Below are 197,121 nucleotides of genomic sequence, written 5' to 3' on the forward strand. Positions count from 1 at the left end.
TTTGCCCGTGCAGGTATAGCTGTGGCTACAATGAAGGGGAAATCCTATCTTTCAATCGGCAGTGTATCCATGGGCATTGCAGGCTCTATTCCCAATCCTGATTTCTTCCAGGAGTATTTGGGCATGCGTAATGAGTATGTGGATGCCAGTGAGATAGAACGTCGTGTCCAGTTGGGCATTTATGACCATGAAGAGTTCGCACGTGCCATGGCATGGACAGAAAAGTATTGCAAGAGTAATGAAGGGACAGACTTTAATCCGGAACATCTAGTATATTCCCGTGAAGAGAAAGATGCCCGTTGGGAATACGTGGTAAAAATGACCCTTATTTTCCGTGATATGATGATTGGCAATCCGAAATTGGCTGAAATGGGGTTCAAGGAAGAGTCAATGGGACACAATGCGATTGCCGCGGGTTTCCAGGGACAGCGCCAGTGGACGGATTATAAGCCTGACGGTGATTTTTCAGAAGCTATACTGAATACTTCTTTCGATTGGAACGGTATCCGTGAAGCATTTACTTTCGCTACGGAAAATGATACGTTGAATTGTACTTCAATGCTCTTCAATCATCTATTGACCAATACTGCACAGATATTTGCGGATGTGCGTACTTATTGGAGTCCGAATGCCATAGAACGGGTAACGGGTAAGAAATTGGAAGGTAAGGCGGCAAACGGTTTCATTCACCTGATCAACTCCGGCTCTTGTACGCTTGATGGAACAGGCTGTCAGACACGTGACAATAAACCGGTAATGAAGCCTTTCTGGGAAATTACGGAAGAGGAAGTAGAAGCTTGTCTTTCTGTAACCAAGTGGCATCCGGCCAGTCGCGAATATATGCGTGGCGGTGGTTATTCTTCCCAGTTCCTGACTCGTGGTGAAATGCCGGTAACAATGTGCCGTTTGAATCTCGTAAAAGGTCAAGGTCCGGTATTGCAGATTGCCGAAGGCTGGACAGTAAATTTGGATAAGGATGTTTTCAAGGCTATCAATGAACGTACTGACCGTACATGGCCTTCCACTTTCTTCGCTCCACGTCTGACAGGTAAGGGGTATTTCCGTGATGTATATACTGTTATGAATAACTGGGGGGCTAATCATGGCGCTATCAGTTATGGTCATATCGGTGCTGACTTGATTACTCTGGCTTCCATGCTTCGTATCCCGGTATGCATGCACAATGTTTCTGAGGAAAATATTTTCCGTCCCAGTGCATGGACTGCTTTTGGCGAGGATATGGAAGGCAGTGACTATAGAGCTTGCAAGAATTATGGACCTCTCTATAAATAAAGGAAACAGGCGTTATGTTGAAATCAACCAAACTGAAAAACACTCTGCTGGTAGGTGCAACTGCAATACTTGTATCATGCGGCGGACAAAAAGAAATCAAGATGGGAAGTTATGCTTATGATGCCCAGTTCTTAAAGGACCACGGCATTGAATATACTGAATTGGTATCTGCTGATGGGAATTCTAAAGTGATGGTTATTCCTGCATGGCAAGGCCGTGTAATGACTACTTCTGCTTCCGGCGATGAAGGTGATAGTTACGGCTGGATTAATTATCGTTTCATAAATGAAGGCAAAGTCAGTTCTCAATTTAATCCGGTAGGAGGTGAGGAACGCTTCTGGCTTGGTCCGGAAGGTGGTCCGTTCTCACTTTATTTTAAGGAAGGACAAGAGCAGGTTTATGATAATTGGATAGTTCCTCCGGTACTTGATACTGAAGCTTTTGACATAAAGTCGCAAGACAACAGTAGTATCCGTTTTGTGAAAGATACTCGTTTGACAAATGCTTCCGGTACTACTTTTGATATGAATATTGACCGTACTGTATCGTTGATGGATGCTGGTGAAGTGGCTGCCGATTTTAATATCCAGCTTACAAATGATATGAAAATTGTAGCTTACAAGAGTGAGAATAAGATTACCAATACAGGTGACAAGGCATGGACAAAAGAGGGTGGTCTTGTATCTGTGTGGATGCTCGGCTGTTTTAATCCTACACCGACCACTACTGTATTCATTCCTTATAAGCAAGATGCGGAAGGAACAATTGTGAATGATGAATATTTCGGTAAGATACCGGCGGATAGGCTGATAAAGGAAAATGGTATTATCTATTTCAAGATTGACGGGCTCTATCGTTCCAAGCTGGGATTGCCGGCTTCACGGGCAACGGATATTTGCGGAAGTTATGATTCATCGAAAGGCGTACTCACAATCCTGTGGTGTAGTCTTCCCGAAACTCCTTCAGTCTACGTAAATGGCCAATGGGGACCTCAGGAAGATCCGTTTGCCGGCGATGTAATCAACTCTTATAATGACGGTCCGGTAGAAGACGGTTCTATAATGGGACCTTTCTATGAAATTGAAACGTCTTCTCCTGGTGCGGAGCTGGCTCCCGGTGCCTCATTGGTCCATACGCAAAAGGTGATTCATGTACAAGGTAAGGATGAACAATTGGTTCCTATCGTGCAAGATTTATTTGGAGCAGATTTGAATGTAATAAAAACAAAGTTTCAATAGGGTAACTATATAATGGAGAATTCGTATGGAATCAAATAAAATAATACCGAAAGGAATCCTCTTCCCATTCATTCTGCTCACTACTCTTTTCTTTGCCTGGGCTGTGCCGAATAATCTGACAGATACTATGCTTGCAGCTTTCAAGCGCATCATGAGTATGAGTGATTCAAAAACAGCTTGGATACAGGTAGTGTGCTATTTGTTGGGATATGGATGTTGTGCTGTTCCCGGTGCCTTGTTTATCAAGAAATACACTTATAAATCAGGCGTGATGCTGGGACTTGGTCTATATGCATTTGGGGCTTTACTGTTCTATCCTGCCATGCTTAGCTCGGGAGTGAATGTTGATTTCAGCTTCTTTATGTATCTGCTGGCAATCTTTGTTCTCTTTGCCGGACTTTCAGTTCTGGAGACGTCTACTAATTCTTATGTATTGGCAATCGGTCCTGAAAGTACCGCGACACGCCGTTTGAATCTGTCTCAGGCCTTCAATCCGTTCGGAGCGATTACGGGAGTGGTGATCAGTCAGATTTTCATCCTCTCACAACTGAATGGAATGACAGCGACAGAGCGTGCCCAACTTCCGGCTGAGGAGCTGGCCGCCATCCAGGGGCAGGAATTGAATGCTGTTACTACTGCTTATGTGGTACTTGGTCTGGTGATGTTGGTGCTCTTACTTGCTATTCGGCTTACCAAAATGCCTAATCTTAGTGAAAAAGGTGAAAAAATAGAGTTTGGTGCCACTCTTCGTCGTCTTATAAAGAATAAGAATTATGTATGGGGTGTAATAGCACAATTTTTCAATATTGGTGCACAGATAGCCGTATGGTCATTCGTGATCCGTTATGCTATGGTACAGCTGAATTTTGACGGTGTATTGGCTTCTTTAGGAGATTCTGCTTCTGCAGATGCTGTTGTAAATGCATTACGGGGAGTGGAACCGGTAGCTGCCGCATTCTATAATTGTTGTGAATGGCTTGGATTGAATGATTTGCTGCCACGTACAGCAGAACAGGCTGCAGCTACTTACTATATCATGTCACTTATTCTCTTTGTAGTAATGAGATTCGTATGTACTGCCATGATGAAATATGTGAAAGCTTATAAACTCTTGATAGGACTTGCGCTTCTTGCTGTAATGTGTTGTTTGGGTGCCATGTTCGGCAAGGGCAGTTTCGGCGTCTATTGCCTGATGGGCATTTCTGGTTGTATGTCATTGATGTTCCCGACCATTTATGGTTTTGGTCTTACAGGTTTGGGGGATGACACTAAGATTGGAGGTTCATTCATGGTAATGGCTATTGCCGGTGCTGCCGTTCTGACCCAAATTCAGGGTATTGTCTCCGACCAGACGGGTAGTATTATGGCTGCATATGTTGTACCGGCCGTTGCTTTTGCAGTGATTGCCTATTATGGGCTTTTCATTGCAAGAAAACAAGAGTTAACAACCAAATAATGCTTTAGAGTATGGAATCAAACAAGAAATACGTTATTGGTCTTGATTTTGGTACGGATTCTTGTCGTGCACTGGTAGTGGATACATATACTGGCCGTGAAATGGCTACGGGGGTAAGTTTTTACCCCCGTTGGAAAGCGGGGCTTTACTGCGATGCACACAACAATCGTTATCGCCAACATCCATTGGATTATATTGAATCCATGATAGAGGCTGTACATATAGCCTTATCAGATTTGAAGGAAGAAGAGATTGCTTCTATTTGTGGATTATGTTTTGACACAACTGGTAGTACTCCTGCTTTAACCGATAAGGCAGGAATGCCATTAGCTTTATGTCCCGAGTTTGCAGAAGAACCGGATGCTATGTTTATTCTTTGGAAAGATCATACAGCTGTTCGAGAAGCTGAGCAAATCAATGCACTGATCAATAAACGTAACCTTGATTATTTACTTTATGAAGGTGGTACTTATTCATCAGAATGGGTATGGTCAAAGGTTTTACATATTATCAACACAAACGTCGCTATAAAGGATGCTGCTTATGCTTGGGTAGAACATTGTGATTGGATGACCGGATTAGTAACTGGTAACACTATTCCGGAACAGATCTTTCGTAGCCGTTGTGCTGCTGGACATAAAGCAATGTGGCATGCCAGTTGGGGTCTTCCTTCCGGCGAAGTTCTCGAAGAACTTAATCCGGCCTTGAAGGAAATGCTCCCCCATCTGTTCACAGAAACCCACACCAGCGACACCAAGGCAGGGGAACTGACACCCGAGTGGGCAGACAGGCTTGGACTTCCCCAAGGAATCGCCGTGGCCGTGGGGGCGCTGGACGCCCATATGGGAGCCGTAGGCGCATCCGTCGCCCCGGGGATACTGACACGTATCATGGGAACATCCACCTGCGACATCATGGTTGCCGGCAAAGACGAGGTAGGCGGACGCTGTATCAAGGGAATCTGCGGCCAGGTGGACGGTTCGGTGCTTCCGGGATTCATCGGTTTCGAAGCCGGACAGTCGGCTTTCGGAGACATCTACGCCTGGTTCAGGAAGATGCTGGCATGGACACTGAAAGATATCCCCGGAGGGGAGGCCAGGCAGAAAGTTCTGGACGGCATGCTGGTGGAACTCACCCGTGAGGCCCAGGACATGGAACCCTCCGAGGACGGTGTTGTCGCCCTGGACTGGATGAACGGCCGCCGTACCCCCGATGCGGACCAGAACGTGAAGGGTGCCGTTGCGGGACTCACGCTGGGTACCAGCGCCCCGGAAATATTCCGTGCGCTGGTGGAAGCCACCGCCTTCGGTTCCCGCCGTATTGTGGAGCATATGAAGGGCCAGGGGCTGCGCATTGATTCGGTCAATGCCATCGGAGGTATCAGCAAGAAGGCGCCCTTCGTGATGCAGACGCTGGCGGACGTGCTGGACATGCCCATCCGTGTGGTACGCTCGGAACAGACCTGTGCCTTGGGAGCGGCAATGTTCGCGGCAGTTGCCGTAGGGGTGTACAAGGATATCAATGAGGCGACAAGGCACATGGGGTCGGACATCGAGGCTGAATACCGGCCGGATGAGAAAAGAGCCCTCATCTACGAAAAACTATACAAGAAATATCTTGAACTGGCAAAACTTGCTGAAACCATTAACTAAGTATACAAACCATTAATCTATTTAAAACATGAGAATCAAATCATTAATTTTGGCGGCCTTATGCATGGTCACCGTGGGTGTTTACGCCCAAAGCAACTACCCGTTCAACGGTCTGGACATGAACATGGGTAACCTGTCAAGACTGTCCGATGCCAAGACACGTTCCATCAGCCCTGAGAACTTTACAGGCGAGAAGGGCAAGGGCGGCATGGCCGATCCGGTCAGGGACAAGGATCAGCGCAATGTGGCCAACGCCCACCATGCGGCCAAGGACCTGGGCAAGGGTTGGAAGGTAAACCCCTTCATCATCGTGAAACCGGGAGAGACAATCACGATTGCGGAAATCGAGGGTCCGGGAGCCATCCAGCAGATCTGGATGACACCGACCGGGAACTGGCGCTTCTCCATCCTGAGAATGTACTGGGACGATGAGAAGGAGCCTTCCGTCGAATGTCCGGTGGGTGACTTCTTCTGCAGCGCATACAATGAATATGCACAGCTCTCCTCACTGGCCGTTTGCGTGAATCCGGGCAGCGCCTTCAACTGCTACTGGAAGATGCCTTTCCGCAAGAAAGCCCGTATCACGCTGGAGAACATCAACACCGCCGAGGAGATGCGCCTGTACTACCAAATCAACTACACCTTGACAGAAGTTCCTGAGGACGAGGCCTACTTCCACGCGCAGTTCCGCCGCTCCAACCCGACCCAAGGGTCGCTGCACACGCTGATTGACGGTGTGAAGGGCAAGGGACAGTACGTGGGTACCTACCTGGCATGGCGTGTAAACGACAACTGCTGGTGGGGTGAAGGGGAAATCAAGTTCTACATGGACGGTGACAAGGAATACCCGACTATCTGCGGGACCGGGACTGAGGACTACTTCTGCGGCTCGTACAATTTCGAGAACCAGAAGACGCGCCAGTACCAGGAGTTCACCACCCCCTATGCCGGCATGCACCAGGTAATCCGTCCCGACGGGCTGTACCGTGCGGTGACCGCTTTCGGGCTGTACCGCTGGCATATCCTTGACCCGGTACGCTTCGACAAGGACCTGAAGGTCACGATACAGGATTTGGGATGGCGTCATGACGGACGCTACAACAACCAGAAGTCGGATATCTCGTCGACCACTTTCTGGTACCAGGCCGAGCCGCATGCCAAATTCCCGGCTTTGCCGAGCAAGGACGATTTGGAAATTCCAAGATGGTAAAATTGGGTATACCCGATATTTAAAATTACGTTGTTTTTTTATTAACTATTAAATCAAAGTATTATGAGGATTTCTTTTAAAAGGAATGGTTTCATAGCATTGGCATCAATGCTATCATTTGCAGTGTATGCAGGGGATAATTTGCCCCTTGCAACCGCTGCATCGGGGACAAATGGATCTATTCAAGTATCTGAGCATGGCGTAGATACTTCTAATGAGATTCAACAAGCGAGAGTAATACAAGGAACAGTTCTGGAAGAAGGGACTAATGAACCTCTTATTGGGGTAAATGTTGTCGTTAAAGGAACTACTATAGGTACAACTACTGATGTGGAGGGAAAATATTCGATAAGAATACCTTCTGATAATGCTGTGTTAGTCTTTTCTTATATTGGTCAAAAAACAGAAGAATATTCTGTTAAAGGCTTGAAATCTTTGGATGTTATTATGAAAAGTGATGCTACGATGTTGTCTGAAGTCGTTGTATACACTGGTTATATGACTCAGAAAAAAGCTGACTTAACCGGATCGGTTGCATTGGCGGATTCAAAAGACATCAAGAAGACTTCCGCTAACGTTATGAAAGCTATGCAGGGTAAGATGGCCGGTGTGAAAATTAGCAACAATGGCGGTAATCCTGCAGAAGATATAGGCATTCAAATTCGTGGTCTTTCTTCTTTGTCTGGAGCTGTTACTCCATTAATTGTATTGGATGGTATGCCAGCTGAAGGTCTGAATCTACGTGACATAAATTCAGGAGATATTGAATCTATTCAGGTATTGAAAGATGCTGCTTCTGCCTCAATTTATGGTGCACGTGCTTCTGGTGGTGTGATTTTAGTCCAAACTAAAAAAGGTAAAGCTGGTAAGACTACCATTGACTATAATGGTAGTGTTTCTGTAAGTTCTATAATAAATAGACCGGAAATGATGAACGCCACAGAATGGGGTACTGCTGCCTTCCGCGCTGCTGCTTATGATGAGTGGGCTTATGGTTCAGGCCTATTATTACCCAATGGCTTTGAGTATGAGTATCATAGAGGTGATAATGGAATGCTGGTATTGGATAATATGAAAATGAAAGAATATTTGGATAATAATCAATTGGTAAAAGCAACTGATACAAATTGGATGGATGAGATTTTCCGTACAGCAGTTTCTACAAATCATCAGTTGACTATTTCTAATGGTTCGGATAAAGCTAAAAGTTTGTTTTCATTAGGGTATACTAACAACCAAGGTACACAAATTCATTCTTTTTTCAAACAATATTCTGTACGTGCTAACACGGAATATAGTTTGATTAAAGATCGTTTGAAAGTAGGAGAAAATTTAGCTATTTCTTATTTGCAGTATAAAAGTCAATGGGAAACCTTTTTGGCTATGATTATGCCACCTATGGTTCCTGTTTATGATGTAAATGGTAACTGGGCAGGACCTGCAGGACTTGATGATTTTGATAATCCGGTACGTAAAATGACTATGGGTAAAGATAATATCAATAATTATGTGAAAATTATTGGTAATGTTTTTGCAGACCTGAATATTTGGAATGGTATATCTGCTAGAACTCAGTTTGGTATAAATTATGGTAACTCTTATAGTAGAACAGTAGATGGGGCTTATGTAGAGACTGGTTTTAGAGGCAATGATAAAAATTATGTAAGAAATAACCAGTCCCATCCGTTAAATTATGTATGGACTAATACTTTGTCCTATAATAAAAGTTTTGGAAAACACCATATTGATGCTGTATTTGGTAGTGAGTTTACCCGTTATGTACAAGAAGGTTTTTATGCAAGTAGAGAAGGACTTTATTTGGAAGATCGTGATTTTGCCGGTCTTAGTGTTGCTACCGGTGATGAAATTGATGTAAGTAGTTCTGCTGATGAATATACTTATTTCTCTCTTTTTGCTAAGGCCAATTATTCATATGCTGGTAAATATTTGTTGTCTGCAACTGTACGTCGTGATGGTTCTTCTTTGTTTGGTGTCAATAATCGTTATGGTGTATTTCCTGCATTTTCTGCTGGTTGGAGAATTAAGGATGAAGCTTTTATGGAAGATGCGGACTGGTTGTCTGATCTGAAAATTCGTTTCAGTTGGGGTACGAATGGTAGTGTACAAGGATTACCTCGTGGTTACACAACTACTCCATTTACTACTAATTATTTTGATACTGCATATCCTATTAAGGGACAAGCAACCGGCGCTTTGCAGTCTGGCTATAGAAGAACTTGGATTGGTAACCCTGATTTGAAATGGGAAACAACCAAACAAACAGACTTCGGCGTTGACTTTGGATTTTTCAATCAACGTTTGACTGGTTCTTTTGACTATTACTATAAGAAAACAAATGATATCTTGGTCCAGACTCCATATATCGCAGCAATGGGTGAAGGTGGTGAACCTTGGGTTAATGGTGCTAGTATGAATAACCAAGGTGTAGAATTTACAGTATCTTTCAAGAGTGACCCCTCCAGTGAATTCCAGTGGGCTGTTAGTGCCAATATTGGTACATACAAAACTGAATTGACTGACCTTCCTTCCAATGTAATCAATAAGTATGCTGGTGATGGTGTACACGATTTGATTTTAGGACGTTCTCCAAATTCTGCTTATGGTTTGGTAGCTGATGGTATTTTCAAAACTCAAGAGGAAGTTGATGCTCATGCAGACCAGCCAGGTAAAGCAGTTGGACGTATTCGCTACAAGGACTTAGATGGTGATGGTGTAATCAATGAAACATATGATAGAACTTGGATAGGTTGCTATGACCCGGATTTCTTTGGAGGTCTTAATTTTGATTTCGCTTATAAGGGCTTTGACTTGAACTTATTTTTTGAGGGTATGTTCGGTAATGATGTAAATAGCGACTGGAAGAAAGAGAGTGATATTTGGCTTTTCACCAATCCTGCATGGAAAAATCATGCAACTCGTATGTTGGGCGGTTGGTCACCTGACAATCCGAATTCTGATATTCCGGCTATCTCGAATAATACTGCCAATCAAGAACAAAGATTCTCTTCTTGGTTCATAGAAGATGGTTCATATATTAAGTTGAGAAATATTGAATTGGGTTATACATTTCCGACTAAGCTTATCAAAAAAATGCATATGAGTAATCTGCGTTTGTACGCTGCTGCATATAATGTATTTACTTTGAAGAAGTTTTGGGGAGATGACAAATATACAAGTTTCGATCCAGAAAGACCTTCTTATCATTATCTGACACCATTTACTTTCAATTTCGGTATCAATGTTTCTTTTTAAACTTAATTAATAAATTATTATGAAAAGCAAATATATAACTTTATCAATTGCTCTATGCTCTATATTGGGAGTCAGCAGTTGTGATTCATATTTGGATATCAATCCTAAACAAGTTCTGGACCAAAATATACTTAACAAACCTAGCGATATAGAAGGTTTTGTCACAGCAGCCTATGCCCGTATGTGTGAGATGGGGTCATTGGATTCCTCTCCTTATATGTATTGGTGGAGTGGTTCTATGCGTTCGGATGACTGCTACAAAGGTGGTGGTGGTGTTGCTGATGCTGTAGGTTCTTTTGGTAACATATCACTTTTTACTTATGTAAATCCTAATACCGGTGCATTGGATGGTACTTGGTATAATTCTTATCAAGTTATCCAAAGATGTAATACAGCAATTCAAAGAATGGCAAATTTTACGGAAGAAGAGTTACCTAATAAGAATAGTTTTATGGGTGAGATGCTCTTTATCCGTTCATTTACGTTGTATCGTTTGAAAAAACTTTGGAAATATGTACCCTATATTGATGAGAATGTAGTAGGTATGTCAGATGCTTTTGAAGCAGTACCTAACCGTGAATTGGATAAGGGGAATGATCTTTACTTATGGCAACGTATTCTTGATGATTTTAAAAAGGCCGAGGAATTATTGCCTTTGGATCAGATGGATAAAGGTCGTGTAAGCCGTAATGCTGCTACTGCTATGGTTGCTAGGACAATATTAAATATGGCTTACGAACAGGATGACCGTCATCAAGTGATAAATATCAATAAGGAATTACTTGCAGAAGCTTTGCCTTATATTGATAAAATTATTGATCAAGAAGGTGGTCGTGTAGGTTTGGAATCTGATTTTGGTAATAACTTTTTGGTAGAGTATGATAATGCTACTAAAGAATCCATTTGGGAATTACAATTTGCTCTTGATAATAATTTTCATACAGCAGGTCGATTTAATCGCGCTGAAGGTTTGAATCATCCATGGATGTGGCCCGAAACACAACCTGGTAATTTTGTATTTAAGTGTTGTGACTTTAACCATGCTAGCTATACGTTGACTAATGCGTTTAAGACAGATGAAAACGGTTTACCCCGTTTCGAGGATTATAATGAGGATGATTATGGTCAATATATTAAAAATTCAGATGGTTCTTATAATTTGGATATCGTTAATTCTGGCGCTAAGCCTTACTTTGATAAGTATACATGGGATCCCCGATTTAGCCATACTATCGTAGCTCCTGGACAGCCTTGGAAGTATGATCCTGATTTATTATTCCATTCAACTGCTACTCGTGATCCGATTACTTATAGTTTCTTGAAACCCATCAAAGATATGCCACATCCTGATTGTGGTTGTATTGCTTATGATGGATGGCAATTTAATTCTATGAATAAGAAGATGATTCGTTACGATGACGTGTTGCTGTGGAAAGCTGAGATTTTGATTCAATTGGATAGAGAAATGGAAGCCCTGCCATATATTAACCAGATTCGTACTCGTGCTGCCAATAGTTTGGTTCGTTTGACTCAAGCTGACGGTTCATATACAATGAATTATCATATTGCTACTTATCAGCCGGGTATTAACTGTAATTGGACTAAGGACTTTGCATGGAAAGCCTTAATGTGGGAAAATCGTCTTGAATTTGCTTGCGAAGGTCATCGTTTCTTTGATTTGCAGCGTTGGGGATTGTTGGAAAAGACAATGAACGAATATTTTGCTATTGAAAGAACTCGCTTCGATTGGTTCAATGATGCTCGTTTTACTGCCGGTCGTGATGAGTACTTTCCGATTTCCCAACCACAAATGAATTATTCAAAGGGTAACTATACGCAGAATCCGGGATATTAATGTTTAACTATTAAGAAGAAAATTATGAAAAAGATAGTAACCATTTTTACAATGTTGTTGGTAGTGTTATCACTGTCCAGCTGCTATGACAGAGATGTGCTTGATGACAAGGGCTTGAATTATTTCATACCTACGCCTGAGAATGTGCAGTATATTCAAGATAATGCTACTACAGTGACATTGACTTGGAGTATTCCTTCAGTAATTCCAGAAGACTTCAGACGTCCTATTTCAGTACAGATTCAAATAGTGGAAAATAATATTTATAGAGATAGAATAACCTTGGTAAATGAGGAAACCTCTCATACTTTCACTATTGATCCTGCTAAGAAGTATCGCTATATCGTTAAATTGGTAGGTACTTTTACTGAGGAAAATCAAGAAACAGGGCGTACATCTACTGTTACTTCTGAGGGTGTAATAGTTAATGTCGAATAGTTTCGAGAAGGATTTTTGTAGTTAATGATAGAGAGTGGGCTTTTACTGGTATTTTTCTGAGTCAGCTCACTCTCTATTTTAGATTTTTCTCGGTTTGACTTAACCGATTGAGAAATAAACTTTTAGCGAATTATTTGAGAAATAGAGGTAACGATTTAGCAACTGTGCGAATTTCAGTGTTTTGCGTTGCTATGCTGTCAAATAACTCTTTCATTTGCAAATATAACATCTTTTTCCGAAAGTACGAAGTTTCGGTGGCGATTTTATAAAATCAACTTGCGAAAAAAGAAAATCATTCATCCCATTCATGGGTTGTGTCATCGGTGGCGTTGTACTGTTTCCAACGTCCCGACTTCTCGCCGTCGGTGTATTGTCCCTCGATGGTTATATAGGGTTTGCCGTCCCGTGTCGATTCCACACGATAAGAGCCGTCAAGTTTTCCGTTACGGTAGTGTCGTGTAGTCCTGCTGCGAAGCGTGCGCCCATCCTCAAAAATTTCCCATTCCTCACCCTCTTTTTTGCCGTCTATATAATGAGATTCAAAAATCTGCTCACCCGTCTTGCTGTCAAAGCGGCGTTCCCTTCCGCTCTCCACACTCTGCCTATACTCCTTTTCGGTTTCTATTTTGCCGTTACGAAAATAGGTCTTTACAGTTCCGTCTATCTTGCCTTGCTGCATGGGTGTTTCTTTTCGGGGAGTAACGCCATCTTGGTAATACTCCGTGAATATGCCGTTGCGCTTTCCTTTGGCATATATGCCCGATTCACGCAGTACCCCATCACGATAGCGGAGATAATCACCGTTTATTATGCCGTCGGAAAGTTTAACACGCTCCTCGTCAAACCCTCGTATAATGCGATATTCTCCCTGCAACGGCTGTTTACTGCCTTTTTCATAATAGACCGTGCGCCGTGCGTTATCCGTTATAGTCTGTAAATCGTCCCATTTTACTATTTGTTGTGCGGAAGCCGTGCCACACAATAGCCAAAAGAGGTATAGTGTTAATATTCTATTCATTGTATTTTTGCTTTTCGAGGTTGATAACGGTTCTCAGCTATACGCAGGCAGGGATTTTAACCACTGAACTTCCTACGAAGAACTGAACTTTAAATTTACCACTTAACTGTCCTACGAAGCACGAAACCCCTGCTTGCGTATAGGTGATGTTATGCGGTCGGTTTTCATTTTCTCTTCTTTCTCGTTAATTTATCAAGCAAAGTTACTAAATTTGCAGTCAAGTATTCACCTGTAAGAAGTTACTAATGACAAAAAAGAAATTGCCCGTTCGTTTTACGGGTCAGCACTTTACTATTGATAAAGTGCTAATAAAAGATGCAATAAGACAAGCAAATATAAGTAATCAGGATACGGTTTTAGATATTGGGGCAGGCAAGGGGTTTCTTACTGTTCATTTATTAAAAATCGCCAACAATGTTGTTGCTATTGAAAACGACACAGCTTTGGTTGAACATTTACGAAAATTATTTTCTGATGCCCGAAATGTTCAAGTTGTCGGTTGTGATTTTAGGAATTTTGCAGTTCCGAAATTTCCTTTCAAAGTGGTGTCAAATATTCCTTATGGCATTACTTCCGATATTTTCAAAATCCTGATGTTTGAGAGTCTTGGAAATTTTCTGGGAGGTTCCATTGTCCTTCAGTTAGAACCTACACAAAAGTTATTTTCGAGGAAGCTTTACAATCCATATACCGTTTTCTATCATACTTTTTTTGATTTGAAACTTGTCTATGAGGTAGGTCCTGAAAGTTTCTTTCCACCGCCAACTGTCAAATCAGCCCTGTTAAACATTAAAAGAAAACAGTTATTTTTTGATTTTAAGTTTAAAGCCAAATACTTAGCATTTATTTCCTGTCTGTTAGAGAAACCTGATTTATCTGTAAAAACAGCTTTAAAGTCGATTTTCAGGAAAAGTCAGGTCAGGTCAATTTCGGAAAAATTCGGTTTAAACCTTAATGCTCAAATTGTTTGTTTGTCTCCAAGTCAATGGGTAAACTGTTTTTTGGAAATGCTGGAAGTTGTCCCTGAAAAATTTCATCCTTCGTAGTTCAAAGTCGGGTGGTTGTCAAGATGATTTTTCTGGTTTGGTGTCGTCTTTTAAGCTGCCGCATAATGTTTAGAGGATAGCCGACCGTTTAGGGCGGTTCATCCTCATGTTCGAGACAATTTTTATTTCCTTTATTACATACTATATAGAACTTCAATTTTTGACTGCTGTTTCCGGCAGAAAGAGGTGTGAAGTTCATGCCCGCACCCCGTTCGTTTCATTACTGCTCTTATCCGTATTTCATTCATTTTTCAGTTCTCCTTTCTTTCTTTTCATGGGATTTCACTGTTCTTGTTCACGGCAGGACATAGCTATCCCATGTTGCTGTCATGCCGCTTTTTTCCGGTGTATGTCGCAATGCTCCAGTATTACCGTGTATGTCATGCCGCCACCCGTTACCGTGGTATGGCTGTAAACTCTCGTCCGTCCGCAACGTTCGCAGAAGTACGGGTTTTCATATCCGCTTTCTGCCTGTTGCAACTCAGCTTCCTCTATCTCGCTTTCATCCCGTCCGAAGTATTCTTCCGGCAGGCTGCCTTTATTGGAATAGAAGCCGTAGTACCTCACGATGCGGAAATAGCGCAGTGGAACGTGTTGCAGCAGCCGGGGGAAGAACTCCCGGTAGTGCAGTGTCAGTTCCTTTTCAACCGGGTTCCTCCTGTCGGGTGAGTTTTTGTAATCACGGTAACGGAATGAAATGTTTTCGCCGTCCATTGCCGTAATCTTGTACTCGCTCAGACACGCCCGTTTGGAATACCTGCCCACATATTGTATCACCTGTTCCGGCATCTGTATGGGCTGCTCCAAATGTACAATCCAGTCCTTTTTGTTCACCACCTTTTTGATGAAGCCCATAAACTCCATGCGGTCGTGGAAATCATGCTCCAACCTGCCCGCATCGAACAACCCTATCAGGGCGTGTTCAAACTTGTAGCGGAATACCTTACAGATAGAGGGGATATGCACGTAGTCATGTTCGGGGATGACTATCTTACCGTCGTTATCTATGCCGCCCCATGACATAATCATGTGCGTGTGTACATGGAGCTGTTTCGTTTCCCCGTAGGTATGCAGTACGGCAATCACTCCGGTTTTCAAGCCGAACTTGTGCATCATCCAGTCTTTCAGCGTTTCAGCCGAAGTACGCATCAGTATATTCAGCATTTCTTTCCTGTTGCGCTTCACCAAGTCCAGCAGGATATGCGGCAAGGTCATCACCACATGGCGGTGCGGCACCCGCAGCATCTTTTCTTTCATGCGTGCCGCCCATTTCAGCGTGTCACGCCAGCCGCATGACGGGCAAAAACGGTGTTTGCAACTATGGCTGATTTCCCGTACTTCCCCACAATCGGGACAAACGTATGTGTCTATCCCCAAAGTGGTTGTGCGACATACACGGATAGCGTTCACCGCCTTGTACTGTTCGGGGGTGATGTACTCCGCCGGGTGCTGTGCGTATTCATCCCACCACCGATTGAAGAAATCGGACAAGCGGTACTTCTTTTCTTTGCAACCGTCTGTATATATGTCGTTTAGCACTTCTTTCATAGCTCGCACACAAATCCTTTTTTACTCTATTTCAACATCTAATCTTTTGATTATTAGTTGTTTATTGTCTTGAATGTTGTGCTAACAGCGAAATCGGCTGTTATTTTCTTCAAGTATATCACCTTGCGAACAAATATAAAAAAAGTGCGGTACACCACGAACGGCGTACCGCACTTTTTTCGGCAAATCGGGCAGGATTTAACATTTATAGCTTGAATCCCTTGCCTTTCCTTTGCGGTTGTATAGGTCGGCGTATGTTCTGCCTTAACTTCTCGAACTGTTCCTTAAACCACTCGGCAATGGGCTTTCGGTCGATGACAAGAACCAATTTAGTCCCGTCCGTGGGGTCTTTCAGCACTTGGAAACCTGCCCTTTCGGTCGTGAATTTCCGTCCGTGTTCCTCCGAGTAGAGTTCCCCCGTATACTCCAACGGCTTTCCCTTGACGAGCGTTGCGGTCTGCCTTTCATCGAACCCGACAAGGCGGCAGAGGTTTTCGATACGGAGCATTTCACGGAAATAGGGAAACCATGCCGCCGCCCTTGCGATTACCGTTTTCAGAAACGATATTTCCTGCTTGTGCCTTGTGTCCTTGTCGGCTATCTCCCTGCCGTGCTTTTGCTGCATTTCCCGTATCTCCCTGCTGTGGTCTGCCTGCATGGTCTGTATCCTATCTTGCAGGGCTTCGATGGTTTCCTCGTGGTCGGCTACCTCCCTATGCAGGGCGGTGTTCTCCCTTTCCAGCGTCTTGACCTTGTTACTGCCGAAAAGAGAACCGACGCTCTCGGCGATGTTGGCGGCTGCGGTGGTTGCCGCCCCTTTCAGCTTCTCGGTCTGTATTTCTTTTTTCGCCCGTCTTAGTTCCTCCCGTGCCGTTTCTTTCTGCTGCTGCAAATCCACCACTTCCGCTTTGAGGTCGTCGGAGAGTTTCTGTATATCCCGATAATACTGCTGCGTGGACTTGTGGCGAGCTTTCGAGCCGTCTATGCCCCTTTGCAGCCCGTATTTCGCCATCGCTTCGGCATAGGTATCTTGGTAGGACTTCAATTTCAGCCGTGTCATAATATCGTCTGCGCACAGCCTCACGGTGTCGGTCGGCTTCTTGCGGTATCGCTTCTTCGTCTGTTCCTCCCTTTTCCTGCGCTTGCGCTCTCCCTTGACGATAGGGACGAGTGTAACGTGTATGTGCGGCGTTTCCTCGTCCCTGTGCAGGTGAGCCGCCACGATGTTCTCCTTTCCGAACGTGTCGGCGAAGTATTTCAGATTGTCGGCGCACCACTCGTCCAAACGCCCCTCTTCCTCTATCCGCTTCATGTCCTCGTGCGTTCCCGACACGTTGATGCGGATAGCCCGTACTTGGTTGCTTCCGATTTTGCGTGTCAGCCCCGCTTCTTCCAGTCTTCTCTGAACAGCCGCCGAACGGTCTTTCACCCCGTCGGGGTATTCGATGAGCCTGCGGTTTAGGTGCGTGCGTGTGGGGTCGGCGTTCTTCGGTATGATGAAACGCTCGATATGTGCGGTTGTTCCGCTGTCGCTGCCGTGCGCCTTTTCCATGTGTAAAACTACGAAACCCATATATTCTTCCTTTCTTTTTTGGCTTGTGAAACAATGATTTTTTGTATCTTCGGGGGCGGCAAATGCCGTCCCCGATGGGGTGTGCAGAGGGGCTTGCCCCTTGCCTTATTGGGGAATTTTCAGCGATACGTAGTATTGCGGCTCGGAAAATTCCCTAATAAGCTACGGTATTTTCTCCGTAAATACCCTGCGGCGTGCCGTCTGCCTTTCGGCTGTGGCTGTTCCTACCACCTGCTTACCCATATAACCCCACCTTATTTTTTCCCTTTCGGTCGGTGGGTGGCGGGGCGGTCGTTTCCGTTTTCAAAGGCTCTTTTGCATGGGGCGGTCGGATACAAGGTTTTCCCGATAAATACGCTCGCAGCGAAGCGAGAGGAAGATTTATCGGGAAACGGCGCAGCCGCCTGACCTTTTAGCCGACATAAAGCCCCGTGCTTGCTTTGCCTTTGTAAACGGAAATGATTGCTCCGCTTTCCTCTGAAAAGAGGAATAGAACCTGCAATATCTATCACCATAGTGATAGATTTGCATGTTGGTATGTTGGTATGCTGATATGTTGGTATGTTTGCATGTTGGTATGTTGATATATCATCATGCTTTCCAACGGCTGTTGGGCTTGCCGTCCGAAACAACCGACACGAATACCGTCGTTTTCTCTTTTCGCCCGTGTATAATCCTCTCTAATAATGCCCTGCGGACTTTCGCCGCCCCGAACGATTCGACACGGAAAGCGAGGGCGGCTATCGTTTCGAGGTTGTAAACCTCCGCGCTGTATTTGTCCGATAGGCGGATAATGCGCTTTATGTCATATATAGATAAAACTCCGCTTTTGCAGAGTGCCTTTATCCCTGCCCGAACCGTCGGGGCGATAACCCCGAACAGTTCGCAGATTTCCCGCTCGGTCATGGCGGTTGCGCCTATATCGCTCGGCAGGGAGATATTGCCCTGCCCGTCCATCGTGATAATGTTCTTTTCTTCTTTCATCGGTATTCTGTTCTTAATTAGATGGCTCGGCAGATATTCTTCTCCATATCCTCCAACTTGTGCGACAAGGTTTCCATGTCTTGGCTTATCTTCTGGGCGGTGATTTTGGCGTAAATTTGGGTGGTCTTTATGTTCGTGTGTCCCAAAAGGCGGCTCACCGTTTCGATGGGTACGCCGTGCGACAGAAGTACGGTCGTGGCGTTCGTGTGACGTGCAACATGGTAGGTCAAGCGTACCTTGAAGCCGCATTGTCTGCCTATCTCTTTGAGTATCTTGTTGCAGCTTCCGTTGCTCGGAACGGGGAAAACATGACCGTCCCGAGCCAGCCCCTTGTATTTCTCTATGATACGCTTGGGAACGTCCAAAAGACGGATGTTCGATTCGGTGTTGGTCTTCTTTCTTCGGGTGATTATCCACAGGTTGCCGTCGAAGAATGTTTGCAGGCGGTCGGTGGTGAGGTTCTTCACGTCGGAATACGCCAAACCCGTGAACACCGAAAAGACGAACAAGTCCCGTACAAGTTCATGGGTGGCGTTCTTCATCGGTGCGTCCATGAGCGTCTGTATCTCCGTTTGGGTGAGGTAGCCCCTATCCACGCTTTCGGGAGAGTTGATATATCCTGCAAAGGGGTTGAACGGCAAACGCCCGTCGTTCCTCGCTATGGAAACGATGTGTTTCAACACAATCATGTAGCCCCACACGGTATTGGTATGGCATTTCTTCTCCGTGCGCAAAAAATACTCGAAGTCGTTGATGAACGTGAGGTTGAGTTCCTTTAACGGAATATCCTCACGCTTGTGGGTATGGGGCAGGAACTCCCGAATATGGTTGCAGACCGTCCGATAACGGGTAAATGTACCCTGCGCCCTGCTGTGCCCGACTTTCTTCTCAAACTCGGCGTTGTGCTGCTCGAACAGCTTTAACAATGTTTCCTGCTTGACGCCGATACCGAGATAGGCGTCTTTGAGTTTGGCGGCGGTAACATAACCGTCCGTCTGCATCAACTCTTGATAGCGGCGGTTTACCTCCACACGGATTTTATCTACCGCAAGGTTGATTCTCTGCGCTTCGACACTCTTGCCCGAAGCACGGCTGTTCCTCACGTCCCACAACCGTGGGGGAACGTCCATCTTACAACTGAACTGTTTAATCTCGCCGTCCACCGTGATACGGCACATTAAAGGCAGGTTGCCGTTCGGCTTCTCGCTGCCTTTCTTCACGTAAAATAATACCTTGAATGTACTACGCATAACTCACTCCTTTTTTTGGTTACAAAATTAGTTATTAGTGAGTTACCGACAGCTATGTAAATCTACGCAAAACGCAGAAACAGAACCTTTTAGCAAAAAATCTGCACCCGTTACGGGAGTAACGAGGTGGTAACTGAACTTCTGCACCGTTTGGCTTCGAGGTGGTATTTCGTTGGCTCTGCCCCATAGAAAAACAAAGCGTAACGAACGCTCTATCAGCTAATTCGCTACGCTTTGCCCAAATTTACTTTTTCGCTATGTGTTTATTTTAATATTTGATATAAGGCGAATGGGTTATCTGGTTACGATAAATTGAAAAATGAATCAATAGACATGAAAAACATATTATTTATAGTATTCTCTTCGTTTATATTTTTATTTGTTTCTTGTACTTCTGAACAAGAAACTGAAACTTATATTCCTATTGATGAAATTATACCTTTGGATACTCATTTGATTCCAAATAAGGATACAAAAATTGTATCAACAACATTGAATTTTAAGGATATTGATGCCATAGATTATTTGCTGGTTAGAAAGAGTGTAGGTGACAGCTATTCAGCTAAGATAAGTCAAAGCGAACTTACGTCTGATTATATTTTCAATTATACCATCCAAAAAACAGATCCACAGAATTTTCGGCTAGTATTGGCTGCCTTTTACAAAGATGGTAATATGTCGAAAGAACTCTCTTTGAATGTGGATAACCGTTGGGGTTTTTTTATTCGTAATGTTACTCGTATAGCTCGCGTTACAGGGAGTATAATAAATGGAGAAAACTTTCCAAGTCCTAATAATACTGCGACAAAATGGAATGTAGGAGGAACAGATCTTGGCATTATTTGGGAGATGCAGCCCGGAAAATATGGAATTTTCTTTGGTGATACTTTTGGGTATGACTTTAAACCGAATCCGGCTAATCCTGGACCTAACGGAGGGAGTTGGCGTAGTAATGTGCTGGCTTTCTCGGAGGATAATGATTTAGAAGATGGATTGTCATTCAGTAATATGGCTACTGATGATAAAGGGTATGCCCGCGAGATAGTATATGGAGGAAAAGATTCGTCAGGTAATGGTGATTGGACTTCTATCCCAACAGCTGCTATTCGTGCTAATGGAATAGATTATGTGCATTATTTTAATATGAGAAATTGGACGGGATGGATTACAAATTATTCGGGAATATATAAGTCGGTTGATAATGGTTTGACATGGGCTAAATGTAAAGATATAACCTTCTCATCTTATAGTTTCTTTGGCCAGGTAGGGTACTTTAAGAAAGATGGATATGTTTATATGATAGGTACTCAAACGGGGAGGGATAGCAATGCTAAATTAGCACGATTTCATGAAACAGATATTGAGAATAAGACAGCTTATGAATATTGGAATGCTTCTACTAATCAATGGATAAAAGGCAATGAAAATGAGGCAACTGTATTAATAGAAGATAAGGTTGGTGAACTTTCTTTTATATATAATGAGACACATAAGAAATGGATAATTGCTTATTTCAATGCAGATAGATATAATATAACTATGCGTACGGCAGAAGACATAACTGGCCCATGGAGTGAACCCTATGAGCTTGCTAATGGTAGAGAGTATGCCCAATTGTATGGTTCTTACATTCATCCGTTGTCGGTAACTGGTGATAATTTATATTTTACGATGTCAATGTGGATGCCTTATAATGTTTTTTTAATGAAGGCTGAATTGGCTGATATGGGAGAGTTTTAATTATATTGATAAATATAATATCATGAACACACGCACATTAATTATAACTTTTGTTTGGATGATAATGTCCAACATAGGCATCTGTGCTCAAGAGCATTGGGATGCACAAGAGAGAATTGAGTTGAATAAGGGTGTTTTTCCGAAAAATTTTAGTAAAGCTATTGATGCTATACAGTATGATTTATTAGGAATTGAGAGAGGAAAAAGCCATGTGAAAGTGATAGATAACAACACTTTGTACATAAACCTTTCTTTTTCGCTTAAAAACTCTGTTCAACAAGGTGATTGGCGTATAGCCGTAAAGCCGGATTTTTTACCTTCGTTCCATTGGGCGCCACATCTTACTCCTACTGATAGAAATGTCATCGATCAACATGTATTCCGTTCTCCTGCCCTTATTGTAGCAGACGATCATCAAACTCTTATTCTTATTCCCGATTTGGATATTATGCAGAAGGGGACTCCTGTACGATGGTATATGGATATGGACGCATCCTCTAATACACTTATTCTCGGAATGTGTAATAACCATGTATCCGAACACGTTCTGTTTGAGCGTGATCAAGAAACTACTTACCCAAAAGGAGATATTGAAATAGGCTTTTATTTGATGTATTCTGATAGCAAGGAAGTATTGCGGAATCCTTTTAAGAAGCCGTTAGAATTTATGTGGAGTCGATGGGGGCATGCTGCATATGAGAAAGGTAATCCGGTGAAGGAAAACCTAGAAACGTATGTGAAACATACTTATAATTGGGCTTTTAATTCATGGTCAGAAAATGTGTGGCAGCAATTTGAGTTAGATGGGAAAAAAGTGGGTGCTCCCGTATTCATTGTGAATGTTACTCAAAGTCCTAATTATCCGGGAGAGATTAATGAACGTGAATTTCGTTCTATCTGGAATCAGGCATGGTTCAGTTCATTGCGTTCTGCAAGTGGATTATATCGATATGCAAGAAGAACCGGTAATAGGGAGCTTCTTGCAAAAGCAAATTTGACAAAAGAACTGGCTCTGTCATTTCCGCAGAGGAATGGTTTTTTCTATGGACTTATCGGTACGGAAATGCATGAAGTAGAGATTGATGGTAAAAAGTATAATCGGAGCAAGGGGTGGAATACCTATTATTGGGGAAATTCCAACAGAAATCCTTATACCTGGAATCCGAAAGAATCTCCGTATCATATTCTTGATATGAGTTGGACAGCATTGTTGATGCTTCGGTGGTATGATGAATTAGAAAAAGATGCCCGTCTTTTGGCTTATGCAGAAGATTATGCGATGGCTTTACTTGGAATACAGTATGAAAATGGTTTTTTCCCTGGCTGGCTTGACTTAAAGACAATGCAGCCGATGAACCATTTGAATGCTTCTCCTGAAACATCTTTATCAGTTACTTTTTTACTTAAACTGTATGAGCTTACACATAAGGAAGAGTATAAACGGGCAGCATTTAGAGCCATGAATGCAGTTATCCATGAAATTATCCCGGTTGGGAAGTGGGAAGACTTTGAAACCTATTGGTCTTGTTCTCGTTACGGTTCGGATAACTTGGTAGGTAAAAAAGTTTTGCGGAACAATATGCATAAACAGAATAATTTTTCAATGTTCTGGACAGCTGAAGCCTTACTGGAGTGCTATCGTCTTACCTCAAATAAAGAATATCTTGATTATGGACAGCGTACACTTGATGAATTGCTGATGACCCAAGCATCGTGGCAGCCGCCATACATGTATGTAAATGTATTGGGTGGTTTTGGTGTGTTGAATGCCGATGGTGAATGGAATGATTCACGCGAAAGTCTTTTTTCCGAACTCATCATTCAATATGGAAAACTTCTTGATAAGCCAGAGTATATAGAACGGGGATATGCTGCACTTAAGGCATCTTTTGTAATGATGTATTGTACTGAAAATCCTCAAACCAAACAGCAATGGGAAAAAGTTCATCCGTTCTTTGCTTCAGAGGATTATGGATTCATGATGGAAAATTACGGGCATGGCGGCCGTACAAATCCGGCAGGTGAAGGTATGGGTGAGTTTACAATCTATGATTGGGGAAATGGAGCAGCGGCTGAAGCGTACAACCGCCTCCTTGATAAATTTGGAAAAATAGAATAATGATTCGTTAACATTAATAATTCAGCTATGGTAAGATCAACTTTAACTTTATTGGCCCTATTTAATGTGGCTATACTGTTTCCGGGTAAAGCAATGTCCCAGAACAGTGAAGGGCGGGAGTTTAACGGTAAGTATCAAAAGGAATATCTGGATAAGATTGCATTTCCTATAGGGGGAATCGGCGCCGGAATGTTCTGTTTGGAGGGAACCGGTGCCATTTCGCATGTGTCTCTCAGACACCATCCTGATGTGATGAATGAGCCGTATACCTTTGCTGCGATTTATGTAAAGGGGGTTGAGAACGGAGCAAAGGTATTGGAAGGGCAGGTTCCGACTTGGAAGTTATTTGGTCCTGCACAGAGTGGTTTAGGTAGGGGAGACAAGACGTACGGTCTTCCACGCTTTGAAGAAGCGGTATTCCAGGCACGTTTCCCTTTTGCAACTGTAGATTTGAAAGACAAGGATATGCCTTTGGCTGCAAAGATTACGGGTTGGAGTCCTTTCATTCCGACGGATGCGGACAATTCCAGCTTACCGGTTGGAGTACTGGAATATCAGTTTACAAACACTTCCGATAAGGCTATCGAAACCGTGTTTTCTTATAATACCAAAAATTTCATTGATGGTCAGGGTACTATCCGAGGAGTAAAGAACGGGTTTGTTTTAGAATCCGATCAGAACAACAGTGGGCTAGCTATTTATGTGGACAATGCTGCTGCTGTTGTAGACCATTGTTGGTTCCGTGGTGCCTGGTTCGATCCGCAGACTGTGGTTTGGGATAATATTCGCTATGGGCGGATCGCTGATAAGCAGCCGGTTAAGGGTGTTGCTCCGGGAGCGTCTGTTTATGTTCCGCTGACGTTGCAGCCGGGAGAGACAAAAACAGTCAAGGTAAACTTCTGCTGGTATCTGCCCGATTCAAACCTTTCTATCGGTGGTGCCAGAAAGGTAGGACAGGCATTTACGGGGATGCCCTGCAAGGGAACGGCTTCCGGTCAGCAACCTGTGAGCGGCTTTGTCGGCAAGCAGTTGCTGAACTCGTTCGATAAGGGTGGAGATGGACTGACGGGTATTATTCAGTCTCCTGAATTCAATATTGGGAAAAGATATCTGAAGTTTCTGGTAGGTGGAGGCAGTCAGGCTGACCGTACTTCTGTAAATCTTGTAGTAGACGGAAAGATTGTAGAGACGGCGGTCGGAAATCAGACGGAGACTCTGAGTGAAACCGTATGGGATTTGAAACCTTATCAAGGAAAGAAGGCTTTTGTGAAAGTCATTGATTTGGATGTTTATCCGTGGGGACATATTCTGGCCGACCAGTTTGTGTTGACAGACAATAGGAATGAAGATATTTACAACTTGTCTTCTACATCCACCTTACTTGCCGATTTTGAAAGTAACAGTTGGGGAGACTGGCAGGTTGTGGATTCTTCTGAAGAAGAAAAACAATTCCTGGCAGATGAAGGAGATGTCGAAGCTACCTACAGACCTTGGTACTCGGAGCGTTTCAAGAGTTTGAATGAGGTTATCGGCTATTGGGATGCAAATCAGGCGATGCTGGAAAAGAACAGCCGGCTGTTCAGTGATGCATTCTATAGTTCCTCTTTGCCGGCAGAAGTACTGGAGGCTGTTGCTGCTAATTTAACTATATTGAAATCTCCTACGGTATTGCGTCAATGGGATGGAAGATTTTGGGCTTGGGAAGGATGCCAGGATTCTTTTGGCTCTTGTCACGGAAGTTGTACGCATGTGTGGAATTATGCACAGGCTTTGCCCCATTTGTTCCCGTCTTTGGAAAGAACCTTGCGTGAAACGGAATTTAGGGTAAGCCAGAATACGGAAGGACACCAGAATTTTAGAGTCAACTTGCCTATTTCGGCACCGCCTCACAACTTCCATGCTGCTGCCGACGGACAGTTGGGTGGGATTATGAAAATTTACCGTGAATGGCGTATCAGCGGGGATACACAGTGGATGAAAGACCTTTTCCCGGCAGTGAAAAAGAGTCTTGACTATTGCATCCGTACATGGGACCCCTTGCATAAGGGCTATCTTGAAGAGCCGCACCACAATACTTATGACATCGAGTTCTGGGGACCGGACGGCATGTGTACAAGTTTCTATTTGGGAGCTTTGACTGCGTTTATAGAGATGGGCAAGGAGCTGAAGCAACCCGTTAAGGAATATACGGCCCTGCTGTCAAAAGGCAAGAAATACATGGAAACTGCACTCTTCGATGGAGAATATTTCATACAGAAGATTCAGTGGGAAGGGCTTCAGGCTCCCAATCCGGTTGATGTAATGTCTTTCGGGGGAAGTTATTCCGATGAGGCCCTGAAATTGCTGAAGGAAGAAGGGCCAAAATACCAATACGGTACCGGTTGTCTGTCCGATGGAATTTTAGGGATGTGGATGGCTTCCGTATGCGGACTGGATGAAGTGCTGGACAATGAAAAGGTCAGGAGCCATCTGGTGGCCGTACACAAATACAATCTGAAACATGACTTGGTAGACCATTTCAATCCTCAAAGACCGGTGTATGCTTGTGGTAAGGATGGCGGATTATTGCTTTGCACATGGCCGAAGGGTGGTATGCTGTCACTGCCTTTTGTATACAGCAATGAAGTCTGGACCGGTATCGAATATCAGGTTGCCAGTCATTTGATGATGAAAGGTGAGGTGGAAAAGGGCTTGGATATTGTCCGTGAATGCCGTGAGAGATATGATGGAAGAGTAAGAAACCCATTCAATGAGATAGAGTGCGGCCACTGGTATGCACGTGCCATGGCAAGCTATGGAATGTTGCAGGGGCTTACAGGAGTGCGGTATGATGCTGTTGACAAAACCATGTACATCAATTCTAAGATTGGTGATTTCAAAAGTTTCATCAGTACTGATACCGGTTTCGGAACTATTGAATGGAAAGCAGGAAAGCCTGTGTTGAACGTGGTTTATGGCAACATTGATGTGAAACGCTATAATGTTTCAGGCAAGATTGTGGATTGAGGTCAATTAGGATAGGGATGTACAATCAAAGACAGATTAAGATGACAGAGAAGAAGAAACTTCTTGTTTTGTGTGTTGCACTATTTTGTTTTATAGCTGTTTCTGCACAGCAGAGAATGTCTGTATCGTCTCCTGACGGAAAACTTAGATTTTCTCTGAAAGTGACGTCGGAGAGTGTTTCATATGACATCGACTATAGGAAGCAGCCTCTTATAACAAATTCTTTGCTTGGTTTCAGCTTTGATAGCGGAGAGTTCGGAAGGAATCTTAAAGCAGGAAAGGTGCAGCGTAAAAAGATTGATGAGACATACAAGCTCATTGTCGGCAAGACAAGTAGTGTACGTAGCCGTTGCAATGAAATGACCGTTCCCATGCAGGAACGGTCAGATTCCGGCCGTCTGATAAACCTGGTTGTAAGGGCATTCGATGACGGGATAGCATTCAGATATGAATTTCCGGAACAGAAAGCATGGGATTCATACGTGATGTACGATGAAAGGACACAGTTCAACTTGCAAGGAAACCCGATGGCGTTGCTCATGTACCTGCCCGGGTATGTGAATACACACGAAGGGGTATACAGTCATGTAAGATATGACAAGGTGGCAAGGAAAAGGCTGATAGAGATGCCCGCCACATTCGAGTTCGACAACGGGGTGGCAGTGGCCATAACCGAAGCGGCCATACGGGACTATGCGGGAATGTACCTGATGAAGGAGAAGGGTGGGCTGACTGGAAAGCTCTCGCCAAAACTGGGGCAGGAGAAGATAAAGGTCGAGACAGACAGTTTCCCGCACCGTACCCCGTGGCGCGTAATCTCCGTTGCAGACCGGGTGGGAGGATTGCTGGAGACGAATATACTAACAAGCCTGAACGAGCCCTGCAGGATTGAAGACACTTCATGGATTAAGCCTTGCAGGACCACGTTTACATGGTGGAACGGGAATGTCGTGCCAGACAGCACCTTCTCTCCGGGAAACAACTTCGATACAAACAAGTACTACATCGATTTTGCAGCACGCAATGGCTTGGATGCACATGGAATCTACGGATATGCGGAGACTCCTTGGTACTATGATGACAACTTCAATTTCGGATGGGCGGGACCCAATGCGGACGTTACAAAACCGATACCGTGCCTGAACATGCCGAGAATTGTGGAATATGCAAGAAGCAAGGGGGTTGGCATACATCTGTGGGTACACTGGAGACCGTTGTACGACAAACTCGAAGAAGCCTTTGCGCTCTATGAGGGATGGGGAGTAAAAGGACTCATGGTGGACTTCATGGACCGTAATGACCAAGAGATGATACGCATCCAAGAAGAGATACTGGAATGTGCGGCAAGACACAGACTGTTCATACAGTTCCATGGGTCGAGCAAGCCTTCCGGACTGGTAAGGACGTATCCGAATGAATTCACACGGGAAGGGACACTCAACTATGAAGTATGCAAATGGGACACGCTGGTGAATGCGGACCATGACATTGCGATACCCTTCACCAGGATGCTGGCGGGAGCGACGGACTATCACCTGGGAGGGTTCAGGGCACTGCCGCGCTCGGAGTTCAAGATACAGTATGTAAATCCTCATGTAATGAGCACGCGCTGCCATATGTTGGCCATGTATGTGGTTTTGGAAAACCATCTTACCTCGTTGTGCGATACGCCAAAGGCTTATGAAGGTCAACCGGGGTTCGAGGTGCTCCGTACCGTGCCGGGAACGTGGGATGAGATAAGAGTTCCGCTGGCAAGGATGAATGAGCATGTCACGGTGGCCCGCAGGAGCGGTTCGGACTGGTGGGTAGGCTCGCTGAACAACGGTACGGAAAGGGATCTGAAATTGGAATTGGACTTCCTTAGTGAGGGGGACTACCAGGCAACGATCTATACCGATGCGGAGGATGTGGAGCGGAATCCAAACAATCTGGACAGACAGGTACGGAAAGTTACAAGGAAGGATATCATTGAATTGAATCTGGCAAAGGATGGAGGAGCGCTATTACATATCAGAAGGTTATAAGGGTGATGTTTATCAGTTGAAATTGTATTTCAATCAGTTGTTAGTTTGTTAGGATAAGAAGATTGTTCCAGGATAATATTTTTAATCAATGGATTTATAGCATGAACAGAAGAAATTTTATAAAGAGAGTGGGCCTTTTGGGGGCAGGATATGCGCTGAATAAAAACTTGATGTTTGCGAATTCAGGCGTAGCTTCGACAGCTACCTCTTTTTCGTCGTTTCCAAGAGTAAGGAAGCCTATATCGGAAAGGAACTTCAAAAGTCCTGCCATTGAAAAGGCCATTGCTACTTTTAAACAGAAGGTCAAGAATGAAGAACTGGGCTGGCTGTTTGGGAATTGTTTTCCGAATACGTTGGACACAACCGTTTTTTATTCAGAAAAGGATGGCCGACCGGATACATATGTGATTACCGGTGATATTGATGCCATGTGGTTAAGGGATAGTTCTGCCCAAGTATATCCGTATTTGGATTTCATGTCTGAAGATAAGAACCTGCAGAAACTGATAATTGGCGTTATCAATAAGCAGACTTCCTTTATATTGAAGGATCCGTATGCCAATGCCTTTTATGATGATGATACGAAGTATACAAGATGGAACAGCGATCATACGGAGATGAAACCGGGTATTCATGAGCGTAAATACGAGTTGGATTCGCTTTGCTATCCCATTCGCCTGGCATATGGATACTGGAAAAAGACAAATGATGCTTCTCCTTTCGATGCGCAATGGAAGAAGGCGATAGAAACCATTTTAAGGGTCTGCAAGGAACAGCAGAGAAAACATGGTAACGGGCCTTATAGCTTTCGCAGAACTTCGGAATGGGCTATAGATGCTGTTCCTATGGGTGGAGTGGGTTATAAAGTAAATCCGGTTGGATTGATTTGCTCTACTTTCAGGCCTAGTGATGATGCCACTATCTTTCCTTTTCTCGTCCCGTCCAATTTCTTTGCGGTGGCCAGTTTGAGGCAGGCTTCCGAAATGGTTCAAAAGATAACCAAAGACAATGTATTGGCTGATGAACTGTTGACGTTGAGTAAAGAAGTTTATAATGCTTTACAGACGTATGCCGTGGTGAATCATCCGAAGTTCGGTAAAATCTATGCTTTTGAAATAGATGGCTTTGGATCGGCTTATCTTAGTGATGATGCCAACGTCCCTAATCTGCTGGCGTTACCCTATCTGGGTGGTGTTGATAGTGATGATGCAATTTATGCCAATACCAGAAGATTCGTGTGGTCGGAATACAATCCTTATTTCTTTAAAGGCTCTTATTTTGAAGGGATAGGAGGACATCATATTGGTACAGACATGATATGGCCGATGAGTCTGATAATGAAAGCCCTGACCGCTCAAAACGATGAAGAGTTACAGCAATGTATCCGGATGCTCCAGAAAACGCATGCCGGTACCGGATTCATGCACGAGTCATTCCACAAGGATGACCCCAAGAAATTCACAAGGAGCTGGTTTGCATGGGCCAATACATTGTTTGGAGAATTGCTGTGGAAAACATTCAATGAGAAACCCTATTTATTGGAATACTAATCATCTAATTAATCAATGTAAACAAAAAATCATGAGAAGAATTACAAAATTCAGTTTGTTGCTTTCCCTTGTTTTGGGATTGTACTTTCCTGCTGTTTTTGCACAGTCGAACATGACGAATGAAATGTTTGACTTGGCAAAGTTGAAATCGGGTGTAAAGAACAAAAGAATCTCCAGTACAGACCCTACCGGAGGCAACAGAGATCATCTGGAACCTTTCAAGCCGGGTGAGAAACGTATCATTGCAGACATCAAGGGAGCAGGGGCCATCAACCATATTTGGGTAACCATTGCGCCTCCTCCTCCCACGTTGAGCAGAAATGATATTATTATCCGTATGTATTGGGATGGCAACGATTATCCCTCTGTAGAGTCTCCTATCGGACCTTTCTTTGGGCAAGGATGGGACGAAAGATATAATTATGCATCATTGCCTCTTTCATCAGGTCCTGAAAACGGTACCGGAATGTCTTGCTACTTTACCATGCCTTTTGAAAAGGGAGCACGTATTGAAATCGAGAATCAAAGTGACAGGAATATCGATGCCTTCTATTTCTATGTAGATTATCTGGAAATGGACAAGCTTCCCAAAGATATGGGCAGATTCCATGCGTGGTACAACCATAACCTCACGGAGGCCCTTCCCGAAGGTGAAACGGAATGGGGGCTTACCGGAGAGCAGAAACCGAATACTACCGGTAAGGACAATTACGTGTTTGTAGAGACACAAGGAAAAGGTCATTTCGTTGGTATTAACTACTATGTACACTGTCCTACTACTATGTGGTATGGTGAAGGGGATGATATGTGGTTCATTGACGGAGAAAAAACACCTTCATTGATAGGAACGGGTACGGAAGATTTTTTCAATACTTCCTGGTGTCCTAAAGAGGCATTCTCGCATCCTTATTTCGGGTATCCTCGTGTAAATAATGACATCGGCTGGTTGGGACGTACCCATGTTTACCGCTTCTTCATAGCTGATCCCATCTTCTTTGAGAAGAGTGTTAAAGGAACGATAGAGCATGGTTCTAATAATAATTTGACGTTGGATTTGGCAACCGTTGCCTATTGGTATCAAGATTCAGCCGTTGCTCTTCCAGAAGCTCCTACGAAAGCACAAAGAGCACCGAAGCCTTTCATCAATCACATGGACATACATCGTTGGCGTGACGCTTGGCGTAAGTCCAAGGGTAACAAAGCCACTCTGTGGGGCAACGAGTAAGCTTTGGTAGCGCTCTTTTCTATACATTCATAGGCTGATATTTATATCCGGGGTCTTGCCACTATAGTGGCAAGACTGTGCCTCTATATTGGCAAAGTTGTGCCACTATAATGGCACGACTATGGAAGAATAGTTCTACGGAGCAGCAAATTCAATAAATCATTAATAAAGGTACGAAATGAAGAATATTCCCAAAAAGCAATTTGTGGGCTGGATGCTGATGCTACTGTTGTGCATCAGTAGCTCGGCATTTGCCCAGTCGCCTAAGAAGGTGACCGGACGTGTGATGGATGCACAGGGTGAGTTGCTCATCGGTGTGAATGTGACGGAGGCGGCAGACCCCTCCAATGGTGTGGTGACGGACATCAACGGTACGTATACGATTACGTTGAAAAGTAATAAGCCGTCATTGAGGTTCTCTTATATCGGCTTCAAGGACAAAGTGGTAGCGGTAGGTTCCAAAGGAGTGCTTGATGTAGCTTTGGAAGAAGACGTGGCAGCCCTTGATGAAGTGGTGGTAGTGGGCTTCGGAACGCAGAAGAAAGCTTCTGTGGTCGGCTCCATCACCAATATCGAGCCTGCCAAGCTTGCCGCGGCTCCCAGCCGTTCGCTCAGTAACAACCTGGCGGGTATGGTTCCCGGTGTGATTGCGGTTCAGCGTAGTGGTGACCCTTGGTTCAATAACTCCGACTTCTGGATTCGTGGTATCAGTAGCTTTACCGGCAATACTAATCCGCTGGTATTGGTGGACGGCGTCGAGCGTTCGCTCCACGACATCGATCCTGAAGAAATCGCCTCCTTCTCCGTGTTGAAGGATGCCGCCGCTAGTGCCGTCTACGGTGTGCGCGGTGCCAACGGTGTAGTGATGATTGAGACCAAGCGTGGTAAGATTGGAAAGCCGCAGGTGAACGTCCGCTTCGAACACTCCTTTACGCAACCCATCAAGATACCCGATTACATCGGCAGTGTGAAGTATCTGGAATTGATTAACGAAATGTATGCCGAGCAAGGTAGAGCCCCCTTTGCCAGCGAAGCCACCTTGCTGAACTACAAGAATCAGACCGACCCGGAACTCTATCCCGATGTGAATTGGTGGGACATCATCTCCAAAGACCATGCAGACAACACGAAGGCAAACGTTAGCGTCAACGGTGGTACGGACATCCTTCGCTATGCGTTGGTGGCAGGATATTACAATGAGAACGGTATTATTGAACGCGACAAGAACCAGGAGTGGGACTCTTCCCTGAAGGTGAGCCGATATACGGTACGTTCCAATGTAGATGTGAATGTGACTCCCACTACCTTGTTCCGTGCCAATGTGGGCGTGTTCCTGCAAACCCGTAACGCTCCTCCGGGAGACACGGAAACCAATCAGGGCATTTTCTATCAAGCCATGCGTGTACCTCCTTACGTGCATCCGGCCATCTATGCCGATGGACGCATTCCCCGTGTGATGCACAAGGAGAACCCTTGGGCGTGGGCCACACAGCGTGGATACGAAAAACTAAACCACAATAAGATTGAATCCCTAGTATCGTTGGAACAGGATTTGAAGTTCATCACACCGGGACTGAAGTTCAAGGGAACCTTCTCTTTTGACAAGTTCTCGGCAACTTCCGTGACACGTTCCAAGAACCCCTATTACTACAATCCCGCCACCGCACGCGATGCAGAGGGCAACATCATCACTGATGTGCAGACCACCGGACAAGAGTTCCTGGGCTATGAAAAAGGAGCTAAATGGGGAGACCAGTCCATCTATCTGGAAGGAATGCTTTCGTACAATCGTGTTTTCGGCAAAGTGCACGATGTGAACGCCATGTTCCTCTACAACCAGAAGGAGTATGACAATGGTGATGCGCTTCCCTATCGTACCCAAGGCATAGCCGGAAGATTCTCTTATACTTACGACAGCCGCTATGTTGCCGAGCTGAACTTCGGTTACAACGGCTCCGAGAACTTTGCCAAAGGCAAGCGCTTCGGCTTCTTCCCCGCCGTGGCGTTGGGATGGATTGTATCTTCCGAGAAATTCATGGAGCCGGTTTCCGATGTCATCTCCAACTTGAAGCTGAGAGCTACTTGGGGTAAGGCCGGTAACAGTAACATTGGTGGTAACAGACGTTTCGCCTATATTTCTACCATTGTCAATACCGGTTCGTACAGATGGGGTACAGATGCGGAAATCTATCGCCTTGGACGTTCGGAAGGCGAAATCGGTGTGAACAACTTGACATGGGAAACCGTGACCAAGATGAATGCCGGTATCGACTTAGGTCTATGGAATGGTAGCGTGAACCTCGTAGTGGATGTGTTCAAGGAAAAGCGCGATGACATCTTCATGCAGCGTAAGAATGTGCCTGGTTCTGCCGGATTCAACCGCCCTGTTTGGGCCAATTATGGCAAGGTCGATAATCAGGGATTTGATGTGTCTTTGAATGTCAACCACAAGTTCAATAGCGATTGGGCCATTTCCGCTATGGCAAACTATACCTACGCACACAATAAGGTTGTGGAAATAGACGAACCTGCCGCCATCTTGGGTACATACCGTTCGCAGACCGGTAAGCCTGTAGGGCAATTGTTTGGCTTGATAGCCGAAAGGCTCTTTACGGAAGATGATTTCGATGAAAACGGTATGCTTAAGGAAGGGATTCCCGCACAAAAATTCAGTGATATGAGTAACCTGCGTCCCGGTGACATTAAATACAAGGATTTGAACGGGGATGGTGAAGTGACCGCAGTAGATGCAACAGCCATTGGCGGTACACGTATTCCTGAGATTGTCTATGGTTTTGGAGCTACAGTAAGCTATAAGTCGTTCGATTTGGGAGTATTCTTCCAAGGAACAGGTAAAACCTACCAGCTCCTGGGCGGAGAGACCTGGTTACCGGGTTCCTCTTTAGGTGCCGGTAACATCTATTCGAATATTGACGACCGTTGGACACCCGAAAATCCGAGGCAAGATGTATTCTGGCCCCGTATGGGAGACAAGGCTGTGGCAAACAATGAACAAGCTTCCACATGGTGGTTGCGTGACATGAGTTTCCTGCGCTTGAAGAATCTGGAACTTGGATATACCCTTCCGCAACGTTGGACTACCAAAATTGGCATCCGCGGCTGCCGTTTGTTTGCAAGAGGAACCAATCTGCTGACGTTTTCCGACTTCAAGCTTTGGGATCCCGAACTGGAAACTACCGATGGATTGAGATACCCGCAGATGAAATCTGTATCAGTGGGCTTTAGCATCAATTTCAACAATTAATCAAGATACGAAGAAAATGAAAAAATATAAATCTATAGTAAAAGCTGTCTTATTGTCGTGCACCCTGGCATTGACAACAAGTTGCAACGATTTCTTGGATAAAGCTCCCGATGACCAGCTTACCATGGAGATGATTTTCACGGATAAGATAAGGACCGAAGACTGGTTGGCAGGTGTCTATTCATCTATTCCCAGCCCCATGTGGGGGTATTTCAAGGCACAGGGCTATAACATCATGGGCGATGATATCACCATTCCCCAAGACTGGTCGCCGTATGGATGGGGCAATGTGTATGCCTACACCACCGGAAACTGGAGTCCTATCTCTACATGGGACCCCTATTATTGGGTAGAATTGCACAAGCGCATACGTTCCGGCCTTATCTTCTTGCAAGAGGCAAAAGTTCTTCCGGAAAAAGACCTGACGGAATCTTATGTCAACCAGATGAAGTACGAAGTCCGCTTCCTGATAGCCTACTATTACTCTTTGATGATTGAGTTGTATGGTGCCATACCGTTTACTCCCGGTGTGCTTGTTTCCGTCGATGCGCCCGAATCGGAGATGATGACTTCCCAAAGACCCTATGCCGAAGTGGTAGATTGGATTGACAAAGAGCTGCTGGAAGTGTCAGAACATCTGCCCGCTGTCTATCCCAACAATACCGATTGGGGCAGGGCCACCTCTATCATGGCTTTGGCAATACGTGCCAAAACGTTGCTATTTGCCGCAAGCCCGTTGTTCAACGGAAATCCGGACCTCGAGGACTGGAAGAATTCGGAAGGAGAATTCCTTTTTGATGCCGAAGCCAAGCCGGAAAGATGGGAAAAGGCTGCCAAAGCTCATCTGGACTTGATAAAGGCAGCCGAAGCAGCCGGACATAAGCTGTACTATGAATATAATGTGGATGGAAGCATCGACCCCTTCATGTCTTACTACAACATGTCGTTGAAACGCTTCTCAGAAGGCAACAAGGAGATTCTTTTCGGACGCCCCGAAAATGTGGACCTGAACTACTGGCAGGCTCATCATCTGCCGAAAGGTATCGGTGGAAATGCCGCTATGGGTGTCACTCAGGAGCTGGTGGACGCTTTTTATATGAAGAACGGTGAAATGCCTATATTGGGATATAACGAGGATGGTTCGCCCATTATCAACCCGGAATCGGGGTATGTGGAAAACGGATTCTCTACCAATACAGAGTATAGAACCACGAAGTGGCCGGGCGGCGGACCTTCGAACCTTGCCAATAAAGAAACCGGTGTAAGCCCGGTAACAGAAGAAGGTACCTACAACATGTATTGCAACCGGGAGCCTCGCTTCTATGTTTCCGTCATCTATAATGGCGCATGGCTGGGAGTTGATAACCGTCGTGTGGACTTCCTTCAAGGAGGCCGTGATACGGATATGACTTTCGACTCTCCGCAGAACGGTTATAATGTCCGTAAGCGAATCTCTTTGGATGTACTTCCCAGAGATGGAAAGTATGTATATCAGCCGGGTATCTTATACAGAATGGCTGAAGCGTATTTGGGCTATGCGGAAGCATTGAACGAGTCTTCGCCAGCTCCCACTCCCGATGTATATAAGTATGTGAACTTGATTCGTGAACGTGCTGGAATTCCCGCTTTGAAGGAAGGGCTGAGCAAGGAGGAGATGCGTGCCGCCATTCAGCAGGAGCGTCGGGTAGAGTTTAATTGTGAAGGTATCCGTTTCCATGACCTCCGTCGTTGGAAGATTGCCGACAAACACCTGGGTGGTAAGCTCTATGGTATGAATCATGACGGTTCTGAGAAGAGCGACGATGTGAACAATCCGAAGGCTTTCTATAAGAGAACCTACTACAAGAGCCGTACCTTTAACAAAAGGATGTATTTATGGCCCGTTCCACAGGCTCAGATGGACATCAATCCCAATTTGAGACAAGCTCCCGGATATTAATAAATAATTAGAGAACAAGTATGAAATCAATAAAATTCATTTTTTGTACGATGGCGTTAGCGTTTACCACATTGATGTCTTGCTCGGATGATAATGAGGTGGACTTGTCCAATCGTAAGTTTGTCCGTATCGATCAATCGGCAGTTTATGTGGAGATTGACGAGAATGTCACTGTCACCGCTTCCGTTGACACTTTGGCGGGTGATTCCTATCTGTTGAAATGGAGCGTGCTCGATTCCGATGTAGCGACCATTGAAGGTGTAGAAAACAACGCAGCCGTCATTACGCCTATTGCCGTTGGAAAAACGGTTATCAAGGTAGAGACAGCTGATGGCAAGTTGTGCTACTTTAGTGACTTGACTGTTACCAAGACTCCTAAGACGTGTTATATTGACTTTGGTGTCATTGATTCTCCGGCTCCGTTCAACAACTATCGGAATCCCAGAGACCCCGGATTGGTAAATATGCTCGACCATAGAGGTCGTCCTACTACTTTCGGCATCGAAGTGGACAAACCGTTTTCCGGAGAATTGGCTCGCGGTTTGAATAATAATTTGGGTCTTCCAAAAACAGCTTCTGAGGATATGTTTTTCAGCGACGGTATTGCTATTCCGCTCAGTGGATTTAAGGTGACAGGTCTCTCTCAAGGAACAAAATATACGTTCAGTTTCTATGGTCACATCAATGACCGTGGAACTGAAACCGAGTTCCATGTAATCGGAAAGAACGATGGCGTTGCTTATTTGGTTAATGACGATAATTTCGATAGAACGGTAGAGATTAAGGGTATTGAGCCTAATGACGAAGGTGTTGTTTATATCGAAATGAAACCGGGCCCGAACAATGTACAATGGGCCAAATTCTTTGGCGTAAATACCATGGTACTTTCAGAAGAGGAGAATTGATGTGGTTTTATAGACCATAATCCTTTCTATTGAAATAATACTGTCAGTGAGGAGAGATACCGTTTAAACAGGCATTCTCTCCTTGCCTTTTTAAAAAACATATAGTAAAATAGTTTATGAAAATTAATTTGAAAGAAGTTTCTGTTTTCTTGTCTGCCATTCTATTGGCAGGCTCGTATGCCGTGGCTCAGAACCCATACAGATGGACGGATGAGCTGGAGTTATTGAAAAGAGTGGATAAATTGCCGGAGTATCGCACTGGCTCTTATGTGGAGCAGTTCTCGAGTTACGACCGTACCGGAGGCAATGATGATGGTTTTGCGGGTACTTATTCTTTCCTTCGTAAGGAAGGTGATAAGTTGGTGATTGCTGAGATGGAAGGCCCCGGAGTCATCAACCGAATCTGGACTCCTACACCGACGGACAATATGCTCTATTTCTATTTTGATGGACAGAAAGAGCCCGGTCTGAAAATAAAGTTCTCGGATTTGTTTTCCGGTAAGGTTTATCCGTTTACAAAGCCCGTTTGTGGCAATGAAATCGGTGGTTTTTATTGTTATCTGCCCATTACGTATAAAAAGTCCTGTAAAATTGTTTTCGATGGACCTAAATTGGAATTCATTCAGATACAATACCGTAACCTGCCGGGAAAGAAGGTGGAAACCTATACCGGTGAATTCTCACAGCAGGATAAGGATTTGTTGGCTGAGGTGAATAGAATATGGGCTGACTTGTCTCCTGCTGTAACGAATTATACCTTTGGAAAATCAGCTGGTGTACAGACGGAAGAAAAGGTATTTACACTGAGTCCGGGAGAAGAAGTTTCTTTCTTTGAGATGGCAGAACCGGGACGTATTGTAGGTATGTCGATTGATGGCGGAACATCTTTCGAAGGTTTATACAAAGATGTGATTCTTTCAGCTAAATGGGATAATGAGAAGGTGGAGGCTATTTATGCCCCCGTTGCTGATTTTTTTGGATATGCCTATGGAAAAGGAGCAATGCGGAGTATCTTAATGGGTAAGCAAGGTACTTCCAACTACTGCTATCTGCCAATGCCTTTTGACAAGTCAGCTTCTATGAAGATGATTTATAAAAAGAGAGAAGGTATTCAGCAATCTCCTATTTCTGTAAACGTTAAAGTGTACTATAACAGTAATAAGCGTAATGTGAAGGAAGAGGGTAAGTTCTATTCTGTATGGCGTAGAGAGAAAACTCCTCTCGGCATTTTCCATAAGTTTGCTGCACAAAAAGGAAAAGGACATTATGTAGGAACCATCCATCAGGCACAAGGCCTGCGTCCGGGAATGACCTTGTTCTTCGAAGGGGACGACAGCACTTACGTAGATAATAAAATGCGTCTGCACGGCACCGGTTCCGAAGACTATTACAACGGTGGCTGGTATGCTTTATTGGATCGTTGGGACAGAGGAAACAGCCTCCCTCTCCATGGTTGTCTGGATTATTCACTTCCGATGGCCAGAACCGGTGGATACCGTTTCTTCTTGGCCGACAAAATGTCCTATGAGAAGGAAATCTATCATGGAATGGAACATGGTGAAGTAAAAAATAATTTCCCGGTAGATTATACATCTGTTGGATTCTTTTATGCAGCCCAGCCATTGCAAGGCAGAGAAGAGCCTACTGCTGAATTACGCACTGTATATCAGCCGACAGAACATATTTATTTCCCTCAATTGATGCAGCTGAGTCTTGGTGGAGGTGTCCAGGTAACAAATGAGCGTGGAATCCGTATGACCACCCAGCATGGAGGAGTAGTGCGCATCATGCTGAACGATGTGCCCGAAGGAAAATATAAAGTGCTGATAAACTATTTCGAGAAACCGAATGGTGCCGATTTCCAGGTTTGGCAACGCCAGAAGCAACTGTCCGGATGGATCTCTACTAAGAAGGACAAAGAAGTGTCTAAAGACAGAGTACATGTAGGAGACATCAATTTGACGGAACAAACCAATTCGGTCACTTTCCATGTGAGAAATAATAACGGTGGGGACCAGTTTGAACTGGGACTGATTATCCTGGAAAGAATAAAGGAATAGATGTGGGAATGTGTACTTGTATATGGAATTGATAAGAATGAGAACTAAACAAATTTTACTGTTCGGGCTTGTTACCTGTAGTTTGACGGGCAATATGGCTTGTAAGGATGCTGATAGTGAAAAAACGCTGTGTATTGATAATGTACGCATGATATCCCGTGTCACGGGTGATCCTTTGCCGGGAGATACATTGCTGAATCCCAATAATACCGGACCTGACTTTGATGTATATGGAACGGATTTGGGGTTAATGTGGCATATGGATGGAAACCGTGTGGGCATGTTTTTCGGAGATACCAGTGGAGAAGGTTTTGTCGTGAATAAAAATGGTGGCAATGGTTCCAACTGGCGTTCCAACGTACTGGCTTTTTCATCGGATACAGAGCTTACAGACGGTCTTAAAATAGATTCAATGCTGCTTGATGCCGATGGTAAGGCGCTTGAGGTATGTGCGGGCGGTAAGACGAATCCGGAGGTATACCAGACTTCCATCCCTACGAGTGCTATTCGGGCCGGTAAAACGGATTGTGTCCATATTATGAACATCTATGATTGGGGAGCGCCTCATGGACGCTGGCTTACCAATTTTTCTTCTGTCTATACTTCCAATGATGACGGTCGGACATGGGAGCGGCGTGAAGAGGTGACTTTTTCTCCCGACAGTCATTTTTCGCAAGTGGCTTATGCCAAACGTGACGGATGGATTTATATGCTTGGCACACAGGCCGGACGTGGTGATGCTGCGTATCTGGCGCGTTTCCTTGAGAAAGATCTTCTGGATATGAAGGCCTATGAATACTGGAATGGTGAAAGTAAAGAGTGGATACGTGGAAATGAGGCTGCCGCTACTCCGGTATTGAGAGGTCCCGTAGGAGAAGCGTCGCTGATATGGCACAAGAAGTTTGAGCGTTGGATTCTGACTTATAATTATGATCCGAATCATGACGAGACTCCTTTGACCAAAAGGCATGCCATTCTTTATTGTACATCGAAGGATCTCGTCCAGTGGAGCGAGCCGAAAGTATTGGCAGAAGCGGACAGATATCCAGCTTTGTATTGCGCTTACATACATCCGTTGAAAGACAATGATGACCAGCTTTGGTTCATCATGTCCATGTGGGGGCCGTACAATGCTTTTCTGATGTGTGCCGATATGAAGCTGGAATAATAATCACTTGACTTGAATTGGATATGAAGCTTAGGAATTTATTTTTATTAATAGCTCTCTCGTTACCGGTTTGCTTGTCTGCACAGACAAGCAAACAAATCTATCTGCAACGAGCCGATTCTTTGCTTCAGCAGATACTTACTCTCTATAAAGTGGAGAAGTATGGCCTGCTGACGGAAACTTATCCAAGAAACCCGGAGCAGAGAATTACATATACGGCCAATACCGGCGTTGTTGTTAACCAGCAGGAGGTCTCTTTTTTGTGGCCTTATTCAGCCTTGGTATCTGGTTGTGTTTCTTTGTATAAGGTTTCCGGGCAAAAGAAGTACAGAAAACTGATGGACCGGCAGATAAAGCCGGGACTGGACCTTTATTGGGACTCTACCCGGATTCCCCATTGTTACCAGTCGTATCCGGCTTTTGCAGGTCATAATGATCGTTATTACGATGACAATGACTGGGTGGCCATTGATTTCTGTGATTACTATGAACGGACTGGTGACAAGGAGTATCTGGAAAAAGCCATCCAGCTGCATGACTATATTTATTCCGGATGGTCCGAAGAGTTGGGGGGAGGAATCTATTGGTGCGAACAGAAGAAAGAATCAAAAAACACTTGTTCGAATGCTCCGGCTACTGTTCTCTGTATGAAGCTGTTTAAGTTGACTAAGGATGCAAAATACCTTGAGCAAGCTAAGAAGACCTATCAATGGACCCGTGACAATCTTTGTGACCCTTCTGACTTTGTATATTGGGACAACAAGAATTTGCAGGGAAAAGTGGATCCGGCCAAATATACTTATAACAGCGGGCAGATGATTCAGGCCGGTGTACTTCTCTATCAGGCAACTGGAGAAAAGCGTTACCTGAAGGAGGCGCAGCAGACAGCCGAGGGTGCCTGCCGTTTCTTTCTGAAGGTACAGCCTATCGCAACAGGAGAGATGAAATTCTTCCCGGGAACTTCTTGGTTTAATGTAATCTTGTTCAGAGGCTTGAAGGCACTATATCTGGTTGATAGGAATGAGGCGTACATAAAGACCATGATTGAGAATGTGGATTATGCCTGGAACTATACGCGTGATGAGAATGGCTTGTTTAGTAATGATTGGTCGGGCCACAGAGAAGAGCAGTTCAAAAGTCTACTGGAGAATGCTTGTATGATTGAGCTTTTCGCCGAGATCAGCGAATTACAATTTAAACACAATAAACAATAGATAAACAGAAAATGAAAAAACAGATTGCAGTATTGGTATCCGCCTTGCTAATGGGTGGCGGTACCTATGCTCAGAATGGTGCTCAGGCGCAAAAACCGAAAGCCTACATGGTGTCTGATGCACATTTGGACACACAGTGGAACTGGGATATCCAGACCACAATTAAGGATTATGTATGGAACACGATCAGTCAGAATTTGTTTCTGCTGAAGCAATATCCGGAATACATCTTTAATTTTGAAGGTGCGGTCAAGTATGCTTGGATGAAGGAATATTATCCGGCGCAATACGAAGAGATGAAGAAATTCATAGAGAGCGGTCGTTGGCATATTAGTGGAGCCAGCTGGGATGCCACTGATACGCTGGTTCCTTCCATAGAGTCTGCGATTCGTAACATCATGCTCGGCCAGGATTATTACCGGAAGGAATTCGGTGTGGAGAGCACGGACATTTTCTTGCCGGACTGTTTCGGTTTTGGCTGGACACTTCCTGCCATTGCGTCCCATTGCGGACTGATCGGCTTCTCCTCCCAGAAGTTGCAGTGGCGCAACAAACCGTTCTACGGTAACGACAAATATCCTTTCACTGTCGGCTTATGGCAAGGTATAGACGGCTCTACCATCATGATGACTCATGGATATGATTATAACCAACGTTTTGAGGACGGGGACCTGTCGGAAAACAAGGACTTGTTGGAATTGACCGGCCACTCTCCGCTTCACATGGTCTACCGCTATTACGGTACGGGAGACATAGGCGGTTCACCTACATTGGAGTCTGTACGTGCCGTAGAGAAAGGCTTGCAAGGCAATGGTCCGTTGCAGATTGTCAGTGCCACGAGTGACCGGATATATAAAGACTTCCAGCCTTACGCAAGCCATCCGGAACTGCCCAAGTTCAACGGTGAACTGTTGATGGATGTTCACGGTACCGGATGTTATACTTCCCAGGCTGCCATGAAGCTGTACAACCGTCAGAATGAGCTTTTGGGGGATGCAGCGGAACGCTCTTCCGTTGTAGCCGAATGGCTGAACCAAGCTTCCTATCCCGGAGCTGCATTGACTGAGAACTGGCAGCGTTTCATTTTCCATCAGTTCCATGATGACCTTACGGGAACAAGTATACCGCGGGCTTATGAATTCTCATGGAATGACGAGTTGATTTCCCTCAAGCAGTTCTCCGGTATTCTGACTTCCTCCATTGATGCTGTGGCAAGAAAGATGGATACCAGGATGAAAGGGATACCGGTGGTGCTTTACAATGCGCTTGGATTCCAGGTTTCCGATATGGCAGAGGTGGAACTTGCCTTGCCAAAGAAACCGAAAGGGATTACCGTATATGATATGAATGGCCGGAAAGTGGCCGCCCAATTGCTGTCCTATGCCGATGGTAAAGCCAGACTATTGATAGAAGCCGTTGTGCCTGCTACCGGTTATGCGGTATATGATGTCCGCACTTCCGGTTCGTCGGCTGACACCCGGGTATCTGTGGATTCCAATGCATTGGAGAATTCCATTTATAAGATAACGTTGGATACGAAGGGTGATATTGTTTCACTGTTTGACAAGAAGAACGGCAAGGAGCTGGTGAAACCCGGTAAATCTATTCGTTTGGCGCTTTTCACGCAGAACAAGTCCTACATGTGGCCTGCTTGGGAGATCTTGAAGGAGACTATAGACCGGGAACCGGTTTCCATCACAGAGGATGTGAAGATGACACTGGTGGAGGATGGTGAGCTGCGCAAGTCACTCTGCATCGAGAAACGTTATGGAGAGTCACTCTTCAAGCAGTACATCCGTTTGTATGAGGGTAGCCGTGCCGACCGCATAGACTTTTACAATGAGGTGGACTGGCAGTTGTCCAATGCTTTGTTGAAGGCCGAATTTCCTTTGAACATGGCAAATACGGAAGCCACCTACGATTTGGGACTTGGAAGTGTGAGGCGGGGCAACAATACGGAGACTGCCTACGAAGTCTATGCACAGTATTGGGCCGATTTGACTGACCGTAGTGGAAACTATGGCGTATCTGTCTTGAATGACAGCAAATACGGCTGGGACAAGCCGGACGACAACACCCTCCGCCTGACCCTGCTGCATACCCCCGAAACAGACAAGGATTATGCTTACCAGAACCGCCAGGACTTCGGGCATCATTGCTTTACATACAGTCTGGTGGGTCATGCCGGTGGACTTGACAAGGCTGTCACCATAGAGAAGGCGGAGATATTGAACCAGAAGCTGAAAGCTTTCCGTACCGATAAACATAGGGGTACATTGGGTAAGGAGTTCTCTTTCGTCTCTTCCAATAACCGTAATGTCATTATCAAGGCATTGAAGAAAGCCGAGAACTCGGATGAGTATGTAGTGCGTGTCTATGAGATAGGCGGTGAGAAGGTGCAGGATGCGGTACTTTCTTTTGCAGGCGAAATTGCCAGTGCCTGCGAAGCGGATGGCACTGAAAAGAGTATCGGTTCGGCCGAATTCAGTGGAAACGGGCTGTCTGTAAGTATAAAGCCTTATTCTATAAAGACATTCAAGGTACGTTTGAAGTCATCGGGCGAGGACGCTTATCAATTGCAGTATGCCTCTTTACCGTTGTCCTATAACTGTAAATGTTCCTCATTCAACGAGTTCCGCGGTGAAGCTGATTTTGAGTCGGGTTATTCGTTTGCGGCAGAACTGTTGCCCGAATCCCTGACTGTAAACGGGATTCCTTTCCAACTCGGCGAGAAAGATGCCGCCAACGGAATGACGTGCAATGGTGATACTATTGTTCTACCGGAAGGTAAAAAGTATAATAAACTGTATTTTCTGGCTGCCGCTACGGACGGGGACTATGCCGCCACTTTCCGGTGCGGAGGGAACAAGAGTGAGGTCATTGTACCTTCCTATACCGGATTTGTCGGACAGTGGGGACATTCGGGACATACCAAAGGTTATCTGAAGGATGCCGAAGTGGCTTATGTGGGAACTCACCGCCACTCTCCTACAGCCGATGAGGCCTATGAGTTTACCTATATGTTCAAGTTCGGTGTCGATATTCCGGCAGGTGCTGCCAGCCTTATACTTCCGAAGAATGAAAAGGTTGTTCTTTTTGCTGCCACATTGGTGGAGAGAACTCTGAAACCCGTCCAGGTTGCCACTAGCTTGTTCCATACAGCCATCCGTGACAATGAGATGGAGTTGAACAGTGTGGAGGTGGAAAAAGAAAACCTGTTGAAGGGTGCGAAGATTATCGCCTATTCCGGCTATTTTAATGATAATGAGAAGCCCGAACGTATCGTTGACGGGGATGTCGATACCAAATGGTGTGAAGTGGGAAGTGCGTTGAACTATGTGGATTTTGATTTGGGTGAGGCGAAAACTGTGAGCGGTTGGAAACTGGTGAATGCAGGCCGTGAGGACAAAGGGTACATTACTTCCGCTTGCTTCCTGCAAGGCAGAAACAGCCAGACTGAAGAATGGAAGACACTTGACAATATAGATGGAAACCGGCAGAACGTCGTATCACGTATGATTGACACTCCGGCGCAGGTACGCTATGTACGCTTGATGATAACCCGTCCTATGCAGCATGCAGGAGGAAGGGTGTTACGCATCAATGAGATGGAGATTTACTAAAATAATCGGTTATGATGAAAAAACTAGTTTTTGTAATTCAGTTGATATTTCTCTATAGCGGTTTGGCTATGGCCGACCCGGTTATCTCTCTTAAGACATTGTTGCATGAGATGACAGACCGTTCCGTGCTGGCGCGTTGGCCCGAAAATGCCTATACGTGTAAGCAGTTCAGCAGCTACGACCGTAGTTCGCATAACATGACGGATAAGCGTGCCTGGTTTGGTAATTTCGACCAAGGACAGTTTATCCGCCAGGAAGAGAACGGAGGGAGGACGGAATATGTGATGATGGATGCCGAAGGCCCCGGTGCCATGGTTCGTTTCTGGATGACTTTCTCCGGCATAAATCGGGGACAAGGGACTCTGCGTATCTACATAGACAATGAGGAAAAACCGGTAATTGAAGGCAATGTACGTGATATATTGAGCGGACAAGTCCTTTGTGGAGAACCTCTTTCAACTTCAGTACCCGATGAGGCTCCGATGGAAGAAAGAGGGCATAATTTATATTTGCCCATACCTTATGCCAAGCGGTGCAAGGTGACCATCGAATCGCCGGACTTGAAGATTACTCCGGAGGGGAAAATTGAAAGTAAGACCATTGTATACTATGCCATCAATTACCGTACTTATATTTCTCCGGTCAAGGTGGTTTCTTTCTCGGCCAAAGAGTTGAAGAAGAATGCCCGGCTGATAGCTGCTGTCAATAAGAAGCTGTCGGAAGGAACACCTGGTATTGATACTCCGCTTGCGGGAGGAGAAAGTACGCTCAATTTGGCGACTTCTCTGGCTCCGGGTGAAAGCCGTAGTTTTACGATTGACGGCTCTCGTGCCATTCGTCGTCTTTCGATGCGGATTGATGCTGATGACCGTCGCCAAGCACTTCGCTCTACGGTCTTGTCCATTGCCTTTGATGGGGAACTAACTGTCTGGGCTCCGGTCGGTGAGTTTTTTGGGGTAGGCTATTATCCCGTTGCAACTGGTACGTGGTATACGCGGGCCGTACAGGATGATGTGATGAGTGCATGGTGGGTGATGCCTTTCGAGCGGAACTGTACGATTACCTTGACCAATTATGGGGAACAGCCGGTGGAGATATCCAAGGCTGCTGCAGTTAGTGGAAAGTGGCAGTGGGATGAGCGCTCCATGCACTTTGGTACCACATGGCAGCAGTTTACGCATATCCATGCCCGGGGCGATGAGTTTGCCCAGGACCTTACGTTTGCCGATCTTAAAGGTAGGGGCGTGTATGTGGGAGATGCGGTTACTGTCTATAACCCCAACTTGGGTTGGTGGGGAGAAGGAGATGAAAAGGTGTATGTGGACGGTGAAACCTTTCCGTCACACTTTGGAACGGGTACAGAAGATTATTATGGCTATGCCTGGGGGCGCTATGAACCGTGGATAAACCATCCTTTTGTTGCCCAACCCATAGGAGATGGTTGTTATGCTCACATAGGTTTGGCGCAGAATACCCGTGTTCGTAGTTTGGATGCGATTCCGTTTACCCGGAGCCTGCGCTTTGACATGGAGTTATTCGATTGGTCGAATATACACCTTAATTATGCTCCGATAACCTTCTGGTATATGCTTCCCGGAGGCGAAATACAGCCGAAACCCTTTGTGAGCGATGTACGCGAACGGGTTGCCAACCAACCGTCAGATATTTTCGGTTCAGGGATGAGTCTGGTTGTGGAGGGCGAAGTCATGCAGCCTCGTCCGGGGCATATGGGGTCCGTTGAATTGCAGACCAACTTCCACCCTTTGTGGAGTGAGGGTATGCAGCTCTACTGGAAAGAGTTTAAACCGGGAGATAAGCTGTCATTGGTTTTTGACAGTGAAGTGGAAGGAACTTATTATGCGAAAATACAGTTCACTGTGGCGCCTGATTATGGTACATTTGCCCTTCGTGTAAATGATAAGGTGATTACTCCGGAAGTCAGTCTGACCAATGGAGAAGTGTCTCTGCTTTTGGTGAATCTTGGGCGGGTCAATTTGGAAAAAGGAAAGAATGAGTTGCAGATTGAGTCGATTGCACTGGCTCCGGGACATGATACCGGTTTCTTTGGGATTGATAAGTTGACTCTTCGCAAATAATTCTGTAGACGTCTCTATCGCAGGGATTGTACTTGTATGGATAGCTTTGGATAAATAAAAGTCCAAGGCTATCTTTTTTGTATCAGTTCTTTTTCTATGATAAAATGCTATCTTTGTCCTCAAAATAATAGGTAAGATGAAACTTCGTTCACTCTATATCCTTTCTATTGTAGGGCTGCTACTGGTAATTGTGGTGCAGATTGGTGGTATGATGTATGCTTACGACAATACCAAGAAAGAGGCAGAACGCGCACTGAACGAATGTTTCCGTCTGGCTTTTATCGAAACGGTGGACAACGAGATTAATAATTTACCGTTTCCTGACATGACTATCCCTTTTTACTCGTATCTATCCAAAGACAGTATCAGGTCTTTCGAAGATGAGATGTTTTTAAACTATCAGCAGGCAGCTTCCTTTCTCGAAGATGTATATCATGTCGCCATTCCATTAGATGTGATGGCGAGGTTGGTAGAGAAGAAACTGAAATGGAAAAATATAGACCGGACTGTAAATATCCGTCCTGCGACGGACAGAAGCAAGCGTTCGGTATATGTACGGTTCAAGTCTGTTCTTTCGGAAAAAGCCTGGTTGAATGAGAAGAAAGGAGAGGCCATTGAAGCTGTCATGTTTTCTCCTTTTATACCGCTTGTCAAGGATATAGTCTTTTTGTTCCTTCCTACGCTTCTCTTGGTTGTTTTTCTGGTGTACAGTTGGGCCAGGCAAATGGATTCCATACTTAAACAAGGTAATGATATTGAGAAGCAGCGGTCTGCTTTTTATGTGCTGGCAGAGAAGATGAGGTTGCCGATAGGTGAGGTACGTAGTCAGATATCGGAGAGCCGGTGGGCAGATATAGAAGCCTCGGGGCAACATTTGCTGGACATGACAGAACATACGCTTACGGGAGCTAAGCAAAGCGAACGGCAGCGGCAGGTGCGCAAGCAATATTCTTTTAAAGTCTTTTCGATTGTCGGGTTGATTGCCGGCTGTCTGCTGATGGTAGTCTGGTTTGTCTATCTGTACCGTGCTTCTTTCAAAGAAACTGCCTATCAGGTAAATGATTGTTTTGAAGCAGCTTTTTATGACGAGGTCTTGAAACGCCGCCTTTCTTTGCTCTACGAACAGACTGATAGGGATGGAAAGGATGAATGGGAAGAGAGTGTTGAATCGCCTTTTGCAAAGGAGCAAAGGGAATTTCTGGAGAAAGAGCAGTCGAAGTATAAGGTGAACCGCTTTGGAGTGGTACATATGTACAATCCGGTCGATTTGAATTATCGACTACGCTCTGCTTTGATTATGCAGCGCAGCATCAATGAAAGCGGAATGGAACTTCCTCTCTCCGTGCAGTACCTCGATTCTGCTTTTGCTTCCAGGTTGGAAGCCTTGGGAATGACCTATAAGAGTGGTATCCGCCAGTACTACGCTCCCTCCGATAGTACAGTGGTGGAAGCAGGATATGCCTCGGCAAAATATCAGGATATTTCTTCCCGGTTTATACCGTTGAAGGAGGACAGCATCCTTTGTATACAAGGTGTGGTGAAGAATCCGTATCGCTACGTCATAAGTTCCGTATGGTATCTGTTTCTGCCTCTTTGGGTGATGTTTTTGGTGGTGTTGGACTGTATTCTCGGCCAGGTGAAAGTTTTGCGTACACAGCGGCATTTGGAGCAATTCCAGAAGGATTTTACTTATGCTATGATACACGACATGAAGTCTCCTCTGAGTTCCATCCTGATGGGAGCTCATATTCTGAATAGCGGCAAATTGTCCGGTAAGCCTGGAAAAGAAGAGAAATACCGGCAGGCGATGATGGAAGAGTGTGAGCATCTGCTTACCCTTTCCAATCGTGTACTGGTACTTACCAAGCTGGATGAGGGACATTTGGAACTCCATCAGGAAGAGGTGCCTTTGCGGCCTTTACTTAATGATATAATTGCCAAAATTTCTCTGAAAACCAGCAAAAGGGTAGAATTTACGACCGTTTATCATCGTTGTGAAATGGTGTATGCCGATGCCTTCTGTTTGCGTGAAGTGTTGGGCAATCTGCTGGACAATGCCATTAAATATTCCCATGAAGAGGTAAAGATAGATATTATTTGCGAATCGGAGAAAGGCTTCTGCAAGATAAAGGTGTGTGACAACGGATTGGGTATTCCCTTAAAAGACCAGTCTCTTATCTTCAACCGTTTTGAACGTTCTGCAGCAGTCGGGCGAAGTGGAAGGGGCGGTGCTGCAGGTTTTGGTCTGGGCCTGAATTATGTACAGCAGGTGATGCTGGCACATGGCGGCAGGGTAGAAGTGGAAAGTGAAGAGGGGCGCTTCAGTGAATTTACACTCTACTTTCCTATTGAGACTGTATAAATTTACCACACGTGGAAATTCAATCCTTCTGATTTGTCAGTAATATAGGAGTCTCCGCCGAATGAGCGTAATTGCCAGAGGATGTAAAGGTCGTCGAAACTCATGACAGCCAGTAATATTCCAAATCGTGTGACATCATAATTGCCACTTGTCATACCATATATAAGGGGCAATATACCCAGTAGCAGGAAGGGCAGCAGGCATGTGGTGCGATATTGCCACATGCGTATCGGCGAAAACAATCTGAACAACAGTTTATGTAGGAATAGATTTACCAGGACAGCTGCCAATATACACATGAAGAATCTGACCAGCGATAGATGGCTGGTTGTTTCTCCATGTATCGACTGAAACAGAATCAGCATTGGTACTGCAAATACTATGGCAGCTATGATGCCGTATTTATTAATCCTCTTGCCCGAAACTACTATCTCTGTCCCTTTTCGGCTTTTTGTTATTGAAATATCTGCTTTCATAGTGTGGATTTTTTGTATTGATGTTGCAAAGGTAGAGTGGGGCACATGCTTCATAAGTTATCGCTACGTTAATATTAGGTTAAGAGGCGTTGTTTTCCTCGTTTATTTTATAGCAATATGACTGTTGCATTCATTCTTTTCCTTATTTTTGCAATATATAATAAACGCATTATGATAAAGTTATTGTTGGTAGAAGACGATGCAAGCTTGAGATATATAGTTCAGGGCGGGTTGGAAGATATGATAGGCGGTTATGAAGTGATTGCTGCCGCCAATGGCGAGGAGGGCTTGAAACAGTGGAAAGAACAACATCCTGATGTGATAGTATCTGATATAGAAATGCCCGTTATGAACGGTTACGAGATGGTGAAGCGTATCCGCGAGACAGATGGGGAAACTCCGATTCTGTTCTCCTCTGCCCTGATATCTCCTAAAGATGTGGTAAAAGGTTATGAAATCGGTGCCAATAACTATATAAAGAAACCGTTCATTCCCGAAGAACTGGATGCACATGTCCACGCCTTATTGAAGCTTTCCAAAGGCGAAAAATCGAAAGACACGAGTCAATGCTACAAGATAGGCAAGGAATATGTGTTGGATGCCACACATGCCACTTTGAAACATGCTTCGGGTGTAAACAAGACTTTGACTGTGCGCGAGACAGGTTTGTTGCAGATGCTTTGTGAGAAGCGGGGAGACGTTATCCGCCGGGAAGCTATCTTGGATAAATTCTGGAATACGGAAGATGATTACTTTGCTTCCCGCAGCCTGGATGTATTTGTGACGAGACTTCGGAAATTTCTTTCGGAAGACGAGTCGGTAACCATTAAAACAGTGAAAGGAGTAGGATTGATACTGATAGAAAATTAATAATGTATCCTTCTATATTGCAATAATTTAGCAGTACATGTACTGTTCTTCTGGTTTATTTTCGTTATTTTTGTATAGCAGTATTATATGAATATAAAGAAGGAGGGTATATGCGTATAAAACGGAAAGTCAGTATCTCTTGTCTTGGTGGCCGTTTGGGAATCTGCCTGCTGTTGGCTTTTGTGCCGCAATTGCTTTTTGCGCAGGAAGACAGTGTACGTTTCATTCGTGACAGTATACAGATACAGCCGGAATTCAATGAATCTCTATTCTCTCCTTTTGAGCTTCCTTCTGAAAACTCTGCCCCTTCTTCCATGTTTCATCCGGAGCACTCCTATTCCCTGCCCGATTTTTCACTGAAAGAGTCTCTTCGTCTGCCTTATCAGACCAATCCTTCCCTGCTATTCCGGGGAGATTACAGTACAAGCGGTGTATTAAGACAGTTTCCTCACGGTATGTTATTCGGTTCCGGTGGGCAGACCAGCGTACCGGGTATCGGACGTTTCAACAATGCTTCCCTGGGATATCAGCATGCCTTTAACCAAAGGCTGACGCTCCAGCTTGGCGTAGATGCCATGAAGATAAATATGATTCATTCCACCGGGCAGGCTTTCAGTACTTCGGGAGCTTTGCGGTATCAGGCTTCGGACCGTGTAGCTTTTAAGGTTTTCGGTTCGTATGCCATAGGAAATACTTACGGGATGGATACCCACCGCTACGGTGCCACCATGTCTCTGGATATGTCCGAACGTTTTGGTATGGAAGTTGGAGTACAACGTTATTACGATGCTTATCGCGGTCGTTGGGAGACGGTTCCCGTTGTGATTCCCTATTATAATTTCGACAAGTTTAAATTAAGTCTGGATGTAGGTGGAATCTTGTATGAGATTCTGCGTAACACCGTCTTTGATAATAGAGGGGGCAGTGGCGGAGCGACTATTGCCCCACCACGTTTTCAGATGCCGCCATTGAGATAAGATAAGTATACATCAGCTTTTTGTAGGGACAATCATCAAACAATTTACTACTGTTACATAATATTATTGCTAATGTAGAAATACTTTCATGATATTTCGTTTATTTTTTGTTTTGCTGTTCGTTTTTGTGCGGACAGTTGTCCGAAAATGGACATTACTATAAAATAGTTATTCTTTGATAATCAGTGATTTAATTCTTTGGCACGCAGATTGACTATATATAGGCGAAGGCGGTTACGAAACAACAACCTCCTCAGAGAAAGAAGTAATAACAATAAAAAATAACGATTATGAAAGCAACAGTATTTTCAAAAGCAGTGGTAATGATGGCAGTGGTAATGGCAAGTGTAATGAACTTTTCTGCAAGTGCGGCAACTCCTGCCGATTATGTGAAAAACGAGGAGATGACCGGCGAACTGATGACCGCCAAGACTATCTTCCGCAATGAGGACGGACACCTTTTCCGTCACCTCCGCTACACTTACACTTATGACAGTGAGAACCGTGTGACGAGCAAGGAAGCTTTCAAGTGGGATAGCGTAAAGGAAGCCTGGGTGCCTTATTTCAAGCTGGATGTTGAATACACTGACAGTGAAGTTGAGTTGAGCTATGCCCGTTGGAACAGTAGAACTAATGGTTACGACAGCTATACGCAAACTACCGTTTACGAACTGAATGACAGCAATGCGGCTTTGATGTTGGCAAGTACCAAATAAAGGATAATATATCAAATACAAAAGAGCCAAGTATCGTGAGGTGACACACCTTTGATACTTGGCTCTTTTTCGTTGAGGAAATGTATTATTGTTTCTCTGTTATCAGTCCGACAGCATAATTCAGCACTGTATCTTCATCCTTCATGAAATCTGCTACGGTTTGGGATACTTGATGATGGGGCGGTATGCCTATACCTTCCATGGGGAAACCTTTAGAAGAGACGTCCGGCTGGCGGGTAGGGATACGGAAATAGGTCCGCTGTTTGGTGCAGAAAGGACGGGGGCCATTGCCGGTATCCCCTCCGGTAGCTTCGCCGATGAGGGTGACATTTCCGCTTTCCTTCATGTCGAGTGTGAAGCTCTCGGCAGCAGAGAGCGTATATGTGTCGGTCAGCAGATAGATTTTACCTTTATAGGCGTCGGCTTCGGGCTGCATGATGTAGCTCTTGCTGACGCAGTGTGGTTGTGCTTCGCGGATGAAGTACTTGCAGATGTTTACTCCATTCATGCTGTTTCCTCCGCCGTTTCTACGTACGTCTATAATGAGGTATGGTAAATCCTTGACTTTGGGATAGACCGCCTTGAAATCTTCCATGACGGGGTTCATCATGGTTTTGATGGTAAGGTAACCAATGCTGTCTTGTAATATCCTGCTCTCCACAGTTTGTTCTTCGTTATCCGGAAAATAGTCCCTTTGTTTCAAGGGAAGGGTGACGGTCAGAGTATCGCCCCCTCTCAGCAGTGTATAGTTTCTTAGGGTGTCTGCATAACTACGGAACGCATCATAGGCTGTACGGAGCCGTCTGTGGGGGACGGTAGATGCTTCGGTATATTTTTCGTTCTGTTCAATCCATTGTTTATAGGGGAGTCCGTTGATAGCTATAATCCGGTCTTTGTCCTGGAAGCCGTATTCTGTCAGATAGTCACTGGGTTTGTCAACGAACAAGGAATCCTCTATAAAGGCTACGCGCTGATTGGCTGTGTACCTCTTGTAGCAGGTAATGGCGTGGGCGCATTGTAAGGCAGAGATGTATTCCTGCACTATCAGTCCGTAGTCTGTGGTGGTCTGCGCCTGGCGAACGCGGGCGTCACAAGCTTGATACAATGAATCCATATTCAGATGCTTGGCTTGGTATAATGAATAATTCTCCATGACGGTCTGGTGCATTTTTTTGAAATCTTCTTCAAACTGTGAGGGGGCTAACGGTAGTTCCGCAATGTAGAAGTTTTCTACATCAATCTGCTTATCATTATAGAAATAGTTGACATAAACATACAAACCACACCAAATGACTGCCAGTACAGCCACTACAATGGCTATTACTTTTGAAATTTTTTTCAGAATCTTCATGTTTTATAGAGTTTAGTCGATATTTGCTTTTTCGGCAAAAATAGTAATAATTTTCGTTAATCTTATTTTTCTAACTCCTTATTTGTCAATAATGGTAACATGGAGGTAACTAACTGAGCTTCAAGTGCCTTCTTGTACAATATCTAGTGGTTGGCTAACTTTGCAACCGTAAATTAAAACATACTAAGGAGAAGTGATTATGAAGAACTATCAGAAAGTAAATGTGCCCGCAGGCGAGGCACGTGTCGAGCTGCACGATTCATTGAATCTGACTGGTGCAGAAGTATCTATCAGCAATCTGCCGGCTGGTGCAGGAGTACCTTTTGTGCATTCGCACAAGCAAAATGAAGAAATTTATGCCGTCCTCTCCGGACGCGGCACCATGGTGGTTGACGGAGAAACCGTAGAACTGCAGGCGGGTGACTGGCTTCGCGTGGCTCCGGCAGGAGAACGCCAATTGTCGGCTGCGGCAGACAGCGCCATCAGTGTGATTTGTATTCAGGTGAAAGCCGGCTCTCTGGAAGGCTTTACGATGACGGACGGTGTGGTGAAGTAAGAGGAAGTCACACAAGTAGAATTAAGGTGATAGGGGATGGTCTGTGGTGCAGGCTATTCCCTATTGTCATATGATGTGCAGTGATTTATTGACTGCGATTTGTTTTAAGTCAAAATAATCATATATTTTGTACTATACCTAAGAAAACAGACTATGTCAACTGATGCAATAAAACAGAAATTATGATTAAATTGAAGAAAGAGCATTGTTTCTGTCACATAGCGAGGACCCAATCAAAGAGCTTAAAACTAAGAATTGAAAACATAATATCATGACCCAGCATAATGCCATCAAGCTTTTCGAAGCGAAGAAAGTCCGAACCGTTTGGGACGACATAGAAGAAAGATGGTACTTCTCAATAGTAGATGTGGTGACAGTCTGCTGTATGCCTATCCAGTTACGTCTCCGATAGATTGGAAAAGGAAAGATATAAGAGGAAACGTGTTTTCATTTTGTTCTTGTTTTGGGCGCAAAAGTAATAAATATCTCCGTTAACCTAACATTAACGTAACGATAACCTAAAAGCTTTTTACCACCTCCTATCTTTGCAATGTCGAAAGGGAACAACTCCCCCAAAGACAAGAACTTGAAACAAAATGTATAACTTAAAAAATAGAACCATTATGAAGACTTTAGTAATTTCAGCAATCATCGCAATGACCTCTTTAGTAAACGTAGTAAGCGCAGCAGCCGTTAACCGTACAGACAACTTTGCCTATAATACCGAAACCAACGACGGCCGTGTGGAAACACAAACCGTATTCAAAGTGGAGAATCAGAAATTCCTGCACCGCCACCTGAAGTACAATTACATTTACGACAACTCCGGTCGCATCTCCCAAAAAGAAGTGCTGAAATGGAACGAATCCACGCAAAGCTTTGAGAAGCACCACAGTCTTAACTTCTTCTATACGGACGACGTCACTGTGGAATACGCCCTCTGGAACGAGCAAAGCAATGCCTACACCGACATCAAGCAGAAAGCCGTCTATCGGCAGACCAACAGCAGTGTCTTGCGCTACCTCAGCTACGAATGGGACGAAAAGAACAATGACTGGAGCTTGACAGCAGACCATCACATGACGGATGAATCTGTGCAGCTATTGGCAGAGAAATAAGAAAACACGATTTCTATTCTATTTATTTTAAAAACCAAGACATTATGGCAATATTATTTCGCAAACACGAACGTTTAAGTAATTTGGCACAGAATTCTGTAAAAAGGTATATCCTACAATTATATATAAATACAGCAATCCGGAAGACTGAAAGAAGTGGCAAAGGAAATCAGCACCATGTCCAGTGGGAGTGAGGGTAATTCCTATAGTGTGCTGAAAGTTATCTGAAGAAATCACTGTTGGCAGGTCGTATCGTGACTGAGTAAATTCTGAAAATATAGAGACTATGGGCCTCCTTTCTACACTGTGTGCGGGAGGGAGGCCTTCTTCTCTTCCAAAAATAACCGGATTGCCTTTCTTGAACAAACAATTATAAATATCTTTGGAGCATTATTCACTCATTAAACTAACAGAAAACACCATGAAAGTCACAAACAAATCAACAGTGAGAGTAGGCGCGGCAGGAGTCGCAGTCATTGGAATTATAGTATTGTTCTTGGTCATGTTTGCCGTGGAGCGTATTGATTCGGGACAGACGGGCATCATCGTCAATCTGGCCGGTAGTGAGCGTGGAGTAGATGATGCCAAGGTGGAAACCGGATGGGTAGTTTACAACCGTTTTGCCAAGCAGCTATTCGAATATCCTGCATTTGCGCAGATTGTAGACTACGAACCTTTCGACATTCAGGACAAGAAGGGAACCATCTTCAAGACAGACCCTACTATAGAATACTTCATTGAGCGGGAGGATGCCAAAGTAGTTTTTCTACGCTATCGCAAGACTACCGAAGAATTGGAACAGAGTGTTATCCTGACGGAAGTGAAGAACGCTTATAAGGACGTGGCAGGACTCTATGAGACGGATTCGCTCATCAACAACCGTCCGGCTTTCGAGAAGGAGGTGGAGGCATTACTGAAGGAGCGTCTCAGTACCCGTGGCTTTACGTTTACCAACATACAGTCGTCCGTGAAACCCAACGATGTGCTGCAAGCTGCCATTGACGAAAAGAATACTGCTGTGCAGAATGCCTTGAAGGTGGAGAATGAAAAGAAAGCCGCTATAGCCGAGGCGGAAAAGGTAGTAGCTGCCGCCAAGGGTAAGGCAGATGCCAACCGTATCCTTCAACAAAGCATCACGCCGGAATTGATTCAACTAAAGGCTGTGGAGAAATGGGACGGGAAATTGCCGTTGTCTACCGGTGGAAATACGTTGCCATTCCTGAAGTTGCAATGACAATCTCTATGAGACCCCATTGGCAACTTGATTCTTTTGGGGAGGTACTGATTGTGTGCGCGGATAATCACAAATAAATCAAGCGGTAAGCCATCTATCTCTCTATTTGCTAAGATTTATTCGTCCGATACTTGTTGAATTATCGTCCGACAGCCGTTGAATTATCGTCCGACAATTGTCGGACGATAATTCAACGGCTGTCGGACGAATAAGTTTTAGTAAGCAAGAATTTAAAATGCAGTATTGCAGGAATTGTTGCTTAAATAGGGAATGTAGTAAATGGGAGACAACTGTTGCTCATCCTTGTTGGGATCGCATGAACAAGGTTTTCAAGAAGATAAAGGGCGTTTCGCCGAGTGAATATGTACTTTTGTAAGGGAAAAGGGGAAAGATACGAAAGGTATGGGCATAAAAAAAGGAGTACCGCTGTACTCCAACCTTTGTTAACCTTAAATCTAATACTATGAAAAACACATTGCAAAGGTACGAACTTTTTGCTTATCTCCAAATAAAGCAAATAAAAAAGGCTGTTTTATAACATGTTTTAGGAAAATACGTCTCTTTGTTAAGGCTTGCTAAGGTTTTGAAGCCTCTACGCAGCTGTTTTCTAAAAAAGAATTATCTTTGTCACATTAAGTTTTGGGCCTTACTTGACGATTTTCTGCTCTCTTGGCTCAAAATCCTGGAAATTAAAAATTAAAGACTTGTATGCACGAAGATATTGTCCTTACCCCGATGATGAAACAGTTCCTCGACTTGAAGGCAAAGCATCCCGATGCTGTCATGCTGTTTCGTTGTGGTGACTTCTATGAAACCTATTCCACCGATGCCGTCGTCGCGTCCGAAATCCTCGGTATTACCTTGACCAAACGTGCCAACGGCAAGGGGAAAACCATCGAAATGGCGGGCTTTCCGCATCATGCACTCGACACCTATCTGCCCAAGCTGATACGTGCCGGCAAGCGCGTGGCCATCTGCGACCAGTTGGAGGACCCGAAGTTGACAAAGAAACTCGTAAAGCGGGGCATCACGGAGCTGGTGACGCCGGGAGTCTCCATCAACGACAATGTGCTGAACTACCGGGAGAACAACTTTCTGGCTGCCGTACACTTCGGCAAGGGTGCCTGCGGTGTGGCTTTCCTGGACATATCTACGGGCGAATTTCTGACGGCGGAAGGCCCTTTCGACTATGTGGACAAGTTGCTGAACAACTTTGCCCCCAAAGAGGTGCTTTTCGAGCGTGGCAAGCGGTTGATGTTCGAAGGGAACTTCGGCAGCAAGTTCTTCACTTTCGAGCTGGACGACTGGGTGTTTACCGAGACTTCCGCCCGCGAGAAGCTGCTGAAGCATTTCGAGGTGAAGAACCTGAAAGGTTTCGGTGTGGAGCATCTCAAGAACGGTATCATCGCTTCGGGAGCTATCCTGCAATACCTCATCATGACGCAGCATACGCAGATAGGGCATGTCACTTCGCTGGCACGCATCGAGGAGGATAAGTACGTCCGTCTGGATAAGTTCACAGTGCGCAGCCTGGAGCTGATGGGGTCGATGAACGACGGCGGTAGCAGTCTGCTGAATGTGATAGACAAGACCATCAGCCCGATGGGTGCCCGCCTGCTGAAACGCTGGCTGGTATTCCCGTTGAAGGACGTGCAGCCGATTAACGAACGGCTGAATGTAGTGGAATACTTCTTCCGCCAGCCCGATTTCAAGGAGTTGATAGAGGAGCAACTGCATTTGATAGGTGACTTGGAGCGCATCATCTCCAAAGTGGCGGTAGGCCGTGTCTCTCCGCGTGAGGTAGTGGCGCTGAAGGTGGCTTTGCAGGCGATAGAACCCATCAAAGCGGCTTGCATGGATGCCGATAATGCCAGCTTGAATCATATAGGCGAGCAGTTGAACATCTGCCAGTCCATCCGCGACCGCATAGACCGGGAGATAGACAATGACCCGCCGTTGCTGATTAATAAGGGCGGTGTCATCAAGTCCGGTGTTAGTGCCGAGTTGGACGAGTTGCGCCAGATAGCCTACTCCGGTAAGGATTATCTGTTGCAGATACAGCAGCGCGAGAGTGAGCTGACGGAGATTCCCAGCTTGAAGATAGGCTACAACAATGTCTTCGGTTATTACATCGAAGTGCGCAACACGCATAAGGACAAAGTGCCGGCAGAGTGGATACGCAAGCAGACCCTTGCCAATGCCGAACGCTACATTACCCAGGAATTGAAGGAGTACGAGGAGAAGATTCTCGGTGCGGAGGACAAGATACTGGTACTGGAAACACAACTCTATGCAGAATTGGTGCAATCATTGAGCGAGTTCATCCCCGCCATTCAAATCAATGCGAACCAGATAGCGCGTCTGGACTGCCTGCTCTCCTTTGCCACAGCGGCGCGCGAGAACAACTATATACGCCCCGTCATTGCCGACGACGATGTGCTGGAAATCCATCAGGGACGGCATCCGGTCATTGAGAAGCAGCTCCCCATCGGCGAGAAGTATATTGCCAACGATGTGATGCTGGACAGCCAGACGCAGCAGATTATCATCATTACGGGTCCCAACATGGCGGGTAAGTCCGCTTTGCTGAGGCAGACGGCGCTGATTACGCTACTGGCTCAAATCGGCAGTTTCGTGCCTGCGGAGAGTGCCCATATCGGTTTGGTGGATAAGATATTCACCCGTGTGGGTGCCAGCGATAATATTTCCGTGGGCGAGTCTACCTTTATGGTGGAGATGAACGAGGCGGCGGATATCTTGAACAACCTTTCTCCCCGCAGCCTGGTGCTGTTCGACGAGCTGGGACGTGGTACTTCTACGTACGACGGTATTTCCATCGCCTGGGCGATTGTGGAGCATATCCATGAGCATCCAAAGGCGAAGGCACGCACCTTGTTTGCCACGCACTACCATGAGTTGAACGAGATGGAGAAAAGCTTCAAGCGTATTAAGAACTACAACGTTTCGGTGAAGGAGATAGATAACAAAGTCATCTTCCTGCGCAAATTGGAGCGCGGTGGCAGCGAACACTCCTTCGGTATTCATGTAGCCAAAATGGCGGGTATGCCCAAAAGCATCGTGAAACGTGCCAATGACATTCTGAAACAACTGGAAACAGACAACCGCCAGCAGGGGATTTCCAGCAAACCGATGGTGGAAGTGGGAGAGACACGCGGTGGTATGCAGCTCAGCTTCTTTCAGCTCGACGACCCGGTGCTGTGCCAGATACGCGATGAGATACTGAATCTGGATGTGAATAACTTGACGCCGCTGGAGGCGCTGAACAAGCTGAATGATATTAAGCGGATAGTGAAGGGAAAGTGATTTTTACTTATAGGAGAAAACGTGGAATTTCAGGACTTGTACAAGTTTTTGCACAAGCCCTGAAACTCCATGGTTAATAGTTTTTCCTCTAAAATTATTCTTCCAAGATTATCTCTAATTCTGCTATGGCAGCTTTCTTTCCTTTGTCATGGGCCGATAATCCCAATAGTTTCACATAACGTGCCCGGCAAGGAGTAAATTCTATAGTTTGCGTTGCTGTACCTATATGGAAGGTGCCATAGATAATGGGCTGCCCCCAATTTTTTCCATCTTTGCTTGCATATACTTCATAGGAAGCTATCCGTCCTTCTTCGCTATCTTGTCGCGGAGTGTAGCGGATACCCTTTATAGTGGCCTCTTTGGATAGGGAAAGATGTATCTCATGAGGGTAGGGAGCTATGTAGAATTGGTTGTGTACCGTGTGCCAATAGGTGTTTATGTTACCGTCTGCCGCCAGCTTCATGCTGTTGTCTGCATCGCTGTCTACGGAGACCACTATTTGTCTCTGGGATGCTCCGCTGATGTTTTTCAGGATGCTCACATTCAGTTCGGCTGCCGAAGCCCATTTCCTGCCGTGCATTTCGGACAAGGGAACGAATTTGAAGTAACGGGCAGTGACGGGTGTTTCCAATGTTATGGTTTGGGCAGACGTCAGATTGGAGAATGTACCTTTGACGGTGCTTTCCCAATTTTTTCCGTCTTTGCTGAAGCTTAGCTCGTAGTCTTTGACGTGTCCGTTATCATTGGAATGTCGTGCTGTGTAGATGAATTTGTCCACTACCAGTAGGGAAGCCATGTCTACCACAATGCTGTGTGGAAACTCTGGAATGGGTTCGTGCCAACGGGTGTGCCAATACGTGGAAGGGTCTCCGTCGATGGCGTTTTGCGCCTCTTCTCCTTGGCTGTCGCTGCTGGAGGAGACCACCTTCCATGCCGAGTGGTCTACGAATATGGGTAGTTCCATAGTAGTGACCAGGCTCTTGCCTAATTTTCCGGAAACAGCGTATGTTTGTATCTTTCCACCGTCAATGAACTCGAATGGAGCTGTGTATTCCCGGTATTCGTTACCGTTAAGGCTGTAGAAGATGGTCGCGTCCGGAGTTCCAGTACTCATTTGCAGGTAACCGTTGTTATCGCGTTCTACCATTACGGGCATGCATGCAGGCATCTGTACGCGTGCTTTCTTGGTAAGCTCACTTTGCGTGTAGCTTCTTTCCAAAGGCATCATGATGAAGCTGAATGCTACGGGAGTTGCTTGCAGTTCGTATTTTTTCATCGGGCCCGGACCGCAGCTTGCGTTGCCCAGAGGACGATTGTGGGCATCAAGACAAAGAACTGTCTCCTTGCGCATCGGGATGTCGTATTTGTGAATCAGTTTTTGCAGATGGTCGGGATCTGCCATGTCTTGTGCTCTGACATGCAGGGCAGAAGCCGCCATTTGGTCGCCTGCCACGAAAACGAAGCCCATACCGTCGGCGTTGGTGATGGAAATCCAGCGTACCTCTTCATGGTTACCCATCTCCTGAGGCTTTACATAGTTCACCCATTGGTCGGATACTGTACTTTCGTATACGCCTATTGGGGTGGCATCCTTGCGGTCTACGTAGTTTTCCCATGGGCCACGTCCATACCAACGCATACGCTCGAAGCCTTCGGGCAGTTCCATTCGATAGCCCACACGCGGAATGATTTCGCTGTCGGATACCGGGATGATGACACTGTTCACCATGATGGAACCATCGGCATTTACGGTGTATTCTATTTCTGTGCGATACTCAAAACCGAGTTTACCTTTGTGGCAGTTCCGGATGTGCAGGGTTATTCTGTCCTCTTCTTGGTGGGTTTCCCATTTGCCGGTTTCCGCTTGCAGCTGGTAAAGGCCTTTGCGTTGCCAATCGCCACTTACCTGTTTATCGTTGTCGGTGGGAGCACGGAAGAGGTTCAGTTCGAGTCCTTTACTTATCAGGGGGATATTATTCAATGTATATGCCGATAAAGTTCCTTCTTCCTTGGAGAAGACAGCTTCAAAACGTTCACCTTTCACCACCAATGCGTCGGCAGTTTCGTTTAGATTGATGTTTCCTTTTTCGGGTACGAATATAGGTTTCTCGCTGCTTGATAGCTTGAATTGTTCGGTGGCTACCTCGTAGTCGGCTTTTGCCCATTCGGTATCTCTTTTTTGGCAGAAACTGAAATTGATAAAGTATTCTGCTCCGGGTACCTTCGTTGCGGGTATGTCTGGCAGGGTGATGACTTTGCTTGCCTGTGCTTCCAGCTTCAAATCTTCCAGATTGCCTGAGCAGACGGTCCTTCCATCTTCCGTTATTTCGTATCTCCCGTAGAGGTCTTCCATATTGGCATGGAATCGCTTGTTGCTGATTCTATATTTGCCATTCCCTAATGCTTCTATGCGGATGGGTTGATGTATCTTCTTCATTTCATAGGATTTGGCAGATAATGTACGGTCGGAGAAGATGACGCCGTTGGTACAGAAGTTACCGTCGTTGGGCTTGTCACCAAAGTCACCGCCTACGGCCATGTAGAAGCCTTTGCCGTCGGGAGTGGGCATACGCAGGCTTTGGTCTACCCAATCCCAGATGAAACCTCCGATGAGTGCCGGATAGCGTTCGTAGGTTTCCCAGTATTCCTTGAAGTTTCCTATGGAATTTCCCATGGCATGGGCATACTCGCATACTACGTGCGGTTTCACGATCTCGCCCTTTTGTATTTTCTCCAATCGTTCACGGCCTACGTTTTCCAGCCAGTCCACACTTGGGTACATGCAACTGGTCACGTCGCAGAAAGAACTGTTTCCCTCGTAGTGGGTGGGGCGGGTAGTATCCAAACGTTTGATGGCCTTTTCAGCAGTGGAGAAGTTGTTTCCGTTTCCCGATTCGTTGCCCATGGACCACATTACGATGGAAGCGTGGTTACGGAAACGTTTCACTTGGTTCTCGTTGCGCTCGGTGAATGATTTTTCCCATTGTGGCTCGTGTGAGAGACGCATTTCGCCGTGACACTCTACATTGGCTTCTGCCAATACATAGATGCCATAGCGGTCGCATAGGTCGTAAAAGTAAGGGTTGTTGGGGTAATGGGAGGTACGGACGGCGTTTACGTTCAGCGCTTTCATTAGTTGTACGTCCTTTTCCATCTCTTCTTTGGAGACGGTACGGCCATTCAATGGGCTGTGATCGTGGCGGTTGACACCTTTGAAAAGAGTGGGTTTGCCGTTAATCAGCAGTTGTCCGTTTTTGGCAAACTCTATTTCGCGGAAGCCTACCTTTACACTACGTAGGTCTGTCACTTTTCCTTTCTGTTTTAGGGTCAGGGTCAGGTTGTAGAGGCTGGGTGTTTCGGCTGTCCATTTCAGTGGGTTCTTCACATCGAATTCCAGATGGGTACTACCTATTTTTGTGGCGTGGATAGTGCGTGATAGCACTTCCTTTCCTTCTGTGTCGGAGAGCTTCACTATGAGTTCGGCAGAACTTTTCTTACCGGTGATTTCCACGTCCAAAAAAACTGTAGCATTACGATAATCTCCGTCCAAGTCGGTTCGGAAGAAGAAGTCCCTAATTTGCGTGCGTGGTGCTGACCATAGGAATACATCGCGGAAGATACCGCTGAACCGCCAGAAATCTTGACATTCAAGAAAACTTCCATCGGTGAAACGGTACACTTCAACTGCCAATGTGTTTTTTCCTTCTTGTAAATAGGGAGTCAGATTGAACTCGGCAGGTAAGTAGCTGTCTTCTGAATAGCCCACTTTTTTACCGTTCAACCAAAGATAGAAACCTGCTTCCACTCCATTGAAGCGAATAAATACATCTCTGCCCTTCCAAGATGTGGGCAAAGTGAATTCACGTCGGTAACTGCCTACGGGATTGGGCATGTTGGCAAAAGTATAGTCTGCCGGGCGAGGTTGGATGACGTTGGGCCATTGTACTCCTTTACTGTAATCACAGAAAGGGTAAATGGTATTACAATACAAAGGCTTGTCCCAGGGCTTATTATGGCGTACAGCCTCTATCTGCCATGTGGCGGGCACTTTGATGTTATCCCAGCCACTTACGTCGTAGTCGGGCTTGAAGAAATCCTTCGGCCGTTTTTCGGGATCGGCCACCCAATGGAATTTCCATGTACCGTTCAGAGTTTGATAATAGGGGGATTCCTCGATGCTCAGGCGTAGGGCTTGTCCTTCGTCGGCAAAGGGAATAGCGGTTTGGCATGCCGTTTCTTTGTTCACTCCCGAAATGTTCAGGTCATTCCATTCGGGTTGTTCGTGAGTTTGTGCTGTTGCGGTAGCAAGCAGCCCGGTGAATGCGATACTCAAAAAAGAGCTTCTTTTCATAAATACAGATGGTATAAGATGATTAAGTATTAGTGATTTCCTGTCCTTCCTTCACGTTCTTCTTTTGCTGTTCGCAGTATTGACGGGGTGGCATTCCGTAACGTTGTGAAAAAGCTTTATAGAAAGTGCTTCGGTTGGTGAATCCCGTGCGGTCCATCAGCTCTTCGATGGTGAAGTTGCTGGAGACTAACAAGCGTTCCGCCGTGGAGAGGCGGTATTCTTTGATGATGTCGGCAGGCGATTTGTCAGTAAGTGGTTTCAGTTTGCGGTAGAACTGCCGGCTGCTGTAGCCCATTTCCTTACTCAAAAGTTCTACTTGCAGGTCTGGATTGGCTAAGTTCTTTTCAATGACTTCTGTCATTTTCTCTAAGAATTCTTGTTCTTCTTTGTGCAAGCAGCTTCCTTCTTTCCAGGTAAAGGTGCTGAGTGCCGAACTATAATATTCCTTCAGGTTTTCTTCGCGGCGGATGAGATGATAGACCATCTTTTCCAAATATTTCACATTGAAAGGCTTGGTGACATAGGCATCCGCCCCCGATTCCAGTCCTTTTACTTGGTCGTCTTCGTGATGCAGTGCTGAGAGCAGGATTAGGGGAATATGGCTCCACAGCTTGTGTTGCTTGATGGTGGAGGTGAAGGATAACCCATCTATATCGGGCATCATCACGTCTGAGATGATGAGATCTGGCTGTCGTTGCTCCAGGCTGTCTAATGCCTTTTGGGCATTATTGAAAGAGAGTACGTTGTATTTCTCTGTGAATATTTCGGATACGAACCACAGCATGGAAGGGTCATCATCTATCACCATGACCGTCTGCTTGTTTGCGTCGAATTCTTGGGTGTATTTTTCGGGCAATTCTTGCACTTCTTCGGTGGGAATGCTTGGAGAAGCCGCTTCGTATGCAGTTTGCGGTACTTCTTGTCCGTTTGGGGGGAGCGAGGGAAGGCTTACAGTGAAGGTGGTCAGTTCGCCCGGTGTGCTTTCGATGTTTATGTCTCCTTCCAACAGGGTCACCATGTTTTTGCAGATGGCCAACCCCAGTCCGTTTCTTGAGTTTTTGCCGTTCATCTCCACGGAGTCGAGAATCTTATAGCGGTCGAATATCTTTCCGAGATTTTCCGGTGTGATGCCTTTGCCGGTATTGGCTATCTTCAAAATAAGACGTTCGTTTTTCGTGTACAATGTTACGCTGATGTTCCCCTTGTCGGGTGTGTACTTGAAAGCGTTGGATATGAGGTTTCCGGCTATTTTGTTGAAGCAGCTCAGGTCGGTGTTCCATGTCAGTTCGGGGGCTATGTCAAGGCAGTAGTTCATTTCTCTGTTTTCCGCCATGTCACCGAAGGATTCGGCGATGTCCCTTAACTTTTCGGAAACAGGTTGCGGCTGTATGGAGAGCATTTTGTTTTCCGTTTCCAGTCTTCTGAACTCCAGCAATTCCACAATGAGACCATTCAGCTTTTCCACATTTTGCTGAATCATCTTGGCGTAGCGGTGCGTGTAGATATCTGTCTCCTTGTGGGTGAGTATCTTCTCGCACGGTCCCTGAATCAGGGTGAGGGGGGTGCAAAACTCGTGGGTGATGTTGGTGAAGAAGCGTAGTTTTGATTCATAGACTTCCTCTTTTTTCTGTCGTTCCATTTTCTTCATCATGTGCTGCCGCTTCAGGCGGTAGGTATAGAATGCATAGGCGACTATGCCTGTACATAATAGTAACCCTAACAAAAAGTAGCCCACATAGGCCCAGGTACTGAGATACCAGGGAGGAGCGATGTAAATGGTGAAGGCTTGCGGATGGCTTTCTTTACCGTTGATGTTGTTGCGGTATTTCACAAACAGAGTATATTCTCCGGGGGAAAGGTTGGAGAAGATGGCATTGGGTGAAACTCCGTTTTCTATCCATTGGTCGCTTGCTTCCTTTAGTTTATAGGAGTAGAAATAGTCGTTTCCGTTAATGTAGTCTGTTATCCGGAAGTTGAGCTGGAAGAAGTTGTGTTTGTAGTCCAGTTGTAGCACGGGCTTCCCGTCTTTGTAATGTAAAAAGTCATGCAGGTTGTATTCCTTACCGAAGATGGAAAGTCCTTTCAGGCTGATTTCGGGCATATAGTCCGTGGTGATGTAAGAATCGGGCTTCACGGTGACGAAGCCGTTTACACCTCCAAAGAAAAGGATTCCCGTAGCATTGTCTTTGTAGAAGGCTCCATCACTAAATTCGGTCACGGCCAGTCCGTTTCCGTTGTTGTAGGTCTGCTTGGTCTGTTCTTGGGGATTGAGTCTCATTAATCCTTGATTGGTACTCACCCAGAGATTGCCTCGGTTGTCCTCCAAGATACCATGTACGGTGCTGTTGGTGTAGAGCTTTGCACTGATGCTGTCTGGGTTTCCGTCTTCGTTTGAGTAGAAGCGGAGAAGCCCTGATCCAGTGCCCAGCCAGTAGCCTTGTTCGTTTTTGTGTATGGCGAACACATCGTTGGCGGTTTGGCTGTTTACCAAGTTGTTGAAGCGGAACTGTGCCATTTCTCCAGTACGTACATCAATGCGGTAGGCTCCGAGCCCTCTGTTCCCGAACCACAGCGCAGAGCTGCTTTCACGGTAGGAGGTGAAAAAATAGTTTGATGCCATATGTCCGTTACTCACCAAAGTCCGTGTAGCATGCTTCACAATAGGATCTTTTCTCTGATTTTCTAGTGTCACCTTTACGATTCCTTCGCCCACGGTGGAAATCCACAGTGTACTGTCATTGGTTTGGTCAATGGAGTGCACATATTTCACTTTGGTTCCATTGGCTTGTACCGCCAGTTCTTTCAATTGGTGGGTAGAGTAGGAATAATAATTGATTCCGTTTTCCGTACCTATCCAAAGTCGGTCTTTTCCACCGGGTGCAAAACAGTAGACGGAGTTGTCAGTCAATGTGCTGTTACCGGTGATGAGACGATCATGTTTTTCGGGTGTATTGTTGACAAGATAATTCGGTATACGCAATATGCCACTGCCTTTGGTTCCTATCCATAAGGTCTGCTGTGGGTCGAGGTAAAGGCTGCGTACCGGGTTGTTCACCTGATATGCTGGAGTGTTGAGTAGGGTGTTGGTCATGGTGAATGTGTCATTGTAAAGCATGTATAACCCTTCTCCGTCGGTAGCTACCCATACGATATCTTGAAATTTGTCTTTCATCAGGCAGAAGATGCCCGACTGTATTTCAGTGTATTCTATACGGTATTTAATCTTTTGGTTTGCTTCATATTTCAGTACTATCAAGCCGCTGCTTTTGAAACCGATACAGAAGTCATTTTCTCGTTTGATGATGGAAGATACTTCACCTCGTTTTTCTATTTCGTCTTTCAGGTCGGCAATGTAGTAACACTGTCGGTTGCTGAAACTATATTCGTAGAGGGCATAGGTTTCATCAATGAAGTAGGCTGAATCTTCTCCGATGAAGGCATGCTTCAAGCCGTGATGTCCAAATGGCTTTTCCGGAATCAGTGTCACGCTTTTTCCCGTGTGGTTCAGACGATAGCAACGAGTGTTGTTTCCAGTTGCGAATATCCAAAGCAGGTTGTTGGAATCGATGGTCATGGACAGTACTTTATTAAAATCCATGGAAGGGGTGTTTAACTGGAGAAATTTCTGGTTCTCTTGTTGGTAGTGATACAGATTTCCGTCATCTTTCAGCACTAACATGCACTTATTGTTGCTTCGTGCCAAGAAGATGTTGTCCTTGAATTCGGTAAAGGTCCGGCAGGTCTGTCGGTATGTATCCAATCTGTCTAACCCGTAGTTGGTTTGTAACCACAGTATGCCTGGCTCTGATTCTACGATCTGGCTGATAATGTTGCCTGACAATAGGTTACGTGACACATCAACGGGCGTATATAGGTGGATATTGTTGCCGTCAAACACGTTCAGTCCGTCGCATGTTCCTATCCATAGTACACCTTGGCTATCTTGGTAAAGGGATTGGATGGCACTATTGGAAAGACCGTTTTTATTGGAGAATTGCCGTAGGCTGTAAGCGTACACAAAATCCGGAAAACAGCATAAGAGGCTGATGAGCAATAAAATCGTATGGCCTTTCCAGTATATGTCTTTCATGTGGCTTGTTGTATTGATTTTGAGTTGCAAAGATATATTTTAAGGTGGAAACAGTCAATTTTTGCAATATATTTCTTTAGTTGTAGGCTTACAGTTTGCTTTGTATCTGCTCCGTATCCTTAGAAATGTATTTGTACGGAGCAGATAGGTATGGATATGATTAGCGAATGACCGCAGCGAATCCACCGTTGCGTGCCAAACGGACTGTGATATGGTCGCCTTTCTTCAAGGATTGTTCTTGCTTGCGGTAGTCCATGGCTTGGTGGTCAGCGTTGATGCCGTCTTCAAAAGAGGTCATGAGATAATTTTTTCCTTCTTGCAGGAAATCGAGGGAGATGTTGAAGACCCGTTCGTGTTCGCGGTTGTTGGTCATGCCTCCTATATACCATTGATTTCCTTTACGTTTGGCTACGATGGCATACTCTCCCGCTTCGGCTTCGAGGGCGATGGTCTCGTCCCATGTTTGGGGCACTTGGGTGATGAAGCGTGTACATTCGTCGTTGCGATAGTAGAGGGTGGGATTGTCTGCCATCATCTGCAGGCCTGTTTCAAAGAGGACGAAGAGTGCCATCTGGTAAGCACGTGTGCCGATGCTGGCTGAATTGGGGCGTTCGGAACGGTAAACCTCGGGCTGCATGCTGAGCATGGCACCGGGAGTATAGTCCATGGGCCCTACCGCGTTGCGTATAAAGGGGAAGTAGACACTGTTGTCGGGGCGGCATCCGCCCATTTGCTCCATGCCTCTCACACCTTCGTAGGAGAGCACGTTGGGGTATTTGTATTCTAATCCGGCAGGTTTGAAGGAGCCGTGGAAGTCGACGAAGAGGTGGTGCTCGGCGGCTTCGCGTGCCACACGTTCGTAGAAGTTTACCATCCATTGGTCGCTGCGATCCATGAAGTCTATCTTCACGCCTTTCACGCCCCACTTTTCGAAGGTCTCGAACAGATCGAAGTGGTTTTCCACCGTGAGCCAGGTGAGCCACAGTACAATGCCTACGTTTTTCTCCTTACCGTAGCGGATGAGTTCGTGTACGTCTACCGTGGGATTGGGCGTGTAGGGGTCGCGGGTGCTCATCGCCCAGCCTTCGTCCATTACGATATATTCTATGCCGTAGCGGGATGCGAAGTCAATGAAGTACTTGTAGGTGTCGAGGTTGCAGCCTGCTTTGAAGTTCACGTCGAGACCGTAGGGTGTGGCTCCGTTCCACCATTCCCAGCTGGCCAGCCCGGGCTTGATCCAAGAGGTGTCTTCTATGGCATTCTTTTCTGCAAGACGGTAGGAGAGGGTGTTTTCTATAAGTTTGCGGTCGTCGTCGGTAATGACAAAGTAACGCCACGGATAGCTGCGCTTTCCTGCGGTGCGTGCCATGCAGTCGGCTTCCTTCAGAATCTTGAGGCTGCGGTCGCCGTCTTCGCCGAACTCAAGGGGCAGGCGGGGAAAGGCGGAGGTGATGCCGCCTTTCCCGTCACTTTTCAGGAACATGGCGGGATAGTCTGTCAGGTCGGTTTCGCTGATAAGGATTTTGGTACCTTTTCGTGTGTCGGCTAAGAGAGGAAGCAAGGCCATGCGGTTGGAGGCTTTCCACTCGCTGCTGGTCTGGTGACGGTACTCTTCTTCGTAGGCGGTCTTGAAACCGCCGGGTTGCTGGAGGTGCAGCAGGCAGTCGTCCGCAAGGTTCAGGCAGAAAGTTTCGTTCATTATCTCTTGCTCGCCTTTCAGGTCGGTGAGGAAGCGGTAGGCGAATCCGTCGTCAAAGGCACGGAACTCTACCGAATAGCCTCCTTTGAACTTCAGCAGCAATTGGTTGTAGCGGTTGGTTACGGTAGAGAATTTCAGGGGCACCACTGGAGTCAGCTTTTCGTCTATGCTTTGGCGCACCGCTTTGCTCAGTCTGGGGCGGAAGCCCAACTGGCGGTTGGCAGTTTCCAAACCGATGGCACAGCCATCCATCAGTGTTTGGTCTCCTTGGGTCACGTCATATCGGATTTGATCGGTCAGCTCCACCGAGATGCGGATGTTTCCATTGGGTGAAGCCAGTTGATGTGTTTTCTGTCCGAAAGTGGCCAGTGAGAAGCAGAGGACTGCCGTGAGTAGGAATTGTTTCTTCATGTTCTTAGCTTTTGGGTTTTATGGTATGCAAAGATAGTCGGTGCCTCGCAAGAAGTGTGTCTCATTTGTGACATAAGTGTATAAAATTTCGCCACGAACGGCTTTTTACACATCTATGTCGTGAATTTGTACAGCATGGGAGTGGAGGACGGGCTATCTTTGTGTTGAAGACGAAGAATCGGATTCTTGTACTTTGTACCTTTGGAACAGACACTTTTTAAATGAAAAACAATAATAACTGAACCATGAAAATGAAACGAATGTTGACGGGGAAGGCTCGTCTGATTGCGGGAGCCATGATGCTGGCCGTTGTAGGCGGGCAAGTGTCGGCTCAGACCGTTGCGCCGAAGAAGGCGAAAGCGTATATGGTGGCGGATGCCCACCTGGACACGCAGTGGAACTGGGACATCCAGACCACTATCAAGGAGTATGTTTGGAACACTCTGAACCAAAATCTTTTCCTTTTGAACCAGTATCCCGATTACATCTTCAATTTTGAGGGTGGTGTGAAATACGCTTGGATGAAGGAGTATTATCCCCGTGAATACGAATTGATGAAAGCCTTTGTAAAGGCAGGCCGTTGGCACGTAAGTGGAGCCAGTTGGGACGCTACCGACACGCTGGTACCTTCCATCGAATCATTCATCCGCAACATCATGTTGGGACAGGAGTTCTATCGCAAGGAGTTGGGTGTGGAAAGCACAGACATCTTCCTGCCCGATTGCTTCGGATTCGGTTGGACATTGCCTACCGTTGCCGCTCATTGCGGACTGATAGGCTTCTCTTCGCAGAAACTGGACTGGCGTAGCAATCCTTTCTACGGCAAGAGCAAGCATCCCTTTACCATCGGATTGTGGAAAGGTGTGGATGGGGCATCCATCATGCTGGCTCATGGATACGATTACGGTCGCCGCTGGAATAACGAAGACCTTTCACAGAGCAAAGATTTGATGGAACTCTCCAAACGTACTCCATTGAATACCGTTTACCGCTACTACGGCACAGGTGATGTGGGCGGTTCACCTACCATCGCTTCCGTGGCTTCCGTGGAGAAAGGCATCAAGGGAGACGGGCCGTTGAAAATTATCAGTGCGACCAGTGACCGACTGTTTAAGGATTACCAACCATATAACGCTCATTCCGAGCTTCCCGTATTCGACGGCGAACTGCTGATGGACGTTCACGGCACCGGCTGCTACACTTCACAGGCAGCCATGAAGCTTTATAATCGCCAGAATGAACTTTTGGGCGATGCAGCCGAACGCGCTTCTGTGGCTGCCGCTCTTTTAGGGACTGCCGAATATCCCGGAAAGAGTTTGTCGGAATCTTGGCAACGCTTCATTTTCCACCAGTTCCACGATGACCTGACGGGTACCAGCATTCCTCGTGCCTACGAATTCTCCTGGAACGATGAATTGCTCTCTCTGAAGCAATTCTCCGGCATCCTGACTCATGCCGTGGAGAGTGTGGCGGGCAAGCTTGACACCCGTGTCAAGGGGACTCCCGTAGTGCTTTATAACGCTTCGGGCTTCAAGGCTACCGATGTGGTGAGCATGGAAGTGGAAGCTTCCCGTTTCCCCAAAGGCGTGACAGTGTACGATGAACAAGGCAAGCAGGTGGCTTCTCAGTTGGTTTCATACACCGATGGAAAGGTCCGCTTGTTGGTAGAAGCCACTGTACCAGCCAACGGATATGCGGTTTACGATGTCCGTCTCTCCGGAGAGGGTAAAAAGGCATCTGTTGTTGAAGCTGCAAGTATCGAGAATTCGCTCTACAAATTGACACTGAATGAGAACGGTGACATCACTTCGCTGCTCGACAAGAAAAACAACAAGGAGCTGGTGAAAGCCGGCAAGGCTATCCGTCTGGCCCTCTTCACTGAAAACGAGTCGTTCGAATGGCCGGCATGGGAGATATTGAAAAAGACCGTGGATGCTACTCCTGTCTCCATCACCGAGGATGTGAAAATGACTCTCTGCGAAAACGGCGCATTACGCAAGACTCTGTGCGTGGAGAAACGTCACGGCGACTCTTTCTTCCGTCAGTACATCCATCTGTATGAAGGCGCATTGGCCCACCGCATTGACTTCACCAACGAAGTGGACTGGCAGTCTGCCAACGCCCTGCTGAAGGCCGAGTTCCCCCTCAACCTGAACAACGAGAAAGCTACTTACGACTTGGGCGTGGGTAGCGTGCAGAGAGGAAATAACATCTTGACCGCTTACGAAGTATATGCCCAATACTGGGCGGACCTGACAGAAGCGAACGGTTCTTACGGCGTTTCCATCATGAACGACAGCAAATACGGCTGGGACAAGCCCGACAACAATACCCTGCGTCTCACTTTGCTGCACACTCCGAAGACAAAAAGGAACTATGCTTACCAAGACCGTCAGGACTTCGGTCGTCATATCTTTACTTACAGTTTGGTAGGTCATGCAGGCGCTTTGGACGTAGTTCAGACCCGCGAGAATGCCGAACTGCTGAACCAGCGCATCAAGGCGTTCGCAACCGGAAAGCATCGCGGTGAATTGGGCAAGAGCTATTCATTGGCTTCTTCCGACAACCGCAATGTCCTTATTAAAGCCTTGAAGAAAGCCGAAAGCTCGGATGAGTATGTGGTACGCGTGTACGAAGCCGCAGGCAAGCAGGCACAGAAAGCCTCGATTGTCTTTGCCGACGACCTTGTGGCTGCTGTAGAGGCAGATGGTACGGAAAAGACCATCGGTAAGGCTACATTCAGTGGAAACCGCTTGGAAGTGTCAGTCAGTCCAAACAGCATTAAGACCTATAAGGTGCGTTTCGCTTCCGGTAAGAAGGTGCAGGCGGTTGGTGAATCATTGCCGCTTGCTTATGACAAGAAGTGCTTCAGTTGGAACGAGTTCAAGGCTGCTGCCGATTTTGAGTCCGGTTATTCTTACGCTGCCGAATTGATACCTGCTGAGATGAATGTGCATGGAGTGCCCTTCAAACTGGAGACACGCGAGGAACTGAACGGCATGGCTTGCAAGGGCAATGTACTGAAACTGCCTGCCGACCGTGCTTATAACCGCCTCTATATCCTTGCTGCCGCTGCTTCCGATAAAGATGTAAAGGGAATATTCCGTGCGGGCAGGTCTGAGCAGGAAATCATCGTGCCTTCTTATACGGGATTCATCGGTCAGTGGGGACACACCGGACATACGGAAGGCTATCTGAAAGACGCTGAAGTGGCCTACGTGGGTACGCACCGTCATTCCGGCGAAGGCGACCAGCCGTATGAGTTCACCTACATGTTCAAGTTCGCCATCGACCTGCCCGAAAAGACTACCGAGGTGGTGTTACCCGATAACAAGGATATTGTTATCTTTGCCGCTACTTTGACTGATGCCGCCACTACCCCCGTTTGTCCTGCTTCCGAACTGTTCCGCACGGCAAACAAGCGAGATGACTATCAGGTGGAAAACTCCGTGCAGAGAGTGAACTTACTGAAGGAGGACATGATAATGGGATGTTCGAGCTACGTGAACGAGAAAGAGAAACCGGCTTTCATGGTAGACGGTGACGAAGACACCAAGTGGTGTGCCATTGCCGGAATGCCCCATTACGTAGACTTTGACCTGGGCAGTGAGAGAAGCATCAACGGCTGGAGGTTGCTGAACGCTGCCGGCGAAAGCCATTCCTACGTCACTTCCACCTGCTTCCTGCAAGGCAAGAGCGACAAGAACGGCGAATGGCGTACACTGGATTTTGTTTCAGGCAACAGCAAGAATGTGGTGAACCGTACGCTGGGCAAGCCCGAAAGTGTCCGCTACCTGCGTCTCTTGGTGACGCAACCCATGCAGTCGGCTTCCGGTAAGGATGCGCGCATCTACGAAATGGAAGTGTACGAATAAACAGTCATTATAGCCCCATTCTTCAGGTACTTGTGTCTGTGGTGACAGGCACAAGTATCTGAAGAATCAGATGTAAGCATTTGATAAACAGATGATGATATATGGGTGGCTGTAAGTTAACAACTCTCGGAAGGCAGCTGACAAAATCAAAACAGTTTTTAATAAATACCTTGAAAAATGAGAATTAGAATATTTGCCGTTGCATGTTTATTAGCTACTAATCTCTTTACAGTATCTGCTCAAAAGTGGTTTACGCCTGAGGCAGAGAAACGAACGGATGCTCTTTTGAGCCGGGTGGTAGAAGGAAACTACAAGAATAATCGCTATCCTCTACTCCGTAAGCCCTTGATGGAACTTCCTTTAGGCAGCATCAAGCCTAAAGGCTGGTTGCACGAAATGCTGGTTCGCCAGAAAAATGGTGCCAGCGGTCAGATGGACGTTCTTTACCCTTCGGTTATGGGCAAACGCAATGGCTGGTTAGGCGGTGATGGCGACCAGTGGGAACGCGGCCCGTACTGGATTGACGGCCTGCTTCCTTTGGCATATATACTGGATGATGAAGCCTTGAAAGCCAAAGTGCAACCTTGGATAGAATGGGCTTTGCAGAGCCAGCGCGAGGACGGATTTTTCGGTCCGGAAAAAGATTATCCGGGAGAGCCGGGGCTGCAACGTGATAACTCGCACGACTGGTGGCCGCGTATGGTCATGCTGAAAATCCTGCAGCAGTATTATTCGGCAACGAACGATAAGAGAGTCGTCGCTTTTATGACCAAATATTTCCGTTATCAACTGAACACCTTGCCGCAAAAACCTTTAGGACACTGGAGCAGTTGGGCCGAATTCCGTGCTTGTGACAATCTGCAAGCTGTATATTGGCTCTATAATCTTACGGGAGAGGACTTCTTGCTTGAATTGGGGCATTTGCTGCACCGGCAGAGTTTCAGCTTCACTGATATGGTAGACAGGGGAGATTTACGCAAAACCTGCACTATACACTGTGTCAATCTGGCGCAAGGCATCAAAGAACCGATTATTTATTATCAACAAGATACCGACCGGAAATATATTGATGCCGTCAAGGAAGGTTTTCGGGATATTCGCCGGTTCCACGGGCAGCCGCAAGGCATGTATGGAGGCGATGAGACTTTGCATGGAAACAATCCTACACAAGGCTCGGAGTTGTGTTCGACCGTAGAGCTGATGTACTCGCTGGAGAAAATGGTGGAGATTACGGGAGACATAGACTTTGCCGACCATTTGGAACGCATTGCCTTTAATGCTTTACCGACCCAAATATCCGATGACTTTATGGCCAAGCAATACTTCCAGCAACCGAATCAGGTGATGGTAACGCGCCACCGCCGCAACTTCGACCAGGATCATGAAGGGACAGACCTTGCTTTCGGCACTCTGACCGGATACCCGTGTTGTTTTTCGAATATGCACCAAGGTTGGCCAAAGTTTACACAGCACCTATGGTATGCCACACCTGATAACGGCATTGCAGCCATTGTCTATTCTCCGTCGGAAGTAACAGCCAACGTGGGTGATAATGTATCGGTGGTTATCAGTGAAGATACTTACTATCCGATGGATCATCAGATAACTTTTACCATCAAAGAGGTGAAGAATAAGGTGAAACAAGTGAAATTTCCGTTCCACCTGCGTGTCCCGAAGTGGTGCAAGCAAGCTGAAATACGGGTAAATGGAAAGATGGAACAAACTGTCGAAGGCGGGAAAACAGCCATCGTAGACCGTACATGGAAGCGGAATGACAAGATTGAACTGTATCTGCCCATGGAGGTCTCTACCGGCACATGGTATGAAAACGCAGTATCTATTGAAAGAGGTCCGTTGGTATATGCCCTGAAAATGGAAGAAAACTGGGAAAAGAAAGAGCTTAAGGATAGTTGGTATGGTCCTTATTATTACCAGGTGACTTCCTCCGACCCATGGAACTACGGATTGGTGGACTTTGACCGTAACCGAATGGACGAGGCGGCCCAAGTGAGCATCAATAGCGAAAAACTGCAATCAGACTTTCCTTGGAATCAGGAAAATGCGCCGATTGAAATAAAGATGAAGGCTCGTCTTATCCCTACCTGGACAGTATATAATGAGATGGCAGGGCCTCAGCCCTTCTCTTTCTGTAGCGGTGCCGAAGGAGGAGAACAAGAAATCACGCTGATACCCTACGGTTGTACAACCTTGCGTATTTCGGAATTCCCGATCGTTGGGAAATGATGTTTCCGAGATATGTGGGAAGCAGTGTATTTGTTTTGTGACAAACTTGTTTCAAAATCCTGCCATGTCCGGAATATGGACGGTTATGTCACGGATTTATAGTTGGCTTTTAAGCCTACTGCCTATTTTTGCAATCGTTTTTAATAGGATTTATATATAAAAAGGAAGGCTCCTTACGATGGAGTGAAGAAAAACAAGTAGAACAATTTAATGCCATTGAAAAAGATGAAAAAATCCAAGAAAGTACTCCTCTGCCTGCTGGCATGCGCCTTGGCAGTGACGGGATGCAAAACACAGAAAGAACCGGCCGCAGCGGACAACGCCATGCTGGCCAAATCTACACAAACACTTGATTCTTTATATGCTCACTATTCTGCACCGGGTACCTGCCTGTTGCGTGAGAACTATCCCTCGGATGTGGAAGGATACACTGCCACTTATCTGGCTTCCGAGGAACAGAAAAATCGCCCTAATCTTTATTCTTATCTGTGGCCCTATTCCGGCACCTTCTCTGCCGTGAATGCACTGATGGAGGCTACGAAAGAGAATAAGAAAGATTTCGGGAACTATCAGAAGCTGCTTGATGTGAAAGTGCTGCCGGGACTTGCCGAATACTTCGACACCCGTCGCATGCCCGAAGCGTATGCTTCTTACATCAAGGATGCTCCGCTGTCCGACCGCTTTTACGATGACAACGTGTGGCTCGGCATTGACTTCACGGATGTCTACCTGATGACTCGCCAAGCCAACTACCTGCAAAGCGCCAAGCTTATCTGGAAGTTTATAGAAAGCGGTATGGATGATTGCCTGGGAGGCGGCATCTACTGGTGCGAACAGAAGAAAGAGTCGAAGAATACCTGTTCCAACGCTCCCGGCTCTGTTTTTGCCCTGAAACTTTTTAAGGCTACACAAGACAGTTCTTATTTTGATAAAGGAAAGGGCTTGTACGAATGGACCAAGGCAACGTTGCAAGACACTACCGATTGCCTCTACTTCGACAACATGCGTTTGGACGGCGAGATAGGTCGTGCCAAATTTGCCTACAACAGTGGGCAGATGATGCAGTCGGCCACCTTGCTCTATCAGCTTACCGGCAATGTACAGTATTTGGAGGATGCGCAGGCGATTGCTGCCGCTTGTCACAATTACTTCTTCACGGAATTCACGCCCGAACAGGGAGAACCGTTTCATATGCTGAAGAAAGGTGATGTATGGTTCACTGCTGTTATGCTGCGCGGTTTCGTTGAACTTTATCAGACAGACAGTAACAAGACTTACCTTGATTCCTTTGCCCGGAGCTTGGATTACGCCTGGGCACATGCCCGTGAAGAAAACGGTCTTTTCAATACCGACTTCACCGGCAAGGATCGCGACAAGCGTAAATGGCTGCTGACACAAGCCGCCATGGTAGAGATGTACGCACGTTTGGCGACAGTCCGCTAATATCAGCCTTTTACAATTAAAAACGAATAAGACAATGAAAAAGAGAAACATTGCCCTATGCGCTACAGCCTTGCTCTGTATGCAAGGTTATGCCAAGACAGAGACTTTCACCTTGAAAGGTGACAATACCCATGTGGAGAACTACGCTCTGATGACTGCCGCTTATAAAAGCAATCGTCCGAAAATGAAGAAACGCCTCTTTACTTCAAAAGTCGTGGAAGCCGAGATTGTTCGCGTGAAGCAGCTGCTTACCAATCCCAAATTGGCTTGGATGTTCGAAAACTGCTTCCCCAACACGCTCGACACTACCGTACACTTCCGTATGCTGGATGGTAAGCCCGACACTTTTGTGTACACCGGTGACATCCATGCCATGTGGCTGCGCGACTCCGGTGCACAGGTGTGGCCGTATGTACAGTTGGCCAATGATGATGCCGAGTTGAAAGAGATGCTCGAAGGCGTTATCCGTCGTCAGTTCCTTTGCATCAACATCGACCCATACGCTAACGCTTTCAACGATGGGCCTACAGGAGGTAGCTGGATGTCAGACCTGACAGACATGAAGCCCGAACTGCACGAGCGCAAATGGGAAATCGACTCCCTCTGCTATCCGCTTCGTCTGGCCTACCAGTATTGGAAAGTGACTGGTGACAGCAGCATCTTCGACGGTGAATGGATGAAAGCGATTACTGCCATCCTGAAGACTTTCAAGGAACAGCAGCGTAAGGACGGTGTAGGCCCTTATCATTTTCAACGCAAGACAGAGCGTGCCCTTGACACCTTGAACAATGATGGTCTGGGTGCTCCGGTCAATCCCGTGGGGCTGATTGTTTCTGCTTTCCGCCCGTCGGACGATGCCACTACGCTTCAATACTTGGTTCCTTCCAACTTCTTCGCCGTTTCTTCTTTGAGAAAGGCTGCCGAAATCCTGACGGAAGTGAACAAGGAGAACACCTTGGCTAAGGAATGCACTGAGCTGGCTGCCGAGGTAGAGACAGCTTTGAAGAAATACGCTACTTACAATCATCCCAAGTTTGGAACCATCTATGCGTTTGAAGTAGACGGATTCGGCAACCATTTGTTAATGGACGATGCCAATGTACCTAGTCTCCTCGCCATGGCTTACTTGGGTGATGTGGATGTAAACGACCCTATCTATCAGAATACACGCCGTTTTGTGTGGAGCGATAGTAACCCTTACTTCTTCAAAGGCAAAGCCGGCGAAGGTATCGGGGGGCCGCACATCGGTTATGATATGGTATGGCCCATGAGTATTATGATGAAGGCATTTACCAGCCAGAATGATGAGGAGATAAAGACCTGTATCAGGATGCTGATGGATACGGATGCCGGTACGGGATTCATGCACGAGTCTTTCCACAAGGATGACCCCGCTAACTTTACCCGCGCATGGTTTGCTTGGCAGAACACGCTGTTTGGAGAGCTGATTCTGAAATTGGTGAACGAGGGTAAAGTGGATTTGCTGAACAGTCTGTAAAAACAGAAATCATTTAAAATCAATAAAGTGCGTTAGGATAAGGATCGGAACACGGATTGCATGAATCGGTTGTTTATTGGTGCTGTTTGTGTTCTTTTTCCTTTTTTATCGCAGTTTATTATAATGTTTAATCTTAAATAATATGAAAAAGAATCGAGTGTACACAGTAAGTTCATTGCTGGCTCGGATAGGCGGGAACTGTAAGTTCTGGCTTATTGCCTTGCCTGCCGTGACTATGCTGGCGCAAGCTCCCGTGGCTTATGCCCATGCGGAGAGTGTTGCCGTGGTGCAGCAAAGCAATGCCGCGGTGAAAGGTTCCGTCAAGGATGCCACAGGCGAAAGCCTGATTGGAGTAAGTGTTACTGTCAAAGGTAAAGAAGGTGTGGGTACCATTACGGACGTGGATGGAAACTATTTCATTGTTTGCAGTGCCCAAGACATTCTTGTCTTCTCCTATGTAGGTTATGCTACTCAGGAAGTTGCAGTGAAAAATCAGAAACAGCTGAATGTTATCTTGAAAGAGGACACCAAGGTACTGGATGAGGTCATTGTCATTGGTTATGGTACCACTACCCGCAAGAGTGCCGTGGGTGCCGTGGACCAGGTAAAGGCTTCCATGATCGAAGACCGTCCCGTGGCCAATATGACAGACGCTTTGCAAGGAGCCGCGCCCAACGTGGTTATCCAGCAGCGCAGCAGTAACCCCAATGACCGCAAGACTAACTTTAATATCCGTGGTATCAGTACGGTGAACGACAACAGTCCGCTTTTCGTCATCGACGGATTGGTAGCCGATGGCGGCAGCTTCGATAAACTGAATCCCAACGACATAGAAAACATTTCCATCCTGAAAGATGCCGGCGCGGCAGCCATTTACGGTTCACGCTCCTCCAACGGTGTGGTGTTGGTTACTACCAAGAAGGGTAAGAAGAACCAGCGTGCGACAGTCCGCTTGAGTGGCATGATGGGATGGCAGAATCCGGACATCTTGTTCTCTCCGGTGAAAGGTTATCAGAATGCTACCCTACGTAACCTGGCTGCCACCAATGCGGGAGAGGCCCCCAAATATACGCCCGACCAGATTCGTGACTTGGCTGCCCATCAAAACGAGGAGAGCTGGTTTTTCGACCAGATTATGCGCACGGCTCTTCAGCAAAACTACAACCTGAGTGTATCGGGAGGTAGTGACAAGACTACTTACATGGTGTCTTTGGGCTATTATGACCAGGAAAGCAACTACGTGGGAAACAATGATTTTGGTGTGCAACGCTATAACTTCCGTACTAACATTACCACAGAAGTGGGCCGCTTGAAGCTGAATGCTATTTTGGCCTATACACGCAACAACAGCGTAAGTACCACCGGTGGAAGCTTGGAGGTGGATGCTGCCCGTGTACCGACTTACTATTATTACAAAATGAAATCGGCAGACGGAAGATACCTGCTGAACGATGTGTTGAGTGAATTCAATCCATTGGGTTCTTTGGAAGCCGGTGGCCGCAACAAGTATCGCAACAACTACCTGAACGCTAACGTAAATGCCGAATTCCGCCTTATCGACGGATTGAAGCTGCGTGGAGTATTGGGTGCGGACGTGATAAACGACATGCGCTCCACCCGCAATCTGGGTGTGGCCTATTACCTGAATGAAGAGGCTACCGAACCGCGTCCGGTGAAAGATACCGACTATAGGACCAGTAACTGGAACCATACGGCTTACCTCATCAATACCCAACTTTTGCTGGACTACAACAAGACATTCGGCAAGCACAATGTCACCGGACTTTTCGGAGTAACCAATGAATCGTTCACTTCATCCAGCAATGAGATTGAAAAGAAGGGTGTAGATCCCGACTTGGGCATTGGTACAGACATTACCAACAGTACTGTGGGAAATATCACAGGAAAAACGTTTGTAGATGAATCCAACCGTACCAGTCTGACTTCTCTGTTGGGACGTGTGGGGTATTCTTATGCTGACAGATATTATACGGAGTTCAGTTTCCGCTATGACGCTTCTTCCAAGTTCCATAAGGACTACCGTTGGGGTTTCTTCCCTTCCGTCTCATTGGGTTGGCGCTTGAGCGAGGAGAGCTTCATGCAGACTTACAAGGAACGTGTGGGCGACTTGAAACTGCGTACTTCTTTCGGTATCTTGGGTAACCAGTCTATCGGTACTTATGACCGCTTCACTGTTTACGAACTGCACAACAACTCTTACGCATACAACAACCAGACGGTATCGGGCGCAGGTTTCAAGTTGGGCAAGAACAACCTGACTTGGGAAAAGACCAAGACCTTCAACGTGGGTGTGGACGCTTCGTTCTTCAACAATGCTTTGAATGTGACGTTCGACTATTTCTACAAGCGTACGAGCGACATTTTGATGAAGCCCCTCGTACCCTCGGTGTTCGGTACGGATATGGCGATGGACAACATTGGCGAGATGCAGAACCAAGGTTGGGATCTCTCCATTAACTATCGTTTGAAGACGGGCGGTGCAAATCATAACTTCAACTTCAATCTTGGTGACTCTTGGAACGAAGTGCTGAAGTACCCTGGTCACGAAAGAATCTCACAAATAGAAGAGTTGAGCCGCATCACCCGTGAAGGATGTCCGTTAGAGTCTTACTACGGTTACAAGATGGACGGTTTTTTCCAAAGCTACGAAGAGATTGAGGCATCGGCTATTCCCGTAGGTGGAAAGGTACAGCCGGGTGACGTGAAGTTCGTGGACCGTAACGGAGACGGTGTCATCGACTCGAAGGATAAGTTTATCTTGGGTAACGCCTTCCCTCGCCTGACTTTCGGTTTCAACTACAATGTGGAATGGAAAGGATTCGATTTCGGTATGTTCTGGCAGGGTGTGGGCAAACGTGAAATGATGCTCCGTGGTGAATTGATTGAGCCGTTCCACGCCAACTACTCTTATAACATCTATAAGCATCAGTTGGATTTCTGGACTCCCACCAATACCGATGCACGTTGGCCGAGACTGACTGCTCCGGGTTCTACTTCCAACAGAAACAACTACGGTAACGGACAAGGTTCCGACCTCTTCTTGATGGATGGAAAGTACTTGCGTCTGAAGAACTTGCAGATTGGTTATACATTCCCCAAAACGTGGAGCCGCAAGGTGGGCATGGAAAAGGCACGTATCTATGTCAACGGACAGAACTTGCTGACCTTCAGCAACAACTCGTTCATTGACCCCGAATCTTCCGAGTTCGACTCTAAGATGGGTAACAGTGGTGCCAACTCCGGTAGAAACTACCCGACGCTCCGTTACTATGGTTTCGGTATAGACATTGAATTCTAAAAACAACAGATAACTATGAAACTAAGAAAATACATAGCTTTTGCCGGGATGGCTGTTCTGATGCTTTGCAGTTGCAACGAGATGGAGAACGCACCGACAAACAAATTTACGGATAACTCCTATTGGACTTCCACCACCAAAGCCCAGTATGTGGTGAACATGGCCTACAGCCAGATGTACAATGCAGGCCGTATGTGGAGCGATGAAAGTTTGAGTGACAACGCTTACGACGGTCGCAGTGTGGACGACCAACGTGCCATCCGCAAGGGTATGGCCACTCCCTCGCTCGACATCTTCAAGAACGAATGGAAAGACCTTTACGGAGGTATCAAGACCTGCCACGTGTTCCTTGAAAAGGTGAACCTGGTATCCAATATGGATGCGTCAGTTAAAGCGCGCATGGTTGCTGAGATACGCTATATCCGTGCAAGCCTCTACTTCCGTCTGACCAACCTCTATGGTGCAGTACCTTTCTTTACGGAAGACATCACGCTGGAAGAATCACGGAGTGTAAGCCGTACAGACCGCGAAACCATCATCAGCTTCATTCACCAAGAGCTGGAAGACATCAAGGATGCGCTCCCCACGCGTGATCAGTTGCCCGAAGAAGAAAGAGGCAAGATTACCAAAGGCGCCGTTTGTGCTTTGCAGGCCCGCGTCTACCTGATGGACAGCGATTGGAGCAACGTGATGCTTTATTGCGACAACCTGATGAACAAGCAAGGCGAATATGGTACTTATGCCTTGTTTCCTGATTATGCCGGACTTTTTGATGAAGCCAATGAGTATAATGAAGAGATTATCATGGACCGTTCCTATGTACCCAATTTGATTACTTGGGGTGAGATGGTAGACATGATTCCTTTGTCAAGAGGCGGACGTGCCGTGAGCCGTGTGCCGCAACAATCGTTGGTAGACACCTATCTGATGCTTAGTGGAAAGACTATCAGCGAAGCCGGGACAGATTATAACGCTGCTTATCCTTACAACAACCGTGACCCACGTCTCACAGCCACCATCATTTATGATGGTTATGACTGGAGCGGCAATGTGGACGATGGCAGCAAGGACGTAGTCATCAACATCCGTCCGGGTTCGGGAACCGATGCCTACGATGGTGGCGGAAACGGTACTTCTACCGGTTATTTCACCCGCAAGTACTATAATCCGCAGGCTCCCGGTGACCAGAATTCCGGTATGAATATCATCACTATGCGCTATGCTGACATCTTGCTGATGTATGCTGAGGCTGTTCACGAAACAAGCGGTATGACTGAAGAAGTATGGAACAAGACCATCCGTCCCATCCGCGAGCGTGCCGGATTCACCGCCGATGCAGCCTTGAACTTTCCTGCCGGAAAGAGCAAGGAAGAGATGAGGCAGATTATCCGTGACGAACGCCGTGTGGAAATGGCGATGGAAGGTTTGCGCTGGTATGACATCAAGCGTTGGAAGGCCGGTAACGAATACTTGTCGGGAAAGGTGCGCGGCGCAAGCTTTGTGGACGAGAACAAGCTTGACACCCGCAAGTTTGAGGAGGCGAGAGATTACCTTTGGGCAGTTCCCATCAGTGAAATCAATTTGAATCCCAACCTGGCACCTAACAATCCGGGATATGGAAATTAACGTGTATCTAAACTCATTAAAAATAAAAGAACAATGAAAACAATATTCTCAACAATAGCTCTTTTTTCGGCAGTCCTCTTTGCTACCTCCTGTACGGAAGACATGGAATATAAGGACTCCAAAGTTTCCTCAGTAAATCAGTTATATGAACCTACTGACGGCAAGGAAGTAGCCTTGCAGTCGTCGGCCAGCGCCAGCCTGTTCTTTGAATGGGAATCAGCTAAGGCAGAAGACAGCGGCTCCCCGCTCTATGAAGTAGTGTTCGATAAAGAAGGCGGAGATTTCTCCAAACCCATTTACAAAGTGCTTTCCGACAATGGCGGTTCTCTGAACTATGCTACTATAAGCCACAAGACACTGAACAAGATTGGTGCGGCTGCCGGATTGAACAGTGGTGAGACGGGTACACTCGTTTGGACAGTAATGGCTTCCAGAGGTTTGAATTATGCCATGGCAAAGGAAAGCAAGAGCCTCACCATCACTCGCTTGGTAGGATTTGAAGAGATTCCGGCACAGCTTTACCTGACTGGAAATGCTACTGAAGGTGGTGTGGATGCTTCTAAGGCTGTGGCTTGTGCTTCACCCGAAAAGGATAAGTTCGAAGTATTTACGAAGTTGGAAGGTGGTAAGACCTATAAGTTGGTAGATAGGGCAGCCGAAGGTGCCAAGACATTCTACATAAGTGGCAACAGGATTATGGAAGGTGAAGGTGAGACAACCGTAGAAAAGACGGGTGTTTATCGCATCGAAATGGATTTCTCTATTGCATCTGTAACCATTAAGGAAGTAAGTAAGATGGAATTCTATTTCTGTCCGAGTGGTGCCACTACCTTTGAATTGCCTTATGTCGGAAACGGTGTGTTCTGTGGTCAGGACAAGGTGGAATTCAAGCAGGAAGGCTGGGGACGCGACCAACGCTATAAGTTCCTGATGACTTATGCCGATGGCAGCATACAATATTGGGGAACCAAGAATACCACAGATTCCAATCCGGGTGCGGCTACTCCCGAAGATCCTTACTTCTACATTATGGAGACTCCCGATAATCAATGGGATCAAAAGTGGAAACTGAACAACGAGTTCGATGGTGCGGCCGACGGTTACAATCCGGGTGCCATCACCAAGATTAGCGTGATATTCAACGTAGAGAACTATACTCACAAAGTAGAATTGGCTGACTAATTTAAAGAGAGATTATGAAAAAAATATTATTCTGCCTGCCCCTGCTTCTTCTCGCGCTTCAGTCGTGCGAGATAGAAGACGAGTACATGTACGACAAGGGGCTTTATACCATAGATTGGGAAGCGGCTGCCGACAGCAGTTCCGTGACACTGATAGACCGTTTCTGGAATGCGGAGGGAAACTACTTCAACTACGGAAACGACGGCTCAATCAAGGATTTCCATTACTGGCCGCAGGCTCATGCCATGGACGTAATGATAGATGCCTATAACCGTACGGGTGACACTAAGTATAGCGACTTGTTCGATAAATGGTACACCGGTATCAAGGCAAAAAACGGAGGTCGTTATTGGAATAACTTCTACGATGATATGGAGTGGATTGCCCTCACTATGATTCGTTTGTACGAGGCTACCGATGACAGCAAGTACTTACAAACCGCTCAAGAGATGTGGGATGAAATCAAGACCGGTTGGAATGATTACGCAGACGGTGGTATTGCTTGGACTCACGACCAGCCTTGGAGCAAGAATGCTTGCTCCAACGGTCCTGCCAGCTTGATTGCTGCTCGACTTTACAATATCAACGGAAGTGAGGAAGATTTGCAGTGGGGTATCAAAATCTATAATTGGGAGCGTGAGAAGTTATTCAATCCTGCTACCGGTGCTATCTACGATAATGTGAACGGCGAAACGGGTGAGTTGAATACGCTTTCCCTGTCCTATAACCAAGGTACATTCTTGGGTACTGCTTACGAACTGTATAAGATTACCGGAGAGGAGTCTTACTTGAAAGATGCTCGTAAGGCTGCCAATTTCGGTATCAGTAACAGTGGTATGATAGATACCGGAAACAACTTGCTCCGTGATGAAGGTGACGGTGACGGAGGCTTGTTCAAGGGCATCTTCATGCGCTACTATGTACACTTGATTATGGAGCCTGATTTGGAACCCGCGTATAAGAAGAAATTCATCACCTTCTTTAACAACAACGCCGAGACTTTGTGGCGCAAGGGTATCAACAAGCTTGACCTGCTGTATAATACCAACTGGGCAATGAACAACAGTGGTAACAACCATCTGACTACACAAACAAGTGGCTGTACTTTGATTGAAGCCAAAGCTCTCTTTGACAAGAGCTTGAAATAAATCTGTAATCAAAGATGTGTCGAAACTCAATCAGGTTGTTGGGTTTCGGCACATTTCTTTTTAAATAGCCTTTCCCTTAATTTTCTTCTTGAAAGAAGAGATTCCAATAATGTATAAAATAAACATAGAAGATGAAACATAACCGATATTTATTCCTGCTGTTCGCCTTGATGGCTTTGACGGGCTGTGGCGGTGCGCAAAAGAAACTGACCGAATATGTCAATCCTTTCTTGGGCACGGCCACTTTGTGGGAGCCTGAGGATTTGGGATATGTACGCAAAATAAAGTCGCGCACATGGGGTGCGGAAACTTATCCGGGCGCTACTCTGCCCAATGCAATGGTGCAGCTCAGCCCCGTCACCCAGTTTCGTAGTGGTGCGGGCTATCAATACGAGGATACAGTGATTTATGGCTTCTCGCACACCGCTAAGGGACATTGGAACTTGTTGCATGTACCCATGTTGCCCGTGGTGGGGACCATCGCTCCGAGTGATTATTGCTCCGGGTTCAGTCACGAGAACGAGTCCGCGCATCCGGGTTACTACCAAGTTTATCTGGAACGCTATAAGGTGAATGCCGAGCTGACCAGCACCTTGCGTTGTGCCTACCACAAATATACCTTTGCCAAGGAAGATGACAAGTCACTGTTAGTGGATATTCGCCGTTCCAACAATCACGTTCGCGATTGGAAGATTGAGAAGACCGACGACAATACCTTTACGGGCTATCAGGATGGCGACGGCAAAATATATTTCTACGCTAAGACCAACTATAAAATAGCCCAAGTGGAGATGGTAAAAGACGACAAGCATGAAGTGGCTGTGGTGCGTTTTATCGGCAGTAAAGGTGCCGAACCCTTGGAAGTGAAAGCAGGTTTCTCGTTTGTGAGTGTAGAGAACGCCCAAATGAACCTAAAGGCCGAAATGTTAGACAAGAGCTTTGCCCAGGTGGCAGAGGAAGCTGATGCCGCTTGGGAGGCGCTCCTCTCCAAAATTCAAGTTTCAGGCGGTACGGAACGTGAAAAAGGACTGTTTTACTCTACTTTCTTCCATGCCTTTAAGTGGCCGGCTCTGCGCAGCGACGTGAATCACGAATATACCGACGTGCGCGGCGAGGTGGTGAACAACGGCTTCCACTACTACACCGATCCCTCTTTCTGGGACGATTACCGCAACAAGCTGGTACTCATCGGTATGGTTTCTCCCGAAGTGACTACCGACATCATTAAGTCCATTATTGACAAAGGCGAGAAGCGCGACGGTTATATGCCCACCTTCTTCCACGGTGATCATGCTTCCACTTTCATCTCCGGTTCTTGGTTGCGCGGTTTGCGTGACTTCGATTTGGAGCGCGCTTATAAGCTGATTCTGAAAAATGCCACGGTACCCGGCAAAGGAGGCCGCCGCTATTTGGACGAGTATATGGAGAGAGGCTGGATTGCCGAAAAAGACACGGTGAACGTGCCCACGTGGGACGAGTATAAGGGGGCCGTAACCAAGACTCAGGAATATGCTTACGATGACTATGCCGTAGCCTTGGTAGCCAAGGAGCTGGGAGATGAAGCCAACTACAAACTGATGATGGAACGCTCCAACAACTACAAGACGCTATTCGACCCCTCTACCGGCTTTTGGAGAGGTAAGATTGACGACGGTAGCTGGATTCAGGATTTCGATCCCTATTATCCCTATTACCAGTACATGTACCGTGAGGCCAACGCATGGAACGCCCTCTTCTTCGCACCCCACGATCCCGAAGGCATGATTAAGCTCTATCCCAGTAAAGAGGCGGTGGATGCTAAACTGGATTCCCTATTCAGCGAACCGTGGAGAGGTTACGAGGCCCACAACCTGACCGGATTCATCGGGAACTATTGCCACGGAAATCAGCCGGGGCACAGCATCCCCTACACCTATTATTTCATAGACAAACAGGAGAAGGCCCAGTGTGTGCTCGATAGCCTGATGAACCACTACTATGATATGGGTGCCGACAAGCTGGCGTACGCGGGCATGGACGATGCCGGCGAAATGTCTTCCTGGTATGTGTTCAATGCCATCGGTCTTTATACCTACTCGCCTGCCGACCCGGAATACATTGTTACCGTTCCCTTATTCGATAAAGTGACGTTCAACCTGGATGGTCGTCCTTTCACCATTGTGAAGAAAGGAACAGGCAAGAAGATTACCGACATCACTTACGACGGTAAAAAGATTGACGGCTACTTCATCACCCACGACCAACTAAAGGAGGGCAAGGAGCTGGTGATTACCACGGAATAAATAAACCATAAGTCCATGAAAAGAAACATACTGATTTTATTTGCATTCCTTGCTTGTATTGCCGTTCAAGGGCAGACTTCGGTTTGCTTGACAGATTTGAGGAGCGAGCATCTTGACAGTCCTATAGGTGTCGACAATCCTACCCCACGCCTTTCCTGGCGGATGGAGGACAGCAGGCAGGGAGCTGTGCAGACTTCCTGGCGGATTGTAGTAGACGAGGACTCGCTGAACGTGGTCAACGGTTGCGGCAGGATGTGGGATAGCGGCAGGAACACTTCCCGTAATCTGCTTGTGACCTATGCAGGCAAGGGACTGCGACCTTTCACTAAATATTACTGGAAGGTAATCTGCGGTGACATGGAACATAAGGAAATTGTTTCTCCCGTCTCCTGTTTTGAAACGGGTATGATGGGGATGCAGCATTGGCAGGGAGCTTGGATTGGCGATGGCAAGGATATTCATCACGAGCCTGCACCTTATTTCCGTAAGAAATTCGAGGCAGGCAAAGAGATAAAGTCGGCGCGTGCCTACATTGCCGCCGCCGGATTGTATGAACTCTACATCAACGGAGAGAAGATAGGGAACCACCGTCTTGACCCTCTTTATACCCGCTTTGACCGCCGCAACCTGTATGTGGTCTATGATGTGACTTCGCAATTACGAAATGGCGACAACGCCATTGGCGTGCTATTGGGCAACGGATGGTACAACCATCAGTCCAAAGCTGTGTGGGACTTCGACCGTGCCCCCTGGCGCAACCGTCCCGCTTTCTGTCTGGACTTGCGCATCACCTACGCCGACGGAAGTGTAGAAACTATTCCTACCGACCTCAGTTGGCGGACATCATCGGGTGCGATAACCTTCAACAGTATCTATACCGGCGAGCACTACGACGCACGTCTGGAGCAGAAAGGCTGGAGTACTCCGGAATTTGACGACTCTAAGTGGCACGGAGTGGGCTACCGCAGTGTCCCTTCGTCCAATGTTACTGCCCAGCAGGCGCGTCCTATCCGTAATGTGGAGACCTTCCCTGCCGTTTCTTTCCGCAAGGTAGACGGGAAGACATACATCTACGATTTCGGACAGAACATGGCAGGTGTCACTCGCATCCGCCTTTCGGGTGAACGGGGAACAGAAGTCAGAATCAAGCATGGCGAACGTTTACATCCGGACGGTCGCCTCGACCTCTCGAACATTGATGTCTACTTCCGAGGCGATAAGGAGAAAGACCCTTTCCAGACAGATATCCTCATTCTGAGTGGGGAGGAGGACGAGTTTATGCCCCGCTTCAATTACAAGGGATTCCGTTACGTAGAAGTAGTGGCTGATAAGCCCATTGAGCTTGACCAGAACAGCCTGACTGCTTACTTCATGCACAGCGATGTGCCTGCTGCGGGAAGCTTGGAAGCTTCGGCTCCACTGATAGGCAAGCTGCTTCATGCCGCCAACCATTCTTATCTCTCTAACTTGATGGGTTATCCCACCGACTGTCCCCAACGTGAAAAGAATGGTTGGACCGGTGACGGGCATTTCGCCATTGAAGCGGCACTCTATAACTTCGACGGAATCACCGTTTACGAGAAATGGCTGGCCGACCACCGCGACGAGCAGCAGCCCAACGGAGTGCTGCCCGATATTATTCCCACCGGTGGATGGGGCTACGGCACGGACAACGGACTGGACTGGACCAGTACCATCGCCATCATCCCTTGGAACCTCTATCTTTTCTATGGTGACAGCAAGCCCCTGAGCGATTGCTACGAGAATATCAAGCGCTATGTGGACTATGTGGAGCGTACCTCGAACAATCACCTCACCACGTGGGGGCGCGGCGATTGGGTTCCCGTGAAGTCGCACTCCAACAAAGAGCTTACTTCTTCGGTCTACTTTTATGTAGATACCAAGATTTTGGCCGCTGCTGCCAAGCTTTTCGGCAAACAAGCCGATTACGAGTATTATGACGCTTTGGCGAAGGAGATAAAGCAGGCTGTCAACGACAAGTTCCTGAACCGCGAGACGGGTATCTATGCCGGAGGTTCGCAGACCGAACAGAGCGTTCCCTTGCAGTGGAAGATCGTGCCCGAAGAGCTGATAGGAAAAGTGGCCGCTAACCTGGCCCGCAAGGTAGAGGAGAGCGATTTCCATCTGGATGTGGGCGTATTGGGTGCCAAGGCTATCCTGAATGCACTCAGCGAGAACGGCTATGCCGAGACAGCCTATAAAGTGGCGGTGCAGGACACTTATCCCTCATGGGGCTGGTGGGTGGCGAACGGTGCCACTACGTTGCTCGAAAACTGGGACTTGCAGGCCACACGCGACATCTCGGACAATCACATGATGTTCGGTGAAATAGGCGCTTGGTTTTACAAGGGATTGGGCGGCATCTTCCCTGACCCTGCGCAGCCGGGCTTTCGCAATATCTTGCTCCGTCCTTACTTCATGAAGGGATTGAAGCGGTTTGAGGCCCGTCACCGGTCGCCTTACGGTGAAATCATCTCCCGTTGGGAATGGAAAGGAAAGCGTGTGTGCTATGAAGTGACAGTACCTGCCAACAGCACCGCTACGCTCACCTTACCTGATGAAACCAAGGGAGAACGGGTAGTGGAATTGACGGCAGGCAGACATGAGTTTATTGTGAAGTAACCTCTTGTTTCGTTTACAGATATGTAGTGGGCGGGTTGTATCATGTTACTGTGGTACAACTCGCCCAATCTGTTTCACTTATTCATTCTCGTTGCCAACTTGGCGGGAGATGACTTCTCATAACCTGATGTTTTCTTTCAACCGTATATCTTCCGATGAAGCCCCTATCAGCAGCTTCACCGTTCCGGGTTCTACAACGAACATCTGCTTTTCTTCGTTCCAATAGCCGAGCTCCTCTTTGGGAACGGTGAGCGTCACTTCCCGGGTTTCGCCGGCCTTGATGGGGATACGCTTGAAGGCGCGCAACTGCTTGGAGGGACGTTCCACTTTGGAGTCCGGATAGCTGGCATAGAGCTGTACGACTTCTTCCCCGTCGCGTCCGCTGGCATTCTTCACTGATACCGTCACGCGGATGTTCTTCTTGTCCTGTTTGACGGATTCAATCTTCTCATATACAAAATCGGAATAGCTCAGACCATAGCCGAAAGGATAAAGCACAGGGCCTTGGTGGTACATATACGTGCGTCCGTTGCGGATGTCGTAGTCCATCATGTCGGGCAGGTCGGTGATGTCTTTCACCCACGTCTGTACGGTACGTCCGGCGGGATTCACCTTGCCGAAGAGTACATCGGCCAGTCCGTTGCCCTGCTCCTGGCTGCAGTGAGTGATGTGGACGATGGCAGGTACGTGCTCTTGGCTCCAGTTGATGGTATAGGGGAAGCTGCTGACGAGCACCAGTATGGTATTGGGATTGGCCTTGAGCACCAGCTTCACCAAGTCTTCATCGGGCAGCATCAGCGATTTGCGGTCCACGGCTTCGCGGCCGTCACTGGGGACGGGAGAGAACTTCCAGTCCGCACGTGTACCGTAAGGATGGTTTCCTACACATACAATGGCGATGTCGGCGGCTGCGGCGGCCTTTTCCGCCTGGCCCATGCGGTTGTCTTCGGCGTGGATGATTTCGGTTCCTTCTTTCACAGCATTGCGTATGCCGCTCAGAATCGTTGTTTCGTAAGGTGGGGTACCACTATACCAGTCTTGCACGATTTTGTTCGAATACGGGCCTATAACGGCTATTTTACGCAGCTTTCCGGCATCGAGAGGCAGGAGGTTCTTGTTTTTCAATAACACCACGGACTTGGCGGTGACTTCCCGTGCCAGCCTGCGGGCTTCTGCTGTCATGAAAGGCGGTGCCTGCGTACTGTCCTTTCCGATGGAGAGATAAGGGTTACGGGAGTTGTCCCCGTCGAGCAAGCCAAGCTTGAGGGCGACGAAGATGTTCCCGCGGATGGCTTTGTCAATGTCGGCTTCGGTCAGCAATCCCTTTTCCAGCGCTTCCCTGACGTAGGGAACGTATGCGTCGAGAAACTGTCCTGTGGTGGCTTTCACTACGGCAGCGGCACCCTCCGCAAAGCTCGGAAAACTCTTGTGCGCTTCAATCAGCAGTTTCAGGGCGCCGCCGTCCGTACAGATGATGCCGTTGTTGCCCCACTGCTTGCGGGTAATCTCTTCGAGGCAGGGATGGATGGACATGGGGATGCCGTTCCAGCTGTTGTAGGCGGCCATGAAGGCGCGGCTGCCTCCCTCGGTGATGCCTTTATAGAAAGGATAAGCATAGTATTCGTGGAACAGCCGCGTGTCGAAGTCGGAGGAAGTGCTGTCCCGTCCGTCCTCGTTGCTGTTGGCAAGGAAATGCTTCATCAGGGAGGCGGTCCGCCAGTAGCGGGGATGATTGCCTTGCAGGCCGCGTACGCTGGCAATGGTAAGCTGGGCAGTGAGGAAAGCATCTTCTCCGAAACTCTCCTCGGTACGCCCCCAGCGCGGGTCGCGGGCAAGGTCGGCATTCGGAGCGCGCATCACGAGGGCATGACGCTTGTTGCCGGTGGTCTGCATGTAGTAACGGGCTTCTTCAGAGGCTTGTTCCGCTACTTTCCGCACCAGGTCGGTGTCCCATGTGGAGCCCAGACCGTAGGATTGGGGGAATATGGTGGTGGGGCAGTCTGTGGGGACTACTTTCCCGTCTTCCGTTCTTTGGCGTCCGCCCCACATGGCAGGACCGCCGAGGGTCAGCCCGTGCAGTCCTTCATAGTGGCCGCAACGGGGAATGTTGAACCGGGGGACACCCAGGTCGGTGGAAAGAAGGTTTATCTTTTCATCCAATGTCAGGATGGAGAGAAGATGTTCCACGCGCTGTTCGTCACTGAGCGTGGTATCTTGAAAGGCTTGTGTGTGTTGCGCGCTTGCCTGCAAGCCGAATAGCAGGGGCAAGGCGAGGAACAATAACTTGTTTCGCATGGGGTATTAGAGTTTAATGTGTTTGATATACCGGTTATGGGATTGATATCCGTTGTAACTGTCCGTCCTGCGGCAGGCAGAGTAACCCTTCGGCTTTCTTTTCGTCTGCCAGATACTTCTTCCACGTAATCTTGTCCCACTTCATCCGGTCCGTGCATTGTGCCACGGGGATATGGGGGATGGCTGACCCGTCCTTTACAAGAATGACGATGGGCAGGGTGCCGCATTCGATATGGTTCCATCCCGGAGCATACACCTTTCCGGTCTGGTAGTCTATCCACTTCTGTCGTCCGGGGAGGTAGACATCCCGTCCGCTGCCCTCTTCGAGCATGGGGGCCACGAGGAGATTGGAGCCGAACATGTACTCGTCCTCTACCAGCCATGCGCCCGGGTCGTCGGGATACTCCAGCAGCAGTGCGCGGAGCATCGGCCAGCCGTTCTCGGTGCACTCTTTGGATTGTGCATATACGTAGGGCATCAGTTTGTACTTCAGTTCGGCGCAACGGCGGAAGTAGTCTGTGAACTCTTTCCCGTAGTACCACGGCTCGGTGGGAGGTGCTCCGTGCACGCGGCTGTGGCTGGTGAGGAAGCCGAAGGGCAACCAGCGGCGGTAGAGGCTTTCGGGGCTTTGGGTCACGAAGCCGCCTATGTCGTTGCTCCAGAAGCAGAATCCGCTCAGTCCGATGGAGAGGCCGCTGCGGATGGTTCCCTCGAAACCGGTTTCGGTAGTGGCGGCATCACCGCCCCAGTGCAATGGATAGCGCTGTGAGCCTGCCCATGCGGAACGTGCCCAGATAATGTTTTCGCCGTGTATCTTCTTGATTACCTCGGCCACGGTCTTGTTGTAGCGCAGGGGATAGAGGTTGTGTTCGTACAGTCCGCTACGGCCGTTGGCATAGATGGCATCCAGCGGAGCGCCTTCGCCGAAGTCTACTTTGATGGCACCTACACCCATTTCAATCAGGTTGCCGAGCTTCTCTTGATACCACTGTACGGTTTCGGGGTTGGTGAAGTCCAGCACCACGTCCTCGTAGGGGAGCTGTCCCTTGCCGTTGCGTACGTACAGACCGCGTTCCACCAGCTCGGGGAAGAACTTGTTTTTCGGGGTGAAGTAGGGGAGTTGCCAGAGGCAGGTGCGGAAGCCTTGCGACCTCAGGTCGGTGAGCATCTGCCGGGGATTGTCGAAGCGGTCGGCGGCAAAGGCGTAGTCGCATTGCCAGTCCACGCCGAACCAACCGGTATCGAAGTGGATGACGTCGCTCGGTATCTTGTTCTCACGCAGTTTCCGGGCTACATCGCGGCCCTCTGCTTCGCTGAAGTAGGTGATGCGGCTCATCCAGGTGCCGAAGCTCCACAAGGGGGGCATTTCGGGCCGTCCTACCAGTGCGGTGTATTCGCTCAGCATCTCCTTCGGCGAACCCAGGAAGAGGAAGATGTCCATCGCTTCGTCTGCCATGAAGAGTTTGGTGGCTCCGATGTAGGAACAGCCGAAGTCGCAGGTCACGGGGGCGGAAGTGTACATGAACATGCCATAGCCGCGGTTACTGAAGAAGAAGGGGATAGGCTTGTACATGTCCGGGGTTTCGGGGCCCTGCGGGTCGGTGACAAAGAGGTTGACCTTCTGTCCGGCCTTGTTCAGTGCGGTGGCAGACTCGCCGCAACCGTAGATTTTCTCGTTCGGCGCGAGGCTGAATACGGGATTGATGCTGCGTGAGTTGTCCGAGCCGCGCTTGATGAAGCTGAATGGAGGTACCTTGACCTGCGTGGAGTCGTTGTCGCTCCAGCAACGGGTCTGTGTCAGCAGGCGTCCGTCGGCATCTTTCAGTACCAGGCGCCAGGGATAGTTCTGGATGAGCAGGCTGCCGTATCGGGAGGTGTACAGCGTACCTTTGTCCGTTTTCTCGGCTTTCCAGAAGGAGCGTCCGTCGGCGGGCTTTCCTATGAGCATGGGGTCATCGGCATCTTCTTTCGGTACGATGGGCGAGGTGAGCATACGGATGCGGAGGGTACGTTCGCTGACCGGTTCGACGGTGAACGTCAGTTGCGGGTTGTTGTCGTAGGCGGTCTCCGGGAAGTCCAGCGACTGGAGGGGCTGGTGCAGGTAGGTGTTTGCATTGAATGCCTGGCGAGGCATCAGTTGCTGGCGTTTCCATTGGACAGTCCCTTTACCGGTAGAGGTGTCGAACGATACCAGGCTGTCGGCAAAGAAGTAGGTGTTGCTGAGGTCCAGAAAATCCTGGCTCATGTCTTTCGACTGGGAAAGCAGGTATTGCACGCCGGCATTTGTTTTCAGTTGGGCAGGCGCGGGCAGGGTGGCAGTTGCTGCCAGCAGCATAAAAGCTGCCCCTTTCATCAGTTGTCTCTCTTTCATGATAAATATATGATTTACGGTTACTGTTTCGATGCCGTAAAAGTAGAGAAATCCACACAGATGAAAGGGGCAGGTATGTTGCTTATGTGGGGCCTAAATGTTTATTTGGAAGCTTTCTTTCCGTAGAAACACATAAAATACACCCCGATAATGACAAATGGGATGCTGAGCCATTGGCCCATGTTCAGCGACATGCTGTCTTCAAAGTTCACCTGGTTTTCTTTCAGGAACTCGATGAAGAAACGGAAGAGGAAGATTTCCGTCAGGCAGAGGCCGAAGAAGAAACCGCGGTGATAGGGTAGGGAAGCCTCGGCTTGCACGGCGGTTGATTTCCGCTTGGTGGTGCTGAAGTCTGTTTCGAGCTTGGTTTCTTGTTTTTTCTGTCCGCGTTTGTATAGCCAGACCATCCCTAAGAAGAAGATGAAGTAGGCGATGGCTTCGTAGAGCTGTGCCGGATGGCGGGGCAGCATGTCTTCCCGTTCAAAGATGAATGCCCAGGGCATGTCGGTCGGTTTGCCGATGATTTCGGAGTTCATCAGGTTGGCAAGGCGGATGCAGCAGGCGGTGATGGGAGTGGCAACAGCTATCATGTCGAGCACGTCCATGTAGTGCATCTTCGTCTTGCGGCAGTACATCCAAAGGGCGATAATCAGGCCCAGCGTGCCGCCGTGGCTGGCAAGGCCGGTGTAGCCCGTCATCTTCCAACTGCCGTCCGGCAGGATTTTTATGGGGAGAATCATCTCGAGGAAATGGTCCTGGTAGTAGGCCCAGTCGTAGAATATGCAGTGGCCCAGTCGTGCGCCTATCAGTATGCCGAAGAAGCAATAGAAGAAGAGAGGTTCGAATTTCTTTTCGTCTATTCTGCGGTCGCTATACTGGCGTTGCACGATGAAGTAGGCAAGAGCAAGACCGATAATCCATAACAGTCCGTAGTAGCGGATGGATATGCCGAAGAACTTGAACAGTTCGGGGTCGGGATTCCAGTTGATGGTGAGTAATGATAACATATTTATTGAAGAATTAAATTACCGAATTACGGGGTTGTCCGGGACAAAGGTATGAAAATATCTTATTGGGTGATTCTTTGTGACGGTTTATTTGAAGCCTATCTTGTTACGGGGCTTGTCGGACTGCCGTTTGGAAGATTGCATTTCAGCAAGAGTCCGGTTGATGAGTTCGAGCTGGATACGAGTGTCTTCGTTGATGTCGTTCAGGTCGGTGAAGACTTCTTCGATATAGGCTTTGAGGTTTTGTACTTCTTGTTCCAGGCTGTCAAGGCAGTTGGCGGGAGAAGTGGTTATCAGTTGGCGGACGGCTACGAAGGCACGCATGATGGCGATGTTGACTTCGATGGCGGTGTCGCTGTTCAGCACTCCGGAGAGCATGGCAAGCCCTTGTTCGGTGAAAGCATAGGGGAGTTTACGGGTTCCTCCCCAACTTGATGTTCCATTTTGGAATATCAAGTCTGATTTCATTTTCTCAAATTCCTCTTTGGTCAGTTGAAACATGAAGTCCGATGGGAATCTTTTTATGTTTCTTTTGACAGCTTTGTTTAGATTGCCGGTGGTGACTTAATAAAGTGCAGCCAGAGCGAAATCAAGCATCACTCTTTGTCCTCTTAGTTCATATATTTTTTGTTGTACAATGATTGTTAATTCCATCATTACCTATGATTAGTCTATTTACTATTCTGAAAGTCATTTGTATATTGGGGAGGTTACGATTTGTGGCGGTTTATTTGAACTTCTCCGCCACCATCCTATACGTCGGCACCTCAATTCCTTGCTCCTCTGCAGCTGTAATCATGTCGAAAAGCAAGCCTTGTACTTCGCTCTGATGTCCTTTTGCCATATCTTTCTGCATGGAGGCGGTGCTTTCGGGGGCGAGTTTGTCTATTACTTTGAGGTTGTACTCCACAATGTCTTCCTTGAAGGCTATGCCCAGTTTCCTGCCCAGGGCTGCACTTTCTTGGGACAGTCCGATGAAGGTGTTGCGCACCTCGCCCGGTTTCTGTACTTCGCCCATAGGCACGTCATAGTAGGCTCCGGTGACTGCCATAGCGGAGATGAACGACCACTTGACGAATGTGTCCCGGTCGATGTCGTCGGAGATGTCGGCTTTGATGCCGCTCTCCTGCAAATCACGTTGCACGGCTTCCAATGTTTCACGGGAAACAATCGTGCTGCGGTGTGCCCCATAGACGAGGCGGAAAATCTTTCCCATCTGCGTGATTTCTCCCCGTCCCGATACAAAGCCTACGATGTAGATGCAGCCGTCGAGCACCGTGACGCCGGGGACCAGACGCTGGATGCGGGGGCCGGTGCCGTAGACATTCAGAATAGGGATGACTACCGTATGTTCGTGTGCGGCGCTTTTGATGAGTTCCGTAATGGAGTCTACGGAATAGCCTTTGACGCAGACGAAGATGACATCTGCCTTGTAGTCCGCAGATGTTGATACGAGAGCAGTGTATTCTTCTGCCGTATAGGCGGGTACTCTCAGTGCATATTCACCTTTCAGGTCGGAGTGCAGTTGCAGGCCGTTTTCGCGTATGGCGGCAAGGTGTTCGCCACGGGCAATGCAGGTGACGTCTTTGCCGGCAAGTGCGAGGAAGGCGGCGATGCTTCCGCCTACGCCGCCAGTACCGGCGATGAGGTATTTCAGAGGATGGGTTGTCATAACTGTAGTGTGTATGGTTAATGTTATTGAACGTAATTTTCTTTATTCCAGTTGCAATTGTTTGTTGAGTTTGGCGGTATATAGGGTGGTTTTCATTCCTTCGTTACGTTTGCTGAGCATCAGGAGGGTATTCTCGTCTACGTAGTTATCAATGAGAATAATTGTCTTTCGGGCTGATTTTATCAGATTGGTGGTAAAGACGTAGGCATCGAATATCTGCCCTTCAAAGAAGATGCCTTCTGCCGGGGGCAGGGGGTGCGGACAAAGAAATCTATCTTTTCTTCTGTCTTTGCAACACGTTGTTCCAATTGCTCCATGCGTTGGTTGACGGCGTAGCCTTTGAGGAGATATTCTTTGAGGACTTTTGTTGCCCATATTCTGAAGTCAGTACCTCTTTGAGACTTTACCCGGTAGCCTACAGATATAATAACGTCAAGATTGTAATATGCTATATTACGTTTTACTTTACGGTTACCTTCTTGCTGAACTGTCAAGGAATACTTGACAGTTGAAATTTCCTGTAGTTCCTTTTCTTTGAATACGTTATTGGTATGCAAACTTATATTTTGCTTACTTGTCTGAAAGAGTTCTGCCATCTGTTGTTGTTTCAGCCAAACTGTGTCGCTTTCTAATCGGACTTCGAGCTTGAAAGTTTCTTCTGGTTGATAGAGTATTATTTCGCTTTTATCTTCCATGGTTTTTATTGGACTTTTCTGATTCTTTACTGCTTTCTTATGCAAACTTGTAAGTGTTTCTTACAAGTTTGCATCCTACTCAATTGTACTTTCAACCCTTAGTCGTCTGAGGTTTGTTACATGGGGAATTTGACTATCAATATACGCTGATCGGTTTCAATCGGCAATTCTTTATGTACGTTACACATTGAACCGGAAGTGCATAATGTCCCCATCCTGCACCACATACTCCTTGCCTTCCACGCCCAGCTTTCCGGCTTCGCGCACAGCGGCTTCGCTGCCATACTTGATATAATCCTCATACTTGATGACCTCTGCCCGGATGAATCCCTTTTCAAAATCCGTATGGATAACGCCGGCGCATTGTGGAGCCTTCCAGCCCTTGCGATAGGTCCATGCTTTTACTTCCATCTCTCCGGCAGTGATGAAGGTTTCGAGGTTCAGCAGGCTGTAGATAGCTTTAATCAAACGGTTGCAGCCGCTTTCTTTCAGTCCCAGGTCTTCGAGGAACATCTGCTTTTCTTCGTATGTCTCCAGTTCGGCGATGTCGGCCTCGGTCTGGGCGGAGATGATGATGAGTTCCGCATCCTCGCCCTTGATGGCTTCACGCACCTGCTCTACGTACTGGTTGCCGCTGGCGGCACTGACGTCATCCACGTTGCAGACGTAGAGCACAGGCTTGGTAGTAAGCAGGAACATCTGCTTGGCGCATTGTTCCTCGTCGTCGTTCTGCGGAATGACGGTGCGGGCGCTTTGTCCTTGTTCCAGGGCATCCTTGTAGCGGAGCAGGAGTTCGTACTCTATCTTTGCCGCCTTGTCGCCACCCACTTTGGCAATCTTCTCTACACGCTTGATGCGGTTTTCCACCGTGTCGAGGTCCTTCAGTTGCAGCTCTGTGTCGATGATTTCCTTGTCGCGTACGGGGTTCACCGAGCCGTCCACGTGGACGATGTTGCCGTTGTCGAAGCAGCGCAGCACGTGGATGATGGCGTCGCACTCGCGGATGTTGCCCAAGAACTGGTTGCCGAGTCCTTCACCTTTGCTGGCGCCCTTCACCAGTCCGGCAATGTCGACGATGTCGCACACGGCGGGTACGATACGCCCCGGGTGAACCAGCTCGGCGAGCTTCGTCAGTCGTTCGTCGGGTACGGACACTTGTCCCATTTGGGCGTCGATTGTACAGAACGGGAAGTTTGCCGCTTGTGCCTTTGCGCTGCTCAAGCAGTTGAAAAGAGTGGATTTTCCTACGTTGGGAAGGCCCACGATACCAGCTTTTAATGCCATAGTGTTATCTTGTTTTTTTAGTTATTGTTCAGTTAATTGGATGCAAAGATAGTGCAAACCGAATGCAGAATAAAATGAACTCGTTCATTTTTTATGCTGAGGTGCAGCCTATCTTCGCTTTTTTAAGTAAAGATAGTGCAAACTTACTGAAAAATAGCTGATTTTTGCATATACCAACGAAGAAGGGAGGACATGGGAGAGTCACCGGAACGATATTTACGTATTTAGAAATTCGTATTGAACGTGTTAATTTGCATTAAAAGCATGACGATGAAACGATAAATTGATAGTTTTGTCGCAATTATAATTTAAGTATCATTCTATAAATCAATGCGATTATGAAAAACAAAGTAAGAAAAATTCTGATGATTTTATCATGTCTCATCAGCTTGTCTTTTACATTATCTGCACAGAATCCTTATCTGCCGCTTTGGGAATTTATTCCTGATGGTGAGCCCTATGTGTTTGAGGATCCTGACTGTCCCGGCAAGTACCGTGTCTATATTTATGGTTCGCACGACAATCTCAAGTGGATGTATTGCGGACGTGACCAGGTGGTGTGGTCGGCACCCGTAGAGGACCTGACCCGTTGGAGATATGACGGCGTGATATTTAAAGTCAATGAGTCGCCCGAACTGTATAAACTGAATGCTGATGGAACCGACGACGTGCTTTTTGCCCCTGACGTGACAGTAACTACCGATGCCGATGGTAAGAAAACTTACTACCTCTTTCCGAATAATCAAGGTGGTGGACGCAATTCCATGATTGCCAAAAGCGACCGTCCCGATGGCCCGTTTACGGTATGCAACTGGCATAAGGAGCGTCCTCGCGAGACTTTCGGTTGTTTGGGATTCGACCCCGCAGTGTTTGTCGATGATGATGGACGTGTGTATGGTTATTGGGGATTTGGCATTTCGCATGGCGCGGAGTTGGACCCTGCTACCATGTGCACGGTAAAGCCGGGTACCGAAGTGGTGGAGAACATGATTTCAGGCTATCGGCAGGAAGGTATATTCCGCTTCTTTGAGGCATCCTCCATCCGCAAGATTGAGGATAAGTATGTGTTTATCTATAGCCGTACTACCGCTGAGGGTGAAGATGGCCTGCCAAACGCCAGCAACTATACGTTGGCCTATGCCTACAGCGAGCATCCCTTGGGCCCGTGGACCTATGGTGGGACAATCATCGATGCGCGGGCGCGCGAATATGATGAAAAAGGCAATGTGATAGCTTCGGCTATGCCCGGTGGAAATACGCATGGCAGTATCTGCAAGATAGGTGAGCAATGGTACGTGTTCTATCATCGCCAGATAGGTACCGATTGCTATGCACGCCAAGCTATGGTGTCGGCCATTGATGTAAAGGTGGAAAAAGGAAAAGGCGGGAAAGTCGTGATTTCACGCGGAGAGTTCAACTCTGAAGGTTTCCTTCTTGAAGGGCTCAATCCTATGCAGCGCATCTCGGCCGGGCTGGCTTGTTGGCACACCAATCCCGGAGGAATCAAAGAGGTCTATCCCCATTATGTGTATACGGGGTCTTATATCCGGCCTGTGTACCGGGATAATAATCCCTATGCCGGCGATAACAACCACAAAATCCCGTTCGCTCCGGTGGTGAATAACACAAGTGGGTCGATTGTAGGATATAAATACCTGAATATGAATGCCGTTCCGCGAGATAAGTCTTTGCAGATGCAGTTAAGGTTGAAGGCTGAAGATACCGACGGACGCATCCGCATCATGCTGGGTAGCCCTTGGACAACAAAAGGCGGTGTAGAGATAGGACTTGTGAATGTGAAGGCTGGCAGCACTTGCAGGGAGTTCTATGCTTCGCTCTCTATTCCGGCAAAGCTGCATAAGGGAAAGCAGCCGCTCTTCTTTGTCTTCGAATCAGAGACCGAAGGCCAGTCCATCTGTGAGTTTTATGATTTCCTCATGTTGGCACGCCCATAAGTCTTTATACTTATGGAGGCGGATACTTATCTTGTAAGACCTTCTAAATAGAGCTATTGTATTAGTTCACAGCACTGAACACTTTGTTACACCCAGTCGGAACAGATTGTTTCTCTTGTATGAAACGACTTGTTTCGACGGGATAAAACGATTTGTTCCGTTATAGGAAACACTTTGTTTCCTTATAGAGAACACTCTGTTCCATTATAGGAAACAAACCGTTTCCATAGTCGGAAATGAAATGGGGCATATGCTTCATTGATACCGCTATTACTTTTCCTCCTCGAATATTCGGTTGAAAACTTGCCGCAGCTGTCCTTCGTCTGCGATAATGGCTTGGAGCTTCTTCAGCTGTTCCGCATTCTTGCCCTCGGGAAACCAGAGCTTCAGATAACCGCCGGGTGCATATTTTGCCATGAGATGCTGATGGAACCGCTGGTAGTGCCACTCCTTGTCGGCGGCAGGATTCTGTTTCAATCCGTACTGCACGGTGCGGCGCAGGGTGATGTCCGGGTCGATGATACGGTCCGCTTCGGCAACAATCTTGCCGTAGATGCTACGAGGTTCGTGGTCTGTAGAGGCCCGGTGGTCCTCTACGGCTTCTTTCATGAGGAGGATTTCCGTGTCGGAGAACCATTGCCGCAGGGTGTCGTCTACCATCAGTATCTCGCCGGAGACAAGGTGGTGGGTGGCGCGGTCGCGGCATAGTCCCGTGTCATGGTAAGCGGCAATGACGTATGCCAGGCGTTCGTCCGCTTCGGGATATTGCCGGGCGAGGGCAAGGCTTTCTTCGATGACGGTGCGGACGTGTGAGAGGTTGTGTGCCTTGTCAAACTCCTTGTAACGGGGGATGATTGCTGTCTCGATGTAGGTAATGAGGGGCTTGGGTATCATGTGGCATTCCTTTTTCGGGTAAAGGTACGAATAATAACCGATAGCTGAATAACGAGGAGCAGGGAATGGCTCATAATCAGGTACCGATTACTATCTGTCTGTTTACTTAATGTTCCAAAGACTGCTCGTAGCTTTTCCCGTTGGCGTCAGTCACCACGATTTTTATTTTCTTTGCTTTATCGCTCGGTTTTGTAGAGAAAAAGAAATAAGCATTCTTGTTAGCTTGGCGACCACGTTCCTTCATATCCTTTCCCTCTGTGACAGCTTTGCGCTGCAGGAAGAAATCATAATCAGGATCCATGCCTTTATACTGCTTCATTTCGCCTTTCAACTTCCCGTCTTCGTAGTATTCCACTTTCCAGCGGTTATCCCAATTCCATACCTTGACGCAGAGTTCGTCTTCATGGCCGGGTACTGTACCCACGGGATAGTAACGGAACTGATAGTCACGGTCATGTCCTAATGACTTGAAATAATTTGCAATTCCGTTCTTGCCGGATTCGAATACTTGGTAGCCAATAGGGGTACCGTCTTTGCTATAGATGCCGTCCCATAACCACCACGCGCCTCCGATGGAGGCGATATTGTACTCACGAATGTTGTTTCTGATTTGTGTGTTGCATTGTACATGGGTGTGACCACTGAGAATATCTACCTTATAACCCTCGAAAAGGTCGAGTAACTCGGCTACGCGTCCCAACTTGTAGTTCTCGTTATAGAAGTATGCCGGAGCATGCATGCAAACAAACAGATGAGCCCCTTTGGGGACGTACTGCAGATAGCTCTTCACCCAATTGAGCTGCTGATCATTGAGCCCCACCTCATACTTCTTGTTTCCTTTATAAAGGATATTGTCCAAAACGATATAATAGTCTTTTCCAGCATTGAACGCATAGTAAGTGGGTCCAAAGAAATGCCGATAAAGATGTGCACTGGCATCATCGTCGCTCACCTCCTTGTCGTGGTCGTGGTTGCCGATAACCGGATAGATGGGAATTTGGATCTTTGCTATCTCTTGCTTGATGTGGGGAAACATTTCCAGGTTATCCCATAAGATGTCGCCCAAGAAGATGGCGAAAGCAGGAATATTCTGGCTCATATATTCAAAGCCCACTTGCTTGAGGTCGGGGAAAGCTTCCGTTTCAAGCCGATGGAATGCGTTCTCTCCGCGCGGTTGTGTATCGGCTGCTGCCATCATGGCGTATTTGCCTCCTACTGTTCCCCAGCGATGGAGCTGGAAATCGTGGCTGTTCTCGTTCAGAGTCTTATAGAAGACGGGAGTACCCCCGTTGCAAGGAGCCATATAGCCTGAAGGTGTCACTACATAGATAAAGTGGGCCTTCTCATCAGCATCAATCATATAGCTTCCGTCTTCACTGGTAAGAGCGAATGCGGTGCCATCGGTTACTACAACTTTGGCCAGCCCCTTGCCGTCGGCCATGACTTTGCCTTTAATCTCTTTAGCTTCTGCCCCTATTGCCATAAGCAGCAATGCGGCGTAAAAAATGTTCTTTTTGTTCATTGCTTTTCTCTTTCAATTATTTGTTGTTTGAATTGAGAGCAAAAATAGGTGAGTGAAATTACTTCGTCGTTTCTATGGGGTTACGTTCAAGTTACATATGTCGGGCTCTCATCCGGTGTCATATCAAAATCACAGAAGTGACACAAGTCTGTAATACAGCATCCATTCTTTTGCAGCCGAAATTAAAATCATCATAGAAACTAATGAAAACAAGAATGATTAAATCCTTTGTGTGTGTCTGTGGGCTGCTTGTTTCGTTGAATGTAGTCGCAGCTTCACTGAAACCCGTCAAAGGTAAAGTGGTGGACCGGTTCAATAATCCACTTCCCGGTGCTACAATTCAAGTGACCCATTCTCCCGAGAAAACCATTACCGATGTGGACGGCAACTTCAATTTTGAAACCATCGAAGACGCGGAACTCATCGTATCCTACATCGGCTTCCGTACCCTCAAGCTGAAGACTGCAGGGGAGAACTTCATTCATGTGGTACTGGATGAAGACTCACAATTGCTTAACGACGTGGTAGTGGTAGGTTATAGCACTAACAAGAAGGTTAATCTGTCAGGCTCGGTTTCTTCGCTTAACAGCGAGAAGCTTGCAAACCGTCGAGTATCAAACGTATCTTCGGCTCTGCAAGGCATGGCTGCAGGTGTAACTGTCACTACACAGAGCGGTGAGCCAGGCGGCAATGGCGGTCATATACGTATACGTGGTATCGGAACCTTCGGTGGTGATAGTGCCGCCCCGTTGGTGTTGGTCGATGGCGTAGAAGGAACCATAGATGAAGTGGATCCTAACATCATCGAGTCAGTGTCCGTCTTGAAAGATGCTGCATCTGCATCCATCTATGGTTCACGTGCTGCTAATGGTGTCATTCTGGTGACTACCAAACGGGGTGGCAGTCAAGACAAGTTCAGCATATCCTATAAAGGATATTTTGGATTCCAAGGCGCAACGATGCTTCCTCAAAAAGTGGATGCATTGGAATATATGCAATTGGAAAATGTGGCAGCAGGTAACGACGGATCCGACCTGCCCTATAGTGATGAATATATAAGGGAATATGTGGCTGGCATGGCTACTGACCCGGACATCTATCCTAATACAGACTGGCAGGACTTGATTCTTACAGAAAACGGATTCAACCATGGGCATACGCTTACTCTGACTTCTTCATCAGAACGTATCAAGACACTTACTTCTATAGGGTATCTGGACCAGACGGGTATAGTGGTCAATTCCTCTTACCGTAAAATCTCTGTACGCAACAATATGGACATCAAGCTTAGCGACCGTCTGGACATGAAGTTTGACATACAAGTAAGCAATGCCAATAAAAATAGTTCTCCCTACGAAGGACATGCCTTCAATTATATGAACACCCGAACCCCGAACATTGTCAATCAATTTACTACTGGTCTTTATAATGGGGCAAATGGTCTGATGGGCAATAACCCCGTGCTGTTGTTGCGTGAAGGCGGTATTGTGAAAAACAATGTTATCCGTGCTACCATGGCGATGGCTCTGACCTATAAGATTCTCGATGGATGGAATGTGTCAGTTCAAGCCACTCCACGTTATATCACCAAGAATAACCATAACTATAAGAATTCTGTCACCACGTATGGTGACCCGGAAGGTACTACCAGCTTCAAGAGCGGCGAAACCTACAACTCGCTTACAGAATCGGCCTACCGTTACTTCTACTGGAACACACAGGCACTGACCAACTATGAGAAACAGCTGGATGACCACTACTTCAAAGTAATGGCAGGTATGGAGTGTCAGACCTATACAGAAAAGACTCTTTCTGCCTATCGTCAAGTATTCAACTTCCCTCAATATGACCAAATTGATGCCGGTAACATTGAGAACATGAACAATGGAGGAGGGGAGTACCAATGGGCCATCAACTCCTTCTTTGGCCGCTTGAATTACAACTACAAGGAACGCTACCTTGTGGAGGCCAATATCCGTACCGACGGTTCTTCCAGATTTGCAGAGGGTAACCGATATGGCGTGTTCCCTTCATTCTCTGCAGCATGGCGCATCAGCGAGGAACCCTTTATGGAATCTATACGCGATAGAGTGGATAATCTGAAATTACGTGCCTCTTGGGGCAAACTGGGCAACCAGAATATCGGAAGTTCCTATTATCCCACTACTCAGCAACTCTCTACGGGCTCTATATCTATGGGAGGTAATCTTTACACGACCTCTGCTGTTACCTCGCTCTCCAATAGGGACCTTACATGGGAGACTTCTACCATGACTGACTTAGGCATAGATCTTTCACTGTTCGGCTGTATCAACATCACTGCCGACTGGTATAGGAAGATAACGGATGGTATCCTGATGAAGCTGGACATCCCCAACCACATTGGTATGGGTGCTCCCTTCCAGAATGCCGGCAAGGTAAGAAACCAGGGATGGGAGCTAAGCGTAGGCTACAGCAAGAAGCTGACGAGGGACTTTTCGCTGGATGCCGCCCTTACGCTGAGCGACGTGAAAAACACCATCACCGACATGCGGGGCACAAGCAGCACAAGCGGTGATATTCGTAACCAAGAGGGGTCTTCCATTAACTCCATTTACGGATTGATATGCGACGGTTTCATCAATTCACAAGAAGAAGCGGACGAAATCAATGCCAACTGTCCCCAATTCGGTACAACCGTATATCCCGGTGACCTGAAATACCGGAATGTCAGCGGAGACAACAAAATTACTACAGATGACAAGACGATTATCGGAAGTACAGTTCCACGCTATAGTTATAGCTTTAATTTAGGAGTAGGATACAAAGGAATTCGTCTTTCGGCTTTCTTGCAAGGAGTTGGCAAGGCCGACGGTTATCTCAATTCCTACTACGTGATGCCTTGCTATCAGGGAGGAACCTACCGCAAGGAACACCTTGACTATTGGACGGAGCAGAATCATGATGCATCCACGCCTCGCCTCTCCTATAAGAGCAGTAACAACACCTATACATCATCCTTCTGGATGAAGAGTGCCGCTTACCTGCGTCTGAAGAACCTGCAGCTGGGTTACGACCTGCCCTCCAAATGGATGAAAGCCATCGGACTGAAGTCTGCCTACATTTATGCCAATGCTGAGAATCTCTTGACTTTTACTGACTTTTGGGATGGCTATGACCCCGAAGTCAACTATAACGCATCAGCAACAGATGGGGTATCTCTGGGTGCGGCAAACAATTATCCCCAGACGAAAGCCTTCACTTTTGGCGTTGACATCAAATTCTGATTAGTCGGAATAGGGAAACCGTCTGTATTCAAGAAGACATAAAAAGAAAAAATGATATGAAACGAAACAATATTTATACAGCACTCCTTTCGCTGTTTCTATTAGGCCTCGGTGCTTGTTCACTCGGCCTTGAACCACTCACTTCACCGTCTTCTGCCTCTTATCCTTCGAGTATGGAAGAGGCGAATTTCGGTTTGAACGCTGTTTACTCATCTCTGACAGCTTATAGTGCCAGCACCACCACCTGGTGGAAGGTGACAGACAATATTACAGATATTGGTGCTACACGTGTCAACACGGCTATGTATACGGAATTAATCACCTCCGGAGCTTCTGCTGAAAACGCGGTGGCAAACAAGCTTTATAATTGCGTGTATAAGACCGTGGCACGTATCAACCAGCTTCTCGATGCGCTGGATAATCTGCATGGCACAGCCTCTGATACGGATATAGAGAGTATACGGGCAGAGCTGCTGTGCATACGGGCATTCTGTTATGATCAAGCTTGCCAGCACTATGGAGACTTGCCGTATGTGGTCCACACAGCGGGTATAAATGACAGCCAGACCCCACGTACACCGAGAGAGACCATTGTAGAGAATCTGCTTTCGGATCTTAGCGACGAGTGTTTGGCTAACCTTCCACTCCGCCATAAAGCAGAAAGCTATGGCAGTGCACGCATCGGACGGGTAGCAGCGTATGCGTTACGTGCCCGTATTGCCTTGAATTGGAAAAAGTATGACTTGGCTGCCAGTTCGGCCAAACAAGCCTTGAATTTGGCTAAGGAGGCAGGCTTTGAATTGGAATCCATCAATACACAGTATTGTGGAGAAAGTCATGAGGCAGGAGAGCCAACCGGTCAGACGGCTCTGTTTGGTTATGACGGTGAGGCAAGCAATGAGTGGCTCTGGTCCGTGCAGTATGATGCGGTAATATCCAGTAATAAAACCAAGGAGGCATATTACATGGCTCCACGTACACTGGGAGGATGCGCCTATTTTGGTCCTACACAAACATTTGTTGATATGTTTCAATGCAAGGATGGCAAATCGATTACGGAATCTTCTCTGTATGACTGGCAGAACCCTTGGCAAAACCGGGACCCTCGTCTGGATCTTTTCTGTTTGCGACCTGGTTCACGCATATTCAATCTGGAATTCCAGACTTCCACTACCAGTAAAAAGATTCACGACTATAGCACGGGTAAGGACGTGACAAACATGGAGTCACAGGGTACCAAGGGCGTATACGGTGCCAATGGCACTAAAGGTCCTGCTGGATATCTCTGGAGGAAATATTTGGATATAGCCGAGTTGGAAAGAGCTGCAATCTCCAACCATGAAACCAGTGATCTTAATTGCGGCTTGATGCGTTTAGCAGAGGTTTATCTAATAGAGGCAGAAGCCAATATTGAAATGGCTGATGGCAATCTGGAGTTAGCACGAACGGACATCAATATAATTCGTAATCGTGTAGGAATGCCCGATGTGGTAGTTACTTCGCAGAGCGGACTCCGAAAGGCATTACGTTACGAACGTACTGTTGAACTTTGTAATGAAGGTTTTCGTTGGTTTGATCTCCGTCGTTGGGGTATGGCTTCTACAGTGATGACAGGTAAGATTTATGCTCCCAATCAAAAAGGGCTTATGTCCAATGCCAAGCCTTCATTTGATGACAACTGGCATCCGGCATATTCAGAAGGTAGTTCTTGGGATGGGAAAGCACTGAATCTCCGTGTGTATAACACGATGAAGTATATCGAAGGAAAGGATGAACTTTGGCCGCTTCCCCAAAGTGAGATTGATACAAACAGTGCCATTATAGAAAACAATCCAGGATACTAATCGTGTAAGGTTATTGGTATCTGACGGAAAGGATTTGTTTTTCAAGATATAATAAAAGAGCCGGAATGTGCGAATCATTCCGGCTCTTTTATGAAAGGTTTCGGTTATTGTTGTTAGGAATAAGATTTCTTACTTTAAGAGAGAGTTTGTCAATTACATGTTAGGGTTGTCCATGATTACTGTCATCTCGGGAACCAGTATGTATTCGCCTTTCTTGTTGTTCCATTTGTAGTATGTGGTAGTCATCGTCTTGCCTTGGTATGCATAGCGGATGCACATGTCCTTGCCCCATGTATTCTTGGTGCTGTTCCATTTCAGGGCTTCGCTTTCCGTCATGCGGTTCTGGTCGTCGTACTTATAATTGTACTTCATATAGTTGGCAAGCGTGTTTCCGTCCATCTTGTATACGGTCTCTGCCACTTTCATGCCATTTACTTCTTCCGAATTGTAAATGAGGTTGCTCTTATTGTCGGCTGAGGCATTTAATCCGCAAACTAAGAGAAGTGCTGAAACAATCACTGTTTTTAAAGATACTTTTGCTTTCATGGTTTTATGTCTTTTTTAGTTTAACTTTCTATTTTCTATCAATATGTCATTGATTTCGCTGCAAAGGTACGTATTAAATTGACATAAATATAAATATCATATTAAATTTTATCAATATGTCAGTAGTGAGGGCTTCGGTATGCTTTCCTTTTGGCAAGATTGGTGAATAAAAAATATCCGGCAGTGAGGTCGCCGGATATTCTGATGAGCAAACTGTATTTGGAAAGGATTGCTTCTGTTGCTTTCTGATTGTAAGTTAAATAAAGTTATTGGGTGGTTTAGTGTGCCTGCAACCAGTTGTTTCCCCACCCACAATCGGCTTTCAGAGGTACTTGCATGCGATATGCTTGCTCCATCTCTTCGATTACGATTTTCTGTACAAGTTCCTTTTCAGCCTCTGGAACGCTGAAATTTAGTTCGTCATGGACCTGTAAAATCATCTTTGCTTTCAGATTGTAAGCTTGGAAGCGCTGATAGATGTGTGCCATCGCTACTTTTATGATGTCGGCGGCACTTCCCTGGATGGGGGCGTTGATGGCATTCCGTTCGGCATAGCCCCGTACCACCCCGTTTCTTGAGTTGATGTCCGGCAGGAAGCGCTTGCGGTGGAAGATGGTTTCCACGTAGCCCTGCTCGCGTGCCACCTGGATGCTTTTGTCCATATACTCCTTCACTTGCGGGTAGGTTTCAAAGTAGCCGTCTATCAGCTCTTTGGCTTCTTGGCGGGAAACGCCCATGCGTTCGGCAAGCCCGAAGACGGAGATGCCGTAGATGATGCCGAAGTTTGCCGTTTTTGCCTTGCGGCGCATGTCGGCGGTTACGTCGTTTATGTCTATCTTATATATCTTGGCAGCGGTGGCGGCGTGGATGTCGTGTCCGCTGAGGAAGGCTTCTATCATGTTCTTATCTTCGCTGAGGTGTGCCATGATGCGCAGCTCTATCTGCGAGTAGTCGGCAGAGAAGAACTCGCAGCCGGTGTCGGGGATGAACGCCTTGCGGATTTCCTTTCCGTCTTCGTCGCGGATGGGGATGTTCTGCAGGTTGGGATTGCTGGAGCTGAGGCGTCCGGTAGCGGTCACTGCCTGGTTGAAGGAGGTGTGGATGCGTCCCGTGCGTGGGTTGATGAGCTGGGGTAGGGCATCTATATAGGTGCTCAGCAGCTTCTTCAGTCCGCGGTATTCCAGTATCTTCCCGATGATGTCGTGCTTGCTGCGGTAGCTCTGCAGCACCTCTTCGGAAGTGACGTATTGTCCGGTCTTGGTCTTTTTGGCCTTCTCCACGATTTTCAGCTTGTCGAAGAGCACTTCGCCTACCTGCTTGGCGGAGCTGATGTTGAATGTCTCGCCAGCCATCTCGTAGATTTCCTTCTCAATCTCCTGCAGACGGACGGTGAAGTGTTGGGACGATTGCTTCAAGGCTTCCGTGTCGAGCAGCACTCCGTTGCTCTCTATATTGACAAGTACGGGGACGAGCGGCATCTCTATTTCGTAGAACAGATGTTCGGCACCTTGCTCCTTCAGTTCCTTTTCCAGCACGTTTTTCAGTTTGAGGGTGACGTCCGCATCCTCGCAGGCATAACGGTAGACATCTTCGGGTGGAAGGTCGCGCATGTTCTTTTGGTTTTTGCCTCGCGCTCCAATTAGCTCATCGATGTGGATGGTCTGGTAGTGCAGGTAGATTTCCGCCAGATAGTCCATGTTGTGTCGCAGTTCGGGTTGAAGCACGTAGTGGGCAAGCATGGTGTCGAAAAGTTTGCCTTTCACCTGGACGCCGTAATTTTGGAGGATAATCATATCGTACTTGATATTTTGTCCCACCTTCATGGATTTCTCGTTTTCGAAGAGGGGACGGAACTCGTTTACAATTTTTAAGACTTCCTCTCGTTCGGCGGGAACGGGTACGTAGTATGCACGGTTTTCGGCATCGCTGAAGCTCATTCCTACAAGTTCGGCGTCCATTGGCTCGGTTCCGGTAGTCTCGGTATCTATTGAGAGAATTTCGCTTGTAAGTAACTTTTGAATAATTTCTGCTCTTTTGTCTTCTGTATCAATGAGTTGGTAGTCTACATCGAGCATTTCTAACCGCGTCAGGTTTGAATTTTCAGAAACGCCCGTCCCCTCGCCCGCAAAATTTGCAAACAAATCGCCTTGAATCGGGGCGCTGTTTTCGGGAGTGGAGGTTTGCGGCTGGGCAAACAGAGTCCCGGCAAAGAGGTCGGGTACCGGAGAGGTTGGAGTAGGGGAGGACGAATTGCCGCTTCCCTTTTTGAGTACCCGATCGATGAGTGTGCGGAATTCCAACTCCTCGAAAATCTTGCGGAGTTCCTCTTCGTTCGGTTCTTCGCGGACGAGCGAATTCATATCGAGCCGGATGGGAACATCTGTTTTGATGGTGGCAAGGAATTTGGAGAAGGTTATCATCTCGCGGTTGGTTTCCACTTTCGTTTTCAGTGCGCCTTTCAGCTGGTCGGTATGTTCCAGCAGGTTTTCGATACAGCCGAATTCGGCAATCAGTTTCTGTGCGGTTTTCTCGCCCACACCCGGACAGCCGGGGATGTTGTCGGAAGCATCGCCCATCAGTCCCAGCATGTCAATGACCTGCTCGGTGGTCTGTATGTTGAACTTCGTCTTCACTTCTTCGGTACCCATCACTTCGAATCCACCAGTGTGCTTGGGGCGGTACATGAAGACGCGGTCCGATACCAGTTGCCCGTAGTCCTTGTCGGGAGTCATCATATAGGTGGTGATGCCCTGCCGTCCGGCTTCGGTGGCGAGCGTGCCTATCACGTCGTCGGCTTCGTAGCCGGATACTTCGAGGATGGGAATGCGGTAGGCGCGGATGATGTCCTTTATAATAGGTACGGAAAGGCGGATGGCCTCGGGTGTCTCCTCGCGCTGTGCCTTGTATTGCTCGTAGGCCTCGTGGCGGAAGGTGGGGCCCGACGGGTCGAAGGCTACTCCTATGTGTGTGGGATTCTCTTTTTTGAGCACTTCTTCCAGGGTGTTTACAAAGCCCAGAATGGCCGAAGTGTTGAATCCTTTTGAATTGATTCTCGGGTTCTTGATGAACGCGTAATAGGCTCGATATATCAGTGCATAGGCATCGAGCAAAAACAGTTTATCGATTGAATTCATACATTTAATCCTTTTTTTCATGGTAAAAGTACAAAAAAATACCGTATTAACCGTTTTATTACTATTTTTGTAGGCAAATAGCGATGCATGGACAACTCATCATTGATAAAATCTCCGATTTCTGAGGAATTGGAGGACTTCAAGAAGCTTTTTGAAAGTACTCTCTCCAGTTCCAACCTTTTGCTGAACAGCGTAATTGCGCATATCCGGCAGAAGAACGGGAAGATGATGCGCCCCATTCTGGTGCTTCTGGCTGCGAAGCTTTTTGGCAAGGTATGTCCTGCAACCCTGCATGCTGCGGTTGCGTTGGAACTTCTTCATAATGCCAGCCTTGTGCACGATGATGTAGTGGACGAAAGTACTGAACGCCGTGGACAACTCTCCGTTAATGCCATTTTCAATAATAAAGTAGCCGTACTGGCAGGCGATTATCTGCTTGCAACAGCGTTGGTGCAAGTGGGCATGACCCGTAACCATGACATTATCGACATCGTCTCCTGCCTGGGGCAGGATTTGGCAGATGGTGAACTTCTGCAGCTTTCCAACGTCAGCAATCTCCATTTCTCCGAGGAAGTCTATTTCGACGTTATCCGCAAGAAGACGGCCGTGCTCTTTGCAGCTTGTACGAAGGCGGGCGCTCTCTCGGTGGGAGCCAGCGATGAAAAGGCGGAATCTGCGCGTCTGTTCGGTGAATATATCGGGCTTTGTTTTCAGATAAAGGATGATATTTTCGATTACTCCGAGAGCAAGGAAATAGGCAAACCTACCGGAAATGATATGGTGGAGGGGAAGTTGACTCTACCTGCGCTTCATGTGCTCAATACCGTGAAGGATAAAACAGCGGAAGAAATTGCCGTAAAGATAAAGAATGGGGAGGCAACGCCTGGCGAAATAGCCCATTTAATCGAATTTACCAAGCAGAATGGTGGTATAGAGTATGCTTCGCAAGTGATGTATGACTATAAGGAAAAGGCTCTTTCTTTGCTGGCTTCTTTGCCCGATACGGAGGTAAAAGTAGCGCTAGCCGGGTATCTGGATTATGTGGTAGAGCGGGAAAAATGACGGAACTGTTTCCGGTTGATAATATGAGAAAGCCTGATGGAACCCACTCCATCAGGCTTTATTTATAGGTAAATACAGCTTTCTCTTAGAAGAATTTCATCTCTTCACCCTTGATTTCCGAAAGCAGCAGGTTGGCAAGACGACTGGTTCCCAGACGGAACAGCTCGTTGTTCAGCCATTCTTCGCCGAGCACTTCCTTGACGATGGTGTAATAAATCAGTGCATCGTTCACGCAGTTGATTCCTCCTGCGGGCTTAAAGCCTACCTTGATACCCGTCAGCTCGTGATATTCCTTGATGGCCTGGCACATAACCAGGGCGGCCTCCGGCGTGGCGGCAGGCTGCTGCTTGCCGGTGGAAGTCTTGATGAAATCGGCACCCGAATACATGGAAAGGATGGATGCTTTTTTGATGTTCGAAGCCGTCTTCAAAGCTCCGGTTTCGAGGATTACCTTCATGTGGTGCTCTTTGCAGGTTGCTTTGAGTTCTTGTATCTCCTCGCACATGCCTTCATAGTCTCCCGCCAGGAACTTGCCCACCGAAATAACGATGTCTATTTCATCGGCGCCTTCCATCAGTGCCATGGCAGTTTCTGCCACTTTCACTTCAATGAAAGTCTGGGAGGAGGGGAAACCTGCTGATACACAAGCTATTTTTACATCTTCCACTTCCAGCGTGTCTTTTACGACTTCTGCAAAATTGGGGTATACACAGATGGCTGCCACATTCTTCAGGTCGGGGAACTCTTCGTCGAATTTATTCACTTTCTGGGTGAATTTCATGACGCTTTCGTCGCTGTCCGTACTGTTCAGTGTGGTGAGGTCAATGCAGTTGAAAAGGAATTTCTTTACCTCCGGCGTGTTGTTTGCCGGCACTTTCTCTGCAATGATTCTGGCAGCTTGTGCAGCTATTTCCGCATCATCCAGTTGGGTGTTGTACTTTGCCAGGGCGGCGTCATACTTACTCTGGGTAGGCTCATTCTTCTCCATGGTCTTTCAATTTAGGGTTATTGATATGTCTTGTCTGGTCACGTCTGGTTTTCTTCTCGAAGTTGCGGCAGAAGGCGTCTGTCAGGTTCACTCCGGTCTGGTTCGCAAGGCAGAGAAGTACCCAAAGAACATCTGCCATCTCATCGTCGAGATTGTCTTTTTCTCCTTTCTTGAAGGATTGGTCGCCATACTTGCGTGCCATGACGCGGGCGAGTTCGCCCACTTCTTCGGTCAGTATCGCCATATTGGTGAGTTCGCTGAAATAGCGCACTCCGTATTCCTTTATCCAGGAATCCACTTGTTTCTGTGCTTCTTCTAACGTCATTATTCCTTGTTTTTTGTATCTATACAGATGGTCACGGGACCATCGTTCATCAGTTCTACTTTCATATCGGCACCAAATTCGCCGGTACCTATTTCTTTACCTAATGCTAAACTCAGTTCCCGGCAGAATTGTTCGTACAGTGGGACGGATATTTCCGGCCGTGCTGCCCGTATGTAGGAGGGACGGTTGCCTTTCTTGGTGGAGGCGTGGAGGGTGAACTGGCTGATAACCAGTATCTCGCCGTCTGCTTCAAGAATGGATTTGTTCATTACGCCGTTTTCGTCATCGAAAATGCGCAGGTTGACTATCTTCTTGCAAAGCCAGTCAATATCTTCTTTTCCATCGGATTCTTCGATGCCTACGAGTATCATGAGGCCCTTTCCAATGGAGGCTTTGCAGGTTCCGTTGATGGTGACGGAAGCGTGTCCGGCACGTTGTATCACTACTCTCATGTTGTTTTTGTCTTTTTGAGGGGACAAAGTTACGAATTAATTCGTTGTGTGCATGGCTTTGCAGGCTGATTTATCAGTCATTATTTCTCTGAGAAATAGGTCTGGATGATTTTGGCTTTCGCTTCTCCCACCACGGCGGCAAGCTCCTCGGCAGATGCTTCGCGGATACGCTTCACGCTTTTGAACTCCTTGAGCAACGCGCTTTTCGTCTTTTCACCGATACCTTTTATCTCGTCCAGTGCGGAGGCAATCTGCCGTTTGCTGCGCTTGTCGCGGTGGAAGGTAATGGCGAAGCGGTGCACTTCATCTTGAATCTGCGTCAGCAGTCGGAAGAGGGGGGTGTTCTGTTTCAATCCGATGGTCTGGGGAGGGTAGCCATACAATAGCTCGGAAGTGCGGTGTTTGCCATCTTTGGCAAGTCCGGCGATGGGGATGTTCAGGCCAAGCTCGTCTATCACCTCTTTTACGGCGCTCATTTGCCCTTTTCCACCGTCGGTGATAAGAAGGTCGGGCAGGGGTGTTTTCTCTTCTATAGCGCGCTGATAGCGCCGTTTTACGACCTCTTTCATGGAGGCATAGTCATCCGGTCCCTCTACGGTCTTGATATTGTACTTGCGGTAATCCTTCTTGGAAGGTTTCCCCTTGACGAAGACCACGCACCCGGCCACGGGGTCGGAACCCTGGATGTTGGAGTTGTCGAAACATTCTATCTGCATGGGCAGGCGGTCCAGGTGCAGCTCTTGCTGTATCTCTTTCAGCAGGCGCACGGTCCGTTGCTCCGGATTCAGCTTTTCGGCTTGCTTCAGGCGGTCGGCTTTGTACTGCTTCACATTGAGGATGGAGAGTTCCAGCAGCTTCTTTTTGTCTCCCCGTTGCGGGATGGTAAAGACGACATCTTTCAGCTCCATATCCAGCTCAAAAGGCACGATGATTTCACGAGAAAGGCTCTTGTATCTTTCCCGCATTTCGATGATGCCGAGAGAGAGCAGTTCTTCTTTGCTCTCATTCAATCGTTTCTTGTATTCAAAGGTGAAAGCCTGGTTGATGGCACCGTTCGTAATGTGCAGGTAGTTGACGAAAGCGGACTTTTCATCGCTGTCTTCTTCGATGGAGAACACGTCGATATTGTGCAGCACGTTGCTTACCACTTCCGATTTTGCCCGGTAGTTTTCCAGCAGCAGGTATTTTTCCTTTATCTTCTGTGCTTCTTCAAACTTCATTTCGGCTGCCAGTTCCTGCATTTGCTGGAAAAGCATCCGTTCTATCTCCTGGGTATTCCCTTTGAGTATTTCCTTGATTTCAGCGATGTTTTTCAGATACTCTTCCTGGCTTTGCTTCCCGATGCAAGGTCCTGCACAGTTCTTGATGTGGTATTCCAGGCAAACATTGAACTTTCCGGCACGTATGTTTTCCGGAGAGAGGTTCAGGTGGCATGTACGCAAAGGGTACAGATGCTTGATGAGGTCGAGTAATGCGTACATGGAAGGTATATGGCTGTAAGGGCCATAATAGGAGGAACCGTTACGGATTATCTTCCGGGTTCTGAATACACGTGGAAAGTATTCGTTCTGCACGCAGATGCTGGGATACGTCTTGTCGTCTTTCAACAGTACGTTGTAGCGAGGCTTGTATTTCTTGATAAGATTGTTTTCCAGCAATAGCGCGTCTTCTTCCGTATTCACCACGATATATCGGATATCTGCAATCTTGCTGACCAGCACCCTCGTCTTTCCCGGTTCGTGCTCCCGGTTGAAGTAGGAAGACACTCTTCGCTTCAGATTCTTTGCCTTTCCTACATATATAATGGTTCCTTCGGTATTCAGATATTGGTAAATACCGGGACTTTCGGGAAGGTTGGATACAATCCCTTTGAGGTAGTCGTTGGTTCTGAGTTCTTCCATAATACCGACGTTTCACCACAGATTACACAGGTTAGCGCAGATTTCTCTTCGATAAAACTGTGTTTTTGTGGTGGATAAATAATCTGTGTAATCTGTAGTGAAATGTGAAATGGCTAAAGCGACAGCACAGCCTCCACTTCCACATCATCTCCAAACACATCCTTGCCATGAAGCTCTTTCAGCTCGATGATGAAGTTTACATACACTTTCTTGGGGTTCATCTGTTTCACCAGTTTGCAGGCGGCTTCCATTGTTCCACCGGTTGCCAGCAAGTCGTCGTGTAGCAATACTACATCGTCTTCATTGATGGCATCCTTGTGCATCTGCACGGTGTCTTTGCCATATTCTTTATCATAGCTTTCTTCAATGGTTTCTGCAGGAAGCTTTCCCGGCTTGCGGATAGGTACGAAGCCTGCCCCCAGTCTGGTGGCAAGAATGGGGCCCATAATGAATCCTCTTGATTCTATACCCACTACTTTGGTGATGCCTTTGTCTTTATACATCTCGTATAGTGTGTCCGAGAGTTCCTGCAAGGCGGTAGGCTCCTTGAACAAGGTAGTTACATCGTAGAATAGAATTCCCGGAATGGGGAAGTCGGGTATTTCTCGGATGCTTTTGGTAAGAGTTTCTTTGCTCATAATCAGTTTATTTAATACGTTTATTGAATTCTTTGTTTCACGTGGAACTTTGCACTCTATCGTCCGCAAAGTACCAGTAGCACGTTGATGTCGCTTGGAGATACTCCCGGAATCCGACTCGCTTGGGCTATTGTTTCTGGATCTATCTTCATCAGCTTCTGTCTAGCTTCGGTAGAAAGGGATTGAATGGAATTATAGTCAAACTTACCTTTTATCTTGATGCTTTCCAATCTTGCCAATTTATCCGCAATAATCCGTTCGCGTCCGATGTATCCCTCGTACTTGATGAGTATTTCTGCAGCTTCTACAATTTCTTCCTTTCTATCGGATATTTTATCCAGTTCTCGTTTAAAGGCACTGACGTGTTCGGCAATGTTCTCAATCGTTATCTGCGGACGGTTTATCAAATCTATCAATTTGCATCCCTGGCGCAGTGGAGTAGTGCCGAGCTGCTCCAATACCGGATTGATTAATGCCGGTTTCATCGAGTAATTCCGCGCGAAGTCTATAATCCGGTTCACGGCTTCACGTTTTTCTGTCAGCAGCTTGTACCGCTCTTCCTTGACAAGTCCCAGCTTCCAGGCTTTTTCCGTGAGTCGCATGTCCGCATCATCCATACGGAGCAGGATGCGATATTCGGCACGGGAAGTAAACATACGGTAAGGCTCGTCCACACCTTTTGTTACCAAGTCATCGATTAAAACGCCGATATATGCTTCATCCCTTGCAAGGGTGAACGGTTCTCCGCCGTGGCAATTGATGTGGGCGTTGATACCTGCCATGATTCCTTGTCCAGCTGCTTCCTCGTAACCGGTTGTTCCGTTTACTTGTCCGGCAAAGAACAGATTCTTTATATTCTTCGTTTCCAGCGTATGTTTCAGTTGGGTGGGGTCAAAGAAGTCGTATTCGATGGCATAGCCCGGGCGGTAGATGACGAGGTCTCTGAACGCCGGTATCTTTTTCAATGCTGCAATCTGGATGTTCATGGGCAATGAAGAAGAGAATCCATTCAAGTAGAGCTCTTGGGTTGTTTCCCCTTCGGGCTCCAGGAAAAGCTGGTGCTGCGGTTTGTCGGGGAAAGTCACAATCTTGGTTTCTATACTGGGGCAATAACGTGGGCCGATACTTTGGATTTGTCCGTTGAAAAGGGGAGAATCCGGCAGACCTTCCTGCAGGATGCGGTGTGCTTCTTCGTTGGTGAAGCAGGTCCAGCAAGGGAGCTGTTTCAAATGGCGTACATGAGTGTCCATGAACGAGAACTTGTGGAAGTCACATTCTCCGTCTTGGATTTCCATATCCTCATAATGCACGCTGCGTCCATCTATGCGTACGGGGGTTCCCGTCTTCATGCGTCCAAAGGTGATGCCATGCTTTGCGATGGATTCGGTTAATTGGTAGGATGCAGGTTCTGCCATACGTCCACCTGGAAGCATGGTACGTCCCACGTGCATCAGTCCATTGAGGAAAGTTCCTGCGGTGAGTACTACACATTTGGCATGGAACGTTACTCCCCATAATGTGACTACTCCCGTAATCTCACCGTTTTCAACGAGGATTTCCTGCACGGTATCCTGCCAGATATGCAGGTTGGGGATATTTTCCAGTATCTCTCTCCATGCCCAGATGAATTTGTTGCGGTCGCACTGCGCGCGCGGACTCCACATAGCGGGACCTTTGGAACGGTTCAGTATACGGAACTGTATGGCTGTCTGGTCTGTCACCAATCCCATATATCCTCCCAAGGCGTCTATTTCGCGTACTATCTGTCCTTTGGCGATGCCTCCCACTGCCGGGTTACAACTCATCTGTCCGATTTTGTTCATATCCATTGTGATAAGACAAGTCTTCGAACCCAGGTTTGCAGCAGCGGCAGCGGCTTCGCATCCTGCGTGTCCGGCGCCGATTACAATAACGTCATACTTAAACTCCATTCGTTCAGTGTATTTTAAAACTGTGCAAAGTTACGAAAAAAGTTGTATGCCGGGACGTGTCATATCTTAAAATCCGGATATATCTTCTTTGGCATTGCTTATATTTCCGTATCCAGCATCATACTTATTGCTTGGAATGCTTAGGCTATAGACATATTGCTTGTGTTTAGCTTAAAATACAATCAAAATGAAGCTTTTTGAATACTATTGCTTTTCTTTTTGAAAAAGATACATACCTTTGCAACGTTTGGATATTAAAAAGTGTTTTGATTGACTAATTTTAAGGAAGAGAAGCATGAGAAAGAAATTCTTCTTGTTAATCATTGTCTGCCTGGTTATGGGGGCGGGAGTGATGGCTCAGACGTCTACGGTCTCGGGAACAGTATTTGCCGAGGACAACAATGAGCCGATTATTGGGGCATCGGTATTGGTGAAGGGTACAACGCTGGGGGCCGTGACCGATATCGAAGGTAAATTTACAATCTTGAATGTGCCGGGCACGGCAAAGACAGTGATTGTCTCTTTTGTAGGTATGCAGAAAGTAGAAGCTGCCATAAAGCCTGCTATGAAGGTGGTGCTGAAATCGGATTCGGAACTGCTGGATGAAGTGATGGTGGTGGCTTACGGCACGGCCAAAAAGAGCAGCTATGCAGGTTCGGCTTCTTTAGTGAAAGCGGATGCGCTGAAAGACATTCCGACGACCAGCTTTGAAAACGTGTTGAACGGTAAAGTGGCGGGCTTGCAACTGACGAATAATTCCGGCTAGGCGGGTTCCGCACCGGCCATCCGCATCCGTGGCATAGGTTCTATGAATGCCGGGAATGAACCGTTGTATGTAGTGGACGGTGTTCCGGTCTCTTCGGGCAATACGGGGCAGATGAGCGGTGAGCTCTATTCTACCAACAACATCATGAATACGTTGAACCCGGAAGACATCGAATCTATTTCTGTATTGAAAGATGCGGCGGCCAGCTCGCTTTATGGGTCGCGTGCGGCAAACGGCGTCATTCTGATTACTACCAAAAAAGGACAGATTGGCAAGCCGGTGGTGACGCTGAAAGCCGAAGTGGGCTTCACGCCCTGCTGGGCAACGGACAACTATGAAACGGCCAGCGTACAGGAGAATGTGAATATGCTCTACACCGTATTTCACGATGCCCGTACAAGCGGTAAGGGCGAAACGGACGAAAAGGCGGCAGCCTATGCCATAGGCCAGTTGAACAGCCGTTTCAACAAACATGGCTACCAATTTACCACAAATGGTACGGGAGCTTACGAGAACGTCAATATCCTTGAGTACGACAACTCCGGGCGTGGAGGCAAATACTACGATTGGGACAAGGCATATTTCCGTACCGCCATTTACCAGACCTACGATATGTCCGTCAGCGGTGCTACGCAGAATACCAACTATTACACTTCCCTTTCCTATACCCAGGACGAAGGACGTTTGAAGATGAACAGCTTCGACCGTGTTTCCGGTCGCCTGAACCTCACCCAGAAGGTGGGGAAATTCCTTGAACTGACCACCAATGCCAGCCTGGCGCGTACCAAGAAAAGCGGTTATAATGATACACGCAACACGGGCAGTAATTACTTCATGCAGACCCGTAACTTGCTGTGGGGACTCTACTGGCCCACTGATTACAAGACCGGCGAGCTCTGGACCGAACGTTACGGTAGCTACGCCTACAATGGGCTTTATTATGACAAAGAGTGGGAGAACGGTTCTACCAGTACCAAAATCATAGCTGCGGAGACGCTCACCCTGCATCTGATGCCGGGCCTGGACCTTCGTTCTATCTACTCTTACGACAATACTACTGTAAAAGACCATATCTATTACAGTGCCAATCACTATAAAGGCTCGGCAGACAATGGGAATGTCAACGAATACCGTACTACATACGAGAAGATGGTTACCTCCACTACCGCCAATTATACCGGCACCTTCGACAAACACACAGTTGGCACCATGGTGGGTTTCGAAGCGGAGAAGAACAAGACAGACTATGTGCGTGCCACAGGAAGCAATCTTGCGGTCAGCACCATTCATACAGTTTCTACTGCCGGAACGCAGACTTCTGCCGGATATTCCTGGGGAAACTCGATGGTGTCCGTGCTCTCCAAGTTGGATTATAATTACGATGAACGCTACTTCATTTCCGGTTCTTACCGCCGCGACGGTTCTTCCCGGCTCAGCAAGCAGGAACGTTGGGGAAACTTCTGGTCAGTGGCGGGAGCGTGGAACATCATGCGCGAGGGTTTTATGAGCAAATATTCTTTCCTGAGCAACCTGCGTATACGTGCCTCTTATGGTATTAACGGTACGCTGCCTTCGGACAATTACGGCTATATGAGCTTGATGAGCTATACCAGTAAGTACATGGGTAACCCGGGCGGTACAATCACTACCGTCACCAATGACAAGCTGTCTTGGGAGACGAGCTACAACACGAATGTGGGTATCGACTTCGGCTTCTTCGGCCAACGTCTGCGCGGTACGGTGGAATACTTCAACCGTGATTCGAAGAACCTGCTCCAGGATGTTCCCATTTCGATGGTTACGGGATTTTCCTCTACGTTGCGGAACGTAGGATGCATCAACAACCATGGGGTAGAGGTGGAGTTGAGTGGTGACATCATTGATAGTAAAGGATGGTTATGGAGTGCCGGTGCCAACGCAACCTTCCTCCGTTCTGAGGTGAAAGAGTTGTATGGCGGTGCGGACATTATCTGGTACGACCCCACCAGTAGCGACAGCCGTGCGCAATATGTATACCGGGAAGGTCAGTCCACGCTGGCTTTCTATGGATACGAATGGGCAGGTGTGGACAAGACCAACGGCAAGAACGTCTACTATGTAAATGACCCCAAGAATGGCAAGGCCGGAGATTTTGAGTATAACGGGCGCGGAGCTACTTATGACTATAACAATGCCAACTACACCATCATCGGCAATGCCGTTCCCAAAGTGTATGGGGGCATCAATACCTCGGTCTCCTACAAAGGCATAGCCCTTTCGTTGGGCTTTACCTATAAGATAGGAGGAGACTTGTACGACGGAGCCTACATGGATGTGGCCGACGACGGTTATTATTGGGAGCGTATCCGTGCTAAAAGCTACTACAACAACCTTTGGACGCCAGACCATACGAACGGTACAGAGCCCCGTATCGAAGGTGTAGACCTCGATGACCCGCAACAATACAGCAGCCGCCACTTGTTCAATGCCAGTTATCTGCGCTTGAAGAATCTCTCATTGGCCTATACGCTGCCCAAAGCCATGACCCGCAAGGCTTTCATCGAGAATGCCCGCCTTTTCTTCACTGCCAGCAACCTTTGGACAATAGCCAAATACAAGGAGGCAGACCCCGAAGTGAGCGAATACGGCACACGTGGTTGGGAAACCCCTATCGGAAAAACGTTTGTCGTTGGCGTTGAATTGAAATTTTAATGAACTGGAGGAACTAACAATGAAAAAGATATATCATTTATTGGCACTTGTGATACTTGGTGCCTTTACATTCACTTCGTGTGACGATTTTCTGGATATGCAGCCCACCAACTCCGGAAATGCAGAAGGTGCTGTCGGTACGGTAGCCGATGCGCAGGTGGTTATCAACGGTGTGATGAGTGCGATGACCTCATCGTCTTATTACGGCAGAAACCTTTTTATGTACGGTGATGCCAAGGGCGGTGACCTCACGATTTTTGCTGCCGGACGCGGACTGGATGCATTCTATACGTTCAACCACACTTCCAACAGCAATACTTATTCCGGTTTCTGGAGCCGTGGATATTACTGCATTCTGCAGGTCAACACCTTGTTGAGCAACATTGAGAAGCTGGAAGAATCGGGCAGTATGGAAGACTTTTCCGAAGCCAAAGGGCAGGCGTTGACTCTGAGGGCGCTGTTCTATTTCGATTTGGTCCGTCTCTACGGGCTTCCTTACAATTACAACAAGACCTCTTATGGAGTTCCCAATGTAACCGAGCCGCTTACGGTGAACGCCCAGCCCACCCGTGCTACTGTGGAGGAGAACTATCGCCAGATTCTGCAGGACTTGTCGGACGGGGCGGCCCTGCTTGCCAAGAAGAAGACAAAGCAGAGCGGATATGCGGACTATTACACCAACATAGCCCTGCAAGCGCGTGTGAAACTCTATATGGAAGATTATGACGGTGCTTTGAACGCTGCCCGGGAGATTATAGAAAGCGGTGTGTACAAACTGTATGAGCCTGCCGATTGGACGGCTTCCTGGAGCAAGCAGTTTGGTTCCGAGTCCATCTTTGAGCTGGGCATCACCACTGAGGAATCAGACCTGGGAACTTCTTCTTTGGGCTTTTACCTGATGCGCTACGGACAGTTGAAGAATGCCATGGGCTGGTATCTTGCCAGCGATTATTTCTTGAACCGTCTGGGTGAAGACGAGACGGATGTGCGTTGGGGAATCATGGACAACGATGAATACTGGGTGGACAATGAGATTGAACGCAAGGGAGCCTGCTACAAGTATATGGGCAGTACCACTCTGGCAGGTGACGGCAAGGCAACCAATACAGCCGTCAATATCAAGATAATCCGTCTTTCCGAGATATATCTGATTGCCGCCGAAGCAGCCTTGCACTCCACGAAGCAGGAAGCAGGCGCAGATGCCGCCGCCGGTTACCTGAATGAAATCCGCAGGCGTTCTCCCGGACTGGCACCGGCCACTGCCGCTACCATTACCGATGATATGATTCTGGACGAGCGCAGCAAGGAGCTTTTTGGTGAAGGACAACGCTTCTTCGACATGATGCGTATGGGCAGAACCATCGAATTCAACGACGATTTTCAAGATATTCCGGTGAGTCACCGTGGAAAAACAATCGACCGTACTTTCGAGAAGATTGTGCTTCCTATTTCGCAGGATGAGATAAATGCCAATCCGGCATTGGAGAACCAGCAGAATCCGGGATATTAGTCATTCCCTGCTGTCTATTGTTTGCTACTCCTTGTATATCAGGGAGGTATTTTGCCAACAAGTTGTCACTGCCTTGGCAAACTTTTGCCACGCCTATGGCAAAGTTTTGCCAACGCGGTGGCAAAGTCTTGCCAATGGGAAGGCAAAACCTTGTCATAGGCGTGGCAAGAAAAGCGGAAAAAGGTGCCTTTGATGAATTTCTTTGATAAAATGAGATGGTAATACCTTGATATTCCACAAAAATACTATTTATTGGTTCGAAATTTCTATTCTTTTTTTCTGAATCGGCTTATCTTTGCTTTCGTAGAAACCAATAAAAAGTTATAATACTATGAGAAGATTTTTCCTCATATCGTCATTCTTGACGTTGTTTGCAATCGGAAGCTCGGCGCAATGGAAGCCGGCAGGTGATAAAATCAAAACGGACTGGGCATCCCAGATCAATCCCGCGAATGTGTTGCCCGAATATCCTCGTCCCATCATGGAACGGAGTGACTGGAAGAACTTGAACGGACTGTGGAATTATGCCGTTATAAATAAAGGTGAGCATCTTCCGGCAGAGTTCGAAGGGCAGATACTTGTTCCTTTTGCCATCGAATCCTCCTTGTCCGGAGTTGGAAAAAGAATCAATGAAAACCAGGAACTGGTCTACCAGCGCAGTTTTGAAATTCCTTCTGCCTGGAAGGGAAAACAAGTGCTGTTGCACTTTGGCGCTGTCGACTGGAAAACGGATGTATGGGTGAATGATGTGAAAGTAGGCAGCCATACGGGGGGATTTACTCCGTTCTCTTTCGATATTACTGCCGCCCTTTCTGGCAAAGGCAATAATCAGTTGGTCGTAAAAGTTTGGGACCCAACGGATAAAGGACCTCAACCCCGTGGAAAGCAGGTCAGCAATCCGGAAGGTATCTGGTACACTCCCGTAAGCGGTATCTGGCAGACGGTATGGATGGAGCCGGTTGCCGGAAAACATATCAAGAACCTCCGTATCACTCCCGATATTGACCGTAATCTGTTGACAGTGAAGGCTGAATTGAATAGTGCATGTCCTTCCGATTTTGTGGAAGTGAATGTGTATGACGGCAATCAACTGGTAGCCACCGGCAAAAGTATCAATGCAGAGCCGGTGGAGGTGTCCATGCCCCGGAATGCCAAGTTGTGGAGTCCGGATTCCCCCTTCCTCTATACGCTGAAAGTGACTCTGAAAAGCGGAGGCAAGGTAGTGGATAAGGTGGACAGCTATGCTGCCATGCGTAAGTACTCCACCCGTCGTGACGCGGATGGCATCGTACGCCTGGAACTAAATAACGAGGCTTTGTTCCAGTTTGGACCGCTGGACCAGGGTTGGTGGCCCGACGGACTGTATACAGCTCCCACAGACGAGGCTTTGCTGTATGATGTACAGAAGACGAAAGATTTCGGTTTCAATATGATTCGCAAGCATATCAAGGTGGAACCGGCACGTTGGTACACACATTGTGACCGTTTGGGTATCATCGTATGGCAGGATATGCCGAGCGGTGACCGTAATCCGGAATGGCAGAACCGCCGCTATTTCGACGGAACAGAACTGAAACGCTCCGCCGAATCCGAAGCCTATTATCACAAGGAATGGAAGGAAATAATGGATTGTCTCTACTCTTATCCGTGTATCGGTACATGGGTACCGTTCAACGAAGCCTGGGGGCAGTTCAAGACGGTAGAGATAGCCGAATGGACGAAACAGTATGACCCGACCCGTCTGGTGAATCCGGCAAGTGGCGGTAACCATTATACTTGCGGTGACATGCTCGACCTCCACAACTATCCCCAACCGGAGATGTATCTGTATGATGCACAGCGTGCCACGGTTTTGGGTGAGTATGGCGGCATCGGCCTTGTCTTGAAAGACCATATCTGGGAACCGAACCGCAACTGGGGATATGTTCAGTTCAACTCTTCCAAGGAGGTTACGGATGAGTACGTGAAATATGCCGATATGCTGTATCAGATGATAAAAAGAGGTTTCTCGGCAGCCGTCTATACACAGACCACGGATGTGGAGGTGGAAGTGAACGGTCTGATGACTTACGACCGCAAGGTGATAAAGCTGGATGAGAAACGCGTGAAAGAGATAAATACACGTATCTGCAATTCACTTAAGAAATAGGGGCATTTACAATTTACCATTTACAAAGTACAATTTGGCTGCGCTGTCATCTGCATAGTTAAATTGTACTTTGTAAATGGTAAATTGTGCATTAAAAATGTTGTTATGAAACGATTGATTATAAAGCTTTTCCTTAGTCTGTGCCTATGGGCGGTATTGCCGGTCTGTGCGCAGGATGCTGTTCATTACTATTTCAGAACGATGGATATCCGGAACGGTCTTTCGCAGAACACCGTGTATCAGATTTTGCAGGATAGGAAAGGCTTTATGTGGTTCGGAACCAAGGACGGTCTGAACCGGTATGACGGGTTGTCTTTCCGTGTCTACAAGAAAGAGAACTCCGGTTTAGGCAAGAATTTCATAACCGCGCTCTACGAGGACCGCCGGGGCAATATCTGGATTGGTACCGATGGGGGAGTCTTTATTTACGACCCGGTACTGGATTCCTTTACCGCTTTCGATGAGGCCAGTGATAATGGCAGTATCATCAGGGATTTCGTCACCATGATTGGAAGTGACGAGGACGACAATATCTGGATATCGGTAGAAAACCAGGGGTTGTTCTGCTATAAACCGGATGAAGGGAGGCTGCTGAACCATCTGCACGATTCGGGACTGCCCAATGTAACCCGCTTTTGGCTGAATGGGAATACGTGTTGGCTGGCCTTGTATGCGGATAATCTTTACTATACGAAAGCTGACTTTGAAACTCCTCTGCAGCCTTTCAAGGATGCGGAAGGAAATGAGATTTTCAAGAATGATATTATCAACTGGCAGGTCAGCGGACCCCATAATTGTGTGTATATCGCTTCGCTGAACGGGTTGACAGAGATAAACCAGACTACCGGCAAGACGCGGAAGCTGCTGAACACCTATGTGAGGGCTTTGCAGTTCAAATCTGACAACGAGCTGTGGGTGGGCGCAGAGTCCGGCTTGTATATTTACAATCTGACGAATGACAAGATTACCCATTTGACCGTTCCCGACCAGGATGATTCGTATGCATTGTCGGACAATGCCATTTATTCGCTCTGCTGCGACAAGGAGAACGGCATGTGGATAGGGTCTTATTTCGGTGGAGTGAACTATTGCCCTTATCAGTGGACTTATTTCGAGAAGTTCTATCCGAGAGACAATCTCAGGCATTTCGGCCGTCGTGTACGGGAAATCTGTGAAAGTAATGATGGCACCTTGTGGATAGGTACCGAAGACAAAGGCTTGTTCAATTACAATCCGGAAAACGGAAAGATAGAGCCTTTTGAGCATCCGGCCATTTATCAGAATGTCCACGGCCTTTGCCTGGACGGGGATGATTTGTGGGTAGGTACGTTCTCCGGTGGTCTGAACCGGGTGAATCTTCGGACCAGGCAGGTGAAACATTATGCCAAGGGTGAGAGTGAGAATTCCATGGTCGCCAATGACGCCTTTACCATTTGCAGGACCACTACGGGAGACGTGTGGATAGGCACCACGTCCGGTCTGTTGAAGTACAATCGCTCTACAGATGACTTTACCCGGATTCCTCAGCTGAAGAATATGTTTACTTATAACATTCTGGAGGACTTCAACGGAAATCTGTGGTTTGCTACTTTTTCTAATGGAGTGTTCTGCTACAATGTAAGAAGCCAGCAGTGGAGGAATTATCTGTCTAATGAGAATGATTCGACCTCTCTTCCCTACAATAAGGTAATCAGTATCTACGAAGACAGCAGGAAGCGTCTGTGGTTCATGACGCTGGGTGAGGGCTTCTGCCGCTACAATCCGGAAACGGACAATTTTACCCGTTATGACATGTCGAAAGGATTTCCGAGCAACACTATCTACAAGATGGTCGAGGATAAGCGGGGTAACTTATGGATTACTTCCAATTATGGTCTGGTCTGCTTCAATCCCGATACGGAGAGCAAACATGTCTATACCACGGCAAACGGGCTGCTGAGCAACCAATTTAATTTCCAGTCCGGTTACATTGACAAGAAGGGACGCATCTATTTGGGAAGTATCAACGGATTCATAGCCTTTGACCCGGAAACTTTTGTGGAGAACACTTTTCTCCCTCCCGTAGTGATTACAGATTTTTATCTGTTCAACAAACGGCTTTCGGTGGATAGTCCGGATTCTCCTTTGGAGAAGAGCATCACCTATGCGGATGAGATAGAGCTGGATGCCGACCAGAATTCTTTCTCTTTTCAGGTTGCAGCCCTGAGTTACCAGGCACCCGAAATGAATGGTCTTGAATGTAAGCTGGAAGGCTTTGACCGCGACTGGTATACGGTAGGGCGGAATTCCATCATCAACTATTCAAACCTTCCTTATGGAAGCTATACATTGCGTATAAAAGGTTCCAACAGCGATGGCAAGTGGAACGCGACGGAACGTGTGCTCGACATCCATATCCGTCCTCCTTTCTATCTCTCCACTTGGGCGTATGCTGTTTATACGGTATTGGCGTTATGTTCACTGGCTGCTGTAATTATCTATTTCAGAAAACGGACCCGGCAGAAGCATCAGCAGGCTATGGACAAGTTTGAACGGGAAAAGGAACGGGAGTTGTATACTGCGAAGATAGACTTCTTCACGAATGTGGCGCATGAGATACGTACACCGCTTACACTGATAAAGAGTCCGCTCGAGAATGTATTGGCTTCCCGTTCTGTTTCGGATGACATCAGGGATGATTTGGAGACCATGGAACTGAACACCAACCGGCTGCTTGATTTGGTGAACCAGTTGCTGGACTTCCGGAAGACGGAGACGCAAGGCTTCCAATTGAATTTTGTGGAATGTGACGTGTCTGAGCTCTTACAAAAGACGTATAAGCGTTTCAAGCCTTTGGCACGTGAAAGGGGGCTGGCATTGAGTATAGAGACTCCCGAAAGCTTGTATGCTTCGGTTGATAGGGAAGGGCTTACCAAGATTATCAGCAATCTGCTGACCAATGCGATAAAGTATTCGGAGACCTATATACGCATTAGGCTATATTCGGAAGGTGAAAGACTGCTGCTTTCTGTATGCAATGACGGCCTTGTCATTCCGGTAGAGATGCGCGAGGAGATTTTCAAGCCGTTCATCCAGTATAAAACTGGTACCTTGCGCTCTGTGCCCGGCACCGGTATCGGGCTTGCACTTGCCCGTTCATTGGCCGAACTCCATGAGGGTACGTTGTGCATGGAAGATTCGATGGAGAACAACTGTTTCCTGCTGTCACTTCCGCTGAAGCACGAGCAGACGGTGGCCATGGAGCATAAAGAACCGGTAACGGGCGGGGAACCCTCTGAAGAAAGTGGTGCAGGTACTGCCTTGGAACAGCACCGGTATACTCTTTTAGTGGTGGAAGACAGTCCGGAAATGCAGGCATTTGTTGTGAAACAGCTCTTTTCGGAATATCATGTACTGACTGCCGTGAATGGGGTGGAAGCTTTGAAGGTGTTGAAGGAACATACTGTAAATCTTGTCATTTCGGACATAATGATGCCCGAGATGGATGGGTTGGAGCTGTGCGAGCATCTGAAGTCCGAGCTTGACTATAGCCATATACCGATTATTCTGCTTACAGCGAAGACGACCCTTCAAGCCAAAATAGAGGGAATGAAATTGGGGGCTGACGTATATATAGAGAAACCTTTCTCTGTGGAATATCTGAAAGTGTGTGTAGCCAATCTGCTGAACAATCGTGAGAAGCTACGGGCTTCTTTTGTCAATTCTCCTTTTGTGCAAACGGGCAGTATGGCAATGACAAAGGCAGATGAATCTTTCCTTAAAACATTGAAGGAAGTGGTGGTTGCCAATATGCAGAATCCGGATTTCTGCTTGGATGATATGGCAAGCCTGCTGAACATGAGCCGTTCGAGCCTGAATCGGAAGATAAAGGGCATATTGGATATGACTCCCAATGACTACATCCGCTTGGAACGACTGAAGAAAGCGGCGCAGCTTTTAAAGGAAGGAGAGTGTAAAATCAATGAGGTTTGCTACATGACCGGCTTCAATACTCCTTCCTATTTTACCAAGTGCTTCCAAAAACAATTTGGTATTCTGCCCAAAGACTTCGTGAAATGATAGCATGGAATGCTTGCTAAATATAACAATCCAATCAAATGCCCCTGAGAGACATCTCAGGGGCATTTTTTGGATTTATAATTGCATAGATTGAAGCGATATTTGTATTAATTTTAGCTTTATGCGGATATATTTGCATCCGAAAGCCAACAATTTATAATACTATGACCCCTATGCCTATGACGTAACAAATCCTAATCAATGTTCTATGATTGGCAGAAGTGACTAATCACTTTCTGCGGTGTATTTAAAAGCGGACGTTAGTTTCCGCATAGTTTTAAAATCTAATTCTATAAAAAATGATCAAGAAAATCTTATTCTTATTCTTTGTTGTGTTTGCAGCTACCGCTTATTCACAAGATGTGACCATAACGGGAACGGTGACGGATGCAAATAGTGAGCCTTTGGTGGGCGTGAATGTATTGGTGAAGGGTACTACCACGGGTGCCATTACCGATATTGACGGTAATTTCTCAGTGAGTGGAAAGAAAGGAAGTACACTCGTTTTCTCTTATATCGGTATGCTTACGCAGGAAGTTGTCTATAAGGGAACTGCCTTGCGCGTGGTGATGAAAGATGATTCGAAAGCACTGGAAGAAGTGGTTGTCATCGGTTATCAGACTGTGAAGAAGTCCGACTTGACTGGAGCGGTTGCCGTTGTTGATACCAAGGAAATGAAGAAAAGCGCTGCAGGAACACTGGTCAGCCAGATGCAGGGTTTGGCAACCGGTATTAACGTACGCAGTAGCGGTAGGGCAGGCGAAGATGCCTCTATTGAAATTCGTGGTGTCGGTTCTTTGAGTAATAACTCTCCGTTGTGGGTTATTGATGGTATGATTACAGACCCGGGTGTTGATTTCAATCCTGCGGATGCAGAGTCCATCCAGATTCTGAAGGATGCTTCTGCTGCTGCCATCTACGGTTCGCGTGCTGCCAATGGTGTGATTATCGTTACTACCAAGAAAGGTACGAAAGGTCCCATGAAAGTGAATGTAAGCGTAAAGGAAACATTGGAATGGAGCCCGAAATTTGATTTGATGAATGCGGCAGAATATATCAAGTATAATGATATTGCCTATAATGAAGCTATCAAAGATGGCATTGCTACTGTAAACAGCACTCAGAAACACTCACAGTATGATACCAACTGGCAGGATGAAGTGTTGAAGACCGCATTGGTGCAGGACTACAACGTATCACTCTCCGGTGGCGGCGACTCCGGTAGTTATTTTGTATCAGCCGGTTACTATAACAATGATGGCGTTTCTTATGGAAATACTTTCGACCGTTATAGCTTCCGTGTCAATACACAAGGTAAAAAGGGCTGGTTCTCTTTTGGTGAAAACTTGGCTTATTCACTCACAAACACAGACCCGAACCAGACCAATACCTACAATGACTTTTTGCGTATGATGCCTACCATTCCTATCTATGATGAGAATAACCCGGGTGGATATGGCTATGGTGATGCTGCCAAGTACAATACGTTCGGTGTAAACCCGATTGCCCGTGAAGATTTGGAATACCGTCATTTCCGCCAGAATCGTCTGAATGGTTCTTTATGGTTGGAATTCAAGCCATTCGAATTCCTTTCCTATAAATTCAATGGTGGTATTGACCTTTACTTTTATGAGAATTCATGGTTCCGTGGAGAAGGTAACTGGACTCAGAATCAGGAACACCGTGATCCGGAAAGCCAGAAGGCGCGTGACAATACCTACAACATGTTGATTGAGCACACGTTGAACTTCAATAAGGATTTTGGCAAGCATCATGTGGATGCCGTGGTCGGTACTACTTACCAGCACCATGAATGGGAAGGCTTGTGGGCTTCCCGTCTGAACTTCCCGATGTTGGGTAACGGTGATTATCTGACAGTATTGAATGCCGGACAAAGCAACCAGCAGAATTCAAACAGTATCAGTGAGAATGCGATGATTTCTTATTTGGGACGTGCGAACTACATTTATGATGATAAATACTATCTGACTGCTACCTTCCGTCGTGACGGAACTTCCCGTCTGGCTAAGGAAAACCGTTGGGGTAATTTCCCGTCATTCTCCGGTGCCTGGAGAATTTCAAAAGAGGAATTCTTTGATGTGCCTTGGATTAATGATTTGAAGATTAGAGGTAACTGGGGCCGTCTTGGTAACTCTTCCATTGGCGATTGGGATTATATTGGAACTATCAATCAGAGTATTGTAACTGTATTCGGAGGTGCTATTGTTCCGGGTTCTACTCAGGTGAAACTTGTGAATGCAGGTCTTGTTTGGGAAACGAAAGAAACGGTGAATGTAGGTTTTGATGCCAGCTTCCTTAACCAGCGCTTGACTGTCAGCGCAGAGTATTACAACTCAAAGACCAGTGATGTATTGGCAGAGACTCCGATTGCCATTTCTACCGGTAACCAAGGAGGTTCTCCATGGAAAAATGCTGCCAGCTTGCGCAACAAGGGCTTCGAGTTTACACTTGGTTGGAAAGACCAGATTTCGGACTTTAAGTATAGCGCTTTGCTGAATGTGACTACTATGGATAACGAAGTATTGAGCTTGGGCCGTGATGGTACTAATAGGGATTATATTGATTCCGGTCAGGCAAGAACCAAACCGGGCAGATCTTTGGCTGAATTTTATTTGAGAAAGACAGACGGTATTTTCAAGACACAAGAACAGATTGATAATTATGTGACATCTACGGGTACCCCCATTATGATTGAGGGAAAGCGTCCTCAATTGGGAGATGTCAAGTATCTCGATTTGAATGATGATGGAGAGATTACTGATGCCGACCGTGGTTATTGTGGTAGCCCCTGGGCCAAGATGCAAATGTCATTGGTATTCAATGCAGAATGGAAGAACTTCGATTTCAGTATGATGTGGAATGGTCAGTTCGGCAATAAGATATACAACGTATCCCGCTGGCAAGGACGTCTGTTTGCAGACAACTCCAACTATATCCGTTTTAAAAAGGGTGAAGAACCTTACCAGGTAAATCCTAACTCCAATACCCCGCGTATCATTTACGGTGATTTCCGCAACTCCCGTGATGCCGACCGTTTCTTGGAGAATGGCTCTTACTTCCGTATGAAGAACATTTCCATTGGATATAACTTCAGACAAGATTGGTTGAAGAATTTGGGAGTCGAGAAGCTCCGGCTGTTTGCTACCGGCAGCAATTTGATTACCATCACCGGATATTCCGGCTTGGATCCTGACTTCAAGGGTGCGAATTCCGTTTGGAACAGTGGTACGGACAGCTTTGCATATCCCAATACCCGTTCGGTAATGTTTGGATTGGATTTGACCTTTTAACTTATAAATCAGCTTATAAATTATGAAAAAGATATATTATGGATTAATGCTTGCAGGTGCCTTGACGTTGTGCACCGGATGCAGTTCGAGTTTATTGGATATTGATAATCCCAATGAAGTGACCAATGATACTTATTGGAATAAGCCGGAAGATGCGACAGCCGGTGTGAATGCCTGCTACAGTTTTCTTTATAAGGAAGGTACTTGGATGCGTTGGCTCTCTTTCCGCTATGATTTGACTTCGGACGAAGGATGGAGTTCTTCTCCTTGGATTGAATTGGGCGACTGGACACGTTTCCTTTACAACAACTATAATTTTTATGAAGGCAACAACATACATTGGGAGCATTTCTATGTAGGTATTTTCCGTTGTAATCAGGTGTTGGCTCATGTTCCTTCTATTGAAATGGACGAGACGACGAAAAACCAGGTACTGGCACAAGCTTCTTTCTTGCGTGCATTGTGGTATTTTCAGGTAAATCTGTTGTGGGATAAAGGAACTATGCCGTTGGAGCCTAAAGATGCTTCCTATATACCGGAAGATGCTTCCGAGCAGGAAATATGGGACCAGGTAGAGAAAGATTTGACTTTTGCCATGCAGTATTTGCCGGAATCTTGGGATGCTGCCAATCTGGGACGTGCTACCAAAGGTGCTGCCAAGGCATTGTTGGGCAAGGCTTATATGCAACAACATAAGTATGACAAGGCAAAGGAACAGTTGCAATGGCTGATTGATAAAGAGGGCTCTTTGTACGGTCTTATTGCCAACCGTGAGGATAACTTCACCGACTTGGACGAGAACAACAAGGAAGGCATCTTTGAAATTCAGTTCGATGACCAGAACAAGGGTGGCACGGGTAATGACGCCAGTATGGCATTCGGTTTCCAGCGTACTCAGTTCTATGCTCCGAGTGGTATAGGTTGGGGAGACGGTAAGGCACGCCGCTGGCTGGTAGACGAGTTCTTGAAAGAGAAGCGTGTGGACGGAAAGAACGACTTGCGTTTGTACGGTAGCATTTTGTACCGTGGATTCTCACAAGACTTCCCCGACCAGCCGAAAAGTTACTATAGATTTGAAAATGCCGATTGGAATGACGGTTGGGGAACTGACCCGGAAGACTGCTATATCCGTAAATACAATACTTCGTACTATCGTAGTGCAGAAGATTATTTTGCCCGTAACAACTATCGTATCATGCGTTACGCAGATATACTGATGAACTATGCAGAGTGTCTTGTTGAAACGGGAACCAATCCTGCCGATGCTGCTGTTTATGTGGACAAGGTAAGAGAACGTGCCGGTCTAGCCAAGTTGGAAGACAGTCAGTGGAAAGACTGCTTGAGCTCTAAAGATGCCTTTATCAAGCGTCTGCAGATGGAACGTACATTGGAACTCTGTTTCGAAGGTTGGCGTTGGGCTGACTTGAAGCGTTGGGGATTACTTGATTCCCAGGCTGGAATTGATGAACTGAAAGCTCGTGACAAGGACTTTGACAACTTTATTGTCGGCAAGCACAGACGTCTGCCTATTCCAAGAGATGAGGTGGAAAACAGCACAGTAGGTGGTGTTGCACATCTTACTCAGAATCCTAACTATTAATAACTAAAGAAGGCTATGCCTGGAAGCCTGTTCTCATTTAGGATGCTTCCGGCATAGCCTTTTCTTTCTTAAATCTTATACCATATGCTTGTCTGTAAAAAACTACTATTACCATTCGCTTTTGCTTGCTGCGGCAGCTTGTTTGCGCAGAACATCCAGAATCCGGTACTTCCGGGAGTGGCGGATGCCGGCGTAATGAAATATAATGGCAAATATTATATTGGAGGGGTCCGTACAAACGGGGATTTCTATGTATCCGATGACCTGGTTCATTGGGGGAAACCTATCCATGTCGTATCCATGGACAATGACTGGACCAGAGGCAGCGGAGCCGGAGATGACCAGATTCATGCCAATGACATGTTCTATCTGAATGGAGATTTTCATTTGTACTGGTCAGTCAATTATTGGGGGAAGGACAAGCATGCCGTTCACATTGTACATGCGCAGAGCAAAGATGCCCTGGGCGCTTACACAGAGCCGAACAAGAAGACATGGATGGATAACCGTATCGACCCCAAAATATTCAGAGATGATGATGGACAACTATACATGTATATGGTACGTTTTACTGATGGAAATACCATATGGGGACGTAAAATGAAGAACCCGGCAGAATTTGCCGGTGAACCGGTGTGCCAGTTCGCCTCATTGCCGGATACATGGGAAACGATGGATAACAGAGTAGCGGAGGGACCGTGGGTCATGAAGTATAGAGGCCGCTACTATATGATGTATAATGCCAACCACACCTCTACAGAGTGGGGCAATTATCAGTTGGGAGTTGCTGAGGCAGACTCTCCTTTAGGTTTTCAAAATGGTAATAAATATAGCTATCCGGTTGTAGGCTGCAATCAGACACAACTGGAGGAGAAGCAAGTGGATTTATTGCGGTATGGCCGCACATATGAGCCGTTGTTTGCTTATACGGAGAGCAAGCCGGGAAGCGATTGGACAAAAGTGACCTACGATGACTCCGGCTGGGCGAGGGGGGAGACCGGCTTTTCGTCCCGTGAAGTGAAAGGTTCCACCACCCGGCATCTGGGTACCTTGTGGAATACGCCCTCCTTATGGTTGCGAAAGACTTTCTCTGCCGGTAGCGAAACCGGTAATCTGGCATTGCGTGTCGCTCACGACGGAGATACCCGGATTTATCTGAACGGAACACTTGTCTACGAGAAGCAGGGGCGTGATTATTGTATCGTGAACCTGGACAAGAAGCTGCGTGCTGCTTTGAAGGAAGGCACGAATCTGCTTGCCGTAGAAACAAACAAGGGACGTTCGCAATTCTTCGACGTTTCTCTGTTCGATATGAAAGACGGTATTGCCGATGATATTCTGATGACTCCCGGTCAGCCCAATATTTTGAGAGGCCCCAACGGATTTGAATGGTGGCTGATTTATATGGCAAACAAGAACGATGAGCATCGGGGGCAATATATCAACCGTGTCCAGTTCTTCGACAAGACGTTGTTTGTGGATGGTATCACCGGCCCCCGCACGGCAGGTTATCATCCCGAACCTTCGATGCCTACCTTTGCAGGCAAAGGCGAGACAGCTTCGTTCGGTGTGTTGCAACAAGTACAGCCGTCCGTGGATTACTTGTTCGAGACGGGAGTCAAGACCGAGGGTGGAGCCGGCGTCATTGCCTGGTGGAAGGATGCAGATAACTGTGCCTATGTAGGTTTGGATGCCGAGAACCGGAGTTGGTACCTGCGTACACTTGTCGGCGGTAAAGAAAATAAGGAATCCTATGCCCTGCCTGAAGATTTCCGTTGGGGTGTGTACCATCATCTGCGCATTGAGCGTAATGGTGGCTGTCTGAAAATTTGGCTGGATGAGATTCCCACACCGGGAAAACATGTCTTTGCAGAGGCTCTTCCGACGGAAGAAGCGGGTGTTCCCGGAGTATTTGACGAGACAAAGTCTGCCTTGTTCGAAGGGGCTACCTATACCATCGGCTTCGATGATGTGCATTTCCAGCTTTCGGGGAATGAGGAGTTGTTGAAGGGCGATTTCTTGAACGATTATGAATTCAGCTTCCAGTTGTCCGGCTTGTCCGGACAAGACAAGGCAGGAAGCTATCCGGTTTATGTGGATAAGGATAACTATGTGAAGGCTCAGTTCGATGGCATCACCCGTATGCTTGAGGTGACAGCCGTGAAGAAAGGGAAAACTGCCTGGAAGAAGGAATTCCCGTTGGGATGCCTGCAAACGCTCTATCCGGATGTGAAGTATACCGACTTCATTGAGAAAGGTTATCGTTTTGCCGCACCTGCATGGTTGGATACACTTTACCTGAACCGTCACGAAGCAGGCAATAAATCCGAATTTGTGGATGACATGTTCGGCAAGTTCGACATAGAATACCTGAATGGCGGCGAATGGCATCCGATAGAAAACAAAGATAGGGGGATAGCAGAACATCCTGCATATAATTATTGTACCTTTACTCCGGTAAAGGCAGAAGGCATCCGCTTCATCAACAAGGAGGCGGAGGATTTGGAACGCCATATCTATAAGATAGGTGTACATGAATTGTGGAAGGAATCCTATAATTTTCGTGCCGTGCGTCGTGCAGACAAGCTGTATCTGTTTGTCGACGGCAGGGAGCTGGGAGCTTTGGATATACGCTACCCTGCATCCCGCATCGGATTCTGTTCGGAAGGCGGCTCTCCGGTTTATAGTGGTACGTTGTATTATCATGTAGGGCAGAGGCGCGATTAGACGCAATCGTGGGATGTGCCGTTCCGTATATATGTAATGAAAGATGTATATAGAAGCCGGTGTTTGTATTTCCTTGTGAATCAGTGTGATGGACTGGGGTGATTCAGTATACGACTGAATGTATTTCAGTATACGACTGAATAGGGTTCAATATACGGGTGTAACGGAACATCTTCTTGAAAGTAAATATTTATCATCATAACAATTGTTTAAGAAAGAATCATGAAAAAGAATTTTATATGTATGTATCTGTTTCTGTTGGCCACGCTGGCTTCCTGCCAGTCCTGCTCTTCAGACTATAAGGATGTGGACGATATTGTTGTCGAAGGAGTTGAAACGCCGGTGCTTTTGGGCGACCCGTTCATCATGTTGCACGATGGCACTTACTATGCCTATGGCACCCATGCGGATGAAGGCATCGAAGTCTATACCTCCGATGATTTGAAGACTTGGAAGTATAAGGGCATGGCGCTCCAGAAGAAGGATGTCTGGGCCGACCGCTGGTTCTGGGCACCGGAGGTCTACGAAGTGAACGGGAAGTTCTATATGTATTACTCGGCAGACGAGCATATCTGTGTGGCAACAGCAGACTCACCTGCAGGACCATTTACCCAAAGTAAGAAGGAACCGATGATTGCCGATGAGAAATGCATTGACAACTCTCTGTTTATTGATGATGACGGCACGCCTTATCTCTTCTTCGACCGTTTCAACGACGGGCTCAACATCTGGGTGGCCGAATTGGAGAAAGACCTCATGACTATCAAGAAGGAGACCATGCACCCTTGCATCCACGTCTCTCAGGCATGGGAGGAGGTATGGCCCCGTGTGAATGAAGGCCCGTTTGTCATCAAGCGTAATGGGCTCTACTATATGACCTACTCTGCCAATAGCTATGAAAGTCCTTTCTACGGCATAGGTTGCGCCACAGCTACCGATTTGATGGGTACTTGGACCAAATACGAGGAGAATCCTTTGCTGCAGAAACCCGGAGAACTGGTTGGGGTGGGGCACAGTGCCACCTTCACAGACAAGGCAGGCAAGCTTCGTATAGTTTTCCATGCCCATAAGGACAAGAGTAGTATCCACCCACGTGCCATGTACATCAGTGACGTTTCTTTCGAGAAAGTGGACGGTGTGGACCGTATGAGAATCAGCAAGGACTATATGACGCCCAAAATAGTAAAATAAGAGATGGATATGAAGAAGAATTATATATTGCTACTGTTGCTTTGTCTTTGCTTTGCAGGCTGCAAGGAGAAGACGGTTGTAGAATCAGACTATCTGCCGATTGCCGACCCTTACGTAATGCTTTACGAAGGCAAGTATTATGCTTACGGCACTGGAGGTACGGTAGAAGGAGAAGGCTTTGCCTGCTTCTCTTCCGATGACTTGAAAAACTGGACGCGTGAAGGCCAGGCGTTGTCGGCAGCAGATTCCTACGGTACGTGGGGATTCTGGGCGCCGGAGGTCTACTACATCGAATCGAAAAAGAAGTTTTATCTGTTCTACTCCACCGAGGAGCATATCTGCGTGGCAACGGCAGATGTTCCCCAAGGTCCGTTCCGTCAGGAAGTGAAGCAGCCGATATGGGATGAGAAGAGTATCGATACCTCTCTATTCATTGATGATGACGGTACGCCTTACCTTTATTTCGTGCGTTTTACAGATGGCAACGTCATCTGGGTGGCAGAGATGAACGATGACCTAACCGGCATCAAGCAGGAGACGCTGACAGAGTGCATTAAGGTGGGAGAGCCTTGGGAACTTTCGCAGGACAAGCCTGCTAAGGTGGCCGAAGGTCCTTCAATTTTGAAGAAAGAGGGTGTCTACTACCTGGTTTATTCAGCCAATCACTTTGAAAGCAAGAACTACGGAGTGGGTTACGCGACTTCGAACAGCCCGATGGGACCGTGGAAGAAATACGAGGGAAATCCGATTCTGCAACATGCCGACGGCTTGATGGGTACCGGTCATGGAGCACCCTTCTGCTGTAAGGACGGTAGCTGGAAATACATTTTCCATGCACATTGGGATTCCACGAAAGTACAGCCGCGCACTTCGTATATCAAGGATTTTGCCATTTCCGACCAGGGAACGGTTTCTATCGGTGGCTCTCTTATCCGTCCGCAGGTATTGGGCAGTACATCACCCGAAAAGTAAAATGAAAGAATGAAAAGAATACATTGTATGAAGAAGTTTCTTGTATTATCAGTGTTATGCAGTCTGATAGCCTGTTCCTCGTCATCGGCTACAAAAGAGGATAAACCGGAAGAACAACAGCCGAAGAATGTCTATCGCAATCCGGTGATAGATTATAGTTTGCCAGACCCTTCTGTCATTGAGGGAGATGATGGATACTACTATTTGTATGCCACCGAGGACATACGCAATCTGCCGATTCACCGTTCCAAGAACCTGGTGGATTGGGAGTATGTAGGTACTGCCTTTACGGACCGTACGCGGCCTGATTTTGAGCCGAACGGCGGTTTGTGGGCGCCGGACATCAACAAGATAGGTGATAAATACGTGCTCTATTATTCTATGTCTGTTTGGGGAGGCGAGTTAACTTGCGGCATCGGTTGTGCTACTGCCGATAAGCCTGAGGGACCTTTTACGGACCACGGAAAGATGTTCCGCAGCAATGAAATCAATGTACAGAACTCCATCGACCCTTTCTATATAGAGGATGGAGGGAAGAAATATCTTTTCTGGGGCAGTTTTCGAGGAATCTATGCGATTGAACTGTCTGATGACGGACTCTCTCTGAAGGACGGCGCCACACCGCAGCAAGTGGCAGGAACCGCTTACGAAGGTACCTATATTCACAAGAAGGACGGGCATTACTACTTCTTTGCTTCCATAGGAAGTTGTTGTGAGGGATTGAAGAGTACTTACACTACTGTTGTAGGCCGTTCAGATAATCTTTTCGGCCCCTATGTCAACAAGAATGGCGGTAGCATGATGGATAACAAGCACGAAGTGCTGATTCAGAAAAGCAATTCCTTTGTGGGTACCGGTCATAATTCGGAGATTGTGACGGACAATGCCGGCAATGACTGGTTCTTCTATCATGCGGTGAGCACAAAGAAGCCTGAAGGCCGTGTATTGATGTTGGATAAGATTAGCTGGGAAGACGGATGGCCGACGGTAGAAGGCTCCGTTGCATCCACGGAAGCGGAGAAACCGAAATTCTGACAAGTATGAAGAAATCTATTTTAGTCTCCTTGTTGGCCCTATTGATGATGGGCTGTCAAGTATCGGGTGGCAGTTCCTTGAAAGTGGAGGAAACCACTGTTGAAATGCGGAAGAATCCCGAAGGAGTAGCTGTATCGGCTCCCCGTTTCTCATGGCAACTGGTAACCGACAAGCAGGATGTGATGCAGACTACTTATCAGATTGAAGTGGCGGACTCGGAAAAGGGCTTGCAGGCCGGCTCCGGGCTGGTATGGAACAGCGGTCGTGTGGAGTCTGGCCAATCGGTGCTGGTGAAGTACGCAGGGGCGTCTTTGGAGTCGGGACAGAAATATTGGTGGCGTGTCACTGTATGGACAAATACCGGTGACAAGGCGCAAAGTAGTATCCAATATTGGTCAATGGCTTTGCTGGACAGTTCGGACTGGAAAGCCGGCTGGATTGGACTGAACGACAGTACAAACTTGAAACTGGACGGTGAGCGGACCATCCTTCCGGCACGTTATCTGCGGAAGGAGTTTGATTTGCCGTCACAGCCGAAGCGTGCAGTCCTTTATGTTTCGGGAGTAGGCTCTTCCGTATGCTATATGAATGGCGAGAGGATTGGAAATGATGTATTCGGTCCTTTGCCTACCTGGTACGATGCTTCTGTATCTTATCTGACCTATGATGTCACCCCCTTGTTGAAGTCCGGTACCAATGCGATAGGCGTGGCTCTGGGCAACGGCCGCTATTTTTCCATGCGCGCCAATGGGATGGTAGGTTTTGGTTTGCCCCGTCTCATGGCGCAGTTGAATATAGAGTGCGACAATGGTGAGACGGTGTCGGTAGTCAGCGATGATTCCTGGAAAGCGACGAACCACGGTCCTATAACTGCGAACAACGAATTTGACGGTGAACATTACGATGCCCGCTTGGAATTGGGTAAATGGACGGAAAGCGGCTATGATGATTCCGGATGGCAGTTGGCCGAACGGATGGAGGCTCCCAAAGGAAAACTTGTGGCACAGCTCTCTCCGAGTCTGAAGGTGATGGAGGAGATAAAGCCAATATCCGTTAAATCGGTAGGTGATGGAAGATATATCGTGGATATGGGGCAGAATATGGTAGGAATACAGCAGGTGAAACTGCGTGGCAAGAAGGACAAGCCCATTACTATGCGTTTTGCCGAAGTGCTGAAGGACAATGGTACGGAACTGTATCTTGACAACCTGCGCAGTGCCCTTGTCACGGATATTTATACTCCTGCCGCTGACGGTGAGTTTGTTTGGGAACCGTTGTTTGTTTACCATGGTTTCCGTTTTATGGAAATATCCGGTTTGGACTATGAACCGGCAGCGGATGATTTCACCGGTAAGGTGGTGTATGATGAAATGGCAACGAACGGTACGTTCGAGACTTCTAAGGAGTTGATTAACAGACTTCACAAGAATGCCTATTGGGGAATCCGTGGAAACTATCGCGGTATGCCTACCGACTGCCCCCAGCGTGATGAACGTCTTGGATGGCTGGGCGACCGCACTACTGGTGCCTATGGTGAAAGTTTCATTTTCGGCAATGCCTTGATGTATAAGAAGTGGCTGGTGGATATAGAAGAGTCCATGAATGAAAATGGAAGTATCTCTGTGGTATCTCCCCGTTACTGGACCATCTTCCATGATGACGTGACTTGGCCGGCTGCCTATTTTTACGTAGCCGACATGCTTTACCGCCAGTTTGGCGATGATAGCTCCATCAAAGGGCGCTATCCGTCCATGAAGCGCTGGGTAAACCACATGACGGAGACCAAAATGAAGGACTATATTCTGGTGAAGGATGAATACGGGGATTGGTGCATGCCTCCCGAGTCGCCGGAGCTGATTCATTCGGAGGACCCTGCCCGGAAGACGAACGGCGAAGTGCTGAGTACAACGGTGTTTTACAGCATTCTGCAACTGATGGAGAAGTTCGCGCAAATGAACGGACTTCCGGCAGATGCTGAAGAGTATGCAGCACTTGCCATTAAGGTCAAGGACGCTTATAACAAGAAATTCTTCAATACTGAGACTGCACAGTATGACAACAATACGGTGACGGCAAACCTGCTTTCCCTTAGACTGGGCCTGGTTCCCGACGGATATGAAGATAAAGTATTTGCCAATGTCGTGGAGAAGACGGAAAAAGACTGTAAGGGACATGTCAGTGCCGGTGTGCTTGGCATCCAGCATCTGATGCGCGGACTTACCGAGTACGGTGGACTGGAACTTGCCTATAAGATAGTGACCAATGACACTTATCCCTCATGGGGCTACATGATTAAGAAGGGTGCAACCACCATTTGGGAATTATGGAATGGTGACACGGCAAATCCGGCGATGAATTCAAGAAACCATGTGATGCTTTTGGGAGATCTGCTGATATGGTTCTATGAGGATCTTGCCGGCATAAAGAATACTCCCGCTTCCGTCGGGTTCAAGCAGATTCTGATGGAACCGGTATTCCCGGAAAAACTGAATTATGTGAATGCTTCGCATGTATCGCCTTATGGCAGAATAGGAAGTTCCTGGAAACGTGATGGCAATAAGCTGGAGTGGAACGTTGAGATTCCTGCCAATACAACCGCTACGGTCAAGCTGCCGCTTGACTTCCATGTACAGGTAGATGCCGGTCAGGCGGGGATTCATTCCGTGGAGGAGGCTGACGGTAAGCTGGTAGTCGAATTGGGCTCCGGCAAGTATGTATTCATGTCTGAATGATATTTTTCTAACAACAATAAAACAGATGTAACTATGAGACTAAAAAGATTGTTTTTGGGGGTAATGCTTTTGGTGGGCATTACGGGTGCCGGAGCGACAAATGCTGCTCCGGAAGACATCTCTGCTTCTATTTCCTTGAAAGTGCCGGGGAATGATGCCAAGCAATATCCGCTGGCCTTGCAGAAGATGCAGGATGGTATGTACAGCTGCCGGGCTTCGGAAAAGTTACCGTTGGACATCATCCGCCAGGTGGTGGACAAGGATGGCAAACAGCGCATTACCGTCACACTCAAGGCGCTGGAAAATGTGTATTTCAACTACGGGGAACAGATAAAGACCGGTTACAAGCATTCAGACTGCCAGTTCTACATGCCGGGCTTCTGGTATCGCCGCAACCTGCGTTCGCCGAAGGAAGCTCCTTCTTTCCACACATCGGACAGTTGGCTGGTGCGTGAGGACCGTTTGAGCACTCCGCTGACGGCAGCTTTCAATCCGGCAAGTGGTACGTCCATGTCGGTTATCCGTATTGACAAGTTCGACAAGGAAGCTTTGACCACTCATAAGGAGGGAGAGGTAATCTTGTCCGGTGAGACTTCCATCGGATATACCGGTTTCTGCAATGTGGATGGTATGACTGTCTTGGCATACGGTTTCCCCTATAAGGAAGCACCGAAGACATATATCCGCAAATTGACGCTGGCTCCTGCCGTTGAGGCTTTCCAGTTGCTTCGTAAGGGTGACAGCATCTCCATGACTTGGGAGGTGTCCGAAAGGAATACTGCCGATTTCTCGGAATGCGTACAGCGCACCTGGGAGTATTGTTATGACACTAACCGCCCGAAACCGGTTGACACACCTTACACGGTAGACCGCATGAAGGAGGTGATGAGCAACTTCTTTGTGGAAAGCTATGTCAGCAATACCCCCACTCATTATTACTCCGGTGTAGAGTTGGAGACTGCTACTTGTGCCAATACCGATGTTGCCGAAGTGGGCTTTGTGGGACGTACGTTGCTGAACGCTTTCAATGCTTTGGAGTATGGCAAACAGCAGAACCGCCAAGACCTGGTGGACAATGCCAACCATATCTTTGACACTTATCTCCAGAACGGTTTTTCGCCTGCCGGTTTCTTCAACGAAGTGGTGCACTACAACCGCGGCTTCAAGGAAACTAGACATAGCATCCGCCGTCAGTCCGAGGGAGTGTATGCCATCTTGAACTATTTGAACTACGAGAAACAGCAGAAGCGTAAACACCCCGAATGGGAGAAACGCATCAAGGGCATGCTGGACAGCTTCCTCAAGTTGCAGAACGAGGACGGCAGCTTCCCGCGCAAGTTCAAGGATGATTTCTCTATCGTGGATGCCAGCGGCGGTAGCACGCCTTCGGCAACATTGCCTTTGGTGATGGCGTCCAAGTATTTCAAGGACAAACGTTATCTGGCAAGCGCCAAGCGTACGGTAGACTATCTGGAGAAGGAACTGATATCCAAAGCCGATTATTTCTCTTCTACGCTGGATGCCAACTGCGAGGACAAGGAAGCCTCCTTGTATGCTGCTACGGCTGCTTATTACCTGGCTTTGGTTACCAAAGGAGAAGAGCGTGCACACTATGCCGGTCTGGCAAAGAAAGCCGCTTATTTTGCCTTGTCATGGTATTATACTTGGGATGTTCCTTTTGCCGAAGGTCAGATGCTGGGAGATATCGGCTTGAAAACCCGTGGTTGGGGAAATGTGTCGGTAGAGAATAACCATATCGATGTATTTATCTTCGAATTTGCCGATGTGCTGCATTGGCTCTCCAAAGAGTACAACGAGCCGCGCTTCTCTGACTTTGCCGAGGTGATATCCACTTCCATGCGCCAGTTACTGCCGTATGAAGGGCACATGTGTGGCATTGCCAAAGTAGGCTATTACCCGGAAGTGGTGCAGCATACCAATTGGGATTACGGACGTAACGGAAAGGGATATTACAACAATATCTTCGCTCCGGGCTGGACGGTTGCTTCTTTGTGGGAGTTGTTCACTCCGGGACGTGCGGAGCAGTTCTTGTTGAAAAAATGATAGTCTAAACAGTAACCAATATTGTATTTATGAATAAGATGATGACTTTGTTGGCAAGCGTGATGCTATTGGCATCGGCTTGCACGGGCAAACAGGCGAGTGAAAAGACTGCTTCTGGACTGGAACCTGCGAACTTCCGTACGGAAGTGGATGGCAAGCAGACAGACTTGTTTGTTTTGGAGAATAAGAATGGTATGGAAGTTTGTATTACGAATTTCGGCGGACGTATTGTATCAGTGATGGTGCCGGACAAGGATGGCGTTATGCGTGATGTGGTGCTGGGCTTCGATTCCATTCAGGACTACATCAAGTTCCCTTCGGATTTCGGCGCTACCATCGGACGTTATGCCAACCGTATCAACCAGGGTAAGATTACAGTGGATGGGGTAGAGTATCAGCTGCCGCGCAACAATTACGGTCATTGCCTGCATGGAGGTCCCAAGGGATACCAATATCAAGTGTTCGATGCCCGTCAGTTGAGTGACCGGGTTCTGGAACTGACTTATCTGTCGAAAGACGGAGAGGAGGGCTTCCCGGGTAACCTAACCTGCAAGGTCACTTTCTCGCTGACAGATGACGATGCCATCGACATTCGTTACAGTGCCGAAACAGACCGTACCACTGTTGTCAATATGACGAACCATTCTTACTTCAATCTGGATGGCGATCCCTCCAAGTCCAATTCGGATTATCTGCTTACCATCGATGCAGATGCCTATACTCCCGTGGACAGTACCTTCATGACTACCGGTGAGATAGCTTCCGTAGAAGGTACGGATATGGATTTCCGCACTCCTACAGCCATTGGCGCCCGCATTGACAATGACTTTGAGCAATTGAAGAACGGCAAGGGCTATGACCATAACTGGGTACTCAATACGAAGGGTGACATCACCCACCCGTGTGCCACCCTCGAATCTCCCTCAACGGGTATTGTGCTTGATGTCTATACCAACGAACCGGGCATTCAGATTTATGCCGGTAACTTCCTGGATGGCACACTGACCGGAAAGAAAGGTATCGTGTACGGTCATCGTGCGTCCGTCTGTTTGGAGACGCAGAAATATCCCGATACGCCCAACAAGCCGGAATGGCCTTCGGCGTTGCTGAAGCCGGGAGAAAAGTATGACAGTCATTGCATCTATCGCTTTTCGGTGAAGAAATAAATATAAGGCAGGCGTAGCCTGCCTTATATTTATAATAATCTCTTTTGTTAACTTTAAAAATTAATGCGTATGAAAAAGTATTTATTGTATGCTTGGATTGTATCAGCATTTTGTTCATGCAGTGAGAATAGCATGGAACCCCTTCCTATAGAAGTGGATGCTGATTGTGTAGACATTGTAAATGATGAAAGCTTTGTGCCGGTTAGTCAAGCCACAGAGGTGGCCGGCTTGTTTTTAGCTGCTAATGGTAAAGATGCGGTGACAACAAGAAATGGCTCTATTGAGCCAGATGCCTTTTCTGGTAAAACAGTAAAAGATATTAAGACGGTTTACGGTGAAGACAATACGCCTTCTATGTATATAATAAATTATGAAGGCGGTGGTTTTGTTATAGTAGGTGCTACCAAGAATTACTATCCGATTCTGGCATATTCAGATACTAACTCTATCAATATAGAAAAAGCTAAGCAGAGTGGCTTTTCTATTTGGATGGATGAAACAAATTGGGCTATTAAGGAAAGCGATATGCAAAATGCCGAGACTTTGGCAAATATGCGCTCTATGTGGGAGGCTTACGAAATACTGCCTGCCACAACACGTGATGCTACTTCTGATCATTATAGTGATGGGACAATGTTTCGTGAAAGGTTAGGCGAATTGTATACTTTGTGTCCGGGATATTCGTTTGGTCCTTTAAGTTCTGCAAGATCTTTTCTCTCACAATCAGATTATGAAAGTCTTGTAGAAAAGGCTAATTTTTATGGTTCTCCTCTTGAGTTTACAATAGTAGGATATAATAGTAATAACAGAAAAGTTGGGCCTTTGATGAATACAAAATGGGGGCAGGAGGGAGGATATAGTGCATTATGTCCGAATGAATATCCTGCTGGCTGTGTTGCCATTGCTATGGCTCAGATTGAGAAGTATCATGAATGGCCTCAATCCTTTGACTGGAGCGGTATGGCTAATGATAGACCGACTTCTGCATCTCAATCTCTAATAGCGATGATTGGTAAAGCCGTGAATATGGAATATGGTAAAGACGAATCTGGAGCTTCCTTAGGTGATGCCAAAAGAGGTTTTGAGGCAATGGGGTATGCAGTATCTAAAAAGGATCATGACATGTGGGATGTAGAAAGTGAAATCTATTTTAGAGGACGTCCTGTATATATGACAGGTGACAGGAAAAATTTTATCGGAATAACTTGGAAAGGGCATGCATGGGTTTGTGATGGTGCGGAAGAATATGGAAGTTCCTATAGCTATTTTGTGGAGTATCTTGTAAACCGTTCTACAAATCCAAGTTATTCAAGTTGTGGATTCCCTAATTATATGAATCCCACTACTACTTCTTTTGGTTCTGGTCGCATATATTTTCATATGAACTGGGGGTGGTATGGCACTGGTAATGGCTGGTTTAGTGGAAATAATGTGAATCCTACAGATGATAGGAACTATCAATACGACAGAGAAAATCTGTATGTTTCACCCTTAAAATGACGCATTATGAGAAGAGTATATATCTATTCATTGTTATTGTTTGCAATATGCTTTGCCGGTTGTGAACATAAATTGGACTCTTACCCGCCTCATCTCTATAGATACTATTTAGCATTCATAGATAAATCGGGTAATGATTTGCTTGCAGATGTACCATTTGAAATAAACAGCGAGAGGGATTCTGTTTTATTACGCGGAACTTATACTTTTGAGTTTATCAAATCAACGGAAGATGATTATTTTGATACCAAATCATTAATATTAGGAAAGGTAAGTGGCTATCAATCGCTACGCATTGATGTCTGCATGGAAGACTGGTATGGGCATAAGAAGCCGGAAGTCCTTACTCATAAACTTGCCTGTAAGCATATATTCGGTGATGAGAAAGTACATACGATTGTTTCTTATTGGAAGTTTGATACTGATTATCGGGAGGCAGAACTTATCCGTCTTACAATAGATGATGTGGAGAGTCCGATTTTTGAAGGTTTTGACAAATTTTATCCTCAAGTTCTTGTTAGCTTAGATAAATAGAGAGTATCTTATGTTTTTTATATGGACGATATAATGGTTGGTATACAGCTTATGATGTTAGTCCTACAGAAGATAGATTTATCAATATGATAGAGTAAGTTTGTATGTTTCACTTCAGAAAATGTATTACGAGAAATTTTAGATTTTTGTTATTGGCTGCTTTATTCCCTTTGATTTTCATGGGTTGCAAAAGTGAGGAAGACTCTTATCCTCCTATTCATTATGGATACAATTTAGCATTTGTCGATGAAAATGGCAATGATTTGATTGAGGGAATGCAAACCGGTCTTGGAAGAAATGGTAAGCCTGCTTTGAGAGAGAAAGATTACTCCTATAAATTGGTAGAACCCGATTCTAAAGATGACTTTACCGGACCGGACTGTATCTATGTGGAAAGCAGGGACGGACTTTTTACTTTGGCAATCTTTGATGCACTATGGGATGGATATAAATATGACAAGAAGCCTGAAGTATTGAGGCGTACGTTTGTTTGTCCCTATATCTTTGGTGACGGAGAGGAACATTCCATTATTTCCCATTGGAAGTACAATGATGGTTATGGCAGTGTTGAACTTATTAGAGTAACTATAGATGGTGTGGATGCCCGCATCGAATCAGGAACAGACAAATATCACCCGTTAGTTGTCGTTGTGTTGACAAAGTAACTTGTTTTTCTTAAATACTCTGTCTTGGTAAAATCAGCACTTTATCAAGACAGAGTTTTTATTCTTTGGAATTACCGCATCGCCAGCGCCTTATTCTCTGCCTCCTCCATAATCTCCCGTTCTCCCGGCCCTTTGTCATTGATGCCGCAAAGGTGGAGGATGCCGTGGATGATGACCCGGTACAGTTCACGTTCGTAGTTGTTGTCGGCGAACTGTTCCGCATTGGTGCGTACGGTATCAAGGCTGATGAAGAGGTCACCGCTAAGGCGGTTGCCTTCACAGTAGTCGAAAGTGATGATATCTGTGTAATAATCGTGTTGCAGATATTGGCGGTTCACTTCGAGTATTTTCTCGTCCGAGCAGAAGATATAGGCGATTTCACCGACTCTTTTTCCGTAAGTGGCGGCTACGGATTTTATCCATTCCGTGGTTTCACGCTTCTTGATGGATGGCATTTCCACGCCGTCTGTCTGATAACTAATCATTTTATTTACGATTTAATGATTTACGATGTACGATTGAAATTACGTTCTTGCGATTAAGCTAGTTCTTTTAAAAGAAGAATAAGTAACTGATGATGATGGCTGCAATGATGCCGGAAAAATCGGCAATCAGCCCACACGTCACGGCATTCCTCGTTTTGGTGATACCTACGCTGCCGAAATACACAGCAAGAATATAGAATGTGGTGTCCGAAGCGCCACGTGCCACGCAACTCATGCGTCCTACAAATGAATCGGCGCCATACTGTTTCATGGTGTCAATCATCAGTCCGTTGGCACCGCTGCCGCTCAGTGACTTCATCAGGGCAGTGGGTAGGGCACCTACAAAGCTGGTATCTACACCGAATAGTCCTACTACATAACCGATACCGTTCACCAGTATATCCATGGCGCCGGAAGTGCGGAAAACGGCGATTCCAACGAGAAAAGCAACCAGATAAGGGATAATGCGTATGGCAGTGGTAAAGCCTTCTTTGGCTCCTTCTATAAAGGCATCGTATACATTGATTTTCTTCCATAGCCCCCAGAGGATGAACAGCAGGATGATGGAGAACAGCAGTATGTTGGCAATTAAAGTGGAATATACACCCATTTCATCACGGCTAATCTGTGTGAACAGATAAATGAGTGCGGCAAAGAAAAGACTGATGCAGCCAATCAGGATAAGTATGGGCTTGTTCAGCAGGTTGATGCGTTGTGCAATGCTGACGGCAATGACACCGACAATGGTCGAGATGGCAGTCGTTATCAGTGTGGGGATAAAGATGTCCGTGGGTTGGGCGGCACCCATCTGCGAGCGATACATCATGATGCTGACGGGGATAAGTATCAGTCCCGAGGTGTTGAGGACAAGGAACATTACCATCGGATTGGTGGCAGTATCCTTTTTCGGGTTTAGTTCCTGAAGTTCCTTCATGGCTTTCAGTCCCATCGGAGTAGCGGCATTGTCCAGCCCCAGCATGTTGGCAGAGAGATTCATGAAAATGGAGCCCATGGCAGGATGTCCTTTCGGTATTTCGGGAAAGAGACGGCAGAATACCGGACTCAGCCAACGGGAGAGGGCATTGATCATGCCGCTGTTTTCGCCTATTTTCATCACGCCGAGCCAGAGGGCGAGTATTCCTGTCAGTCCCAGGGATATTTCAAAAGCTGTTTTGGAAGAGGAGAAGGTGGAGTTGACGAGTTCTGTGAATATCTCCACATCACCCATAAAAATGAGTTTGCAGAGGGCTACGATGAATGCGATGACGAAGAAAGCTACCCAGATGTAATTTAAAACCATGTATCGTTACTTTGTTTCTAGTGGATTAATATTTGTTTTCGTTGGCAAGATTCCAGGCGTTGAGGAAAGCTGCTTTGGTTATTTCTATCATTTTTTCCCAGTTCAGCCGGTCGGTGTGGTCCGAAGGCTGGTGATAATCGGGATGTCCGTCTGTGTGGTACCAGATGATGGGGATGTTGCACAGGGCAAAAGAAGCATTGTCACTTCCTCCCGTGGGGCGGTCCCAGGCGCGGTAGTCCGGTTGCAGGCGCAAGCTGTAGCGTGCAATGTCCTGCTTCAGCCAGTCGCCGAATACGGGGTGGGCGGCGGTGTAGAAGTAGACAACGTGTTGAGGCTGCTCGGGCTTATTGTTACGGCCTATCATGTCGAAATTGAGATAACCTTTCACCTGGCTGATGAAAGGACAGCTTTGTACAAAGTATTTTGAGCCGAGCAATCCCTTTTCTTCCCCATCCCAAAAGGCAAAGATGACCGTGCGCAGAGGCTTCTGTCCGGTGGCAAGAAATGCACGGGCTATCTGCAGGACGGCAGAGACACCGGAGGCATTGTCGTCTGCACCGTTGTATATCCGGTCGTTTGCCAGCGTCTCGTCCACACCCAGATGGTCGAAGTGGGCACCTACGATGACATATTCATCCGGTCGTTCTCCCGGGATGGTTCCCAATACATTACTCATCTGCAGGATGCGGTGGACGCCTTGTTTAAGGATGGCGATGGAGTCGGGATGCACTTGCCACCGTCCCCGTTGTTGGCGTTCCTTGTTGTAAGCCTCGAAGGGCTGGTAATAATTGTCCTTTTCCAGCGGGGCAATGCCGGCTTCTTTCAGGCAGGATGCCAGATAGCGGGCAGCCAGTCGTGAACCGTGCATGCCTGCTTCGCGTCCTTGCAGCTCATCATCGGCCAGAAAGCCGACAATAGCCTTGGCTGAAGTGCGGCTGATGCTTTGCAACCCCTTTTCTTGTGGAGATTGTGCATGTAAGGATAGTGCGAAAGAAAGGCAGCAGATTGCTCCCAAAACAGCTTTATACATGTCGTACGGTTTTAAGGATTGGACATACCGGTTGCAAAATTAAAGATAACTTTCCATAGTTCCGATATAAATGTCGTATTTTTGTCCGTTGGTGGATGAATTCAAATCCGTGTAAATCAAATGAGAGAAGGATGAAAAAGAAGAATGAAGCAGTGGAAACCGTCTTGTGCGAACGTGTGCTTTCGGCAGAAGAAGTGGCGTGCATCTCGGTACAGATTCAGCAGGAATTGGAGGCGTATATCGACCCGGTGAAAAGGGAGTATCTTCCCCGTTTCTTCAAGACCGGAAAGGGGCAGTATGGCGAGGGGGATAAGTTTCTGGGAGTGGTGGTACCCAACACCCGGCAGGTGGCAAAGCAGCACAAGCACGAACCTTTTGAGGTAATGGCAACCTTGCTTCAGAGTGAATGGCACGAGTGTCGCCTTTGTGCCTTGCTGATGTTGGTGGAGCGATTCAAAAAGAGCGATGAAAAGGGGAAAAAGGAGATTTATGACTTTTACCTTTCGCAAACGGGCCGTATCAATAATTGGGATTTGGTCGATTTGTCTGCCCCCGGCATTGTGGGCGAATATTTGAAAGACAAACTTCGTAAAGACCTCTACCGGCTGGCGGATAGTCCGCTGCTTTGGGACCAGCGCATTGCTGTGGTATCTACCTATACTCTTATCAAAAATGGTGATTTCATCGATATATTAGCCCTTTCGGAACGGCTGCTCCATCATAAGCATGACTTGATGCAAAAGGCGGTAGGATGGATGCTCCGGGAGATGGGTAAGCGGGACAAGGACTTGCTGGTACAATTCTTGGAGAAGTATTGCAGGACGATGCCGCGAACGATGTTGCGCTATGCCATAGAGAAGTTTCCGGAGGAGGAGCGCAAGGAGTTTATGAAGCGCTGATGGGGAATGAAAATCGTTAAACTGTATTTTGCTCTTCTTGCCAACAAGTTGACAAGTTTTTGCCACCTTATTGGCAAGACTTTGCCACCGCGTTGGCAAACTTTTGCCATAGGCATGGCAAAGTTTTGCCAAAGGTGAGGCAAAGAGTTGGCAAAATTAGTCTCTGATGGTCAGTGCGTTACCAAAGGTAGCCTTCTGCGTAACTATCAAATTCTGTAGCCATGCCGGCATCCAGATGTCTGAAGACGTTCAGTACGGATTGTTGCTCTTCGGGGAGCAGCAGGCGTTCGCCTTTGCGGGCGCGGTAGTAGGTGCGTTGGCCGAAGCCGGCTATCAGGTTGGCGATGGCGATTCCCCGCTTGTTGTAGGGTAGGCTGTTCAGCATGTTCATGAAGCCTTTGGCGTAACGCGCCTTCTGACTGGAGCGGTAGAAGGGGCATTCCCCTTTGACGGTGGCAAGGCGTTTGGGGCTGATGATTTTCCAGTAATCCTTTTCGGTAGGCATGCTCTGCATGGCGAGCTGGCGGAGGCAGGTGGCAGCCTTGGGGCATTGCCCGTTGAGGCATAAGGGGTAGTCGAAGGGGACTTGGGTAAAGGATATTTCTTCTTTCATAAGTAGCGTGTTCTATGCATTGTGCTTTCAGCAGGGGGGAGATTCGGCTTGCTGTCAGTAAATGGCTGGTTATTCTGCACAAATGTAGGAAGAAAGTGTGAGCCTGCAAATATATTTCAAGTATATATCTTGCTACTTCTATCGTTTTTTCTGTAATTTGCCTCCGGGCAGCATAATATTCCGTTGTATGGAGCGTACCAGGTATGTCATACGCCTTTTACTTATGTGAAAAAAGAAAGGGGATGAGTGCTATCTCAAAATAAATTCGTTATTTTGCAGGAAACAAAAGGAATATCCCTATGATTACTTATCTTAAAATAAATGGTTTTAAGTCATTTCATAATTTTGAAATGGAGTTTACCCCTTTGACCATTGTTGCAGGAACAAATGCTGCTGGGAAGAGTAACTTGTTTGATGCATTGAATCTGTTGTCACGCTTGGCTGAAGTGGACAAAATACATACAGCATTCAGAGAAGGGCAAAGAGGTGATTTGTTTGAACTATTCACTCAGTATGATGAACATGCTTATGCCGATGAAATGGAGTTTTGTGTGGAAGTGCTGGTAAATCGTGAAGTGACTGATGCTTGGGGAGCTACTGCAAGATTGAAATATACGAGGTTGCGTTATGAACTAAAAATACATCGCTTTGTAAACTCCAGTGGTATTGATGATTTAGAAGTTGTTTATGAACATTTGGCTACATTGAAACATCAAGAAGACAAATGGATAAAACTTTTGCCTAAAGAACAAATAGAATTTTGGAGACCTAAAGTAATTACAGGGAAACGTGGTCAACCTTATATCTATACACAAGAGCAAAATGAATTGCCTACGGTATTTGTTCCTCAAGATGGTGGTGGAGGTAACAAGCGAAGTTTTCCCCTGAGAAATGCTACGCGTACGGTATTGAGCAGCATTGATTCTGTTGATTTCCGCCATATTCTGGCCGTGAAGCAGGAAATGATCAGTTGGCGTTTCTTACAGTTGAACCCGGAGGATTTACGTCAACCCACAAGTAAGAGGACGGGAGAAGATGTCATTGGTGTTTCTGGGAAAAACCTGGCTGCAGCATTATTTAGGATTCAGCAGGAAGATAAATATTCATTGGTAGAGATATCTCGTGAATTAAATAGTTTTATTCCCAACTATACCCAGGTCTTTGTAGAAGATGATACAGAAAACAAGCAGTATATCATTTATCTGAAGAATGTGGACGGAAAGAAATACTCTTCCCGCGTGTTGTCCGAGGGTACGTTGCGATTGCTTACGCTTTGCATCCTGCAACACGATATGAAATACTCCGGTTTGCTTTGTTTTGAAGAACCGGAGAATGGCATTCACCCATTTAGGATAAAATCAATGGCGAAATTATTGAAGGATTTGACCACTAACTTTGAAGACCATGATCTACCTTTAAGACAAGTGATTGTGAATACGCATTCTACCGTTTTTGTAGGTGAAATTCAGAAATGGGAAGATGATTTGAATGTTTCCATCCATTTTGCGGAGATGAAATCAAGAGTGCTTTCTTTGCCATCGGGCAATAAGGTGAAACTCGATGTTTCGAAAATTATACAAGTTCCTAAAGAAGGGCAATTGACTATCAATTTCTCTGAGCAAGAACGAAAGCTTTCTTTGCAAATGATTAAGGAGTACTTAGAAAATACCCTAAAGGAGTGGTAATATGGCTAGACAATTATTTATTGGATTAATCACGGAAGGCCCTACGGATGTACGTTTCTTGCAGAGTGTGGTGGAAAGGACTTTTATTGATGTGGCTTTTGAATGCGAGAATGATTTAGAACCATACGTGAAATGCTTGACTGTGGAAAAAGTGCGACTTAGTTTTAATGAATATGTAGAGAAAGCTTCACGTCGAGGAATGGAAGAGATGGGTATGGATATACTTTGTGTCCATACAGATGCTGATAGTAAGGATACTAAAAGAGCCTATGCTGAAAAGATAAATCCGGCCAAAGAGTTCTTGTCTGATAAGAAAGGGGAGATTTGCAAGAGTCTGATTCCTATTGTTCCAGTGAGGATGGTAGAAGCATGGATGCTTGCTGACAAAGAACTATTAAAAGAGGAAATGGGTACAAGGATGTCGGATGAAGAATTGGGTATAAATCGTATGCCGGAACTTTATCTTGATCCTAAGGCTACCATTATACAAGCCATAGGTAAATCTAATCGGACTACGACACGTAGGCATAGGAAGGATTTGGATATTAGTGAACTATATGCTTCCATTGGTGCGAGGTTGGAATTGGAAAAGTTGCATCTGCTTCCTTCATATAGGCAATTTGTGGATGAGGTCAGAGAAGCCTACAGACAGTTGGGATTGTTACGGTAATGTGGAAAAATCAATAGGAAATAAAGCAGTGTTTGGAACATGATAGATAGTATGGAACAAGAAGATTTTGATATACGCAACCAGCAGCCCGTCACCAGCCGAGAACGTGATTTCGAGAACGCTCTCCGTCCGTTGAATTTTGAGGATTTCAGCGGGCAGGACAAGGTGGTGGACAATCTGCGCATATTTGTGAAAGCTGCCCGCCTGCGTGGCGAGGCGCTGGACCATGTGTTGCTTCACGGCCCTCCCGGATTGGGAAAAACAACACTCAGCAATATCATAGCCAACGAACTGGGGGTAGGCTTCAAGATAACTTCCGGTCCGGTACTCGACAAGCCGGGGGATTTGGCGGGAGTGCTTACCAGCCTGGAGCCCAATGATGTACTTTTCATCGACGAAATACACCGGTTGAGCCCCGTAGTGGAGGAATATCTGTACTCAGCCATGGAGGACTACCGCATAGACATCATGATAGACAAAGGCCCTTCTGCCCGAAGCATACAGATTGATTTGAATCCTTTCACGCTGGTGGGAGCTACCACGCGTAGCGGTCTGTTGACAGCTCCGTTGCGTGCCCGTTTCGGTATCAACCTGCATCTGGAATATTACGATGATGATGTGTTGAGCGGCATTATCCGTCGTTCGTCCGGCATCCTCGATGTGCCTTGCTCCGTAAGGGCTGCCGCCGAGATTGCGAGCCGCAGCCGTGGCACACCGCGTATTGCCAATGCATTGCTGCGGCGTGTACGCGATTTTGCCCAAGTGAAAGGTTCGGGAAGTATCGATACGGAAATCGCACAGTTTGCCCTCGAAGCCCTGAATATCGACAAATACGGTCTGGATGAGATAGATAATAAGATACTCTGCACCATCATTGACAAGTTCAAAGGCGGCCCGGTGGGACTGACCACCATTGCCACCGCTTTGGGCGAAGATGCCGGCACGATAGAGGAAGTCTATGAACCGTTCTTGATAAAAGAGGGTTTCCTGAAACGTACCCCCCGTGGGCGTGAAGTGACGGAACTTGCCTACAAGCATTTGGGGCGGAGTCTCTATAGTAGCCAGCGTACCTTGTTTGGCGACGAGTGATTCATTAATCATTAATCACTAACCATTAATCATTAAAAAGAAGTGGCCGGATTAAAATCATTGGCAAAAGAAACTGCCATTTATGGGCTGAGCAGTATTGTGGGGCGTTTCCTCAATTACCTGCTGGTGCCCGTATATACCATGGCGATGTCCGCACAGAGTGGCGGCTATGGCGTAGTGACGAATGTATATGCGTGGGTGGCCCTCATGCTGGTATTATTGACGTGCGGCATGGAAACCGGTTTCTTCCGCTTTGCCAATAAAGGGGAGGATGACCCGATGCGTGTGTACTCCACGACATTACTCAGTGTGAGTATGGGGGCGCTTACTTTCCTTGCATTGGGGCTGCTGTTTCTCGACCCTATTGCCGGATGGATGGAGTACAGTGAGCATCCCTGGTACGTGGGCATGATGATGATTGTGGTGGCGATGGATGCTATTCAAAGCATTCCTTTCGCTTATTTGCGCTACAAGAAGCGTCCCATTAAGTTTGCGGCACTCAAACTGCTGTTCATCTTCTTGAATATAGCACTGAATCTGGTCTATTATGTAGGGATGAAAGGGGATGACGTGGGCTATGCCTTCCTTTTCAATCTGATATGCACCTCTACCATTATGCTTTGCATGATTCCGGAGTTACGCGGGTTTGCTTATGTGCTGGATAAAAAACTGTTGAAGCGGATGCTTGCTTACAGTCTGCCGTTACTGGTACTTGGCTTGGCGGGTATCTTGAATCAGGTGGCCGATAAGATTATTTTTCCTTTTGTCTATCCGGGTGAGGCGGAAGCTACCGTGCAGTTGGGCATTTATGGAGCTGCCAGCAAAATTGCTATGGTGATGGCGATGCTTACACAAGCTTTTCGCTATGCATACGAGCCTTTTGTCTTCGGAAAGAGCCGGGACAAAGACAATAAGCAGGTATATGCGCAGGCCATGAAGTTTTTCATCATCTTTACACTGCTGGCATTCCTGGCTGTCATGTTCTATCTGGATATTCTGCGCTATATCATCGGCCCTGATTACTGGTCGGGATTGCGGGTAGTGCCTATCGTGATGGCTGCCGAAATCTTTATGGGTATCTATTTCAATCTTTCCTTCTGGTACAAGCTGATTGACGAAACGCGTTGGGGAGCCTACTTCTCCCTGATAGGTTGCGCGGTGCTGGTAGTGATGAACATACTTCTGATTCCCCGATACAGTTATATGGCTTGTGCCTGGGCAGGATTCTGTGGCTATGGTATCGCCATGCTTCTGTCCTATTTCGTAGGGCAGAAGAAGTATCCCATTCAGTATGACCTGAAGGCTATCGGTAGTTATGTGCTGCTTGCGGCAGTACTCTATCTGGCTGCCGAATATGTCCCGATAGAAAATATCTACCTGCGTATGGTGTACCGTACCGTTTTGTTGCTGGTCTTTGTGGCCTATATCGTGCGGCGTGATATGCCTCTCGGCAGCATACCCGTCATCAGCTGGTTGATAAAGAAATAAACTACTGAATAGTAAATCGTCAAATTGTAAATATCATGGATTCTGACAACAGAAATACCTTCGCTATCAAGACTTTTCTGAAAGACTATCTTGATTTGCGCAAAGACAAGGACAATGAACTGGAAACTGTAGATTCCATCCGTAAGGGAGTGGAATTCAAAGGAGCCAATCTTTGGATTCTGATATTCGCCATATTCATGGCCTCGTTGGGATTGAATGTAAACTCCACAGCCGTGATTATCGGTGCCATGCTCATCTCGCCGCTGATGGGGCCTATCATGGGTGTGGGGCTTTCTGTGGGGTTGAATGATTTTGAATTGATGAAGCGGTCTTTGAAGAGCTTCTTGATAACTACCTTGTTCAGTGTGACCACTGCTACCATTTTCTTTCTGGTGAGTCCCGTTGCCGAGGGGCAGTCGGAATTGCTGGCACGTACGTCACCCACCATTTATGACGTATTCATCGCCTTGATGGGTGGCTTGGCAGGTGTGACGGCGCTCTCTACCAAAGAGAAAGGAAATGTGATTCCGGGTGTTGCCATTGCCACGGCTTTGATGCCGCCTCTCTGTACGGCAGGCTACGGGCTGGCAACGGGTAACTTGATTTATTTCCTCGGTGCATTCTATCTTTATTTCATCAATTCCGTGTTTATCAGTCTTGCCACTTTCCTGGGCGTGCGCGTGATGCACTTCCAGCGCAAGGAGTTTGTGGATAAGAACCGGGAGAAGAAAGTACGTAAATATATCGTCCTGATTGCTATCCTGACCATGTGTCCCGCTGTCTATCTGACGGTAGGTATCGTCCAGGATACCTTCTTTGAGAGTGCTGCCAACCGTTTTGTCAACGAGCAGCTCTCCTTTGAGAATACGCAGGTGCTGGACAAGAAAATCCATCACGAGGGCAAGGGCCACGAAATACGTGTCGTGCTGATTGGGCAGGAAGTGCCCGAAGCTTCCATCGCCATTGCCCGCAGCAAGATGAAAGACTATAAGCTGGACAATACCAAGCTGATAGTCCTCCAAGGTATGAACAATGAAGCGGTGGATATTTCTTCCATCCGTGCCATGGTGATGGAAGACTTCTACAAGAACAGTGAGCAGCGTCTGGTGGAACAGAAACAGAAGATTGCCACACTGGAGCAGAATTTGGAAAGATACAAAACCTTCGATGAATTGGGCAAGAAGATTATCCCAGAACTGAAAGTGCTCTACCCGTCGGTAAAGACCGTATCAATATCTCATGCGATTGAACTGGCGGTAGATTCTGTACGGGTGGATACTGTGACCCTTGCCGTCTTGAAATTCGGCAAGCATCCGGGTGCGCACGAGAAGGAAAAGATTGCGGAGTGGCTCAAGGCGCGTACGGGTGCCAAGCAATTGAGGCTGATTACTGAATAATACAAGAATTGACGGAATGAAAATAAGATTTATACTGATAGCTGTCTGCTTCCTTTTTTCTCTGCCGGGACAAGCGGATGAAGGGATGTGGATGCTGGGAAATCTGAACAAGCAGACACGCCAGACCATGAAAGAGTTGGGCTTGCAGATGTCTGTCAACAAGCTATACAATACGAAACGCCCGTCGCTGAAGGATGCGGTAGTCAGCTTCGGAGGCTTTTGTTCCGGAGTGGTGGTGTCCGGGGACGGGCTGGTGTTTACCAATCATCACTGCGGCTTCAGCAGCATACAGCAACACTCGTCTGTGGAGCACGACTATCTGAAAGACGGCTTTGTGGCACGTAATCTTAGTGAAGAACTGCCTAATCCGGAACTTTACGTCCGCTTCCTCTTGCACCAGCAAGACGTGACCCGTCGGGTACTTGGAGCAGTAAAACCGGATATGAACGAATCTGAGCGTACAAGTGTAGTAGATTCGGTGATGCTGGTCATTGGCGAAGAGGTTTCTCGTAAAGACTCCACGCTGATAGGCATTGTGGATGCTTACTATGGAGGCAATGAATTCTGGCTTTCCGTTTATCGCGACTACAATGATGTGCGTCTGGTATTTGCACCCCCTTCTTCAGTGGGCAAGTTCGGCTGGGACACTGACAACTGGGTATGGCCACGCCATACGGGCGACTTCGCCGTATTCCGTATCTATGCCGGCAAAGACAACCGTCCTGCCGACTATTCTCCCGACAATGTTCCCTACCATCCCGAATACGTGGCTCCGATATCCCTGGACGGCTATCGTGAGGGTTCCTTCTGTATGACGATGGGCTATCCGGGCAGTACGGAACGCTATCTTTCCTCTTTTGGCATCGAAGAGATGATGACCACCACCAACCAGGCTCAGATAGATGTCCGTGGTGTGAAGCAGGCCATCTGGAAGCGTGAAATGGATAGCCGTGACAGCATCCGCATCAAGTACGCTTCCAAATACGACGAAAGTTCCAATTATTGGAAGAACAGCATAGGAGTGAACCGCACCATCAAGAAACTGCATGTGCTGGACAAGAAGCGTGCCATGGAGACCGAACTCCGTCGCTGGATACAGCAGACACCGGAGGAGCGGGAACATCTGCTGCATCTTTTTTCCGACCTGGAGTTGAACTACAAGAGCCGCCGTGATGCTTATCGTGCCAGAGCTTACTTTGCCGAATCTTTCCTGAACGGTCCGGAACTGGTGCAGCTTGCTTTGTCCATCCTCAACTTCGACTTTGAGGGGGAAGAGAAAACGGTGGTTGCCAATCTGAAAGCTATCGTTGAGAAATATGCCAATCTGGACTTGGGCATTGACAAGGAAGTGTTTACAGCACTGTTGAAAGAATACCGCTCCCAAGTGGATTCCACCTATCTGCCCGAGCTCTACCAGACGATTGCGACAGAATACGGAGGTAACGAGCGTACCTATGTGGATAGTCTTTATGCCCGCTCGGAGCTGACCACCCCCCGTGGATTGAAGCGTTTTCTGGAGCAGGACACCACCTATCAGATATATAATGACCCTGCCATCAACTTGGGCATCGACCTCATCACGAAGCTATTCGAGATGAATATGCAGGTACAGCAGGCTTCCGGTGAAATCGAGCGGAATGAACGTTTGTTCAACTCTGCCGTGCGACGTATGTACGCATCCCGTAACTTCTATCCCGACGCCAACTCCACCATGCGTTTGAGTTTTGGCACTGTCTGCGGTTATGCCCCCTTCGACGGAGCGGAATATGATTATTATACCACCGCGAAAGGTATTCTGGAGAAAGTCAGAGCCCATGCAGGCGATGTGGATTTTGAAGTGCAGCCTGAGTTGCTATCCCTTCTTTCCTCCGGTGATTTCGGTAGATATGCCGATGAGAAGGGAGAAATGAATGTCTGCTTTATCTCCAATAATGACATTACGGGAGGCAATTCCGGCAGTGCCATGTTCAATGCCAAAGGAGAACTTCTGGGGCTTGCCTTCGATGGGAACTGGGAAGCCATGAGCAGCGACATCCTTTATGAGCCGAAGATGCAGCGTACCATCGGGGTGGATGTACGCTACATACTGTTTATGATTGAGAAGTATGGGAAGGCAGGAAATCTGATTCAGGAACTGAAGCTTGCCAATCCTTAACGTGTGCCCCCTGCCTATACTTTTATGGGTGATATTTTCTAAATCACTCCACGGATACGGTCATCGAATGCCGAGAGTGCTGCCTTTGCCCCTTCGCCCATGGCAATGACTATCTGCTTGTAGGGAACATTCGATACATCCCCTGCCGCATATACCCCCGGAAGTGTGGTACGGCAGAAAGCGTCAATCTTAATCTCCCCGGTCGGAGTCGTTTCCAGCTTGTTGCGGAAAGGAGCGCTGTTGGCTGCCAAACCGATTTGCACGAAGATGCCGTCTAACGGGAAGTCGCGTTCCTCGCCGGTAAGGCGGTCCTTGATGCGGATAGAAGTTACTTTTTCCCCGTTTCCATCGACTTTTACGGTCTGTGACGAGGTGAAGATTTCCACATTCGGCAGGCTCCGGGCTTTCTCTTGCAGCACTTGGTCGGCTTTCAGTGTATCGGCAAATTCGAATACCGTTACCTTCCGGCAGATGCCTGCCAGGTCGATGGCAGCTTCAATCCCCGAGTTACCTCCACCGATAACCGCCACATGCTTGCCTTGATAGAACGGACCGTCGCAATGCGGACAGAATGCCACGCCGCGTCCTATGTATTCCGCTTCGCCCTCCACATTCAGTTTGCGCCAGCTTGCCCCTGTGGCAATGATTACCGCCGGTGCATGGAACACCTCGCCGCCTACGGTGGAGACACTTTTTTCCGTTCCCTGCAACTTTACTTTCTCTATCTTACGCTCCTCGAAAATCTCTATCGGATAGTGCTCTATATGTGTGCGGAGTGCGTTGGCAAGTTCTGCACCAGTAGTCTGCGGCACGGAGATAAGGTTTTCTATGCCTACCGTCTCCTTTACCTGTCCGCCTATGCGCTCGGCAACAATCGCCACCCGTAGGCCCTTGCGTGCAGAGTAGATGGCTGCGGAAGCTCCGGCTGGTCCACCGCCCAATACCAGCACGTCGAAATCTCTCTCTATCGGTGCTTCGTCCTCTTGCGGAGCACTGCCGAAGGCTTCTTCCAGCTTCTGCAAAAGCTCTCCTAAAGAACCGCGACCTACGTGAAGCAGCTTGCCATTAGCGTAGACTGACGGCACGGCTTGTATCTTCAGCGCATCCACTTCCTCTTGATTAAGCGCCCCGTCCACCATCTCGTGGGTGACGTGCGGATTCAGCAATGCGATGATGTTCAGTGCCTGCACCACATCCGGACAGTTGGTGCAAGTAAGCGATACATACGTTTGCAGGCTGATGTCGCCTTGCAACGCCCGGATGCGGCGACGAATTGCTTCGTCCGGCAGATTTTTCCCCTTTCCATCGGCATTCAGCACGGCAAGCAGGAGGGAAGTGAACTCGTGTCCGCCGGGGATGCCGCGGAACTTGATGCCGGTTTCCATATCGTCTTTCAGCAATGTGAACTCCAACACGGGGTTCTCTATCTCACTCATCCGGCAGGAGAGCTTGTCGGAACAGCTTGCCACATCCTTCAAGAATCCGATAAGCTCTTGTGCCTGCTCGTGACCCGGATGATAGGTGATGTGAAAGACGTAGCGGGCTTCCAAATGCTGGAATACGCTCCGCACCTGGTCTAATATAGTTGTTTCTAACATGATTAATAGGGTGTTTGGGGTGAGAAAATAGTCTTTTAATATGTTTGATATAGAGTAGCTGCAGAACTTGTGAGGAAGTACTCCAATACTCCTTCGAAAGTACTGCGGTACTCCTTTGAAAGTACTACAGTACTTCTGTACAAGTACTGCGGACGTCTTAAAGGAAAGCGGACGTCTTTCTATGGTGAAAGCGCCCGCTCCTCCTATTACTTATCAAATCTTTCCTACAAGGTCGATGCTCGGCTTCAAAGTTTCCGCTCCTTTCTTCCACTTGGCAGGGCAGACTTCTCCATCGTGTGTGGCAACAAACTGTGCAGCTTCTACCTTGCGCAGCAGCTCGTCGGCATTGCGTCCGATGTTGTTGTCCTGTATCTCGGCAATCTTGATTTTACCCTCGGGATTTACGAGGAATGTGCCGCGATATGCCATGCCTTCTTCTTCAATCATCACGCCGAATGCGCGGCTCAGCACGCCTGTGGGGTCGGCAAGCATGGGGTACTTAATCTTGCGGATGCTTTCGGAAGCATCGTGCCATGCCTTGTGCACAAAGTGCGAGTCTGTGCTTACAGAATATACTTCTACGCCCATTGCTTGGAATTGGTCATATTTCTCTGCGATGTCTACCAGCTCGGTAGGGCATACGAAGGTAAAGTCTGCCGGATAGAAGAAGAAAATGGCCCATTTACCTTTTACGTCTTCGTGGGATACTGTTTTGAAACTTCCGTTTTGGAAAGCCTGAACCTTGAATTCAGGGAGTTGTGAGTTGATGATCGGTTCCATAATTTTTCTCTTTTAATAGGTTTAGTTTTTTGTTTTACCAATGCGAAGATTGTGCAGACAGAATGTAGAAGCCAGTTTGCTTGATGATGCTGAGGTGCAACCGACCTTCGCTTTTTCTGTTTGCAAAAATATAGCATTTTTCCCCGATAGAACAAAAAATCCGATTGAAAGATTTTATGGAGCGATAGATGAAATCTATACGACTGCTTGGGTTGCTTTCAGTGAGAGCATTTCCTTGGGTACGGAAAGTTTTATCTCCTTAACCAGCACTTCGAGCAGCGTGTGGCGGATAAAGTTCTTATTGGTCAGCAGCACGACCTGGCGGGTGGGGCAGGGGATGGCGAAGGAACGTACCAGCTCTTTCTGGGCATCGCCCAGTTGCAGAACGGCCAGTTCGGGGATGAAGGTCACGCCTTTGCCGCTTTCTACCATGCGCATAAAGGTCTCCATGCTGCCCAAGTGATAGGCAAGCTGGCTGGCACGTGCCGACTTCATCTGGCAGAAGCGCACCAGCTGGTCACGGAAGCAATGGCCCTCGTCGAGCAGCCAAAGCTGTTCGCCGTTCAGGTCGGAAGTACGGATTACCTCGTTGTTGAAGAGGGCGTCTTCGCGCGACACGTAGGCAAAGAACTGTTCATAGAACAACGGCGTCTGCTGCAACTCTTCCATACCTGCCAGACTCGCTACGATACCTGCATCTATTTCTCCCGTCTGCAGGGCTTTCTTGATGTCGTTTGTTTTCATTTCGACTACCCGGATGTCGAGGTCGGGGTATTTCTTCATCAGCTGCGGAAAGAAACGGGGCAGGAGGTAAGGAGCTACGGTGGGAAGTATGCCCAGCTTGAAGATGCCGGTCAGTGAGTGTTTTTCTTCTTCTATAATATTCTTTATACGGTTGGCTTGAACCAATATATTCTGTGCTTGTTCTATGATGTGGATACCGACGGGAGTGGGGCATACCGGCTGCTGGCTGCGGTCAAAAATCCGGGTGTCCAGTTCCTCTTCCAGTTTCTGAATCATGGCACTGAGGGTGGGCTGTGTCACGCGGCAATATTCGGCTGCTTTGGCAAAGTGGCGGAACTGGTTGACGGCAAGGATGTATTCCAATTGTTGTAAAGTCATGATGAACAAGGCATTTGAAGGTTATGTATAGAGTTCGTCTATGCAAAGATAGAAATTATCTGTTTGACAAGCCTTGATTTCCCCCTTATCTTTGCAATATCCAAAAGAAAAATAGTATAAATATTTAAAACAATAGAATTATGAAAACTTTAGATTACTTGCATTTGAATGAAAAGAAAGTGGCTGGCGTAACATCAGCATTGCACCAATTATTGGCCGACTTCCAGGTACATTACACCAATCTGCGCGGTATGCACTGGAACATCAAGGGACACGGCTTCTTTGTGCTGCACGAGAAGTTCGAGAGTATGTATGACGATACCGCCGAGAAGATTGACGAGATTGCAGAGCGCATCTTGATGCTGGGTGGCGTGCCCGAGAATAAGTTCAGTGAATACCTGAAGGTTGCTAACGTGAAGGAAGTATCCGATATCTCTTGCGGCAGTGAGGCTGTGGACCATATCCTCGAGACTTACGGCTACCTGATTGGTGAAGAGAGAAAGGTAATTGAACTGGCAAATGAAGCCGGCGATGACGTGACGGCAGATTTGATGACCGGCTACTTGAAAGAGCAGGAGAAAATGGTTTGGATGCTCGTTGCATTCAGTACGAAAAGCTGTACGAAATAAAGGATAAAGAGTTGTGAAAAAGGATAGGGTGATAAAACGGTAGCGGATGCTGCCGGTTTTATCACCCTATTATCTTTCTATAGTTTATATCACTTCTTCTTCGGTGTCCGTCTTGCCCACCCTTCTTCACTGAAGTCGGGCTCTGCATCCTTAAAGTCATTGTTGCCCTGGAAGAACTGTTTCCAGTCATCCTTTTTGCCACGGGCTTTGGTGTAACCCCGCTCTTCGCGGCTGGGCTTGCCTTTCTTCTTGTCGTTTGCAGGACTTTCGGCCTTTTCGCTGCGTTTGCCGGTGGCATCGTTCCGTTTGCCGTCTTCCTTGTAGCTGCGCTTCTTGCTGTCAAACTCTTTTTTCCCATAGCTTCCGGCTGTACCCGGACGTTTGCCCCTCGGAGCCTCCTTACCCTCGTCTCCGGCAACCTCTACGGATACTTTACGGCCGTTCCAGCTGGCGCGGTTCAGGGCCTTCACTACATTGGTGGCTTCCTTTTCCTCCACTTCGAAGAAGGAGAACTTCTGCATCAGGTCAATTCGTCCCAGCTCTACACGTCCACGTGTATTGTTGTTCAGCAGGCTGATTAATTCGTTGGGGAAGAAGTTGTCCATTTTACCCAGGTTGATGAACAAGCGGGTAAAGCCGGGTTCTGCTTTGCGGCTGCTTCTACGGTCGTTGCGGTCGCCCCTCTCGCCACTTCTTGCACCACGCTCACTACCGGTTGCTGTCTCTATCTCGTCACGGCCGCGATAGTAATCCAGGAAACGGTTGAATTCATGCGAAACCATGCGTTTAATCAGGTCCTCTTTGCTCAGCCAGTCCAGCTTGCGGTAGATGTCGGTCATAAAGTCGGCGATTTCCTCCTCGTTCACTTTCACCTTTTCAAGATCGTCTATCACTTTGAGCAGTTGCTTTTCGCATATCTGTTTGCCGGTGGGCATTTCGCCTGCAATGAATTTCTTGCCGATGATGCGCTCAATCTCGCGCATTTTGCCTTTCTCTCGCAGGTTGATGATGGCGATGGAAGTCCCGGTTTTGCCGGCACGTCCCGTACGGCCGCTGCGGTGGGTATAACTCTCGGTGTCATCGGGCAATCCGTAGTTGATGACGTGTGTCAGGTCGTCCACATCGAGGCCGCGTGCGGCAACGTCCGTGGCAACCAGCAGTTGTAGGTTGCGGATGCGGAACTTCTGCATCACGGCGTCACGCTGCGCCTGACTCAGTTCGCCGTGCAGCGAGTCGGCATTATAGCCTTCCTGCATCAACTTGTCAGCTATTTCCTGCGTTTCTTTGCGGGTACGGCAGAAGATGATGCCGTATATCTGCGGATAGTAGTCCACAATACGTTTCAGGGCAGCATACTTGTCTTTGGCATGTACACAGAAGGCTACGTGTTTCACGTTGCTGGTGCTTTCATTTTTGCGTCCGATGGTGATTTCCTTGGCATCGCGCAGGTACTTCTTGGAGATGCGTGCGATTTCCGGGCTCATGGTAGCGGAGAACAGCAAGGTGTTGCGCTCCTGCGGCACATCGGCGAGAATGGCGTTGATGCTGTCTGTGAATCCCATGTTCAGCATTTCGTCCGCTTCGTCCATAACCACGTTCTGTATGGTGGCGAGGGACACGGTTTTGCGTTCCATCAGGTCCAGCAGTCGTCCCGGTGTGGCTACGATGATGTGTACACCCCGTTTCAGGGCGCGTATCTGGCTTTCGATGGACGAGCCTCCATATACGGGCAACACTCGCAAGCCATCGGTATATTTAGAATAATCGTTCAAGTCGCCTGCTATCTGCAAACAAAGTTCGCGGGTGGGGCAGAGAATAAGTGATTGGGGAATTCGGTTGTTGACGTTAATCTTCTGTATGAGCGGCAGGCCGAACGCTGCGGTCTTTCCTGTTCCTGTTTGTGCCAGTGCTACTACATCATTGTTTTCTCCTAAAAGGTAGGGAATTACTTCCTCTTGTACCGGCATGGGCTGCTCGTAACCCATTTCTTCGATGGCGCGGCGTATCTCCGGCGACACACCGAGCTCTTCAAATGTCTTCATTAAATCTTCTGTATATCTTTATCTTTATATTTCGGGCGCAAAGATAGTGCTTTTCAATGGATAATTGATAATTGATGGTTGATAATTATGCAATTACATGATAAAATCGTTTTTTATTGGCTACTCATTATCCATTATCCATTGTCAATTATCCGTTAAAAGAATGTCTTGCAGTCTCTTTCTTTCTTCTTTTGTCAGACCGATGCCTCTTTGCAGGTAGGTGTCGGTATCTCCATACCTTCGTTCCATTTCTTCGATGGCGGCATTCAGGAAATCCTCGCGTGCCGAGAAGAGGGTGGTGATGGCCTCTTGCGAGCGTGCCGGAAGCTGGTAGGCGTATCGGGAGGCCGCCGGGATGTTGAAGTAGTCGTTGCTGAGGCGGTAGTCTTCCATGATGATGTCTTCGTCCACTCCAAGGGAGGCAAGCACAAGTGCCGATACGATGCCTGTGCGCCCTTTGCCCGACGAGCAATGGATAACGACGGGATAATTGTTCTTGTCCAGCAGAATATCGAAAATCCGGCGGTATTCTTTGGTGTAGTTGCTGATGAGCTCGCGGTTCATCTGCTCCACGATTCGGTAGACAGTATCGCTCTTGATTTTCTGTTCCTGTACACCTTTCAGGATATACTCCATGTCGCCGGTAGGAATGGGGATATGGATCACTTTGAATGCCTGTTGCAAAGGGCTTTGTCTATTCGCTTCGACAGATGAACGCAGGTCGATGATAGTCCTTATGCCTATGTTCTTGAGCTCTTTGCGCGAACACGGTTTCAGTTTATCTATTTCGGCAGAGCGGTACAGCATGCCCCAATGCACTTTCTTTTGGGTGGGATAGGAGGAATAGCCTCCCAGGTCTCGGAAGTTCTGTATGCCGGGGATGTTGATGTTGCGGGTGGCAATCTTTACCCGGTATTTGTCAGCGAATACAAGTGTGTAGTAGTATCGTTGTGTAGGGTCGGTAGTGATGACAGTCATCTTCAGGTCGGAGATGTTGGCGACGGCAACGGGAACATCTTCGGGGATATGGTTGGGATTGGTCGAAGCATATACCTTCACATTTCCTTTGATGAGAGGGGCCATTTCCCATTTTACAATGCAGTTGCCCACGTTGTTTTCTTCGCATACAACGGAAATGTGAGGGGCAGTGCCATTGCAGGAAGGGAGCAGCACTGCCAAAACAAGCAAGTTCAATAAGTTCTTATACATAATTCGTAACCTCTCTGATGTCGTTAATCACAAATATATGTAATTTACCCACAGAAGGTAACAGCAATGCCAAGCTTTTATATTTCTTTTTTGAACTTTAAAAAAACTGCTATAGATTCTTTCGTGCATAGGCAGGTTGGTTTACAATGTTACATCAGCGAACCGGGAGGTGGTAATGGGGGGAGTTTCCCTTGGGGCTTTTGTCTCCATGACAGCATGATGTAATTGAGTTGTTTTCCCACTTCTCCGGGTTTAAAGTGTATTTGTTCTTTCAGTTTTACTTCGATTTCCCTATATACATGCAGTGGTACTCTGGCGTATGGGCTAAAGGTCGTGAAATTGAAATTCACTTCCATTACTTTCCCCGTATCCGGACTGAGTAGCATGGTTATTGTGAACTCACGCTTTCCGAGTTCATCTGCCATGGCTTTGGTAAAAGCTTCGTCCACAATGAAGTCTGCTTGTTTACTCATGGAGCTATTGTATTCAATTACTTTTTTTTCATTCCAGCTACCGATGTATATTTTTCCTGTGGCTTTATATACAATATCTTTGTATGTCAACTTGTTCTCTTTGTTATAAAGAGTCACAAACTGGCTACCGTCATCTACGTCACATTGATACGTATAACCATCTACCTCGAAAGTGGTGGTTTTTTTATAAATGACTGTTCCTTCAAGCGATTCTTCTGTTCTGATAGGTTTATCCTGTGCTACACAAGGGTAGATGTATCCTATAAGCAGTGTAATAAGCAATAGTCTTTTCATTCGTCACAATTTTTAGTTGTTAATTTTGTATGTTGCTTACATTAGCGAACCGGGAGGAGGTAATGGGGGGAGTTTCCCTTGGGGCTTTTGCATCCATGCCAGCATAATGTAGTTGAGTTGTTTTCCTTCCTCTATGGGTTTAAAATGAATTTGTTCTTTCAGTTTTACTTCGATTTCCCTATATACATGTAGTGGCACTTTGGCGTATGGCTCAAAGGTGAAAAAATTGAAATTCACTTCCATTACTTCTCCCGTATTTGGACTGAGCAACATGGTTATCATAAGTTCCGTTTTCCCAATTTCATCTGCCATGGCTTTGGTGAATGCTTGGTCTACTATGAAATCTGCTTGCTGACTCATGAATCTGTCATATTCAATTACATTGCTACTCCAGCTGCCAATATATGTCTTCCCCGTGTCTTTATACACAATCTTTTCGTATGTCAGTTTGTTTTCTTTGTTATAAAGAGTCACAAACTGGCTACCGTCATCTACGTCGCATTGGTACGTATAACCATCTACCTCGAAAGTGGTGGTCTTTTTATAAATGACTGTTCCTTCAAGTGATTCTTCTGTTCTGATAGGTTTGTCCTGTGCTACACAAGGGTAGATGTATCCTATAAGCAGTGTAATAAGCAATAGTCTTTTCATTCGTCACAATTTTTAGTTGTTAATTTTATGTTGGGAAAAATATTGGTGATATCCGAATACTCTTTAAATGGATAATTGTCGTATCCTTCCTGACGGAAAGCATTAACGACATTATTAGATATATAGGTTTCAAAGATATCCAAGAATGAAGTTGTAACATGACCTTGCTGATTTACATATTTAGTCAATGAAGTTGTTGCTCTTAGGCGTTGGCTTTTTGCATATTTATCTTGTTTTTTGTCCGTCCACTCCGCGCTCCTTTGTAAGAACAGGTATTGCGCATAGTGCGCTTCTATCTCTCTGTTCATCATAGAACTTTTGAACGATGATATAGGCTCTTGTGTGGTTTGGAAAACATGGAACATTTCATGCAGAAGGTTGTTTGCTTCCAATTCTTCCAATCCGATGTGCAAGGTATGCTCTTCCCAATTGTAGGAATACCCTTTGCCGAAATCGAATTCCAGATTGATTTTGTTGTTTTTGACTTTCTCTTTCAGTTGGCTGTATAGGTCTCCTCCCAAACAGTCTTCCATGATTCGGGCTGTCATGTTTTCGGTGATTACCCATAAAAGCGAGTCTTGGTCGGCCTCTTTCTTGAATATATTTCCTGCCGGAGTGCCCGATGAAGAGCCGGAACCTCCTGAACTTCCTCCTCCAATCCACACATCGCCGCTTCCTCCTCCTTCACTGTTCCAGTTGCTATTATTTATAAGGGCATCATCTACCCAATAGGAATGACTAACGCAGTTGGTATAGCTGTATTCCAGCTGGTCTTTAGGTCCGGTATATACATCCCAGCATTGGGTGACGGTTATTACCGAACGGGTCTGGGCATGAGGCTTGAATGTGAGTCCTTGCGCATTCTCTTCGCCAAATACTAGATAGCTTAACAAGTCGAATATGAACACTTGGTCGCTTTCTCTTATGAGTTCGTCATCACGCTTCAATGGAAAAAACTTCATCCATCCGTCTTTGATGTGCAACAGCCAGATGGCATCGATGCAGTGTGGCTTGTCAAGGCGGTAGAGGGGAACGAAGATACAGGTCTCTTCTCCAGTCAATTTATAGGTGAAGTTCCAGAGAGGAATGCCGTATTTCAACAGGAAAGAAGCGGTGAAATGCTTTTCTTCTTCCACTCTGCGTAGTGCGGAAATCACGGCTTTTAGGGTAGAGTCGGTGTAGGCAAAGAAGTTTTCCGGCTTGAATAACGCTTGCCGGGTCAACGGGACATCGTTTGCCGGGAATCGGGGTTGATAGAAGGATTCTTCTGTTTCGCAAGAGGCGAGTATTCCTAAAAGAATGCACAAGGCAAGGCAGATGTTTTGCCATTTCTGCTTAGGAGGGGTTGGAGAGTGCTGTCTGCTTCCTTTTGTATTCATAGCGCGAATGCTTAAGGTATAAAGGATAGACAAATAAAGCAAAAAAAAAGCAGAAATGAAAGGAAAAGCGGGAGAATTTTGTTAATCCGGAAGCTGTTCTACCACAGATTGCATGGATTTTCAGGCCATGTAATCTGTGGTGAACACCCTTTTGTAAGGGTGTCTATGGCTGGTATTTTCGTGCTTCTGCAAATTCCTTTGAAACGGAGTTGTTGAAACTCTTGCATACCTCGGCGGCAAACTCAATGCCGTATTGGATAACTTGGTCCCAAGTAGCCTCGTCCATGGTATCGAGGTCCTCGTAGCGTACATTATGTTTCAGCAGCCCGAAGATGATGCCTGCGTTGAAGTTGTCTCCTGCACCGATGGTGCTGACCGCCTCCAGTGGGGGGATGGAATATTCCTTGGAAATCGTGCCGGTGCGCAATGAAACCTGCTCCGCGCCGGCTGTGCAGAGGAAGTTGCGGCAGTAGAACTTTACTTTGTCTTTGTATATCTTGTCGGCCTCCTGCAGGCCCCACATATAGAAGAAATCCTCTTGCGAGCCGCGTACAATGTTGGCGTATTCCAGATTCTCGATGATGGTGGGAGCCAGCTTGATGGCCTCCTCTTTATGGGACGAACGGAAATTGGGATCGTAGTAGATAATGGCATGCATGTCGTGTGCGCGTTCCAGTAGCTCCACCACTTTGTCGCGCAGTACCGGATTCAGGGCATAGTACGACCCTATGATTACGATGTCGTCTTCCTGAATCTGCGGATATTCCACGTCCAGGCGCTGCTTGGGATAATCTTTGTAGAAGATGTATTCCGCATCGCTCCGGTTGTTCAGGAAAGCGAGTGATACGGGGGACTTCCCGTCGGGGAACACATTGACATGGTCTGTGGGAATATTGTTCTCGCGCATGAAGTTGAGGATGATATTGCCCACGTGGTCGTTGCCCGTTTCACTGATAAAGCAGATGGGAACACCGATACGTCCCAGTGAAACGATGCCGTTGAATACCGAACCGCCCGGAACGGCTGCTGTGGGCTGTTCGCCACGGAATATGATGTCCAGTATGGTTTCTCCGATGCCTATTACTTTACGCATAGCGATCTTGATTTTTCTCCGAGGTAACCACCGTGATGGCGCTTGGAGTAGTCTTCAATGGTGAATCCTGTTTCTTTCATGGTCTGTACCACCAGGATGTCGCCGATGACGGTCATGGCGGTGGTCGAAGTCGTGGGTGTCATGCCCAGTACACATACTTCTTGCGGTTTCCCGGTGCTGAGGCATACGTTGGATTCGTGTGCCAGGGGGCTGTCGGGGTTTCCGGTGATGACGATGAACTTCAGTCCCGGGTTCAGGTTATGTGCCAGCTGTGTCAGCTCCACGATTTCGCGAGTTTTGCCCGAATTGGAGATGAGCAGCAACAAGTCATTCTCCTGGAGGATGCCGAGGTCACCATGCTGTGCTTCGCTGGGGTGCAGGAAAACGGACGGAATACCGGTAGAGCAGAAGGTGGTAGCGATGTTCATGGCTATCTGTCCTGCCTTGCCCATACCCGAAGTTACCAGTTTCCCTTTTTTGCGGTGCACTTGTTCTACGATGAGTTCTACAGCTCTTTCATAAGCGTCCGTCACTGGAATGTTCAGTACGGCCTGTGCCTCTTTCTGCAAAAGCTCTTGAATGGATGCAATCATACTTAATGTGCTAATTTGATTAATGTGCTTAAAATTATAGCAATTGCAAATATCTGCAATTTTCTATAAACGGCAATAAGTTTTATTGTATTTTTGTCGCCTCAAATAGTTTGAAACGTCAGAATGAAGAACTTAAAAGAAAATTTACTGCCAACTTTCAATCAATATACTCTGCCCAATGGCATGCGCATCATTCACGAACCCTCAGCCTCCAAAGTGGCTTATTGTGGTTTTGCCGTAGATGCGGGTACGCGCGACGAGCTTGAAAACGAGCAGGGTATGGCGCATTTTGTGGAGCACCTTATATTTAAAGGTACCGCCAAGCGCAAGGCATGGCACATTCTGAACCGCATGGAGAATGTGGGCGGTGACCTCAACGCTTACACCAACAAGGAAGAGACGGTGATTTACTCTGCTTTCCTGACCGAGCATTTCGGCCGTGCCTTCGAACTTCTGGTGGATATTGTATTCCACTCCACCTTTCCGCAACGCGAGATAGAGAAGGAGACAGAGGTGATTATCGACGAGATACAATCCTACGAAGACAACCCTTCCGAGCTAATCTTCGATGATTTTGAGGACTTGATATTCAGGGGGCATCCCTTGGGACGCAACATTCTGGGCAATCCCGAGCAGTTAAAGCAGTTTCGCAGTGAGGATGCTGCCGCATTCACTGCCCGCTTCTACCATCCCAACAATATGGTTTTCTTTGTTCTGGGTAATCTGAGTTTCAAGAAAGTTGTGCTTATGGCAAAAAAACTTCTGGCGGATATACCGGCAACACCGGTGCATTATGGTCGTACTCTGCCGCCCCTCTATGTACCCGAGCATCTTGTAGTGCATAAGGATACTCACCAGGCACATGTCATGATTGGCAGCCGGGGATATAATGCATACGATGACAAGCGCACCGCACTTTACCTGCTGAACAATGTCTTGGGTGGCCCGGGCATGAACAGCCGCTTGAACGTCTCTCTCCGTGAACGTCGTGGGCTGGTCTATAACGTAGAATCCAACTTGACTTCCTATACCGATACGGGAACTTTCTGCATCTACTTCGGTTGCGACCCTGCAGATTTGGACTACTGCACCCGCCTGGTATATAAGGAATTGAAACGCTTGCGTGATGTCCGGATGACTTCCTCGCAGCTTGCGGCCGCCAAGAAGCAGCTTATCGGGCAAATCGGTGTAGCTTCGGATAATAATGAGAACAATGCGCTGGGTATGGGAAAGACTTTCCTGCATTATAATAAATGCGAAACTTCCGAAGCCGTGTTCCATCGCATTGAACAGCTCACTTCGGAAGCTCTGTTAGAGGTGGCGAACGAGATGTTTGCCGAGGACTATCTTTCGACGCTCATTTATCGCTGACCGCTTTTTTTATTTGAAAACCTGCAACATAGGACGTCCTATCCATACTTGTGGCTGTTTCAGCCCGAAGATGTGGGCAATGGTGGAGGCAACGTCATACTGCATCATGCTTTCGTGGAATTCGCCTTCTTTCTTAATGTTCTTTCCGGAGATGATGAAGGGAGTCTGCATTTCCTGCATGGTCTTGCCGCCATGTCCTTTTTCAATACCTCCGTGGTCGGCAGTAACGACGAAGATTGTTTCTTTCAGCATGCCTGCCTCTGTAACGGCCTGGATGATGCGGCTCACATAACCGTCGAGTTCTTTCAGTTTGGCGTAATATTCAGGAGTATTGTGTCCGGCTTGATGGCCTACATGGTCGGGGTTGTCAAAGCAAATGGCAAGAAGGGTCGGTTGTTTCTCCTTGATATACTTTTCTGCCATACCGCATAAGGCTTCGGGATGTTTGTTGTAGTCGGGCGCTTGCGCATAGTGGCTTAAGGCAAGAGTGTCTACAAGGTATTTGATACCGTCCCATTCATACAGGCAGCCTATTTCCGCTTCCGGCCGGGCATCACGTAGCAGCTGGAAGATGGTAGGAAATATGCCGTGCTGGTTCAGTACGCGTGACGGAAGCTCGGGAGTCTTGGAGCCCCATTGCGTATATCCGTGCAATTCAGGACCTGCCCCCATAAACATGCTTGCCCAGTTGACGGCGCTGGAGGAGGGAAGTACAGTCCGTTTTTCTAATGTATAAGAACCGTCTACCATCAGTTGCTTGATGTGGGGGATGTCTGCTTTGGGAACACTGTAGCTACCCCAGCCGTCAAGACCGATGAAAACTACGTGTTTTGCTTTTCCCTTGGCATTGCAGGGAACTGAAAAGAGGCATGCCACTGCTAGGGCGATGAATAATGTAAAAGTCAGTTTCTTCATGTTTTCTTTAGTTCTTATTGTTAACATGAAACAAAGTTACGGGAAACGTACCTAGTTTTAGTACGATATCGTACATAATCCGGCCGATTTTATATCGTTTCGTTCTTTTCCAACCGTTGCATGCTGAATTCACAGCCGCAATACTGCTGGTTGTAGAAGTCATACTCTTTCAGCAGTTGGTTGCGCCGGTCCTGAAGTCCGCCTTTCCGCCAGTTCTGTTCCCAGAAGAGGGTGCCCGGGTAGAGCGCGGCGGCACGGCGTCCGGCTTCATTGATTTGTTCCAGGCTTTTCCAGCGCGAAGAGGCGAGGGTAGTGGTGAATACGGAGAAACCGTGTTCGGAGGCGTAGCGGGCTGTCTCTGTCAGGCGCAGGGTGAAGCACTTCAGGCAACGGCTGCCGCGTTCCGGTTCGTGCTCCAGGCCTTGCATGGTGTGCAGCCAGTGTGCATAATCGTAGTCTGCATCGATGAAATCGATGTTTTTGGAGGTTACGAAACGGATAGCCTCGTTTTTCCTTATCTCATATTCCGCCTGCGGATAGATGTTGGGATTGCAGTAGAATACGGTGGGGCGTATGCCGTTCTCCAGCATGCACTCGATGATGGCAGAGGAGCAAGGTGCGCAGCACGAATGCAGCAGCACCTTGCGGTCACCGTTGGGTGTTTGGACTTTCAACATTATACTTTCAGTTTAATCTTGCCTTTCACCAGCAGGCCGGTCAGCCCCACAATGACAAGCGAGAAGACGAGGGACTTGAGCAGCCCCGGTACACCGCTTCCCAATGCTTCGGGATAGTGCAGATGCAGCAGTTGCTGGACAGCATACCAGATGTAAGGGATAATATAGCAGGTCAGCGTTGCCGTGCCTGCGGGTTTGATAATATCGAACCAGTTGGTCTTGCCTTTCACGTCCGTCAGCCAGTAGAAGAAGCCGAACAAGGGGAAGAACATGGCGAGGCAGTAGAACAGCCATGTCGGTGTGGCTTGTATTTTGGATATAATCCAGAACGGGTGTGAGACGAGGGCAAGGACAAGCATTCCTATGCCGAGGGCACAGAGCATGCCGATGAACCGTCCCGGCCGTTCCCGGTCGGCATAGCGCTGCATGAGCAGGGAGGTCAGTACGCCGGACATACCAAGGGCATGCAGCGTCCAGTCGCTCGGGATAAAGGGAAGCAGGACAATCCGGCTGCCGTACTCTCCCGGTATCAAGTCGGAATGGCTGACTACGGCAAGCAATACGACCACGAACCAGGCAATGGCATTCTTCCGCAGGTTCTCCCGAGTGAATAGATAGATGCCTGCACATACCGCATACGTCCAGCCGATAAGTCCGAGGATGCCCCACCAGCTTATCTGGAACGGTTTCCCGTTCATGTCCTTGTAGATGACGAGGAAGGCAAGCAGAAGCACGCCTGCTGTTTTCATTGCGGTGAAAAGGACCTTTTTCGTTCCTACCGCTTTGGGATATACCCCCCAGGTGAGGAAGAAACCGATGACCATCAGGATGGAGAACCATTGGTGCGATAGACCGCCTTCGATGCCTCCGCTGTTCAGTGAAAACAGTCCCATGGCAATCAGCGCCACTGTCCGCCAGAAGATATGGGCCACGACTTGCAGGGTGCTGTCTCCTTTTTTGTACCGGTTTTGTATGGCAAAGGATACGGACATGCCCATGCAGAAAAGGAAAGCAGGGAAGATGGTGTCGGAGAATCCCATCATGTCTTCGTCCATCCTGGCATGCATCAGCCAGTGGGGCACGTTTTTCAGTCCGGGAATGTCGTTGACAAAGAGCATGAGGAACATGGTGAGTGCGCGGAATACGTCTACCGCGGCAATCCGTTGGAGTGTTAAGCTTTTCATGATAGATAATTTGTTTGGGGGTTTTGAACGCAAATATAGGAAACTATTCTTTCCGATGCTACTGCTTTGCAGGATTTCTTGCTATATTTGCATGAACTTTATGGTCATGGAAAGGAGATTGTTCATTTTTTGTTTTCTTGCCGTCGTGGTATGGCAAAGTGTGGCTTTGGCTGCCGGCACGTCGTCTTTCACTGCACTGACGGCTTCTTTGGATGAGGCTATCGAGGCGCATCGGCACTATGTCGCCGTGCGTGAAGGGCGCATTGCCCGGCTGAAGTGCCAATTGCTGGATGCCGACACCGCCAATCTCTCTTTTTTTCGATGGAATGGAGAAATTTATAAGGAGTACAAGGCATATATCTGCGACTCTGCCATCCATTATCTTCGTGTCAATCTGGATTGGGCAGAACGCTATGGCCAACGGAATGGAGCACTCGAAACAAGGCTGGAGCTTGCCCACCTGATGGCTTCGGCAGGCATGTACGAGGAAGCCGCCGAACTCTTGAGGCAGACGGACAAAGCCTCCCTTCCCTCCCATCTGCTGCCGGACTATTACAATGCCTGTCATAAACTTTACACAGAACTGAGTTTCTATACGCTGGACGATTCTTTCAAGAAGCATTATCAGGCTTTGGCTACCCATTATGACGATTCTTTGATGCAGGTACTTCTGCCTTCATCCCCCCTCTATCTGGAACGAAGAGAGACGCGGGAGGCCGCTGCAGGCCATCCGGACGAAGCCTTGAGCATCAATGATACGCGTCTGGCACATGCCAAGCCCAATACTCCCGAATATGCGCTGGTGACCTATCAGCGCTCATTGCTCTACCGCCGGCTCGGGAACCGGGAGGAGGAGAAGCGCTATCTGGCTTTGTCTGCACTGACCGATATTCGCCTGAGCATCACAGACCATGCCTCACTCTGGAACCTGGCGGAACTTCTTTATGAGGAAGGGGATATGGAGCATGCCTACCGTTACATCCGTTTCTCGTGGGACGAAACCAACCGATACAACGCCCGTAGCCGCAGCCTCCAGACTGCCGGCATCCTTTCACTGATAGACCTCACTTATCAGGCCATGCGTGAGAAGCAGAATGACCGGCTCCGGCTGTACCTCTGGCTCATCAGCGCTTTGATTGTGCTGTTGGTGGTGGCAGTGGGCTTTATCTACCGGCAGATGCAGCGACTCTCTGCCGCACGGAACAAGCTGGAGCATGCCAACGAGCAACTGCAACTCTCAAACAACATCAAGGAGGAGTATGTGGGCCGTTTCATGAATCTCTGCTCCGTTTATATCAACCGGCTGGATACCTACCGGCGGATGGTCAACAAGAAAATCTCTGCCGGGCAGATGGAAGAGCTGCTGAAGATGGTGCGTTCCCGCGAGGTGCTGGACACCGGACTGAAGGAACTCTATGATAACTTTGATACTGCCTTCTTGCACCTTTTCCCCGATTTTGTCGATAAATTCAATGACTTGCTGCAGCCCGAAGAACGCATCGTGCTCCGTAAAGGCGAGTTGCTGAATACGGAACTCCGCATTTTCGCCTTGATTCGTCTGGGCATCGACGACAGTTCGCAGATTGCAGAATTCCTCCGTTATTCCGTAAACACCATCTATAATTACCGTGCCAAAGTGAAGAACAAGGCCCGCATTTCGCGCGAGGACTTTGAAATACGGCTGATGCAGATACGCTGACAATACGTCAAACTGGCTTTTTGAATCCACTTTCTGCCTTTCTCTTCTTCTGATTATATTTCTGATTATTAGTTGTTTGTTTGTTCATGCTTCTTCACTTCTTCCACCTATTCCCGATTCGCCGGTACGAGGTGTTCTTATCTTTCCTAACTTTGGGGAAGCAAAAGCGAATATCGCAACTAATACTATAACCAAAATTATTGCCATGAAACATTTATTAGCGACAAGCATTTCCATCGCCTTGCTGTCTTTGGGTCTTGCGGGATGCGGTGAGAAACAAGCGACAAAAGAAGTAACTTCGGATGCATTCGTAACCATTCAGGGTCAGGACTTGATAAAGCCCGACGGTACCAAACTCTTCATCATGGGTACCAACCTGGGCAACTGGCTGAATCCGGAAGGATACATGTTCAAGTTCAACAAGACCAATTCCGGCCGTTTCATCAATGAGATGTTCTGCCAGTTGGTGGGACCGGACTTTACGGCCGACTTCTGGAAAGCATTCAAGGACAATTATGTAACGCGCGAGGACATCCGCTTCATCAAGGAGCAGGGTGCCAACACCATCCGCCTGCCTTTCCACTACAAGCTGTTTACCGACGAGGACTATATGGGGCTGACCGCCGCCCAGGACGGATTTGCCCGCGTGGACAGCCTGGTAGAGTGGTGCCGCGAATCGGACTTGTACCTCATCCTCGACATGCACGACGCTCCCGGCGGACAGACAGGCGACAACATCGACGACAGCTACGGCTATCCCTGGCTGTTCGACAGCGAAGCCAGCCAGCAACTCTACTGTGACATCTGGCGCCGGATAGCCGACCGCTACAAGGACGAACCGGTCATCCTCGGCTACGAACTCTTCAACGAGCCCATTGCCCCTTACTTCGAGAACATGGAGGAACTCAACGGCAAGCTGGAAGATGTATATAAGAAAGGTGTAGCCGCCATCCGCGAGGTGGACAGCAACCACATCATTCTGCTGGGCGGTGCGCAATGGAACGGTAATTTCAAGCCTTTCAAGGACTCCAAGTTCGACGACAAGATAATGTACACCTGCCACCGTTACGGAGGCGAACCTACCCAAGCTGCCATCCAGACGATTATCAACTTCCGCGACAGTGTGAACCTGCCCATGTACATGGGTGAGATAGGCCACAATACGGACGAATGGCAGGCCGCTTTCTGCCAGACGATGCGCGAGAACAACATCGGCTATACCTTCTGGCCCTACAAGAAGATGGACGGTTCTTCTTTCGTCGGCATCACTCCGCCGGAGAACTGGGCAAACATCGTGTATTTCTCCGAAGCACCGCGTGCCACGTACAAGGAAATCCGTGAGGCACGTCCCGCGCAGGCCATGTCCCGCAAGGCGATGATGGACTTTATCGAGGCATGCAAACTGAAGAATTGTGTGGTTCAGGAGGGTTATATCCGGTCATTGGGAATGAAGTAGCGGGTGCTGCCTCGCTGCAAACAGTACGTATCAAGTCCCAGAGGATGAGATGCCGGGACTTAGCATGAAAGAGGTAGGGACTGAGCTGTACACACCATAGGACTGAGTATCCAAAACATCCGGATGTTTTAGGGTAAAACATGGGGATGTATTGGGATAAAACATCCGGGTGTTTTGGGGTAAAACATGGGGATGTTTTGGACAACAACATCCGGATGTTATGGGTACTCACTATACGGGTGTAAGGACTTCAGTTCCTATGTAGGTAGGGCTAAGTCATATTCCCTTGTATGTTGGGGATTATCAATGGTACGGACTGATTATGATTGCTTACTTATATAACAACTTAATTATACAACAATGAAAAAAGTATTATTCGGTTTGGTTCTGGCCGCTGTCGCGCTGCCTCTTTCGGCCCAGCAGAAGCCCGTCTATCTGGACGCAAGCAAACCTATTGAAGAAAGAGTGGAAGACGCCTTGAGCCGTCTGACCCTGGAAGAGAAAGTGAAGTTGACTCATGCGCAAAGCAAGTTCAGCAGTGCGGGTGTGCCCCGTCTGGGCATTCCCGATGTATGGACGGACGACGGCCCCCACGGCATACGTCCCGATGTGTTGTGGGACGAGTGGGAACAAGCCGGATGCACCAACGACTCCTGCGTGGCTTTCCCTGCCCTGACCTGTCTGGCGGCAACCTGGAACCCCGAAATGTCTCTCCTTTACGGACAGAGCATCGGTGAAGAGGCGCGCTACCGCAACAAGTCCGTCCTGCTGGGCCCCGGTGTCAATATCTACCGCACACCGCTCAACGGACGCAACTTCGAGTATATGGGTGAGGACCCTTATCTGGCCGGAAAGATGGTGTCGCCCTATATCCGGGGCGTGCAGCAGAACGGCGTGGCTGCCTGCGTGAAACACTTCGCCTTGAACAACCACGAAGTGAACCGCCACACCACCAACGTCATCGTGGACGACCGTGCTCTTTATGAAATCTATCTGCCTGCTTTCAAGATGGCCGTGCAGGAAGGCGGAGCGTGGAGCATCATGGGTGCCTACAACCTATACAAAGGCCAACATCTTTGTCACAACCAATACACATTGAACGATATATTGAAGGGCGAATGGGGATTCGACGGCGTAGTCATTTCCGACTGGGGCGGCACGCACGATACCCGGCAAGCCATCACCAACGGGCTGGATATGGAATTCGGCAGTTGGACCAACGGGCTCTCGAACGGTGCCAGCAACGCATACGATAACTATTATCTGGCAAATCCCTATCTGAACCTCATCCGCGAAGGTAAGGTAGGTACCACGGAACTGGACGACAAGGTACGCCGCATTCTGCGCCTTATCTTCCGTACGGTGATGAACCCCGATCGTCCGTGGGGAAGCATGCTCTCTCCGGAACATTACGAGGCTGCCCGCCGCATCGGTGAGGAGGGCATCGTACTGTTGCAGAACAAGGGCAATGTGCTCCCGATAGACCTGAACCGGGCTAAAAAGATTCTTGTAGTGGGCGAGAATGCCATCAAGATGATGACCGTAGGCGGTGGTAGTTCTTCCCTGAAGGTACAGCGCGAACTCTCTCCGTTGGACGGCATCAAGCAGCGTGTGGCCGGCAAGGCCGAGGTGGTCTATGCCCGTGGCTACGTGGGCGATGCAAGCGGTGAATACAACGGGGTGGTGACCGGACAGAATCTGAAGGATGACCGTACTCCCGAAGAGCTGATAGCTGAAGCCGTGAAAGAGGCCCGGGATGCCGATTATGTCATCTTCATCGGCGGCTTGAACAAGAGCAACGGCCAGGACTGCGAGGACTCCGACCGTAAGGGTCTGGGCTTGTCCTACGGTCAGGATGCCGTTATCTCCGCACTGGCCGAGGCGAACAAGAATCTGATTGTCGTCAACATCTCCGGCAACGCCATTGCCATGCCGTGGGTGAACGAGGTGCCTGCCATCGTGCAGGACTGGTATCTGGGTTCCGAAGCCGGCAGTTCCCTTGCCGCCATCCTCATGGGTGATGTCAATCCCAGCGGCAAGCTTCCGTTCACCTTCCCCGTGAAGCTGGAGGACTGCCCGGCCCACAGCTTGGGCGAATATACCGGCAAACGGAGCAAGGACATCATCGACATCAAGTATAATGAAAGCATCTTCGTGGGCTACCGTTGGGCCGATAAGCAGAAGAAGGTGAAACCGTTGTTCCCCTTCGGCCACGGTTTGAGCTATACCACTTTCGAATATGGCAAGCCGACGGCCGACAGCAAGACCATGCAGGCCGACGGTACGCTGACCGTGAAGGTTTCTGTAAAGAATACCGGAGCGCGCGAAGGGCAGGAAGTTGTCCAACTGTACATCAGTGACAAGAAGTCCTCTCTGCCTCGTCCCGTCAAGGAACTGAAAGGTTTCCAAAAGGTGAAACTGGCTCCGGGCGAAACAAAGGAAGTCACATTTACCATTGATAAGGAGGCTCTTAGCTTCTTCGATGACACCCAGCACGCTTGGGTGGCCGAACCGGGCAAGTTCGAGGCTGTCATAGCAGCTTCGGCAGCCGATGTGAAGGGAACGGTTCCTTTTGAATTGAAATGATGTAGGAAAATAAAGTTTCCTTTTAGGTTATTATCAAAGATAGTGTAGATGGAGGGTGTGGCCGTGAGGTTGCACCCTTTCTTTGTACTCTTTACAAGCCAATATGTTTTCTTATATTTCTGAGTTTCTTCGGGTTGGCTAAGGAAGATGCAGATATGCTGGATGTTAGAGTCAAAGCAGTGATGTTTTGTAGTAATGGGTGAGTTTTTACCGCCGTGTTTGGGCAGATCTTCATCTTTTATATTTATTTTTGCAGAAATCAATGTTTAATAAAAACTATCATGAAGAAGTATTTAGCAGAAATGATCGGGACAATGGTTCTTGTCCTGATGGGATGTGGTAGTGCTGTCTTTGCCGGAAGTGCGGCGGGGGCGGTTAGTGCAGGTGTCGGAACGCTGGGAGTGGCTTTTGCTTTCGGCTTGTCCGTTGTGGCGATGGCATACGCTATCGGAGGAATCTCGGGCTGTCATATTAATCCTGCCATTACCCTGGGCGTTCTGTTGTCCGGCAGGATGAGCGGGAAAGATGCAGCCATGTATATGGTGTTTCAGGTTATCGGGGCGGTTATCGGTTCTGCCATTCTTTATGCATTGGTGTCTACGGGCGCTCATGGTGGTCCTACGGCTACCGGTTCCAATGGGTTTGCTGACGGAATGATGTTGCAGGCATTCATTGCAGAGGCTGTGTTCACGTTTATCTTTGTGCTGGTTGTGTTAGGTTCTACTGATTCCGAGAAGGGGGCGGGTAATCTTGCAGGATTGGCCATTGGTCTTACGTTGGTATTAGTGCACATTGTTTGTATTCCTGTTACGGGAACTTCTGTCAATCCTGCCCGTAGCATCGGTCCGGCACTGTTCCAGGGTGGCGAGGCTCTCTCTCAGTTGTGGCTGTTCATTGTAGCTCCGTTTGTGGGTGCTGCGCTGAGTGCCGTTGTATGGAAAGTGCTTGCTGCAAAAGAAGGTAAATAAATGTCGGCAGACAGTGCCTTAAGAAGAGGCGGCTGATGGCAGAAAACTTATAAAGGGAAGCCCTCCGTCCGAAACTTCAAAGTTTCGGACGGAGGGCTTCCTGTTCTTTCCTTATGCTTGCTATATCTTGTGCCTTATTCGTACAGCGATTTGGCTATACCCATTTCCAGTCCACGAAGCTCTGCCAGTCCGCGCAGACGGCCGATACAGGAATAGCCGGGATTGGTTTTCTTCTTCAAGTCGTCTACCATCTGGTGTCCGTGGTCGGGTCGCATCGGGATAGAGACACCACGGCGTTGTTGCAGTTCAAGGAAGGCTTTCATCACGTGATACATGTCCACGTCTCCTTCCAGGTGGTTGGCTTCGTAGAAATTGCCTTCGGCGTCGCGTTGTGTACTGCGCAGATGGACAAAGTTGATGCGGTCGGCAAATTGCTGCATGATGACTGCACAATCGTTGGCGCTGCTTACACCGAGCGAACCGGTGCAGAGGCAAAGACCGTTGCTCTTGTTGGGAACAGCGTCAATCAGTGCCTGGAAATCGGCAGCACAGCTCATGATGCGTGGCAGGCCAAGGATGGAGCAAGGTGGGTCGTCCGGATGGATAACGAGCATGACACCTGCTTCGTCGGCTACCGGAGTGATTTCTTGCAGGAAATAGATCAGGTTGGCACGCAGGCGTTCCGGAGTGATGCCCTTGTAGCGGTCCAGTTCCTGTTGGAACTGTTCCAGGGTGAAGCTTTCTTCTGAGCCGGGAAGTCCGGCAATCATGTTGCGTACAAGCAGTTGTTTGTCTGCCTCTGTCATCTGTTCGAAGCGGGCACGGGCTTTGGCCTTTTCTTCATCGGTGTATTCGCCTTCTGCACCGGGACGACGTAGCAGGAAGAGGTCGAAGGCGATGAAAGCGGCACGTTCAAAGCGGAGGGCACGACTGCCGTCGGGTAGTTCGTAGGCGAGGTCGGTACGTGTCCAGTCCAGTACGGGCATAAAGTTGTAGGTGACAATGTGAATGCCGCATTTGCCCAGGTTACGCAAGCTCTCTTTATAGTTGTCGATATACTTCTGGAAGTCTCCGGTTTGGGTCTTGATATGTTCGTGTACGGGTACACTTTCTACTACAGACCAGCGCAGACCGACGGCTTCAATTATTTCTTTCCGTTTCTTGATTTCCTCTACTGTCCATATTTCCCCGTTTGGAATATGATGCAAGGCGTTTACAATGCCGGTAGCCCCGGCTTGTTTGATGTCCCAAAGGCTTACCGGGTCGTTGGGACCGTACCAGCGCCAGGTTTGTTCACAAAGAATCATGTTATTTATTGTTTGATGATTTGCAATTTACTATTTACATGGCGAATGCGTTGAACCCTCCGTCCACTACAGCCACCGTACCGGTGACAAAGCTGGAAGCATCGCTGATGAGGTATTGGATGGTTCCGCAAAGCTCTTCTGCACGGCCCATACGTCCGAAGGGAGTTTGGCGAATCACATCTTGCCCACGTTCCGTGTAGCTTCCATCCGGGTTCGTCAGCAGGGCACGGTTCTGCTCTGTGAGGAAAAATCCGGGTGCGATGGCATTTACACGAATACCTTCACCAAACTTCTTGGCAACTTCCGTAGCCATGAAGGCTGTAAAATTGGAGATACCGGCTTTTGCGGCAGCATATCCGGCTACACGCGTCATGGGGCGGAAAGCAGCCATGCTGGAGAAGTTGACAATAGCACCTGCCTTCTGCTCCACCATCGGTTTGAGGAAGACTTGTGTAGGCAGTACGGTACCGGTCAGGTTTAATTCAAGCACCCGTTGGAACTCTTCTATCTTCAAATCGAAGAAAGTGCCCGTGGGCGCGATGGTGGCGCCCGGCATATTTCCGCCGGCTGCATTCAGCAGGGCATCTATGCGGCCATAGGCTTTCAGGATGTCAGCCAAGTTCTGTTCCAGTAGTTCACGGTTCATCACGTCGGTTGTCAGGAACATGGCTTCTCCACCGTTTGCCTTGATTTCTCCGGCAATGGCGTCCCCTATTTCTGCCTTGCGTCCCAAAATGACGACCTTTGCACCTTCTTCTGCCAGATGAAAGGCGATGGCTTTCCCCAATACTCCTGTTCCGCCGGTTATGACCACTACTTTGTCTTTAATGTCAAATAAGTTTTTCATGATTCGTTCATTTAAAAATTATGTTGTGTTTTATTTGATTAGCGTTGCAAAAATACGGAATAATCCGTTGTGCTGCACTTGCAATCGTACAAAAAAGATGTATTTATCATCAATACTTCGTTAAATTTCATGCTGCATCAGCAGCGAATCCAAATATTTCATTCACTATCTCATGATTTAATTGCGTGTTCGGGTTATTCTCGAACACGTCAATAATTCTTTGGGCGTAGTATGCGTTGATAATCAGAGCTTTAAGCCTCCAGATAGAGAGATTGTATTCACTGCACATTATTTTCGCAACATTCACGGCTGTAAATGAGGAGTTGAACGCAAAATCAAGTTTTCTCGTGTCACGCGCCTGAGAGTCAGTAAGTCCTACAAACTGTTTTGCGTCACGGAAACAGAACTCAATCTGAAAGCGTGTACAGTAATACTCCATGACATCACGTCCGCTCATGCTTTCATCTGTAGAGAAATACAACCGATGTCCGCCCTTTGGCAAAATGTGTATGACAAGTGATATTTTTCGATGTAGGGACTTGCACCATGCTTTCAAGGCATACACTTGTCCATTAGACTCGTCCGTGTCAAGTATCGCAACCTTGGATTTGTCTATGTTTTTGAAGTCTATCTTCTCACCTTTTACACGTGGACGCCCGGGTTTGCCTGTAGGATCGCCTTCCCACAGATAATACAATGCAGCATCATGCCGAAGACGGCTTACCACATTAAAACCTATTCCAAGCATATTGTCTATAAATGGCTTCTTTGAAAATGCAGAGTCTGCGACAAGAACATTTGTAATACGTTGTAGTATTTGTTTGTTGTCTGATAATGCCTTGGCATACCAATCGTATAGACTCATGTCGTTATTCTCTTTGTCCTTGGCTAATGTTGTTTGTATGGCCTTTAACATCATGCATTCGTGTAGGTCAACATCGATAACACCTATTCCAAGAATCTCAAGACCTCTCTTGACAGCACCTGCACACCCTGACCAAAACAAACCCATGTACGGAGTACACTTGCCAGACTTTTTGATGTAGCTTGGGTCAATGGCTATAGCATTGCGTCCCTTTCCTTTTTTGAAAGCGTAAGCGCTTAGCCACATGTTCATCTCAAGCCAGTCAACGCTACGTTCGGCGGTCTGCCTATAACATTGTTCACCACGTTTACCATAGCGTCCCATTTGGGTAAAATTCACTTTCCTAGGTATTACCATCAAAAGAAATAGCATCTCCATGATGTTTGATTGGATACTTTTGTTTAACTTCGCCCCACCACAGAATAAAAATGCTGCTTTGCAGAGCTCCATATATCGGCTTATCAAGTTGGTTATCAGCATAACTTTATGTTTGTTTTTCACTTATAAAGTTATTGAAAATCAGCAAGATAGCCGATTTTTAGATGTTATATCTTGTTACATAAATCATTTGTTTTCTATTTGTTACGTCCTATCTTATTCGCGATACTTTCTGTGGCTTGCTTCTAACCTTGTGTTCCTACGAAAAATTTAACGGACTATTGTATTTTGACACACCCTCTTCAGGATTGCAGCGGTGGATTTCCCGAGTATCATTTCAAAGGGGATATGTTTGACGTGATAGCCAATCGTGGGGGAACTTTGGAGAACGGTACCAAACACTTCCTTGACGGTAACTGGGATTTGGTCATAGCCCATCCACCCTGCACTTTTCTTGCTGTCTCGGGTGCAAGATGGTATTATCACCCCGACGATAAGAACCTTCCGACAGAACAGAGAAGACCCCATCCGAAGTTCCCCGACAGAGCCAAAGACCGTGAAGAAGCAGTTCAGTTCTTCATGGATGTTTCAAGGATTGGAGTGAATAAACTAGCTATTGAAAATCCAGTAGGCATTATGAGCAGCCGGTGGAGAAAACCTGACCAGATTATAGAGCCTTGGATGTTCGGTCATGAAGCAAGCAAGAAGACCTGTCTGTGGTTGAAGAACCTGCCTCTCCTGGTACCTACAAATATAGTAGGGAAAGGTGAGGTACTGACATTCAGGAACGGTAACCGGATGCAGAAATGGACCTCCGATATATTCTTCTCGGGTGTGTCGCCTGAAGAAAGGAGAAAACTGAGAAGCAAGACTTTCCCCGGGATAGCGGATGCGATGGCTAATCAGTGGGGAGGAAAAATGGCGGCATAATTGCACTATAATGTATGAATCAAAACAAGAACAAATAACAAGATGGCACAATATTTCAGAATAGCGACAAAGGACTTCTGCAACACACTCAAACCCGGCTCTTTCACGGGAGATACGATGATGTGTCCTACAAGAAGTCAGATTGAATCGGCCGGGTTGCATATAAAGAAAGGCTACACCTATGCGGCCGACCAGCTTGTTCCCGAAGACCATATCGAGCGTCTTGACTGGGAATATACTTTCTCCGTGACTCCTACGACAGCTACCATATCCGCGGCGGGAGGTTCACGGAAATTCACGGTGACCTCGTATAAGAGACAGTACAGTTACAGTAATGCGGGCAACCGTATCTATGTGGAGGGGTCACAGACAGACGTGGCTTATACCTCTAGTAACAATCAAACGGTAGGTTCCGGAACATGGACCGCCGCGAGTGATACTATCAGTTATGGAGCAAATACCGGATCGACACAGCCAAGCGGTACTATTACATGGACCCAATCCGAATCTTTCGGTTCTGATCCCAAGAAAACAGCTACCGCAACTCATAAACAAAATGCGGATTCTATCAAACCGGATGGAGATGGTTATGGCAATCCAAGAATCAGATCTTTCAGCTATCCTACGGTTATCCCGGCCGCCGGAGGTAGTTCATTACCCGGTTACTCCTACGAACAGACTGTATATTGGGTATCCGGAAAAACCACGACACTCACATCCGGCGGGACTCCGACATTTAATAGAATCTCTGGGACAGCAACCGTAAATTCCTCGAGTGGTTTGGCCGATATTGGATCTAAAGGTACAACTGTATCGAGTCAAACTACTGTGGCTACTGTCTCACTGACTATCACGATGAACGGTAAATCCAGCCCAGTATCAAACGCTGATGTCAGTCAGGCTGAGAATAGGATTGAAAAAACATCCTGGAACCCCTGGAACGTGTCTGTCAGCGCTGATAGAACAAATTTCCCCAGGGAGGGTGGTACTACAACAGTAAGGGCAAGTGCGACAAGAACCGGTACACATACTTGGAGTTCGGGTTCAACATCTTCAGCAAATGATACGGGAACTCCTTCACTGAGTTTGTCCGATACTTCCGGTTTCTCCTTATCATCCGGCTCTGGAACTTCTGTAACATTAACGGTATCAGTTAACAATGGTGCGGAAAGAAGCACCAGAATTACGGCATCTTATGGAGGAGCTATTGATTGGGTTGAAATTGATCAGGAAGCAGGTGTTCTTAGTCAAAGTGATACTCAGACAGTCTATGGCATTTCTACAACTCCTACATCATTAAATTGGGATTATGGCAGTACGTCCGGAAAGTCCTTCTCGGTAACGTCAAGAGCCCAGGATCAAATAAGATATAGATATTCATATGATGGAGGTAGTACCTGGGGAGATTGGGGAGACTGGCAGAATAATGGAAGTTCATATTCTGCATCCTATAATTCATCAATAACTTCAGGAAGCTCTTATTTCTCTATCTCAGGTAATACAGTGACTCCTGAAGGAAGTAACACAACATTCAGTGCAAATACCGGTACTGTTACAGTTTCCAATGCCGGAGATACAGCTTACGTCTCATTAAGTCAGGATGGTGCACCGGCTGATTATGATTACAGAATATCAATTTCTCCAATTTCTCATAATTTCTCATCCAGTGCAGGTTCCCACGATTTTACTGTAACTGTTGAACAAAGGTCCAAACCGGTAACATCTTCTTCTTGGGGTTCTTGGAGTACAATAGGAAATAATTACAGTTCTTCCATTAGTGGAGCAGGATTTTCCAGATCACAAAGTGGAGGTACAGTCACTGTCAATGTAACTTCCAATACAAGCACTACATCCGGAAGAAGCGGAACCCTGACAGTTACCTGTGACTATACTTCCGATCTTACCGGAACAAAACCATCAGCATCTGCCAGTTTAACTCAAGATAGGTATGTAGATATAACTACAAAAACTGAATATCAGTATGAATTTTCCGTAAGTCCTGCCTCATTAAGTTTCAGCGCAGATGGTGGAACGCAGTCTGTAACAGTTACTTCCAGGAGACGACCGGTTACATTGACTTATACCAATGGGAGTCTGACTGATGAAAGTGCAGGTTCCTGGTCTACTTGGTCAAGTTATTCCGGAAGAATAAGTAGTGGAACTGGATTTTCTGTTTCAGGAACTTCTGTAACAGCAGGTGCGAATAGCAGTACATCAAGTCGAGAGGGTAATTTGGAATTGACACAGACACAAACATCTGATTATAGTGGTTCTACTAGTAGTTATAAGTCAGACTCTGCCAACATAAACGTCCCTTTGGAACAGATGGGTGCAGATATCAAGTCCGTCAACTTCATACATCTGAGTTACAGCTGGCAAAGCAAGGATGGTGCCTATGACATTTACAGCGTATATGCATCCGCCAGTTATAAAGTCGCCTCCACTGTCATCGTGGAATGCAGGCTCACCTACGGTTCCTCCCTCGGGGCGGGTGCGGAGAACTACGCTTTCACGATATCCTCCGGAAGTACGACATCGTCAGCCCGGAAATGCTATACTTTCGCCGGGGACTATCCGGGTGTGGTATCCGGAACCGGCAGTGTCAGGCCTTCAGAGGATGAAACCTACCGCTACTCCTTCCTGGAGTAGACTCTGTAGGAATCCGGCAGTGATACTGTCTCCTTATGTCAGGTAATAGCGGATGCGATGGCCGATCAGTGGGGAGGAAAGATTATAGCAGCATAGATAATAACAACAAACACAATGGGTTAACTATGAAAAGTACAATATATACTACAATCGGAGCGTCCAACCACTCTGATACAACAAGGGAGGAACATGATTTTTATGCTACATTCCCTGAAGCCATAGACAGGTTATTCGAGGTGGAGAAGTTTCCTGATACTATATGGGAACCTGCCTGTGGAATGGGGCACCTGTCTAAAAGGATGATAGAATTAGGCAAGGAGGTTTATTCCACTGACCTGATGAACCGAGGTTATGGTACCGGTGGCGTTGATTTCCTGAAAGCCACCGAAAACCCTTATGGAGCTATCATTACCAAACCTCCTTATAAGATAGCCCTGGAATTTATAGAGAAAGCCTTGGATATATCGGATGAAGGAACCAAAGCAGCCATGTTCCTGAAGCTGACATTCTTGGAGGGAAAAAGACGTAAACCGTTCTTTCAGACCAATCCGCCACGAAAAATCCATGTCTTTTCTTCCCGTGCTGTTGTTGCCAAAGGTGGGGATTTTACAGCAGCTCAGGCAAATGGGAATGCTATCGCCTATGCCCGGTTTGTTTGGGAAAAAGGTTATAAGGGAGATACTGTAGTGGGTTGGATCAACTGAAATACGGCGTAGGGAAACGATACATTCCGGAACTGACAAATATAACGGTTATGACGGAATGGTGTGTTCCCGCTGGATAAAAAGTAGTAATTAACAAATATATGATTCCTATTCACACCACACATACCGTTCAGCAGATGGTAGTTCTCAATTACGACACAAACAGCGATAGAACTTATTCATTAAAGGGGGAGAGCTAGTTCTTAGTAGATTGGTTGTAAACCACACATCCCCCTTATAATACATATCCCCAAAACTCCGTTGACATATCTTCAATTCCACGTCTTTTCAAAATCCAGGTATCATAAATATAACTGTCCAGCCCCCATTTCTTTTACCCATCGCATAATACAAGTATTGCAGTTGCACCTGCCAGCAGAGTGTTTTTCAGTTTGGTTGATTTCAACATAACGCCTGTGTCCTTTATTTATAGAGAGGTCCGTAATTCTTGCAAGCCCTATAGTCACTGCCTTCCATATCCTCGCCAAAAGCGGTCCATGCACTGGGACGGAAAATATCCTCCTCAGAAACATTGTGCATGCATACCGGGATACGAAGCATGGAAGCCAGAGTAATCAAGTCAGCACCGATATGGCCATAACTGATAGCGCCATGGTTAGCCCCCCAGTTATTCATAACGGTATATACATCACGGAAATATCCCTTACCTGTCAGACGTGGAGCGAAGAAAGTGGAAGGCCATGTACGGTCAGTACGTTCATTGATGGCCTTGAAGACATCCTTATCCAAGTTTACTGTCCAGCCTTCGGCAATCTGTAATACCGGACCTTGACCTTTTACGAGATTCAGACGGCACATTGTTACCGGCATTTCACCACGGGTCAGGAACTGGGAAGAATAACCACCGCCACGCATATATTCGCGACTGGCCGG

Annotated in this window: 123 protein-coding genes and 4 pseudogenes; 79 read left to right on the forward strand and 48 right to left on the reverse strand. The window is 47.2% G+C overall.

Going from position 1 to position 197,121, the window contains the following annotated elements; genetic code table 11:
* The 8 genes from DWZ67_RS12875 to DWZ67_RS12910 form a co-directional block, all read left to right on the forward strand.
* A partial coding sequence (locus DWZ67_RS12875) for an L-fucose isomerase (RefSeq protein ID WP_120138985.1) occupies window positions 1–1,293 on the forward strand: 1,293 nt, incomplete at its 5' end.
* Window positions 1,294–1,307: 14 nt separating this feature from the next.
* Window positions 1,308–2,531, forward strand: coding sequence for a DUF6786 family protein (locus DWZ67_RS12880; protein WP_005824682.1), 1,224 nt, complete (start codon window positions 1,308–1,310; stop codon window positions 2,529–2,531).
* Window positions 2,532–2,556: 25 nt separating this feature from the next.
* Window positions 2,557–3,987: an L-fucose:H+ symporter permease gene (fucP, locus tag DWZ67_RS12885; protein WP_005824680.1), complete on the forward strand. Its 1,431-nt coding sequence runs from the start codon at window positions 2,557–2,559 to the stop codon at window positions 3,985–3,987.
* Window positions 3,988–3,998: 11 nt separating this feature from the next.
* Window positions 3,999–5,639, forward strand: coding sequence for a ribulokinase (locus tag DWZ67_RS12890; RefSeq protein ID WP_120138987.1), 1,641 nt, complete (start codon window positions 3,999–4,001; stop codon window positions 5,637–5,639).
* 28 nt (window positions 5,640–5,667) lie between these two features.
* Entirely contained in the window at window positions 5,668–6,849 is a 1,182-nt protein-coding gene (locus DWZ67_RS12895) for a glycoside hydrolase family 172 protein (protein ID WP_057259240.1), read from the forward strand.
* 63 nt (window positions 6,850–6,912) lie between these two features.
* Window positions 6,913–10,122 (forward strand): SusC/RagA family TonB-linked outer membrane protein, encoded by a 3,210-nt coding sequence (locus tag DWZ67_RS12900; RefSeq protein WP_009037504.1) that lies wholly within the window; start codon window positions 6,913–6,915, stop codon window positions 10,120–10,122.
* A 19-nt stretch (window positions 10,123–10,141) separates the two neighbouring features.
* The gene (locus DWZ67_RS12905; RefSeq protein ID WP_034529209.1) at window positions 10,142–11,977 is read left to right on the forward strand and encodes a RagB/SusD family nutrient uptake outer membrane protein; all 1,836 of its coding nucleotides are present in this window, start codon (window positions 10,142–10,144) and stop codon (window positions 11,975–11,977) included.
* Between the two features lie 24 nt (window positions 11,978–12,001).
* Window positions 12,002–12,415 (forward strand): DUF4945 domain-containing protein, encoded by a 414-nt coding sequence (locus DWZ67_RS12910; RefSeq protein WP_055288460.1) that lies wholly within the window; start codon window positions 12,002–12,004, stop codon window positions 12,413–12,415.
* 292 nt (window positions 12,416–12,707) lie between these two features.
* On the opposite strand, the gene DWZ67_RS12920 is transcribed toward DWZ67_RS12910, so the two are convergent.
* Window positions 12,708–13,433: a toxin-antitoxin system YwqK family antitoxin gene (locus DWZ67_RS12920; protein ID WP_117667712.1), complete on the reverse strand. Its 726-nt coding sequence runs from the start codon at window positions 13,431–13,433 to the stop codon at window positions 12,708–12,710.
* 245 nt (window positions 13,434–13,678) lie between these two features.
* Between DWZ67_RS12920 and erm(F) the strand changes: the two genes are divergently transcribed.
* Complete coding sequence (erm(F), locus tag DWZ67_RS12925; RefSeq protein ID WP_004295323.1) at window positions 13,679–14,479, forward strand: 23S rRNA (adenine(2058)-N(6))-methyltransferase Erm(F); 801 nt, start codon at window positions 13,679–13,681, stop codon at window positions 14,477–14,479.
* Window positions 14,480–14,806: 327 nt separating this feature from the next.
* On the opposite strand, the gene DWZ67_RS12930 is transcribed toward erm(F), so the two are convergent.
* From DWZ67_RS12930 to DWZ67_RS12950, 4 genes are all read right to left on the reverse strand, one after another.
* The gene (locus DWZ67_RS12930) at window positions 14,807–16,027 is read right to left on the reverse strand and encodes an IS91 family transposase (protein ID WP_007662653.1); all 1,221 of its coding nucleotides are present in this window, start codon (window positions 16,025–16,027) and stop codon (window positions 14,807–14,809) included.
* A gap of 205 nt (window positions 16,028–16,232) precedes the next feature.
* A complete protein-coding gene (gene mobV / locus DWZ67_RS12935) occupies window positions 16,233–17,600 on the reverse strand; it encodes a MobV family relaxase (RefSeq protein WP_117703097.1) in 1,368 nt (455 codons plus the stop codon).
* Between the two features lie 591 nt (window positions 17,601–18,191).
* Window positions 18,192–18,584: a hypothetical protein gene (locus DWZ67_RS12945; protein WP_117703096.1), complete on the reverse strand. Its 393-nt coding sequence runs from the start codon at window positions 18,582–18,584 to the stop codon at window positions 18,192–18,194.
* Between the two features lie 17 nt (window positions 18,585–18,601).
* Window positions 18,602–19,834, reverse strand: a complete 1,233-nt coding sequence (locus DWZ67_RS12950; protein ID WP_117703095.1) for a site-specific integrase — start codon at window positions 19,832–19,834, stop codon at window positions 18,602–18,604.
* A 333-nt stretch (window positions 19,835–20,167) separates the two neighbouring features.
* Between DWZ67_RS12950 and DWZ67_RS12955 the strand changes: the two genes are divergently transcribed.
* From DWZ67_RS12955 to DWZ67_RS13025, 15 genes are all read left to right on the forward strand, one after another.
* A complete protein-coding gene (locus DWZ67_RS12955; protein WP_120138989.1) occupies window positions 20,168–21,574 on the forward strand; it encodes a DUF4185 domain-containing protein in 1,407 nt (468 codons plus the stop codon).
* A 22-nt stretch (window positions 21,575–21,596) separates the two neighbouring features.
* Window positions 21,597–23,693 carry a hypothetical protein gene (locus DWZ67_RS12960; protein ID WP_120138991.1) on the forward strand — a complete coding sequence of 699 codons (2,097 nt, stop codon included), beginning with the start codon at window positions 21,597–21,599 and terminating at the stop codon, window positions 23,691–23,693.
* A 93-nt stretch (window positions 23,694–23,786) separates the two neighbouring features.
* Window positions 23,787–26,699, forward strand: coding sequence for a GH116 family glycosyl hydrolase (locus DWZ67_RS12965; protein ID WP_120139066.1), 2,913 nt, complete (start codon window positions 23,787–23,789; stop codon window positions 26,697–26,699).
* A 41-nt stretch (window positions 26,700–26,740) separates the two neighbouring features.
* Window positions 26,741–28,723, forward strand: a complete 1,983-nt coding sequence (locus tag DWZ67_RS12970) for a glycoside hydrolase family 97 protein (protein ID WP_120139068.1) — start codon at window positions 26,741–26,743, stop codon at window positions 28,721–28,723.
* A 101-nt stretch (window positions 28,724–28,824) separates the two neighbouring features.
* Entirely contained in the window at window positions 28,825–30,273 is a 1,449-nt protein-coding gene (locus DWZ67_RS12975) for a glycoside hydrolase family 125 protein (RefSeq protein WP_120139070.1), read from the forward strand.
* A gap of 31 nt (window positions 30,274–30,304) precedes the next feature.
* Complete coding sequence (locus tag DWZ67_RS12980; RefSeq protein WP_044468754.1) at window positions 30,305–31,498, forward strand: glycoside hydrolase family 172 protein; 1,194 nt, start codon at window positions 30,305–30,307, stop codon at window positions 31,496–31,498.
* A gap of 178 nt (window positions 31,499–31,676) precedes the next feature.
* Window positions 31,677–34,763, forward strand: a complete 3,087-nt coding sequence (locus tag DWZ67_RS12985) for a SusC/RagA family TonB-linked outer membrane protein (protein WP_120138993.1) — start codon at window positions 31,677–31,679, stop codon at window positions 34,761–34,763.
* 16 nt (window positions 34,764–34,779) lie between these two features.
* Window positions 34,780–36,702, forward strand: coding sequence for a RagB/SusD family nutrient uptake outer membrane protein (locus tag DWZ67_RS12990; RefSeq protein WP_120138995.1), 1,923 nt, complete (start codon window positions 34,780–34,782; stop codon window positions 36,700–36,702).
* 20 nt (window positions 36,703–36,722) lie between these two features.
* A complete protein-coding gene (locus tag DWZ67_RS12995; RefSeq protein ID WP_034522918.1) occupies window positions 36,723–37,607 on the forward strand; it encodes a hypothetical protein in 885 nt (294 codons plus the stop codon).
* Between the two features lie 116 nt (window positions 37,608–37,723).
* The gene (locus DWZ67_RS13000) at window positions 37,724–39,667 is read left to right on the forward strand and encodes a glycoside hydrolase family 172 protein (RefSeq protein ID WP_005833956.1); all 1,944 of its coding nucleotides are present in this window, start codon (window positions 37,724–37,726) and stop codon (window positions 39,665–39,667) included.
* 22 nt (window positions 39,668–39,689) lie between these two features.
* Window positions 39,690–40,835 (forward strand): DUF4185 domain-containing protein, encoded by a 1,146-nt coding sequence (locus tag DWZ67_RS13005; protein WP_005833955.1) that lies wholly within the window; start codon window positions 39,690–39,692, stop codon window positions 40,833–40,835.
* 23 nt (window positions 40,836–40,858) lie between these two features.
* The gene (locus DWZ67_RS13010) at window positions 40,859–42,049 is read left to right on the forward strand and encodes a glycoside hydrolase family 76 protein (protein WP_120138997.1); all 1,191 of its coding nucleotides are present in this window, start codon (window positions 40,859–40,861) and stop codon (window positions 42,047–42,049) included.
* An 11-nt stretch (window positions 42,050–42,060) separates the two neighbouring features.
* Window positions 42,061–45,672 (forward strand): glycoside hydrolase family 38 C-terminal domain-containing protein, encoded by a 3,612-nt coding sequence (locus DWZ67_RS13015; protein ID WP_120138999.1) that lies wholly within the window; start codon window positions 42,061–42,063, stop codon window positions 45,670–45,672.
* 11 nt (window positions 45,673–45,683) lie between these two features.
* Window positions 45,684–47,768: a DUF2961 domain-containing protein gene (locus tag DWZ67_RS13020; RefSeq protein WP_120139001.1), complete on the forward strand. Its 2,085-nt coding sequence runs from the start codon at window positions 45,684–45,686 to the stop codon at window positions 47,766–47,768.
* Window positions 47,769–47,904: 136 nt separating this feature from the next.
* Window positions 47,905–50,130, forward strand: coding sequence for a sensor histidine kinase (locus tag DWZ67_RS13025; protein WP_120139003.1), 2,226 nt, complete (start codon window positions 47,905–47,907; stop codon window positions 50,128–50,130).
* Between the two features lie 2 nt (window positions 50,131–50,132).
* Here DWZ67_RS13025 and DWZ67_RS13030 read toward each other — a convergent pair whose 3' ends face one another.
* Complete coding sequence (locus DWZ67_RS13030; RefSeq protein ID WP_227187434.1) at window positions 50,133–50,606, reverse strand: metalloprotease family protein; 474 nt, start codon at window positions 50,604–50,606, stop codon at window positions 50,133–50,135.
* Window positions 50,607–50,777: 171 nt separating this feature from the next.
* On the opposite strand from DWZ67_RS13030, the gene DWZ67_RS13035 reads away from it, so the two are divergent.
* The 3 genes from DWZ67_RS13035 (at window position 50,778) to DWZ67_RS13045 (ending at window position 53,169) form a co-directional block, all read left to right on the forward strand.
* Window positions 50,778–51,476, forward strand: a complete 699-nt coding sequence (locus tag DWZ67_RS13035) for a response regulator transcription factor (RefSeq protein WP_057087546.1) — start codon at window positions 50,778–50,780, stop codon at window positions 51,474–51,476.
* Between the two features lie 110 nt (window positions 51,477–51,586).
* On the forward strand, window positions 51,587–52,453 hold the full coding sequence (locus DWZ67_RS13040) for a hypothetical protein (RefSeq protein WP_008662202.1): 867 nt from the start codon (window positions 51,587–51,589) through the stop codon (window positions 52,451–52,453).
* 290 nt (window positions 52,454–52,743) lie between these two features.
* Window positions 52,744–53,169, forward strand: a complete 426-nt coding sequence (locus tag DWZ67_RS13045; RefSeq protein WP_120139005.1) for a DUF3836 domain-containing protein — start codon at window positions 52,744–52,746, stop codon at window positions 53,167–53,169.
* Between the two features lie 85 nt (window positions 53,170–53,254).
* On the opposite strand, the gene DWZ67_RS13050 is transcribed toward DWZ67_RS13045, so the two are convergent.
* Window positions 53,255–54,520, reverse strand: coding sequence for a S41 family peptidase (locus DWZ67_RS13050; protein ID WP_120139006.1), 1,266 nt, complete (start codon window positions 54,518–54,520; stop codon window positions 53,255–53,257).
* A 199-nt stretch (window positions 54,521–54,719) separates the two neighbouring features.
* On the opposite strand from DWZ67_RS13050, the gene DWZ67_RS13055 reads away from it, so the two are divergent.
* The 5 genes from DWZ67_RS13055 (at window position 54,720) to mutS (ending at window position 60,752) form a co-directional block, all read left to right on the forward strand.
* Entirely contained in the window at window positions 54,720–55,076 is a 357-nt protein-coding gene (locus DWZ67_RS13055; RefSeq protein WP_005824807.1) for a cupin domain-containing protein, read from the forward strand.
* A 271-nt stretch (window positions 55,077–55,347) separates the two neighbouring features.
* Window positions 55,348–55,488, forward strand: a complete 141-nt coding sequence (locus DWZ67_RS20140) for a hypothetical protein (protein ID WP_005824809.1) — start codon at window positions 55,348–55,350, stop codon at window positions 55,486–55,488.
* A gap of 184 nt (window positions 55,489–55,672) precedes the next feature.
* Window positions 55,673–56,194: a DUF3836 domain-containing protein gene (locus DWZ67_RS13060; RefSeq protein WP_057281842.1), complete on the forward strand. Its 522-nt coding sequence runs from the start codon at window positions 55,673–55,675 to the stop codon at window positions 56,192–56,194.
* Window positions 56,195–56,615: 421 nt separating this feature from the next.
* Window positions 56,616–57,428 carry an SPFH domain-containing protein gene (locus DWZ67_RS13065; RefSeq protein WP_005824816.1) on the forward strand — a complete coding sequence of 271 codons (813 nt, stop codon included), beginning with the start codon at window positions 56,616–56,618 and terminating at the stop codon, window positions 57,426–57,428.
* 708 nt (window positions 57,429–58,136) lie between these two features.
* Entirely contained in the window at window positions 58,137–60,752 is a 2,616-nt protein-coding gene (mutS, locus tag DWZ67_RS13075; protein ID WP_087332806.1) for a DNA mismatch repair protein MutS, read from the forward strand.
* A gap of 94 nt (window positions 60,753–60,846) precedes the next feature.
* Here mutS and DWZ67_RS13080 read toward each other — a convergent pair whose 3' ends face one another.
* The 3 genes from DWZ67_RS13080 to DWZ67_RS13090 form a co-directional block, all read right to left on the reverse strand.
* Window positions 60,847–65,103, reverse strand: coding sequence for a glycoside hydrolase family 2 TIM barrel-domain containing protein (locus DWZ67_RS13080; RefSeq protein ID WP_120139008.1), 4,257 nt, complete (start codon window positions 65,101–65,103; stop codon window positions 60,847–60,849).
* A gap of 22 nt (window positions 65,104–65,125) precedes the next feature.
* Window positions 65,126–69,193, reverse strand: coding sequence for a hybrid sensor histidine kinase/response regulator transcription factor (locus tag DWZ67_RS13085; RefSeq protein ID WP_120139010.1), 4,068 nt, complete (start codon window positions 69,191–69,193; stop codon window positions 65,126–65,128).
* Window positions 69,194–69,353: 160 nt separating this feature from the next.
* A complete protein-coding gene (locus tag DWZ67_RS13090; RefSeq protein ID WP_120139012.1) occupies window positions 69,354–71,303 on the reverse strand; it encodes a glycoside hydrolase family 97 protein in 1,950 nt (649 codons plus the stop codon).
* A gap of 245 nt (window positions 71,304–71,548) precedes the next feature.
* On the opposite strand from DWZ67_RS13090, the gene DWZ67_RS13095 reads away from it, so the two are divergent.
* The 10 genes from DWZ67_RS13095 to DWZ67_RS13140 all read left to right on the forward strand — a co-directional run bounded on the left by DWZ67_RS13095 (window position 71,549) and on the right by DWZ67_RS13140 (window position 92,563).
* Entirely contained in the window at window positions 71,549–75,178 is a 3,630-nt protein-coding gene (locus DWZ67_RS13095) for a glycoside hydrolase family 38 C-terminal domain-containing protein (protein ID WP_120139014.1), read from the forward strand.
* 177 nt (window positions 75,179–75,355) lie between these two features.
* Window positions 75,356–77,422: a beta-L-arabinofuranosidase domain-containing protein gene (locus DWZ67_RS13100; RefSeq protein ID WP_120139016.1), complete on the forward strand. Its 2,067-nt coding sequence runs from the start codon at window positions 75,356–75,358 to the stop codon at window positions 77,420–77,422.
* A 225-nt stretch (window positions 77,423–77,647) separates the two neighbouring features.
* On the forward strand, window positions 77,648–78,865 hold the full coding sequence (locus tag DWZ67_RS13105; protein ID WP_120139072.1) for a glycoside hydrolase family 76 protein: 1,218 nt from the start codon (window positions 77,648–77,650) through the stop codon (window positions 78,863–78,865).
* A 34-nt stretch (window positions 78,866–78,899) separates the two neighbouring features.
* Window positions 78,900–80,363, forward strand: a complete 1,464-nt coding sequence (locus DWZ67_RS13110) for a glycoside hydrolase family 125 protein (RefSeq protein ID WP_120139018.1) — start codon at window positions 78,900–78,902, stop codon at window positions 80,361–80,363.
* A 142-nt stretch (window positions 80,364–80,505) separates the two neighbouring features.
* A complete protein-coding gene (locus DWZ67_RS13115) occupies window positions 80,506–83,682 on the forward strand; it encodes a SusC/RagA family TonB-linked outer membrane protein (protein WP_120139019.1) in 3,177 nt (1,058 codons plus the stop codon).
* Between the two features lie 15 nt (window positions 83,683–83,697).
* Window positions 83,698–85,308, forward strand: coding sequence for a RagB/SusD family nutrient uptake outer membrane protein (locus DWZ67_RS13120; RefSeq protein WP_120139021.1), 1,611 nt, complete (start codon window positions 83,698–83,700; stop codon window positions 85,306–85,308).
* Window positions 85,309–85,341: 33 nt separating this feature from the next.
* Window positions 85,342–86,490, forward strand: a complete 1,149-nt coding sequence (locus DWZ67_RS13125) for a SusE domain-containing protein (RefSeq protein WP_120139023.1) — start codon at window positions 85,342–85,344, stop codon at window positions 86,488–86,490.
* 14 nt (window positions 86,491–86,504) lie between these two features.
* Entirely contained in the window at window positions 86,505–87,638 is a 1,134-nt protein-coding gene (locus DWZ67_RS13130) for a glycoside hydrolase family 76 protein (protein ID WP_120139025.1), read from the forward strand.
* Between the two features lie 131 nt (window positions 87,639–87,769).
* Window positions 87,770–89,920: a GH92 family glycosyl hydrolase gene (locus tag DWZ67_RS13135; RefSeq protein WP_120139027.1), complete on the forward strand. Its 2,151-nt coding sequence runs from the start codon at window positions 87,770–87,772 to the stop codon at window positions 89,918–89,920.
* A 15-nt stretch (window positions 89,921–89,935) separates the two neighbouring features.
* Window positions 89,936–92,563 carry a glycoside hydrolase family 78 protein gene (locus tag DWZ67_RS13140; protein ID WP_120139029.1) on the forward strand — a complete coding sequence of 876 codons (2,628 nt, stop codon included), beginning with the start codon at window positions 89,936–89,938 and terminating at the stop codon, window positions 92,561–92,563.
* Between the two features lie 117 nt (window positions 92,564–92,680).
* On the opposite strand, the gene DWZ67_RS13145 is transcribed toward DWZ67_RS13140, so the two are convergent.
* From DWZ67_RS13145 to ychF, 7 genes and pseudogenes are all read right to left on the reverse strand, one after another.
* Window positions 92,681–94,858 carry a glycoside hydrolase family 3 C-terminal domain-containing protein gene (locus DWZ67_RS13145; protein WP_120139031.1) on the reverse strand — a complete coding sequence of 726 codons (2,178 nt, stop codon included), beginning with the start codon at window positions 94,856–94,858 and terminating at the stop codon, window positions 92,681–92,683.
* A gap of 34 nt (window positions 94,859–94,892) precedes the next feature.
* Window positions 94,893–97,229: an alpha-xylosidase gene (locus DWZ67_RS13150; protein ID WP_120139033.1), complete on the reverse strand. Its 2,337-nt coding sequence runs from the start codon at window positions 97,227–97,229 to the stop codon at window positions 94,893–94,895.
* A gap of 101 nt (window positions 97,230–97,330) precedes the next feature.
* Window positions 97,331–98,236 (reverse strand): prolipoprotein diacylglyceryl transferase, encoded by a 906-nt coding sequence (gene lgt / locus DWZ67_RS13155; RefSeq protein WP_005824861.1) that lies wholly within the window; start codon window positions 98,234–98,236, stop codon window positions 97,331–97,333.
* An 87-nt stretch (window positions 98,237–98,323) separates the two neighbouring features.
* Window positions 98,324–98,890 (reverse strand): annotated as a pseudogene (locus tag DWZ67_RS13160) (ORF6N domain-containing protein).
* Between the two features lie 73 nt (window positions 98,891–98,963).
* On the reverse strand, window positions 98,964–99,908 hold the full coding sequence (locus DWZ67_RS13165) for a ketopantoate reductase family protein (protein ID WP_016272153.1): 945 nt from the start codon (window positions 99,906–99,908) through the stop codon (window positions 98,964–98,966).
* 45 nt (window positions 99,909–99,953) lie between these two features.
* Window positions 99,954–100,603, reverse strand: a pseudogene (locus tag DWZ67_RS13170) (virulence RhuM family protein); the annotation flags it as partial.
* Window positions 100,604–100,783: 180 nt separating this feature from the next.
* A complete protein-coding gene (ychF, locus tag DWZ67_RS13175; RefSeq protein ID WP_008662190.1) occupies window positions 100,784–101,887 on the reverse strand; it encodes a redox-regulated ATPase YchF in 1,104 nt (367 codons plus the stop codon).
* A 338-nt stretch (window positions 101,888–102,225) separates the two neighbouring features.
* Here ychF and DWZ67_RS13180 point away from each other — a divergent pair, with 338 nt between their 5' ends.
* Window positions 102,226–103,842, forward strand: a complete 1,617-nt coding sequence (locus DWZ67_RS13180; protein WP_120139035.1) for a family 43 glycosylhydrolase — start codon at window positions 102,226–102,228, stop codon at window positions 103,840–103,842.
* 270 nt (window positions 103,843–104,112) lie between these two features.
* On the opposite strand, the gene DWZ67_RS13185 is transcribed toward DWZ67_RS13180, so the two are convergent.
* A complete protein-coding gene (locus tag DWZ67_RS13185; RefSeq protein WP_087332814.1) occupies window positions 104,113–104,736 on the reverse strand; it encodes an HD domain-containing protein in 624 nt (207 codons plus the stop codon).
* A 106-nt stretch (window positions 104,737–104,842) separates the two neighbouring features.
* Window positions 104,843–106,258 carry a calcineurin-like phosphoesterase C-terminal domain-containing protein gene (locus tag DWZ67_RS13190; RefSeq protein ID WP_005833924.1) on the reverse strand — a complete coding sequence of 472 codons (1,416 nt, stop codon included), beginning with the start codon at window positions 106,256–106,258 and terminating at the stop codon, window positions 104,843–104,845.
* 215 nt (window positions 106,259–106,473) lie between these two features.
* On the opposite strand from DWZ67_RS13190, the gene DWZ67_RS13195 reads away from it, so the two are divergent.
* Window positions 106,474–109,524 (forward strand): SusC/RagA family TonB-linked outer membrane protein, encoded by a 3,051-nt coding sequence (locus DWZ67_RS13195; protein WP_229077940.1) that lies wholly within the window; start codon window positions 106,474–106,476, stop codon window positions 109,522–109,524.
* A 56-nt stretch (window positions 109,525–109,580) separates the two neighbouring features.
* The gene (locus DWZ67_RS13200; protein ID WP_120139037.1) at window positions 109,581–111,368 is read left to right on the forward strand and encodes a RagB/SusD family nutrient uptake outer membrane protein; all 1,788 of its coding nucleotides are present in this window, start codon (window positions 109,581–109,583) and stop codon (window positions 111,366–111,368) included.
* A gap of 153 nt (window positions 111,369–111,521) precedes the next feature.
* On the opposite strand, the gene DWZ67_RS13205 is transcribed toward DWZ67_RS13200, so the two are convergent.
* Both DWZ67_RS13205 and polA read right to left on the reverse strand, forming a co-directional pair.
* Complete coding sequence (locus DWZ67_RS13205) at window positions 111,522–111,914, reverse strand: DUF3836 domain-containing protein (protein WP_005826180.1); 393 nt, start codon at window positions 111,912–111,914, stop codon at window positions 111,522–111,524.
* A gap of 278 nt (window positions 111,915–112,192) precedes the next feature.
* Window positions 112,193–115,048 carry a DNA polymerase I gene (gene polA / locus DWZ67_RS13210; RefSeq protein WP_120139039.1) on the reverse strand — a complete coding sequence of 952 codons (2,856 nt, stop codon included), beginning with the start codon at window positions 115,046–115,048 and terminating at the stop codon, window positions 112,193–112,195.
* An 87-nt stretch (window positions 115,049–115,135) separates the two neighbouring features.
* Between polA and DWZ67_RS13215 the strand changes: the two genes are divergently transcribed.
* Window positions 115,136–116,110 (forward strand): polyprenyl synthetase family protein, encoded by a 975-nt coding sequence (locus DWZ67_RS13215; RefSeq protein ID WP_008662178.1) that lies wholly within the window; start codon window positions 115,136–115,138, stop codon window positions 116,108–116,110.
* Between the two features lie 85 nt (window positions 116,111–116,195).
* Here the strand turns inward: DWZ67_RS13215 and deoC are convergent, their stop codons facing one another.
* The 6 genes from deoC to mnmG all read right to left on the reverse strand — a co-directional run bounded on the left by deoC (window position 116,196) and on the right by mnmG (window position 122,345).
* Window positions 116,196–117,098: a deoxyribose-phosphate aldolase gene (gene deoC / locus DWZ67_RS13220; RefSeq protein WP_035447524.1), complete on the reverse strand. Its 903-nt coding sequence runs from the start codon at window positions 117,096–117,098 to the stop codon at window positions 116,196–116,198.
* On the reverse strand, window positions 117,085–117,423 hold the full coding sequence (locus tag DWZ67_RS13225) for a nucleotide pyrophosphohydrolase (protein ID WP_005826173.1): 339 nt from the start codon (window positions 117,421–117,423) through the stop codon (window positions 117,085–117,087). Before DWZ67_RS13225 ends, deoC begins: the two co-directional genes overlap by 14 nt.
* Complete coding sequence (gene dtd / locus DWZ67_RS13230) at window positions 117,423–117,875, reverse strand: D-aminoacyl-tRNA deacylase (protein WP_005826171.1); 453 nt, start codon at window positions 117,873–117,875, stop codon at window positions 117,423–117,425. Before dtd ends, DWZ67_RS13225 begins: the two co-directional genes overlap by 1 nt.
* 80 nt (window positions 117,876–117,955) lie before the next feature.
* Entirely contained in the window at window positions 117,956–119,776 is a 1,821-nt protein-coding gene (gene uvrC, locus DWZ67_RS13235) for an excinuclease ABC subunit UvrC (protein ID WP_120139041.1), read from the reverse strand.
* Between the two features lie 113 nt (window positions 119,777–119,889).
* Window positions 119,890–120,414 carry an adenine phosphoribosyltransferase gene (locus tag DWZ67_RS13240; protein ID WP_005826167.1) on the reverse strand — a complete coding sequence of 175 codons (525 nt, stop codon included), beginning with the start codon at window positions 120,412–120,414 and terminating at the stop codon, window positions 119,890–119,892.
* Between the two features lie 56 nt (window positions 120,415–120,470).
* Window positions 120,471–122,345 carry a tRNA uridine-5-carboxymethylaminomethyl(34) synthesis enzyme MnmG gene (gene mnmG / locus DWZ67_RS13245; RefSeq protein WP_057097385.1) on the reverse strand — a complete coding sequence of 625 codons (1,875 nt, stop codon included), beginning with the start codon at window positions 122,343–122,345 and terminating at the stop codon, window positions 120,471–120,473.
* A gap of 295 nt (window positions 122,346–122,640) precedes the next feature.
* Here mnmG and DWZ67_RS20465 point away from each other — a divergent pair, with 295 nt between their 5' ends.
* From DWZ67_RS20465 to DWZ67_RS13325, 17 genes and pseudogenes are all read left to right on the forward strand, one after another.
* Complete coding sequence (locus DWZ67_RS20465) at window positions 122,641–123,111, forward strand: carboxypeptidase-like regulatory domain-containing protein (RefSeq protein ID WP_229100019.1); 471 nt, start codon at window positions 122,641–122,643, stop codon at window positions 123,109–123,111.
* A 15-nt stretch (window positions 123,112–123,126) separates the two neighbouring features.
* A pseudogene (locus tag DWZ67_RS13250) lies at window positions 123,127–125,802 on the forward strand (SusC/RagA family TonB-linked outer membrane protein); the annotation flags it as partial.
* Window positions 125,803–125,821: 19 nt separating this feature from the next.
* Entirely contained in the window at window positions 125,822–127,312 is a 1,491-nt protein-coding gene (locus tag DWZ67_RS13255; protein ID WP_005833916.1) for a RagB/SusD family nutrient uptake outer membrane protein, read from the forward strand.
* Between the two features lie 331 nt (window positions 127,313–127,643).
* Window positions 127,644–129,461 carry a glycoside hydrolase family 2 protein gene (locus DWZ67_RS13260; protein ID WP_005826156.1) on the forward strand — a complete coding sequence of 606 codons (1,818 nt, stop codon included), beginning with the start codon at window positions 127,644–127,646 and terminating at the stop codon, window positions 129,459–129,461.
* Between the two features lie 105 nt (window positions 129,462–129,566).
* Window positions 129,567–133,520 (forward strand): hybrid sensor histidine kinase/response regulator transcription factor, encoded by a 3,954-nt coding sequence (locus DWZ67_RS13265; protein ID WP_120139043.1) that lies wholly within the window; start codon window positions 129,567–129,569, stop codon window positions 133,518–133,520.
* Between the two features lie 299 nt (window positions 133,521–133,819).
* Window positions 133,820–136,831: a SusC/RagA family TonB-linked outer membrane protein gene (locus DWZ67_RS13270; protein WP_005826152.1), complete on the forward strand. Its 3,012-nt coding sequence runs from the start codon at window positions 133,820–133,822 to the stop codon at window positions 136,829–136,831.
* A gap of 22 nt (window positions 136,832–136,853) precedes the next feature.
* Window positions 136,854–138,431, forward strand: coding sequence for a RagB/SusD family nutrient uptake outer membrane protein (locus tag DWZ67_RS13275; protein WP_005826150.1), 1,578 nt, complete (start codon window positions 136,854–136,856; stop codon window positions 138,429–138,431).
* Between the two features lie 84 nt (window positions 138,432–138,515).
* Window positions 138,516–141,158 (forward strand): family 43 glycosylhydrolase, encoded by a 2,643-nt coding sequence (locus DWZ67_RS13280; RefSeq protein WP_120139045.1) that lies wholly within the window; start codon window positions 138,516–138,518, stop codon window positions 141,156–141,158.
* 222 nt (window positions 141,159–141,380) lie between these two features.
* A complete protein-coding gene (locus DWZ67_RS13285) occupies window positions 141,381–142,349 on the forward strand; it encodes a glycoside hydrolase family 43 protein (RefSeq protein ID WP_057256598.1) in 969 nt (322 codons plus the stop codon).
* A 3-nt stretch (window positions 142,350–142,352) separates the two neighbouring features.
* Complete coding sequence (locus DWZ67_RS13290; RefSeq protein WP_057259006.1) at window positions 142,353–143,321, forward strand: glycoside hydrolase family 43 protein; 969 nt, start codon at window positions 142,353–142,355, stop codon at window positions 143,319–143,321.
* Window positions 143,322–143,348: 27 nt separating this feature from the next.
* The gene (locus tag DWZ67_RS13295) at window positions 143,349–144,356 is read left to right on the forward strand and encodes a family 43 glycosylhydrolase (RefSeq protein WP_087332823.1); all 1,008 of its coding nucleotides are present in this window, start codon (window positions 143,349–143,351) and stop codon (window positions 144,354–144,356) included.
* Between the two features lie 5 nt (window positions 144,357–144,361).
* The gene (locus DWZ67_RS13300; RefSeq protein ID WP_120139048.1) at window positions 144,362–147,088 is read left to right on the forward strand and encodes a family 78 glycoside hydrolase catalytic domain; all 2,727 of its coding nucleotides are present in this window, start codon (window positions 144,362–144,364) and stop codon (window positions 147,086–147,088) included.
* A gap of 33 nt (window positions 147,089–147,121) precedes the next feature.
* On the forward strand, window positions 147,122–149,152 hold the full coding sequence (locus DWZ67_RS13305; RefSeq protein ID WP_120139050.1) for a hypothetical protein: 2,031 nt from the start codon (window positions 147,122–147,124) through the stop codon (window positions 149,150–149,152).
* A gap of 29 nt (window positions 149,153–149,181) precedes the next feature.
* Entirely contained in the window at window positions 149,182–150,318 is a 1,137-nt protein-coding gene (locus tag DWZ67_RS13310; RefSeq protein ID WP_117749432.1) for an aldose epimerase family protein, read from the forward strand.
* A gap of 69 nt (window positions 150,319–150,387) precedes the next feature.
* Entirely contained in the window at window positions 150,388–151,818 is a 1,431-nt protein-coding gene (locus DWZ67_RS13315) for a C10 family peptidase (RefSeq protein WP_016272137.1), read from the forward strand.
* Between the two features lie 6 nt (window positions 151,819–151,824).
* Window positions 151,825–152,352: a hypothetical protein gene (locus DWZ67_RS13320; protein WP_120139052.1), complete on the forward strand. Its 528-nt coding sequence runs from the start codon at window positions 151,825–151,827 to the stop codon at window positions 152,350–152,352.
* Window positions 152,353–152,531: 179 nt separating this feature from the next.
* The gene (locus DWZ67_RS13325; RefSeq protein ID WP_240056957.1) at window positions 152,532–153,017 is read left to right on the forward strand and encodes a hypothetical protein; all 486 of its coding nucleotides are present in this window, start codon (window positions 152,532–152,534) and stop codon (window positions 153,015–153,017) included.
* A gap of 71 nt (window positions 153,018–153,088) precedes the next feature.
* Here the strand turns inward: DWZ67_RS13325 and ybeY are convergent, their stop codons facing one another.
* The 3 genes from ybeY to DWZ67_RS13340 all read right to left on the reverse strand — a co-directional run bounded on the left by ybeY (window position 153,089) and on the right by DWZ67_RS13340 (window position 155,832).
* The gene (gene ybeY / locus DWZ67_RS13330; protein WP_005826129.1) at window positions 153,089–153,502 is read right to left on the reverse strand and encodes an rRNA maturation RNase YbeY; all 414 of its coding nucleotides are present in this window, start codon (window positions 153,500–153,502) and stop codon (window positions 153,089–153,091) included.
* A 67-nt stretch (window positions 153,503–153,569) separates the two neighbouring features.
* A complete protein-coding gene (locus DWZ67_RS13335) occupies window positions 153,570–154,802 on the reverse strand; it encodes a nucleoside recognition domain-containing protein (protein WP_008662144.1) in 1,233 nt (410 codons plus the stop codon).
* A gap of 25 nt (window positions 154,803–154,827) precedes the next feature.
* A complete protein-coding gene (locus tag DWZ67_RS13340) occupies window positions 154,828–155,832 on the reverse strand; it encodes a M28 family metallopeptidase (RefSeq protein WP_005826125.1) in 1,005 nt (334 codons plus the stop codon).
* A 131-nt stretch (window positions 155,833–155,963) separates the two neighbouring features.
* Between DWZ67_RS13340 and DWZ67_RS13345 the strand changes: the two genes are divergently transcribed.
* Window positions 155,964–156,731, forward strand: a complete 768-nt coding sequence (locus tag DWZ67_RS13345; protein WP_120139056.1) for a DNA alkylation repair protein — start codon at window positions 155,964–155,966, stop codon at window positions 156,729–156,731.
* 178 nt (window positions 156,732–156,909) lie between these two features.
* Here the strand turns inward: DWZ67_RS13345 and DWZ67_RS13350 are convergent, their stop codons facing one another.
* Entirely contained in the window at window positions 156,910–157,344 is a 435-nt protein-coding gene (locus DWZ67_RS13350) for a DUF6078 family protein (RefSeq protein WP_005833904.1), read from the reverse strand.
* Between the two features lie 299 nt (window positions 157,345–157,643).
* Here DWZ67_RS13350 and DWZ67_RS13355 point away from each other — a divergent pair, with 299 nt between their 5' ends.
* From DWZ67_RS13355 to DWZ67_RS13380, 6 genes are read left to right on the forward strand one after another with little or no spacing between them, the layout of a single operon-like run.
* A complete protein-coding gene (locus tag DWZ67_RS13355; protein ID WP_016272131.1) occupies window positions 157,644–159,029 on the forward strand; it encodes an AAA family ATPase in 1,386 nt (461 codons plus the stop codon).
* A gap of 1 nt (window position 159,030) precedes the next feature.
* Window positions 159,031–159,699, forward strand: a complete 669-nt coding sequence (locus DWZ67_RS13360) for a DUF4276 family protein (protein WP_016272130.1) — start codon at window positions 159,031–159,033, stop codon at window positions 159,697–159,699.
* Between the two features lie 51 nt (window positions 159,700–159,750).
* Window positions 159,751–160,788: a Holliday junction branch migration DNA helicase RuvB gene (ruvB, locus tag DWZ67_RS13365; protein WP_034525480.1), complete on the forward strand. Its 1,038-nt coding sequence runs from the start codon at window positions 159,751–159,753 to the stop codon at window positions 160,786–160,788.
* A 42-nt stretch (window positions 160,789–160,830) separates the two neighbouring features.
* Window positions 160,831–162,276: a lipopolysaccharide biosynthesis protein gene (locus DWZ67_RS13370; protein WP_016272129.1), complete on the forward strand. Its 1,446-nt coding sequence runs from the start codon at window positions 160,831–160,833 to the stop codon at window positions 162,274–162,276.
* 35 nt (window positions 162,277–162,311) lie between these two features.
* Entirely contained in the window at window positions 162,312–163,673 is a 1,362-nt protein-coding gene (locus DWZ67_RS13375; protein ID WP_005833899.1) for a TIGR00341 family protein, read from the forward strand.
* Window positions 163,674–163,689: 16 nt separating this feature from the next.
* Window positions 163,690–165,828 (forward strand): S46 family peptidase, encoded by a 2,139-nt coding sequence (locus DWZ67_RS13380; RefSeq protein WP_005833898.1) that lies wholly within the window; start codon window positions 163,690–163,692, stop codon window positions 165,826–165,828.
* A gap of 38 nt (window positions 165,829–165,866) precedes the next feature.
* Here DWZ67_RS13380 and ahpF read toward each other — a convergent pair whose 3' ends face one another.
* The 3 genes from ahpF to DWZ67_RS13395 all read right to left on the reverse strand — a co-directional run bounded on the left by ahpF (window position 165,867) and on the right by DWZ67_RS13395 (window position 169,328).
* On the reverse strand, window positions 165,867–167,426 hold the full coding sequence (gene ahpF / locus DWZ67_RS13385; protein WP_120139058.1) for an alkyl hydroperoxide reductase subunit F: 1,560 nt from the start codon (window positions 167,424–167,426) through the stop codon (window positions 165,867–165,869).
* 213 nt (window positions 167,427–167,639) lie between these two features.
* Window positions 167,640–168,206: an alkyl hydroperoxide reductase subunit C gene (gene ahpC, locus DWZ67_RS13390; RefSeq protein ID WP_005826106.1), complete on the reverse strand. Its 567-nt coding sequence runs from the start codon at window positions 168,204–168,206 to the stop codon at window positions 167,640–167,642.
* A 195-nt stretch (window positions 168,207–168,401) separates the two neighbouring features.
* Window positions 168,402–169,328, reverse strand: coding sequence for a hydrogen peroxide-inducible genes activator (locus tag DWZ67_RS13395; protein ID WP_022401899.1), 927 nt, complete (start codon window positions 169,326–169,328; stop codon window positions 168,402–168,404).
* A gap of 140 nt (window positions 169,329–169,468) precedes the next feature.
* Here DWZ67_RS13395 and DWZ67_RS13400 point away from each other — a divergent pair, with 140 nt between their 5' ends.
* Window positions 169,469–169,957, forward strand: a complete 489-nt coding sequence (locus DWZ67_RS13400) for a Dps family protein (protein ID WP_061412240.1) — start codon at window positions 169,469–169,471, stop codon at window positions 169,955–169,957.
* A gap of 89 nt (window positions 169,958–170,046) precedes the next feature.
* Here DWZ67_RS13400 and DWZ67_RS13405 read toward each other — a convergent pair whose 3' ends face one another.
* The 7 genes from DWZ67_RS13405 to DWZ67_RS13435 form a co-directional block, all read right to left on the reverse strand.
* Complete coding sequence (locus DWZ67_RS13405) at window positions 170,047–171,999, reverse strand: DEAD/DEAH box helicase (RefSeq protein ID WP_008662128.1); 1,953 nt, start codon at window positions 171,997–171,999, stop codon at window positions 170,047–170,049.
* 144 nt (window positions 172,000–172,143) lie between these two features.
* Window positions 172,144–173,208: a tyrosine-protein phosphatase gene (locus DWZ67_RS13410; protein ID WP_022401897.1), complete on the reverse strand. Its 1,065-nt coding sequence runs from the start codon at window positions 173,206–173,208 to the stop codon at window positions 172,144–172,146.
* A 149-nt stretch (window positions 173,209–173,357) separates the two neighbouring features.
* Window positions 173,358–173,975 (reverse strand): DUF5043 domain-containing protein, encoded by a 618-nt coding sequence (locus DWZ67_RS13415; protein ID WP_005826097.1) that lies wholly within the window; start codon window positions 173,973–173,975, stop codon window positions 173,358–173,360.
* Between the two features lie 36 nt (window positions 173,976–174,011).
* On the reverse strand, window positions 174,012–174,626 hold the full coding sequence (locus tag DWZ67_RS13420; protein ID WP_005826095.1) for a DUF5043 domain-containing protein: 615 nt from the start codon (window positions 174,624–174,626) through the stop codon (window positions 174,012–174,014).
* Window positions 174,623–176,005: a hypothetical protein gene (locus DWZ67_RS13425; RefSeq protein WP_005833893.1), complete on the reverse strand. Its 1,383-nt coding sequence runs from the start codon at window positions 176,003–176,005 to the stop codon at window positions 174,623–174,625. Before DWZ67_RS13425 ends, DWZ67_RS13420 begins: the two co-directional genes overlap by 4 nt.
* A 163-nt stretch (window positions 176,006–176,168) precedes the next feature.
* On the reverse strand, window positions 176,169–177,098 hold the full coding sequence (locus DWZ67_RS13430) for a carbohydrate kinase family protein (protein WP_005833892.1): 930 nt from the start codon (window positions 177,096–177,098) through the stop codon (window positions 176,169–176,171).
* Entirely contained in the window at window positions 177,086–177,691 is a 606-nt protein-coding gene (locus tag DWZ67_RS13435) for an SIS domain-containing protein (RefSeq protein ID WP_005826081.1), read from the reverse strand. The genes DWZ67_RS13430 and DWZ67_RS13435 overlap by 13 nt, the downstream gene beginning before the upstream one ends.
* Before the next feature lie 123 nt (window positions 177,692–177,814).
* Between DWZ67_RS13435 and DWZ67_RS13440 the strand changes: the two genes are divergently transcribed.
* Window positions 177,815–179,062 (forward strand): M16 family metallopeptidase, encoded by a 1,248-nt coding sequence (locus tag DWZ67_RS13440; protein ID WP_009037438.1) that lies wholly within the window; start codon window positions 177,815–177,817, stop codon window positions 179,060–179,062.
* A gap of 9 nt (window positions 179,063–179,071) precedes the next feature.
* Here DWZ67_RS13440 and DWZ67_RS13445 read toward each other — a convergent pair whose 3' ends face one another.
* The 3 genes from DWZ67_RS13445 to DWZ67_RS13455 form a co-directional block, all read right to left on the reverse strand.
* On the reverse strand, window positions 179,072–179,977 hold the full coding sequence (locus DWZ67_RS13445) for an alkaline phosphatase (protein ID WP_120139060.1): 906 nt from the start codon (window positions 179,975–179,977) through the stop codon (window positions 179,072–179,074).
* 89 nt (window positions 179,978–180,066) lie between these two features.
* A complete protein-coding gene (locus DWZ67_RS13450; protein WP_009037437.1) occupies window positions 180,067–180,654 on the reverse strand; it encodes an epoxyqueuosine reductase QueH in 588 nt (195 codons plus the stop codon).
* Complete coding sequence (locus DWZ67_RS13455) at window positions 180,654–181,838, reverse strand: DUF5009 domain-containing protein (RefSeq protein WP_120139062.1); 1,185 nt, start codon at window positions 181,836–181,838, stop codon at window positions 180,654–180,656. The genes DWZ67_RS13450 and DWZ67_RS13455 overlap by 1 nt, the downstream gene beginning before the upstream one ends.
* A gap of 106 nt (window positions 181,839–181,944) precedes the next feature.
* Here DWZ67_RS13455 and DWZ67_RS13460 point away from each other — a divergent pair, with 106 nt between their 5' ends.
* From DWZ67_RS13460 to DWZ67_RS13475, 4 genes are all read left to right on the forward strand, one after another.
* Window positions 181,945–183,537, forward strand: coding sequence for a DUF6377 domain-containing protein (locus tag DWZ67_RS13460; protein ID WP_035447844.1), 1,593 nt, complete (start codon window positions 181,945–181,947; stop codon window positions 183,535–183,537).
* Window positions 183,538–183,742: 205 nt separating this feature from the next.
* The gene (locus tag DWZ67_RS13465; RefSeq protein ID WP_005833887.1) at window positions 183,743–184,993 is read left to right on the forward strand and encodes a glycoside hydrolase family 5 protein; all 1,251 of its coding nucleotides are present in this window, start codon (window positions 183,743–183,745) and stop codon (window positions 184,991–184,993) included.
* Between the two features lie 360 nt (window positions 184,994–185,353).
* On the forward strand, window positions 185,354–187,579 hold the full coding sequence (locus DWZ67_RS13470) for a glycoside hydrolase family 3 C-terminal domain-containing protein (protein ID WP_009037433.1): 2,226 nt from the start codon (window positions 185,354–185,356) through the stop codon (window positions 187,577–187,579).
* Window positions 187,580–187,860: 281 nt separating this feature from the next.
* Entirely contained in the window at window positions 187,861–188,547 is a 687-nt protein-coding gene (locus tag DWZ67_RS13475) for an MIP family channel protein (RefSeq protein WP_022401890.1), read from the forward strand.
* A gap of 134 nt (window positions 188,548–188,681) precedes the next feature.
* Here the strand turns inward: DWZ67_RS13475 and uxuA are convergent, their stop codons facing one another.
* From uxuA to DWZ67_RS13490, 3 genes are all read right to left on the reverse strand, one after another.
* Window positions 188,682–189,854, reverse strand: coding sequence for a mannonate dehydratase (uxuA, locus tag DWZ67_RS13480; protein WP_117680966.1), 1,173 nt, complete (start codon window positions 189,852–189,854; stop codon window positions 188,682–188,684).
* 34 nt (window positions 189,855–189,888) lie between these two features.
* Entirely contained in the window at window positions 189,889–190,701 is an 813-nt protein-coding gene (locus DWZ67_RS13485) for an SDR family oxidoreductase (RefSeq protein ID WP_057097399.1), read from the reverse strand.
* 127 nt (window positions 190,702–190,828) lie between these two features.
* Entirely contained in the window at window positions 190,829–192,046 is a 1,218-nt protein-coding gene (locus DWZ67_RS13490; RefSeq protein WP_117866475.1) for a transposase, read from the reverse strand.
* 246 nt (window positions 192,047–192,292) lie between these two features.
* Between DWZ67_RS13490 and DWZ67_RS13495 the strand changes: the two genes are divergently transcribed.
* The 3 genes from DWZ67_RS13495 to DWZ67_RS13510 all read left to right on the forward strand — a co-directional run bounded on the left by DWZ67_RS13495 (window position 192,293) and on the right by DWZ67_RS13510 (window position 196,227).
* Entirely contained in the window at window positions 192,293–192,874 is a 582-nt protein-coding gene (locus tag DWZ67_RS13495) for a hypothetical protein (protein ID WP_374937100.1), read from the forward strand.
* Window positions 192,875–193,729: 855 nt separating this feature from the next.
* On the forward strand, window positions 193,730–195,523 hold the full coding sequence (locus tag DWZ67_RS20620; RefSeq protein ID WP_165852477.1) for a BACON domain-containing protein: 1,794 nt from the start codon (window positions 193,730–193,732) through the stop codon (window positions 195,521–195,523).
* A 125-nt stretch (window positions 195,524–195,648) separates the two neighbouring features.
* The gene (locus DWZ67_RS13510) at window positions 195,649–196,227 is read left to right on the forward strand and encodes a hypothetical protein (protein WP_117680958.1); all 579 of its coding nucleotides are present in this window, start codon (window positions 195,649–195,651) and stop codon (window positions 196,225–196,227) included.
* A gap of 423 nt (window positions 196,228–196,650) precedes the next feature.
* Here DWZ67_RS13510 and fucI read toward each other — a convergent pair.
* Window positions 196,651–197,121 (reverse strand): annotated as a pseudogene (gene fucI, locus DWZ67_RS13515) (L-fucose isomerase); the annotation flags it as partial.

Source organism: Bacteroides sp. AF34-31BH, from assembly GCF_003602795.1.
Taxonomy (GTDB): Bacteria; Bacteroidota; Bacteroidia; order Bacteroidales; family Bacteroidaceae; genus Bacteroides; species Bacteroides uniformis.

What these genes read in the sequence shown, in the direction of transcription:
- DWZ67_RS12880 (WP_005824682.1), top strand. Translation starts at nt 1,308, where the DNA reads ATGTTGAAATCAACCAAACTGAAAAACACTCTGCTGGTAGGTGCAACT.
- fucP (WP_005824680.1), top strand. Translation starts at nt 2,557, where the DNA reads ATGGAATCAAATAAAATAATACCGAAAGGAATCCTCTTCCCATTCATT.
- DWZ67_RS12890 (WP_120138987.1), top strand. Translation starts at nt 3,999, where the DNA reads ATGGAATCAAACAAGAAATACGTTATTGGTCTTGATTTTGGTACGGAT.
- DWZ67_RS12895 (WP_057259240.1), top strand. Translation starts at nt 5,668, where the DNA reads ATGAGAATCAAATCATTAATTTTGGCGGCCTTATGCATGGTCACCGTG.
- DWZ67_RS12900 (WP_009037504.1), top strand. Translation starts at nt 6,913, where the DNA reads ATGAGGATTTCTTTTAAAAGGAATGGTTTCATAGCATTGGCATCAATG.
- DWZ67_RS12905 (WP_034529209.1), top strand. Translation starts at nt 10,142, where the DNA reads ATGAAAAGCAAATATATAACTTTATCAATTGCTCTATGCTCTATATTG.
- DWZ67_RS12910 (WP_055288460.1), top strand. Translation starts at nt 12,002, where the DNA reads ATGAAAAAGATAGTAACCATTTTTACAATGTTGTTGGTAGTGTTATCA.
- DWZ67_RS12920 (WP_117667712.1), bottom strand. Translation starts at nt 13,433, where the DNA reads ATGAATAGAATATTAACACTATACCTCTTTTGGCTATTGTGTGGCACG.
- DWZ67_RS12930 (WP_007662653.1), bottom strand. Translation starts at nt 16,027, where the DNA reads ATGAAAGAAGTGCTAAACGACATATATACAGACGGTTGCAAAGAAAAG.
- mobV (WP_117703097.1), bottom strand. Translation starts at nt 17,600, where the DNA reads ATGGGTTTCGTAGTTTTACACATGGAAAAGGCGCACGGCAGCGACAGC.
- DWZ67_RS12945 (WP_117703096.1), bottom strand. Translation starts at nt 18,584, where the DNA reads ATGAAAGAAGAAAAGAACATTATCACGATGGACGGGCAGGGCAATATC.
- DWZ67_RS12950 (WP_117703095.1), bottom strand. Translation starts at nt 19,834, where the DNA reads ATGCGTAGTACATTCAAGGTATTATTTTACGTGAAGAAAGGCAGCGAG.
- DWZ67_RS12955 (WP_120138989.1), top strand. Translation starts at nt 20,168, where the DNA reads ATGAAAAACATATTATTTATAGTATTCTCTTCGTTTATATTTTTATTT.
- DWZ67_RS12960 (WP_120138991.1), top strand. Translation starts at nt 21,597, where the DNA reads ATGAACACACGCACATTAATTATAACTTTTGTTTGGATGATAATGTCC.
- DWZ67_RS12965 (WP_120139066.1), top strand. Translation starts at nt 23,787, where the DNA reads ATGTCCCAGAACAGTGAAGGGCGGGAGTTTAACGGTAAGTATCAAAAG.
- DWZ67_RS12970 (WP_120139068.1), top strand. Translation starts at nt 26,741, where the DNA reads ATGACAGAGAAGAAGAAACTTCTTGTTTTGTGTGTTGCACTATTTTGT.
- DWZ67_RS12975 (WP_120139070.1), top strand. Translation starts at nt 28,825, where the DNA reads ATGAACAGAAGAAATTTTATAAAGAGAGTGGGCCTTTTGGGGGCAGGA.
- DWZ67_RS12980 (WP_044468754.1), top strand. Translation starts at nt 30,305, where the DNA reads ATGAGAAGAATTACAAAATTCAGTTTGTTGCTTTCCCTTGTTTTGGGA.
- DWZ67_RS12985 (WP_120138993.1), top strand. Translation starts at nt 31,677, where the DNA reads ATGAAGAATATTCCCAAAAAGCAATTTGTGGGCTGGATGCTGATGCTA.
- DWZ67_RS12990 (WP_120138995.1), top strand. Translation starts at nt 34,780, where the DNA reads ATGAAAAAATATAAATCTATAGTAAAAGCTGTCTTATTGTCGTGCACC.
- DWZ67_RS12995 (WP_034522918.1), top strand. Translation starts at nt 36,723, where the DNA reads ATGAAATCAATAAAATTCATTTTTTGTACGATGGCGTTAGCGTTTACC.
- DWZ67_RS13000 (WP_005833956.1), top strand. Translation starts at nt 37,724, where the DNA reads ATGAAAATTAATTTGAAAGAAGTTTCTGTTTTCTTGTCTGCCATTCTA.
- DWZ67_RS13005 (WP_005833955.1), top strand. Translation starts at nt 39,690, where the DNA reads ATGGAATTGATAAGAATGAGAACTAAACAAATTTTACTGTTCGGGCTT.
- DWZ67_RS13010 (WP_120138997.1), top strand. Translation starts at nt 40,859, where the DNA reads ATGAAGCTTAGGAATTTATTTTTATTAATAGCTCTCTCGTTACCGGTT.
- DWZ67_RS13015 (WP_120138999.1), top strand. Translation starts at nt 42,061, where the DNA reads ATGAAAAAACAGATTGCAGTATTGGTATCCGCCTTGCTAATGGGTGGC.
- DWZ67_RS13020 (WP_120139001.1), top strand. Translation starts at nt 45,684, where the DNA reads ATGATGAAAAAACTAGTTTTTGTAATTCAGTTGATATTTCTCTATAGC.
- DWZ67_RS13025 (WP_120139003.1), top strand. Translation starts at nt 47,905, where the DNA reads ATGAAACTTCGTTCACTCTATATCCTTTCTATTGTAGGGCTGCTACTG.
- DWZ67_RS13030 (WP_227187434.1), bottom strand. Translation starts at nt 50,606, where the DNA reads ATGAAAGCAGATATTTCAATAACAAAAAGCCGAAAAGGGACAGAGATA.
- DWZ67_RS13035 (WP_057087546.1), top strand. Translation starts at nt 50,778, where the DNA reads ATGATAAAGTTATTGTTGGTAGAAGACGATGCAAGCTTGAGATATATA.
- DWZ67_RS13040 (WP_008662202.1), top strand. Translation starts at nt 51,587, where the DNA reads ATGCGTATAAAACGGAAAGTCAGTATCTCTTGTCTTGGTGGCCGTTTG.
- DWZ67_RS13045 (WP_120139005.1), top strand. Translation starts at nt 52,744, where the DNA reads ATGAAAGCAACAGTATTTTCAAAAGCAGTGGTAATGATGGCAGTGGTA.
- DWZ67_RS13050 (WP_120139006.1), bottom strand. Translation starts at nt 54,520, where the DNA reads ATGAAGATTCTGAAAAAAATTTCAAAAGTAATAGCCATTGTAGTGGCT.
- DWZ67_RS13055 (WP_005824807.1), top strand. Translation starts at nt 54,720, where the DNA reads ATGAAGAACTATCAGAAAGTAAATGTGCCCGCAGGCGAGGCACGTGTC.
- DWZ67_RS20140 (WP_005824809.1), top strand. Translation starts at nt 55,348, where the DNA reads ATGACCCAGCATAATGCCATCAAGCTTTTCGAAGCGAAGAAAGTCCGA.
- DWZ67_RS13060 (WP_057281842.1), top strand. Translation starts at nt 55,673, where the DNA reads ATGTATAACTTAAAAAATAGAACCATTATGAAGACTTTAGTAATTTCA.
- DWZ67_RS13065 (WP_005824816.1), top strand. Translation starts at nt 56,616, where the DNA reads ATGAAAGTCACAAACAAATCAACAGTGAGAGTAGGCGCGGCAGGAGTC.
- mutS (WP_087332806.1), top strand. Translation starts at nt 58,137, where the DNA reads ATGCACGAAGATATTGTCCTTACCCCGATGATGAAACAGTTCCTCGAC.
- DWZ67_RS13080 (WP_120139008.1), bottom strand. Translation starts at nt 65,103, where the DNA reads ATGAAAAGAAGCTCTTTTTTGAGTATCGCATTCACCGGGCTGCTTGCT.
- DWZ67_RS13085 (WP_120139010.1), bottom strand. Translation starts at nt 69,193, where the DNA reads ATGAAAGACATATACTGGAAAGGCCATACGATTTTATTGCTCATCAGC.
- DWZ67_RS13090 (WP_120139012.1), bottom strand. Translation starts at nt 71,303, where the DNA reads ATGAAGAAACAATTCCTACTCACGGCAGTCCTCTGCTTCTCACTGGCC.
- DWZ67_RS13095 (WP_120139014.1), top strand. Translation starts at nt 71,549, where the DNA reads ATGAAAATGAAACGAATGTTGACGGGGAAGGCTCGTCTGATTGCGGGA.
- DWZ67_RS13100 (WP_120139016.1), top strand. Translation starts at nt 75,356, where the DNA reads ATGAGAATTAGAATATTTGCCGTTGCATGTTTATTAGCTACTAATCTC.
- DWZ67_RS13105 (WP_120139072.1), top strand. Translation starts at nt 77,648, where the DNA reads ATGAAAAAATCCAAGAAAGTACTCCTCTGCCTGCTGGCATGCGCCTTG.
- DWZ67_RS13110 (WP_120139018.1), top strand. Translation starts at nt 78,900, where the DNA reads ATGAAAAAGAGAAACATTGCCCTATGCGCTACAGCCTTGCTCTGTATG.
- DWZ67_RS13115 (WP_120139019.1), top strand. Translation starts at nt 80,506, where the DNA reads ATGAAAAAGAATCGAGTGTACACAGTAAGTTCATTGCTGGCTCGGATA.
- DWZ67_RS13120 (WP_120139021.1), top strand. Translation starts at nt 83,698, where the DNA reads ATGAAACTAAGAAAATACATAGCTTTTGCCGGGATGGCTGTTCTGATG.
- DWZ67_RS13125 (WP_120139023.1), top strand. Translation starts at nt 85,342, where the DNA reads ATGAAAACAATATTCTCAACAATAGCTCTTTTTTCGGCAGTCCTCTTT.
- DWZ67_RS13130 (WP_120139025.1), top strand. Translation starts at nt 86,505, where the DNA reads ATGAAAAAAATATTATTCTGCCTGCCCCTGCTTCTTCTCGCGCTTCAG.
- DWZ67_RS13135 (WP_120139027.1), top strand. Translation starts at nt 87,770, where the DNA reads ATGAAACATAACCGATATTTATTCCTGCTGTTCGCCTTGATGGCTTTG.
- DWZ67_RS13140 (WP_120139029.1), top strand. Translation starts at nt 89,936, where the DNA reads ATGAAAAGAAACATACTGATTTTATTTGCATTCCTTGCTTGTATTGCC.
- DWZ67_RS13145 (WP_120139031.1), bottom strand. Translation starts at nt 94,858, where the DNA reads ATGCGAAACAAGTTATTGTTCCTCGCCTTGCCCCTGCTATTCGGCTTG.
- DWZ67_RS13150 (WP_120139033.1), bottom strand. Translation starts at nt 97,229, where the DNA reads ATGAAAGAGAGACAACTGATGAAAGGGGCAGCTTTTATGCTGCTGGCA.
- lgt (WP_005824861.1), bottom strand. Translation starts at nt 98,236, where the DNA reads ATGTTATCATTACTCACCATCAACTGGAATCCCGACCCCGAACTGTTC.
- DWZ67_RS13165 (WP_016272153.1), bottom strand. Translation starts at nt 99,908, where the DNA reads ATGACAACCCATCCTCTGAAATACCTCATCGCCGGTACTGGCGGCGTA.
- ychF (WP_008662190.1), bottom strand. Translation starts at nt 101,887, where the DNA reads ATGGCATTAAAAGCTGGTATCGTGGGCCTTCCCAACGTAGGAAAATCC.
- DWZ67_RS13180 (WP_120139035.1), top strand. Translation starts at nt 102,226, where the DNA reads ATGAAAAACAAAGTAAGAAAAATTCTGATGATTTTATCATGTCTCATC.
- DWZ67_RS13185 (WP_087332814.1), bottom strand. Translation starts at nt 104,736, where the DNA reads ATGATACCCAAGCCCCTCATTACCTACATCGAGACAGCAATCATCCCC.
- DWZ67_RS13190 (WP_005833924.1), bottom strand. Translation starts at nt 106,258, where the DNA reads ATGAACAAAAAGAACATTTTTTACGCCGCATTGCTGCTTATGGCAATA.
- DWZ67_RS13195 (WP_229077940.1), top strand. Translation starts at nt 106,474, where the DNA reads ATGATTAAATCCTTTGTGTGTGTCTGTGGGCTGCTTGTTTCGTTGAAT.
- DWZ67_RS13200 (WP_120139037.1), top strand. Translation starts at nt 109,581, where the DNA reads ATGAAACGAAACAATATTTATACAGCACTCCTTTCGCTGTTTCTATTA.
- DWZ67_RS13205 (WP_005826180.1), bottom strand. Translation starts at nt 111,914, where the DNA reads ATGAAAGCAAAAGTATCTTTAAAAACAGTGATTGTTTCAGCACTTCTC.
- polA (WP_120139039.1), bottom strand. Translation starts at nt 115,048, where the DNA reads ATGAATTCAATCGATAAACTGTTTTTGCTCGATGCCTATGCACTGATA.
- DWZ67_RS13215 (WP_008662178.1), top strand. Translation starts at nt 115,136, where the DNA reads ATGGACAACTCATCATTGATAAAATCTCCGATTTCTGAGGAATTGGAG.
- deoC (WP_035447524.1), bottom strand. Translation starts at nt 117,098, where the DNA reads ATGGAGAAGAATGAGCCTACCCAGAGTAAGTATGACGCCGCCCTGGCA.
- DWZ67_RS13225 (WP_005826173.1), bottom strand. Translation starts at nt 117,423, where the DNA reads ATGACGTTAGAAGAAGCACAGAAACAAGTGGATTCCTGGATAAAGGAA.
- dtd (WP_005826171.1), bottom strand. Translation starts at nt 117,875, where the DNA reads ATGAGAGTAGTGATACAACGTGCCGGACACGCTTCCGTCACCATCAAC.
- uvrC (WP_120139041.1), bottom strand. Translation starts at nt 119,776, where the DNA reads ATGGAAGAACTCAGAACCAACGACTACCTCAAAGGGATTGTATCCAAC.
- DWZ67_RS13240 (WP_005826167.1), bottom strand. Translation starts at nt 120,414, where the DNA reads ATGAGCAAAGAAACTCTTACCAAAAGCATCCGAGAAATACCCGACTTC.
- mnmG (WP_057097385.1), bottom strand. Translation starts at nt 122,345, where the DNA reads ATGGAGTTTAAGTATGACGTTATTGTAATCGGCGCCGGACACGCAGGA.
- DWZ67_RS20465 (WP_229100019.1), top strand. Translation starts at nt 122,641, where the DNA reads ATGAGAAAGAAATTCTTCTTGTTAATCATTGTCTGCCTGGTTATGGGG.
- DWZ67_RS13255 (WP_005833916.1), top strand. Translation starts at nt 125,822, where the DNA reads ATGAAAAAGATATATCATTTATTGGCACTTGTGATACTTGGTGCCTTT.
- DWZ67_RS13260 (WP_005826156.1), top strand. Translation starts at nt 127,644, where the DNA reads ATGAGAAGATTTTTCCTCATATCGTCATTCTTGACGTTGTTTGCAATC.
- DWZ67_RS13265 (WP_120139043.1), top strand. Translation starts at nt 129,567, where the DNA reads ATGAAACGATTGATTATAAAGCTTTTCCTTAGTCTGTGCCTATGGGCG.
- DWZ67_RS13270 (WP_005826152.1), top strand. Translation starts at nt 133,820, where the DNA reads ATGATCAAGAAAATCTTATTCTTATTCTTTGTTGTGTTTGCAGCTACC.
- DWZ67_RS13275 (WP_005826150.1), top strand. Translation starts at nt 136,854, where the DNA reads ATGAAAAAGATATATTATGGATTAATGCTTGCAGGTGCCTTGACGTTG.
- DWZ67_RS13280 (WP_120139045.1), top strand. Translation starts at nt 138,516, where the DNA reads ATGCTTGTCTGTAAAAAACTACTATTACCATTCGCTTTTGCTTGCTGC.
- DWZ67_RS13285 (WP_057256598.1), top strand. Translation starts at nt 141,381, where the DNA reads ATGAAAAAGAATTTTATATGTATGTATCTGTTTCTGTTGGCCACGCTG.
- DWZ67_RS13290 (WP_057259006.1), top strand. Translation starts at nt 142,353, where the DNA reads ATGGATATGAAGAAGAATTATATATTGCTACTGTTGCTTTGTCTTTGC.
- DWZ67_RS13295 (WP_087332823.1), top strand. Translation starts at nt 143,349, where the DNA reads ATGAAGAAGTTTCTTGTATTATCAGTGTTATGCAGTCTGATAGCCTGT.
- DWZ67_RS13300 (WP_120139048.1), top strand. Translation starts at nt 144,362, where the DNA reads ATGAAGAAATCTATTTTAGTCTCCTTGTTGGCCCTATTGATGATGGGC.
- DWZ67_RS13305 (WP_120139050.1), top strand. Translation starts at nt 147,122, where the DNA reads ATGAGACTAAAAAGATTGTTTTTGGGGGTAATGCTTTTGGTGGGCATT.
- DWZ67_RS13310 (WP_117749432.1), top strand. Translation starts at nt 149,182, where the DNA reads ATGAATAAGATGATGACTTTGTTGGCAAGCGTGATGCTATTGGCATCG.
- DWZ67_RS13315 (WP_016272137.1), top strand. Translation starts at nt 150,388, where the DNA reads ATGAAAAAGTATTTATTGTATGCTTGGATTGTATCAGCATTTTGTTCA.
- DWZ67_RS13320 (WP_120139052.1), top strand. Translation starts at nt 151,825, where the DNA reads ATGAGAAGAGTATATATCTATTCATTGTTATTGTTTGCAATATGCTTT.
- DWZ67_RS13325 (WP_240056957.1), top strand. Translation starts at nt 152,532, where the DNA reads ATGGGTTGCAAAAGTGAGGAAGACTCTTATCCTCCTATTCATTATGGA.
- ybeY (WP_005826129.1), bottom strand. Translation starts at nt 153,502, where the DNA reads ATGATTAGTTATCAGACAGACGGCGTGGAAATGCCATCCATCAAGAAG.
- DWZ67_RS13335 (WP_008662144.1), bottom strand. Translation starts at nt 154,802, where the DNA reads ATGGTTTTAAATTACATCTGGGTAGCTTTCTTCGTCATCGCATTCATC.
- DWZ67_RS13340 (WP_005826125.1), bottom strand. Translation starts at nt 155,832, where the DNA reads ATGTATAAAGCTGTTTTGGGAGCAATCTGCTGCCTTTCTTTCGCACTA.
- DWZ67_RS13345 (WP_120139056.1), top strand. Translation starts at nt 155,964, where the DNA reads ATGAAAAAGAAGAATGAAGCAGTGGAAACCGTCTTGTGCGAACGTGTG.
- DWZ67_RS13350 (WP_005833904.1), bottom strand. Translation starts at nt 157,344, where the DNA reads ATGAAAGAAGAAATATCCTTTACCCAAGTCCCCTTCGACTACCCCTTA.
- DWZ67_RS13355 (WP_016272131.1), top strand. Translation starts at nt 157,644, where the DNA reads ATGATTACTTATCTTAAAATAAATGGTTTTAAGTCATTTCATAATTTT.
- DWZ67_RS13360 (WP_016272130.1), top strand. Translation starts at nt 159,031, where the DNA reads ATGGCTAGACAATTATTTATTGGATTAATCACGGAAGGCCCTACGGAT.
- ruvB (WP_034525480.1), top strand. Translation starts at nt 159,751, where the DNA reads ATGGAACAAGAAGATTTTGATATACGCAACCAGCAGCCCGTCACCAGC.
- DWZ67_RS13375 (WP_005833899.1), top strand. Translation starts at nt 162,312, where the DNA reads ATGGATTCTGACAACAGAAATACCTTCGCTATCAAGACTTTTCTGAAA.
- DWZ67_RS13380 (WP_005833898.1), top strand. Translation starts at nt 163,690, where the DNA reads ATGAAAATAAGATTTATACTGATAGCTGTCTGCTTCCTTTTTTCTCTG.
- ahpF (WP_120139058.1), bottom strand. Translation starts at nt 167,426, where the DNA reads ATGTTAGAAACAACTATATTAGACCAGGTGCGGAGCGTATTCCAGCAT.
- ahpC (WP_005826106.1), bottom strand. Translation starts at nt 168,206, where the DNA reads ATGGAACCGATCATCAACTCACAACTCCCTGAATTCAAGGTTCAGGCT.
- DWZ67_RS13395 (WP_022401899.1), bottom strand. Translation starts at nt 169,328, where the DNA reads ATGACTTTACAACAATTGGAATACATCCTTGCCGTCAACCAGTTCCGC.
- DWZ67_RS13400 (WP_061412240.1), top strand. Translation starts at nt 169,469, where the DNA reads ATGAAAACTTTAGATTACTTGCATTTGAATGAAAAGAAAGTGGCTGGC.
- DWZ67_RS13405 (WP_008662128.1), bottom strand. Translation starts at nt 171,999, where the DNA reads ATGAAGACATTTGAAGAGCTCGGTGTGTCGCCGGAGATACGCCGCGCC.
- DWZ67_RS13410 (WP_022401897.1), bottom strand. Translation starts at nt 173,208, where the DNA reads ATGTATAAGAACTTATTGAACTTGCTTGTTTTGGCAGTGCTGCTCCCT.
- DWZ67_RS13415 (WP_005826097.1), bottom strand. Translation starts at nt 173,975, where the DNA reads ATGAAAAGACTATTGCTTATTACACTGCTTATAGGATACATCTACCCT.
- DWZ67_RS13420 (WP_005826095.1), bottom strand. Translation starts at nt 174,626, where the DNA reads ATGAAAAGACTATTGCTTATTACACTGCTTATAGGATACATCTACCCT.
- DWZ67_RS13425 (WP_005833893.1), bottom strand. Translation starts at nt 176,005, where the DNA reads ATGAATACAAAAGGAAGCAGACAGCACTCTCCAACCCCTCCTAAGCAG.
- DWZ67_RS13430 (WP_005833892.1), bottom strand. Translation starts at nt 177,098, where the DNA reads ATGCGTAAAGTAATAGGCATCGGAGAAACCATACTGGACATCATATTC.
- DWZ67_RS13435 (WP_005826081.1), bottom strand. Translation starts at nt 177,691, where the DNA reads ATGATTGCATCCATTCAAGAGCTTTTGCAGAAAGAGGCACAGGCCGTA.
- DWZ67_RS13440 (WP_009037438.1), top strand. Translation starts at nt 177,815, where the DNA reads ATGAAGAACTTAAAAGAAAATTTACTGCCAACTTTCAATCAATATACT.
- DWZ67_RS13445 (WP_120139060.1), bottom strand. Translation starts at nt 179,977, where the DNA reads ATGAAGAAACTGACTTTTACATTATTCATCGCCCTAGCAGTGGCATGC.
- DWZ67_RS13450 (WP_009037437.1), bottom strand. Translation starts at nt 180,654, where the DNA reads ATGTTGAAAGTCCAAACACCCAACGGTGACCGCAAGGTGCTGCTGCAT.
- DWZ67_RS13455 (WP_120139062.1), bottom strand. Translation starts at nt 181,838, where the DNA reads ATGAAAAGCTTAACACTCCAACGGATTGCCGCGGTAGACGTATTCCGC.
- DWZ67_RS13460 (WP_035447844.1), top strand. Translation starts at nt 181,945, where the DNA reads ATGGAAAGGAGATTGTTCATTTTTTGTTTTCTTGCCGTCGTGGTATGG.
- DWZ67_RS13465 (WP_005833887.1), top strand. Translation starts at nt 183,743, where the DNA reads ATGAAACATTTATTAGCGACAAGCATTTCCATCGCCTTGCTGTCTTTG.
- DWZ67_RS13470 (WP_009037433.1), top strand. Translation starts at nt 185,354, where the DNA reads ATGAAAAAAGTATTATTCGGTTTGGTTCTGGCCGCTGTCGCGCTGCCT.
- DWZ67_RS13475 (WP_022401890.1), top strand. Translation starts at nt 187,861, where the DNA reads ATGAAGAAGTATTTAGCAGAAATGATCGGGACAATGGTTCTTGTCCTG.
- uxuA (WP_117680966.1), bottom strand. Translation starts at nt 189,854, where the DNA reads ATGATTCTTTGTGAACAAACCTGGCGCTGGTACGGTCCCAACGACCCG.
- DWZ67_RS13485 (WP_057097399.1), bottom strand. Translation starts at nt 190,701, where the DNA reads ATGAAAAACTTATTTGACATTAAAGACAAAGTAGTGGTCATAACCGGC.
- DWZ67_RS13490 (WP_117866475.1), bottom strand. Translation starts at nt 192,046, where the DNA reads ATGCTGATAACCAACTTGATAAGCCGATATATGGAGCTCTGCAAAGCA.
- DWZ67_RS13495 (WP_374937100.1), top strand. Translation starts at nt 192,293, where the DNA reads ATGTTTGACGTGATAGCCAATCGTGGGGGAACTTTGGAGAACGGTACC.
- DWZ67_RS20620 (WP_165852477.1), top strand. Translation starts at nt 193,730, where the DNA reads ATGAACGGTAAATCCAGCCCAGTATCAAACGCTGATGTCAGTCAGGCT.
- DWZ67_RS13510 (WP_117680958.1), top strand. Translation starts at nt 195,649, where the DNA reads ATGAAAAGTACAATATATACTACAATCGGAGCGTCCAACCACTCTGAT.